At 66.2% G+C, this 203571-nt stretch carries 198 protein-coding genes, 1 tRNA gene, 1 other RNA gene and 2 pseudogenes (1 of these 202 cut by a window edge); 92 read left to right on the forward strand and 110 right to left on the reverse strand.

What is annotated here, in order from left to right; genetic code table 11:
• The 18 genes from tolB to G342_RS0101400 form a co-directional block, all read right to left on the reverse strand.
• Positions 1 to 1264 carry the 5' portion of a Tol-Pal system beta propeller repeat protein TolB gene (gene tolB, locus G342_RS0101315; RefSeq protein WP_051094049.1) on the reverse strand. It extends 41 nt beyond the left edge of the window, so the window shows 1264 of its 1305 coding nt (coding positions 1-1264); it begins with the start codon at positions 1262 to 1264; the stop codon falls past the left edge of the window.
• A gap of 154 nt (positions 1265 to 1418) precedes the next feature.
• The gene (locus G342_RS26530) at positions 1419 to 2408 is read right to left on the reverse strand and encodes a hypothetical protein (protein WP_018181295.1); all 990 of its coding nucleotides are present in this window, start codon (positions 2406 to 2408) and stop codon (positions 1419 to 1421) included.
• A gap of 3 nt (positions 2409 to 2411) precedes the next feature.
• Positions 2412 to 2867, reverse strand: coding sequence for a protein TolR (gene tolR, locus G342_RS0101325; RefSeq protein ID WP_026304003.1), 456 nt, complete (start codon positions 2865 to 2867; stop codon positions 2412 to 2414).
• 2 nt (positions 2868 to 2869) lie between these two features.
• The gene (tolQ, locus tag G342_RS0101330) at positions 2870 to 3580 is read right to left on the reverse strand and encodes a protein TolQ (protein WP_018181297.1); all 711 of its coding nucleotides are present in this window, start codon (positions 3578 to 3580) and stop codon (positions 2870 to 2872) included.
• A gap of 223 nt (positions 3581 to 3803) precedes the next feature.
• Positions 3804 to 4256, reverse strand: coding sequence for a tol-pal system-associated acyl-CoA thioesterase (gene ybgC / locus G342_RS0101335; RefSeq protein ID WP_018181298.1), 453 nt, complete (start codon positions 4254 to 4256; stop codon positions 3804 to 3806).
• An 18-nt stretch (positions 4257 to 4274) separates the two neighbouring features.
• Positions 4275 to 5312 carry a Holliday junction branch migration DNA helicase RuvB gene (ruvB, locus tag G342_RS0101340; RefSeq protein WP_018181299.1) on the reverse strand — a complete coding sequence of 346 codons (1038 nt, stop codon included), beginning with the start codon at positions 5310 to 5312 and terminating at the stop codon, positions 4275 to 4277.
• On the reverse strand, positions 5309 to 5779 hold the full coding sequence (locus tag G342_RS0101345; RefSeq protein ID WP_018181300.1) for a hypothetical protein: 471 nt from the start codon (positions 5777 to 5779) through the stop codon (positions 5309 to 5311). The genes ruvB and G342_RS0101345 overlap by 4 nt, the downstream gene beginning before the upstream one ends.
• A 40-nt stretch (positions 5780 to 5819) precedes the next feature.
• The gene (gene ruvA / locus G342_RS0101350) at positions 5820 to 6437 is read right to left on the reverse strand and encodes a Holliday junction branch migration protein RuvA (protein ID WP_018181301.1); all 618 of its coding nucleotides are present in this window, start codon (positions 6435 to 6437) and stop codon (positions 5820 to 5822) included.
• A 75-nt stretch (positions 6438 to 6512) separates the two neighbouring features.
• Positions 6513 to 7022, reverse strand: a complete 510-nt coding sequence (ruvC, locus tag G342_RS0101355) for a crossover junction endodeoxyribonuclease RuvC (RefSeq protein WP_018181302.1) — start codon at positions 7020 to 7022, stop codon at positions 6513 to 6515.
• Positions 7023 to 7511: 489 nt separating this feature from the next.
• Positions 7512 to 8261 (reverse strand): YebC/PmpR family DNA-binding transcriptional regulator, encoded by a 750-nt coding sequence (locus tag G342_RS0101365; RefSeq protein ID WP_018181304.1) that lies wholly within the window; start codon positions 8259 to 8261, stop codon positions 7512 to 7514.
• Between the two features lie 88 nt (positions 8262 to 8349).
• Entirely contained in the window at positions 8350 to 9462 is a 1113-nt protein-coding gene (locus tag G342_RS22890) for a tetratricopeptide repeat protein (protein ID WP_018181305.1), read from the reverse strand.
• Positions 9459 to 10130, reverse strand: coding sequence for a thiamine phosphate synthase (locus tag G342_RS22895; RefSeq protein ID WP_018181306.1), 672 nt, complete (start codon positions 10128 to 10130; stop codon positions 9459 to 9461). The genes G342_RS22890 and G342_RS22895 overlap by 4 nt, the downstream gene beginning before the upstream one ends.
• A 90-nt stretch (positions 10131 to 10220) precedes the next feature.
• Positions 10221 to 11015 carry an inositol monophosphatase family protein gene (locus G342_RS0101380; RefSeq protein ID WP_018181307.1) on the reverse strand — a complete coding sequence of 265 codons (795 nt, stop codon included), beginning with the start codon at positions 11013 to 11015 and terminating at the stop codon, positions 10221 to 10223.
• Between the two features lie 113 nt (positions 11016 to 11128).
• Entirely contained in the window at positions 11129 to 11950 is an 822-nt protein-coding gene (locus tag G342_RS0101385; protein WP_018181308.1) for a TIGR00282 family metallophosphoesterase, read from the reverse strand.
• A gap of 18 nt (positions 11951 to 11968) precedes the next feature.
• Entirely contained in the window at positions 11969 to 12565 is a 597-nt protein-coding gene (locus G342_RS0101390) for a 5-formyltetrahydrofolate cyclo-ligase (RefSeq protein ID WP_018181309.1), read from the reverse strand.
• 24 nt (positions 12566 to 12589) lie between these two features.
• Positions 12590 to 12748: non-coding RNA, 6S RNA (ssrS, locus tag G342_RS25545), on the reverse strand.
• Positions 12749 to 12876: 128 nt separating this feature from the next.
• Complete coding sequence (locus G342_RS0101395; RefSeq protein ID WP_018181310.1) at positions 12877 to 13248, reverse strand: cell division protein ZapA; 372 nt, start codon at positions 13246 to 13248, stop codon at positions 12877 to 12879.
• 11 nt (positions 13249 to 13259) lie between these two features.
• Positions 13260 to 13541 (reverse strand): DUF4164 domain-containing protein, encoded by a 282-nt coding sequence (locus tag G342_RS0101400; RefSeq protein WP_026304005.1) that lies wholly within the window; start codon positions 13539 to 13541, stop codon positions 13260 to 13262.
• Positions 13542 to 13852: 311 nt separating this feature from the next.
• On the opposite strand from G342_RS0101400, the gene tkt reads away from it, so the two are divergent.
• The 4 genes from tkt (at position 13853) to G342_RS0101420 (ending at position 19482) form a co-directional block, all read left to right on the forward strand.
• The gene (tkt, locus tag G342_RS0101405) at positions 13853 to 15844 is read left to right on the forward strand and encodes a transketolase (RefSeq protein WP_026304006.1); all 1992 of its coding nucleotides are present in this window, start codon (positions 13853 to 13855) and stop codon (positions 15842 to 15844) included.
• Between the two features lie 79 nt (positions 15845 to 15923).
• A complete protein-coding gene (gene gap / locus G342_RS0101410; RefSeq protein WP_018181313.1) occupies positions 15924 to 16931 on the forward strand; it encodes a type I glyceraldehyde-3-phosphate dehydrogenase in 1008 nt (335 codons plus the stop codon).
• Between the two features lie 131 nt (positions 16932 to 17062).
• Positions 17063 to 18262 (forward strand): phosphoglycerate kinase, encoded by a 1200-nt coding sequence (locus G342_RS0101415; protein ID WP_018181314.1) that lies wholly within the window; start codon positions 17063 to 17065, stop codon positions 18260 to 18262.
• A 188-nt stretch (positions 18263 to 18450) separates the two neighbouring features.
• Positions 18451 to 19482 carry a class I fructose-bisphosphate aldolase gene (locus G342_RS0101420; RefSeq protein WP_018181315.1) on the forward strand — a complete coding sequence of 344 codons (1032 nt, stop codon included), beginning with the start codon at positions 18451 to 18453 and terminating at the stop codon, positions 19480 to 19482.
• A 178-nt stretch (positions 19483 to 19660) separates the two neighbouring features.
• On the opposite strand, the gene G342_RS0101425 is transcribed toward G342_RS0101420, so the two are convergent.
• Positions 19661 to 21385: an amidohydrolase gene (locus G342_RS0101425; protein ID WP_245557193.1), complete on the reverse strand. Its 1725-nt coding sequence runs from the start codon at positions 21383 to 21385 to the stop codon at positions 19661 to 19663.
• A 515-nt stretch (positions 21386 to 21900) separates the two neighbouring features.
• On the opposite strand from G342_RS0101425, the gene G342_RS0101430 reads away from it, so the two are divergent.
• From G342_RS0101430 to G342_RS0101445, 4 genes are read left to right on the forward strand one after another with little or no spacing between them, the layout of a single operon-like run.
• Complete coding sequence (locus G342_RS0101430) at positions 21901 to 22911, forward strand: hypothetical protein (RefSeq protein WP_026304007.1); 1011 nt, start codon at positions 21901 to 21903, stop codon at positions 22909 to 22911.
• Position 22912: 1 nt separating this feature from the next.
• The gene (locus G342_RS0101435) at positions 22913 to 23941 is read left to right on the forward strand and encodes a peptidoglycan -binding protein (protein ID WP_018181318.1); all 1029 of its coding nucleotides are present in this window, start codon (positions 22913 to 22915) and stop codon (positions 23939 to 23941) included.
• A gap of 39 nt (positions 23942 to 23980) precedes the next feature.
• Positions 23981 to 24145 carry a hypothetical protein gene (locus G342_RS22900; protein WP_245557197.1) on the forward strand — a complete coding sequence of 55 codons (165 nt, stop codon included), beginning with the start codon at positions 23981 to 23983 and terminating at the stop codon, positions 24143 to 24145.
• A 36-nt stretch (positions 24146 to 24181) separates the two neighbouring features.
• Positions 24182 to 24379 carry a DUF2283 domain-containing protein gene (locus G342_RS0101445; RefSeq protein ID WP_018181320.1) on the forward strand — a complete coding sequence of 66 codons (198 nt, stop codon included), beginning with the start codon at positions 24182 to 24184 and terminating at the stop codon, positions 24377 to 24379.
• A 2-nt stretch (positions 24380 to 24381) separates the two neighbouring features.
• Here G342_RS0101445 and G342_RS0101450 read toward each other — a convergent pair whose 3' ends face one another.
• Positions 24382 to 26121 carry an ABC transporter transmembrane domain-containing protein gene (locus G342_RS0101450; protein WP_018181321.1) on the reverse strand — a complete coding sequence of 580 codons (1740 nt, stop codon included), beginning with the start codon at positions 26119 to 26121 and terminating at the stop codon, positions 24382 to 24384.
• A gap of 337 nt (positions 26122 to 26458) precedes the next feature.
• On the opposite strand from G342_RS0101450, the gene rpmE reads away from it, so the two are divergent.
• A complete protein-coding gene (rpmE, locus tag G342_RS0101455; RefSeq protein WP_026304008.1) occupies positions 26459 to 26683 on the forward strand; it encodes a 50S ribosomal protein L31 in 225 nt (74 codons plus the stop codon).
• A gap of 108 nt (positions 26684 to 26791) precedes the next feature.
• Here rpmE and rcdA read toward each other — a convergent pair whose 3' ends face one another.
• Both rcdA and G342_RS0101465 read right to left on the reverse strand, forming a co-directional pair.
• Complete coding sequence (rcdA, locus tag G342_RS0101460; RefSeq protein ID WP_018181323.1) at positions 26792 to 27319, reverse strand: protease adaptor protein RcdA; 528 nt, start codon at positions 27317 to 27319, stop codon at positions 26792 to 26794.
• A 252-nt stretch (positions 27320 to 27571) separates the two neighbouring features.
• Complete coding sequence (locus G342_RS0101465; protein ID WP_018181324.1) at positions 27572 to 27763, reverse strand: DUF1192 domain-containing protein; 192 nt, start codon at positions 27761 to 27763, stop codon at positions 27572 to 27574.
• 122 nt (positions 27764 to 27885) lie between these two features.
• Between G342_RS0101465 and G342_RS0101470 the strand changes: the two genes are divergently transcribed.
• The 4 genes from G342_RS0101470 to G342_RS0101485 all read left to right on the forward strand — a co-directional run bounded on the left by G342_RS0101470 (position 27886) and on the right by G342_RS0101485 (position 32091).
• Entirely contained in the window at positions 27886 to 28866 is a 981-nt protein-coding gene (locus tag G342_RS0101470) for an NAD(P)H-quinone oxidoreductase (RefSeq protein ID WP_040878053.1), read from the forward strand.
• A gap of 816 nt (positions 28867 to 29682) precedes the next feature.
• Positions 29683 to 30405, forward strand: a complete 723-nt coding sequence (locus G342_RS0101475; protein ID WP_018181326.1) for a DUF1013 domain-containing protein — start codon at positions 29683 to 29685, stop codon at positions 30403 to 30405.
• A 433-nt stretch (positions 30406 to 30838) separates the two neighbouring features.
• Positions 30839 to 31069 carry a 30S ribosomal protein S21 gene (gene rpsU, locus G342_RS0101480; protein ID WP_018181327.1) on the forward strand — a complete coding sequence of 77 codons (231 nt, stop codon included), beginning with the start codon at positions 30839 to 30841 and terminating at the stop codon, positions 31067 to 31069.
• A 140-nt stretch (positions 31070 to 31209) separates the two neighbouring features.
• The gene (locus G342_RS0101485; protein ID WP_018181328.1) at positions 31210 to 32091 is read left to right on the forward strand and encodes a tetratricopeptide repeat protein; all 882 of its coding nucleotides are present in this window, start codon (positions 31210 to 31212) and stop codon (positions 32089 to 32091) included.
• Positions 32092 to 32209: 118 nt separating this feature from the next.
• On the opposite strand, the gene G342_RS0101490 is transcribed toward G342_RS0101485, so the two are convergent.
• From G342_RS0101490 to G342_RS0101500, 3 genes are read right to left on the reverse strand one after another with little or no spacing between them, the layout of a single operon-like run.
• On the reverse strand, positions 32210 to 32689 hold the full coding sequence (locus G342_RS0101490) for an SRPBCC family protein (RefSeq protein ID WP_018181329.1): 480 nt from the start codon (positions 32687 to 32689) through the stop codon (positions 32210 to 32212).
• Positions 32686 to 33024: an ArsR/SmtB family transcription factor gene (locus G342_RS0101495; RefSeq protein ID WP_018181330.1), complete on the reverse strand. Its 339-nt coding sequence runs from the start codon at positions 33022 to 33024 to the stop codon at positions 32686 to 32688. Before G342_RS0101495 ends, G342_RS0101490 begins: the two co-directional genes overlap by 4 nt.
• 11 nt (positions 33025 to 33035) lie before the next feature.
• Positions 33036 to 33725 carry a glutathione S-transferase family protein gene (locus G342_RS0101500; RefSeq protein ID WP_018181331.1) on the reverse strand — a complete coding sequence of 230 codons (690 nt, stop codon included), beginning with the start codon at positions 33723 to 33725 and terminating at the stop codon, positions 33036 to 33038.
• 339 nt (positions 33726 to 34064) lie between these two features.
• Here G342_RS0101500 and G342_RS0101505 point away from each other — a divergent pair, with 339 nt between their 5' ends.
• The gene (locus G342_RS0101505) at positions 34065 to 34868 is read left to right on the forward strand and encodes an APH(3'') family aminoglycoside O-phosphotransferase (protein WP_018181332.1); all 804 of its coding nucleotides are present in this window, start codon (positions 34065 to 34067) and stop codon (positions 34866 to 34868) included.
• Positions 34869 to 34983: 115 nt separating this feature from the next.
• On the opposite strand, the gene G342_RS0101510 is transcribed toward G342_RS0101505, so the two are convergent.
• The 7 genes from G342_RS0101510 to G342_RS0101540 form a co-directional block, all read right to left on the reverse strand.
• On the reverse strand, positions 34984 to 36390 hold the full coding sequence (locus tag G342_RS0101510; protein ID WP_018181333.1) for an NAD(P)(+) transhydrogenase (Re/Si-specific) subunit beta: 1407 nt from the start codon (positions 36388 to 36390) through the stop codon (positions 34984 to 34986).
• Positions 36391 to 36400: 10 nt separating this feature from the next.
• Positions 36401 to 36892 carry a proton-translocating transhydrogenase family protein gene (locus tag G342_RS0101515; RefSeq protein WP_018181334.1) on the reverse strand — a complete coding sequence of 164 codons (492 nt, stop codon included), beginning with the start codon at positions 36890 to 36892 and terminating at the stop codon, positions 36401 to 36403.
• A 2-nt stretch (positions 36893 to 36894) separates the two neighbouring features.
• Entirely contained in the window at positions 36895 to 38082 is a 1188-nt protein-coding gene (locus tag G342_RS0101520) for a Re/Si-specific NAD(P)(+) transhydrogenase subunit alpha (RefSeq protein ID WP_018181335.1), read from the reverse strand.
• A gap of 106 nt (positions 38083 to 38188) precedes the next feature.
• Positions 38189 to 38314 carry an aa3-type cytochrome c oxidase subunit IV gene (locus G342_RS0101525; RefSeq protein WP_018181336.1) on the reverse strand — a complete coding sequence of 42 codons (126 nt, stop codon included), beginning with the start codon at positions 38312 to 38314 and terminating at the stop codon, positions 38189 to 38191.
• Between the two features lie 170 nt (positions 38315 to 38484).
• On the reverse strand, positions 38485 to 39840 hold the full coding sequence (locus G342_RS0101530; RefSeq protein WP_018181337.1) for an ABC1 kinase family protein: 1356 nt from the start codon (positions 39838 to 39840) through the stop codon (positions 38485 to 38487).
• Between the two features lie 83 nt (positions 39841 to 39923).
• On the reverse strand, positions 39924 to 40331 hold the full coding sequence (locus tag G342_RS0101535; RefSeq protein ID WP_026304011.1) for a type II toxin-antitoxin system death-on-curing family toxin: 408 nt from the start codon (positions 40329 to 40331) through the stop codon (positions 39924 to 39926).
• Positions 40328 to 40552 carry an AbrB/MazE/SpoVT family DNA-binding domain-containing protein gene (locus G342_RS0101540; RefSeq protein WP_018181339.1) on the reverse strand — a complete coding sequence of 75 codons (225 nt, stop codon included), beginning with the start codon at positions 40550 to 40552 and terminating at the stop codon, positions 40328 to 40330. The genes G342_RS0101535 and G342_RS0101540 overlap by 4 nt, the downstream gene beginning before the upstream one ends.
• Before the next feature lie 291 nt (positions 40553 to 40843).
• Between G342_RS0101540 and G342_RS0101545 the strand changes: the two genes are divergently transcribed.
• Entirely contained in the window at positions 40844 to 42745 is a 1902-nt protein-coding gene (locus G342_RS0101545; RefSeq protein WP_018181340.1) for an ABC transporter ATP-binding protein, read from the forward strand.
• Positions 42746 to 43171: 426 nt separating this feature from the next.
• Here the strand turns inward: G342_RS0101545 and G342_RS0101550 are convergent, their stop codons facing one another.
• The gene (locus G342_RS0101550) at positions 43172 to 45004 is read right to left on the reverse strand and encodes a M3 family oligoendopeptidase (protein WP_018181341.1); all 1833 of its coding nucleotides are present in this window, start codon (positions 45002 to 45004) and stop codon (positions 43172 to 43174) included.
• 226 nt (positions 45005 to 45230) lie between these two features.
• Here G342_RS0101550 and G342_RS0101555 point away from each other — a divergent pair, with 226 nt between their 5' ends.
• The 4 genes from G342_RS0101555 to G342_RS25875 all read left to right on the forward strand — a co-directional run bounded on the left by G342_RS0101555 (position 45231) and on the right by G342_RS25875 (position 51064).
• Entirely contained in the window at positions 45231 to 46691 is a 1461-nt protein-coding gene (locus tag G342_RS0101555; RefSeq protein ID WP_018181342.1) for a sigma-54-dependent transcriptional regulator, read from the forward strand.
• Between the two features lie 94 nt (positions 46692 to 46785).
• Positions 46786 to 48465 (forward strand): L,D-transpeptidase family protein, encoded by a 1680-nt coding sequence (locus G342_RS0101560; RefSeq protein WP_018181343.1) that lies wholly within the window; start codon positions 46786 to 46788, stop codon positions 48463 to 48465.
• A 381-nt stretch (positions 48466 to 48846) separates the two neighbouring features.
• Positions 48847 to 50547, forward strand: coding sequence for a peptidoglycan L,D-endopeptidase MepK (locus tag G342_RS25090; protein WP_018181344.1), 1701 nt, complete (start codon positions 48847 to 48849; stop codon positions 50545 to 50547).
• A gap of 343 nt (positions 50548 to 50890) precedes the next feature.
• Positions 50891 to 51064, forward strand: a complete 174-nt coding sequence (locus G342_RS25875; RefSeq protein WP_018181345.1) for a hypothetical protein — start codon at positions 50891 to 50893, stop codon at positions 51062 to 51064.
• Between the two features lie 183 nt (positions 51065 to 51247).
• On the opposite strand, the gene G342_RS0101580 is transcribed toward G342_RS25875, so the two are convergent.
• The 3 genes from G342_RS0101580 to G342_RS0101590 form a co-directional block, all read right to left on the reverse strand.
• The gene (locus G342_RS0101580) at positions 51248 to 51499 is read right to left on the reverse strand and encodes a DUF2312 domain-containing protein (protein ID WP_018181346.1); all 252 of its coding nucleotides are present in this window, start codon (positions 51497 to 51499) and stop codon (positions 51248 to 51250) included.
• A gap of 88 nt (positions 51500 to 51587) precedes the next feature.
• Positions 51588 to 51905: a DUF1244 domain-containing protein gene (locus G342_RS0101585; protein WP_018181347.1), complete on the reverse strand. Its 318-nt coding sequence runs from the start codon at positions 51903 to 51905 to the stop codon at positions 51588 to 51590.
• A gap of 12 nt (positions 51906 to 51917) precedes the next feature.
• Positions 51918 to 52742 carry an N-formylglutamate amidohydrolase gene (locus G342_RS0101590; RefSeq protein ID WP_051094051.1) on the reverse strand — a complete coding sequence of 275 codons (825 nt, stop codon included), beginning with the start codon at positions 52740 to 52742 and terminating at the stop codon, positions 51918 to 51920.
• Positions 52743 to 52811: 69 nt separating this feature from the next.
• On the opposite strand from G342_RS0101590, the gene G342_RS0101595 reads away from it, so the two are divergent.
• From G342_RS0101595 to pyk, 3 genes are read left to right on the forward strand one after another with little or no spacing between them, the layout of a single operon-like run.
• Positions 52812 to 53720 carry a DMT family transporter gene (locus G342_RS0101595; RefSeq protein ID WP_051094053.1) on the forward strand — a complete coding sequence of 303 codons (909 nt, stop codon included), beginning with the start codon at positions 52812 to 52814 and terminating at the stop codon, positions 53718 to 53720.
• A complete protein-coding gene (locus G342_RS22910) occupies positions 53717 to 54379 on the forward strand; it encodes a DUF1036 domain-containing protein (RefSeq protein WP_342665144.1) in 663 nt (220 codons plus the stop codon). Before G342_RS0101595 ends, G342_RS22910 begins: the two co-directional genes overlap by 4 nt.
• The gene (gene pyk, locus G342_RS0101605) at positions 54376 to 55815 is read left to right on the forward strand and encodes a pyruvate kinase (RefSeq protein WP_018181351.1); all 1440 of its coding nucleotides are present in this window, start codon (positions 54376 to 54378) and stop codon (positions 55813 to 55815) included. Before G342_RS22910 ends, pyk begins: the two co-directional genes overlap by 4 nt.
• Before the next feature lie 231 nt (positions 55816 to 56046).
• Here pyk and G342_RS22915 read toward each other — a convergent pair whose 3' ends face one another.
• Together G342_RS22915 and ykgO are read right to left on the reverse strand one after the other, a co-directional pair.
• On the reverse strand, positions 56047 to 56631 hold the full coding sequence (locus G342_RS22915; RefSeq protein ID WP_245557194.1) for a tetratricopeptide repeat protein: 585 nt from the start codon (positions 56629 to 56631) through the stop codon (positions 56047 to 56049).
• 72 nt (positions 56632 to 56703) lie between these two features.
• Positions 56704 to 56829, reverse strand: a complete 126-nt coding sequence (gene ykgO, locus G342_RS0101615; RefSeq protein WP_018181353.1) for a type B 50S ribosomal protein L36 — start codon at positions 56827 to 56829, stop codon at positions 56704 to 56706.
• Positions 56830 to 57049: 220 nt separating this feature from the next.
• Between ykgO and G342_RS25555 the strand changes: the two genes are divergently transcribed.
• Positions 57050 to 57238 carry a KGG domain-containing protein gene (locus tag G342_RS25555; RefSeq protein ID WP_083931004.1) on the forward strand — a complete coding sequence of 63 codons (189 nt, stop codon included), beginning with the start codon at positions 57050 to 57052 and terminating at the stop codon, positions 57236 to 57238.
• 97 nt (positions 57239 to 57335) lie between these two features.
• On the opposite strand, the gene G342_RS0101625 is transcribed toward G342_RS25555, so the two are convergent.
• Positions 57336 to 57812: an Lrp/AsnC family transcriptional regulator gene (locus G342_RS0101625; protein WP_018181355.1), complete on the reverse strand. Its 477-nt coding sequence runs from the start codon at positions 57810 to 57812 to the stop codon at positions 57336 to 57338.
• Positions 57813 to 57958: 146 nt separating this feature from the next.
• On the opposite strand from G342_RS0101625, the gene alr reads away from it, so the two are divergent.
• Complete coding sequence (gene alr, locus G342_RS0101630) at positions 57959 to 59128, forward strand: alanine racemase (RefSeq protein ID WP_018181356.1); 1170 nt, start codon at positions 57959 to 57961, stop codon at positions 59126 to 59128.
• Positions 59125 to 60381 carry a D-amino acid dehydrogenase gene (locus G342_RS0101635; RefSeq protein ID WP_018181357.1) on the forward strand — a complete coding sequence of 419 codons (1257 nt, stop codon included), beginning with the start codon at positions 59125 to 59127 and terminating at the stop codon, positions 60379 to 60381. The genes alr and G342_RS0101635 overlap by 4 nt, the downstream gene beginning before the upstream one ends.
• 71 nt (positions 60382 to 60452) lie before the next feature.
• Here the strand turns inward: G342_RS0101635 and G342_RS0101640 are convergent, their stop codons facing one another.
• Positions 60453 to 60704, reverse strand: a complete 252-nt coding sequence (locus G342_RS0101640; RefSeq protein ID WP_156830752.1) for a hypothetical protein — start codon at positions 60702 to 60704, stop codon at positions 60453 to 60455.
• A 314-nt stretch (positions 60705 to 61018) separates the two neighbouring features.
• Positions 61019 to 61600 carry a helix-turn-helix domain-containing protein gene (locus G342_RS0101645; RefSeq protein ID WP_018181359.1) on the reverse strand — a complete coding sequence of 194 codons (582 nt, stop codon included), beginning with the start codon at positions 61598 to 61600 and terminating at the stop codon, positions 61019 to 61021.
• A gap of 271 nt (positions 61601 to 61871) precedes the next feature.
• Here G342_RS0101645 and G342_RS0101650 point away from each other — a divergent pair, with 271 nt between their 5' ends.
• The 7 genes from G342_RS0101650 (at position 61872) to argE (ending at position 68855) form a co-directional block, all read left to right on the forward strand.
• Positions 61872 to 63449 carry an ABC transporter substrate-binding protein gene (locus G342_RS0101650; RefSeq protein WP_018181360.1) on the forward strand — a complete coding sequence of 526 codons (1578 nt, stop codon included), beginning with the start codon at positions 61872 to 61874 and terminating at the stop codon, positions 63447 to 63449.
• Positions 63450 to 63521: 72 nt separating this feature from the next.
• Positions 63522 to 64475, forward strand: coding sequence for an ABC transporter permease (locus G342_RS0101655; protein WP_018181361.1), 954 nt, complete (start codon positions 63522 to 63524; stop codon positions 64473 to 64475).
• A complete protein-coding gene (locus G342_RS0101660) occupies positions 64475 to 65308 on the forward strand; it encodes an ABC transporter permease (RefSeq protein ID WP_018181362.1) in 834 nt (277 codons plus the stop codon). The genes G342_RS0101655 and G342_RS0101660 overlap by 1 nt, the downstream gene beginning before the upstream one ends.
• Before the next feature lie 5 nt (positions 65309 to 65313).
• On the forward strand, positions 65314 to 66144 hold the full coding sequence (locus G342_RS0101665; protein ID WP_018181363.1) for an ABC transporter ATP-binding protein: 831 nt from the start codon (positions 65314 to 65316) through the stop codon (positions 66142 to 66144).
• Complete coding sequence (locus G342_RS22920) at positions 66141 to 66941, forward strand: ATP-binding cassette domain-containing protein (RefSeq protein ID WP_018181364.1); 801 nt, start codon at positions 66141 to 66143, stop codon at positions 66939 to 66941. The genes G342_RS0101665 and G342_RS22920 overlap by 4 nt, the downstream gene beginning before the upstream one ends.
• Positions 66938 to 67675, forward strand: coding sequence for a DUF1028 domain-containing protein (locus tag G342_RS0101675; protein ID WP_018181365.1), 738 nt, complete (start codon positions 66938 to 66940; stop codon positions 67673 to 67675). Before G342_RS22920 ends, G342_RS0101675 begins: the two co-directional genes overlap by 4 nt.
• A gap of 31 nt (positions 67676 to 67706) precedes the next feature.
• Complete coding sequence (gene argE / locus G342_RS0101680) at positions 67707 to 68855, forward strand: acetylornithine deacetylase (protein WP_018181366.1); 1149 nt, start codon at positions 67707 to 67709, stop codon at positions 68853 to 68855.
• Positions 68856 to 68873: 18 nt separating this feature from the next.
• Here the strand turns inward: argE and G342_RS0101685 are convergent, their stop codons facing one another.
• From G342_RS0101685 to G342_RS0101700, 4 genes are read right to left on the reverse strand one after another with little or no spacing between them, the layout of a single operon-like run.
• Positions 68874 to 69848 (reverse strand): ABC transporter permease, encoded by a 975-nt coding sequence (locus G342_RS0101685; RefSeq protein WP_018181367.1) that lies wholly within the window; start codon positions 69846 to 69848, stop codon positions 68874 to 68876.
• Positions 69845 to 70816, reverse strand: a complete 972-nt coding sequence (locus G342_RS0101690) for an ABC transporter permease (protein ID WP_018181368.1) — start codon at positions 70814 to 70816, stop codon at positions 69845 to 69847. The genes G342_RS0101685 and G342_RS0101690 overlap by 4 nt, the downstream gene beginning before the upstream one ends.
• Positions 70813 to 72321, reverse strand: a complete 1509-nt coding sequence (locus tag G342_RS0101695; protein WP_018181369.1) for a sugar ABC transporter ATP-binding protein — start codon at positions 72319 to 72321, stop codon at positions 70813 to 70815. The genes G342_RS0101690 and G342_RS0101695 overlap by 4 nt, the downstream gene beginning before the upstream one ends.
• Positions 72322 to 72331: 10 nt before the next feature.
• A complete protein-coding gene (locus G342_RS0101700) occupies positions 72332 to 73351 on the reverse strand; it encodes a substrate-binding domain-containing protein (RefSeq protein WP_018181370.1) in 1020 nt (339 codons plus the stop codon).
• A gap of 252 nt (positions 73352 to 73603) precedes the next feature.
• On the opposite strand from G342_RS0101700, the gene G342_RS0101705 reads away from it, so the two are divergent.
• The 6 genes from G342_RS0101705 (at position 73604) to G342_RS0101730 (ending at position 78984) form a co-directional block, all read left to right on the forward strand.
• A complete protein-coding gene (locus tag G342_RS0101705; RefSeq protein ID WP_018181371.1) occupies positions 73604 to 74422 on the forward strand; it encodes an IclR family transcriptional regulator in 819 nt (272 codons plus the stop codon).
• A gap of 136 nt (positions 74423 to 74558) precedes the next feature.
• Positions 74559 to 75596, forward strand: a complete 1038-nt coding sequence (locus G342_RS0101710) for a LacI family DNA-binding transcriptional regulator (protein ID WP_018181372.1) — start codon at positions 74559 to 74561, stop codon at positions 75594 to 75596.
• A 29-nt stretch (positions 75597 to 75625) separates the two neighbouring features.
• Positions 75626 to 76519: a sugar phosphate isomerase/epimerase family protein gene (locus G342_RS0101715; RefSeq protein WP_018181373.1), complete on the forward strand. Its 894-nt coding sequence runs from the start codon at positions 75626 to 75628 to the stop codon at positions 76517 to 76519.
• A 170-nt stretch (positions 76520 to 76689) separates the two neighbouring features.
• Positions 76690 to 77589: a polysaccharide deacetylase family protein gene (locus tag G342_RS0101720; RefSeq protein ID WP_026304023.1), complete on the forward strand. Its 900-nt coding sequence runs from the start codon at positions 76690 to 76692 to the stop codon at positions 77587 to 77589.
• 16 nt (positions 77590 to 77605) lie between these two features.
• Positions 77606 to 77914: a hypothetical protein gene (locus tag G342_RS0101725; RefSeq protein WP_018181375.1), complete on the forward strand. Its 309-nt coding sequence runs from the start codon at positions 77606 to 77608 to the stop codon at positions 77912 to 77914.
• Positions 77911 to 78984, forward strand: coding sequence for a CobW family GTP-binding protein (locus G342_RS0101730; protein WP_018181376.1), 1074 nt, complete (start codon positions 77911 to 77913; stop codon positions 78982 to 78984). The genes G342_RS0101725 and G342_RS0101730 overlap by 4 nt, the downstream gene beginning before the upstream one ends.
• Positions 78985 to 79026: 42 nt before the next feature.
• On the opposite strand, the gene G342_RS0101735 is transcribed toward G342_RS0101730, so the two are convergent.
• From G342_RS0101735 to G342_RS22930, 11 genes are all read right to left on the reverse strand, one after another.
• A complete protein-coding gene (locus G342_RS0101735; RefSeq protein ID WP_018181377.1) occupies positions 79027 to 80007 on the reverse strand; it encodes an asparaginase in 981 nt (326 codons plus the stop codon).
• Positions 80008 to 80117: 110 nt separating this feature from the next.
• The gene (locus tag G342_RS22925) at positions 80118 to 80321 is read right to left on the reverse strand and encodes a hypothetical protein (RefSeq protein WP_156830753.1); all 204 of its coding nucleotides are present in this window, start codon (positions 80319 to 80321) and stop codon (positions 80118 to 80120) included.
• A 140-nt stretch (positions 80322 to 80461) separates the two neighbouring features.
• Positions 80462 to 81448 carry an acetamidase/formamidase family protein gene (locus G342_RS0101745; protein WP_018181379.1) on the reverse strand — a complete coding sequence of 329 codons (987 nt, stop codon included), beginning with the start codon at positions 81446 to 81448 and terminating at the stop codon, positions 80462 to 80464.
• A gap of 25 nt (positions 81449 to 81473) precedes the next feature.
• Positions 81474 to 82184, reverse strand: coding sequence for an ABC transporter ATP-binding protein (locus G342_RS0101750; protein ID WP_026304024.1), 711 nt, complete (start codon positions 82182 to 82184; stop codon positions 81474 to 81476).
• On the reverse strand, positions 82177 to 82893 hold the full coding sequence (locus tag G342_RS0101755; RefSeq protein WP_018181381.1) for an ABC transporter ATP-binding protein: 717 nt from the start codon (positions 82891 to 82893) through the stop codon (positions 82177 to 82179). The genes G342_RS0101750 and G342_RS0101755 overlap by 8 nt, the downstream gene beginning before the upstream one ends.
• Positions 82893 to 83954: an ABC transporter permease subunit gene (locus tag G342_RS0101760; RefSeq protein ID WP_018181382.1), complete on the reverse strand. Its 1062-nt coding sequence runs from the start codon at positions 83952 to 83954 to the stop codon at positions 82893 to 82895. The genes G342_RS0101755 and G342_RS0101760 overlap by 1 nt, the downstream gene beginning before the upstream one ends.
• A gap of 17 nt (positions 83955 to 83971) precedes the next feature.
• Complete coding sequence (locus tag G342_RS0101765) at positions 83972 to 84844, reverse strand: ABC transporter permease subunit (protein ID WP_018181383.1); 873 nt, start codon at positions 84842 to 84844, stop codon at positions 83972 to 83974.
• Positions 84845 to 85038: 194 nt separating this feature from the next.
• Positions 85039 to 86277: an urea ABC transporter substrate-binding protein gene (locus G342_RS0101770; RefSeq protein WP_026304025.1), complete on the reverse strand. Its 1239-nt coding sequence runs from the start codon at positions 86275 to 86277 to the stop codon at positions 85039 to 85041.
• A gap of 21 nt (positions 86278 to 86298) precedes the next feature.
• Positions 86299 to 86958, reverse strand: a complete 660-nt coding sequence (locus tag G342_RS0101775) for an ANTAR domain-containing response regulator (RefSeq protein ID WP_018181385.1) — start codon at positions 86956 to 86958, stop codon at positions 86299 to 86301.
• Positions 86955 to 88106 (reverse strand): transporter substrate-binding domain-containing protein, encoded by a 1152-nt coding sequence (locus G342_RS0101780; RefSeq protein ID WP_026304026.1) that lies wholly within the window; start codon positions 88104 to 88106, stop codon positions 86955 to 86957. The genes G342_RS0101775 and G342_RS0101780 overlap by 4 nt, the downstream gene beginning before the upstream one ends.
• Before the next feature lie 325 nt (positions 88107 to 88431).
• On the reverse strand, positions 88432 to 89568 hold the full coding sequence (locus tag G342_RS22930; protein ID WP_018181387.1) for a LacI family DNA-binding transcriptional regulator: 1137 nt from the start codon (positions 89566 to 89568) through the stop codon (positions 88432 to 88434).
• A 161-nt stretch (positions 89569 to 89729) separates the two neighbouring features.
• Between G342_RS22930 and G342_RS0101790 the strand changes: the two genes are divergently transcribed.
• From G342_RS0101790 to G342_RS0101845, 12 genes are all read left to right on the forward strand, one after another.
• Entirely contained in the window at positions 89730 to 90977 is a 1248-nt protein-coding gene (locus G342_RS0101790; RefSeq protein WP_018181388.1) for an extracellular solute-binding protein, read from the forward strand.
• A 77-nt stretch (positions 90978 to 91054) separates the two neighbouring features.
• Positions 91055 to 91951, forward strand: a complete 897-nt coding sequence (locus G342_RS0101795) for a carbohydrate ABC transporter permease (protein ID WP_018181389.1) — start codon at positions 91055 to 91057, stop codon at positions 91949 to 91951.
• A gap of 3 nt (positions 91952 to 91954) precedes the next feature.
• A complete protein-coding gene (locus G342_RS0101800) occupies positions 91955 to 92806 on the forward strand; it encodes a carbohydrate ABC transporter permease (protein WP_018181390.1) in 852 nt (283 codons plus the stop codon).
• A 40-nt stretch (positions 92807 to 92846) separates the two neighbouring features.
• Entirely contained in the window at positions 92847 to 94802 is a 1956-nt protein-coding gene (locus G342_RS22935; protein WP_051094040.1) for a beta-galactosidase, read from the forward strand.
• The gene (locus tag G342_RS0101810) at positions 94799 to 96241 is read left to right on the forward strand and encodes an aldehyde dehydrogenase family protein (RefSeq protein ID WP_018181392.1); all 1443 of its coding nucleotides are present in this window, start codon (positions 94799 to 94801) and stop codon (positions 96239 to 96241) included. The genes G342_RS22935 and G342_RS0101810 overlap by 4 nt, the downstream gene beginning before the upstream one ends.
• A gap of 235 nt (positions 96242 to 96476) precedes the next feature.
• Positions 96477 to 97184 carry a FadR/GntR family transcriptional regulator gene (locus G342_RS0101815; protein ID WP_018181393.1) on the forward strand — a complete coding sequence of 236 codons (708 nt, stop codon included), beginning with the start codon at positions 96477 to 96479 and terminating at the stop codon, positions 97182 to 97184.
• A 7-nt stretch (positions 97185 to 97191) separates the two neighbouring features.
• Complete coding sequence (locus G342_RS0101820; RefSeq protein WP_018181394.1) at positions 97192 to 98397, forward strand: mandelate racemase/muconate lactonizing enzyme family protein; 1206 nt, start codon at positions 97192 to 97194, stop codon at positions 98395 to 98397.
• Positions 98398 to 98424: 27 nt separating this feature from the next.
• On the forward strand, positions 98425 to 99402 hold the full coding sequence (locus G342_RS0101825; protein ID WP_018181395.1) for a sugar ABC transporter substrate-binding protein: 978 nt from the start codon (positions 98425 to 98427) through the stop codon (positions 99400 to 99402).
• A 71-nt stretch (positions 99403 to 99473) separates the two neighbouring features.
• Positions 99474 to 100457, forward strand: coding sequence for an ABC transporter permease (locus G342_RS0101830; protein WP_018181396.1), 984 nt, complete (start codon positions 99474 to 99476; stop codon positions 100455 to 100457).
• Positions 100457 to 101212 (forward strand): ATP-binding cassette domain-containing protein, encoded by a 756-nt coding sequence (locus tag G342_RS0101835; RefSeq protein ID WP_018181397.1) that lies wholly within the window; start codon positions 100457 to 100459, stop codon positions 101210 to 101212. The genes G342_RS0101830 and G342_RS0101835 overlap by 1 nt, the downstream gene beginning before the upstream one ends.
• An 11-nt stretch (positions 101213 to 101223) precedes the next feature.
• The gene (locus tag G342_RS0101840) at positions 101224 to 101943 is read left to right on the forward strand and encodes an SDR family oxidoreductase (protein ID WP_245557195.1); all 720 of its coding nucleotides are present in this window, start codon (positions 101224 to 101226) and stop codon (positions 101941 to 101943) included.
• Positions 101944 to 102005: 62 nt separating this feature from the next.
• A complete protein-coding gene (locus G342_RS0101845; protein ID WP_018181399.1) occupies positions 102006 to 102893 on the forward strand; it encodes an SMP-30/gluconolactonase/LRE family protein in 888 nt (295 codons plus the stop codon).
• Between the two features lie 54 nt (positions 102894 to 102947).
• Here G342_RS0101845 and G342_RS25885 read toward each other — a convergent pair.
• A pseudogene (locus G342_RS25885) lies at positions 102948 to 103025 on the reverse strand (3-oxoacyl-ACP reductase); the annotation flags it as partial.
• A gap of 288 nt (positions 103026 to 103313) precedes the next feature.
• Here G342_RS25885 and G342_RS0101855 point away from each other — a divergent pair.
• Both G342_RS0101855 and G342_RS26610 read left to right on the forward strand, forming a co-directional pair.
• On the forward strand, positions 103314 to 104654 hold the full coding sequence (locus tag G342_RS0101855) for a metal-dependent hydrolase family protein (protein ID WP_018181401.1): 1341 nt from the start codon (positions 103314 to 103316) through the stop codon (positions 104652 to 104654).
• A gap of 337 nt (positions 104655 to 104991) precedes the next feature.
• Positions 104992 to 105081 carry a COG4315 family predicted lipoprotein gene (locus G342_RS26610; RefSeq protein WP_018181402.1) on the forward strand — a complete coding sequence of 30 codons (90 nt, stop codon included), beginning with the start codon at positions 104992 to 104994 and terminating at the stop codon, positions 105079 to 105081.
• Between the two features lie 144 nt (positions 105082 to 105225).
• Here the strand turns inward: G342_RS26610 and G342_RS26375 are convergent, their stop codons facing one another.
• The 3 genes from G342_RS26375 to G342_RS0101870 form a co-directional block, all read right to left on the reverse strand.
• Positions 105226 to 105606 carry a DUF6481 family protein gene (locus G342_RS26375; RefSeq protein WP_083931010.1) on the reverse strand — a complete coding sequence of 127 codons (381 nt, stop codon included), beginning with the start codon at positions 105604 to 105606 and terminating at the stop codon, positions 105226 to 105228.
• A gap of 39 nt (positions 105607 to 105645) precedes the next feature.
• Positions 105646 to 105870, reverse strand: a complete 225-nt coding sequence (locus G342_RS26380) for a hypothetical protein (RefSeq protein WP_083931020.1) — start codon at positions 105868 to 105870, stop codon at positions 105646 to 105648.
• Positions 105871 to 105989: 119 nt separating this feature from the next.
• Positions 105990 to 106199, reverse strand: coding sequence for a cold-shock protein (locus G342_RS0101870; protein ID WP_018181404.1), 210 nt, complete (start codon positions 106197 to 106199; stop codon positions 105990 to 105992).
• A 162-nt stretch (positions 106200 to 106361) separates the two neighbouring features.
• Between G342_RS0101870 and G342_RS25895 the strand changes: the two genes are divergently transcribed.
• Together G342_RS25895 and G342_RS0101875 are read left to right on the forward strand one after the other, a co-directional pair.
• Positions 106362 to 106616 carry a hypothetical protein gene (locus G342_RS25895; RefSeq protein ID WP_156830754.1) on the forward strand — a complete coding sequence of 85 codons (255 nt, stop codon included), beginning with the start codon at positions 106362 to 106364 and terminating at the stop codon, positions 106614 to 106616.
• 151 nt (positions 106617 to 106767) lie between these two features.
• A complete protein-coding gene (locus G342_RS0101875) occupies positions 106768 to 106983 on the forward strand; it encodes a hypothetical protein (RefSeq protein ID WP_156830755.1) in 216 nt (71 codons plus the stop codon).
• Positions 106984 to 107278: 295 nt separating this feature from the next.
• Here the strand turns inward: G342_RS0101875 and G342_RS0101880 are convergent.
• Together G342_RS0101880 and cpdR are read right to left on the reverse strand one after the other, a co-directional pair.
• Positions 107279 to 107353 (reverse strand) — tRNA-Val (locus G342_RS0101880).
• A gap of 104 nt (positions 107354 to 107457) precedes the next feature.
• Complete coding sequence (gene cpdR, locus G342_RS0101885; RefSeq protein WP_245557198.1) at positions 107458 to 107820, reverse strand: cell cycle two-component system response regulator CpdR; 363 nt, start codon at positions 107818 to 107820, stop codon at positions 107458 to 107460.
• Between the two features lie 240 nt (positions 107821 to 108060).
• Between cpdR and G342_RS0101890 the strand changes: the two genes are divergently transcribed.
• Both G342_RS0101890 and hisN read left to right on the forward strand, forming a co-directional pair.
• Positions 108061 to 108939, forward strand: a complete 879-nt coding sequence (locus G342_RS0101890) for an N-formylglutamate amidohydrolase (RefSeq protein ID WP_026304030.1) — start codon at positions 108061 to 108063, stop codon at positions 108937 to 108939.
• 329 nt (positions 108940 to 109268) lie between these two features.
• Positions 109269 to 110054 carry a histidinol-phosphatase gene (gene hisN, locus G342_RS0101895; RefSeq protein WP_018181408.1) on the forward strand — a complete coding sequence of 262 codons (786 nt, stop codon included), beginning with the start codon at positions 109269 to 109271 and terminating at the stop codon, positions 110052 to 110054.
• Between the two features lie 40 nt (positions 110055 to 110094).
• Here the strand turns inward: hisN and G342_RS0101900 are convergent, their stop codons facing one another.
• From G342_RS0101900 to G342_RS0101910, 3 genes are all read right to left on the reverse strand, one after another.
• Complete coding sequence (locus G342_RS0101900) at positions 110095 to 110832, reverse strand: SDR family oxidoreductase (RefSeq protein WP_018181409.1); 738 nt, start codon at positions 110830 to 110832, stop codon at positions 110095 to 110097.
• A 129-nt stretch (positions 110833 to 110961) separates the two neighbouring features.
• The gene (locus G342_RS0101905) at positions 110962 to 111906 is read right to left on the reverse strand and encodes an alpha/beta fold hydrolase (RefSeq protein ID WP_018181410.1); all 945 of its coding nucleotides are present in this window, start codon (positions 111904 to 111906) and stop codon (positions 110962 to 110964) included.
• 185 nt (positions 111907 to 112091) lie between these two features.
• A complete protein-coding gene (locus G342_RS0101910) occupies positions 112092 to 112511 on the reverse strand; it encodes a hypothetical protein (RefSeq protein WP_018181411.1) in 420 nt (139 codons plus the stop codon).
• Positions 112512 to 112798: 287 nt separating this feature from the next.
• Between G342_RS0101910 and G342_RS0101915 the strand changes: the two genes are divergently transcribed.
• Positions 112799 to 113263: an Hsp20 family protein gene (locus G342_RS0101915; protein ID WP_018181412.1), complete on the forward strand. Its 465-nt coding sequence runs from the start codon at positions 112799 to 112801 to the stop codon at positions 113261 to 113263.
• A gap of 59 nt (positions 113264 to 113322) precedes the next feature.
• Here the strand turns inward: G342_RS0101915 and G342_RS0101920 are convergent, their stop codons facing one another.
• A complete protein-coding gene (locus G342_RS0101920; protein ID WP_018181413.1) occupies positions 113323 to 114384 on the reverse strand; it encodes a threonine aldolase family protein in 1062 nt (353 codons plus the stop codon).
• A gap of 591 nt (positions 114385 to 114975) precedes the next feature.
• Here G342_RS0101920 and gltB point away from each other — a divergent pair.
• Positions 114976 to 119694, forward strand: a complete 4719-nt coding sequence (gene gltB / locus G342_RS0101925; RefSeq protein ID WP_051094043.1) for a glutamate synthase large subunit — start codon at positions 114976 to 114978, stop codon at positions 119692 to 119694.
• 10 nt (positions 119695 to 119704) lie between these two features.
• On the forward strand, positions 119705 to 121126 hold the full coding sequence (locus tag G342_RS0101930) for a glutamate synthase subunit beta (protein ID WP_018181415.1): 1422 nt from the start codon (positions 119705 to 119707) through the stop codon (positions 121124 to 121126).
• Positions 121127 to 121280: 154 nt separating this feature from the next.
• On the opposite strand, the gene G342_RS22940 is transcribed toward G342_RS0101930, so the two are convergent.
• From G342_RS22940 to galE, 3 genes are all read right to left on the reverse strand, one after another.
• Positions 121281 to 122558, reverse strand: coding sequence for an SGNH/GDSL hydrolase family protein (locus tag G342_RS22940; protein WP_018181416.1), 1278 nt, complete (start codon positions 122556 to 122558; stop codon positions 121281 to 121283).
• A 59-nt stretch (positions 122559 to 122617) separates the two neighbouring features.
• Positions 122618 to 123871, reverse strand: a complete 1254-nt coding sequence (locus G342_RS0101940; RefSeq protein WP_018181417.1) for a lytic murein transglycosylase — start codon at positions 123869 to 123871, stop codon at positions 122618 to 122620.
• Positions 123872 to 123952: 81 nt separating this feature from the next.
• Positions 123953 to 124945: a UDP-glucose 4-epimerase GalE gene (galE, locus tag G342_RS0101945; protein WP_018181418.1), complete on the reverse strand. Its 993-nt coding sequence runs from the start codon at positions 124943 to 124945 to the stop codon at positions 123953 to 123955.
• Positions 124946 to 125093: 148 nt separating this feature from the next.
• On the opposite strand from galE, the gene galU reads away from it, so the two are divergent.
• On the forward strand, positions 125094 to 125972 hold the full coding sequence (galU, locus tag G342_RS0101950; RefSeq protein ID WP_018181419.1) for a UTP--glucose-1-phosphate uridylyltransferase GalU: 879 nt from the start codon (positions 125094 to 125096) through the stop codon (positions 125970 to 125972).
• Positions 125973 to 126183: 211 nt separating this feature from the next.
• Here the strand turns inward: galU and G342_RS0101955 are convergent, their stop codons facing one another.
• From G342_RS0101955 to G342_RS0101985, 7 genes and pseudogenes are all read right to left on the reverse strand, one after another.
• Positions 126184 to 126771, reverse strand: coding sequence for an NAD(P)H-dependent oxidoreductase (locus G342_RS0101955; protein ID WP_018181420.1), 588 nt, complete (start codon positions 126769 to 126771; stop codon positions 126184 to 126186).
• A gap of 4 nt (positions 126772 to 126775) precedes the next feature.
• Positions 126776 to 127356: pseudogene (locus G342_RS22945) on the reverse strand (NAD(P)H-dependent oxidoreductase).
• 1 nt (position 127357) lies between these two features.
• On the reverse strand, positions 127358 to 128773 hold the full coding sequence (locus G342_RS0101965) for an FAD-binding oxidoreductase (RefSeq protein ID WP_018181421.1): 1416 nt from the start codon (positions 128771 to 128773) through the stop codon (positions 127358 to 127360).
• Between the two features lie 2 nt (positions 128774 to 128775).
• Positions 128776 to 130089 carry a cytosine deaminase gene (locus G342_RS0101970; RefSeq protein WP_018181422.1) on the reverse strand — a complete coding sequence of 438 codons (1314 nt, stop codon included), beginning with the start codon at positions 130087 to 130089 and terminating at the stop codon, positions 128776 to 128778.
• Between the two features lies 1 nt (position 130090).
• On the reverse strand, positions 130091 to 130969 hold the full coding sequence (locus G342_RS0101975) for an ABC transporter permease (protein WP_018181423.1): 879 nt from the start codon (positions 130967 to 130969) through the stop codon (positions 130091 to 130093).
• Complete coding sequence (locus tag G342_RS0101980; protein ID WP_018181424.1) at positions 130966 to 131781, reverse strand: ABC transporter ATP-binding protein; 816 nt, start codon at positions 131779 to 131781, stop codon at positions 130966 to 130968. Before G342_RS0101980 ends, G342_RS0101975 begins: the two co-directional genes overlap by 4 nt.
• Positions 131782 to 131894: 113 nt before the next feature.
• Positions 131895 to 132902: an ABC transporter substrate-binding protein gene (locus tag G342_RS0101985; RefSeq protein WP_051094045.1), complete on the reverse strand. Its 1008-nt coding sequence runs from the start codon at positions 132900 to 132902 to the stop codon at positions 131895 to 131897.
• A gap of 365 nt (positions 132903 to 133267) precedes the next feature.
• Between G342_RS0101985 and G342_RS0101990 the strand changes: the two genes are divergently transcribed.
• From G342_RS0101990 to G342_RS0102040, 11 genes are all read left to right on the forward strand, one after another.
• The gene (locus tag G342_RS0101990) at positions 133268 to 133657 is read left to right on the forward strand and encodes a RidA family protein (RefSeq protein WP_018181427.1); all 390 of its coding nucleotides are present in this window, start codon (positions 133268 to 133270) and stop codon (positions 133655 to 133657) included.
• A gap of 14 nt (positions 133658 to 133671) precedes the next feature.
• A complete protein-coding gene (locus tag G342_RS0101995; protein WP_018181428.1) occupies positions 133672 to 135045 on the forward strand; it encodes an 8-oxoguanine deaminase in 1374 nt (457 codons plus the stop codon).
• Positions 135046 to 135236: 191 nt separating this feature from the next.
• Entirely contained in the window at positions 135237 to 136043 is an 807-nt protein-coding gene (locus tag G342_RS0102000; protein WP_040878021.1) for a creatininase family protein, read from the forward strand.
• 103 nt (positions 136044 to 136146) lie between these two features.
• Positions 136147 to 137073, forward strand: a complete 927-nt coding sequence (locus G342_RS0102005) for an NAD(P)-dependent oxidoreductase (protein WP_018181430.1) — start codon at positions 136147 to 136149, stop codon at positions 137071 to 137073.
• Between the two features lie 142 nt (positions 137074 to 137215).
• On the forward strand, positions 137216 to 138805 hold the full coding sequence (locus G342_RS0102010; protein WP_018181431.1) for an ABC transporter substrate-binding protein: 1590 nt from the start codon (positions 137216 to 137218) through the stop codon (positions 138803 to 138805).
• A 105-nt stretch (positions 138806 to 138910) separates the two neighbouring features.
• A complete protein-coding gene (locus tag G342_RS0102015) occupies positions 138911 to 139921 on the forward strand; it encodes an ABC transporter permease subunit (protein ID WP_018181432.1) in 1011 nt (336 codons plus the stop codon).
• Entirely contained in the window at positions 139911 to 140819 is a 909-nt protein-coding gene (locus G342_RS0102020) for an ABC transporter permease subunit (RefSeq protein ID WP_018181433.1), read from the forward strand. Before G342_RS0102015 ends, G342_RS0102020 begins: the two co-directional genes overlap by 11 nt.
• A 2-nt stretch (positions 140820 to 140821) precedes the next feature.
• Positions 140822 to 141829, forward strand: coding sequence for an ABC transporter ATP-binding protein (locus G342_RS0102025; RefSeq protein WP_018181434.1), 1008 nt, complete (start codon positions 140822 to 140824; stop codon positions 141827 to 141829).
• A complete protein-coding gene (locus tag G342_RS0102030; protein ID WP_018181435.1) occupies positions 141826 to 142812 on the forward strand; it encodes a dipeptide ABC transporter ATP-binding protein in 987 nt (328 codons plus the stop codon). Before G342_RS0102025 ends, G342_RS0102030 begins: the two co-directional genes overlap by 4 nt.
• Before the next feature lie 321 nt (positions 142813 to 143133).
• Positions 143134 to 144216, forward strand: a complete 1083-nt coding sequence (locus G342_RS0102035) for a CobW family GTP-binding protein (protein ID WP_018181436.1) — start codon at positions 143134 to 143136, stop codon at positions 144214 to 144216.
• A gap of 86 nt (positions 144217 to 144302) precedes the next feature.
• Positions 144303 to 145286, forward strand: coding sequence for a WD40 repeat domain-containing protein (locus G342_RS0102040; RefSeq protein ID WP_018181437.1), 984 nt, complete (start codon positions 144303 to 144305; stop codon positions 145284 to 145286).
• 277 nt (positions 145287 to 145563) lie between these two features.
• Here the strand turns inward: G342_RS0102040 and G342_RS0102045 are convergent, their stop codons facing one another.
• The 6 genes from G342_RS0102045 to G342_RS0102070 all read right to left on the reverse strand — a co-directional run bounded on the left by G342_RS0102045 (position 145564) and on the right by G342_RS0102070 (position 150796).
• Positions 145564 to 145944: a heme-copper oxidase family protein gene (locus G342_RS0102045; protein ID WP_018181438.1), complete on the reverse strand. Its 381-nt coding sequence runs from the start codon at positions 145942 to 145944 to the stop codon at positions 145564 to 145566.
• A 217-nt stretch (positions 145945 to 146161) separates the two neighbouring features.
• On the reverse strand, positions 146162 to 146572 hold the full coding sequence (locus tag G342_RS0102050; RefSeq protein WP_018181439.1) for a GNAT family acetyltransferase: 411 nt from the start codon (positions 146570 to 146572) through the stop codon (positions 146162 to 146164).
• A 366-nt stretch (positions 146573 to 146938) separates the two neighbouring features.
• On the reverse strand, positions 146939 to 147361 hold the full coding sequence (locus G342_RS26615) for a DUF1127 domain-containing protein (protein WP_425402193.1): 423 nt from the start codon (positions 147359 to 147361) through the stop codon (positions 146939 to 146941).
• A gap of 148 nt (positions 147362 to 147509) precedes the next feature.
• Positions 147510 to 148955 (reverse strand): homospermidine synthase, encoded by a 1446-nt coding sequence (locus G342_RS0102060; RefSeq protein ID WP_018181441.1) that lies wholly within the window; start codon positions 148953 to 148955, stop codon positions 147510 to 147512.
• Positions 148956 to 149079: 124 nt separating this feature from the next.
• Positions 149080 to 149652, reverse strand: a complete 573-nt coding sequence (locus G342_RS0102065) for a GNAT family N-acetyltransferase (protein ID WP_018181442.1) — start codon at positions 149650 to 149652, stop codon at positions 149080 to 149082.
• Between the two features lie 13 nt (positions 149653 to 149665).
• Positions 149666 to 150796, reverse strand: a complete 1131-nt coding sequence (locus G342_RS0102070; RefSeq protein WP_018181443.1) for a type III PLP-dependent enzyme — start codon at positions 150794 to 150796, stop codon at positions 149666 to 149668.
• Between the two features lie 740 nt (positions 150797 to 151536).
• Here G342_RS0102070 and G342_RS0102075 point away from each other — a divergent pair.
• From G342_RS0102075 to G342_RS0102095, 5 genes are all read left to right on the forward strand, one after another.
• A complete protein-coding gene (locus G342_RS0102075) occupies positions 151537 to 153126 on the forward strand; it encodes a gamma-glutamyltransferase family protein (RefSeq protein ID WP_018181444.1) in 1590 nt (529 codons plus the stop codon).
• A gap of 116 nt (positions 153127 to 153242) precedes the next feature.
• Positions 153243 to 154427, forward strand: a complete 1185-nt coding sequence (locus G342_RS0102080) for an amidase (RefSeq protein ID WP_018181445.1) — start codon at positions 153243 to 153245, stop codon at positions 154425 to 154427.
• Between the two features lie 9 nt (positions 154428 to 154436).
• Positions 154437 to 155345: a LysR family transcriptional regulator gene (locus G342_RS0102085; RefSeq protein WP_026304033.1), complete on the forward strand. Its 909-nt coding sequence runs from the start codon at positions 154437 to 154439 to the stop codon at positions 155343 to 155345.
• 133 nt (positions 155346 to 155478) lie between these two features.
• The gene (locus tag G342_RS22955; protein WP_018181447.1) at positions 155479 to 156123 is read left to right on the forward strand and encodes a DUF1007 family protein; all 645 of its coding nucleotides are present in this window, start codon (positions 155479 to 155481) and stop codon (positions 156121 to 156123) included.
• Complete coding sequence (locus tag G342_RS0102095; protein WP_342665145.1) at positions 156123 to 157151, forward strand: nickel/cobalt transporter; 1029 nt, start codon at positions 156123 to 156125, stop codon at positions 157149 to 157151. The genes G342_RS22955 and G342_RS0102095 overlap by 1 nt, the downstream gene beginning before the upstream one ends.
• Positions 157152 to 157212: 61 nt before the next feature.
• Here G342_RS0102095 and G342_RS0102100 read toward each other — a convergent pair whose 3' ends face one another.
• Positions 157213 to 157998 carry a gamma-glutamyl-gamma-aminobutyrate hydrolase family protein gene (locus tag G342_RS0102100; protein ID WP_018181449.1) on the reverse strand — a complete coding sequence of 262 codons (786 nt, stop codon included), beginning with the start codon at positions 157996 to 157998 and terminating at the stop codon, positions 157213 to 157215.
• A 240-nt stretch (positions 157999 to 158238) separates the two neighbouring features.
• On the opposite strand from G342_RS0102100, the gene G342_RS0102105 reads away from it, so the two are divergent.
• Positions 158239 to 159375 (forward strand): TRAP transporter substrate-binding protein, encoded by a 1137-nt coding sequence (locus G342_RS0102105; RefSeq protein WP_018181450.1) that lies wholly within the window; start codon positions 158239 to 158241, stop codon positions 159373 to 159375.
• Between the two features lie 27 nt (positions 159376 to 159402).
• On the opposite strand, the gene G342_RS0102110 is transcribed toward G342_RS0102105, so the two are convergent.
• Complete coding sequence (locus tag G342_RS0102110) at positions 159403 to 160905, reverse strand: bifunctional metallophosphatase/5'-nucleotidase (RefSeq protein WP_018181451.1); 1503 nt, start codon at positions 160903 to 160905, stop codon at positions 159403 to 159405.
• A 170-nt stretch (positions 160906 to 161075) separates the two neighbouring features.
• Between G342_RS0102110 and hemH the strand changes: the two genes are divergently transcribed.
• A complete protein-coding gene (gene hemH / locus G342_RS0102115) occupies positions 161076 to 162134 on the forward strand; it encodes a ferrochelatase (protein ID WP_018181452.1) in 1059 nt (352 codons plus the stop codon).
• A gap of 133 nt (positions 162135 to 162267) precedes the next feature.
• Here hemH and G342_RS0102120 read toward each other — a convergent pair whose 3' ends face one another.
• On the reverse strand, positions 162268 to 163266 hold the full coding sequence (locus G342_RS0102120) for a KpsF/GutQ family sugar-phosphate isomerase (RefSeq protein ID WP_018181453.1): 999 nt from the start codon (positions 163264 to 163266) through the stop codon (positions 162268 to 162270).
• 184 nt (positions 163267 to 163450) lie between these two features.
• Here G342_RS0102120 and G342_RS0102125 point away from each other — a divergent pair, with 184 nt between their 5' ends.
• The 4 genes from G342_RS0102125 (at position 163451) to G342_RS22960 (ending at position 167800) form a co-directional block, all read left to right on the forward strand.
• A complete protein-coding gene (locus tag G342_RS0102125; RefSeq protein WP_018181454.1) occupies positions 163451 to 164890 on the forward strand; it encodes an outer membrane beta-barrel protein in 1440 nt (479 codons plus the stop codon).
• A gap of 53 nt (positions 164891 to 164943) precedes the next feature.
• On the forward strand, positions 164944 to 165459 hold the full coding sequence (locus G342_RS0102130; protein WP_018181455.1) for a MarR family winged helix-turn-helix transcriptional regulator: 516 nt from the start codon (positions 164944 to 164946) through the stop codon (positions 165457 to 165459).
• Positions 165460 to 165550: 91 nt separating this feature from the next.
• A complete protein-coding gene (locus G342_RS0102135; RefSeq protein WP_051094047.1) occupies positions 165551 to 166450 on the forward strand; it encodes a DMT family transporter in 900 nt (299 codons plus the stop codon).
• Positions 166451 to 166603: 153 nt separating this feature from the next.
• On the forward strand, positions 166604 to 167800 hold the full coding sequence (locus G342_RS22960) for an MFS transporter (RefSeq protein WP_018181457.1): 1197 nt from the start codon (positions 166604 to 166606) through the stop codon (positions 167798 to 167800).
• A gap of 13 nt (positions 167801 to 167813) precedes the next feature.
• Here the strand turns inward: G342_RS22960 and G342_RS0102145 are convergent, their stop codons facing one another.
• From G342_RS0102145 to G342_RS0102160, 4 genes are all read right to left on the reverse strand, one after another.
• Positions 167814 to 168608: an SDR family oxidoreductase gene (locus G342_RS0102145; protein ID WP_018181458.1), complete on the reverse strand. Its 795-nt coding sequence runs from the start codon at positions 168606 to 168608 to the stop codon at positions 167814 to 167816.
• 71 nt (positions 168609 to 168679) lie between these two features.
• Positions 168680 to 169447, reverse strand: coding sequence for a 7-alpha-hydroxysteroid dehydrogenase (hdhA, locus tag G342_RS0102150; protein WP_018181459.1), 768 nt, complete (start codon positions 169445 to 169447; stop codon positions 168680 to 168682).
• A 60-nt stretch (positions 169448 to 169507) separates the two neighbouring features.
• A complete protein-coding gene (locus G342_RS25900; protein ID WP_018181460.1) occupies positions 169508 to 169648 on the reverse strand; it encodes a hypothetical protein in 141 nt (46 codons plus the stop codon).
• A 96-nt stretch (positions 169649 to 169744) separates the two neighbouring features.
• Positions 169745 to 170644, reverse strand: coding sequence for an NAD(P)-dependent oxidoreductase (locus tag G342_RS0102160; RefSeq protein WP_018181461.1), 900 nt, complete (start codon positions 170642 to 170644; stop codon positions 169745 to 169747).
• A gap of 234 nt (positions 170645 to 170878) precedes the next feature.
• Between G342_RS0102160 and G342_RS0102165 the strand changes: the two genes are divergently transcribed.
• Entirely contained in the window at positions 170879 to 171844 is a 966-nt protein-coding gene (locus tag G342_RS0102165) for a 2-hydroxyacid dehydrogenase (protein ID WP_026304034.1), read from the forward strand.
• A gap of 125 nt (positions 171845 to 171969) precedes the next feature.
• Here G342_RS0102165 and G342_RS0102170 read toward each other — a convergent pair whose 3' ends face one another.
• The 6 genes from G342_RS0102170 to G342_RS0102195 all read right to left on the reverse strand — a co-directional run bounded on the left by G342_RS0102170 (position 171970) and on the right by G342_RS0102195 (position 177245).
• Positions 171970 to 172725, reverse strand: a complete 756-nt coding sequence (locus G342_RS0102170) for an SDR family oxidoreductase (RefSeq protein WP_018181463.1) — start codon at positions 172723 to 172725, stop codon at positions 171970 to 171972.
• Between the two features lie 51 nt (positions 172726 to 172776).
• Positions 172777 to 173475, reverse strand: coding sequence for a GNAT family N-acetyltransferase (locus G342_RS0102175; protein ID WP_018181464.1), 699 nt, complete (start codon positions 173473 to 173475; stop codon positions 172777 to 172779).
• Positions 173472 to 174305, reverse strand: coding sequence for an isocitrate lyase/PEP mutase family protein (locus G342_RS0102180; RefSeq protein ID WP_018181465.1), 834 nt, complete (start codon positions 174303 to 174305; stop codon positions 173472 to 173474). Before G342_RS0102180 ends, G342_RS0102175 begins: the two co-directional genes overlap by 4 nt.
• A gap of 35 nt (positions 174306 to 174340) precedes the next feature.
• On the reverse strand, positions 174341 to 174550 hold the full coding sequence (locus G342_RS0102185) for a hypothetical protein (protein WP_018181466.1): 210 nt from the start codon (positions 174548 to 174550) through the stop codon (positions 174341 to 174343).
• A gap of 24 nt (positions 174551 to 174574) precedes the next feature.
• On the reverse strand, positions 174575 to 174868 hold the full coding sequence (locus G342_RS0102190) for a hypothetical protein (protein ID WP_156830756.1): 294 nt from the start codon (positions 174866 to 174868) through the stop codon (positions 174575 to 174577).
• Positions 174869 to 175448: 580 nt separating this feature from the next.
• Positions 175449 to 177245 carry an IlvD/Edd family dehydratase gene (locus tag G342_RS0102195; protein ID WP_018181468.1) on the reverse strand — a complete coding sequence of 599 codons (1797 nt, stop codon included), beginning with the start codon at positions 177243 to 177245 and terminating at the stop codon, positions 175449 to 175451.
• A 136-nt stretch (positions 177246 to 177381) separates the two neighbouring features.
• On the opposite strand from G342_RS0102195, the gene G342_RS0102200 reads away from it, so the two are divergent.
• Positions 177382 to 178566, forward strand: a complete 1185-nt coding sequence (locus tag G342_RS0102200) for a pyridoxal phosphate-dependent aminotransferase (RefSeq protein ID WP_018181469.1) — start codon at positions 177382 to 177384, stop codon at positions 178564 to 178566.
• Between the two features lie 80 nt (positions 178567 to 178646).
• Here the strand turns inward: G342_RS0102200 and G342_RS26535 are convergent, their stop codons facing one another.
• The 3 genes from G342_RS26535 to G342_RS0102215 form a co-directional block, all read right to left on the reverse strand.
• Positions 178647 to 179357 (reverse strand): tellurite resistance TerB family protein, encoded by a 711-nt coding sequence (locus G342_RS26535; RefSeq protein WP_040878090.1) that lies wholly within the window; start codon positions 179355 to 179357, stop codon positions 178647 to 178649.
• Positions 179358 to 179748: 391 nt separating this feature from the next.
• Positions 179749 to 180390 carry a 2-dehydro-3-deoxy-phosphogluconate aldolase gene (locus tag G342_RS0102210; protein WP_018181471.1) on the reverse strand — a complete coding sequence of 214 codons (642 nt, stop codon included), beginning with the start codon at positions 180388 to 180390 and terminating at the stop codon, positions 179749 to 179751.
• A 186-nt stretch (positions 180391 to 180576) separates the two neighbouring features.
• Positions 180577 to 181362 (reverse strand): phytanoyl-CoA dioxygenase family protein, encoded by a 786-nt coding sequence (locus tag G342_RS0102215; RefSeq protein WP_026304035.1) that lies wholly within the window; start codon positions 181360 to 181362, stop codon positions 180577 to 180579.
• 390 nt (positions 181363 to 181752) lie between these two features.
• Here G342_RS0102215 and G342_RS0102220 point away from each other — a divergent pair, with 390 nt between their 5' ends.
• On the forward strand, positions 181753 to 182958 hold the full coding sequence (locus tag G342_RS0102220; RefSeq protein ID WP_018181473.1) for an MFS transporter: 1206 nt from the start codon (positions 181753 to 181755) through the stop codon (positions 182956 to 182958).
• Here G342_RS0102220 and G342_RS0102225 read toward each other — a convergent pair.
• Positions 182955 to 183731, reverse strand: a complete 777-nt coding sequence (locus G342_RS0102225) for an RES family NAD+ phosphorylase (protein ID WP_040878026.1) — start codon at positions 183729 to 183731, stop codon at positions 182955 to 182957. The two genes, G342_RS0102220 and G342_RS0102225, sit on opposite strands and share 4 nt — an antisense overlap.
• A complete protein-coding gene (locus tag G342_RS0102230) occupies positions 183691 to 184080 on the reverse strand; it encodes an antitoxin Xre/MbcA/ParS toxin-binding domain-containing protein (RefSeq protein ID WP_018181475.1) in 390 nt (129 codons plus the stop codon). Before G342_RS0102230 ends, G342_RS0102225 begins: the two co-directional genes overlap by 41 nt.
• Positions 184081 to 184282: 202 nt before the next feature.
• Here G342_RS0102230 and G342_RS22970 point away from each other — a divergent pair, with 202 nt between their 5' ends.
• The 4 genes from G342_RS22970 to G342_RS0102250 all read left to right on the forward strand — a co-directional run bounded on the left by G342_RS22970 (position 184283) and on the right by G342_RS0102250 (position 186947).
• Positions 184283 to 184999 carry a 3'-5' exonuclease gene (locus G342_RS22970; protein WP_018181476.1) on the forward strand — a complete coding sequence of 239 codons (717 nt, stop codon included), beginning with the start codon at positions 184283 to 184285 and terminating at the stop codon, positions 184997 to 184999.
• A gap of 67 nt (positions 185000 to 185066) precedes the next feature.
• On the forward strand, positions 185067 to 185741 hold the full coding sequence (locus tag G342_RS0102240) for an energy-coupling factor ABC transporter ATP-binding protein (protein ID WP_018181477.1): 675 nt from the start codon (positions 185067 to 185069) through the stop codon (positions 185739 to 185741).
• The gene (locus tag G342_RS0102245; RefSeq protein ID WP_018181478.1) at positions 185738 to 186337 is read left to right on the forward strand and encodes an energy-coupling factor transporter transmembrane component T family protein; all 600 of its coding nucleotides are present in this window, start codon (positions 185738 to 185740) and stop codon (positions 186335 to 186337) included. Before G342_RS0102240 ends, G342_RS0102245 begins: the two co-directional genes overlap by 4 nt.
• 49 nt (positions 186338 to 186386) lie before the next feature.
• Positions 186387 to 186947 (forward strand): biotin transporter BioY, encoded by a 561-nt coding sequence (locus G342_RS0102250; RefSeq protein WP_018181479.1) that lies wholly within the window; start codon positions 186387 to 186389, stop codon positions 186945 to 186947.
• A gap of 36 nt (positions 186948 to 186983) precedes the next feature.
• Here the strand turns inward: G342_RS0102250 and G342_RS0102255 are convergent, their stop codons facing one another.
• The 4 genes from G342_RS0102255 to purE form a co-directional block, all read right to left on the reverse strand.
• Positions 186984 to 187976, reverse strand: coding sequence for an LLM class flavin-dependent oxidoreductase (locus G342_RS0102255; RefSeq protein WP_018181480.1), 993 nt, complete (start codon positions 187974 to 187976; stop codon positions 186984 to 186986).
• A gap of 89 nt (positions 187977 to 188065) precedes the next feature.
• Entirely contained in the window at positions 188066 to 191218 is a 3153-nt protein-coding gene (ileS, locus tag G342_RS0102260) for an isoleucine--tRNA ligase (RefSeq protein ID WP_018181481.1), read from the reverse strand.
• Positions 191219 to 191431: 213 nt separating this feature from the next.
• Positions 191432 to 192511: a 5-(carboxyamino)imidazole ribonucleotide synthase gene (locus G342_RS0102265; RefSeq protein WP_198010718.1), complete on the reverse strand. Its 1080-nt coding sequence runs from the start codon at positions 192509 to 192511 to the stop codon at positions 191432 to 191434.
• A gap of 4 nt (positions 192512 to 192515) precedes the next feature.
• Entirely contained in the window at positions 192516 to 192980 is a 465-nt protein-coding gene (purE, locus tag G342_RS0102270) for a 5-(carboxyamino)imidazole ribonucleotide mutase (protein WP_083931026.1), read from the reverse strand.
• A gap of 156 nt (positions 192981 to 193136) precedes the next feature.
• Here purE and G342_RS0102275 point away from each other — a divergent pair, with 156 nt between their 5' ends.
• Positions 193137 to 193817, forward strand: coding sequence for a diguanylate cyclase domain-containing protein (locus G342_RS0102275; RefSeq protein WP_018181484.1), 681 nt, complete (start codon positions 193137 to 193139; stop codon positions 193815 to 193817).
• On the opposite strand, the gene G342_RS0102280 is transcribed toward G342_RS0102275, so the two are convergent.
• Positions 193818 to 194024: a YdcH family protein gene (locus G342_RS0102280; RefSeq protein WP_018181485.1), complete on the reverse strand. Its 207-nt coding sequence runs from the start codon at positions 194022 to 194024 to the stop codon at positions 193818 to 193820.
• Positions 194025 to 194271: 247 nt separating this feature from the next.
• On the opposite strand from G342_RS0102280, the gene G342_RS0102285 reads away from it, so the two are divergent.
• Positions 194272 to 194451 carry a YdcH family protein gene (locus G342_RS0102285; protein WP_018181486.1) on the forward strand — a complete coding sequence of 60 codons (180 nt, stop codon included), beginning with the start codon at positions 194272 to 194274 and terminating at the stop codon, positions 194449 to 194451.
• A 61-nt stretch (positions 194452 to 194512) separates the two neighbouring features.
• Here G342_RS0102285 and G342_RS0102290 read toward each other — a convergent pair whose 3' ends face one another.
• Positions 194513 to 195709, reverse strand: coding sequence for an OpgC family protein (locus tag G342_RS0102290; protein ID WP_018181487.1), 1197 nt, complete (start codon positions 195707 to 195709; stop codon positions 194513 to 194515).
• Between the two features lie 79 nt (positions 195710 to 195788).
• On the reverse strand, positions 195789 to 196550 hold the full coding sequence (locus tag G342_RS0102295) for a sulfite exporter TauE/SafE family protein (protein ID WP_026304037.1): 762 nt from the start codon (positions 196548 to 196550) through the stop codon (positions 195789 to 195791).
• Positions 196551 to 196697: 147 nt separating this feature from the next.
• Between G342_RS0102295 and G342_RS22975 the strand changes: the two genes are divergently transcribed.
• Positions 196698 to 197195: a MarR family winged helix-turn-helix transcriptional regulator gene (locus G342_RS22975; protein ID WP_040878029.1), complete on the forward strand. Its 498-nt coding sequence runs from the start codon at positions 196698 to 196700 to the stop codon at positions 197193 to 197195.
• 108 nt (positions 197196 to 197303) lie between these two features.
• On the opposite strand, the gene chrA is transcribed toward G342_RS22975, so the two are convergent.
• The 3 genes from chrA to G342_RS22980 form a co-directional block, all read right to left on the reverse strand.
• Entirely contained in the window at positions 197304 to 198545 is a 1242-nt protein-coding gene (gene chrA / locus G342_RS0102305) for a chromate efflux transporter (protein WP_018181491.1), read from the reverse strand.
• Positions 198546 to 198609: 64 nt separating this feature from the next.
• Positions 198610 to 201699 (reverse strand): efflux RND transporter permease subunit, encoded by a 3090-nt coding sequence (locus G342_RS0102310; RefSeq protein WP_018181492.1) that lies wholly within the window; start codon positions 201697 to 201699, stop codon positions 198610 to 198612.
• Positions 201696 to 202904 carry an efflux RND transporter periplasmic adaptor subunit gene (locus G342_RS22980; protein WP_018181493.1) on the reverse strand — a complete coding sequence of 403 codons (1209 nt, stop codon included), beginning with the start codon at positions 202902 to 202904 and terminating at the stop codon, positions 201696 to 201698. The genes G342_RS0102310 and G342_RS22980 overlap by 4 nt, the downstream gene beginning before the upstream one ends.
• Between the last annotated feature and the right edge of the window lie 667 nt (positions 202905 to 203571).

The following is a 203571-nucleotide window of genomic DNA, read 5'->3' on the forward strand; positions in this document are numbered from 1 at the left end:
CCGGGGTCGGCACCTTGAACTCGTTATAGCCCGTCAGATCGATCGACCAGAGCTGCGGACCGCCATTCGCGCCTGGCGTGTCGCGGAAGAACATCAGCACGCGGCCGTTCGGCGACCAGGTCGGGCCTTCATTGTGGAAGCCCTCGGTCAGGATGCGCTCGCCCGAGCCGTCCGGCTTCATCACGCCGATGGCGAATCCGCCGGGCGCCTGGCGGGTGAAGGCGATCAGGTCGCCGCGCGGCGACCAGACCGGCGTCGAGTACGAGCCCTTGCCGAACGAGATGCGCTGCGGGTTGGAGCCGTCGGCGCCCATCACGTAGATCTGCTGGCTGCCGCCGCGATCCGAGGTGAAGACGATGCGCGAGCCGTCCGGCGAGAAGGAAGGGCTGGTGTCGATCGAGGCCGAATTGGTCAGCCGCGTCGTCCGGCGCGAGCGCAGGTCCATGGCGTAGATGTTGGCGTTGCCCTGGTCCTCGAAGCTCATGACGATGCGCTGACCGTCGGGCGAGAAGCGCGGCGCGAAGGTCATGCCGGGGAAATTGCCGACCAGTTCGCGCTGGCCCGTCTCGATGTTGAGCAGATAGACCCGCGGCTGGTCGGCGCCGTAGGACATGTAGACGACTTCCTGGGCCGCGGGGCTGAAGCGCGGCGTCAGCACGAGGTCGTTGCCGCGCGTCAGGTAGCGCGAATTGGCGCCGTCCTGGTCCATGATGGCGAGACGCTTGACGCGCTTGTCCTTCGGACCGCTCTCGTCGACATAGACGACGCGGCTGTCGAAATAGCCCTGCTCGCCGGTCAGACGCTCATAGATCGCGTCGGCGATGATATGGGCGACGCGGCGCCAGTTTTCCGGCGTCGTGTAGAATTGCTGGCCGGCCATCTGCTGGCCCGCATAGATGTCCCAGAGGCGGAACTCGGCGCGGAGCCGGCCGTCCGACTGGCGGGTGACGCCGCCGGTGACGAGCGCCTGCGCGTTGATCACCGTCCAGCTCTGGAAGTTCGGCGTCTGGTTCGGGTTCGAGATCTTCTCGATGAACGAGGCCTGATCGAGCGGCAGGAACAGGCCCGAACGCTTGAGATCGGCCGCGATGACGCCGGAAACGTCGGCGGCGAGCTGCGCATCGGCCGGCGTGCCGCCGATGAAGGTCGGGATCGCGATCGGCAGCGGCTGGACGTTGCCCTGCGTAACATCGAGCTCGATCAGCGCTTCGGCGCGCTGAGTGAACGGAACGGTCGCCATCACGAAAGCAGCGGCGAAGAGCATGGCCGCTCCGAGGCTCATTCGTGTCAAGCGGCGCGAACCGGCCGCGGCGCCTTTGTCGGGGGCGTGAACCGTCATGGTGCTGATCCTGTAATCCAAATCTTCTGTGCTGGTTCGGTTGTGGCCGAAGATAACGGCAGAGCAGTGACGATAACGATCATCCTTGCGGCGAGAAGCGCATCTGGATCTCGCTCCAGAGATCGTACTTCTCGACGGGAAGCTGGTAGGGACCGCACTGCATGACGGCACGAACCGCGCTTTCCGCTGCGACGGTCCCATACTGGCTGGCCGGATATTGCTGGATCGACGGCACGCCGCTGACGCTGCCGTCCTGGTTCAGCTTGAAGCGGATCGTCACCGTGACCTCGCTCGGATCGGTCCAGCCGACCGGGATGTTCCAGCAGCGCTGAACCTGGGAGCGCAACGCGTCGATCTCGCTCTGCGTCATCGTCGCACTCGGATTGCGCGCCTCTTCCGCACCGAAGGATTCCGGTTCCTGGCTGGCCGTCTCGCCGCCGGTCGGCTTCGAGCGATCGAGCAGGGCGGCGATCCGGTCGGCGTCGAATTCGGACGACGTCGTGCTCTGGGTCGGCTGCTGGGTCGTCTTTTCCGTCGGCTTCTTCGGCGCCTCGGCGGTCTGCACCGGCTTCGGCGGCGTCGGCTTCACGCGCGGCTTGGGCGCGGGCTGCGGCGGGGTGGCCTCGGCCTGCTTCGGCTCGGGAGCGGGTTCGGGCGTCGGCTCCGGCGGGGCCGGCTCAGGCTTGGCGGCCTCCGGCGGCGCCGGCGCGGGCGGAGCGGGCTCCGGCGGCGCGGGCGTCGGCTCCGGCGGCTTCGGCGCAGGCGGGGTCGGCTCGGACTTGGGCGGCGGGGGTGGCGGCGGCGGGGTTGCCGGCGGGGTCGGCTTCGGCGGCGTTGGCGCCGGCTTCGGCGCTTCCTTCTCCGACGGCTTGTTCGGCGACGGCTTGTTCTTGACCTCGGCGGTCTTCTTGCCCTTCTGCAGGCTCGTCAGTTCGGAAATCGGCACGAGGTCGACCGGCATCGACTCGACCTGGGTCACATCGAACGGTTTGGTGTCAGGCAGCCCGAAGAGACCCCAGGCCAGAAGCGAGAGGTGGGCAGCGGCAGAGAAGGCGAGCCCGGCGCGCATCGATCAGCCGTCCGTCGCCTCGGTGACGAGCCCGATATTGCGATAGCCGGCGCTGGAGATGGCGCCCATGACCCGCATGATCGCGCCGTAATTGCTGGTCTTGTCGCCGCGCACGAAGATGCGCTCCTCATAGCCGGCGGCGGCGATCGCCTTCAGCTTGGGAACGATCTCGTCGAGCGGGATCTCGGTCTCCTGCAGGAAGATCTTGCCTTCCGCATTGATGCTGACGGAGATCGGGTCCTTGTCGGCGGTCAGCGCCTTGGCCTGGCTCTGCGGCAGGTCGAGCGGCACGCCGGCGGTCAGAAGCGGCGCCGAGACCATGAAGATGATCAGCAGCACCAGGATGACGTCGACGAACGGCGTGACGTTGATTTCGCTCATGACACTGGTCGAGCGGCGACGCCTGCGTCCCCCGCGTCCGCCGCCCCCTGACCGTCCACCGCCGACCGACATGCCCATGATCAGGCCCTCTCGTCGATCTGACGCGACAGGATGGCGGAGAACTCATCGGCGAAGCCTTCGAGGCGCGACGAGATCTGGCCGGCCGAGCTTGCGAGCTTGTTGTAGGCGATAACGGCGGGAATGGCGGCCAGAAGGCCGAGCGCCGTTGCCATCAGGGCCTCGGCGATGCCGGGCGCCACGACGGCGAGCGACGTGTTCTTGGAAGCGGCGATCGCCTGGAACGACGACATGATGCCCCAGACGGTGCCAAACAGGCCGATGAACGGGCCGGCCGAACCGACGGTGGCCAGGAACAGCAGCCGGCTTTCCATCCGCTCGGATTCGCGGGCGAGCGTCACGTCGAGCACGCGGTCGATGCGCATCTGCAGGCCGATTGGCGACTTCGCGCCGGCCTCGAAGGAGCGCTTCCATTCCCGCATCGCCGCGACGAACAGCGCCGCCATGCTGGATGCCGGACGGTTCGAGAGCGAGCGATAGAGCTCCTCGAGCGACTGACCGGACCAGAATACCTTCTCGAAACGATCCATCTGGCGACGGATGCGGCCGAACAGCAGCACCTTGTCGATGATGATCGCCCAGCTCCAGATCGAGGAGACGATCAGTCCGAGCATAACCAGCTTGACGACGATATGCGCCTGCCAGAACAGGGAGATGAGCGACAGGCTTGCCGGCGCGTCGAGCGCTGCCTGGCCCACGTCGACCGGATTCATTCGCTTACTTCCTCTCGGAGTTGATCACTCGCGACAACCGGCGCGAGGATGGACTCGCATCCACCGCCGATCCCCGCCACGGACATGTCCTGCAAGCATCGGGCCGGACATCACAATCCGGCTGGGTGTCTCGCCTTCAAATTTGTTCATTTGAGGGCGTTTCAGCCAGTCTGGCCATGCTGCCGCGACGCTTCTCTATAGTGTCGGCATGGTTAAGCAATGGTTATTTCGACGCTGTGGCAAACCTCGCCGCCAGGCTCTCGGGAATGCGCTGGGCCCGGCCGGCCCGGTTGACCAGGACGACCGTCACGACCGCCTCGATCAGCACCTCGGTGCCCCTGCGGATCGTCTGCGCGAGCAGGATCCGGGCACCGCGGATCTCCTTCGGGCGGGTCAGGACCTCGACGACGTCGTCGATCCGCGCCGGCCGCTTGAAGTCGATCTCCATGCGATGGACGGCGAAGGCGATCGGCTCGCCCGTCTCGCCGGCGTCGAGCGCGCTGTGGTGGACGCCGAGCAGGCGGACATAGTCGCTCCGCCCGCGCTCGAGGAACCGGACATAGGAGCCGTGATAGACGACGCCGGAGAAATCCGTGTCCTCGAAATAGATGCGAACCGGCAGGACATGGCCTTCCGGCGTGTGCCGTCCGGCGAGATGCGGATAGTCGTCACTCATGCGATGCCTCTGGCGCGGCTATTTGCCGGGATCGAACAGCGGGATCTGCGCGGCGACCTCGTTGGTCGGCACGGCGAGCCCGAGATGGCGGAAGGCGTGCGGTGTCAGGAGACGCCCGCGCGGGGTGCGCTGCACGAAGCCCTGCTGGATCAGATAGGGCTCGACGATCTCCTCGATCGCGTCACGCGGCTCCGACAGGGCGGCGGCGATCGTCTCGATGCCGACCGGTCCGCCGCCAAACGAGACGGCGATGGTCGACATGTAGCGCCGGTCGAGCGAATCGAAGCCCATGCTGTCGACCTCGAGCCGGAGCAGCGCGCTGTCGGCGACCTCGCGCGTGATGGTGCCCGGCCCCTCGACCAGGGCAAAATCACGCACCCGCCGGAGCAGCCTGCCGGCGACGCGCGGCGTGCCGCGCGAGCGGCGGGCGATCTCGGTAGCGCCATCCGGCGTCATGCCGATGCCCATCAGCCGCGCCCCGCGCGACACGATGTGCTCAAGTTCCGGCACGGTATAGAACTGCAGGCGGACCGGAATGCCGAAACGGTCGCGCAAAGGCGTCGTCAGCAGGCCGAGACGGGTGGTCGCCGCGACCAGCGTGAACTTCGCCAGGTCGATCTTCACCGAGCGGGCCGCCGGCCCCTCGCCGATGATCAGGTCGAGCTGGAAATCCTCCATCGCCGGATAGAGGATTTCCTCGACCGCCGGGCTCAGGCGGTGGATCTCGTCGATGAAGAGGACGTCGCGTTCCTCGAGATTGGTCAGGAGCGCCGCGAGATCGCCTGCCTTGGCGATGACGGGCCCGGAGGTGGCGCGAAAATTGACGCCGAGCTCGCGCGAGACGATCTGCGCCAGCGTCGTCTTGCCCAGGCCGGGCGGCCCGACGAACAGCACGTGGTCGAGCGCTTCCTTGCGGCCGCGCGCCGCCTCGATGAAGACGGAGAGATTGGCGCGCGCCTGCGCCTGGCCGACGAAATCGGCGAGAACCTGCGGGCGCAGCGTGCGATCGACGTCGTCTTCCTGCGGGGCCCCGTCAATCAAGCGGCTGTCGCTCATCGTTCCTCCTGCGACCACACCGGCCGCGCGAATGGTCGGCTCAGTCCGTAGCAGACGACACCTGCCAGGACCACGCTCACAAAAGCCCGTCCACCGATCGCCAGTTGAGCGCCGAAAGGCGGCGGCGTGAAGACGAAAAGGTTGCGGGCGAAGAACACGGCGCCGACGAGACCGAGAAAGGCCGACAGATACACGACCAGCCGGCCCGACCGCTCGCCGCGCGCATCGCGCCAGGCGATCCAGGCGCCCGCCGCACCGGCCGGCAGCGCACAGAGGATGAACACCAGGCGCGACACCCAGAAGACATCGCCGACGATCCAGATCCGCAGCCGCTCCAGGGACAGCCCCTCGGCCTGGCCGATCTGCTCGAGCGCCATGTCGGTCAGCATGAACAGGAACGGCCCCAGCAAGGCGAAGATCAGCACGGTCGGCCAGCGCTCCGCCAGCGCGGCGCGAAACTCGGTCACGGTCCCCTCACCCGGCAGCTGGCGACGGCACGGCAAGCCGTCATCGCGCCAGTTCCTTCAGGCCGAGCCGGATCAGCGTCTCGGTGGTCGCGCCCTCCCCGGCATTGCGGGCGGCGGCGGCGACGGCGGCGCTCGCCTGCACCTGCGGATAGCCGAGATTGGTCAGCGCCGAGACGGCGTCGGCGACCGGCTGCGGCGCCCGACGGTCGGCGAGTTCATCCTGCATGGCGATGACGGCCGGATCGGCGGTCGAGAAGGCCGGCGCCTTGTCCTTGAGTTCGGCGACGATGCGCGCCGCCACCTTCGGGCCGACGCCCGGCGCCCGCGACACCTGGGCCTTGTCCTGCAGCGCGATGGCGTTAGCGAGATCGGCCGGCTTCAGGATGCCGAGAATGGCGAGCGCCACCTTCGAGCCGACGCCCTGCACGGTCATCAGCAGGCGAAACCACTCGCGCTCGACATCGGCGCCGAAGCCGAACAGCTTGATCATGTCCTCGCGGACATAGGTCTCGATGGCGAGCTGCGCCGCCTCGCCGGGCGACGGCAATCCCTGCAGCGTCCGGCTCGAACAATGGACCTGATAACCCACACCGCCGACATCGAGGATCACCCAGTCGTCGCCAAACGAATCGACGATACCCTTGAGCTTACCGATCATGCTTCCGCCGGCCTCCGCGCCCGTGATTCCGGAAAGTCGCGCACTTCCCGGATGAACCTGACTTCCAGAACCGCGTCAGCCCGCCGCCCGCATCATGCGGGCGAGCGAAACGCGGTGGTGAACGTGGCAGATGGCGATGCCCAGCGCATCCGCGGCGTCGTCGGTGTCGAACTCCGCCTTCGGCAGAAGCACCTTCACCATCATGCGGATCTGTTCCTTGTTGGCGTGGCCGGCGCCAACGATCGTCTTCTTGACCGAGTTCGGCGAATACTCCGCCACCGACATGCCGGCGAGCGCCGGCACCAGCAGCGCGATGCCACGCGCATGGCCGAGCTTCAGCGTCGCCGTGGCGTCCTTGTTGACGAAGGTCTGCTCGACCGCCGCCTCATCCGGCTTGTAGTGGTTCATCACCTCGGTCAGGCCGTGATGCAGCGCGACCAGGCGATGCGCCAGCTCGCCGTCGAGCGGCGCCTTCACCGTTCCCGAGGCGACGAAGGAGAGCGCGTTGCCCCGGCTCTCGACGACGCCCCAGCCGGTGCGGCGCAATCCGGGGTCGATGCCGATGATGCGAATCGTATGGGTCATGCCAAAGGCCTAGCCGACCCTCGCGCCGTTGTGAAGAACATTCGGAGAACATCGGCGCGAAGCCAGAGGCTAGAGCGGCTTGACGCCGTCAATTTCGGCCTGCACCGCCCGCGCCCGCAAGCTGCCGTCATCGGCCTGCTCGACGAACACGGAGACGGCCGCGCCGGGCTTCAGCAGTGACATTGACGGCGGGCGGCATCTGGACCGCCTCGGACTTTCGGTCCGGCATCTTCAGCGTCAGCACGTCGCCGGCAAAGCTCTCGAAGGCGCCGCAGACGCGGTCGGGCATAGCGGCCTGCTGCGCCAGGCGGCGGCAGAGGCGACGGCGAGTAACGAAACGGAAGCGAGAATGGCCAGTCGCATGATGCACTCCATTGCCGGACGCGACGATCGCGGGTGCGCAATGAGAGCGGGCCAGGCATGTGTCGAGCCGGCTGCGTCGAATGGCGGGCCGGCCCGAGCGTGTCGGGCCGGCGATAACGGCGAGCCTCAGGCGGCGGTCAGCTTCTGCATGACTTCGTCGGAAACCTCGAAGTTGGTGTAGACGTTCTGCACGTCATCATCGTCGTCGAGCGCGTCGATCAGCTTCATGACGCTGACCGCCTTCTCCTCGTCGACCGGCACGAGGTTCTGCGGCTTCCAGATCGCCTTGACCGATTCCGGCTCGCCGAGCGTCTCTTCGAGCGCCTTGGAGACGTCGTTGAGATTCTCGAAGGCGGTGATGATCTCGTGGCCTTCCTCGCTACTCTGCACGTCGTCGGCGCCGGCCTCGATCGCCGCGTCCAGAACCTTGTCGGCAGAGCCAACCTCGGCCTTGTAGAGGATCTGGCCGACGTGATCGAACATGAACGACACCGCGCCGGTTTCACCGAGCGCACCGCCGGAGCGGGTGAAATAGGAGCGCACCGCGCTCGCCGTGCGGTTCTTGTTGTCGGTCAGCGCCTCGACGACGACGGCGATGCCGCCGGGGCCGTAGCCCTCGTAGCGCATCTCGTCATAGTTCTCGCCATCGGCGCCGGCCGCCTTCTTGATGGCGCGATCGACAACGTCCTTGGGCATGTTTTCGGCGCGGGCGTTCTGGATGGCCAGGCGCAGGCGCGAATTCATCTTCGGATCCGGCAGGCCGAGCTTGGCGGCGACGGTGATTTCACGCGCCAGCTTGGCGAAGGCCTTTGAGCGCTTGGCATCGGCCGCACCCTTGCGGTGCATGATGTTCTTGAATTGTGAATGTCCGGCCATCGGTGGCGTCCTATCAGCAAAAATTGGGCGGCGCAGGACCGCGCGATCGCCCCGCTTATAGGGGGAAGACGGCCTGAAATAAAGTCGCCTAGCCGCCGCTAGGCCAGCGTTCCGCTGCGATTTCGGCGGCCTTGCGCTCGGCCTCGGGCAGTTTGGCGACGAATTCGTCGAGCCATTCGTCCTTGGTGCCGCGCTTGGCGGCGATCAGATGCCACTTGGCCGCCTGGGCCGGATCGCGCGGCGTTCCCATGCCCGTCGCCAGCACGCGGGCATAGCGGTTCTGGCCGACCGGGTTGCCGGATTCGGCGGCGCGGCGGAACCAGCCGGCGGCGGCGATGATGTCCTTCTTGGTGCCGATGCCGTTGAACAGGCGGATGCCGTATTCGACCGCCGCGTCCGGATGGCCGGCCTTGGCGGCCTTGGCGATCCACATCGTCGAAATGCCGTCGTCGAGCAGCACGCCCTCGCCCTCGGCATAGAGCTGGGCCAGGCCGTATTGCGCGTCGATGTTGCCGAGGCCGGCAGACTTGCTGAACAGCGACGCCGCCTTCTCGGAATCCTTCGGGCGAACCTGGCCTTCGAGATAGAGCAGGCCGAGGTTGTAGAGCGCCTGCGGTTCGTTCCATTCGGCCGCCTGCTCGAAGGCGTCGGCCGCCTTGGCGCGGTCCTTCTTCAGGCCGCGACCGTCGAGATAAAGCAGGCCGAGCGCCAGCTGCGCGTTGGGGTCGCCGGCGAGCGCCCCCTGCTGGTACCAGGCGGCCGAGGCCTTGTCGTTCTGCTTGACGCCGAGCCCCTCGCCATAGAGGCGGCCGAGCAGCGTCGCCGCCGCCGCGTCCCCGCGCTCCGCCCGCGACATCGCCACGGTGAAGGCGGTCAGATAGAGCCCGCGCTGGAACGCGCCGAAAGCCTGGTCGCCCTCGCCGTCGTCATTGAGGGCGCGGCCCGACTTGATGAGGTCTTCGGCGCTCGGCATCAGCCCGGCCGCCGGCGGCGGGATGGTCAGCGTGCTGGGAAGCGGCGCCGTCGTGGCGGGCGCGCTCGAAGCGGCGGCCGTGGCAGGCGCCGGGGTGGTCGAACCGGTCGGCGCCTCGCCGCCCGTCGTGGCCGGCTTGGCTACCGGCACGGGCACACCCTTCTCGGCGACGGCCGGCAAAGCCGTCGCGAGGAGCAGCACAGCGCAGATCGCGGTTCGGAAGATCATGGGGCGGCTTCGGCCTGTCGCGCGGCGATCACCCGGTTGGCCTCGGCAACCGCCGCGACCGGGCCCTCGGCGTGGTTCCAGATGGCGGAGCGGAGCGCGACGAATTCCACGCGGGCGTCGACGGCGGCCTCGACCGAGGCGATGCTGCGCCCGCCCATGACGACGGCCGGGATCTCGAACACCGCCGACCACCAGGCCGCGAGGTCGAAGGCCTTGTCGAAGATGGCGTCGGCAGTATCGCCGTCGAAGCGGCCGAACAGGATGTAGTCGCAGTCGGTCTCGGCCGCGAGCATGGCGTCATGCCGCGTCGCGACGCCGCCGGCGCCCACGATGTGGTCGGGCTTCAGCGCCTCGATCGCATCCTTCAGATCGGCGATGCCGGTATCGACATGCAGGCCGTCGGCGCGGGTGCGACCGAACAGGCGGGTGTCGTTCGGCACGATGGCGGCGACGCCATTGGCCTGGGCGACCGGCACCAGCGCCTCGGCGATGCGCTGCAACTCGGCCGCGCTCGACGTTTCGGAGACGATGAACAGCGTCGCAACGTCGCCCGCCTTCAGCACGTCGTCGAGCAACGGCGCGAAGGTCTCGGGATCGAGACCCGCCGGCGTGACGAGGCAGAGGCGCGCGAACGGCTCCGGCGGAGGGGCTTTTTTCTTTTTGGCCATGATCGCTTTCGAAAAACGTTCCGGAAAAACGCCACAGCCTTATGGCGAAAGCACGACGGCGTTCAAGCCGTCGCGCGGCGCCAGGCCGGGTCAGGCGCGGGCGGTCGTGACGGCGGTCAGCAGCCGGGCCTGGATCTTCTCGTTGCCGGCGCAGACCGTCTTCGTCTCGATCATCTTCTCGCCGCCCCACAGATCCGTGGTCTTGCCGCCCGCCTCGCGAACGAACAGCATGCCGGCGGCGATGTCCCAGGGCTGCAGGCCTTCCTGCCAGAAGCCGTCGAGGCGGCCGGCGGCGACCGAGGCAAGATCGAAGGCCGGCGCGCCGCTGGCGCGCAGGCCCGCCACTTCGATCATGACGTTCTGCATCTTGCGGATGGCGCCGGCATGATCGGGCGTGCCGAGATGGGGAATGCTGGTGCCGACGACGCAATCGGCGAGCGCCGTACGACCGGCGACGCGCATGCGACGATCGTTGACGAACACGCCGCCGCCGCGCTCGCAGACATAGAGGTCGTTCGTCACCGGATTGAACAGGACGGCCGCGACGATCTGCCCTTCCCGCTCCAGCGCCAGCGAGACGCCGAACACCGGAATGCCGTGCAGGAAGTTGGTGGAACCGGCGAGCGGGTCGACGATCCAGCGATGGGTCTCGTCGGTGCCGGCAAGCACGCCGCGATCCTTGGTCAGGAAGCTGTAGCCCGGCCGGCCCTTGGTCAGTTCGGCCACCAGCGCCTGGCCGCACTTGCGGTCGGCGGCGACGACGAAATCGGCAGGGCCCTTCATCGAAACCTGCAGGTTCTCGATCTCGCCAAAGTCACGCGCGAGAGGACGGCCGGCCTTCGTGACGGCGTTGACCATGACGTTGAGAAGGGCCGAGCGGGCCATAGGCGAAACTCCTGCAGCATCGTCCGGCGGTATCGAGTCGAACCGCACCCGGACGGAGCAAATCTGAAATGGGGGAAGCGTTTGCCTCTCCCATCACGGAATGGCGACCGCCGTCAACCCCAGAAGGTCGGCAACCGCTCCTCGAGCACACCGCCGATCGCCAGCGGCGACACCGCCCTGGCAAGCCCGGTGGTGTCATCCACATCGACGCAGAGCCCGCACAAGGTTGCCGGTCCGTTCGACGGCTGGAAACGTCCGGACGGAACCTTGGTCAGGAAGCGGCGCACCGGCTCCTCCTTGTCCATGCCGAGCACCGAATCATAGTCGCCGCACATGCCGGCGTCCGACTGATAGGCGGTGCCGGACGGCAGGATACGGCAATCCGAGGTCGGCACATGGGTGTGCGTGCCGACGACGAGCGTGACGCGGCCGTCGAGGTGATGGCCGATCGCCTGCTTCTCGCTGGTCGCCTCGGCGTGGAAATCGATGACGATGGCGTCCGCCTGCTCGCCGAGCGGACAGGCCGAAACCTCGCGGTCGACCGCGGCGAACGGATCGTCGAGCGCATCCATGAAGACGCGGCCCATGGCGTTGACGACAAGGACGCGGGCGCCATTGCGGGCGATGAACAGGTTGGCGCCCTTGCCCGGCGTGCCGACCGGATAATTGACCGGACGCAGGAAGCGCGGCTGGCGCTCGGCGAACACCAGCGCCTCGCGCTGGTCGAAGGCGTGGTTGCCGGTGGTGATGACATCGGCGCCGGCGTCGAGCACGTCGCGGACGATGTCCTCGGTCATGCCGAAGCCGCCGGCGGCGTTCTCGCCATTGATGACGACGAAATCCAGCCTGTAGCGGTCAATCAGCCCCGGCAGTTGGTCGATGACGACATTGCGGCCCGTCCGGCCAACGATATCCCCCAGGAAAAGCAGTCGCACACAAACCCCCTTGATCGGTCAGCCAGTTTTTGGCGCAGCGATCAGTTCGTCCTCGGTCAGGATGTAATCGAGGGGGATGTCGTGCGGCTCAAAGGGAACTTTGTCGACCTCCTGAACCGCGAAGGCAAGCCCAACCAGCAAGGGGCGTGCGCCGGAAGCAAAGATGGTGGCGACGGCGCGGTCGTAGTGGCCCTTGCCGTAGCCGATGCGGTGGCCCGCCCTGTCGAAGGCGGCGAGCGGCAGGAGGATCACGTCCGGCACGACGATCGGTGCGTCCGGCGCCGGGCCAACGGTGCCGAATCCGGCCGGATGCAGCTCCGCTCCGGCCTCCCAGCGGCGAAAGCGCAGCGTCTCGGCGTCGACGAGCACCGGCAGCGCCACGACGGCTCCGGCGGCGCGGGCGCGGTCGAGCAACGGCCGCGGATCGGCCTCGCTGCGAATCGGCCAATAGCCGGAGACGACGCGCCCCGAGGTCTCGAACAGCCCGGTGCCGTGGCCGAGGATCTGGACAGCCTTTTCCGCGCGCGCCGATGCATCGAGCGCATTGCGGCGAGCCAGCGCGGCGGCGCGCAGGTGATTTTTGGTCGTCACGTCAGCCTGGGTCGTCACGGCCATGGAACGTTTGCAGGAAGGAAAGGTGGCGAGCCACGATGGGCCGATGGAGTGATCGATCCCGGGAACCTACAGCGTAGGTGGGCGCCGTATGTCTGGAACCAGGGCTCCAGTCAGGGACAGCTCCCTTTTGGATCGATAAGGCCCCGGGGAATTGTGAGCTCCTGTCGCACCGCGCAGTCTCGCCGAAGACAGATATAGGTGACGGCAAGGCGCTTAGCCAGCGGTCTCGACGCGAACTCCGCAGGAACATTTGCGCGATCCGATGCCGCATGCCCGTGGCGCGGCCAGGGACGGCAGCGGGACCGGGGCGGTCAGTCGCGCTTGTCACCGCCGACGAGCTTCTCGGCCAGACCTTCGAGGCGGTTCGCCGCCAGTTCGATCGCCCGCGCCACGTTCGCTTCCGATTCCTCGAAACGCGCGATGACCGCGGCCTTGGTCTCGTTCATCGCAGCGAGCTCGGCCTCGAGCCGCCGGACATGGCGGCGTGATTCGGCCAGGTCGTCGCCCATGGTGATGGCGGCCATCACGGTCAGGCGCTGGTCGCCGATCTCGCCGAAGCTCTGGCGCAACTGGCCGATGATTTCATTCAGACGGTCGGCGAGGCCCTCGAGATGGGCCTCCTGGCCGTCGTCGCAGGCCATACGGTAGGTCTTGCCGTTGATGGTGACGCTGACTTGCGACATGCCCTCTCCCGTCAGCCGTCCTGCCGTTCGAGCACGGAACGAATCGTTTCCATGGCAGCGACCAGGCGGCGGGAGACTTCCTTGTTGGCTTCCTCGAGCCGCTCGGAGCGGGCCTCGGCCGCGTCGACCGACTGGGCAAGGCGCGACCGATCGAGGCCGATGCGCTGCATTTCCGTCTCGATTTCGCCGAGGCGCACACCAGCGTTGAGCCGTCTGTCGACCGCTCCTTCCAGCCCGTCCAGCGCCGCACTCAAGCGCCGTAACGCACCGTCAATGGGCGACGCCCCTCGCATTCTCGGCGGAATCTCCCTGTCGCACACAATCAGAAACCATCCCGGACATTAGGCAGGCCCGAAACAGGGCGTCAATGGCTTATGCTGGGCTTATCCGGAAGCCGCCGTTTTCCCGGATTTCCGGGGGCTCGCGCCGGTTGCAGGGAGCGTGCTGCGACAGGTCACGAGATTGACTCACCAAGGTGGTCTGTTATTTGTCGCAGCGCCTTTCCGCGATGGTCCGGCGGCCTGGTAGATACCCCACAGAACAACGCGGCCGCGCCCTGCCCGACAAGCGAGCAGGGGCCCGGCCCCCAAGCGTGGAAGTGAAGATGACAGCTCCTGAAACCCACAAGCGCATGGCCAACGCCATCCGTGCGCTCGCGATGGATTCGGTCGAAAAGGCCAAGTCCGGCCATCCCGGCATGCCGATGGGCATGGCCGATGTTGCCACGGTGCTGTTTTCTCGGTTCCTGAAATACGATGTCAACGCGCCGTTCTGGCCCGACCGGGATCGCTTCATCCTGTCGGCCGGCCATGGCTCGATGCTGATCTATTCCGTGCTGCACCTGCTCGGCTCGAAGGAACTGCCGATCAGCGAGCTGCAGAATTTCCGCCAGCTGCATTCGAAGACGCCGGGTCACCCCGAGAACTTCATGACGCCGGGCGTCGAGACGACCACGGGTCCGCTCGGCCAGGGCCTCGCCATGTCGGTCGGTTTTGCGCTGGCCGAGCGCATGCTCGCCGCCGAATACGGCAACGACCTCGTCGATCACTACACCTATGTGATCGCGGGCGACGGCTGCCTGATGGAAGGCGTCAGCCATGAGGCGATCGACCTCGCCGGCCATCTGAAGCTGAACAAGCTGATCGTCCTGTTCGACGACAACAACATCACCATCGACGGCCGCGCCGATCTCTCGACCTCGATCGACCAGGTCGCCCGCTTCAAGGCGAGCGGCTGGAACGCCGAGCGCGTCGACGGCTTCAATGCCGACGACATCGCCGCCGCCATCGAGCGCGCCCGCAAGTCCGACCGCCCGACGATGATCGCCTGCAAGACGATCATCGGCTATGGCGCGCCCACCAAGGCCGACAGCCACGCCTCGCATGGCGCGGCGCTCGGCGACAAGGAAATCGCCGGCGCCCGCGAGGCGCTCGGCTGGCCCTACCCGCCGTTCGAGATCCCGGAAGACGTCTACGCCGCCTGGCATGGCGCCGCAGCCAAGTCGGCTGAGCCGCGCGCCGCGTGGGAGGCCCGCCTCGCTGCCGCCGACGCCGCCGTGCGTTCGGAATTCGAACGCCGCATGAAGGGCGACCTGCCGGCCGGCCTCGACGCCGCCGTCGACGCCTACAAGAAGGGCCTGTCGGAGACGAAGCCGAAGGTCGCCACCCGCAAGTCGTCCGAAATGGCGCTCGACATGCTGGCGACCGTGGTGCCAGAACTGGCCGGCGGCTCGGCCGACCTGACCGGCTCGAACCTGACCCGCGCCAAGGCACAGCAGCCGCTGACGCCGGACGACTATTCCGGCCGCTACATCCATTACGGCATCCGCGAGTTCGGCATGTCGGCGGCGATGAACGGCATCGCGCTGCATGGCGGCTTCATTCCGTATGGCGGCACCTTCCTGGTGTTCACCGACTATGCCCGTCCGGCCATCCGCCTGTCGGCGCTGATGGGCGAGCGCGTGATCTACGTCATGACGCATGACTCGATCGGCCTCGGCGAGGACGGCCCGACCCACCAGCCGGTCGAGCATCTCGCGGCGCTCCGGGCGATCCCGCATCTGCGCGTGTTCCGCCCGGCCGACGCCGTCGAGGCGGCCGAGGTCTGGCAGATCGCCATCGAGAGCCCGAAGAACCCGTCGGTCCTCGCGCTGTCGCGCCAGAACCTGCCGACGCTGCGCACCGAGCATGTCTCGGAGAACAAGTCGGCCAAGGGCGCCTATCTGCTGGCCGGCCCCGCGCAGGCCGACGTGACGCTGTTCGCGACCGGTTCCGAGGTCGAGATCGCCATGAACGCCAAGGCAAAGATCGAGGAAGCCGGCCGCACGGCCCGCGTCGTCTCGGTGCCGAGCTTCGAGCTGTTCGAGCTGCAGGACGACGCCTACAAGGCGGCGACCATCGGCAATTCGAAGGTCCGCGTCGGCATCGAGGCCGCCATCCGCCTCGGCTGGGACCGCATCATCGGCGTCGACGGCATCTTCATCGGCATGAACGGTTTCGGCGCCAGCGCGCCGGCCGACAAGCTGTACGACTATTTCGGCATCACGGCGGACGCCGCCGCCGAAGCCGCGCTGGCGCGGTTGAAGACCAACGCCTGAATGTTGAACTGAACCACGGCCGGGCAAGCGCCCGGCCGAAACGGACGAAGGCGCGACACGCGCCTCAAGGAGATCGAATATGGCGGTGCGGGTTGCTATCAACGGGTTCGGCCGGATTGGCCGGAACATCCTTCGGGCGATCGTCGAGTCGGGCCGGACCGACATCGAAGTCGTCACGGTCAACGATCTCGGCCCGGTCGAGACGAATGCCCACCTGCTCCGCTTCGATTCGGTCCATGGCCGCTTCCCGCATGAAGTGATCGTCGACGGCGACACGCTCGTCATCGGCAAGAGCCGCATCAAGGTCACGGCGATCAAGAACCCGGCCGAGCTGCCGCACAAGGAACTCGGCGTCGACATCGCGCTCGAGTGCACCGGCATCTTCACGACCCGCGAGAAGGCCGCCGCCCACCTCGCCGCCGGCGCCAAGCGCGTCATCGTCTCGGCTCCGGCCGACGGCGCCGACTACACCGCCGTTTTCGGCGTCAACCATGAGGGCCTTTCCAAGGACCACCTGGTGATCTCGAACGGTTCCTGCACGACCAACTGCCTGGCGCCGGTCGCCAAGGTGCTGCAGGAGACGGTCGGCATCGAGCACGGCTTCATGACGACGGTGCATTCCTACACCGGCGACCAGCCGACGCTCGACACCATGCACAAGGACCTCTACCGCGCCCGCGCGGCGGCCCTCTCCTCGATCCCGACCTCGACCGGCGCTGCCAAGGCGATCGGCCTGGTGATTCCGGAGCTCAAGGGCAAGCTCGACGGTTCGTCGATCCGCGTGCCGACCCCGAACGTCTCGCTGATCGACCTCAAATTCGTCGCCAAGCGCGCGACGACCGTCGACGAGATCAACGCGGCGATGAAGGCGGCGGCCGCCGGCCCGCTCCAGGGCGTCCTCGCCGTCACCGACCAGCCGAACGTCTCGCACGACTTCAACCACGATCCGCATTCGGCGACGTTCCACCTCGACCAGACCAAGGTCATCGACGGCACCTTCGTCCGCGTCATGGCCTGGTACGACAATGAGTGGGGCTTCTCGAACCGCATGGCCGACATGACGGCCTATTTCGCGAAGTTCCTCTGAGCCGAACGGCAAAGACGATTTGATCCGTCGAAACGAGATCAGCTAGAACCAGATGGCCCGGACGCGTTCCGGGCCATTTTCACATGGAGGGCGATGTCGCCCGCCGGGGACGCCCCAAGGAGTGAGCGCGCATGTCGACCTTCCGCACCCTCGATACCGCAGACGTCAAGGGCAAGCGCGTCCTGATCCGCGTCGACCTGAATGTCCCGATGAAGGACGGCAGGGTCACCGACGACACCCGCATCCGCGCCATCCTGCCGACCGTCCGCGACGTCTCGAAGCGCGGCGGCAAGGCGATCCTGCTCGCCCATTTCGGCCGCCCGAAGGGCGAGCGCGTCGCCGACATGTCGCTCGCACCCGTCGTGCCGGCGCTGGAAACCCTGCTCGGCCGCCCGGTCGCCTTCGCCAATGACTGCATCGGCAACGACGCCGCCCAGGCGATCGCCAAGATGTCGGACAGCGACGTGCTGCTGCTCGAGAACACCCGCTTCCACAAGGGCGAAGAGAAGAACGATCCGATCTTCACCGCCGCGCTGGCCGAGCTCGGCGACATCTATGTCAACGACGCCTTCTCCGCCGCCCACCGCGCCCATTCCTCGACCGAGGGCCTCGCCCACCAGCTGCCGGCCTATGCCGGCCGTTCGATGCAGGCCGAGCTCGAGGCACTCGAAAAAGCGCTGACCAGCCCGAAGCGGCCGGTGATCGCCATTGTCGGCGGCGCCAAGGTCTCGTCAAAGATCGACCTGCTGGAGAACCTGGTCGGCAAGGTCGACGCGCTGGTGATCGGCGGCGGCATGGCCAACACCTTCCTGCATGCGCAGGGACTGCCGGTCGGCAAGTCGCTCTGCGAGAAGGATCTGGCCGAGACCGCCCGCCGCATCCTGTCGAAGGCCAAGGATGCCAATTGCGCCGTCATCCTGCCGGTCGACGCGACCGTCGCCTATCATTTCGAGGCCCGCGCCCCGAACCAGACCTATGGCGTCGACGCGATCCCCGAGGACGGCATGATCCTCGATGTCGGCGGCCTGTCGATCGAGCGCATCAACGCGGCCATCGATGACGCCGCAACGCTGGTCTGGAACGGCCCGCTCGGCGCCTTCGAGCTGGAGCCGTTCGACCGCGGCACGGTCGACGCCGCCCGCCATGCCGCCAGGCGCACCAAGGCAGGCCACCTGCTGTCCGTCGCCGGCGGCGGCGATACGGTTGCGGCGCTCAACCATGCCGGCGTGGCCGACGATTTCTCCTATGTTTCGACCGCCGGCGGCGCCTTCCTGGAATGGCTGGAGGGCAAACCCCTGCCCGGCGTCGAGGTTTTGCGTCGCAAAGACTGATCATTTCCCGCTGCAGTGCAGCAAAGCTATGGTCTTTGCGACAATTTGATCCGGCCACCGAAACAACTTCCGAGCTTTTCTAGCTCGGAAGGGGTTTATTTTGCAGTGCAAAATCTAATCTGACGCGCTATGCAACGGCCGGGAGGCCCGGACGGTCCGGGTCCACGCTAGTCAAGAGATCGCACCGCATGACCGAAAGCCTTCAGGATATTGCCCGTCGTCTCGTCGCGCCCGGAAAGGGCATCCTCGCGGCGGATGAGAGCTCGAGCACGATCAAGAAGCGTTTCGACAGCATCCAGCTGGAATCGACGGCCGACAGCCGTCGCGACTACCGCGAGATGCTGTTCTCGGCCGATCAGGCGATGCGCGAGCATGTCTCCGGCGTCATCCTGTTCGACGAGACCATCCGCCAGCAGGCCAAGGACGGCCGCCAGCTGGTCGAGCTGATCACCGCGACCGGCGCAATCCCCGGCATCAAGGTCGACATGGGCGCCAAGCCCCTCGCCTTCCATCCGGGCGAGACCGTCACCGAAGGCCTCGACGGCCTGCGCGAGCGGCTGGTCGAATACCACAAGCTCGGCGCTCGCTTCGCCAAGTGGCGGGCCGTGATCACCATCGGCGAGAACCTGCCGTCGCCGGGCGCCCTCTCGGCCAACGCACATGGCCTCGCCCGCTATGCCGCGCTCTGCCAGGAGAACGGCATCGTCCCGATCGTCGAGCCGGAAGTCCTGATGGACAATCCGAACGCCACCCACTCGATCGAGACCTGCCATCAGGTGACCGAGGAGACGCTCCGGATCGTCTTCGAGGAACTCGACCGCGCCCATGTCGATCTCCGCGGCATCATCCTGAAGCCGAACATGGTCGTGCCGGGCAAGGACAGCGGCTCGAAGGCGGATCCGTCGGAAGTCGCCGAGCGCACCGTCGCGGTCTTCCGCGCCACCGTGCCGACCTCGGTTCCGGGCATCGCCTTCCTGTCCGGCGGCCAGTCGGACGTGCTGGCGACCGAGCATCTGTCGCGCATCAACGCCCTCGGCGACCTGCCCTGGGGCATCACCTTCTCCTATGGCCGCGCCCTGCAGGCGGCCGCGCTCAAGGCATGGGGCGGCAAGCCGGAGAATGTCGCGGCCGGTCAGGAAGCCTTCCTGCATCGCTGCCGGATGAACGGCCTGGCCGCGCTCGGCAAGTGGAACGCAGAGCTGGAGAGCGAGGTCGCCTGAGCGGCCTCGTCCTGACGCAGACGAAACGCGCCGCCCCGAACGGGGCGGCGCATCATGCCGCAGTCCCATGGCTCGGCGCGGCAACCCCGGCGAACGGCGGACAGCCGCCTGATTGTCGCGTTCTAGCCCCGCTCGTCCGCGCCAGCACGGCAGGACGCGCCCACGGCGGACGGAGCCTCTACGCAACCGGCAGCACGCGGCCTTCCTGCACGGTACCCCAGACCGCAATGTCCTTGATCCCCATCGGATCGACGGTGACGGGATTGTTCGAGAGGATCGTGAAATTGGCGAGCTTGCCAGGCACGATGCTGCCGACATCCTTTTCCATCTGGAGCGAATAGGCGGCATCGAGCGTGACGGCCCGCAAGCCGCCAAGACGGCTGACGCGCTGCTCGGGCCCCCGCAGGTTGCCCTCGTTCGTCACGCGATTCACGCCCGACCAGATCAGGAAGAGCGGCTGGCCGGGAGCCATCGGCATGTCCGAGTGGAAGGAATAGGAGATCCCCGCCCTCTCGACATCCCCCATGCGGACCATCTCGTCCGCGCGCTCCGGATCGAGGCCGTTGGCGCGATAATTGTCGGCGAGCGCGACGGGGTAGTACGGATTGCCACTGACGATCGCGCCCAGACGCCGGATCCGCTTCACCTGGTCAGGGGTGGAGATCGCGAAATGGATGATGACCGTGCGATGATCGGGGCGCGGATGGCGGCGCATGTTGAGCTCCAGCTGATCGAGCACCATGTCGAGCCCCTTGTCGCCGTTGACATGGACATGAAGCTGGTAGCCGAGGTCCCAGTAGACACGGAATGTCCGGGCGAAGAAGTCCGGATCCATCATCCACTCCCCCCTGTGCCCATCCGTGTATCCGCCATTCATCTGCATGGCCTGCGAGAAGATCGCGCCATCGGCGAAGAGCTTCACCTGCTTCGGAAGGTAGGCGGTCATGCCCCGGCCCCAGGAGAGCAACCTTTCGCTCTCGGCGGCAACCTGGTCGTCCGGATAGGCGCCGGTGATCGACTTGCCGTCGGCGATGAAATAGAAGCGGAAGGGCGAGGAAGCGTCGCTGAGGACGGCGTTCTGCGCATCCTGCATCGTCTTCGAGGCCATGCCGCCGGGTTCGCAACCGAGCGTCACGCCATTGGCGTGATAATAGGCCTTCACGAACTCAAGCCCGGAACGCACCCGCTCGGGAGAGGCGATGGCCGGGGCAATCAGGGGCATGACGGCGAAGGCGCCCTGCTCCCAATAGTGGGAGTTGGCGAAGTCCGACTGCGCCCTCGCGCTGTCCGTCAGCCGGTCGAACCACTCCCGGGTCACGCCGTATTTCTTCTCGGCAACGGCATTGAGGAAGAACTCATGCCCGGAACGGTGCCAGACGATGATGGGACGGCCGGTGCTGATGGCGTCGAGGTCGGATCTCTTGAGCTCCCCGTGGAAGTATTGATGGTACCCCCACGTCAACAAGGCCTCGTTCGCGGGCTTCAGCCTCGCGTTCGCTTCGGCAAGACGCGCGAGATACTCGGAGCGGTTCCTGGCGGCCTTCGCCGTGCGCCCCGGCAGCCGCCAGTCCTCGATCGCGATGATCTCGCTTGTCATCGTCAGGGCGGCTAGCATCGGGTGGTCATGCTGGGCGATGAAGCCCGGCACGATGACCTGATCGGCGAAGGTCGTATCCACCTTGTAGGGTTGATCGCCGGCCGCCGTCGCAAGCTCCTCGAACGAGCCGACAGCGAGAATGCGGTCTCCCACCACGGCGACCGCCTCGGCGGTGGGCCTCGCCGGATCGAGCGTCACGATCTCCCTGGCGCGGAAGATCGTCGCCTCCGGCAGCGCCTTCGTGTCGAACTGGTCCGCGATGTCCTGCAGCGAGGCGGTTGCCGCCCGCGCGGGTCCTTGCCCCACCGTCTCGCAAGCGAAAGCGCCGGCCGCCACCGTTGCGGCCCCTCTCAGGATGTGGCGTCGGGACGGAAGAAGGAGGCGACGGAAGGCCTCGGCGAACGCCGGATTGCAGTTGATGCACATCAACGGAACTCCACAGCGCGGCAAGCAGCCGACTAGACTCCCCGCGGTCGCGGATGTCAACGACTTGCCAGTACGACCCGGTCTCGCGTCCGGCCCGGCCCTGCCCACGCCCCTCTGGTGCCGGCGCGCCGGGCCAGGCCGGCGTTCATAAGGCTGACCTGCGACCGCCTCTGGCCGCGGGTCCATCGGTCCGTGTCCTTGGGGCCGGCGCCAATCGAGAAGGAGGCACTTCCTATCCTGCGGCAAATCACGCTAAACCTTGATCCGCGCGATGCGCTCCCGCCCCGGCAGGGGCGCATCGCGGCAAGGACTTGGCGCGACGATCCGGCCATGCAGTCTGTCTTGGCCGATGCGTGCGGAGTGAAACGAGACGCAGCGTGATCCGGCGGCAAACGATGGCAAGAGATTTCGACCCCTACAAACTTGCCAGCCCGCAAGTTTATCTCTGGCGGATGATCGTCTTCCTGGTCATCGCCGCCTTCGTGGCGCTGATCCTTTATCGCCAGGTCTACACCTCGTTTCTCGCCAATCCGGCCCTGAACGGCGTCATCATCGGCGTGCTGTTCATCGGCATCCTGCTCGCCTTCCGGCAGGTGATCCGCATTTTCCCGGAGATCCGCTGGGTCAACGGCTTCCGCAATTCCGACCGCTCGATCGAGATCGAGCGCGCGCCGGTGCTGCTGGCGCCGATGGCAGCGATCCTTGGCGATCGCATCGGCCGCATGTCGATCTCGACCCAGACGATGCGCTCGGTGCTCGATTCGATCCTGATGCGCCTCGACGAGGACCGCGACACATCGCGCTATCTGACCGGCCTGCTGGTCTTCCTCGGCCTGCTCGGCACATTCTGGGGGCTGCTCGAAACCGTCGGCGCCGTCGCCGACGCGATTCGCGGCCTGAACATCGGCGCCGGCGACAGCGCCGTGATCTTCGAGGATCTGAAATCCGGCCTCGAAGGCCCGCTGGTCGGCATGGGCACGGCGTTCTCGTCCTCGCTGTTCGGTCTCGCCGGCTCGCTCATCCTCGGCTTCCTCGACCTGCAGGCCGGCCAGGCGCAGAACAAGTTCTATACCGAGCTGGAAGACTGGCTCGCCACCGTCACCGATCTCGACCCGAGCATGCTCGACGTGCGCGAGGGCCAGAGCACCGGCGAGGATCTGCGCGTCGCCATTGAGCGGCTGACCGCCGTGGTTCAGGAAGGCGGCGGCGGTGCCGGCGGCTCGACGCAGCGCGCCACCGCGGCGATGGCCAACCTCGCCGAGGGCATCCAGGGCCTGGTCCAGCACATGCGCAGTGAGCAGCAGGTGGTGCGCGGCTGGGTCGAACAGCAGGCCGACCAGCAGCGGGAAATGCAGCAATTGCTGGAGCTGATCGCCAAGGCCCTCAAGCAGCCGGCCGGAGAATAGCGTGGCAGCCCGAGGACGCCGCCGCGAGGCCAGGAGCGACGTCTGGCCGGCCTTTGTCGACGTGCTGTCGAACCTCCTGCTCGTCTTCATTTTCCTGCTGTCGATCTTCGCGCTGCTGCAGTTCCTGCAGAGCCGCGAGATCACCGGCAAGGACACGGTGCTGAACCGGCTCAACAGCCAGATCGCCGAGCTGACCGAACTGCTCGCCATGGAGCGCGCCGGCAAGCAGGACGCGGCCGACCAGCTCGCCAATCTGCAGGCGAGCCTTCTCTCCGCCGAAGCGGAGCGTGACCGGCTGAAGCGTGCCGCCGACAGTTCGACCGCCGCCGCCGGTTCGGCCGAGGGCCAGATCGCCATCATCACCAAGGCGCTGGAGGACGAGAAGGTCGTCAACCAGAAATCGCTGTCGCAGATCGAGATCCTGAACCAGCAGATCGCGGCGCTCCGCCGCCAGATCGGCGCACTGGAAGAGGCGCTGAACGCGTCGGAGAAGCGCGACACCGAGAGCCAGACCAAGATCGCCGATCTCGGCCGCCGGCTGAACGTCGCGCTGGCGCAGCGCGTGCAGGAACTGTCGCGCTACCGCTCCGACTTCTTCGGCCGCCTGCGCGAGATCCTCGGCAACCGGCCCGACATCACCATCGTCGGCGACCGCTTCGTGTTCCAGTCAGAAGTGCTGTTCCCATCCGGCTCGGACGAGATCAACGCCGAGGGCCGGGTCGAGATGGCGAAGCTCGCCGAGGCGCTGAAGACGCTGGAAGGCGAGATCCCGCCCGAGATCGCCTGGGTGCTGCGCGTCGACGGACATACCGACGCACGGCCGCTCTCGGGCTCCGGCCGCTTCCGCAACAATTGGGAGCTTTCGGCGGCGCGCGCCATCGCGGTGGTGCGCTATCTGGTCGAACAGGGCGTGCAGCCGATCCACCTGGTCGCCGCCGGCTTCGGCGAATTCCAGCCGCTCGAACAAGGCTCGACCGAAGCCGCCTATGCCCGCAACCGCCGAATCGAGCTGAAGCTCACCGAACGGTAGGCGATGCGGATCATCCTCACGGCACATGCCGCCCTGATGATGAGCGAGCGGGATATCGCGCTGGATTGGGTCCAGCAGACGCTGGCGGAACCCGACTCTCGGGAGCCGGATGTCCGCGACGGCGTTACACGAGCATTCCGTGCGATCCCCGAACGCGAGCATCGCGTTCTCCGCGTGGCATATGCCCAAGATGGGAACATATAGGGTGATCACCGCATTCCTCGACCGAGGCCGACGCCGATGAAAACCGTCTATGACAGCGAAGCCGACGCCCTCTATCTCCGCTTCACGGACGCGCCGATCATCGAGAGTGAAGAGATCCGGCCGGGGCTCGTGCTCGACTTTGATCAAAACGGCAAGATCGTCGGCGTCGAGATTCTCGACGCCTCACAGCATCTCGCGCCAGGCACTGACTTGGAGCGCCTCGCCGCCGCCTGAGTTCAGGCAGCGTCCTCGCGGAACTGCAGCCGCGCCAGCCGGGCATAGAGGCCGCCCTGGCGCACCAGCGCCTCATGCGTACCTTCCTCGACGATGGCGCCGCCATCCATGACGAGGATGCGGTCGGCCTTGAGGATCGTGGCGAGGCGATGCGCGATGACGATCGTCGTGCGGCCGACCATCAGCTCGTCGAGCGCCGATTGCACCGCGACCTCGCTCTCGGCGTCGAGGGCGCTGGTCGCCTCGTCGAGCAGCAGGATCGGCGCATCCTTGAGGATGGCACGCGCGATCGCGATGCGCTGGCGCTGGCCGCCCGAAAGCGTGACGCCGCGCTCGCCGAGTTGCGTCTCGTAGCCCTCCGGCAGCGCCGACAGGAAGGCATCCGCATGGGCCGATACGGCGGCGGCCCGGATCTGGGTCAGCTCCGCGTCTGGCCGCCCGAGTGCGATGTTCTCCGCCGCGCTGGCGGCGAAGATGACCGTGTCCTGCGGCACGATGGCGATCCGGGAGCGCAGCTCGACCGGATCGAGCGCGCGGATATCGACGCCATCCACCGTCACCCGGCCCTGCTGCGGATCGTAGAAGCGCAAGATCAGGTTGAAGATCGTGCTCTTGCCGGCGCCGGATGGACCGACGACGGCGACGCGTTCGCCCGGCGCGACATGGAAGCCGACATGACGGATGGCGGCGCCCCGTCCCCCTTCCGGATAGCTGAAGCCGATACTCTCGAAGGTGATCGCGCCCTGGACCGGCTCGGCCAAGCGAACGGGCTGCGCCGGAGCGGCGATCGACGGCTTCTCAGCCAGGATCTCGGCAAGGCGTTCGGCCGCGCCCGCGGCATTGGCGATATCTCCCCAGACCTGCGACAGCTCGCCGAGCGCGCCGGCGGCCAGCACGGCATAGATCAGGAACTGGCCGAGCGTGCCGGGGGTCATCCGGCCGGCGAGCACATCCTGCGCTCCCCACCAGAGCACGGCCACCATGCTGGTAAACACCATGAAGATGCCGAAGCCAGTCAGCGCCGCGCGCGCCTGCGTCGAATGGCGCGCCGCCAGGAACGCGTTTTCCACGCTGTCGGCGAAACGCCGCGTCACGCTCGCCTCGGCGGTGAAAGACTGGACGATGCGGATCGCGCCGATCGCCTCGGACGCATAGGCGGAGGCTTCCGCCAGCATGTCCTGCGCCTTGCGCGACCGGAGCCTGACCCGCCGGCCGAAGCCGACCAGGGGCAGCACGATGATTGGCAGGGCCAGCAGGACCAGGCCGGACAGCTTCGGGCTGGTGACGATCATCATCGCGACGCCGCCGGTGAACATCACCAGGTTGCGCAGCGCGATCGAGATGTTGGCGCCCGCGACGGCTTTGATCTGCGTCGTATCGGTGGTCAGGCGCGCGGTGATCTCGCCGGAACGATTGCGGTCGAAGAAGTCGATGCCAAGTGCTGACAGATGCCGGAAGACGTCGGCGCGCAGATCGGCCACGACCCGCTCGCCAAGCCAGGTGACGAAATAGAAGCGCAGGCCCGAGCCGATGGCGAGCATCGCGACGACGCCGATCAGCGCCATGAAATAGATGTTGATCGTGCCCGAATTGTCGGCGGTGAAACCATGGTCGATCATGCGCCGGACCGCGAGCGGCACGGTCAGCGCTGCGAACGCCGCCAGCAGGAGCGCCACGCAGGCGCCGGCGAGCTGTGGCTTGCGTCGGAGCACATAGGGTATCAGCATGGCGAGCGGCCGCATCGAGCGACGGCCTGGCTTGGCGTCGCCTTCCCTGCCGGCTACGCCTGCTGCGTCAGAAGCGCCTTTTGCGTCTCTTGGCATCGTGTCTCGAACCGCCATAGGCACCCGTCTCGGTCATTCGCGGAGGCTCGCGCCCCGATCGCGCCTTGATGCACCGATGACCGTGCTGTTTCAAGACGAGCCGCCCCTTGTGCCGGCCCGAGCGCTGGGCTATATCGTCGCCCCACAGGACGGCCGGTCGCATGCAGCCGTTTTTCCCATTGATCAGGACGGCGCATCCGCTTCGGCGAGCGACGACCATGCGGTCCCCAACGGACCGAGCCGCGAGGACCAGACGATGAAGAAGGACATTCATCCCGACTACCACACGATCAAGGTCGTGATGACGAACGGGACGGAATATTTCACCAAGTCGACCTATGGTGAAGAGGGTGCCGTGATGAACCTCGACATCGATCCGTCGACGCACCCGGCCTGGACCGGCGGCAACCAGACGCTGCTCGACCGCGCCGGCCGCGTGTCGCGCTTCAACAACAAGTTCAAGGGCTTCATGGGCAGCTAAGCTCCCGAAGCGCTTCTGGAATGCAAAAAACCCGGCCTCTGGCCGGGTTTTTTTTATTGGCCGCGTTCCGAAGCGGAGCGGCCGGGCTCAAGCGACGGGGCGACCGCCCTATTCGCGGCCGCCACCGAAAGCGCGCGCCAGCTGGCCGAGCTGGCGGCTGACCGGGTTCTCGGCCGGCTCGTCGGCATTGGCGGCGTTGTAGATCGCGTCGTCGAGCCGGATGACGCGCTCCTGCAGGCGCACGGAGCGCTCGATCAGCCCGCGCAGCCGCTCCGGCAGATCCTCCCAGCCGCGGCCTTCCGTCACCGAGCCGAAGCCGCGCAGCCGGACCTTCGCCTTCTCGCTGCCGGCCTGCTCGAACGTCATCTCGCCCTCGTTGACGGCGCGCTGCAGCAGCAGCCACGAGGCCAGTTGCATCAGCCGCGTCGTCAGCCGCATCGATTCGGTGGCGTAGGAGAGCGAGCCGCCCGGCGGAAGGTCGCGCGATTCGACGCGGCCGTCGCCGTCGAGATAGGCGGCGGTTTCCTCGACCAGCAGCATCCCCTCCCGGAAGAGGCCGCGGAAAGTGTCGGAAAATGCGAACCGCTGGCCGAAAACGATCGGCGGGTCGATGTGCCCAAGGCTGTCGTCTGTCATGGAGTCGTTCCGTTGCGCCACCACGTCAATCCCGCAAGGGTTCAGACGGGGCGCAAGTTTTGCCGATTTTGACCTTGATGGAGCCGGAAGTCAAAAAAAGAGCCGCGAGAAACGGCTCTTGTGAGGCGACAGAGGGAGGAGTCCAACAGAGAAGCTTCCACGGATGTCCAGATCACTGGACGCAAGGATTACGCGCCCATAACCTTAACGAGTGGTTAATGCTCGCAACCCCCGGACTCGCGGCCTCCTTGCTCAGCTCTTGAAGAACGAGGACGCCGCCGCGCGCGAGGCGGTTTTCGCAGCGATCGCCGCCTCGAGACGGACGATCTCCGCCTTGAGCAGATCGATCCGTTCGTTGAGCTCGTCGATCGACAGACGCCCCAGTTCCTCGCCGATCCTGTGCGGCGCCGGCTTCTCGACCGGCACGTCGTCGAAAAGGGCCATGATGCACTCCGTCTCGTTTTTCGGTCCCGTCTGGGCCAAAGAATAGCAACATCCGCCCGGCCTTCGCCAGCCGGGCCGTCGTTACCCCGAGGAGACCAACCTTGACCGCCATTCCCGAAACCATGACCGCCATGGCCATTTCCGAACCCGGCGGGCCGGACGTGCTGCAGCCGACGACGCGACCGGTGCCGCATCCGTTCGAGCACGAGATCCTGATCCAGGTCGCCGCCGCCGGCGTAAACCGACCGGATGTCGCCCAGCGCCAGGGACATTATCCACCGCCCAAGGGTGCCTCGGATCTGCCCGGCCTCGAGGTCGCGGGCCATGTCGTGGCGCTCGGCCGCAATTGCTCGCGCTTCGCCTTGGGCGACGCCGTCACGGCGCTGGTCGCCGGCGGCGGCTATGCGGAATATGTCGCCGTCAACGAAACCAACGCCCTGCCCGTCCCGGCCGGCCTGACGATGATCGAGGCAGCGGCGCTCCCCGAGACCTTCTTCACCGTCTGGCACAATGTGTTGGAGCGAGCAGCCCTGAAGCCCGGCGAGACCCTGCTGGTGCATGGCGGCTCGTCCGGCATCGGCACGACGGCGATCCAGCTGGCGAAGGCGCTCGGCGCCACCGTGCTGGCGACCGCCGGCTCGGCGGAGAAATGCGCCGCCTGCGTCGAGCTCGGCGCCAGCCGCGCCATCAACTATCTCAAGGAGGATTTCGTCACCGCGGTAAAGGACGCCACGGAAGGACGGGGGGCCGACGTCATCCTCGACATGGTCGGCGGCGACTATATCGAGCGCAATTTCGACGCCGCGGCGCCGGATGGCCGCATCGCCCAGATCGCCTTCCTGAACGGACCGGTGGTCGAGGTGAACTTCAATCGCCTGCTCACCAAGCGGTTGACGCTCACCGGCTCGACGCTGCGCCCGCGCACCGTCGCCTTCAAGGGCGCGCTCGCCGCCGCGCTGCAGGAAAAGGTCTGGCCGCTGATCGAGCAGGGCGTCATCCGGCCGCGCATCGACGCCACCTTCCCGCTCGCGGAAGCGGCGGAGGCGCATCGCCGGATGGAAAGCTCGGGCCATATCGGCAAGATCGTCCTGACGGTCGGTTAACCTGACCGGCAGGAAATCGGATCAGTTCATGAAACCAGAGCCGCCTGGCGCCGTTGGCTCGTCGGCAGGCGGAGGACCGGGCGGGCGAAGATACCCCGACGATTCCGGCGTCGTCTTCCTGACGAATGCGACAGCGGGACGCTCAGCCGGGCGGAAGCGATATCGTTTTGGCCTGAAAGAGAGTAGATTTCCGTAGCCGACGAAACGTAACGACCCGTTTCCTCTTCGTGGAACGGGTTGATTCGATGTAAGATTGCAGATGTCGGTGCAATTCGCACCCCGGAGGACAACATGCAACGCCAAAATACTTGGATCTGGGTCGTCGTGGCCATCATCGTCCTGGTGATAGCTTATTTCTGGTGGAAGTCGAGGACGCCTGTCGCACCGCCCACTCCGGCCGCGGTTGAACAGTCGAAGCCGGCCCCGGCTCCGGAAGCCCCGAAGCCCGCCGAACCGGCTCCCGCTCCGGCTCCGGCAGCTCCCGCGCCGACCCCGCCGGCCGAGCCCGCTCCTGCCCCGGCTCCCGCTCCGAGCACGCCGGCCGAGCCGACGACGCCGCCCGCGACCACGCCGTAGTCGCGCCGATCCCTTGCGCGGGGCGAGCTCCGCGCAATAGGCGAGCCTGAACGTCTGCCGGGCGCCCGATGCGGCCCCCGGCAGACGTCGCCTGCCTGATCACCGATTTTTGACATCGCGGCGCGCGCAAGCTTCGTTTGCGTCAGGAATGGCACCGGTCTATATATCGGCCCATTCCCGTCATTCAGACGTTTGCTCAGCTCCTCCGGCCACCACCGGGAGAGCGACCAGGAGAGAATTATGTCGACTATCCCGCTGATGCCAAAGGCAACCGCCGTATGGCTCGTCGAGAATACCTCTCTCGGCTTCGACCAGATCGCCGATTTCTGCAAGCTGCACCCGCTCGAGGTGAAGGCCATCGCCGACGGGGAAGCAGCCCAGACGATCAAGGGTCTCGATCCGGTGACGACGGGCCAGTTGACGCGCGAGGAGATCGAGCGCGCCCAGAAGGATCCGAAGTATCGCCTGAAGATGGCGGAGACGCGCGTCCGCGTGCCGGTCCAGAAGCGCAAGGGCCCGCGCTATACGCCGGTCTCGCGCCGCCAGGATCGTCCGAACGCTATTCTCTGGCTGCTGCGCAGCCATCCCGAGCTCAAGGACGCGTCGATCATGCGTCTGGTCGGCACCACCAAGCCGACGATCGATTCGATTCGCGACCGCAGCCACTGGAATTCGGCCAATCTGACGCCGATGGACCCGGTGACACTGGGCCTCTGCTCGCAGATCGATCTCGACTTCGAGGTCGAGAAGGCCGCCAAGAACGCGCCGCCGCGCGAGCCGGGCGCCGAGGGCGAGGTGCTGCTGCCGGCGGAAGAGACGACGGCGACCGACGCGCTGGCCGCTGCGGCGCTGCGCTCCTATCGCCGCGAAGAGCCGAAGGAAGACGAACTCGACGCCGATGCCGTCTTCGCCAAGCTGAAGTCGCTGAAGGGCCCCGTCGACGAGGACGAAGACGAGGCGTAGTCCGCCCGGCCCCGAAACGGGCCCCGCCGCTCCACGCCGGCCGCAGCGCCCGCGAACAACCATCAGAGAGGCCTCGCCCGACCCGGGCGGGGCCTTTTTTGATTGGGCCGCGCGCTGATTCCCCTGGGTTGCCGTGACGGGCCAGCCCGACTCGCTCGCGAAGAATTGCTTCCGGCCGGCGATTCCGGCTAGAATCATCGCGTGACGGTTCGCTGTGCTTCGGAAATCGACGCTCCGAGCGGCCGAAATGCCACGACGAAACGGCGAAAACCAGAATTTCCCTTGTTTCGGCGGCTCTCCGCTTTGACAGCGCCTCCCCGCTTCTGCTATGAGAGCGACCACAAATTGGGACGTTGTTGATCGGCGGCTTTGGTCGCTCCTACTCGTCTCCCCGAGATTTCATCCGGACCGGATCAAGATAGGACGCTCCCGCGTGCAGGTACTCGTTCGCGACAATAACGTCGATCAGGCGCTCAAGGCTCTCAAGAAGAAGATGCAGCGTGAAGGCATCTTCCGTGAGATGAAGCTGCGCAACTTCTATGAGAAGCCCTCCGAGAAGAAGGCCCGCGAGAAGGCGGAAGCCGTTCGCCGCGCTCGCAAGCTCGCCCGCAAGCGCGCCCAGCGCGAAGGCGGCATCGTGGCTGCTCCCAAGCCGAAGCGCTGACGAGCGGGGCATCGCGCCCTGCTTTCGCCTGCTTTTTCGCTTTGAAGTTCAAAGTAACGAGCCCGGTTCGCCGGGTTCGTTGCTTTTTGGTGTCTGCGCCCTTCTTCATCGCCATGGGCGCCCGTTTGGGAGCAACGCTCATGATGGTGTTCGGCAGGATTTCGCCCGCGAACACGCCCTCGACAGAGATCGGACGCAGCCTCGCGCCGGCCCCTGTCATGGTCGTGTTACTCGGCGCCCTGGCCCTGGCAGGCTGCCAGTCCTCTGGCCCGCATGATTTCGGCAACGACGTCGATCGTGCCATGGGCTCGGAAGCGAACATCTCGTCGCTGAGCTCGGTGGTGAACCAGAACCCCAGCGACGCCTCCGGCTACAATGTGCGCGGCACCGCGCTCGGCCGCGCCGGGCGCTACGATCAGGCGCTCGCCGACTTCAACAAGGCGATCGAGATCAATCCCGGCTTCTACCAGGCCTATTCGAACCGGGCGCTGGTGCTGCGCAATCTGAAGCAGAACGGCCAGGCTCTCTCCGACTACAATCGCTCGATCCAGCTCAATCCGAGCTATAACGAGGCCTATGTCGGGCGCGGCAATCTCTACCGCTCGCAGGGGCAGATCGATCTGGCGCTGGCCGACTTCAACCGCGCGATCGAGCTCGATTCGACCGATCCCAAGGCCTACAACAACCGGGCGCTGATCTATCAGGGCCAGGGCCGCCACGACGACGCGATCGCCGATTTCACCGCCTCGATGACCTACGCGCCGAACGCGGTCGCCCCGCATCAGGGCCGCGGCCTCTCCTATCTCGCCACCGGCGACTACAAGGCCGCCCTCGACGACTTCAACGCCGTCGTGCGCGCCGACAAGAACAATTACGAAGGCTGGACCAACCAGGGCCTGGCGCTCGAGAAGCTCGGCGAGCGGGACGCGGCGCACGCCGCCTTCGCCCGCGCCCAGACGCTGAACGCCAGCTACCCGCCCGCCCGCGACGGCATGCGCCGCACCGCCAAGGCCGGCGCCTGACGAACGTCGAACGGCTGTCGTCTCCCCAAGCGCTGCGACAGCCCTTTTCTCCGATCTGCAAGCCAGCGCAGCGCGCAGGCGATCCCTGCCTTCCGCGCTGTTTGGCGCTGGGCGCCCGTCAGTGCCGGACGGCCATTTCGCCCGCCAGCAGCTCGACCAGCCGGTCCAGTCCCTCTTCGGTGCCGGCCACCCGCTGATCCCGGGCAGCCTGGCCGCCGGCGAGCAGCGCCACCTGCTCGGTAAAGATCATCCGCGTCCTGGCCGCCACGGCCTCGAGCTCGATCGTCACCAGCGAGGCGGAGAGCCGCTTGCCGGAGAAGCTCATCTCATAGGCATAGAGGATGCGGCGGGCCGGCTCGATGTCGAGATAGTAGGCGTGATAGGTCTGCTCTTCTCCTGCCGCCGTCCGCCAGCGCTTCGCATCCGTGCCGCCGACGCGAAAATCGCTGCGGTCCTCGATGACGGTCCAGTCGGGATGGCAGCTGTTCCAGCGCGCCTTCAGTTCGGGCTCAGCCCAGAACCGAAAGGCATGCGCGGGACGAGCGGAAAACTCCCGCCGGATGACGAAGCTCGTGTGGTCGATGCGATCGGTGGTCATGAATCCTGCTCCGTCTCGGGGAATTCCAGCATGGCACGCTCCAGCTGATCGAACGATGCGTTGAGCGCTGCCTCGCGCTGCGCCACCCATCGCTGGATGGCGCCGAAGGCCGTAGGGCTGATGGCGTAGGTGCGGACCCGGCCGCTCTTGCTCGACACGACGATGCCGCCCTCCTCCAGCACCCTGAGATGCTTGAGCGCCGAGGGCAGCCCCATGCCGGCGGGTGCCGCCAGCTCCTTGACCGAGGCCGGCTGGCGGCAGAGCCGCTCGACCATCATGCGCCGGCCAGGATCGGCGAGCGCGCTGAAGACACGATCCAGTGTCGTCATATCCATCATCCGCTCCCTCACGCCTCCGCGGGATCGAGGAAGCGTCGCGGCATCGCCTCGCGATAGGGGTAGAGGTGGAAATAGGGCCGCGCCTCGTCGAGCGTGCGCCGGACCGAGGGACGCGCCAGCAGCCCCTCGAAATAGCCCGCGAGATGTCCCTGCTCCGGCGCGAAGGGATGGACGATCGAGGCATAGAACAGCGCCGGCGTCGCGGCGCAGTCGGCGATGGTGAAGGCCTCTCCCGGAACGAGCCCCCCGGCCGCCAGCCGCGCTTCGAGGATGCCATAGGCCATGTCGAGCGCCCGGTGTGCCTCGGCGAGGCCGGCCGGGTCCTTGCTGCCTTCGGGACGCAGGCGATCGGCGACGATCTTCTGCATCGGCACATGCACGTAGAAATCGAAGAAGCGGTCCCAGAGCCGGGCGTCGAGCCTCGCCTCGTCATCCGCCGGTAGCAGGGCGACGGGGCCGGGATAGTGCAGCGCCAGATACTCGATGATGATGCTCGTCTCGGGAATGGCGCGATCCCGCACGCTGTCATGCAGCACCGGGATCTTACCGAGCGGCCATTTGTCCGTCAGCGCCGCCCTTGAGGCCTCGTCGGAGAAATCGACCAGACGCGGCGTGAACGGCGTCCCGTTCTCGTACAGGGCGATCAGCACCTTGTGGCAGAACGACGCCAGCGGATGGAGATAGAGGGTCAGCGACATGATGGGCGCCCGTTCAGTTTCCGATAACGGAAACTATTCGGAGCGGGTGACTTCGGTCAAGAATAGTTTCCATCAAGAGAAAGTGATTGCGGACGAAGGCTGGGCATTTTCACCGGCCCACGCGCTGGACGACCCGGGCCGGCATGCTACCCTTCTCGGCCGCAGCCCGCCGCTCGATCCCGGCAGGGAATGGTCAATGCAGGCCGTTGTGTCCCTCCCGGGCGGTGTGTCAGCAAGGCGAGCCTGGCCTTTCATTCTGCCCGTCCATGGACAGTTTCATGGACGCGAAGTCGATGGTCAGGGATCACGCCGCCGCGTACGGCAGACGAAGGAGCTTCCATGGATCTCAATGGTGCCTTGCCGGGCTGTTCGCCGGGCCGCTGGCTCCCGGTCAGGACCGGCGAATCCGGCGATCGGGTCTATCGCCGCGAGGATGGCTTCGCCTACGCGAAATGCGCGCCCACGACCCGCGCCCTCGAACTGGCCGGGGAACGCGACCGGCTCGCCTGGCTTCACGGTCGCGGCGTTTCCTGCCCCGAGATCGTCGACTGGCGCGAGACCGAGGACGGCGCCTGCCTGGTGATGACGGCGATCCCCGGCATACCGGCGGTCGAGCTAACGGGAGCGGATCTGCTCAAGGCATGGCCGTCGATGGCACGGAACCTGGATGCCATCCACCAGCTGCCGACCGATCAGTGCCCGTTCGATCGCAGCCTGAGCTCCATGTTCCAGCGCGCCGTCGATGTCGTCTCCCGCGACGCCGTCAATCCGGACTTCCTGCCCGATGCGGACAAGGACAGACCTGCGGCGGAACTCCTGGCGCGCGTCGAACGCGACCTGCCGGCCCGGCTCCACCAAGAGGCGGCCAGCAAGGTGGTCTGTCATGGCGACCCCTGCCTGCCCAACTTCATGGTCGACCCGGACAGTCTCCAATGCACCGGATTGATCGACCTCGGCCGCCTCGGAACCGCCGACCGCTATGCCGATCTGGCGCTCATGGTCGCCAATGCCGAGGAGAACTGGACAACGGCCGATCAGTCCGACAGCGCCTTCGCCGCCCTGTTCGCGAGCCTCGAGATCGCAACGCCGGATCGCGATCGCCTGGCCTTCTATCTGCGCCTCGATCCCCTGACCTGGGGCTAGGGTGCTCCCTCCGTCGGCGGGCCAGCGCCTCCCCCTTTGACGAGCGGCTGTGACACGGCCGACGAAAAAGGCCGCCCGTGGGCGGCCTTTGTTGTCTCGCGATGCGGCGAACGCGTCAGTCCAGCGACTTGACGATGCTCTCGACCATCTTCTTGGCGTCGGCGAACAGCATCATCGTGTTGTCCTTGAAGAACAGCTCGTTCTCGACGCCGGCATAACCCGAACCCATGCCGCGCTTGATGAACAGCACCGTGCCGGCCTTCTCGACGTCGAGGATCGGCATGCCGTAGATCGGCGAGGTCGGGTCGGTCTTCGCCGCCGGGTTGGTCACGTCATTGGCGCCGATGACGAAGGCGACGTCGGCCTGGGCGAACTCCGAATTGATGTCCTCCAACTCGAAGACCTCGTCATACGGCACGTTCGCTTCCGCCAGCAGCACGTTCATGTGGCCCGGCATGCGGCCCGCTACCGGATGGATGGCATACTTCACCTCGACGCCTTCGGCCTTCAGCTTGTCGGCCATTTCGCGCAGCGCGTGCTGGGCCTGGGCGACCGCCATGCCGTAGCCCGGCACGATGATGACCTTGGAGGCGTTCTTCATGATGAAGGCGGCATCCTCGGCCGAGCCCTGCTTGACCGGACGCAGCTCGACCGCGCCGCCCGCCGCCGCCCCGGCCGTCTCGCCGCCGAAGCCGCCGAGGATGACCGAGATGAACGAGCGGTTCATGCCCTTGCACATGATGTAGGACAGAATCGCGCCGGACGAACCGACCAGCGCGCCGGTGATGATCAGCGCGGTATTGCCGAGCGTGAAGCCGATGCCGGCGGCGGCCCAGCCCGAATAGGAGTTCAGCATCGACACGACGACGGGCATGTCGGCGCCGCCGATCGGGACGATGATCAACCCGCCGAGCACGAGCGAGACGAGGACGATCAGCCAGAACACCAGGTGGCTCTCGGTGAACACCAGCGCGATGATCAGCGCCACCAGCAGGATGGCAAGGCCGGCATTGATCATGTGACGACCCGCCAGCAGGATCGGCTTGCCCGACATGTTGCCGTTCAGCTTGGCGAAAGCGATGACCGAGCCGGTGAAGGTGATCGCGCCGATGGCGACACCGAGCGACATCTCGATCAGGGCCTGGCCGTGAATGGCGCCGATCTCGCCGATGCCGAAGGCGGCCGGTGCATACATGGCGGCGGCCGCCACCATGACGGCGGCGAGGCCGACCAGCGAGTGGAAGGCGGCGACCAGCTGCGGCATCGCGGTCATGGCGATGCGGCGGGCGATGATCGCGCCGATGCCGCCGCCAATGCCGAGGCCGAGGATGATCAGGCCCCAGGCGCCGGCGCTCTTCGGCGCGGCGAGCACGAGCGTCGTGAGGATCGCGATCCCCATGCCGACCATGCCGTAGAGGTTGCCCTGGCGCGACGTCGCCGGGCTCGAAAGCCCGCGCAGCGCCATGATGAACAGGACGCCGGAGACGAGGTAAAGCAGCGCCGTGATATTTGCGGTTGTCATCGGCGCGGCCTCACTTCGTCTTTTTCTTGTACATGGCAAGCATGCGGCTGGTGACGAGGAAGCCACCGAAGATGTTCACGCTGGCCAGGATCAGGGCGATGAAGCCGAAGCCCTGCGCCCAGGCATGGCCGGAGGCGGCGGCCGCATCGACGGCCGCGTCGACACCGACCGCGAGCAGCGCGCCGACGACGATCACCGAGGAGATCGCGTTGGTGACCGACATCAGCGGCGTGTGCAGCGCCGGCGTGACCTGCCAGACGACGTAATAGCCGACGAAGATCGCCAGCACGAAGACCGAGAGCTGGAAGATGAAGGGGTCGATCGCGCCGCCGGAAACCGCATGGGCGGCGGCGCCGGCGACCTGGCCGAGACCGCCAGCAGCCTGCTCGGCATAGATCTGGGCGGCGGCGGCCGCTTCCTGCGCGGCGGCGGCGGCGGCGCTGGCCGCATCCGCGGCGGACTGTGCGGCGCTGGCCGCCTGGTCGGGCGTAAGACTTGCCATGATCAGTTGGCCCCCTGCTCGGCGACGAGGCTCGGCTTCGGTTCATCCATCGGCGCTTCCTTGGGCTTGAAGGCCGGATGCACGACGGCGCCGTCGCGCGTCAGCACGGTCGCCTTGACCAGCTCGTCGTCCCAATTCACGGCGACCGACTTGGCCGCCTTGTCGATCAGCGTCTCGGCGAAGGAATAGAGGTTCTTGGCGTAGAGCTGCGACGCCGTCGCGGCGATGCGGCCGGCGACGTTCAGATGACCGACGATCTTCTTGCCGTCGACGACCACGACTTCGCCGGGCTTGGCGCCCTCGACATTACCGCCGCGCTCGACGGCGAGATCGACCAGCACCGAACCGGGCTTCATCGAGGCGACCATGGCGGCCGAGACGAGGCGGGGCGCGGCGCGACCGGGGATCAGCGCCGTCGTGATGACGATGTCCTGCTTCTTGATGTGCTCGGCGACGAGGGCCGCCTGCTTGGCCTGGTATTCGGCCGACATCGGCTTGGCGTAGCCGGCGGCGGTCTCGGCCTGGCGGAATTCCTCGTCCTCGACGGCGACGAACTTGGCGCCCAGCGACTCGACCTGTTCCTTGGCGGCCGGACGCACGTCGGTCGCCGTCACCACGGCGCCGAGGCGGCGGGCGGTGGCGATCGCCTGCAGGCCGGCGACGCCGGCGCCCATGACGAAGATGCGGGCGGCGGGCACGGTGCCGGCGGCGGTCATCATCATCGGCAGGGCGCGGTCATATTCGCCGGCGGCATCGATGACGGACTGGTAGCCGGCGAGGTTCGCCTGGCTCGACAGGATGTCCATCACCTGCGCGCGCGTGATGCGCGGCATGAATTCCATCGCAATGGCGGTGACGCCGGCATCGGCCATGGCGGCCACGGCGTCGTCATGGCCATACGGGTCCATCGTGGCGATGACGAGGGCGCCCTTCTTGTAGAGGGGCAGCTCGTCGGCCAGCGGCCGGCGAACCTTGAGCACGATATCGGCGCCAGCCACGGCGTCGGCGGCGGTGGCGGCGATCGTCGCGCCGACGGCCGCATATTCGGCATCCGGGATCCGCGAAGCGACACCGGCGCCGGACTGTACCGAAACCTCGGCGCCGAGCGCGATGAACTTCTTGACGGTTTCAGGCGTCGCGGCGACGCGGCTTTCAAGCCCGTCAACCTCCGCCGGCACACCAATCTTCATGGCGTTTTCCTGTGGAACGGCGGGGTCGCAACGCGCCCGCACAGTCAAATCAGTCGGGTATCGCGATAGCCCGGCAGCCAGGCTGCCGGATGCATCTATGTCGAACTCAGAGCAGGAAGATCGCCATCAGCACCAGAACCGCCACGCAGGCGATCGTGCCCCATTTCGTCAAGCCGGTGAAAAACGCATAGGTTCTCTCGTGCTCGCGGTAGTCCATCGGGCTATCGGCCATGGTGTCTCAGTCCCTTCAGCGCAAACCAAACGTGAGCGGCGTTTACAACACTTGGCGAAAGCGGGCAATGCGACATTGCCGGCCGCGCCCTGGTCTTGCACGGGGCGGCGCCTGGCGGGTTTTAGCAGGACTGAATTTGTGACGGAGAGTCTACCCGAGGGCCTCGCCCGTCACAGCAACCCGACGCCACCGAGCGCCGCGCTCTGCCGCATGGCCAGGACGTCGCGGTCGAAGCCTTCGATGGTCGCGGCGAAGAGCTGGTGGAAGTTCATCTCCGCCTTCAGGTGCAGGAACACGGAGCCGAGGCCGACCGCGGCGCGATCCATGAACACGAACTCGCGCGGCACCGTCACCGGCCCCTTCTCGCGCAGCACCTGGTGCACCTGATAGGCCTCGCGGCGGCCATAGTCCGACGGCGCGACGCCGTCCGCGATGGTGCGGACGCGGTCGTCGATCAGCGGCCCGTAGATGAAGCGCGCCCAGATGTTCAACGCCTCGATCAGCTCGTTCGAGAGCCCCACGAAGCCCCAGACCTCATAGGCGGAGACGATGCGGTCGCGATCGTTGTCGCGCAGGCCGTGGAACAGATTGACGACGCCGGCGACGAAATCCGCCGGGAAGATGCGCACGCAGCCATAGTCGAGCAGGTTGATGCCGGCCGCTTCGCCCGCCTTGTTCTCGAACACGGTGTAGTTGCCGAGATGCGGGTCGCCATGGATGACGCCATATTGCGCGAACGGCGCCCACCAGGCGCGGAACATGGCGGTAGCGATGCGGTTGCGCTCCGCGAGCGGCCGGTCGCGATAGTCGAGCACGCGCTTGCCGTCGAGCCAATCCATCGCCAGCAGCCGGCCGGTCAGGAGCGCCGGCTCGACACCTGGCACCCGCACCAGTTCTTCGCCATCGAGCATGATCTTGTAGAGCAGCGCATGCCGCGCCTCGCGGTCGTAATCGAGCTCCTCGCGGATGCGGCTACCGATTTCCTCATAGATCTCGCTGGTATCGATCGAGCGGTCGACGCGCCGATAGATCGAGAACAGCACCTTCAGCTGCGCGAGATCCGCCTCCACGGCCGACTGCATGTCGGGATATTGCAGCTTCACCGCCAGCGCCCGGCCGTCTTTCGCGATGGCGCGATGCACCTGGCCGAGCGAGGCGGCCGCCGCCGGCTGGTGCTCGAACAATTGAAAGCGCTTCTCCCAGCCGGGTCCGAGCTCCGATTGCATACGGCGCTTGACGAAGGGCCAGCCCATCGGCGGCGCGTTCGCCTGCAATTGCGACAGTTCCTCGGCATATTCCGGCGGCACGAGATCGGGCACGGTCGAAAGGATCTGGCCGACCTTCATCAGCGGCCCCTTCAGCCCGCCGAGCGCGGTCGCGAGCTCCGAGGCGTTCTTGCCCTTGTCGAGCGACGTTCCAAACAGCCGCGCGCCCGCGACCTTGGCCGCGACCCCGCCGACATTCATGCCGACGCGGGCATAGCGCGACAGGCGGCCGGAGAGACGGTTGCGTTCGGAATCGGACATGGGGGCGAACTCTTTCGGAGATGTCGCCTTAAGATGCGGTCACGGCCGCCTCATGCAAGGCACAGGCATAGGTCAGGACCGCGTTAGTCTGTCGCTGGCGGAAGGTTGTCGCGAATCCAGCGGGCAAGTCCGTCCTCGTCGATCTCGCCGGCGGCGAGGCCGAGAATGGCCGACACGGCCTCGGCTTCCGGCACCAGGAAATCGATATCGTTCAAGCCGAGGAAGGTGACGATGGCCACCAGCGCCGTGCGCTTGTTGCCATCGATGAATGGATGGTTTCGCGCAATGCCAAAGGCATAGGCGGCCGCGAGTTGCGCCATATCGCCGCCATCATAGGCAAAACGATTCTGAGGCCGACCCAACGCCGATTCAAGCGCACCGGAATCACGAATTCCGGACGGCCCTCCAAAGGCCCGAAGCTGACTCTCGTGGATGGCTATGACCATCGCGAGCGTCAGCCATCGCGGCTCACCAGGCGACATGCCCGTCATTTGGCAAGTTCGGCAAGGGCGTTGCGATAGGTCTTCATCGCCCGTTCAGCGATCTTCATCGCCTTGTCAAAATCAGGATCGAACGGCGAAAGCCGAATTGACCCGTCTGCATTTTCGGTCACGTTGAGCCATTCGCCCTGCTTGAGATTGAGCCTGGCGAGCAGTTCCTTCGGCAGGATGAGACCCGTCGAATTGCCGATCTTCTTGACCTCGAGCTTCATGGCATGCACTCCGTTGTACATTCAGTATAACGAGATGCGGTGCCCGCGACAATGAAAAGCGCGAGGAGAGCTCCACACCCGCAGTAGGCTGAAAGGCTTCTGCAGACGACCGGTTCGGTCGCAGCGGTGCCGAAAAGCCACGCCCGGCGGGTTTCGTCTGCGCAGCCTTGTTGGACCAGGGCCACGGAGCCATAGTGCCGCCTCGTTCAGCCAGAGCCCGGGAGCATCCGATGACAGCCTTCATGTCCAATCTGAAAGGAGCCTTTGAAAATCATCAGGACATGACGTTCCATGCTTACCCGTTCCCCGGAGCCGCAGGCCAGAGACGACGCCGCTAGCGGCAACGAACCCCTCTCCCCGCTTCCGACCCTCCCCGACGCGAATGCCGAACGCGCCCTTCCGCGCGCCGGTTCTCTGTCGGAAGATCCGACCGATGCGACCACGCCGCGGCTGACGCGCGCGCGCCTCGCCCGGCTACTCGGCTATTATCGGCCCTATCTGCCGCTGCTGCTGCTCGACCTCGCCTGCGCCGTGCTCGTCTCGGTGACGGCGCTGCTGCTGCCGCTCTGCGCCAACTATGTGACGCGCCTGCTGGTCGCTGCCGACGATCCGTCGGCGACGCTGCCTGCCATCTATGCCGTGGGCGGACTGATGCTGGCCCTGCTCGCCGTCCAGGCGCTGGCGACGCTTTTTGTCGATTATCAGGGTCACATGATGGGGGCCAAGATGGAGGCGGCGCTGCGCCGCGAACTGTTCGCCCATTGCCAGAAGCTTTCGTTCGGCTTCTACGACCGCCAGCGCGTCGGCCAGCTGATGAGCCGCATTACCCACGACCTGTTCGAGGTGGGCGAGCTCTATCATCACGGGCCGGAGGATCTCGCCATCGCGATCCTCAAATTCGCCGGCGTGACGGCGATCCTGTTCGCCCTCGACGTCCCGCTCGCGCTGATGATCCTCGCCATCATCCCGCCGGCTTCCTACTTCGCGCTGCATTTCAACAACCGCGTGAACGAAGCAATGCTGCAAGTGAAGGAGCGGGTCGCCGGCGTCAGCGAGCGCGTCGAGGATTCGCTCGCCGGCATTCGCGTGGTGCAGTCCTTCGCCAATGAGGCGCTGGAGAACCGGCGCTTCGAGGTCGCGAACGAGCGCTTTCTCGAAGGGCGGCGAATCGGCTACCGCAGCGAGGCCTATCTCTGGGCGGGCACCACGGTTCTCCCCCAGCTGGTCACCGTCATGGTGATCGTTGCCGGTGCGGTCCGCGTAGCGCAGGGCGCGCTCGGCATCGCCGAGCTGATGACCTTCCTGCTCTGCGTCGCCGTGCTGGTCGATCCGGTCAACCGTCTCGCCAATCTGGCGCGCCTCTGGCAGAGCGGTTTTACCGGCTTTGTCCGGGTGATGGAGATCTTCGAGACGGAGCCCGACATCCAGGACAGGCCCGGCGCCATCGCCATCGGCCGGGCACGCGGCTCAATCGCCTTCGAGAAGGTCGGCTTCCGCTACGAGGAGGACGGCCCGCATGTGCTCCGGAACCTGTCGCTCACGATCCGGCCGGGCGAATTCGTGGCGCTCGTCGGCGCCTCGGGCGCGGGGAAAAGTTCGCTCTGTGCCCTGATCCCGCGCTTCTACGAGGTGACGGAGGGACGGATCCTGGTGGACGGCGTCGACATCCGCGACATCCGGCTCGACACGCTGCGGCGGAACATCGGCGTGGTGCAGCAGGACGTCTATCTGTTCGCCGGAACGGTGATGGACAACCTCCGCTACGGCCGGCCCGACGCCACCGACGCCGAAGTCGAGGCGGCGGCGCGGGCGGCGAACGCGCATGACTTCATCCTGGCGCTGCCGAACGGCTATCAGAGCGATATCGGTCAGCGCGGGGTCAAGCTCTCGGGCGGACAGAAGCAGCGGTTGACCATCGCCCGCGCCATCCTGAAGGACCCGCCGATCCTGATCTTCGACGAGGCGACCAGCGCCCTCGACAATGAGAGCGAGCGCGCGGTGCAGGAGGCGCTGCTGGCGCTGGCGCGGACGCGCACCACGCTGGTCATCGCCCACCGCCTGTCGACGGTGCAACGGGCCGACCGCATCCTGGTGCTGACCGAGGCGGGCATCGTTGAGGAAGGCAGCCACGATCAGTTGATCGCGGCGAACGGCGCCTATGCAAGGCTCTACCGGGCGCAGGCGAGCCTGTAGGAGGATCTCTCCGACAGATCTGCCCAACACGCTCCGCCATCATCCTGGGGGCTTGGTCGCATAGTACCGGGCGCGTGGAGCGCGGCATGCGGCTAGGAATGCGCTGAACGCCCCGAGCAATGCGCGCGCCTTCCCCCTCCCCCTTGTGGGGAGGGCCGGGGTGGGGGTACCATCTCGGCCTGCCAGGCATCGAACGGCGCTCCTCCGTTGAGGCGGAGCCGATACCCCCTCCCTAACCCTCCCCACATGGGGGAGGGAATTTCGAGCTTCTCATTGCAGCGGTGACCGCGCCAGCACTCAGGATGATGGCGTGTCCGGGACGGCCGCTTGGGCGAATACCGGCGTCAGATCCGAGCGCTGCACAAACAAAAGGGCCGCGCCATTTCTGGCGCGGCCCTTTTTGACGAGCGCGAGTGGGTCGGAGACCTACGCCTCCATCGCCTCCAGCTCGGAAATGAAGCCTTCGAGCACCGAGAGTCCCTTCTGCCAGAAAGACGGATCGGTAGCGTCGAGGCCGAAGGGCGCCAGCAACTCGGAATGGTGCTTGGTGCCGCCGGCCTTCAGCAGGGCAAAATACTTCTCCTGGAAGCCGCTCTCCGACTGGCGGTAGACGGCATAGAGCGAGTTCACCAGGCAATCGCCGAAGGCGTAGGCATAGACGTAGAACGGCGAATGGATGAAGTGCGGGATGTAGGTCCAGAAGGTCTCGTAGCCGGGTCCGACGCGGATCGCCGGGCCGAGGCTCTCGGCCTGTACTTCGAGCCAGATCGCGTTTAGCTGGTCGGAAGTGAGCTCGCCTTCGCGGCGGGCGATGTGGACCTTGCGCTCGAACGAATAGAAGGCGATCTGGCGCACGACCGTGTTGATCATGTCCTCGACCTTGGAGGCGAGCATCGCCTTGCGCTGGACCGGATCCTTCTGCGCGTCGAGCAACGCCCGGAAGGTCAGCATCTCGCCGAACACGCTGGCCGTCTCGGCGAGCGTCAGCGGCGTCGGCGCCATCAGCGCGCCCTGCGGGCCGGCCAGCACCTGGTGCACGCCATGGCCGAGTTCATGCGCCAGCGTCATCACGTCCCGCGTCTTGCCCTGGTAGTTGAGCAGGACATAGGGATGCACCGAGGGCACGGTCGGATGGGCGAAGGCGCCCGGCGACTTGCCGGGGCGGACCGGCGCGTCGATCCAGTTCTTGTCGAAGAAGTCCTTGGCGATATCAGCCATCTCGGGGGCGAAGTCGCCATAGGCCGAGAGCACGGTATCGCGCGCCTCGGTCCAGGGAATGGTGCGGCTCGGAACCTTCGGCAGCGGCGCGTTGCGATCCCAATGATCGAGCGCGTCCTTGCCGAACCACTTCGCCTTGAGCTTGTAATAGCGGTGCGACAGGCGCGGATAGGCCTCGCGCACGGCGGCGACCAGCGCGTCGACCACTTCCGGCTCGACCCGGTTGGCGAGATGGCGCGAGGCGGCGACGTCCTCGAAGCCGCGCCAGCGATCCGAGATCTCCTTGTCCTTGGCGAGCGTGTTGGTGACGAGGGTGAACAGTCGGATGTTCTTGCCGAAGGTCGCCGCCAGCGCCTCCGACGCCGCCTTGCGCTTCGCCTCGTCCGGATCCTGCATCAGATTGAGCGTCGGCTCGAGCGTCAGCTCCTCGCCGCTCACGTCGAAGCGGAGCGAGGCCATGGTCTCGTCGAACAGGCGATTCCAGGCGCCACGGCCGGTCACCGACTTCTCGTGGAAGAGCTGCTCGACCCGGTCCTCGAGCTGGTAGGGCTTCTCCTTGCGGACGTCCTCGATCCAGGGGCGATAGTGGTTGAGCCCGGCATCAGCGGCCATCGCCGCGTCCAGAACCGTGTCATCGACCCGATTCAGCTCCAGCGTGAAGAACAGCAGGTGCGTCGACGCATCGGTGATCTTCTGCTGCACGTCGCCATAGAACTTGGCGCCGACCGGATCGGTGGTGTCGCCAGAATAGACGAGGCCGGCATAGGAAATGATGCGGCCGAGCAACTCGTCGAGCGCCTCGTAGGCGCGGATGGCAGCGACCAGTCCGCCGTCGCGGGCGAGGCTCTCGAGCTTGCCCTTGTAGGCGGCCTCGAAGGCGAGCGAATCGGAATGCGCCCTCGCGAGGTCGGCGACCAGCACCGGCGAATCCATCGCCGGATAGAGATCGGCGAGATTCCATTCCGGCAGGGTCCCGAGCGCCGCGTCGGCGGGCTGGGTGGCGAGGGCGGAGCTTTTCAGGATCGCGGAATTGAGGGGCATGGGGGATCCGATGGCGCGAGAAAGAGGTGCCCATACTTAGGGGTCCCACCCCTCCGGGATCAACCCGCGACCTGACCGCGCGGATTTGCCGGAGGATGGGCGATCCGGTTCGCGGAAGGGTAACAGGGTGTTAACAACCCGGCCCGATCATGGCCGGCGACAGTACGGCTGCCTTCCCGCTCGCCGTCCCTCCCCGCTCCCTCCAATCCGGCAAAGCGCCTCCCCGATGTTCGCCCAGATCCTCATCGTCGACGACGATCCCGCCGAACGGCGCCGGCTCGAAGAAGCGGCTGTGGAGCTGGGTCATGCCGTGACGGTGTTCGGCGACGGCGCATCGGCCCTCGCCTGCCTCGACGCCTCCGACGGCGACCGCTTCGATCTGATGATCCTGGACCTCGTCATGCCGGAGCTCGACGGCATCGGCGTGCTGCGCCGGCTCACCGAAAAAGGTAGCCGGATCAAGGTGATCGTCCAGGCGGCACCGAGCGGCATCGACATGGCGGCGAGCGCCATCCGGGCCGGAGCGTCGGATTTCCTGATCAAGCCGGCCGCCCCGAAGCGCATCGCGATCTCGATCCAGAACGTGCTTCGGATCGGCGCGCTGGAGCGGGAGATCGCCCGGATCGACCGCGCCGCCGCCGGTACGCTGGAATTCCGCGATCTCATCGCCGCCAGCCCATCGATGGAGCGCGTGCTGTCGCTCGGCCGCCGCGCCGCCACCGCGACCATGCCCATCCTGATCGAGGGCGAGCCCGGCGTCGGCAAGGCGCGGATCGCCCGGACGATCCACGGCAGCGGCGATCGCCGGAGCAGGCCCTTCATCGCCGTCCACTGCCGCGCAAATTCCCGCGCATCCGTGGAAGATATCCTGTTCGGGACCGATCGCGTCGCCGGCAGACTTCAGGAAGCGCATGGCGGCACGCTGCTACTGCGCGAGATCGGCGAGCTGCCGCTCGAGGCGCAGGCGCGCCTCCTGCGCGTGCTGCAGGCGGGCGAGACCGAGCCGATCGCAGGCAGGCGTGCGGCGCGCATCGACATCCGGCTCGTCGCGACGAGCAGCCGCGATCTGATCGCCGAGGTGCAGCAGGGACGCTTTCGCGAGGATCTCTACTACCGACTCAACGCGTTGCCGATCCGCGTGCCGCCGCTTCGCGAACGGCAGGACGACATTCCGGAGCTCGCCCGCCACTTCGCCCTTCGATTCGCCGCCGAAGAGGCAAAGTCGATGCTGCGCGGCGTCGAACCCGACGCTCTGCAGCAGCTGGCGCGGCAGGCGTGGCCCGGCAATATCCGCCAGCTCGAGAATGCCGTCTATCGCGCCGTCATCCTCGCGGACGGGCCGCTGCTGACGATGGACGACTTCCCGCGCATCGCCGCCGGCGTGCCCGTCCCGGCGTCGTCTGCCGACAAGCCGGTTTCTCATGTTTCCGGCAGGCCCGCCACCGAAGCGGCGATCCTGCCGCCGCCCCCGCTGCCGGAGGCCGGCCACCTCCGCGCGATCCGCCCGGACGGCGATGTGCGAGCGCTCGCCGAAATCGAGGCCGCCATGATCGAGCTGGCGCTCGAACGCTACCGTGGCCGCATGGCAACGGTAGCCCGCAAACTCGGAATCGGACGATCCACCCTCTATCGCAAGCTCAAGGAACTCGGCATTGCCGAGGACGGCGAGAAAATTGCGGCAGAGTGACCGGGATCGCAGCGCGGCCGGCTGAATTGATGTTTCTAGGCGGAAGCCTGAATCGAAGGGCCCTGCCCGGACGGTTCGAAGAGGTGCGAAGGCGATGAAGGGTTCGAACGACATGATCTTGAAGGCGACGAAGGCATTGCTGGCGAGCGTGGCCTTGATCGGACTGTCGGTCGGAGCCGCCCATGCCTATCTGCCCGAGGGCAAGACCTTCCGCGAACGGGCCGGCAGCGCCGCCAGCCTCGCCATGGCCGATGTCGCCAGCGACCCGGCCGCCCAGGCGCTGAAGACCATCCTCTCGGCCCCGGTCAAGGCCGAGACTTTCGTCGACAAGCGCGATCGCGCCGCCATGGTCGAATTCTACGCCGAGCGCGACTACCAGCCGGTCTGGATGGTCGACGGCGTCTATACGCCGCAGGCGCGCAAGGTCATGCAACGGATCGCCGCCGCCGCCGAGGACGGTCTCGACCCGACCGCCTATCGGCTGCCGCCGGTCCAGGTCGGGGCCGAAACGCCGGCCGGCGCCGAGATCGCCGCCTCGGTCGATCTGGTGCTGAGCAAGGCCGTGCTGACCTATGCGCGGGAGGCCTTTGCCGGCCGCCTTGATCCGTCGTCGATCAGCAAGCTGATCACCCTCAAGCCGCTGCTGCCCGATCCAATCGAAGTGCTGACGACGGTCTCGTCGGCGACCGACGGCGCCGCGGCGATCGCCGGCTTCAACCCGCCGCATGAGGGCTATCTGCGCCTGAAGAAGGCGCTGGCCGAGGCCCGGGCCACCGACACGGGACCGGCGCTGGCGCGCCTGCCGGAAGGCAAGTCGATGAAGGTCGGCCTGTCCGATCCGCGCGTGCCGCTGCTGCGCGCCCGCCTTGACGTTCCGGCACCGAGCGAGGCTCCCGAGGTCTATGACGAGGCGCTGGCCGAGGCGGTGAAGACCTTCCAGTCCGGCAAGGGCCTGCAGGCTGACGGCATCGCTGGCAATGCCACCGTCGCCTACATCAACGGCACGGGCAAAACCAACACGGCCGAGATCCTTGCCAACATGGAGCGCTGGCGCTGGATGCCGCGCGATCTCGGCGATTTCTACGTCCTCGCCAATGTGCCGGAATTCTCCGTCCGCGTCGTCGAGGACGGCAAGGTGATCCACACGGCCCGCACCGTCGTCGGCAAGATGACGAACCAGACGCCGATCTTCTCCGACCAGATGGAGTCGATCGTCGTCAATCCGAGCTGGAACGTTCCCGCCTCGATCACGATGAAGGAAATGCTCCCCGCCATCCGGCGCGATCCGAGCTACATGGCGCGCAAGGGCTATCAGGTGCTCGCCCATGTCGACGGCAAGTTCCGTCCTGTTGATCCGCAGATGGTCGACTGGAGCAACGTCAATCCGCGCCAGATCATGATCCGCCAGCCGCCGGGCGACGACAATGCGCTTGGCAGCGTCAAATTCCTGTTCCCGAACGAGCATGCCGTCTATCTGCACGACACGCCGTCGAAGAGCTTCTTCAAGCGTGATGCGCGGGCACTCAGCCATGGCTGCGTCCGCGTGCAGGATCCGCTCGAATTTGCCGATATCCTGCTCGCCCATCAGGGTGGATGGACGCCGGCCCGGCTCAGAAAAATGATCGGCGGCAAGGAAAAATGGATCAATCTTCCGAATCGGATCCCGATCCATCTGACTTATTTCACCGCCTTCGTCGACGATAACGGCACGCTGGAGACCCGTCCGGACATCTACGGCTACAATGGCCGGGTCGAAAAAGCGCTCGGGCTATAATGGCGGAACTCCGCCATTTCCAGAGTTCATAGGCTCAGAAATCCGCTCGCCAGGCTTCCCGCAGCCCCGCGCCGCGGTCGACAGAACCGCCAGAAGATGCCAAACCGCGCAGGTTGGATTTCCTGCGCGGTTTTCTTTTTGCCCCTCAATTGCCACGATCTGCTCTGAATGATTGGGCGATGACATTGCCGTGATCGGCAGGTGATGCCCTCGGTGAGGCGCAAAAAGGTCGATTACGGTAAATGCTCATTAACTCTCATGAAGCATTCTGCCCTTACGGGGGCCCATTTCGGGCAAGGACGCAGAAGCACATTGTTTAAGCAGATCGAACTGTATCGGCGAGACCGGGGCCTGCTGCAGCGTTGTGGCACCGCTCTTCGCATGCTCCTCGCCACGGCCGTGGTTTCCGGTTCCGTGGTCGTGTCGGCGCCCGTGGACAAGGCTCAGGCCGCAGCGGGCGACCGCGCGCTGAAGCTTTTCAACGTCCATACCAAGGAAACCGCCACGATCGTCTTCAAGCGCGGCAACCGCTTCGATGCGGGCGGGCTGAAGCAGCTCAACAATTTCCTGCGCGACTGGCGCCGGAACGAGCCGACGAAGATGGACCCGCAGTTGTTCGACCTGATCTGGTCCGTCTACCAGCAGAGCGGTTCGCGGCAGCCGATCAACGTGGTCAGCGCCTATCGTTCGCCGGCCACCAACGGCGCCCTTCGCTCCCGTTCGCGCGGCGTCGCCAAGCGAAGCCAGCACATGCTCGGCAAGGCGATGGATTTCTATCTCCCGGACGTCCAGCTTGCCAAATTGCGCGCCATCGGCCTCAAGATGCAGGTCGGCGGCGTCGGCTTCTATCCGACCTCCGGTTCCCCTTTCGTCCATATGGACACCGGCAGCGTCCGCCACTGGCCGAAGATGACCCGCGACCAGCTGGTCCGCATCTTCCCGAACGGCAAGACGCTGCATGTGCCGTCCGATGGCCGCCCGCTTCCCGGTTATGAGCAGGCGCTCGCCTCCTACAAGGCCCGCAAGGCCGGCGGCGGCGCTATCATGATGGCCAGCGCCGAGCCCGCCAAGAAGGGCAAGTCCTGGTTCGCCCGCCTGACCGGCACCGACGCGTCGGACGAAGACGATATGCCGAACGCGCCGGTCGAGGCCGCCCCGTCGGCGAAGCCCGACAAGACCGAGCCGGCCGAGGTCGACGCCGTTCAGGTCGCAGCCGTCACGCCGGAAGAGCCGCAGGTTCCGTTCGCGACCGCCTCCGCGCCGTTGCCGCGTCCGGCGCCGAACCGCACCGCCGATCCGGTCGCCGATGCCGCCATCGTCGTCGCGGCCGCCGAGCCCGACGCCACCTTGCCGCCCGCGCCGCGCCGCTCGCCGGTTGTCCGGCCGATGATGGCGCTGGCCAGCGTCGCCCCGATCCCGCAGGCAGCGCCGCAGCCGACTCCGAACTACGGCAGCGGCATCACCGATACGCTGGCAGCGCTTGAGTCGACGTCGGCCACGCCGGTCGGCACGACGCAGACCGCCGCCCTTCCGCGCAAGCCGGGTACCGCCGCCGACGCCATCGCCGATGCCATCGGACAGGGCCAGCCCGCCAGCGACGCCATCATGGCCTATGCCGCGCCGCTCACTGTCGACGAATCGCGTCCGCATATCGATGCCGCCACCGGCGCCATCGTGACCGGCCAGGCCGAGAGCCGCCCGGCTGCCAAGGCACCGCGTGTCGCCTCGCTCGGTGGCGACATCGGCATCGCCGGCGCCGCCCCGGTGCTCGATACGGGCCGCGTGGCCGTGGATCCGCTGGCACGGCTGACGCCGGTCGCCTACGAAGCGGCGACGATCGAACTCGTCACCCGTACCGGTTCGACCCGCCAGAAGGCCTATGCCGAATTGCAGATGCCGCACCCCTTCGCCGTGCCGGAACTGTTCACGGCGCCGGAGCGCTCGATCCGGCTCGGCTTCGGACGGATCGCCTATGAAGGCCTCCGCACCGACCGTTTCGCCGGCCCGCTGGTCCATCCGCTCGGCACGATGGAGTTCGCCGCGCTCGACACGATCAGCCGGACGGCCCTCCTGAAGCGCTGATCGCGCGCCGAACGGAATCACGATCTTGAAGCGCCACGGCTCCGCCGTGGCGTTTTTTTGTGAGCCGCTATCCAGCGGACATGGCAGAGCCTGCCGCCCATCGCCACAACGACCGTCGCGGATTGATGCCCTGGCAAAGCCATGGCGACGCTACGGCAGGTCGATGGTAGCGGCCCGCCGCGGATCGAACGCCTGCCTTCATCGTCGACATTCGGAGGCGTGAGTCGGGAGCCGGCAGCACAGCTGCGACGTCTACACGGCACCTAGGCGCGCGCTAAATGCTGTCGGGCGCATCACCGGGCTGTTATAGGCTAGCGCATCAGCCCGAGAGGAAGCCGAACCCATGAGCGAACCGACCGAGCGTTTCAAGAAGGCCGCCCGCAAGAAATCGGCACCCGTCAAGAAGGTGGCGTTGTCGGCGGAGGCCCGTCAGGCCTATGAGGAACTGGTGCGGAGCCGCGACGAACGCGACCGTGCCTATGGCCAGTTCCTGCCGGCCGAGAACAAGGGCAAGTAGAGCGTCGGCCCCGCGAGGGGAGGACCGGCTTCGCGAAGCCGGTTCGGCGACGCAAGCGAGCGCGGCGGCACCGATGCAATCGGGCCGTCCGTCGCTCGAAGGGGAATGGGGCGACCGGGGCGCGGCCCCGATCGGTCCTTCCGCCGTCAGCCTGAAATCATGCAGGCTCGGACCGAATGGTCCTCAGACCATGCCCAGCGCGTTCTTGTAGAGTTCGAGGATCGCCTCTTGCTCTTCGCGCTCGTTGGCGTCCTGCTTGCGAAGGGCCACGATCTTGCGCAGCGCCTTGGTGTCGTAGCCGTTGGCCTTGGCCTCGCCGTAGACAGCCTTGATGTCGTCGGCGATCGCCTTCTTCTCTTCCTCGAGCCGTTCGATCCGCTCGACGATGGACCGGAGCTGGGCGGCGGCGACGCCTTGGACTTCGTCTTCAGCCATGTGGGGAAACCTCAAAAGATTGGCGACAGGCGAGCGTGAGTGCCCGACTTGCGCGTGGGGGTCAAGCCCGCAAGGGGCCGCGAAGCGATCAATGATCGGGGCGATTGGTCGCGAAGGCGGCCAGCTTTTCGGCGGATGCCTCGGTCTGGTTGCGCTTCTGCCACTCTGGATAGGGCATGCCGTAGATGATCTCGCGCGCCGCGTCCTTGCTGAGCGCGATGCCCTTCGCCTCGGCCGCCTCGCGGTACCAGTTGGCGAGACAATTGCGGCAGAAGCCGGCGAGATTCATCAGATCGATGTTCTGGACATCGCTGCGCTCGGAAAGATGCGCCAGGAGCTGCCGGAAGGCGGCGGCCTCGAGCTCGATCTGCGTCCGCTCGTCCGCGGGGGTGTTGGGGCTGGACATGGGCTGAACCTTCTAGTCGACCAGGGGGCCGGTCAGGGAACCGAAGAACTCGACCTGATGCGGCGCGACGCCGATCTCGAGCGACCGGAGAACGGAAGCGAGGCGCTCCGCCCACGCGTCGACGCCGGCGGGATCGGCGATCAGGTCCTGCCGGATCTCGACCAGGGCATGTGCGAGACCGCGTTTCGTCGCATGGCGGTAGAGCGTGTCGCCCTTGAGGGCGCCATGATAAGGCTCGTTGTCGCCAACCACGATGGCCGGGTCACTGGCGAGCCCCGCGATCAGGGGCCGGGCGAGGCGCGGATCGGCATCCCAGAGGATGCCCGCATGCCAGGGGCGCGGCCGGCCCTTCCAGAGCGGGGTGAAGCTGTGGATCGACAGGATCATCGGCAGGCGCCCGCTCGCCATGCCGGCTTCGATCGTCCGGTTCACTGCGTCGTCATAGGGCTGGTAGAAGCGCGCGATGCGTCGTTCCCGCTCTTCCCGATCGATCCGCGCATTGCCGGGTACGACGGCGCCGTCCGAGAGACGCATGATCAGCGTCGGATCGTCGAGGCCGCGATTGGGATCGATCAGCAGCCGGGAGAAATGCGACAGCACGGCGGGAACGCCGAAGCGGGACGCGAGCGTCCGCGTCAGCGCGGCGGCACCGATGTCATAGGCGATATGGCGCTTGAATTCAGACGGCGGCAGGCCGAGCGAGGCGTATTCGGCCGGCACGTGGCTAGACGCGTGATCACAGAGCAGGATCAGGCCGGCGCCGACATCGCCGGGAAGGATCTCGAACGCGGCTTCCGCGCCTTGGGCGGCCGGGCCGGGATTTAAAACATTGCGCATGGCCGAATGATAGTGACCCGGCCGGTCGGCTGCCATAGGAATGTGCTCTTCGCCGCATCCGAGAACGCCTTGTCCTCCGCTCCCCCGTCCACGCCCCCGGTCCCTTCCGTCGCCGCCTTCGCGATACCCGCCCTCATCCTCGGCGCCATGGCGATGGGGATCTCGCCGATCTTCGTCCGGCTGACCGATGTCGGCCCGTTCGCCAGCGCCTTCTGGCGCGTCGGCGGCGCGCTGCCGGTGCTGCTCGCCTGGGCTCTCTACGAGGCGCGCCGCGCGGGGATCTCCCCCGGCTCGGTCTTCAGGCTCGACGGTCCGATCCTCGCTTCCGGCCTGCTGTTCGCGGGCGACCTGATCTTCTGGCATCTCGCCATCCTTCGGACGAGCGTCGCTAACGCCACCTTCCTCGCCACCATGGCGCCGGTCTGGGTGGTGCTCGGCTCCGGCTTCTTCATCGGCGAAAAGGTGGGCCGCGACGTTCTGGCCGGACTGGCGCTCTGCCTGATCGGCGCAACCTTCCTGATCGGCATGAGCTGGCAGGTGCGGCCCGACCATCTGGACGGCGACCTGTTCGGCATCGTCACTTCGTTCTTCTTCGGCGGCTATTTCCTCGCCGTGCGCGCGGCGCGCCGCACGTCGTCGGCCGGCAAGATCACCTTCCTCTCGACCCTCGTCACCAGCCTGGCGCTGCTCTTGATGGCGCTCGCCACCGAGCCGCGCATCCTGCCCGCCAGCCTCGATAGCGCCGCCTCGCTGGCCGGCCTCGCCTTCATCAGCCAGGCCGGTGGCCAGGGCCTGCTCGCTTTCGCGCTCGGCCATCTGCCGGCCGCCTTCTCGGCCCTGGTGATCTTCCTGGAGGCTATCGCGGCGGCGCTCGCGGGCTGGCTGTTCCTCGGCGAAGCCGTTTCGGCGGGACAGGCGATCGGCGGCGCCTTGATCCTGGTCGGCATCTTCATCGCCCGACCGCAGCGCCCCCGTTGATCCCGCGCTTCAGCCATCATGCCGCCGCGATTGTTCTGAACATCAGGGCCATGCAATCGATCGGAATGAAACCCGCGGCCAGCCCGCACCACGCGCCGGCTCCGGCCCCTGCTGCCCAGGACGAGCAATGGTTGACAGCCGGAAAGAGGCGGCGGCATAAAGCTGCCTCCTACGTCAACCGGTTCGCGACCTCATCGATGCGATCATCCCTGCTTCGACTTTGGCCGCGTTCGGCCCTCTTGGCCTGCGCGCTTGCTGTCGCTTCCCTTTTCCTGTTTGCAGCCCCGGCTTCCGCCGACCTGCGCCTCTGCAACAAAACGCCCAGTCGCGTCGGCATTGCCATCGGCTATAAGGACAAGAAAGTCTGGACCACCGAAGGTTGGTGGAACGTGCCGGTCAATAGCTGCGAGACGCTGGTGAGCGGAACGCTCGTGTCACGATACTATTACGTGTATGCGGTCGACTACGATCACGGCGGCGAGTGGAGCGGCAAATACGTGATGTGCACGAAAGACAAAATGTTTACGATCGAGGGCACCGAAGATTGCGTGCCTCGTGGATTTAATCGATCCGGCTTCTTCGAAGTCGACACCGGTGAACAAACCAGCTGGACGATCCAGCTGAATGAACCTGCCCAGCAAGGAGCTAACCGAAAATGAGACGGTCGCGTAAGGTCAAGATTCTCGCGACCCTGGGTCCAGCCTCTTCCGACAAGGCGACGATTGAAGCCCTCTTCCGGGCCGGCGCCGATGTCTTCCGCATCAATATGAGCCATACGACGCACGACAAGCTCAATGAGCTCGTCCGCATCATCCGCGGCGTGGAAGCCGATGTCGGCCGCCCGATCGGCATCCTTGCCGATCTTCAGGGCCCGAAGCTGCGCCTCGGGACGTTCGCCGAGAAGTCGGTCGAAATCGCGGTCGGTCAGAGCTTTACGCTCGACAGCGATCCGACGCCCGGCACCACCGGCCGCGTGTTCCTGCCGCATCCCGAAATCCTCGAGGTCCTCGAGCCCGGCCACCGGCTGCTGATCGACGACGGCAAGGTTCGACTGCGCGTCATCTCGACCACCGGCACGAGCGCGCTGACCACGGTCGAAGTCGGAACCAAGCTTTCGGACCGCAAGGGCGTGAGCGTCCCGGATTCGACGATCAAGACCGGCGCGCTGACCGAGAAGGACCGCGCCGACCTCGACGCCGCCCTGCAGGCCAATGTCGACTGGATCGCACTCTCCTTCGTCCAGCGTCCCGACGACGTCGCCGAAGTGCGCAAGATCGCCGCCGGCCGCGCCGGCATCATGTCGAAGATCGAGAAGCCGCAGGCCGTGCAGCGCCTGGCCGAAATCATCGAGATCTCCGACGCGCTGATGGTCGCCCGTGGCGATCTGGGCGTCGAGATGCCGCTGGAACAGGTTCCGGGCATCCAGAAGCAGATCACCCGTGCCTGCCGCCGCGCCGGCAAACCGGTGGTCGTCGCGACCCAGATGCTCGAATCGATGATCACGGCCCCGGTGCCGACCCGCGCCGAGGTCTCCGACGTCGCCACGGCCGTCTATGAAGGCGCCGACGCCGTCATGCTGTCGGCCGAATCCGCCGCCGGCGCCTTCCCGATTGACGCCGTCGCCACGATGGACCGGATCGCCACCCAGGTGGAGCTCGATTCGAACCACAAGAACATCATGCACGCCCAGCGCACCGAGCCGGAGGCGACCGGCGCCGACGCGATCTCGGCCGCCGCCCGCCAGATCGCCGAGACGCTGAACCTCGCGGCAATCTGCTGCTATACGGCTTCGGGCTCGACCGGCCTGCGCGCTGCCCGCGAGCGGCCGCAGACCCCGATCATCGCGCTGTCGCCGATCGTCTCGACCGCCCGCCGGCTGTCGATCGTCTGGGGCCTGCACTGCGTCGTCAGCGACGACGCATACAATCTCGACGACATGGTGAACCGCGCCTGCTTCATCGCCAATCGCGAGGGTTTCGCGAAGCCCGGCGACCGGATCATCATCACCGCCGGCGTGCCGCTGCGCACGCCGGGCGCGACCAACATGCTGCGCATCGCCTTTGTCGGCACCGGCACGGAAGAGGGACGCCGCTAACGCGGCCTCCCGGCCCCACGGGGCACTAGCACACTCCGGATCGCTCCGTCTCCCGTCCCGGGAGCGGAGCGGCCTCCCTGCCCTTCCCTGACCCCATCGGAACGCCAACCGGGCTCCCTGCGGAGCGCCGGCGATACCTGACTCCAAGTCAGGACGATCTGATGGCGGCTGCCGTCCGTCGGCCCGGCAGCAGGGATGATGAAACGGGTGACCGAAGCGGGCCGAGCGGCCCTAGATCGGGCGGCCGTCGACCTCGGGCTCGAGCGACTTGATCGCGTCGCGGACCTGGTCGTCCAGATAGGGATCGATGGCGAGCGCCTTCTGCAGGGCTGCCAGCGCTTCCTTCTTGCGATCGATCTCGTTCAGGATCATGCCGAGGCCGGCCAGCGCGCCGAAATGGCGCGGCTCCAGCGCCAGCACCTTTTCGATGTCGGAGAGGGCCTTGCCGTAATCATCCTGCAGGAAGAACAGCGTCGCACGACGGTTCCAGCCTTCGGCGTATTCCGGTTTCAGCGCGATGACCGCGTCGAGAAAATCATAGGCGCGCGCGTAGTTCTTGGTCGCGATCGCCTCGGCCGCCCATTGCATCAGGAGGTCAATGGTATCGCTGCCGGAGTTGAGCCAGCGGCGCTGGATCTCGGCCTCGGCGGACGAGCCGGCAGCCTCGTCGCCGGGGGTGCCGAGCGTCTGGAACAATTGCTCCATGCTCTGGCCGGCGAGATCGCCGCCAGCGATTCCGGCTCCGTCGTTCATGGCGGCGAAGGACGGGAGGGCCGAGGCGGCCAATGCAACAAGGGAAACGACAAATGCCCGCATAAAGGCCATCATAGCCTTCAAACGGGCATCGTCAAAACCGAATCCGCAAGGCGCGCCAGGGCGCGCCCAACATCAACCCTGACGGGCCTTGTAGCGCGGATTGACCTTGTTGATGATGAATACACGGCCCTTCCGGCGAACGAGCCGGTTGGCGCGGTGGCGCCCGAGCAGGGACTTGAGCGAGTTCTTGATCTTCATGGCGCGACGCTCGCGAAAGGGTTCTGGGAACGAAACGAGCGCCCAAGGCGCCCGCTCGAAAATTCGGCCGGACCATAGGCAGCGAGGGCCTGCCTTGTCAACACGAGGGGCCCAGAATCCTGAGATTTCGGCCCGCGACCTAAGCTTATGCAGCAAAGTTCGGAACGATTGCGCCGGCAAGGGGTTGCTAACCCGGACGGGGTTCAGTGGAGTGAGCGACATGCCGAACAAAGAGCAACGTGGCGGATCCGGAAACTTCGCGAATGACCCGAAAAGGGCATCGGAAATGGGCAAGAAGGGCGGCGAACAGTCCGGCCAGCGCCAGCAGACCCAGGCGTCGGAAAAGACCCATCAGCAGGGTTCGCAGCCCAAGAATCGCGACACGTCGCCAAAGGGCGGCCAGCGCTGATCGATCTCCGGATCGCACCTCATTTGGACCCGCCCGGGAGGGCGGGTTCCTTTTTGCCGACTCACTTTTTTAGGCCGCGTTGCGCGAATCGCCGCGCCTATTGGGCCGCGCGATCCTGGCCCGGACGGCGGCTCGACAGCACGTTGCGGATCGCGAAGCTCGAATGGATGCGGGCGACGCCAGGCAGAGCCGACAGGATCTCCTTGTGCACCCGCTCGAAGCTCGCGGCGGTCTCCACCTCGACGCGCAGGAAATAATCCGAGCCGCCCGTCATCAGGTAGCACTCGCGGATTTCCGGATGCTTGCGCACCGCCGCCTCAAAGCGATTCAGATATTCCTCCGTCTGCCGGTCGAGCGTGATCTGGATGATAACGGCGATCCCCTCCCCGGCGACGCCGCTGCTGACGAGCGCGGTATACCCGCGGATCACGCCCGTCTGCTCCAGGATGTTGAGCCGCCGCAGGCATGCCGAGGGCGATAGCCCGACCTCCTCCGCCAGCTTGGCATTGCTGGTGCGCGCGTTCAGGCGGAGCAGCCGAATGATATTGCGGTCGATGGCATCGAGGCCGGACATGCAGATTATTCCAATTCTCGGCAGAAACTGCCCCAAAGGGAGACTTTATCGCAGGATAGCGCGTCGTTCGATCGGAAATTCGCAGAATTGCGCAATAGGATAGGGCTTTCAAGGCTTTTGACCCTCTCGGGTCTTGGAGCGTGGCGATGAACGAAGCCGTCCGGTTGGAAACCAGAGCAGCAGCCGATTCCCGGTCCGCCGGCGGCGTGCTGACGATCGACCTTGGCGCGCTGGCGCAAAACTACCGCCGCCTCTGCGCGCGGTCGGCGCCTGCCCCGGTCGCCGCCGTCGTCAAGGCCGATGCCTATGGGCTCGGCGCGGCGAGGGTCGTGCCGGTCCTGCACGAGGCTGGTTGCCGCGACTTCTTTGTCGCCCACCTCGTCGAGGCAGTCCGCCTGAAGCCCTATCTCCCCGCCGATGCGCGTCTCTATGTCCTGAACGGTCTATTGCCCGGCGGCGAGCGGCTCTGCGCCGATCTCGGCGCCATCCCGGTGCTGAACTCGCTCGACCAGATCCGCGCCTGGTCGAGGTTGGCGGCAGCCCTCGGCAAGCCGCTCGTGGCGGCGCTGCAGGTCGATACCGGCATGGCGCGGCTAGGATTGTCCTTCGACGAGATGGAGCTGCTGGCGGCCGATCCGGCACCGCTCGCCGGCATCACGCTTCGGCTCATCATGAGCCATCTCGCCTGCGCCGACGAACCGGAGCTGGAGGCGAACCCGCGTCAGCTGGCCGTCCTGCACGCGGCAAGCGGGCTGTTTCCGGGTGTGCCCGTTTCTTTCGCCAATTCCGGCGGCGTCTTCCTCGGCGCCGACTATCACGGCGACCTGGCGCGCCCCGGCGTCGCCCTCTATGGCGGAACGGCCAATCCCGCGGAACCGCCGATGCAGCCTGTGGTCCGCCTCGATGTCCGGGTGATCCAGACGCGCACCGTTCCGGCCGGCACGGCGGTCGGCTATGGCGGCACCCATGTCACCGAGCGCGAGACCCGGATCGCGACGCTTTCGGCCGGCTATGCCGACGGCCTGCCCCGATCGCTCGGCAATCGCGGCGCCGCCTATTGGGGCGGGATCCGGCTGCCGATCCTCGGACGCGTCTCAATGGACAGCCTGATGGTCGATGTGAGCGCCCTCGCCCCCGACGCGCTGCCGCCAGGCGCGCGGGTCGAGCTGATCGGAGCGCACCAGACGCTGGAGGCGATCGCCGCCGACGCCGACACCATTTCGTACGAGATCCTGACCCGGCTCGGTCAACGCTACCATCGCCAGTACAAGAATCCGGAAACCCGCATCGGCACGAGCGGACAGAGGCAAGCATGAAGATCACCATTCTCGGCGCGGGCGTGATCGGAGTAACGTCCGCCTATTATCTGGCCAAGGCCGGCCACCAGGTGACGGTGGTGGACCGCCAGTCCGGCCCGGCGCTGGAAACCAGCTTCGCCAATGCCGGCGAGATCTCGCCCGGCTACTCTTCGCCCTGGGCGGCACCCGGCATCCCGCAGAAGGCGGTGAAGTGGGTGTTCATGAAATACGCCCCGCTGATCATCCAGCCGATGCTCGACGCCGACACCTGGCGCTGGGTGATCGCCATGCTCGGCAACTGCACCTCGGCCCGCTACGCGGTCAACAAGAGCCGGATGGTGCGGATCGCCGAATATTCGCGCGAATGCCTGATCACTCTGCGCGAAGAGACCGGCATCGCCTATGACGGCCGTGAGCAGGGCACGCTGCAGCTGTTCCGGACACAGAAGCAGCTCGACGGCATCGGCAAGGATGTCGACGTGCTGAAGAGCGACGGCGTCCCGTTCGAGGTGCTCGACGCCTCGGGCTGCATCGCGGCCGAGCCGGGCCTGGCGCATGTGCGGGAGAAGATCGTCGGCGGCCTGCGCCTGCCGCATGACGAGACGGGCGACTGCTTCAAGTTCACCAACGAGCTGGCGAAGCGGGCCGAGGCGCTCGGCGTCACCTTCCGGTATGGCGTTGACATTCTCGGTGTCCGCACCGAGGGCAAGCGGATCATCGCCGTCGACACCTCGGCCGGAGAGTTGACGGCGGACATGTTCGTCGCGGCGATGGGCAGCTTCACGCCGCGCCTTCTGAAGCCGCTCGGCCTCCGCCTGCCGGTCTATCCGGTCAAGGGCTATTCGATCACGGTGCCGATCGTCGACGAAGCGCGCGCGCCCGTCTCGACCGTGATGGACGAAACCTACAAGATCGCCATCACCCGGCTCGGCGATCGGATCCGCGTCGGTGGCATGGCCGAGATCGCCGGCTTCAACCGCGACCTGCCGCCGTCGCGCAAGGCGACGCTGGTCTACTCGGTGGAGGATCTGTTCGGCGGTGCCGGCGACCAGTCGCAGGCAAGCTACTGGTGCGGCCTCAGGCCGATGACGCCGGACGGCACACCGGTGATCGGCCCGACCGACTACAGCAATCTCTACCTGAACACCGGCCACGGCACGCTGGGCTGGACGATGGCCTGCGGCTCGGGAAGGCTTCTGGCCGATTTGATCGACGGCAAGATGCCGGACATCCAGTCGGACGATCTCGGTCTGTCGCGCTACGGCCGCTAGGCCCGACAAAAAGGGGCGGCCCGTCGGGGTCGCCCAATTCCATGCTTCAGCCTGAAGCGTGCACCGCACGCCTAGTAGGTCGTGCCCTGCGCCGGCGCGGGCGCCGGGGTGCCATGCGGCGCCATTGTCCCGTGCGAGGGCATCGCGCTGTGATGAGGAAGCGGCTCACACCGCCATACGTGCTTGCCCTTCACCAGAACCTGCATCGCCTGGGTCCCGGCCTTGCAGCTCAGGCCGTGCGTGGTCGCGCCAAATGCCGGCGCGCCTGCCATCGAGGCGGCGGCGATCAGCAACGCGGTCGCGAGCGTAACTTTCGTGTTCATGATCTTCCTCCAGTTTGACCGGAACCGCGCAGCCCGCTTGAAGCGAGAGGCGACGCCGGCCTGGTCAATCACTTGGCGCGCAGCGGCCGGAAGACAATTTCCGTCCGCTGGCCGTAGGAGCCCCGTGTCGGGGTGCCTACCGCAACGACAGACGCCGCGCCGGCCCGATCAGATCCAGAAAATCCAGCCCTAGCAATGGCTTGCAGGGCCGGCGAATCGTCCCGAAGCCGCTCGGGCGTGCAGCGGAGGCCCAGATGTCCGAGGGGTTAAATTTCGGACATCTCCGCGGGTTGCTGATTTCGCCAGCCGGGACGTCAATAGGGCGGCGAGTTGACCCAGACGATGCGGGCCACGACCGTGCCGATATTGCTGTAGCTGTGCGGCAGCGACGACTGGAAGAAGAACGAGCTGCCGGCGCCGATCACCACCGCATGGCCGTCGACGACCAGCTCGATCGTGCCCTCGACGACATAGCCGACCTCTTCGCCGACATGGCGGAGAATGCCGTTCGACCCGCCGCCCGGTGGCACGACGTGGACGTTGGCGTTGAGGGTCCGGCCCTCGGCATAGGGGATCATGCGCTCGAAGCTCGCCAGCGGCGGCCCGGAGCCGCGCCGCTCGAGCGCGAGCACGGGACGCTCGCCATTGCGATAGACGGTCAGCGGCGCCTTCGGCGTGTCGCTGAACAGCGCCTGTACCGGCGTGCCGAGCGCCTCGGCCAGCCGATGCAGCAGATGCAGCGACGGGTCGGCGCGATCGTTCTCGACCTTGGAGAGCATGCTTTCCGAACAGCCGAGCTCGATCGCGAGATCCTTCAGGCGCAATCCCTTGAGCCGGCGAAGATGGCGCAGTTGCGCGCCGAGAGACGGCGTCTCCGCCTCATCGCCGGCAGCCATGACCTTATCCAATTCACGCATTGACGAGCTTACATTCTCTGCGGCGGTTGAATGAACTTGTAGCGCAAGCAGGGGCACGAAAACAGCGCCTGCTTGCCCAGAAATCCGGCTGGGCATGATCGGTATTTGCGCTTGACCCGCGAGATGACTTTCCTGACATTCAAGTGTATTCAACTTTTTGGTCAACCGTGCCGAGGGGGCGCGGGGGCCAATCCGCGACTGGCATCTCGCAGCGCGGACAGCGTTCGATTGCAGGGGAGATCGATCCAACATGACGCAGCAACGGCGTTCGACGGTAAGCCGTCGTTTCATTCTGAAGGCGGGTGTCGCGGCGGCTGCCGTGATGGCGGTTGGCCTGCCGCTCGGCATGGCCCCCGCTTTTGCGGAAGAGCCGGTGCGCGGCGGCGTGCTGAAGCTCGCCTTCTCGGCCGATCCGGCCGGATTCGATCCGGCGCGCGGCCCGAGCGGCATGTCGCATGTGGTGATCGAGCAGGTCTATTCGACGCTGATGTCGCTTGATCCCGACGCCAAGCCCTATCCTGACCTCGCCACCGGCTATGAGGTCTCCGAGGACGGCAAGACCTACACCTTCAAGCTGCGCGAAGGCGTCAAGTTCCACAATGGCGACCCGCTCACCGCCGAGGACGTCAAGTTCACCTTCGACCGGCTTCGCGCGCCTGACAGCGGCTATTCCTACGCCTCGCAGGTCGAGACGATCGCCTCGATCGACGTCGTCGATCCGCTGACGGTCCGCTTCAACCTGACCAAGCCGACCGGCCCCTTCCTGATCTACATGGCCTTCCCCGGCTCCTCGATCGTGCCGAAGAAGCTCTCCGAGAGCGGTCATGACCTGAACTCGCAGCCGGTTGGCAGCGGTCCGTTCAAGTTCGTCTCCTACACGCCCCGCTCGATGGTCAATTTCGAGCGCAACGCCGACTTCTACGAAGCGGGCAAGCCGTATTTCGACGCGATCGAAATGCACCTGATCGCCGACGTCACGGCGCTGACCAACGCGCTGATCTCCAGCACGGTGAACTTCTCGAACGAGATCCCCGCCAAGGACTGGGCAACGATCTCGGCCACCCCCGGCCTCACCGGCCAGCCGCTGGAAGGCTCGCGCTACTACTGGCTGCTGCCGAACAACACCACGGCGCCGCTCGACAACCCGAAGGTCCGCCAGGCTATCGCGCATGCGATCGACCGTCAGGCGATCACCGCCGGCACCTTCTTCGGCCAGGCGAAGCCGATCCTTGGCGGCGTCATTCCGGAATGGAACTGGGCCTATGCGGACCTGAAGGAATTCACGCCTGCCGCCAACCCGGAAAAGGCCAAGGCGCTGCTCGCCGAGGCCGGCTTCCCGGACGGCTTCGAGACCTCGCTCACCATGGCCTCGTCCTTCCCGGCCATGGTCGCCATGGCGCCGATCATCCAGGCGAACCTCGCCGCCGTCGGCATCAAGGCCAAGATCACGACCATGGAAATCCCGCGCTACTGGGACGAGGTCTGGGGGCCGAGCAAGTTCGACATGACGGCAATGTACTGGGTCAGCCCGCTGGCCGATCCGGATGATTTCGTCACCAGCAACTATTCCTGCAACACCGGCATCAACGTCCAGAAGAGCTGCTCGGACCCGATGACGGCGATCCTCGACGAGGCCAAGTCGGGCACGACGGTCGAGGCGCGCAAGGCGTCCTACAAGCGCCAGCAGGAACTGTCGCTCGAGGAAATGCCGATCGTGCCGCTGGTCAACGCCTTGATCCTGACGGCACATACCGATCAGCTGAAAAACTACAAGCCGATGCGCACCGGCTTCCTCAAGACCATCAAGGACGCCTGGCTGGCGCCCTGATACCTTGAAGCCCGCCGGTCGGATTGATCCGACCGGCGGCCCTCTTCTCTCTTCTCAGGTCGTTCCCCTTCCATGATCAGGCTTGTTCTGACCAGGCTCGCCGGCTTCGTGCTGACCCTGTTCGCGGCATCCGTCGTGCTGTTCGTCACGATCAATGTCTTGCCCGGATCCGCCGCGAAGTCCGCGCTCGGCATTCATGCCACCGCGCAGGCGATTCAGCGTTTCGAGGCGCAGCACGGCCTCGATCGCCCGCTGGTGGTCCAGTACGCGGAGTGGCTCGGCCGAATCCTGCAGGGTGATTTCGGCACCTCGTTCCAGAACGGCGTCGCGGTCGGGCCGGAGCTGCTGAAGCGCCTGCCGGTTACGCTGGAGCTGGCGACCTTTGCCTTCATCATCGCCAATCTGATCGCCATCCCGCTCGGTGCCTGGGCGGCGCGGCGGCACCAGAAGGGCGCCGACCGCTCGATCACCTTCCTCGCGACCATACTGGGCGCGATCCCGAACTTCTGGCTGGCGACGCTGCTGGTTCTCGTCTTCACCCTGACCCTGCGCTGGCTGCCGCCCGGCGGCTTCACGCCCTTCACCGTCAATCCGGTGATGAATTTGAAGCAGATGATCATGCCGGCGCTGTCGCTCGGCATCGTGTCGTCGGCGCTTTTGATCCGAATCATGCGCGCCTCGATGCTCGAAGTGCTGTCGACCGACTATGTCCGCACCGCCGAGGCCAAGGGCGCCAACAGCCGGACCATCGTGTTCCGCCATTCGATGCGCAACGCCTTCATCCCCTATCTGAACGTCGCCGCCGTCGAGTTCGGTTTCCTGTTCGGCAGCGTCGTCGTCATCGAGGACATCTTCCTGCTGCCGGGCGTCGGCTCCTTCGTGCTGGTCGGCATCATCAACCGCGACTATCCGGTGCTGCTCGCCGGCGCGCTCGCCATCACCCTGTTCGTGCTGACGCTCAACCTGCTGGTCGACCTGATCGCCAGCCTGCTCGACCCGCGCCAGGTCAAGGCGAGGAACTCGTGATGGCCGCTGCAGCAGGTTTCGATTTCCGCCGCTGGCGGCTGGTGCTTCTCGGCGGGCTTCTGGTCGGGATCGTCCTGTTCGCCGCGATCTTCGCGCCATGGGTCGCCCCCTATTCGCCGTTCGACCTCGATGTCACCCAGATGTTGCAGGGCCCGAGCGCGGCGCATTGGCTGGGTACCGACGAACTCGGCCGAGACGTGCTCTCGCGCGCCATCTACGCGGCGCGCATCTCGATGCAGGTGGCGCTGCTCGCGGTCAGCGTCGGCCTCGTCGGCGGCACGCTGATCGGCATGACGGCCGCCTATTTCGGCGGCCTCGTCGAGCAGGCGCTCATGCGGGCGATGGATCTCCTGTTCTCGTTCCCGGCCATCCTGCTCGCCGTCGTGCTGATGGCGAGCCTCGGCACCAGCGTTCTGAACGCGATGATCGCGATCGGCATCGTCTTCATACCAGGCTTCTCGCGGCTCGCCCGCGCCTCGACGCAGGCCGTGCTACGGCAGCAATATATCGAGGCGGCCCGCTCGATCGGCATGAGCGACGCGCGCATCATCTTCCGCGAGATCCTGCCCAACATCATGGCGCCGCTGATGGTCGAGGCGGCCGTCGCCTTCGCCTATGCGGTGCTGCTCGAATCGGCCCTCTCCTTCCTCGGCCTCGGTGCACAGCCGCCCGATCCCTCCTGGGGCAACATGCTGAGCACCGGCCGCGGCTTCATGGCCCAGGCGCCGTGGCTGTCGATCGTTCCCGGCATGGCGATGTTCATCTGCGTGCTCGGCTTCAACCTGCTCGGCGACGGTCTGCGCGACGTCACCGATCCGCATATGAGGGAGTGACCGACATGGACATCCGCTCCCGCGCTCTCGAAAATGGGCGTCCGACGCTTTCGGTCCGCGACCTCACCGTCGATTTCCCGAAGCGCAGCGGCTCGTTCCGGGCCGTCGATGGCGTCTCGCTCGATGTCTGGCCCGGCGAGATCGTCGGCGTCATCGGCGAATCCGGTTCCGGCAAGACGATGACGGCGCTGTCGACCCTGCGCATGCTGCCGAAGCGCGCCGTCGTCTCCGGCTCGATCGAGCTCGGCCAACGCCGCATCCTCGACCTGTCGCCGGCCGAAATGCGCAAGCTGCGCGGCGACCGGCTCTCCTTCATCCCGCAGGACGCCATGCGGGCGCTGAACCCGACCATGCGGATCGGCCGCCAGGTCGGCGAACCGCTGGTGCTGCACCGGAACCTATCCTTCAAGGCCGCCGTATCCCGCGCCGTCGACCTGCTCCGCGCCGTGCATGTGCGTGAGCCGGAACGGCGGGTCGAGGACTATCCGCACGGCTTTTCCGGCGGCATGCAGCAGCGCGCCATGATCGCGATGGGGCTGGCGCTGGAACCCGAACTGATCATCGCCGACGAGCCGACCACGGCGCTCGACGTCACGGTCCAGGCCCAGGTTCTGAAGCTGCTCAAGGAGATCCGCGACCGCGAGAAAACGTCGATCCTGTTCATCACCCACGACCTCGGCGTCGTCTCGGAACTCTGCGACTGGGTCTATGTGATGTATCGCGGCAAGGTGGTTGAGCAGGGCTCGGTCGAGCGCATCTTCACGGAGCCGCGCGAGGACTACACCAAGATGCTGCTGGCTTCGACGCCGACGCTGTTCCCGAGGGAGGCCTCATGACGGACACGGTGATCCAGGTCGCCGGCGTGACGAAATCCTTCGTCCGCGGCGTCAACGCGGTCGACGACGTGACGCTGTCGGTGGCGCGCGGCGAGACGCTCGGCATCGTCGGCGAATCCGGCTCCGGCAAGTCGACCCTGCTCCGGATGATCCTGCGCCTGATACGCCCTAGCGCCGGCACAATCACTCTGGATGGCCGCGATGTCTGGAACGCCCATGACCGCGACCTCAAGGCCGTCCGCCGCCAGATGCAGGCCGTGTTCCAGGACCCCGCCTCGTCGTTCAACCCGCGCCAGAGCATCGGCACGATCCTCGCCGCGCCGCTCGAGGTACACGGCATCGGCGACCGCGCCTCGCGTGCGAAGCTGATCGGCGAGACGCTGGAGCGCGTCGGCCTGCCGGCCGCGACCGTATCGCGCTTTCCGCACCAGCTTTCCGGCGGCCAGCGCCAGCGCGTCGCCATCGCGCGGGCCGTCATCATGCGCCCCGCCGTGGTGCTCGCCGACGAGCCGACCTCCGCGCTCGACGTGTCGGTGCAGGCGCAGGTGCTGAAGCTCTTTCGCGAGATCAAGGACGAGCTCGGCCTGACCTCGGTCTTCGTCAGCCACAACCTGGCGGTGATCCGCGAGGTCAGCGACCGCGTCGCCGTGATGCGGCATGGCAGACTGGTCGAGATCGGCACGGCCGAGCGCGTCTTCAACTCTCCCGAGAGCGACTATACGAGGGCGTTGATCGACGCCGTGCCCGACCCCTTCCGCCGCTTCCGCGCGCCCGTTGAACTGGAATCCGGATCATGATCGAGCTGAACACCTTCTCCATCTCCGCCCGCTGCCCGCGCACCGGCATGCTCGGCGTCGCCGTCTCGACCGCGGTGCCGGCAGTTGGCGGCATCTGCATCTTCGCCGATGCCGGCGTCGGCGCCATCGCCACCCAGTCCTGGGTCAATCCCTATCTCGGCATCGACGGGCTGAAGCTGCTCCGCGAGGGCCTGTCGGCACCGGAGGCACTCGCCAAGCTGATCGCCGAAGACCCCGGCCAGGCTGACCGCCAGGTCGGCATCGTCGACAACAAGGGTCGCACGGCGGCGCATACCGGCAGTTCCTGCGTCGACTGGGCCGGCCATATCGAGGGCGACGGCTTCACCGTGCAGGGCAACATGCTGGTCGGGGCTGCGACCATCGACGCCATGGCGGAAGCCGCCGAACGCAGCGCCGGTTTCGACCTGCACGAGCGGCTGATGCTGGTGCTCGAGGCCGGCCAGGCCGCCGGCGGCGACAAGCGCGGCAAGCAGTCGGCGGCGCTCAAGGTGTTCAAGAAGGAAGCCTTCGCCTGGCTCGACCTGCGCGTCGACGAGCACCGCAACCCGGTCGCCGAGCTCCGCCGCGTCTTCGAAGTCGCCAAGCACCAGCTGCTGCCCTTCATCGACGGCATGCCGTCGCGCGAGGACCCGATCGGCGGCATCCCCGCCCCCGTCACCGCCATGCTGATGACGCCGCCGCCCTACCGGCCCGGCGGCAGCGGCGGCGCGTGATTGCCCGGACGCAGCCTGAACAGTGAAGAGCATGACCAAGACCCAGACCATCCGCGAGATCCTCGCCGATCTCGTCGGCTTCGACACGACCAGCGCCCGTTCCAACCTCGCTTTGATCGAGCATGTCCGCGCCTATCTCGCCGGCCATGGCGTGACGGCCGAGATCTTCCCGTCGGCCGACGGCAGCAAGGCGAGCCTCTGGGCCACCATCGGCCCGGCCGGCCCCGGCGGCATCATCCTGTCCGGCCATACCGATTGCGTCCCCGTCGAGGGCCAGGCCTGGTCAAGCGATCCCTTCACGCTCACCGAGCGCGACGGCCGCCTCTACGGCCGCGGCGCCTGCGACATGAAGGGCTTCGACGCCGCCGCGCTGGCAATCGTGCCGGAGCTGGTCGCAGCGAAGCTGGAGCGCCCCGTCCACATCGCCCTCTCCTATGACGAGGAAGTCGGCTGCACCGGCGTGCGCGAGATGATCGCCATCCTCAGGGAACGCGGCGAGGCGCCGGCGGCCTGCCTCGTCGGCGAACCGACCAGCATGCAAGTCGTCGTCGGCCACAAGGGCGGGCGCGGCTATCGTTGCCACATCACCGGGCAGGAAGCGCATTCGAGTCTGGCCCCACGCGCGGTCAACGCCATCGAGTACGCGGCCGAGCTGATCGTCTTCCTGCGCGATCTCGGGGGCGAACTCGCCATCGGCCCGCGCGACGAGGAATATGACGTCGTCCACACGACGATCTCGACCGGACTGATCTCCGGCGGCACGGCCGTCAACATCGTGCCGAATGCCTGCTCGTTCACTTTCGAGTACCGCAATCTGATCGAGGTCGATCCGGATACGATCATCGCCCGCATCCAGGACTTCGCCGAGACGAAGCTGCTGCCGGAAATGCGCAGCCGGGCGCCACTGGCGGATATCGCCTTCGAGCCGATCTACGACTATCCGGCGCTGGCGATCGACCCGTCACACCCGCTCGTGACGCGGCTGAAGAACGTCGTCGGCCATAACAGCCACGGCAAGGTCGCCTATGGCACCGAGGGCGGCCTGTTCCAGCGCGATCTCGGCGTGCCGACGGTCGTCTGCGGCCCCGGCTCGATCGACATGGCGCACAAGCCGGACGAATACGTCGCGATCGAGCAGCTCGACCGCTGCGACGCGGCGCTCCGCAAGCTGCTGCTGTAAACGAAAAGTCGGCGCGCCCTAGCGGCGCGCCGCTTCCCGGCCCGAAAGCAGTAGCAGAGCGAGGATCAGCGTCCCGAACAGGATGCTGCGCCAGCCCGGCGAGGCGTTGACGACGGTGATCAGCGCCGTGATCGTCACCAGCAGGATGGCGCCCGGGATCGAGCCGGCATAGGTGCCGAGCCCGCCGAGTATCGAGGTGCCGCCCAGCACCACGGCGGCGATCGAGGCGAGCAGGTAGGGATCGCCAATGCCGACATAGCCCTGGCCGTTCATGCCGAGCACGAGAATCCCGGCGAGCCCCGCCATGAAGCCGCTGATGCCGTAGACCGCCATTGTCGTCGTCGCGATCGGCACGCCGGAGAGCTTGGCTGCGAGCGGTCCGGCGCCCATGGCGAACAGCCGCGCGCCGAACGGCGTCGCGTGCATCACCACCAGCACGACCACCGAGACGACGACCCAGACGAGAATGCCGGCCGGAACCCCGAACGGCCTCGCATTGCCGACCCAGCTGACCAGCGGATTGGCGGCGGTCACGGCGCTGCCGCCAGCGATGATGATCAGCAGCCCCTGCAGGAAGGTCGCCATGGCGAGCGTCATGATCATCGGGTGGACGCGGAGCAGCGCCACGCCGAGCCCGTTGACGAGGCCGATCGCCGTCGTCATGGCGAGCACGGCGAGGATCGGGGTCAGCCCGGTCGGATCGGCGTCGATCGCGAACAGCGGCAGGCCGACGGCGGCGACGGTCACGATCGCCGCGACCGACAGGTCGATGCCGCCGGCGATGACGACGAAGGTCTGCCCCGCCGCGACGAGGCCGATGACGGCGGCGAGTTCGACCAGGTAGCGCAGGTGGCCGTAGGAGCCGAAGCCGCGCGAGACGAAGCTCGCCACGATCCAGACCAGCGCCACGATGGCAAAGGTCAGGAACGGCCGGCTGGTGACGATGGCCCGGATGCGGGACCTGGACAGGATTCCGGCGTCGCTGATGCTCATCGGGCCCTCATGCGGAATTGGGGAATGGCGACGGCGCCGATGATGATCAGGCCCTGCGCCACATATTGCGCGACGGGCGTGAAGCCGAGAAAGAACATGACGGAGATCATCAGGCTCAGCAGAAGGCTGCCGGCGAGCGCACCGCGCATGGTGCCCTGGCCGCCGAGGAAGCCGATGCCGCCGAGAACGGCCGCGGCGATCGAATTCAGCGTGAACGAGGTGCCGATGATCGGATCGCCGGAGCCGGTCTGCGCCGCGACGAACAGGCCGGCGCCTGTACAGAGCAGGCCGCTGATCGCATAGGCCGCGATGCGGGCGGCGTCGACAGGAACGCCGGAACGATAGGCGCCGACGGGATTTTCGCCGGCGGCATAGAGGCTGAGGCCGAGCGGTGTCGCCAGATAGAGCTTCCAGAGAAGGACGATGACGACCAGCACGGCGAAGGCGGCCGGCGTATTGCCGGCGAGCAGGTTGGAGAGCCAGTCCGGCATCGCGCCGCCGGGACGGGGCAGCACCAGCAGCGCAGCGCCCGCAATGATGAACGAGCCGGCCAGCGTCACGACGATCGCCGGCAGACGCAATTTGACGACGATCAAGCCGGTGGCGGCGCCAATGCCGAGACCGACGATGCCGACCACCGCCGCGCCGCCGGCAACGCCGAGCGGCCCAGTCATGGTGGTGGCGGCTATGACGGCGCCGAGGCTGACCAGAGCGCCGATGGCAAGGCTGATGCCGCCCGTCAGCATCAGGATGGCCTGCGCCATAGCGACGAGCGCGAGCGGGAACCAGCTCTGGGTGAACTTGGCGAAGCCCGTCCCCGTGAACAGGCCGTGGAACAGGAAGCCATAGGCAACCATGAAGGCCAGCACAACGAGGAACAGGCTGCGGACGCCGATATTCCGCTTGGCCTGGATTGCCCAATATAGCGCGTTGCCGCGCCCGGGCGCGGACAGGGATGCGTTGCTCATGCCGCTTGCCTTTCCCGTTCGGCGCCCATGGCCGCGGCGACGATCGCCTCCTCGCTCAAGCCGCCGCGATCCAGCATGGTCACGATGCGGCCCTCGCGCACGACAGCGACGCGGTCGCACAGATGCACCAGTTCCGGCGTATCAGAACTGAGCAGGACGACCGCCTTGCCGGCTGCCGCGAAGCCGCGCAGCATCTGATAGATCTCCCGCTTGGTTTCGACGTCGACGCCGCGTGTTGGATCGTTGAGAAGCAGGACGGTGGGGTCATGCGGCATCCATTTGGCCAGCGCGACCTTCTGCTGGTTGCCGCCGGAAAGCGCCTGCGCGGCGCGGCCGAGATCGCCCTTGATGGAGAACTGGAGCGCCAGCCCCATCGCCGTCTCGCGCTCGGCCGCGCGGTTGCGCAGCTTCAGCGCCGGCATCCGGGCAAAGGCCGGCAGCATCAGATTGGTGAGGATCGGATGGATCAGGTGCAGGCCCTCGCGCTTGCGGTCGGCCGGCACATAGGCGAGCCCACGCGCATTGGCCTGCGGAACATTGCCGGGCAGGCCTGCTTGGCCGCCGATCGTCGCCGAGACGACCTTGGCGGGAATGGCGCCGTAGAGACCGAGCAGCAGATCTTCCTGCCCCTGCCCGACCAGCCCGCCAATGCCGACGACCTCGCCCGCCTTAATCTCGAGATCGACATCCTGCATGGCGCCGGCCGACAGCTTCGCGACGGCGATCGCCGTCCGGTCAGTCCGAGTGCTGTCCCAGCGGGGAAAGAGATCGCCCGGATCGCGGCCGACCATCAGGCGGACGAGCCCGGCCGCGTTGACGCCCTCCAGCGGGCGGTCGGCCGTGCAGGTGCCGTCCTTCAGGACGGTGACGTGCTGGCAGAGCTGCATCACCTCGTCGAGGCGATGCGAGATGTAGAGAATGGCGATGCCCTCGGCGCGCAGCTTTTCCAGCAGCGTCGTCAGGATTCGCGTCTCGGTGGCGGACAGCGACGAGGTAGGCTCGTCGAGGATGAGCACGCGGGGCTTGCGATAGAGCGCCTTGGCGATCTCGACCATCTGGCGGCGGCCGAGCGACAATTCACCGACCGGCGTCGCCAGCGGCTCGTGCAGCCCCACGAGATCGCAGGCCGCCTTGGCGCGGGCCGCCAGCGCAGCATAGTCGACCAGGCCGAACCGGCGCGGATAGTCGCCGAGCCCGACATTCTCGGCGATCGACAGCGAGCCGGTCAGGCTCAGCTCCTGCTGCACGACGGCGATGCCGGCGCGGCGCGCCTCCGGCGGGCTGTGGCGGGAAACCGCCTGCCCGTCGATCTCGATGGTTCCGCTGTCCGGACGCAGCGCGCCGGACAGCAGATTGATCAGCGTGGACTTGCCCGCGCCGTTCTCGCCGAGCAACGCATGGACGCGTCCCGGCATGAGGGCGATGGAAACGTCCCGCAGGACGGGATTGCCGAAGAAGCCCTTCGACACCCCGCGCGCGGCGAGGATGGGTGCGGGCGAAGCCACGGAGCCGGCCTTACTTCTGGGCCAGAAGCTTGGCGAACAGCTCGCGGTCATACGGCGAGTAGATATAGCCGTCGGCCGGGAAGTCCTTGGCGCGGGCCAGGTACTCGTCGATGTTGGAATTGTCGATGACCGGCAGCGGGATCTTGACGAAGGCCGGCACGTCCTTGCCCTCCAGCGCCTGCACGGCGGTGTAGGCGGCAAAGGCGCCAAGCCAGTTCGGCTGCATCGTCGCCCAGCTCTTCAGGCCCTTTTCCTTCCAGAGTTCCAGGAACTGGCGGGCGTTCTCGCCGGTGATCGGAACCTGCTCGCGGCCCTGCTTGTCGAGCGCCAGCACGGCGCCGGCCGACAGCGCGCCGCCGAAGGAGAGGATGCCGTCGATCTCGGGATTGGCGAACAAGAGGCTGGTGACGGCCTCCTGGGCCGGAGCGACGTTGTAGGCGGTATTGGTCTCGGCCAGGATCTGGATGTCCGGATTGGCCTTCAGCAGCGCATCGCCGCCGGCGCGGCGGTCGTCGCTCACCGAGACGCCGGCCGGGCCGTTCAGGATGATGATCTTGCCCTTGCCGCCAAGCGCATCGATCATGAACTTGGTGGCCTGCTCGCCCCACTGGTTGGAGTCGGTGTTGACCTTGGCGGTCACGTCGTTGGTGTCGACGAGGCTGTCGAAATTGATGATCGCGATGCCCTTGGCGCAGGCATCGGCCAGCACGCGGGCCGGGGCCGTCGACGAGCCGGCGATCAGGATGATGGCGTCGACATCGGCGTCGATCATCGACTGGATCTGCTGGATCTGGACGTTGGCATCGCCCTGCGCGTCGGTGACGACGAGCTTGTCGACGAGGCCTTCCTTCTTCAGCTGCTCGACTTCGGCTTCGATCGTGCCCTGGGTCTGCTTCATCCAGGTCGGCACCGAGTAGATGTTGGCCCAGCCCAGCGTATAGGGCGCCTTGCGATCACCCTTGATGCAATTGGCGGCGGCATCGGCCTGAGAAACGCCCGCCACGCTCATGAGGAGGCCGAGTCCCAGCATGCTTGCGGATGCAAAGAGAGAAGATTTTTTCATCACGTTCCCCTGGAAGGTTATGCCGCGATGCGCCGAAAACAGGACATGTCAGTACAGCGCCGTAACGACGACGCGGCTCCCCTGCCAAGTGCCCCAGATTCTCCGCCCGGGCCCCACTTATGTCCGATATACTGTACACCTTGCTTATATATCGGACACAGACGAAACTAGACCCAGTCCTTAGATCTTTCAAGCGTCTTGAAACGCGACCACCAAAGCATGAACAAGCAGGCTGACATGACGGAAACGGCGTATCCCAACGAAGCACGGCAGGAAGCCGCGACATCCGCCGGGGGCGAGCGCAAACGCGGCATCGACCGGGTCATCATCCTGCTCGAGGCCCTGTTGCGGCAGCGCGCGCCGATGCGGGTCGGCGACATCGCCCGCCTGATCGGCGCGCCGCGCTCGACCACCTACGAGATCGTCAACCGCCTGCTCGAAGCGGACATGCTGGAGACGGTCGGCGCCGATGGCCATGTCTATTTCGGCCGCGCCATGCATCTGTTCGGCTGGGCCTACAGCCATCACAACGCCCACTACCCGCGCATCGTCGAGACGCTCGACCGGCTCGCCGCCGATTCCGGCGAGACAGCCCAGCTTTGCGGCCTGCGCGGCAACAAATATGTCGTGCTCGACTGCCGCGATTCGACCGGACCGTTCCGCATCTCCAGTCAGGTAGGCGTCGAGGTTCCGATCCCGTGGACCGCGTCGGGCCGGCTGCTGCTCACCCATATGAGCGACGAGGCGGTGCGCGCCTTCGTGCCAGCCGAAGATTACCGCCTGCCGGATGGCCGCGTCATTCCGCAGGAGGAATTCCTGGCCGACATCGCGCTGGCCCGCCGGCAGGGCTACAGCGAGAGCGCCGCTCTGGCCGACCGTTTCACCTGGTGCCTGGCGGCGCCGATCCGCGACGGCCGCGGCAGCGTCACGCTGACGCTCTGCTTCGTCCTCCCCGTCGACACGCCCGAGCCGCGTCGGATCGAGCTGCTGGCGATGCTGCGCGAACGGACGGCGAGCCTGGACCTGATGGGCGAGTAAGGCGGCTAAGTTCCGCCCGACGGCCCCTGCTGTCACCGCCGACCGCCGCCATCGTTCCGCCGTTGCGATCGGATCGCGGTGCTGTAAAACGATTTTTGAAAAATCGTTTTACAGCACCGCGACCGGAAAGCACTGCGTGACGGAAAAGCCGATCTCCATTCGCGACGTCGCGGAGCGCGCCGGTGTCTCGCCCGGCACCGTCTCGAACGTCCTCAACGGCAGCCGGCCGGTGAACGCCGCGCTGGCGCAGCGCGTGCGCGAGGCGGCCGAGGCGCTTGGCTACCAGGCCGACCGGGCCGCCGCCCTGCTCCGGACTGGCAAGGCGCGGATCATCGCCGTCCTGGTTCCCGATCTCGACAATCCATTCTTCACGTCGATCGTCTCGGCGCTGGAAAGCGGCCTGCGCGACCAGGGCTACGAGCTGATCGTCGCGAGCTCGCGCGGCGAGGACGACACCGAGCACTCGCGGCTCGCCGCCATGCTCGCCTGGCGACCGGCCGGACTGGTCGTCATTCCCGGCTCCGACGAATTTCCGGCGCGCGCGCTCATCGACAGGGCCAGGGTTCCCTATGTCGTGGCCGACCGCATCACCCTCGATCCCGCCGCCAACACCATCTCCGTCGACAATGAGAGCGCCGGCGCCATCGGCATGCGCCATCTCGTCGACAAGGGCCATCGCGACATCCTGATCGCCGCCTCCGTCCTGAAGCTCGCCAACATACGCGAGCGCTGCGCCGGCGCGGTTTCCGTCCTGGAGAGCCTGGGATTGCCGCCGCCGGCGATCGTCGAGACCGGCGGCGACTTCACGCTGGCATCGGACCGGCTCGCCGCCTGGCTCGACAGCAACCGGCAGCCGACCGCGATCCTGGCGCTGACCAATTTCACCACGCTCGGCGTGCTGTCGGCGCTCGCCGAGCGCGCGATCGCCATTCCGCGCGCGATCTCGCTGATCGGTTTCGACGACTATGCCTGGATGCGGGCGCGCACCACGCCGCTGACCGCCATCCAGCAGCCGGTCCAGGCGATGGGCGAGGCGATCTGGGCACGGCTCAAGGCGCGGATCGAGGGGGACGCGTCGCCACCCGCCCACATCCAGTTCCAATGCGACTTGAAGGTGCGGGCATCGACGGCCACGCCTTCCCATCCGGACGGAACGTCGACAGGAGCCGGTTGAGGCTCATTTCACAACGAGGGAGGAAGGACATGAAGAACAAGCTGGGTGTGCACGCACAGGTCTGGGTCGGCGGCTGGAGCCATGCGGAGGCGGAGCGCGCCATCGCCAGCACCGCCTCGCTCGGCTACGACTATATCGAGGCGCCGGCGCTCGACCCGTCGCTGATCGACATCGACTTCACCCGCAAAGCGCTGGAAAAGCATGGTCTCGGCATCACGACGTCGCTCGGCCTCGACGACAGCTGCGACATCTCCTCGGGCGATCCCGACAAGAAGGCGCGCGGCCAGGCGCACCTGATGAAGGTGGTCTCCACCACCCGTGATCTCGGCGGCACCCACATCACCGGTATCCTCTATTCCGGCTTCCAGAAATACTTCACGCCCGCAACGCCGGAGGGCGTCGCCGGCGCCGTCGAGGTATTGCACCACGTCGCCGAGGAAGCGGCGAAGAGCAACATCACGCTCGGCCTCGAGGTGGTGAACCGCTACGAGACCAACGTGATCAACACCGCCGCCCAGGGCGTCGAGCTCTGCAAGCGGGTCGGCATGCCGAACGTCAAGGTGCACCTCGACTGCTACCACATGAACATCGAGGAAGCCGACGCCGAGCGCGCCATCATCGATACCGGCGACTATCTGGGTTATTTCCATACCGGTGAATCGCATCGCGGCTATCTCGGCACCGGCTCGATCGACTTCACCCGCATCTTCCGCGGCCTGGTGAAGGCCAACTACCAGGGTCCGATCTGCTTCGAATCCTTCTCGTCCGCCGTCGCCGGCGAGCCGCTCTCCGGCATTCTCGGCATCTGGCGCAATCTCTGGACGGATTCGACCGATCTCTGCCGCCACGCCATGCAGTTCACGCAGGCACAGATGCAGGCGGCCGAGCAGGCCCAGTCGATCCGCACCGGCGCGGACTGGTAGCATCTGGGTTCCGGCGCCGCCCCAAGAAAGGGCGGCGCCTCCTCCCCTCGGCTTCCGCTGCGGTGCCGCCAATAGCGGCAGCTGCCCACCCGCTTGCGCAAATCCGTGTCTGGCCGCAGCATTTCGAAGCTGCGATGATCGTCCATCCGGAGCGAACAGGAGTGGACGACATGCCGAAAGAGATCTTCGTTTCCTACGGAATCGACGTCGACGCCGTGGCCGGCTGGCTGGGCTCCTATGGCGGCGAGGACAGTCCCTGCGACATCTCCCGCGGCGCCTTCGCCGGCCATGTCGGCAGCCTGCGGCTGCTCAGGATGTTCGAGAAGTGGGGCATTAAGACCACCTGGTTCATTCCCGGCCACTCGATCGAGAGCTTTCCGGCCGAGATGCAGGCCGTCGCCGATGCCGGCCACGAGATCGGCATGCATGGCTACAGCCACGAAAATCCGATCGCCATGACGCCCGAGCAGGAAGAGGCGATCTTCGACAAATGCGTCGAGCTGATCACCAAACTCTCCGGCAAGCCGCCGCGCGGCTATGTGGCGCCGTGGTGGGAATTCGGCTCCAAGACCAACGAACTGCTGAAGCAAAAGGACATCCGCTACGACCACTCGCTGATGCACAACGATCATCATCCCTATTACGTGACGGTCGGCGACGAGTGGACCAAGATCGACTATTCGAAGCATCCTTCGGCCTGGATGAAGCCCTATACGCAGGGCGAGGAGACGGATCTGATCGAGATACCGGCCTCGTGGTATCTCGACGATCTGCCGCCGATGATGTTCATCAAGGCCTCGCCGAACAGCCATGGCTTCGTCAACCCGCGCGACATCGAGCAGATGTGGCGCGACCAGTTCGACTGGGTTTATGAGAATTACGACTACGCCGTCTTCCCGCTGACGATCCATCCCGACGTTTCGGGCAAGCCGCATGTGCTGAAGATGCATGAGCGGCTTTTCGAGTACATGAAGGGCTTCGAAGGCGTAAAATTCGTGACGATGGAAACGATCGCCGAGGATTTCGCCAAGCGCTTCCCGAAAAGCGGCACGGCGCGGCCGCAATCCTAGGCGGAGGCATGAAGCCATGTGCGGACTCTGCGGCGCCTTCGGCGGTAGCGACCACTGGACCGGCGGCGCCGCGACGGCCGCCACCGGCCTGACACCGGCGGCCGAGCGTCAGGTCCGCGCCCGCGTGGCCAACCAGGTCCTCAAGCCGCTTGGCCTGACACTTGAGCCATGGGCTGGTCGCTACACGCTGCGCGCCCGCAACGGCAAGACGGCGATCCTCGACCATTTCGGCGCCATCTGGCCCGAGGCCGAGCGCCTGACCGGGCGGGTCTTCGATCCGCTCGATCCGACGACGCTCGACATCATCGAAAGTAGGGACCGATGAGCGAGGAGAGCGAGCGGATCACCGCCAATGTGCTGACCGGCTTCCTCGGCGCCGGCAAGACGTCGCTGCTGAAGCGGCTGCTCGCCCTCCCCTCGCTCTCCGGCACAGCCGTCATCATCAACGAGTTCGGCGAGGTCGGGCTCGACCACCTGCTGGTCGAGGCGATCGACGACGACATCGTGCTTCTGAAGAGCGGCTGCATCTGCTGCAACATCCGCACCGACCTCAAGGCCGCCCTGCTCTCCCTGTTCGAGCGCAGCCGCCGTGGCGAGATTCCGCGCTTCTCCCGCGTGGCCATCGAGACGACCGGCATCGCCGATCCGGCGCCGATCATCGCGACGCTCTCCGCCGATCCGATGCTGCGGCATCATTTTCGCGTCGGCAACATCGTCACCGTCGTCGACGTGCCGAACGGCCTCGCCAATCTAGCCGCCTATCCGGAATCGCAGCGCCAGGTCGCCGTCGCCGACCGGTTGATCGTCTCCAAGAGCGACATCGCACCGATGGAAGCCGCCGCCAGCCTGCGCACCCGGCTCGAAGCGCTCAACCCGGCGGCGGAAATCCTCGAACTCTCGGAAACGATGCAGCCCGAAGATGCGCTGTTCCTGCGCGACATCCACGATGCCGAGGCGCGCGGCGCGGAGGTGGCGCGCTGGCTGCGAGCCGAGACGCGCGCGCAGGATCATGACCATCGCCACGATCACTCCCATGAGCATGCGCTGGACACCAACCGGCATGGCGATATCCGCGCCTTCGTGCTGCAAGCCGACACCCCGCTATCCTGGGCGCGTTTCGGCCTCTGGCTCTCCATGCTGCTCAACCGGCACGGCGGCGAAATCCTGCGGCTGAAAGGCCTGCTTGACATAGAGGGCAATGACAGCCCGGTGGTGATCCAGGGCGTGCAGCACCTGATCCACAAACCGATGCATCTGCCGCGTTGGCCGGCAGGCGTCACCGGCACTCATATCGTGGTGATCGCGAGAGGCCTCGACCCGGCTCTTGTCGAGCGCTCCTTCCGCGCCTTCAACGGCCTCGCGCCGCAGGCGACCGGCCTGGCGAAGAGCGCGTGACAGCGCAGTTCCCTGCAGCAGCCCTCCGTGGCCCCGGCGAAATTACCCGCCGAGCCGAGTGAATTCGGCGCGGATCGCCTCGCGATCGAGCCCAAGGCCGAGTAGCACGGCGACGAGAATGCGTGCCTTGATGCCGGAGAGGTCACCGGCGAAGATCGCGCCGGCGCGCTCGAGATCCTTGCCGCCGCCCTTGCCATAGACCGGCTTGACCCGGCCCTCCGGGCAGCGCGACGTAAGGATGACGGGCAAGCCCGTCTCCGCCAGTTCGGTGACGGCGTTGGTGACGGCCGGCGGCGCGTTGCCGCGACCGAATCCTTCGATGACGATCGCCTTGGCGCCGCTCGCGGCGGCGTAGCGCAGCGCCCGGTCGGACGCGCCCATCACCATCTTGATCAGCTCGACATCGGTCTCGATGCGCGGCGCCGCGTAGGTCTTGCGCAGCAACGGCTTGCGATAGACGACGACCTGATCGCCATCGACCTCGCCGAGCTTGCCGTGCTCGCCGGAGCGGAACGTGTCGACACGCGACGCATGCGACTTGGTGACGTCGCGGGCGGCATGAAAATCCTGCTCGAACGAGACGACCACGCCGAGCCCACGCGCCGCGGGGCTCGCCGCGATCCGTATGGCTTCGGCGAGATTGCGCGGGCCGTCTGTATCCGGCATGTCGGCGCTCCGCTGCGCCCCGGTGAAGACGACCGGCTTGTCGCTCTCGACCAGGAGATCGGCCAAGTAGGCGCTCTCTTCCATCGTGTCGGTGCCGTGCGTGACGACGACGCCGTCGCAGGCCGGATCGACGAGGTGGCCGACAATGCGCTGGGCCAGTCGGAAGGCGAGCGGCAGGTCGATGGCGTAGCTGCCGATATTGCTGAACTCGTCGACGGCGATCTCGATGCCCTCGAGCGGATCCTGCAACGTGGCGCGCAGCGCTTCGCCGGAAACGCCGGCGACGACGTCGGCGCCGTCGTCATCAAGCCGGGACGCGATGGTCCCCCCGGTGGTGAGAAGGACGATACGGGGCATGGCTGGCTTTCTCTGTTCGTTCGGCCTGCCGAATTGGGGAGGCAACCGAAGGAAGGCGGGCTGAGAATAGCCGAGATTGCTCCATCGGGAAGCCGTGCGAGCCGACGCAACTAGCCCGGCCCGATATCCACGCCCTTCGTGTCGGAATCGGGGAGCGAGCCGGTGCCCGGCGTCTTGTCGTGATCGGTCAGGTCGGGACGGGCATGCGGTCCCTCCGGCGGCATGTTCTCCACCTTCGTGCCCGGCTTCACGGCTGGCTTGCTCGTCGTGTCCTGGGTCGCGCTGTCCTTGGTCGTATGCTTGGCGCCCGGCATCGGAAACTCCTTTCGAACCATCCAGATAGCCAACGTGCCGGCGGCCGATTTGTTGCCCATGCATGCGATCGGGACTGCACAAAAATGCAAACGGCGCCGCGCTTGCCGCGCGGCGCCGTTGCAGATTTCCTAGGTCAAGATCAGACTAGGAACGACTTCTTGATCGACGCGCCGAGCGTGTATTTCGGATCGACCATGTTGCCGAGGCGAACGCGGCCGCACTGCGTTAGCAGCATGTAGGCGTCGAGCTCTTCAAAGCCGTAGTCTGCCGCCATCCAGCGGATCAAATCGCGATAGGCGATGCGCGCCGCGTCTTCCATCGGTCGGCTGGAGCCGATCGACATGATGAAATTCTCCGTCTCCAGGCGCGGCCATTTGAGCGACCAACCCTTGATCAGGTCGATATGCACCGTAGTGACCGTCGGGTGCTCGATGGCAACGCCGCAGAGCTCGCCGTCGCCCTGCGCCGCATGACAGTCACCGAGATAGAGCAGCGCGCCCTGGGTGTTGACCGGCAGGTAGATCACCGCGCCGACGCCGACATCCGGCAGGTCCATGTTGCCGCCGTAATAGTCCGGCTGCAGCGCCGAGATCGCCTCGATCTCCGGCGAGGTGCCGATCGTGCCGATGAACGGCTCGTAGGGCAGCGTGATCTTGTCGTTCCATTTCGTGCCGTTCTCGTCGATGTGGAGCTTCTTTACCCGCTCCGGCAGCGGCGCGTTCAGCATGGCGGTGTCGCCGGTCGGCACCAGGCCACCGAAATCCGGCATGATCACCGTGGTGCCGCGCGGCTGCGGTCCCCGCGGCACGATGCTTTTGATGTAGACGGCGAGCGTATCGCCCTTCTCCGCGCCATTGACGAAGATCGGCCCGTTCTGCGGGTTCAGGAACGGGAAGTTGAGGATCTCGCTCGGCTTGTCGGTCTCATGCTGGATCTGGCCCTCGAAGGCGTCGTGCGTCTCGGCCGAGACGACGGCGCCGGGATCGACCGTCAGGACCGGCTCGACATAGGGGCCGTAGACATAGTGGTACTTGCCCTGATCAGCCTCGGTGATCGAATGGGACGATCTCGCCTGGCCCTTGGCGAGGCCTTTGCGAGCCATGATGGAATTTTCGAGCCAGGACATGGTTTTCTCCTTTTTACTGTCTCGGTCAGACGGCGAGGTGGCGGCGCATGGTCTCGCCATCGGCGAGCGCATCCCGGTCGAGCTCGGCGACGACCCGGCCCTTGTCCATGACGTAGCAGCGCTGCGCCATGGCCCGGATCATGTCGATGTTCTGCTCGACCAGGATGATGGTGACGCCGGTTTCCCGGTTCAGCTCGACCATGATGCGGGCGATGTCCTGCACGATGTTGGGCTGGATGCCCTCAGACGGCTCGTCGAGCAGGATCAGTTCGGGATCGGCGATCAGCACGCGGCCGATGGCGAGCTGCTGCTGCTGCCCGCCCGACATGGTGCCGGCGCGCTGCGACCAGCGCTCGCGCAGGATCGGGAAATAGCCGAGGATGCGCTCGCGATCCGCCTCGGTGACATCGCTCTGCAGGCCGCCCACCACCATGTTCTCGGCCACCGTCAGACGCGGGAACACGTCGCGTCCCTGCGGCACGTATCCGATGCCGAGCCGGGCGCGCTTGTGCGTCGGCAGGCTGGCGATTGACTGGCCCTGATAGAGGATCGAGCCGTCCATCGTCGGCACCAGGCCGATCAGGCTCTTCATCAGCGTCGACTTGCCGACGCCGTTGCGGCCGATGACGGCGACGATCTCGCCCTTGCGGACGTCGAGGTCGAGCCCCTGCAAGACGGGCTTGCCGCCATAGCCGGCGCGCAGGCCCTTCGTCGAAAGCAATGTTTCGTTAACCATGGGCTTGCCCCAGATAGATGGCGGCGACGCGCTCGTCGGCGACGATCTGGTCGATCGATCCTTGCGCGAAGACCTGGCCGAGATGCAGGACGGTGACCTTGTCGGCGACCTGGCGGACGAAGGCCATGTCGTGCTCGACGGCGAGCACGGTCATGCCGTCGGCGTTCAGGCGCTGCACCATCTCGCCGGTCAGGTGCGTCTCTTCCGGCGACATGCCGGCCGTCGGCTCGTCGAGCAGCAGGAGCTTCGGCTTCAGGCTGATCGCCATGCCGATCTCCAGCCACTGCTTCTGGCCGTGGCTCAAATTGCCGGCGAGCTGCCGGCTTTCGCCGGAGAGCTTGAGGAACTCCAGCAACCGGTCGATCTCCTCGTGCAGCGAGGCGGCGGGATAGTGGTGCTGCATCGCCGTCTCGAGGTTCTGGCGAACGCTGAGCGCCTTGAAGATGCCCGGCACCTGGAACTTGACGCTCATGCCGCGCCGGATGCGCTGGAAGGATTTCAGCGCCGTGATGTCCTCGCCGGCGAACAGGATCTGGCCGCTGCTCGGGCTGTGCTCGCCCAGCACGAGGCGGAACAGCGTGCTCTTGCCGGCGCCGTTCGGGCCGATCAGGCAATGCACCTCGCCGGCTTCGAGCGACAGGTCGACATTGTTGGTGACGTGCAAGCCGCCGAAACGCTTGTTGAGCGCGCGGGTTTCCAGAAGTGCCATCACGCGTCTCCCCGCTTGGACTTGCCGAGCCGGCCGAGCAGATCGGCCGCAGCGAGGATGATGCCGCGCGGTGCCAGCAGCACGGTCAGCACCAGCAGGAAGCCCATGACGACGAGCGCGTACTGGGCGCCGTGGATGGTAAGGGCCTGGAAGCCGGACAGCACCACCAGCGTGCCGATCAGCGTCGCCGTCAGGTCGGAGCGTCCGCCGACCGCCACCCAGACGATCGGCAGGGCGGCCGCCGTCATGCCCATGCTCGAAGGGGTGATGTACTGGCCCCAGCTGGTGTAGAGCACGCCCGACAGACCGGCGAGGACAGCGCCGATGACGAAGGCGCCGAGCTGGTACTTGCGGATGTCGTAGCCAAGCATTTCGGCCCGCTCCGGGTTTTCCCGGATCGCGACGAGGACGTTGCCGAAGGACGAATTCACCAGGATGCGCAGGCCGAGATAGACCAGCACCAGCAGCCCGAGCACGACATAGTAGAGCTGGACATCCGGAAACAGGATGATGTCGCCGCCCGGCCAGGGGATTGTCAGCGGCGGCATGTTGCTCATGCCGTTGAAGCCGTTCAGCCGCGCCTTGCCGATCGCCCATTCCGGCCCGGCCGTCTGGGCCATGAAGCGTTCGAGCACCAAAGTCACCGACAGGGTGACGATGCCCAGGAACACGCCCGAGATGCGACCGAAGAACAGGAAGTAGCCGAGCAGCAGCGCGGCGAGCGCAGCGATAACCAGCGCGATCACCACGGCGGCGAGGGTGAAGCCGTAGGCGGCGCCGAAGTTCAGCGTCAGCACGCCGTAGCTATAGCCGGCGATGCCGAAGAAGGCCGTCTGGCCGAAGCTGAGCGAGCCGCCATAGCCCCAGATCAGGCTGAGACCCAGCGCCATGAAGACCCAGGTGAAGAAATAGACCGTGTTGCCGACGGTGTAGCCGTCGCTGAACATCGGATAGGAGCAGGCGCCGGCCAGGACGATCAGGAAACCGATCCAGAAGACGGGCCCCCTGCCGATCGTCTGCGGTCCCTCCAGCCGGGCGAAGAAGCGGGATAGTGCGTTCATGATGATGTTCCCCCGGCTCAGGTGCGTTCGCGCAGCAGGAAGCCGGAAATGCCCTTGGGCAGGACCCGAATGACGACGATGACGGCGAGCAGCAGGCCGATCTGGCCGAAGAGCTGGCCCTGCCAGGAAGTCATTGCCGATTTGACGATGGCGAGGATGACGGCGGCGGGCGCCGTTCCGAGGAAGACGTCGGCGCCGCCGACGACGACGGTCACGAAGGCCTCCATGATGAAGGTGGTGCCCATGGTCGGCACCAGCGTCATGGTCGGCGCATAGAGCCCGCCCGTCAGCCCGGCGAGCCCGGCGCCAAGCGCGAAGGTCAGGCTGTAGACCGAGCGCGTGTCGACGCCGAGGGCTGCCGCCATATGCGGCACCTGGATGGTGGCGCGCGCCATCACGCCGAAGCGCGTCCAGTTGAACAGGGCATAGAGCCCGGCCAGCACCGCGATCGCCATGACGAACAGGACGAGCCGGTAGACGGAATAGGAATAGCCGCCGATCTGGAAGCTGCCGAGCGGTGTGCCGATGCCTCCCATCGTCGAGCCCAGCACGATCAGCGTGCCCTGGGTGGCGATCAGGCTGAGGCCCCAGGTGGCGACGATGGTGTCGAGCGGACGTTCATAGAGATGGCGCACCACCAGCCGTTCGACCAAAGCACCGACGGCCGCCGAAACCAGCGCGCCGAGGAGGATCGCCAGCGGCAGCGGCAGGCCGGCATTGGCGCCGGAGACGGTCACATAGGCGCCGCACATAATGAATTCGCCATGGGCGAGATTGATCACGCCCATCATGCCGAAGATCACCGCCAGGCCGCAGGCCGACAGGACGAGAAAGGCGAAGGCGTCGCCAAATTGGTAGAGCGCCGCGAAGGCGACAGTGATGGCGTCCATCGTCAATGGGCCTTTGAGTTCGAAAGTTCGCTGCCAGGAGGCGGCACGTCGCGGAATTCCCGACACGGGACCCGCGCGAGCATCGCGTCGGGCCAGGTCAGGCAGATCCGCGAAGCCGGGATCGTCAACACGCCGAGGACGGGTGTCCGGCACAGGGCCGGGCACCCGCTCTCGTCAGTCGGAGCGCGTCGCGATCAGGACTTCGACGGCGGATTCGAGGGCGTGTACTGCTCGCTCGGATCGCTCTTGGTCAGGTCGCAGCCCGCCTCACCCAGCCAGTACGGCTTGATGTCCTCCCACACCTTCGGGAAGGTGATGGAGTGATCGGCACCGACCTTCGCCAGGTAGATGGTGTGCGACATGTGCTGGCTCTTCGGGTCGAGACAGACCTTGCCCTCCGGCGCGTCCATGCAGACGTCGCCCTTGGCGATCTCCGCCCGCAGGTCATCGCGCTTGGTCGACTTCGCCCGCTCGACCATCTGCTTGTAGAGGTAGACGGCGAGGTAGGAGTTCTCGGCCTCCTGGTTGACATAGGGCTCGTCGGGATAGGCGGCCTTGAACTTCGCGACAAAGGCCTTGCTCGCCGGCGTGTCGACTTCCTCGATGTAGTTGGTGGTGACGTACATGTCCTTCAGGCTTGGCGGCTTGAAGCGCTTGTGCTCGTAGCCCTGGCCGACATTGACCGAAGAGGCCATCGGCAGGTTGACGTTGGCGGCGGCGGCCTGCTCGTAATAGGAGGCCTGCGGGGTACCGACGAGCAGCGTCACGACGAAGTCGGGCTTCGCCTTCTGGATGTTCTGGATCGACTGCGAGAACTGCGACACGCCGAGCGGGATGAACTCCTCGCCGACCATCTCGCCGCCATTCTCCTTGACGATATTGCGCACCCACTCGGCCGAGATCTGGCCGAAATTGTAGTCGGCGGCGAGCGTGTAGACCTTCTTGCCGTAGGTCTCCATCATGTAGGGGATCAGCGTCGAGAACTGCTGCTCCGGCACCGCGCCGGTGACAATCATGTTGGCGTCGCAGACGCCGCCTTCATACTGGTTGTTGTAGAAGGCGAGCCCATCGAACTGGTTGACGATCGGCCGGTAGGCCTCGCGCGAGGCCGACGAGAAGCCGGCGAAGACCGCATCCACCTTGTCGCGCTGCAGGACGCGGCGCATGAATTCCTGGTAGCGCGTGTTGTCCGACTGGGTGTCGTAGATGACGAGCTCCAGCGGCCGGCCGTCGATGCCGCCGGCCTTGTTGATCTCGTCGGCGGCGATCTGGATGGCGTGCACCTTGCCGAGCGTCGCGGCGGCGAAGTCGCCCGACTGGTCCTCGAGCACGCCGAGCTTGATCGGATCGGCGGCAAAAGCAGAGCCAGCGCCGAGCAAAACCGTCCCAGTGAGGGCCACGGCTCGCAGCCCCCTTACAAACTTCCCTGACATTTTAGCTTCTCCTCTGTGGTCTTAGTCCCGGTTGGCGCGTCTTTCCGGCGTATCGCCCTGCGCCAGTCGTGTGGGCTCGTTGGCCCCTCTGCGGAGGTATTCCTCGCAGTAGTCTTCGAGGCTCAGCCGCGATCGCATGCTCTCGCGCCGGAGCAGGTCATAGGCGGCATCGTCGTCGATGCCGGCCTGGCTCATCAGGCGAACGATCGCCTTGATGACGAAGCGGCGGCCATGACGGCGACGCTCCATGTCGTCGATCCGCGCGCGCAGGCCGCCGCGCAGCTGGAACTGGTTCACGCCCAGGAAGAGCGCCATGTAGACGGCGGCCCCGTGCACCGGCTTGCGCAGGAACGAGGTCGCACCGAGATGGACCAGGCTCTTCAGCCGGCTCGGCGCCTCGACGCCGACGAGGCCGATCACCGGAACGGCGGGCAGACGACCGGCCGGACCACTTTCCAGGCCGAGGACGTCGTCGAGATCGCCGTCGACGAACAGGATGTCGCGTTCCGGATCGAGCTGCGCGAGGTCGAGCTCGGCGCGGCCATCGCGGATCTCGGGGAATTCGGACACGACGCCGAGCTTGGCCAGGGTCGTTTCGAGGGCTTCGACGGCGGCGCGGTTCGTCGTGACGATCAGCGCCCGTCCGCCCTTGAAGTTCTGAAGCAATCGCGAAGCGGTCATTTCACCACCTTCAGTTCAGGCGTGCGCGCGAGAGCGTAGCGCGGCGACGATTGGACGAGATAGGGATCGGGCCGGGTCGGAGCCGCCTCCTCGACGATGACCTCGAACCGGGCATCGCGGGTGGAACGGCCGATGCGCGGCGTCAGCCAGGCATGCAGCGTCTGCGGATCGATCCACACCTCGCCCTGCGGCGCGTTCAGGCGCTGATGCGTCACCGCCGCCTTGACCGCGCGAACCTCGTCCGTCCCGGCATCGGCGAGCGACTGGATCAGAAGTTTGACGGCGTTGTAGGAAGCTTCGGCATCGGCCGACACAGCCGGTCCGTCCGGATAGGCGGCGTCATAGCTCGCCGTGAAGATCGTATTGGCCGGCGTCGCCAGCGACGAGAAATAGACGCTCGAACTCAGATGGCCGTCGACCGCGTCCGGGCCGATTTCCTCCAGCTCCGGCTCGGACAGCGAGCAGCTGGCGATCGGGATCTTGCGCGGCTGGTCGATGCCGCGCGCCTCGCAGGCGGCGCGGAAGAGTCGGAAAAAGGAATAGGCGCTGGTGCCGATCAGCGTGTTGAAGACGAAGTCGGGCCGCGCCTCGAGAATTTCGTCGACGGCATGCTGCAGCTCGGTGTCGCCGACGGCGAAATAGCGCTCGGCCAGAACCCGGCCGCGCCGCGCCATCAGCGCCTCGCGCAGGATCCGGTTGTTCTCCCAGGCCCAGATGTAGTTGGAGCCGACGCAGAAGGCGCGCCGCCTTCCATTGCCGAGCAGATGATCGACCAGCAGGGCAACGTGGTGGTTCGGCGAGGCGCCGGTATAGATGACATTGCCCGAGCTCTCGAAACCTTCGTAATGCGAGGGATACCAGAGCAGCGCGTCATGCTTCTCGAAGCAGGGAATGACTTCCTTGCGGCTCGACGAGGTGTAGCAGCCGATGACGTGGCGGATGCCGGAGCCGATCAGCTGCTGGCTCATTTCGGCGTAGCGCGGCAGTTCGCCGTTCGGATTGACGATGACGGGCTCGACCTCGATGCCGGACACCGTCCCGGCCTCCTGGAAGGCGAGCAGAGCGCCATTCAGCATCGAGCGCGCGACGACGCTGTACGACCCCGTCGTCGAGAACATCACTCCGATGCGATAGTGCTTCACTGACATTCTCGATCGCCCAAAACGAAAAAGCCCGCCGACCTGACGGTCGCGGGCTTCGGTGCCACCAACCAAACCCCCGCCAAATCGCGAGGGCCGTTGGAAATATTAATTCAGGTGACGCAAATATAGGCAGCTTTGCCTTGCGCTTGATTTTTAGACTAACCGGCACGCCGACATTGTCAAGCCGGTTTTGCGCGACGCCGGATCAGCCCGACGCGAAGGCAGAAACCCCTCCCTTCCCGACGAAAATCGGACTGAAGGCATCACCGGCCGATCGCGTGGGAGCCGCCCGAGGCGAGCCTCGGATTGCCCACCCTGTCGGGCCCGCGCCTCAGATCGAGGCCTTGTCCTTCTGCGGTTGCCGGCTTCGCCGTGCCGGACGCCTTTCCTCGCCACGGCCGCGCTGCTCGACCGCCAGGCGGAGCGCCTGCGTGCTGGCGCGGATGACCAGCTCGCATTCGAGCCGGACGCGGCGCGGCGGCCCGCCGGTCTCGCCTTCATCGCCGATACGCCGCAGCAGCTCGACCGCCGCCAGCCGCCCGATATCCTCGCGGGGCTGGCGCATGGTCGTCAGCGGCGGATCGAAGATCACCGAATATTCGATGTCGTCGAAACCGGCGACGGAGACATCGCCCGGCACGCTGAAACCCGCCGCCTTGATCTCGGTGATGAATCCCATCGCCATCTGGTCGTTGCCCGAAAACACCGCCGTCGGGCGGTCGTCACTGGCGAGATAGCGGCCCGCCGCGGCGATGCCGCTGGCGAGATAGAAATCCCCCTCCCAGACCAGCGTTTCGTCGAAGGCGATGCCGGCAGCCTCGATCGCCTCGATATAGCCAAGCAGCCGCTCCTGCGCCTCGATATTGCCGACGGGACCGCGGATATGCGCGATGCGACGGTGGCCGAGGCCGATCAGGTAGGAGACCAGGCTCTTCGCCGCCTTGCGGTCGGCGACGTCGAAGACTGGAAGCTCAGCCATGCCGGGAATTTCGTTGCAGGCCAGCACGACCGGGATCGGCAGCGAGGCGCTCTCCTGGGCGGTCCCGTCACGCGGAATGGCGCCGGTGAAAAGAATTGCACCGGCGAAGCTGCCATCGCGCAAAGCGCGGGCATAGTGCTCCTCCTTGCGCCGGCTGCCGCGCAGATCGCCGACCGTGATGCAGTATCCCGACTCCGAAATGAGATCCGTTGCAGCGTCCAGGAACGGCGTGAAGAACGGGCTTCCGAGTCGCGGGATCAGGGCCAGGATCTTGTTGCCCTTCGGCCGGATCGCAGGCCCCGGCCGGTAGCCCAGCTCGCGGGCGGCAGCGGCGACGCGCGAGCGGGTCGAACTCGAGACGACGTCCGGATTCCGCAGCGCCCGGCTGACGGTGGCCGCTGAAACACCGGCTGCCTCCGCCACATCGTGGATGGTCGGCAGGTTGGTCTTGGCGGGCCCGGGACGGCGGCGGTTCTTTTCGGAGCTCATCTTCTCTTTTGTCCTCAAACAGACGGCGAAGTCCAGCCGGCAAACCAACATTCATGCAACTAGTTACAATAGTTTGCACGATTCTATGCAATGAACTACAGCTTTTTCAGAGAGGCTGGAACGGCCCCGGGAATTCCGAACGCTGAAAGAGGGAGGACTAGATGTTCAAGGTTGCAAGAATCGGCCTGCGATTGACGACGGCCATGGCGGTGGTGACCGCGCTGGCCCTGCCGGCCACGGGCAAGGAGCTGGTGATCAACTCCGACTCCTCGTTCCCGGCGATCAAGGCGGCTTTCGAGCAGGCCATCGTCGGGTTCGAAAAGGAGAACCCCGATATCAACGTCACCTTCAACGTCTTCGACAATGAAGCGTACAAGTCGGCGATCCGGAACTTCCTGTCGGCCGACGCGCCCGACATCGCCACCTGGTTCGCCGGCAACCGCATGCTGCCCTATGTCGACGCCAAGCTGTTCGCGCCGATCGACGATGTCTGGGCCGAGAACAATATGAGCGAGACGCTGAAGTCCGCCGAAAGCTCGGTCACGCATTACGGCAAGAAATGGGCGATCCCCTATACCTACTATCAGTGGGGCGTCTACTACCGGAAGGACATCTTCGACAAGCTCGGCATCGCCGTTCCGAAGAACTGGGAAGAATTCAAGCAGGCCGGAGAGACGCTGAAGGCGAACAATATCGTCCCGATGGCGATCGGCACGAAATTCCCCTGGACCGCCGCCGGCGTGTTCGACTACCTGAACCTGCGCACCAACGGTTACGACTTCCACATGGCGCTGACCCGGGGCGAGATCCCCTGGACCGATCCGCGCATCCGCAAGACGATGGCGAACTGGAAGGAGCTTCTCGACGCCGACTTCTTCCTCGAGAACCACGCCGCCAACAGCTGGCAGGAAGCCCTGCCGCCGCTCGTCAACGGCAAGGCTGGCATGTATCTGATGGGCAACTTCATTGTCGAGCCGCTGCGCGAGGCGGGCCTGACGGACGAGACGCTCGGCTTCTTCCAGTTCCCCGTCATCGACCCCGCCATCCCGACCGCCGAGGATGCTCCGGCCAACACGATCCATCTGGCGGCGAATGCCACCAACGTCGCGGAAGCCAAGAAATTCCTGGCCTATTTCGCCCGTGCGGACGTGCAGTCGGCCATGAACGAGACGATGAGCCAGCTGCCCGTCAACTCGAAATCGACCGTCGCCGACGATCCGTTCCTGCGCGCCGGCTTCGAGATGCTGTCCAACGTCAATGGCGGCCTGGCCCAGTTCTTCGACCGTGACGCCCCGGCCGAAATGGCCAAGGCCGGCATGGAAGGCTTCCAGGAATTCATGGTCAAGCCCGACCGGCTCGACGCGATCCTTGCTCGCCTCGAGACCGTACGGCAGCGCGTCTACCAGTAGGACTCCTGACCATCCCGCGAGGAGGGGTCGGCCGATGCCGGCCTCCCCTCGCCCCTTCCTGCGCCAGGACCCTGGAAATGCCCTCACTCGTGCGCGTCTGGAAAGAGAACAAGCTTCGCATCGCCCCCTGGCTGTTCCTCTCCCCCGGCATCGTCGTCTTCTCGCTCTACATCCTTCTGCCGATCTTCCAGTCCATCGGCATTTCCCTGTTCGATTGGGACGGTCTCGGCGAAAAGAAGTTCATCGCCCTCGCCAATTATTCGGAACTGCTGCAGGACGAAGCCTTTTTTACCTCGCTGAAGAACAACGTCACCTGGCTCGTCCTGTATCTGCTGGCGATCCCGGCCGGATTGTTCGTCGCGCTGTTCCTGAACCAGACGACGCGCGGCATCCGCATCTACAAATCCCTGTTCTTCTTTCCGCTGGTCATCTCGCAAGTCGTGGTGGGGCTGATCTTCTCGTGGTTCTACGACCCGAGTTTCGGCCTGCTCAACACGATACTGGCCGGATTGGGCCTGCCAACGATCGCGGTCCTTGCCGATGAGCGCTTCGTCACCTACGGCGTCATCGTCGCCGGACTGTGGCCGCAGATCGCCTATTGCATGATCCTGTATCTCACCGGCCTGAACGCCGTGAACCCGGAACAGATCGAGGCGGCGCGGCTGGACAATGCGCATGGCTGGCGGATGCTCTGGTTCGTCATCCTGCCGCAGCTGAAGCCCGCGACCTTCATCGCGATCGTCGTCACCGTCATCGGCGCGCTCCGCTCCTTCGACCTGATCTCCGTCATGACGGGCGGCGGCCCGTGGGGCGCCAGCCGGGTGCTGGCCTACTACATGTACGAGCAGGCCTTCTCCGAATACGGCTTCCGCATGGGCTATGGCGCTGCCATCGCGGTCGTCCTGTTCGCGATCATGCTGATCTACATCAGCGCCTTCCTGTTCAAGATGTATCGCGACGAGAAGGGGCGCTGATCCATGTTCCCGACTCCCGTCCAGCAGACCTCCCGCCCGACCCGCATCGCCTATCAGATCGCCCTGCCGGTCGCCCTCGTCCTCTGGCTGCTGCCCCTGATCGGCGTCGCGCTGACCTCGATAAGGCCGGCGGCCGACATCACCGCGGGCAATTACTGGGGCTGGCCGTCCTCGTTCAACCTGATCGAGAACTACAGCGCGGTCTTCACCAATTCGCCGCTGGCCGCCTATATCCTGAACAGCTTCAAGGTCACCATTCCCACCGTGATCGGCGCCATCGCGCTGTCGTCACTGACCGGCTTTGCCCTGGCGATCTACAAGTTCCGCTCCAATCTGCTGATCTTCTTCCTGTTCGTCGCCGGCAATTTCATCCCGTTCCAGATCCTGATGGTGCCGGTGCGCGATCTGTCGATCCAGATGGGCGTCTACAACTCGGTCTGGGCCCTGATCTTCTTCCACATTGCCTTCCAGACCGGCTTCTGCACGCTGTTCATGCGCAACTTCATCCGTACCCTCCCCTTCGAGCTGATCGAGGCGGCGCGGATCGAGGACGTCTCCGAGTTCAAGATCTTCTGGCACATCGTGCTGCCCCTGATGCGGCCCGCTTTGGCGGCGCTCGCCGTCCTCGTCTTCACCTTCGTCTGGAACGACTATTTCTGGGCGACCGTGCTGACCCAGGGCGCGCACGCCCAGCCGGTCACGGCAGGCCTGCATGCGCTCAACGGCGAATGGATCGCCGCCTGGCACCTGGTCTCGGCCGGATCGATCGTCGCCGCCCTGCCGCCGGTGCTGATGTTCTTCCTGATGCAGAAGCATTTCATCGCCGGGCTGACGCTCGGCGCCGTGAAGAGCTGACCCTCCATCCCGGCCAACACCCCGTCTCCGAGAGAAGTCGATGAAACGAACCCTAGGCGTTTGCTATTATCCCGAGCACTGGCCGGAGCCGATGTGGGCGCAGGACGCGAGCCGCATGGCCGAGAGCGGCCTGACATGGGTGCGGATCGGCGAGTTCGCCTGGTCGCGGATCGAGCCGGAGCCCGGCCTCTATACGTGGGACTGGCTCGATCGCGCCATCGAGACCCTGGCCGGAGCCGGTCTCCGCGTCATTCTCGGCACGCCGACTTCGACGCCGCCGCGCTGGATGCTGGACAAATGGCCCGACATGCTGCCGGTCGGCGCCGATGGCCAGACCCGAAAATTCGGATCGCGCCGGCACTATTGCTTCTCCCATTCCGGCTTTCGCGGGGACTGCGCGGCGATCGTGCGCAAGCTTGGCGAGCGCTATGGCCATTCGCCGCATGTGCAAGGCTGGCAGATCGACAATGAATACGGCAACCACAACACGACGCTGTCGTTCAGCCCGTCGGCGCTTGCCGGATTCCGCCATTGGCTCGAACGGAAATACAGCAACATCCAGGCGCTGAACACGGCCTGGGGCAATGTGTTCTGGTCGATGGAATATGGCCGCTTCGACCAGATCGGACTGCCGAACCAGACGGTCGCCGAGGCCAACCCCAGCCACTGGATGGACTTCCGCCGCTACAGCTCGGACCAGGTAGCGGCGTTCAACAAGGTTCAGGCCGGTATCCTGCGCGCGTTCAGCGCCGCCCCGCTGATCCACAATTTCATGACGAAGTCGACGGATTTCGATCATTTCAAGGTGGCGGGCGATCTCGATATCGCCAGCTGGGACAGCTATCCGCTCGGCTATCTGGAGAAGCACTCGACGCTCGGGGACGCGTGGATCCAGACCTATATGCGCAAGGGCGATCCCGATTTTCAGGCGTTTCATCACGACCTCTATCGCGCCGTCGGGCGCGGGCGCCACTGGATCATGGAGCAGCAGCCCGGCCCGGTGAACTGGGCCGTCTACAACCCCGCGCCCCTGCCCGGCATGGTTCGGCTCTGGACCTGGGAGGCCTATGCCCATGGCGCCGAGGCCGTGTGCTATTTCCGCTGGCGCCAGGCGCCGTTCGCCCAGGAGCAGATGCATGCCGGCCTGCTGCGTCCGGACAGCGTCCCGGCTCCGGCGCTGGCCGAAGTTCAGGCGGCCGCCGCCGAGCTCGAGGCCATGCCGGAGGTGGATGGCGGCCAGGCCCGCGTGGCGCTGGTCTTCGACTACGAGTCGGTCTGGGCCTGGCAGACCCAGCCGCAGGGCAAGGGCTTCGACTATTTCGGCCTGGTCTTCGATTTCTACCGCACGTTCCGGAAGCTCGGCCTGTCGATCGATATCATCCCGCCCGATTGCGCCTCGCTCGCCCCGTATCGGGTCGTCGCCCTGCCCGGACTGCTGAGCCTCGATCCCCGCCTGCGACAGGCACTCGATGCCTTTGACGGCACGGTGATCGCCGGCCCGCGCAGCGGTTCGAAGACGCCGGACATGAGAATCCCCACCGGCCTGCCGCCGCAGCTTCCCGGCTTTGACTGCACGGTCGAATATGTCGAAAGCCTGCGCCCCGGCGTCTCGCTGCCGATCTCTGGCGGCGGCGCCTTCCGCCTCTGGTCCGAGAAACTCTCCACCGGCATGCCAGTGCGCGAGACCCATGCGAATGGCGACCCGGCGATCCTCGGCGACGAGAAGCACCGGTATATCGGCGGCTGGCCCGACGAGGCGGCGCTTGGCCGGATACTGCGACAGGCCTGCGACCAGGAAGGGCTGCCGACGGTCGAACTCCCCGGCGGGCTGCGCATCCGCGATACGGCGACCCATCGGTTCTACTTCAACTACGGCCCCGAGGCGCAGCGGCTCGACGGCATCGAGATCGGCGTCGCCGAGGTGAAATGGACGCCGCTCGCAGCCCTGCCGCCGCAACGCTCGACAACCCCAAGCCGGGACGGCGAACCATCATGATCGAACTGCACTCCTTCTATGTCGACGGGCGCTGGGTTGCCCCGGCCGGGCGGGCCCGGATCGATGTGATCGACCCGTCGACGGAAGAACCGATCGCCACGCTCGCCCTCGGCGACGAGGCCGATACCGATCGCGCGGTCGCCGCTGCCAGGGCGGCCTTTCCGGCCTGGAGCGCGGCGCCGCTGGAGACGCGGTTGGCGGCGCTCGAGCGGCTGGTCGCCGTCTATGAGCGCCGGTCGGACGAACTTGGCCGCGCGATCAGCCTGGAGATGGGCGCGCCGATCGACATGGCGAAATCAGCCCAGGTCGGCGCCGGCATCAGTCACCTGCGCCATTTCATCGAACGGGCGCGCCGCTTCGAATTCGAAGGCTGGCTGGAGCCCGGCGACACGGCCCACCGCCTCGTCCGAGATCCAATCGGCGTCTGCGGACTGATCACACCGTGGAACTGGCCGATGAACCAGATCCTGCTCAAGGTGACACCGGCGCTCCTGACCGGCTGCACCGTGATCCTGAAGCCGTCGGAGATCTCACCCCTGTCGGGGCATATCTTCGCCGAGATGGTGCACGAGGCCGAATTCCCGGCCGGCGTCTTCAACCTGCTGCATGGTGACGGCGCCGGTGTCGGCTCGCGCCTCGCCGCGCATCCGGGCGTCGACATGATCTCGTTCACCGGCTCGACCCGCGCCGGCATCGCGATCACCCGCAACGCCGCCGCCACGGTCAAGCGCGTCAGCCTCGAGCTCGGCGGCAAGGGCGCCAACATCCTGTTCGCCGACGCCGATGACGCCGCCGTCGAGCGCGGCCTCGGCAGCTGCTTCTACAATAGCGGCCAGGGCTGCAACGCGCCGTCGCGGATGTTCGTGCATCGCGATATCTACGACCGCGTCGTCGAGACGGCGGCCAGGCTGGCCGGAGACATCGCCGTACGACCGGCCTCGGAGCCGGGCGAGCATCTGGGGCCGGTCGTCTCGGCCCGGCAGTTCGAGCACATCCAGACGATGATCGCGGCCGGCATCGCCGAAGGCGCCCGGCTGGTGGCGGGCGGCCTCGGCCGACCGGACGGGCTGGAGCGCGGCTATTTCGTCCGCCCCACCGTGTTCGCCGACGCGACGAACCAGATGACCATCGCCCGTGAGGAGATCTTTGGTCCCGTCCTGGTCATCCTTCCTTTCGAGACGGAGGACGAGGCGATCGCCATGGCGAACGACACCGTCTACGGCCTGACGAACTACGTCCAGACCCGCGACATGGAGCGCGCCCGCCGCGTCGCCCGTGCCATGCGTTCCGGCATGGTCGAGATCAACGGCGTCGGTCGCCGGTTGAGCACGCCCTTCGGCGGGTTCAAGCAATCCGGCAACGGTCGCGAAGGCGGCGACTGGGGCATCGAGGAGTTCCTCGAAGTCAAGGCGATCAGCGGCTGGGACGCCGCGAACTAAGCTTCCGCCCCCCGTGCATACCCCCTGCCCGATGCCTCCCGGCATCGGGCTTTTTCATGCCGGAATCCGGCCGCCAATCCGCGGCGGGCGACGCGTCGCGACACGGCCGTGAAGGGGAATCGGCGGATCATGGCGCATCGACGCCGATGCCGGCGCCAGGCAACTTGACAGACACGAAGCGAGCTTCTAATCACAAGTTCAGCAAAACCTGTATGACAGCTTTCGGAGTTTTGACATGCAGCCTGACCGAGTGAATGGCGGAGGACTGGTCGGCGACGCCATCGGCGCCATCACCCGCCATATCCGCGAAAACGACCTGATGCCGGGCGACAGGCTGCCTTCGGAAGCCACGCTGTCCAAGGAGCTGAACGTTTCGCGCACGGTGGTGCGGGAGGCGTACCGGTCGTTGGCGGCGATGCGGATCATCGAGCTCGCCACGGGCAAGCGCGCCACCGTTTCGCCGATCGATCATGGCGCGATGTCGCTGATCATCGAGCACGGCGTCCACACCGATCAGATCAACGTGCAGCAGATCTACGACGTGCGCCGGACGATCGAGACGAGGATCGTGACGCTCGCCTCGATCCGGCGCAGCGACGCCGAGGCGGCCGAGATCCTGGCCGAGGCGGCGGCGATGCGGGCCTCGATCCACGATCCGGACCGGCTGATGGAACACGATCTGGCGTTTCACCGGGCCCTGGCGAAGGCATCGAAAAACCCGGTCTTCGCCCTGATCGTCGGCGCGTTCCAGGGCATCGCCCGCCAGACCTGGCCGATCGGCTGGAAGAGCCGGACGTCGGACGAGGCGCGCGACGCGATGATCGCCACGCATGAAGAAATCGCCCGCGCCGTTGCGGCGGGCGATCCCCAGCAGGCCGTTTCAGCAATGGCCGTTCATTTTGACGAAAGCGTACGCGCCCTTCTGTCGGCGGGACTGTCCTGAGGAATCCATGAAGATAACTGCCATCGAAACCGTTCGGATCGCCGAGCGCCCCAACCTGCTGTGGGTTCAGGTTCACACCGACGAAGGCCTGGTGGGCCTGGGCGAGACCTTCTTCGGCGCCGCCACCGTCGAGGCGCATGTGCACGAATACATCGCGCCGCGCGTCATCGGCCGCGATCCGCTCGAGATCGACAAGCTGTCGGGCGATCTGGTCGGCTATCTCGGCTTCCGCTCATCCGGCGCCGAAGTGCGCGGCAATTCGGCCTTCGACATCGCGCTCTGGGACCTGTTTGGCAAGGCGGTGAACCAGCCGGTCGCGCAGCTGCTCGGCGGCTTCACCCGGCGCGAAATCCGCACCTACAACACCTGCGCCGGCACCGAATATATCAAGAAGGCCACCGGCCAGACCACCGGCAACTACGATCTCGGCGGCGGCCGGCGCGACTATGACGACCTGAACGGCTTCCTGCACAACGCCGACGAACTGGCCCACTCGCTGCTCGAGGACGGCATCACGGCCATGAAGATCTGGCCGTTCGACATCGCCGCCGAGAAGTCCCGCGGCCAGTACATCTCGACCGAGGATCTGAAGAAGGCGCTGGTTCCGTTCGAGAAGATCCGCAAGGCGGTCGGCGACCGGATGGAAATCATGGTCGAGTTCCATTCGATGTGGCAGCTGCTGCCGGCGATGCAGATCGCCAAGGCTCTCGCGCCGTTCCAGACCTTCTGGCACGAAGACCCGATCAAGATGGACAGCCTGTCCAGCCTGTCGCGCTATGCCGAAGTCTCGCCGGCGCCGATCTCGGCCTCGGAGACGCTCGGCTCCCGCTGGGGCTTCCGCGATCTGCTCGAAACCGGCGCCGCCGGCATCGTGATGCTCGATCTGAGCTGGTGCGGCGGCCTGTCCGAGGCGCGCAAGATCGCCTCGATGGCCGAGGCCTGGCACCTGCCGATCGCCCCGCATGACTGCACGGGACCGGTGGTGCTGTGCGCCTCCACGCATCTCTCGCTGAACGCCCCCAACGCGCTGGTTCAGGAGAGCGTGCGGGCCTTCTACCGCACCTGGTACCGCGATCTCGTGACCGCGCTGCCGGAAGTGAAGGACGGCATGATCACCGTCCCGCCCGGCCCGGGACTGGGCATGGAACTGCATCCGGATCTCGAAAAGACCTATTCGGTCTCCCGCAAGATCTCGGATGCCGCGTCACTCTAGGACAATCAACGCTCGGGAGGAGCAATCATGAAGAAGCTGAAGGTCACCGCGCTCGCGGCCGCCCTGTTGACGACCGTCTCCGGCATGGCGATGGCGGAAGAGAAGCTCGACATCGTCTTCGCCGTCCATTCCTCGGCCTCCAACACCTTCTGGCAGGCGGCGAAGAAGGGCTATGACGACGCCTGCGCCAAGGTCTCGGCCAATTGCCAGATGCTGTTCACCCAGACGGAAGGCTCCGTCCCCGAGCAGCTGGCGAACATCGAGGCGGCGCTGGCCCAGAAGCCGGCCGCGATCCTGACCTCGATCGTCGACAACGCCGCGCTGGACGACGTGCTGCAGCGCGCCCGCGATGCCGGCATCGTGGTGATCGGCGTCAATGTCGACGACCTCGAGGGTGCCGACGGCAATGCCCGCCAGGCCTTCATCGGCCAGGGCTTCCTCGCCGCCGGCTATTCGCTCGGCAAGGCCCAGTCCGCCAACTTCCCGGCCGAGGGGCCGATCAAGGTCCTGATGGGCATCTCGGCACCCGGCCAGAACTGGTCCGAGCAGCGCGGCCAGGGCGTGATCAACTTCCTCGAGGACTACAAGAAGTCTTCCGGTCGTGACATCAGCTGGGAAAAGATCGACAGCGGCACCGACCTCGCCATCACCTCGGATCGCGTCGGCGCCTATCTGGCAGCCCACCCGGACACCACCGCCTATTTCGATACCGGCTTCTGGCATGCCGGCGTCGCCCGCGTCCTCGCCGATCGCGGCGATGCGCCCGGCAAGGTGCTGCTCGGCGGCTTCGATCTGGTTCCCGAAGCCGTCGAACAGATGCAGAAGGGCTACATCCAGGTCGAGGTCGACCAGCAGCCCTACATGCAGGGCTTCATGCCCGTGATGATGGTCTACCTGAACAAGAACTTCGGACTGGCCCCGGCGAATGTCGACACCGGCCAGGGCATCGTCAAGGCGGCCGACGCCGCCGCCATCATGGAACTGGCGGCCAAGGGCCTGCGCTGATCCGACCTGAAACGCCGCGGGCACGGTGCGCCGTGCCTGCGGATACCGTCCGACGAAAAGGATACGCCGCGATGAGACGGCTGATAAAAATCTCCCTGCAGAAGCCCGAACTCGCGGCCGCCCTCCTGCTCCTCTGCCTGATCATCTTCTTTCAGGTGATGTCGCAGGGTGTCTTCCTCAGCCTTGCCAACATGCGCGGCGTGTTCGGCCTGATGCCGGAAATGGCGCTGGTCGCCATCGGCGTCACCTTGCTGATGATCTGCGGTGAATTCGACCTGTCCGTCGGTTCGGTGTTCGCGCTCAGCCCGATGGCGATGGCGGTACTGATGACGATGGGCTGGGGCTTCTGGCCGGCCATGCTGACGGGTCTTCTGGTCTGCGCCGCCATCGGGTTCATCAATGGTTGGCTGACGATCAAGTTCGCCATTCCCTCCTTCATCACCACGCTCGGCATGCTGTTCATGGCGCGCTCGCTGACCATCGTCATCTCGGGCGGCTTCCCGCCGCGCCTGAAGGCCGACGAGATCCCGATGTGGCTGTTCGTCGAGTTCGTCGGGCCCGGCAATCTCTTCCGCGCCTCGTTCCTGTGGTTCGTCGGCATCGCGGTTCTGGTGGCGCTGCTGCTCTCCAAGACCAATTTCGGCAATTGGGTGCGCGCCACGGGCGGCTTCCTGCCGGCCGCCAACGCCATGGGCATCCCCTCGAGCAAGGTGAAGATCGCCTGCTTCATGATCTGCTCGGTGCTGGCCGGGCTCGCCGGAACGATCCAGGTTCTGCGCTTGGGCTCGCCGCTTCCCTCGATCGGCGAGGGCCTGGAACTGGCCGCCGTCGCCGCGGCCGTCATCGGCGGCACCTCGCTGCTCGGCGGCATCGGCTCGATCACCGGCGGCATCATCGGCGCCATCCTGATCCGCGTCATCGATAACGGCATGGTGCTCAGCCAGGTCAACAGCAACTGGTTCAAATTTGCGATTGGCGCCCTCACCATTCTCGCCGTCGTCGGCAATTCCTGGCTGCGCAAGCGTGGCCGCGCCATGAAAGTGGAGACGGTTTGATGAGCGCCGGTGTCGCAGCAAACGGCGAACAGCCGATCATCTCGGTCCGCAACCTGCACAAATGGTATTCCGGCGTTCATGCCCTGAAGGGCGTCAGCCTCGACTTCAAGCGAAACGAAGCCGTCGGCCTGGTCGGCGACAACGGCGCCGGAAAATCGACGCTGATCTCGATCCTGGCCGGCCTGCATCCGAAGGACGAAGGCGAGATCTTCGTCGAGGGTCGTCCGGCCGAGATCAACAAGCCGCGCGATGCGATGAACCTCGGCATCGAGACCATCTACCAGTATAATTCGATGGTCCCCAACATGAGCATCGCCCGCAACATGTTCATCGGCCGCGAGCCGATGAAGGCGGCGTTCATGGGGGTCGGCCTGCTCGACGAGGCGCGGATGCGCGCCGAGAGCGTCGCCGCCATCGCCAATGTCGACCTGCACCTCCGCTCCCCCGACGCCCTCGTCGGCGAATTGTCGGGCGGACAACGCCAGGGCGTTGCCATCGCCCGCGCCATGCACTTCAAGTCGAAGGTGATGATCCTCGACGAGCCGACGAACCACCTTTCGGTCAAGGAGACGACCAAGGTGATCGGCTTCGTCAAATCGTTGAAGGAGCAGAACGTGACCGGCATCTTCATCAGCCACAACATGCACCACGTCTTCGCCTGCTGCGACCGCGTGGTCGCGATGGCGCTCGGCAAGGTCGTGCTGGACAAGCCGATCTCCGAGACATCGATCGAAGAAGTGCACGACGTGCTGTGATGGGGAACGCCATGCCGCTTTCCGGAAGACACGCCCTGATCACGGGCGGGCTGGGCACCATCGGCCGGGCGATGGCCAAGGCCTTCGTCGCCGCCGGCGCGGAAGTCACGATCCTCGATCGGCCTGGCGCCGAGCCGACCCCGGGCATGGCCAAGGACTTGGGCTGGCTCGGGGTGGATCTGAACGATCTCGCCGGGGCAGAGGCGGCCGTCGCCGCGATCGATCGGCCGGTCGACATCCTCGTCAACAACGCGGCGCTGATCATCAACAAGCCGCACGACGAATTCAGCCTGCAGGAATATGAGGACCAGATCCGGGTCAACTCGTCGGCGGCCTTCGCCCTGACCCGCGTCTGCGCCGCCGGCATGAAGGCCAGGCAATGGGGGCGGGTGATCAACCTGACCTCGATCACGCTCAACGGCCAGTGGGACGGCTATGTCCCCTATGTCGCCTCCAAGGGCGCCATGCTGGGCCTCACCAAGGCCTATGCGCGCGAACTCGGCAAATATGCGATCACGGTCAACGCCATCTCGCCGGGTGCGGTAGTGTCCGAGGCCGAGGACCGCGTGTTCGCCGACCGGCTGCAGGAGTTCCAGGACTGGGTGCTGAAGCAGCAGAGCCTCAAATCACGCGTCCAGCCCGAGGATATCGCCGATCTCGCCGTCTTCCTGAGTTCGGACGGCGCCCGGATGATCTCGGGACAGAATATTTCCGTCGATGGCGGCTGGTGAGCCGCAGCCTACAGTCAGGCGTCGCGCGCCTTCGCCCCGCCGCCCCTCTTCAGAGGTAGATCATGACAGTCCGTCTTGCCCTCGACGTCGCGGACAGCGTCGGTGAAAGCATCGTCTGGGACGAGGCGCGCCAACGCCTGAACTGGGTCGACATCATCGGCCGGCGTCTGCACGCCTTTGACCCCGCCACCGGCGACCATCAGGTCTGGCGCCTCGCCGGCCGGCCGACATCGATCGGCCTGCGCGCCGATGGCGGCGCGATCGTCGGGATGGAGCGCAACATCTGTCTGTGGGACTTTGAGGGCGAACCAACCCCGGTCTGCGAAGTCGAGCCCGACGCGCCGGCCAATCGGCTGAACGAAGGCGTGATCGGCCCGGACGGCTGCTTCTGGGTCGGTACGATGCTGAACAACATCGCCGATGACGATAGCCCGCGCGCGGCGGCCGAAGCGACCGGGCGGATTTACCGCTACGCGCCGGACGGCCGGCTGAACCGCCTCAGCGACGATGCCTTCGCCATCACCAATACCTTCATCTGGTCCGGGGACCGGCTGATCACGGCGGATACGCCGGCGAACACCCTCTACAGCTATCAGGTCGGCGCCGATGGCGCCCTTTCCGACCGTCGCACGATCCTGCAGGGCTTTCGGCGGGGACTGCCGGATGGCTCGACGATGGATGCGGAAGGCTTCGTCTGGACCGCTCGGGTTGCGGGCGGATCCTGCCTGACGCGCATGGCGCCGGACGGGCGCGTCGATCGCGTCGTCGAACTGCCCTGCTCGTGGCCGACCAGTTGCGCCTTTGGCGGGCCGGACTTCTCGACCCTCTACGTCACCTCGGCCCGCTTCACCATGTCGACGGAGCACCTGGCAGCCAACCCACAGGAGGGTGCGCTGTTCGCCCTCGATGTCGGCGTCCCGGGCCTCCCCTGCCATCGCTTCGGGGCCTGAGCGGCGCGCCCGCCAACGCAAAGGGCGGCCCGTCGGCCTGCTACCGGCAGCCAATTACCAGCAGCTATAGCCGCCGTCGTCGACGACGACCGAGCCGGCCATCAGGCTGGCTGCCTCGCCGGCGAGAAATATCTCGCTGTCGACCAGAGCCGTCCATTCGAGAACAGCGAGTTCGAGCGCCGACACGATGATGCCTTGTCCTGACAGGAATCCGGCACTCCAGCAGAGCAATCATCCTCTCGCAAATCCGATGCGATGCCGTCGCCAGAGGATGGCCAGCCCTGACACCGGGACCGCCGCAGGAGCGCTGGACCTGGCGCAAGTTAGCTAGCGGCATTGGCCGGCCGGCGACGGTGGGGTACAGAGGACATCCGGGCGGATGGCAATCGGGTCCCGCGGTAGGCGAGTAAAGGAACACCTATGGCTAGATCGATCGGCGCACTTCTCGCAGCTGTCCTGATGGCGCTCCATGCGACCCCGTCGCAGGCGCAGCCATCGTCCCCAGCCCCTGTCGTCTTCGACAATGTTCGGATCTTTGACGGAACCAAGCTGACGGCGCCGATGAACGTGCTGGTCGAGGGCAACAAGATCGCCACGATCTCGGCCGAGCCGATCCCCGCGACCGACACGGCAACCCGGATCGCCGGCGAAGGCCGGACGCTCATGCCCGGACTGATCGACGCGCATTGGCACACCTTCATGGCCCGGCCGTCCATGGCGATGGCGTCGACCGCGCCGATGACGCTGATCACCTTGATGGCCGGGGCGGAAGCCGAGGCGACGCTGCTGCGGGGCTTTACCAGCGTTCGCGACCTCGGCGGCCCGTCCTTCGGGCTCAAGATGGCCATCGATAGCGGCATCGTCGAGGGTCCCCGCATCTGGCCATCGGGAGCGATGATCTCGCAAACCGGCGGCCATGGCGATTTCCGCATGCTGCACGAGGTGCCAGCAACCTCGAACATTCTGAGCTACCCCGAACGCATCGGCATGTCGGCGATCGTCGATTCGCCGGACGAGGTGCGCAAGCGTACCCGCGAGCAATTGCTGCAGGGGGCCAGCCAGATCAAGCTGACGGTTGGCGGCGGCGTCTCGTCACCCTATGGGCCGCTGGATACGGTGCAACTGAGTGTTGCCGAGATCCGGGCGGCGGTAGAGGCCGCGGCCAACTGGGGCACCTATGTGACGGTGCATGCCTATACGCCGGAGGCCATCCGGAACGCGATCGAAGGCGGCGCCAAGGTGATCGATCACGGCCAGCTCGCCGACGAAGCCACCGCCAAGCTGATGGCCGACACCGGCACGTGGTGGAGCCTGCAGCCCTTCCTGGCCGACGAAATGGCCAACGCGCAACCGGACCCCGCTGGTCAGGCGCGCGCGGCAGAAGTCCGCGCGGGAACCGACAATGCCTACCGGCTGGCGCGCAAGTTCGGGGTGAAGGTCGCTTTCGGCACCGACATCCTGTTCGATGGCGCGCTCGCGGCTCGGCAAGCGGAGCAGTTGCAGCGGATGACGCGTTGGTACACGCCGGCCGAGATCCTGAAGATGGCGACGGCCGACAACGCAGCGCTGCTGGCGCTGTCCGACCGGCGCAATCCCTATCCGGGCAAGCTTGGCGTCGTGGAGGCTGGCGCGCTCGCCGACCTGCTCCTTGTCGACGGCGATCCGACCACCGACATCTCGCTGCTGTCCGACGCATCCAAGAACCTGCTGGTGATCATGAAGGATGGTCGCATCGTCAAGAACGCGCTGCCGGCGAGCTAGACGCGGCGGAATAGCCTTGCCCCGGCAAACCGGTATTGATACCGGCCGATCCGGTTTCGGCTCCATGCGAGCCGAACTCCGCTGTTACGGCGTCGGAATAGCCGACGCCGCCATCGACCGGCATGCCGGCTTTTATCGATCAACAAACATTCGAGCGGCCAACAATTCGAGCACTGAAGACCCCGAAAGGAAGCATCTTCACCGATGCAGAGGGCATAACACTCTACACCTGACCAGTGCGCGACCAACTGGCCTGCCCTCAAGGCTGGCGCCAAGGCAGAAGCCGAAGGCAAGTGGACAGCCGTGGACCGCACCGAGGGCACCAGGATGTGGGCCCATGACGGCATGGCCGCTCTATACCTATGCCAAGGACAAGAAGGCCGGCGACGGCGTGGACGGCGCCTGGCATGCAGCCAAGGCCGACTAGGCGGCAGGTTCCCGGCGCCCCTCAAGGCGCCGCTGAAGGGAGCGCGCGCCAAGGTTGGCACAGTTGGCAGCCGCCAAGAGATGCGAGCGAAAGCGACGGGCAATGATACGTGCCGATTTCGCCGCGGTCGGCGCCCGGGAAGGGCTAAGCCTGTCGGGCCTTGCGATTGGCGTAACGCCGGTCACGCTCTGCCTTGCGAGCGGCCTCGTCTTCGATAACCCGAGAAACACGGTTCTTCTGGGCCGCCTCGCGGGCATCGCTCTCGGCTCGGGCCGCAGCCTCGATCAGGGCTTGCCGCTGCGCGGCCTCGGCCAGAAGGCGTTCCTGTTCCTCAGCTTTTGCGCGGTCGCGCTCGGCACGGCGCTCTTCCCTCGCGACTGCGATAGCCTTGCGCTCGGCTTGTCGCGCCAGGAGGGTCGGCTCGGCGGCTTCCTTGGCGGCGAGATAGGCGCGCAGGAGCGCGGCCTTGGCGTCAGCGGCAGTGCTGCGGCGGTCCACGAATTTACTATCGGCGATATTTTTCAAACTTCAGTTCCCATTGAGGTGTTTCAAGCTGGCGGGCAGTCAGGCCCGCGAAGCGGCTTTTGCAGGTTTTCTTGCCGGCGGAGCCAGACGATCCTGCGCTTCTTTCGCCAGACGGGCTTCCCGCAAGCGAACGGTCTTTTCGTCACGAGCGACAACAAGGAGGTCGAGCTCTTCGAACACCCGCCTGCGAGCAACAGACTGGGATTGGACCTTTCCAAAGGCAACCTCCGCCGTTTGACGCGATTGGTTGTGTGTCTCTGTCATGGCTGTTCCGATCTGAATCCCGGGCAATAAAAAAGGCCAGGCAAACTGCCTGACCTTTATTGGTCTCATGCTTTCAACAGTGCCAGTACATCCGTGGTCAAAGGAAAGCAGATTCCGATTTAAGCAGCCTGAAGATTGCAGGCCGACATCTTGCCCGACCGATTGTCGCGCTCAACCTCGTAGCCGAGCTTCTGGCCTTCGACCAGTTCGCGCATTCCAGCGCGTTCGACTGCAGAGATGTGCACGAATGCGTCGGGTCCACCATCGTCAGGCTGGATAAAGCCAAAACCCTTGGTGGAATTGAACCATTTAACTGTGCCGGTGGTCATGTTGAACCCCTCCATAGCAAATTGCGCGACCCAGGCACGAAGAAGCCTGGATGTTCTAATGATTTTTGAAAGGGAGGTTCGTTCGGGCGCGGTGCTAATGCGCGGCAATCAAAGCCCGTCAAGCAAATATCAGCATGCCATACATAGAATTGATGAAGACGAATGTCAATCGAATATTTCGGGATCACTCCAGCGGGTCGCGACGAGCCGCTGTTTTATGCACGATCTTCAGAAAAACCATGCAGGAATTTTGAGACCAACGCACCCCACATCAAGCGCATCAACCCCTTGCAACAAGGCCGACTATCAGCCCGCCTGCACTTCGGTGCGGAGAGGCGGAGCGGGCTGCGGCAAGGATCGGCCTACGGGCTGCGCTGCCTTGGCAGCTTCGCGTTGGCGGCTCACACCGAAGCGTGAAACGGGTGACCGGATAAGGCAATCTCGTCTTTCGATGCCGCCCGTACTATGCCCGAGTCCGGCTCAACTGCACCGCCGCGTCGCCCGCATCTAACCGATGCCGCAGGGGAAGTGAATCCCTGCTATGGTGCCGGCAATGGAGGATGCCGTTATGGTCGCCGAGCCCAAGGAAGACATCACGATCCGACTAGCCATTGCGGCACTGGATCCGGAGTCTGTCGAGCCCGGGGATATGGAAGCCCTGCTGCGCGAGACGATTGTGGTGATCGGGGTTCTGAGAGCGGCGGCCCGGTTGCGCACGGAGATCGAGGCCGACGTCCAGGCAGAGATCGGGCAGAGTGATATCGAGCCTGAGGGGAGCGCGTAGGCGCTCGCACCCAATAGCTGACGAGGCGTCTGTCACTTGAAGCGATTCCGCCAAGTTCCATTCCTTCCGGGTCGGCTTGAACGATAAGTTCTGATTTCACCACCTCCGACATGGAGCACCTCGGTTTCCGGGGCCCATTCATTGAGGCGATGACGGAGCCTATAGCCCCGCGCTGATAGCCGCCACCAGCTTGACCACAGCACGGCCCGGGCGGCAAAAGCGGGCCGCAGAGGTGTAGCCGCACACATGTTTCTGTGCGGCAGTTCCGGCGATGTCTGCTAAGCTATTGAAAGGATGGTGGGCGTGACAGGGATTGAACCTGTGACCCCTACGATGTCAACGTAGTGCTCTCCCGCTGAGCTACACGCCCATCCTTCTGAACGCGACCGGCGGGACCGGCGGCGTGAGCGGGTGTATAACCGGGTGTTTCCGAAGGTTCAAGCCTCGTGTTTCCCGACCCTGTTGAAAACTTTGTCAGGCGGCCAGCAGCCGCTCCACCTCGTTGACCAGATCGCGCAGGTGGAAAGGCTTCGACAGCACCTTCGCATCCTTCGGCGCGTTCGAATCCGGATTGAGAGCGACGGCGGCGAAGCCGGTGATGAACATAACCTTCAGATCGGGATCGAGCTCGGTTGCGCGGCGCGCCAGCTCGATGCCGTCCATCTCCGGCATGACAATGTCGGTCAGGAGCAGCGTGAAGGGCTCTTCGCGGATGCGCTCATAGGCGCTGCGGCCATTGTCGAAGGCGACGACATCATAGCCGGCATTCTGCAGCGCCTTCGCCAGAAAGCGGCGCATGTCATTGTCGTCTTCGGCAAGCAGGATGCGGTTCATCAGGGAATCCATGGCTGGACGGTCAGTCTCGTTCGGTAGGCGGCCGGGCGCCGCATGAGGCCCCGGCGATTTGGTTATCGAATTACGGCTGAACGAAGTAAATATCGAGTGAATGGGGTAGAAGTTCGCGCCGACGACCGAGCCGGTGGACAGCCCCAAGCCATATTGGCACCATGAAGCGGCGCAGGTATCCAGCACGGATCCGTGTGCCCAAGAACCGGGAGAGAGACGATCGACGCCGCGCTGGACCTTCCGAATGCGCTTCCCTTCGAAGTGGTCGCTCCGGCCGAGCAGCGCATTCCGTTCGTCTTCAACTCGCCACATAGCGGCCGCGTCTATCCGGCCGACTTCCTCGAGGCCTCGAAGCTCGACGAACGGATGATCCGCCGTTCGGAGGATACGTTCGTCGACGATCTGTTCGCCTCGGTGGTGCCGCTCGGCGCGCCCCTGATGCGGGCGCATTTTCCGCGCGCCTGGCTGGATGTGAATCGCGAGCCCTACGAGCTCGATCCGCGCATGTTCGACGGCGAATTGCCGCCCTATGCCAATGTGCGCTCACTGCGTGTCGCCGGCGGCCTCGGCACCATCGCCCGCGTCGTCTCGGAGAATGTCGAGATCTATGCCGAGCCGATCCCGGTCGCCAGCGCGTTGCACCGCATCGAGACGATCTACAAGCCCTATCACGAGACGTTGCGCCAGACGCTGGCGACGACGCACCAGCGCTTCGGCTATTGCGTGCTGGTCGATTGCCATTCGATGCCGTCCTCGGTGCGGGCGGCGCCGGGCCGAGCGCGAGCCGACATCGTGCTCGGCGACCGCTACGGCACCAGCTGCGCGCCGGCGATCTCGGAAGCAGCCCACGCGATCCTGACCGATGCCGGCTACGCGGTCGCGCGCAACAAGCCCTATGCCGGCGGATTCATCACCGAGCATTACGGACGGCCGGATCGCGGCCTGCATGCGCTGCAGATCGAGATCAATCGCGGCCTCTACATGAACGAGCGGACGCTGCAGCTGAATTCCGGCTTCGAGCGGCTCGCCGCCGACCTGGCGCGCTTCACGGCGGCGCTATCGAGCGTACCGGACGCCGCGCTCTATCCCCTGCCCGAGGCGGCCGAATAGGATTCCAAGCAGAAAAAAGGGCCGCTCGTGAAACGAGGCGGCCCAAGTCTAGGGAGGAAACGCCCAAGAAGGGCAGCGGTAGGTCGACGCCAATCGAGCTACCGCACCGCAATAAATTGCGCTTGCACTGCAAAAAGATCAAGACCCTTTCCGACATCGACCTTCCGCTGCGACGATTCGGCCACACGCGCTGCGACCGAGACACGCGCCATGCTCAGGCGAATAGAAATAGACAATTGAAATCAGCCTGTTAGACAGACAGTTCTGAAAATAACGGCGGCGTGCGAATGCCGCATGGCACGCATGCAGAAGCCTCTGGAGCCTCCATCATGACCACGCCCGCCCTGATCGAATTCCTCGACAAGCTCGCCGATTCTGCCGGAAAAGCGATCATGCCGCATTTTCGGGCACTCGATTCGGTGGAGAACAAGGCGGCGTCCGGCTTCGATCCGGTGACCGTGGCGGACCGGGCCTCGGAGGAGGCGCTGCGGGCCCTGATCAACGCGCATTATCCTGAGCACGGCATCATGGGCGAGGAGTTCGACGACGAGAACGCCGACGCCGAAAACGTCTGGATCCTCGACCCGATTGACGGCACGCGCGCCTTCATTTCCGGCCTGCCGGTCTGGGGCACGCTGATCGGCCTCGTCTCCGGCGGCAAGCCGGCGCTCGGCATGATGGCGCAGCCCTTCACCCGCGAGCGATTCGCCGGCGACGGCAGCCGCGCCTGGTACACCGGCCCGGACGGCGACCGCGCCCTGAAGACGCGGTCCTGCGAGACCATCGAAGAAGCGGTGCTGTTCACGACGACGCCGGCGCTGTTCAAGGGCGCCGATCGCGAAGCCTATGAGCGGGTCGAGAGTCAGGTCCGCCTCGTGCGCTATGGCTGCGACTGCTACGCCTATTGCATGGTCGCGGCCGGCTTCGTCGATGCCGTCATCGAAGTCGGCCTGCATCCCTACGACATCGTCGCGCTGATCCCCGTCATCGAGGGCGCCGGCGGCCGGGTCACCAACTGGGAAGGCGGCCCGGCAACCAGCGGCGGTCGCGTGGTGGCGAGCGGTGACGCGCGCCTGCACGAGAAGATCCTGGCGACGCTCAACCGTTCCGCCTGACGCGAACGGGGCGACGCCGAAGCACCGCCCTGCCCGCCGCCTAGATCGACTGCAGATAGCCGCCGTCGACGGCGATCGCCTGGCCGGTGATGTAGCCGGCGCGCTCCGAGGCAAGGAAGGCGGCGAGGGCTGCGAACTCTTCCGGCTCGCCGATGCGGCCGGCGGGGATCTTCGAGCCGACCTTCGCGCTGGTGACGCCGAGATCCTTCATGCGGTCGGTGTTGGTATAGCCCGGCATCAGCGCATTGACGGTGATGCCGGCGGCCGCGACATCGCGGCTGATCGAATTGACCAGGCCGAGCAGACCCGCGCGCAGGCCGTTCGAGACGACGAGACCGGACATCGGCTCCTTGGCCGCGACTGATGTCACCGCGAGGATGCGCCCGAAACCCTTCGCCCGCATCGCCGGCAGCGCCGCGCCGACGCTTTCGACGAAGCTCATCCAGAGATTGTCGAAGCCGGCCTGCCAGGCGGCATCGGAGATGTCCTCGAAATTGCCCGGCGCCGGACCGCCGGTATTGGTGACAAGAATATCGGGGCCGGAGCCGAGAAGCGCGGCCGCCTTGCCGACCAGCGCGCGGCTGGCGCCCGGCTTCGAGACGTCGCCCGCCAGGCCGATCACGCCCAGTTCCGCCGCCACCGTCTCGACCCGGGCCGCATCGCGCGCGACGATGACGACCCTGGCGCCCTCCGCCGCGAGCTCGGCGGCGACCGCCCGGCCGAGGCCGCGCGAGCCGCCGAACACCAGGGCGGTCTTGTCGTTCAGTTTGAGATCCATGGCGATATCCTGCTGTTGGAAGGCGCCGAGGTTCGCAAATCCGCCGGATAAAAACCACCCGCCGGAACAAGGGCTTGCCGGAGTCACGGCAAGGCCGCCGGCCCCTGACGGGCAAGAAGCGCTCGACGGTTAGGCCGGCGAGCCGGGGATGAAGGCGTCGAAGGCGGCCCAGAACAGGCCGCGGATCGGATCGCGCTCCATCAGGATTTCATGGCGGGCGCCGGGAATGACGATCTGCGAGCCGATCCGCATCTCGCGGGCGAATCGTTCAATGGCGAGCGGCGACACCACCCTGTCCTCGCCCGCCGCGATCATCAGCGTCGGGATGCGGATCGAGGCGGCGAAGGCCGGATTGGCGGCCTCGTTCATCGCCCGGCAGGCGGCATGCAGCCAGGAAATCGTCGGCGCGCCGACGGTCAGTTCCGGATGCGCCTTGCCGACCGCCACCGTGCGGGCGAAGCGGCGCGGGTCGCTGGTCAGCGGATTGCCGGCGAAACCGCGTTCCTCGACCTGGGCGATCTTGGCGCCGGGCGGAAAGGCGTCGCCGAGGCCGAGCAGGGAAAAGGCGCCGGCGGTGAAGTTGATCACGCCGCGCGACGGCGCGAAGCCACCGAAATCGAGCAGCGGCGAAGCCAGCACCATGCGCGAGAAGATCTGCCGCGAGCGTCGCGCCACGCGCAGGCAAACCAACCCGCCGGTCGAATGGGCGAGCCCGAAATAGGGCGGCGGACAATCGGGCAGCGCGACCTGCTGCATGAAGGCTTCCAGGTCGCGCTCATATTCGGAAAAGTCGTCGACATGGCCCTTGCGGGGATTGTGCAGGCGCCGGTCGGAGCCGCCCTGCCCGCGCCAGTCGAAAGTGGCGACGGCAAAACCCCGATCGAGCAGTTCGCCGATCACCTCAAAGTATTTCTCGATCGCCTCGGCGCGGCCGTGCACCAGGCAGATGGTGCCCTTGCGCTGGCCGGCCGGACGCCAGACGGCGGCGCGCAGCTTCACGCCGTCCGGCGTCGTGACCGTGTGCTCGACGGCGCCGGAAGGAATCGGATTGTCGGGAAGGGAAATCAGGCTCATCCGCCGCGCATGTCCGCGTTCGAGGGTCCTGTCGGTCTTAGCCGAGCCGCCCGGGACCGACAAGCAAAGCCCGCAGACGAAAAACCGGCGACATCTCGCGATGTCGCCGGCTGACAGGCCGATCTCGTGCGGGGGGCAGATCGAGACCAGCCGACAGGTCGGAGCCCGAGTGCTCGGGGCCGCGATTACCAGCGGCGCCAGTCGTCGCCCCAGCCGCCATGCCAGCCGCGCTCGCCGCGCCAGCCATTGTCGACCAGGCGACGGCGCAGGACCTCGCCGGAATAGGCATCCACCACAAGGATAAAGTCGCGGCCGCGGGCCGAGGCGCGGACGATCGACACGTCGCGGCGGTCGCGGATGACATTGATGTCTCGATAGCCCTGGTAGCGAATCGCCCGGTAGAGCTCGCGTGTGCCGAGCGGACGGCGGCGGCGATCGTCGCGATAGCCGTCGCGCGGGCCGGCGCCACGCGGGCCTTCATAACGGCCGCGGCCGTCCTCGTAACCGCCCCGGCCGCCCTCGAACCGATAGTCCTGCGCCTGCGCCGCCATCGGGGCGGCAAGGGCTCCGATCAGCGCGGTCGTGGCGAGAATGGCCTTGATCATTTTGGATTCTCCAGAAGTTTGGCCGGACGATCATGCTCCTCGCCGGCCTTGAGGACGAAACTAGCGGTGGTCGCCTGAACACCATCCGAACTGGCCGTTCATGTGCCGTTCAGCCAAGCCGCTGACGTGCGGGAGCCGTGCGGCGGACACCCTCTTGAAGACGCCGGGACTGCTTCCCACATCCTCTCTGCGGATGCCGAAATCGGGTCCGCGAGGCGCGCGACACCGGCCAAGAATGGCGGTGACGCGTGATTTTGGAACTTCTGTCGCTCTGAAGGAGGACACCCATGCGTACGTTTGACCTGAGCCCCCTCTATCGCTCCACCGTCGGTTTCGACCGTCTCTTCTCCCTGCTCGACCAGTCGACTGGCGTCGAGGCCGGCGTGCCCGGCTATCCGCCCTACAACATCGAGCGCACGGGCGAGAACGCCTATCGCATCACCATGGCGGTCGCCGGTTTCGGCGAGAGTGAACTCTCGATCGAATCGCGCGAGAACACGCTCACCGTGAAGGGCGAGAAGAAGGTCGAAGACGGCAAGGATGCCGAAGTTCTGTATCGCGGCATCGCCGCCCGGTCCTTCGAGCGCCGATTCCAGCTCGCCGACCATGTCGAAGTGAAGGGCGCCCGACTCGAAAACGGCCTTCTGCACGTCGAACTCGTCCGCGAGATTCCGGAAGCGATGAAGCCGCGCACGATCGCGATCACCAGCGGCAAGAACGCCAGCCAGCAGATCGAGGCGAAGGCCGCCTGAATCGGCTCGCGATAGCAGCCTGTTGATGGGGCGCCCCACAAAAGTGGGGCGCCTATTTTCTAGGCGTCGACTGCTGAAATAATTCGCACGAAATTGTCGACGTCCTCGGCGCGGGTCCGGAAGCTGGTCACCAGCCGGATCGCGATGAAATCGCCCCGGCGCGCGCTGTCGACCAGTCCCTCCGGCGGCCATTCGTAGTAGACCGCCCCCGCCGCGCGCAGACGCGCATCGACCGCCTTCGAGATCACCGCGAACACCTCGTTGCCGTCCGGCAGGAAGGCGAGCGTGGCGTCATCCGCCGCCTCGATCCCGGCCGCCAGGCGGCGCGCCATGGCATTGGCGTGGCCGGCGAGCTCAAGCCAGTGATCGTCGGTGAGATAGGCGTGGAACTGGGCCGCGACGAAGCTGCTCTTCGAGAACAGGTGGCCGGCGCGCTTGCGATGGAATTCGAAGCCCCGCGCCTGGCCACGATCGAAGAAGATCACGGCCTCGGCGGCGAAGCAGCCATTCTTCGAGCCGCCGAAGGAGAGCACGTCAACACCGGCCCGCCAGCTCGCCTCGGCCGGCGAGACACCAAGCCCGGCGACCGCATTGCCGAAGCGCGCTCCGTCCATATGCAGCGGCAGGCCCGCGCCCCGCGTAACGGCCGCCAAAGCGGCGATTTCCGCCGGTTGATAGGCCGTGCCGGCCTCGGTCAGCTGGCTGATCGATACCGCCACCGGCTGGCCGTGATGCACCGCCTCGGCCGGGTAGAGCGCGATCGCGGCAGCGAGATCGGCCGGATGCAGCTTGCCGTTGGCGCCGTCGATGCGGTGCAGCCGCGTGCCGCCGCCGAAGAACTCCGGCGCGCCGCCCTCGTCGACCGCGATATGCGCGTCGCGATGGCAGAAGACGACGCCGCCGGGGCGGGCGAACTGTGCCAGCGACAGCGCGTTCGCCGCCGTCCCCGTCGCAACGAAGAAAGCCGCCACGTCCCGCTCGAAGACGCGCGCGAACGCCGCCTCCACCGACGCCGTCAACGGATCGCTGCCATAGGCCGGGGCTGTGGCGCCGGCCGCCTCGACAAGAGCGGCCGCCACGCGGTCGGAGGCCCCTGTCCAATTGTCGCTTGCAAAAATCATGACGCCATATCGCGGACGAGCGGGCCGAAGCGCAAGCCCCCAATCGCCGCGATCGGGCCCGGACGGCGCCGCCTAATTCCGTTGCGGCGCCTGCCTAAAATTACGGCAAGAAATGCCATTTGGCGGCCGCGGGAAATGACGCAGCGTCACAAGCCAGTTTTGCAACTTTGTTACGTTATTGAGCTACATTCGGGAACGAAAGTATGATGGCTGCGCACCTTTCGAAACAAACACAATGCGTGATCATCAACCCGCTTGCCGTGCCGAGAGAGTTCTGGCATTTTGGCGCGCCTTGAATTAGGACAGTCTTGCTGTCCCATTATTCAAGGCAACGTCAGGCGTTTCGGCGCATTGGCGAGACGGGCGAGCGGGTTCGGAATGAACCTTGCTTGCGACAGGTGCCCGGCCCGAAGGGGCCGGCGTTGCGACGCTGGAACGGCGCGGCGAGACGATTTGGACGCCCAGCGTCTTTAGTATCGAATACGGCGGGTACGCCGGTTGGTCATCCAAATGTCCCTTCCAAGGGACAGGCGGGAGAGCGGCCGGTCGAGACGTCGAATGATGAACCATAGAGGATGAGAGGGCACTCAGATGCCGAAGGTCTTACGTGAAGCGGAAATGCAGATGGCAGCAGCGGCGACGGCCCGCGCGGCCAAAAGCACCGCCGCCCGTAACAAGGCCGGCGGAATAGGTGCCCAGGGCCTGTATGACCCACGCAACGAGCACGACGCCTGCGGCGTCGGCTTCATCGCGAACCTGAAGAACGAGAAGTCGCACCGTATTGTCCAGAGCGGGCTGCAGATCGTCCGCAATCTCGAGCATCGCGGAGCGGTCGGCGCCGACCCGCTGATGGGCGATGGCGCTGGCATGCTCGTGCAGATCCCGCATCGCTTCTTCGTCGACGAGGCCGAGCGCCTCGGCTTCGCCGTCGGCGCGCCCGGCACCTACGCCGTCGGCTTCCTCTTCCTGCCCCAGGACGCGGAGATCCGCGCCGGCATGGAGAAGATCGTCGAGGAAGTCGTCGCCTCCGAAGGCCAGGTACTGCTCGGCTGGCGCGACGTGCCGGTCGACAATTCGTCGCTCTCCAAGGCACCCGACATCGCCGCCACCGAGCCGCACCATCGCCAGGTCTTCATCGGCCGCGGCAAGGGCATCGAGAGCGAGGACGCGTTCGAGCGTCGGCTGTTCATCATCCGCAAGGTGATCTCGAACCGCATCTACGCCGCCTATTCCGGCCTGAACAACGACTTCTATGTCGTGTCGCTGTCGGCGCGGACAATCGTCTACAAGGGCATGTTCCTGGCGGAGCAGCTCGGCGCCTATTACCGCGACTTCCACGACGAGCGCTTCGAGAGCGCGATCGCGCTCGTGCACCAGCGCTTCTCGACCAACACCTTCCCGTCCTGGCGGCTGGCGCATCCCTACCGCATGGTCGCGCATAACGGCGAGATCAACACGGTTCGCGGCAACGTCAACTGGATGGCGGCGCGGCAGGCCTCGGTCGATAGCGAGCTCTACGGCAACGACATCTCGAAGCTGTGGCCGATCTCCTATGAGGGGCAGTCGGACACCGCCTGCTTCGACAACGCGCTCGAATTCCTGGTCCAGGGCGGCTATTCCCTGCCGCACGCGGCCATGATGCTGATCCCCGAGGCTTGGGCGGGCAACCCGCTCATGGACGAGCAGCGGCGTGCCTTCTACGAATATCACGCCGCCCTGATGGAGCCCTGGGACGGGCCGGCCGCCGTCGCCTTCACCGACGGCGTGCGCATCGGCGCCACGCTCGACCGCAACGGCCTGCGTCCGGCGCGCTACCTCGTCACCGAGGACGGCGACGTGCTGCTTTCGTCCGAGTCCGGCGTGCTGCCGATCCCGGAAGAGAAGATCGTCACCAAGTGGCGGCTGCAGCCCGGCCGCATGCTTTTGATCGACCTTGAGCAGGGCCGCATCGTCTCCGACGAGGAGATCAAGACCGAACTCGCCACCAAGCTCCCCTACCAAGAGTGGCTGGCACGCACCCAGATCGTGCTCGAGGACCTGCCGCCGGTGCCGCCGCGCGCGCCGCGTACCGACGTGACGCTGCTCGATCGCCAGCAGGCCTTCGGCTACACGACCGAGGATTTGAAGCTCCTGATGGCGCCGATGGCGACCACGGGCCAGGAAGCCGTCGGCTCGATGGGCACGGACACGCCGATCTCGGTGCTCTCCGACAAGTCGAAGCTGCTCTACACCTATTTCAAGCAGAACTTCGCCCAGGTGACCAATCCGCCGATCGATCCGATCCGCGAGGAGCTGGTCATGAGCCTCGTCTCCTTCATCGGACCGCGGCCAAACCTGTTCGACCTCTCGGGTGCCGGCCGCCGCAAGCGGCTGGAAGTGCGGCAGCCGATCCTGGAGAACCCGGATCTTGAGAAGATCCGCGCCATCGGCGAGCTGGACGACAACCCGTTCCAGTCGAAGACGCTCGACATCACCTATGCGATCGCACAGGGCGCCGAAGGCATGGCCGACGCGCTGGATCGGCTCTGCGAGCGCGCCGAGGCGGCCGTGCATGGCGGCTACAATATCATCATCCTGTCAGATCGCATGATCGGACCGGACCGGATCCCTATTCCGGCCCTGCTGGCCACCGCCGGCGTGCACCACCACCTGATCCGCAAGGGCCTTCGGACCTCGGTCGGTCTCGTCGTCGAGACGGGCGAGGCGCGTGAGGTGCATCATTTCTGCGCGCTGGCCGGTTTCGGCGCCGAGGCGATCAACCCCTATCTCGCCTTCGAGACGCTGACCGACATGAAGAAGGACTTCCCCGAGGAGGTTGACGACGAAGAGATCGTGCATCGCTACGTGAAGTCGATCGACAAGGGCATCCTGAAGGTCATGTCGAAGATGGGCATCTCGACCTACCAGTCCTACTGCGGCGCGCAGATCTTCGACGCGATCGGTCTCGCCTCGGACTTCGTCGACCGCTACTTCTTCGGCACCGCCACCACCATCGAGGGCGTCGGCCTCAAGGAGATCGCCGAGGAGACTGTACGCCGGCACGCCGCTGCCTTCGGGAATGGCGCCGTGCTGCGCAACACGCTCGATATCGGCGGCGAGTACAACTACCGAATCCGCGGCGAGCGCCATGCCTGGTCGCCGGATTCGGTGGCCACCCTGCAGCATGCCGTGCGCATCGGCTCGTGGGAGCGCTACGAGGACTACGCCAAGGCGATGAACGAGCAGTCGAAGGCGTTGCTGACGCTGCGCGGCCTGTTCGAGATCAAGATGGCGGAGGATGTCGGCCTGACGCCGGTGCCGCTCGACGAGGTCGAACCGGCCGCGGCGATCGTCAAGCGTTTCGCCACCGGCGCCATGTCGTTCGGCTCGATCTCGCGCGAGGCACACACCACGCTCGCCATCGCCATGAACCGGATCGGCGGCAAGTCGAACACCGGCGAGGGCGGCGAGGAGGCCGAGCGCTTCCTGCCGCTGCCGAACGGCGACTCGATGCGTTCGTCGATCAAGCAGATCGCTTCCGGCCGCTTCGGCGTGACGACGGAATATCTCGTCAATTCCGACGTGATGCAGATCAAGGTCGCGCAGGGTGCCAAGCCCGGCGAAGGCGGCCAGTTGCCCGGCCACAAGGTCGACGCGACCATCGCCAAGGTCCGGCACTCGACGCCGGGCGTCGGCCTGATCTCGCCGCCGCCGCACCATGACATCTACTCGATCGAGGATCTGGCCCAGCTCATCTTCGATCTGAAGAACGTCAACCCGGCGGCCGACGTTTCGGTCAAGCTCGTCTCGGAAGTCGGCGTCGGCACGGTCGCCGCCGGCGTCGCCAAGGCGCGCGCCGACCACATCACGATCTCCGGCTTCGAGGGCGGCACGGGTGCGTCGCCGCTGACCTCGCTGAAGCATGCCGGCAGTCCGTGGGAAGTCGGCCTGGCCGAGACCCAGCAGACGCTGGTGCTGAACGGCCTGCGTTCACGCATCGCCCTGCAGGTCGATGGCGGCTTCCGCACCGGTCGCGACGTCATCATCGGCGCCCTGCTCGGCGCCGACGAGTTCGCCTTCTCGACGGCACCGCTGATCGCGGCCGGCTGCATCATGATGCGCAAGTGTCATCTGAACACCTGCCCGGTCGGCGTCGCCACCCAGGACCCGGTCCTGCGCAAGCGCTTCAAGGGCGAGCCGGAACACGTCATCAACTTCTTCTTCTTCGTGGCCGAGGAAGTGCGTCAGTTGATGGCGGCGATGGGCGTGCGCAGCCTGGAAGAGCTGATCGGCCAGTCCGATCGTCTCGACAAGGTCGCAGCGGTGAACCACTGGAAGGCATCGGGTCTCGACTTCACCAAGCTGTTCCACAAGGTCGAAGCCGGCCCGGACGAGATCCGGCACACCCAGCTGCAGAAGCACCCGATCGAGCATGTGCTCGACCGCAAGCTGATCGCCGAGGCACAGCCGGCGCTCGCGACCGGCAAGCCGGTCCAGATCGAGGCGGCAATCCACAACACCGATCGCTCGGCCGGCGCGATGCTGTCGGGCGAGGTCGCCAAGCGCTACGGCAATGACGGCCTGCCAGACGACACGATCGCCATCACGCTGCGCGGCACCGCCGGGCAGAGTTTCGCCGCCTTCCTGGCGCGCGGCATCTCGATCGACCTGATCGGCGAAGGCAACGACTATGTCGGCAAGGGCCTTTCCGGCGGACGCATCGTCGTGCGGCCGGCCGAGAACAGCCGGATCGTGCCGGAAAACTCGATCATCGTCGGCAACACCGTTCTCTACGGTGCGACCGAGGGCGAGGCCTATTTCCGCGGCGTCGCCGGCGAGCGCTTCTCCGTCCGCAATTCGGGCGCGATCGCCGTCGTCGAGGGCTGCGGCGACCATGGCTGCGAATACATGACGGGCGGCATCGTCGTCGTGATCGGCCAGACCGGCCGCAACTTCGCGGCCGGCATGTCGGGCGGCATCGCCTATGTGCTCGACGAGGACGAGACCTTCGCCGAGCGCTGCAACCTGTCGATGGTCGAGATCGAACCCGTCCAGGAAGAGGACGACCTGCTGGAAAAGCTGCACCACCATGGCGGCGACATCGAGCACAAGGGCCGGATCGACATCACGTCGAACATGAACCGTCACGATGACGAGCGCCTGCATCTGCTGATTTCCAAGCATCTCCACTACACCGGCTCGGGCCGGGCCAAGGAGATCCTGGAGCATTGGGAAAGCTATCGTCCGAAATTCCGCAAGGTCATGCCGGTCGAGTATCGGCGCGCACTGATCGAGATGGAACGCGCGCGCTACGGCGTGGCGGCCGAGTAAGGGGAAAGAAATGGGTAAGGTAACGGGCTTCCTCGAAATCGACCGCCAGGACCAGAAGTACCAGCCGGCTGCGGACCGCATCCGGCACTTCCGGGAATTCACCCTGCCGCTGAACGACCAGGACGTCGTTCGGCAGGCAGCGCGCTGCATGGATTGCGGCGTTCCCTTCTGCCATGGCGATACCGGCTGTCCGGTCCACAACCAGATCCCGGACTGGAACGACCTCGTCTATTCCGGCGATTGGCAGGAGGCCGCGCGCAACCTGCATTCGACCAACAACTTCCCGGAGTTCACCGGCCGCATCTGCCCCGCGCCCTGCGAGGAAGCCTGCACGCTGAACCTCGAGAACGTGCCGGTCGCGATCAAGTCGGTCGAGCAGTCGATCGCCGACAAGGCGTGGGACCAGGGCTGGATCAAGCCGGAGATCCCGGCCGTGAAGACGGGCCGCAAGGTCGCCGTCGTCGGCTCGGGCCCCGCCGGCATGGCCGCCGCGCAGCAGCTTGCCCGCGCCGGCCACGACGTCCATGTCTATGAGCGCGAGCCCAAGGCCGGCGGCCTGCTGCGCTACGGCATTCCGGACTTCAAGATGGAGAAGCACTTCATCGACCGGCGCGTCGCGCAGATCGAGGCCGAGGGCGCGACGTTCCACTACGGCGTCAATATCGGCGTCAACAAGTCGATGGCAGAGCTGGTCGCCGACCACGAAGCGGTGCTTCTGACTGGCGGCGCCGAAGCACCGCGCGACCCGAAACTACCGGGCGCGGAACTGGAGGGCGTGCACTACGCCATGCCGTTCCTGGTCCAGCAGAACCGCCGCGTCGGCCGCGAGGAGATCCACGAGGAGCCGATCATCGCGACCGGCAAGCGCGTGGTCGTGATCGGCGGCGGAGACACGGCGTCCGACTGCGTCGGCACCTCGTTCCGCCAGGGCGCGCTCGCCGTCACCCAGCTCGACATCCGCCCGATGCCGCCGCTCAAGGAGGACAAGCTCTCGGTCTGGCCCTACTGGCCGACCAAGTTCCGCACCTCCTCGTCGCAGGCAGAGGGCGCCGAGCGCGAGTTCGCCTGCGCGACGCTGCGGGTCGTCGGCAAGAACGGCAAGGTCACGGGCGTCGAATGCGCCCGCGTCGATGAGAAGCGCCGGCCGATCGAGGGCACGGAGTTCATCATCCGCGCCGATCTCGTGTTCATGGCAATCGGCTTCGCGCATCCGCTGCACGAGGGCATGCTGACCGAACTCGGCGCCGATCTCGACAAGCGCGGCAATCTCGCCGCCGACACCAAGAGCTACCGCACCTCGGTCGACAAGGTGTTCGCGGCCGGCGACATGCGCCGCGGCCAGTCGCTGGTGGTGTGGGCGATCCGCGAGGGCCGCCAGGCGGCCCACTCGATCGACAAGCACCTGATGGGCGCGACCAACCTCGCCTGGTAGGCGGCAGCTCCCGTCCCAGGACGCAGCAACAAGAAAGCCCTCGCCGGTCTCCGGCGAGGGCTTTTTCATGTCCGCATGGCTCAACAGGATCTGGGCCCGAATGTTCGGGGCAGCAGGCAGCGCAGAGGAAGCGCCGTCCCGGAGCTCCCCGCCCCTATCGCAGCGCCGGGCCCAGTTCCGGAACACCCGCCGTCGGCGCCGGCAGGATGACGATGCCGTCGACGATGCTGCCGGGCGCCTCGGCGCTCTCGTCGTCGGCATGCGGCGGCTTCCAGGCGAAATCGTCGATGCGGCCCGGCTGGGCGGCGGGCGACTTGCCCTCGACGGTCAGCTTGTACTGGTCGCTGTCCGCCGCCGGTCCCGGCGTCGCTTGGTCGGTGGCGCCGATCAGCTTGCCATCGGCGCCCGGCTCCGGATCGGTCAACGAGATCACGGGCCCTACCTGGCGCTCCTTGCCGTCCGGGCCGATCTCCATCGTCGCGTTCGGATTGGTCGGCGTCACCGAGCTCATCGGCAGGCCGAAGCCACTATCCTGGCGGATGTCGCGCTCGACGAAGAAGGCGAGCTTGCGCCGCCCTGACTTGGTGAAATTGATGCCGTCGCTGCCGCGCAGCGTCCGCGTCTGGCCCTCGATATCCGGCCCGCGCGCGACGAACTTACCGTTCTCGTCGGCGAAACCGTCCCAGACATCGATGAACCGGCCGCCGACCGCCTCGACACGGCCCTTGAACAGCGTGTTGAGGAAGGCCATGTCGGCCGAGGCATCCTTGGAGCGCATCGGCGGCACGCCGACCCAGTAGACCGGTTTGCCATAGGTCTGCAGCGCCAGCAGGAAGCGCTCGACGCGCTGCTGATAGGCCTTCTGCCACTCGTCCGAGCGCGGCGCGAAACGGCCGTCCTTGGTCTTGATCTGCTGGCGGTCATTGGTGCCGAGCAGCACGACCACCATGTCCGGCTTCTCGGCCACCAGCACTTCCGAGATCTTGCCGGCCCAGTCGAAATGGTCGTCGCGGACGAACCCGGACGGCCCGTCCGAACGATCGATGACGGCAAGACGCGGTTCCTCGGCGAAGGCCTGGTCGAGGCCCCAGGCGAGGCCGCCGGCGACAAAGTCGCCGACCACCAGCACCTTCTTGGCGTCCGGGTTCTTCGGCTGGATCTCCAGCGCCGGATAGACGGGCTCGGCCGGGGCCGCCGGCCGCTTCTTGCGCGGCTGGTCCGGACGCGGGATGCGCTGGCCGGGCACGGCCCGCCGCCCGCCGAATTCGCTTTGCGGGATATCCTGCGGCGGCGGCCGTTCAATGCCGAACAGCCGATCGAGAAAGCCGGCCGGCCCTCCCCGAAACTGTGCCGATGCGGGCTCCACGATGCCGACAAAGGCAAAGGAAACCAGCACGACGACGGCGAAGGCGCGAAAGAGACGAACCAGCATGGCCATATCCGACGGGAAGCGACCGCCTGCCCTCGACGGTCTTCCCTTAAGGAACGATCTTACCTGCCGGAACGCAGCCGCTGCAACAGCCCCGTTGAGGCATAGCCATCGGGGATCATGCCGGCCGACGCCTGGTAGGAGCGGATCGCCTTCTTGGTGCCGGCGCCGATCTTGCCGTCGACGGTGCCGCCATAGAAGCCGTGCCGCCCGAGCAGCGACTGCAGCTCCGCCCGCTCCGACGCCGCCAGCGGCCGGACTTGGCGCGGCCAGCCCGAGACGAACTCATTGCCGCCGCGCAGCCGATCGGCGAGATGGCCGACCGCCAGCGCATAGGCGTCGGCATTGTTGTAGCGCTTGATGACGCGGAAATTGTGCAGGAGCAGGAAGGCCGGTCCGCCGGCGCCGGCCGGTGCATAGAGCCGTGCTGCTTCGTTCGATGCCGGGAATTGACGGCCAGCGACCCGATGCACGCCGAGCTTGCGCCACTGGTCGAGCGATAGCGACTTGCCGGAATCGGCATGGTGCCAGTCGAAGCCGGCCGGCAGCTCGACCTCGTAGCCCCAGGTCTGGCCGTGCCGCCAGCCCATCTTGGCGAGGTAGTTGGCGGTCGAGGCGAGCGCGTCGATCTCCGAGGTCCAGATGTTGCGCTTGCCATCGCCGTCGAAATCGACGGCATAGGCCTGGTAGGTGGTCGGGATGAACTGGGTATGCCCCATGGCGCCGGCCCAGGAGCCGACCATGCCGCGGGGGCTGACATCGCCGCGCTGCAGGATCTTCAGCGCCGCGATCAGCTGCTGGCGGCCGTATTTTGCCCGCGAACCGCCCTGATAGGCGAGCGTCGCCAGCGAGCGGATGGTGTTCTTGACGATCTTGTCGTTGGTCAGCACCTGGCCATAGGAGGATTCCATGCCCCAGATCGCGACGATCACGCTGCGGTCGACGCCGAAGGCCTGTTCGATCTGGCGCAGCTGACGATCATATTGCTTGAGCATGTCGCGGCCGTTCTCCAGCCGCTTGGCCGAGACGGCGCCATCGAGATATTCCCAGAGCGGCTTGACGAACTCCGCCTGCGAGCTCGCCTTGGCCAGCACGTCGGGATCGGGGGTGAAATTGCCAAGCGCGGCGTTGTAGACGCTGCGCGAGATGCCGGCCTTCTGCGCCGTGGGCCAGAAGCTCGCCACCCAGCGCGCGCCGGCGGCGTCCGCCATCGCCGGCAGCAATCCGGCCAACAGCATCACCACCAGCAGGACGACGCGGGTTCCGGCAGCCGTGATCGGCTGAACTGCGGAAACGGGCGGGCTCCAGAATGCCATGTCTCAGAATTCTCCTCGGGTTCTTCGGGTATCCGCTCCGGGCGGGGGGGGGGCCGGAGCGCGTCGCGCCGGGGGGCGCCGTCAGTCGCGCTGGTTTCGTCGTCCCAGCGCCTCTTCCCACGCCAGCGCCGTCGCGACGCAGTCGTCGAGATCGTCATGCTGCGGTCGCCAGCCGAGCTTGGTGCGGGCGCGTGTCGAATTTGCGACAACCGCCGGGACGTCGCCGGGCCGGCGTTCGCGCTCGACGACGCGGAAATCGCGGCCGGAAGCCCGGCGCACCGCCGAGATCACCTCGCGGACGCTGTAGCCATGGCCATAGCCGCAATTGGCGACCAGGCTGTCGCCGCCGGCATGCAGATAGGCGAGCGCGTCGGCATGGGCATTGGCGAGATCGGAAACATGGATGTAGTCGCGCACGCAGGTGCCGTCCGCCGTGTCATAGTCGGTGCCGAAGATCTCGATCCGGTCGCGCTTGCCGAGCGCCGTCTCGCAGGCGACCTTGATCAGATGCGTGGCGCCCTTGGTCGACTGGCCGGTGCGGCCGCGCGGATCGGCGCCGGCGACGTTGAAATAGCGCAGCGCCACATAGCGGAAATCATGCGCATGCGAGGCATCTTCCAGCATCATCTCGGTCATCAGCTTGGAGCGGCCGTAGGGCGATTGCGGCAGCGTCGGCGCACTCTCCTCGACCGGCTCGGTGCCGGCGTCGCCATAGACGGCGGCGGTCGAGGAAAAGATGAAGTGCCGCACGCCAGCCCGGATCACCGCCGCCATCAGCGCGCGCGATTTGACCGTGTTGTTCCAATAGTAGCCGAGCGGGTCGGCCACCGATTCCGGCACGACGATCGAACCGGCGAAATGGATCACCGCGTCGATGGAATGCTCGGCGACCAGTCGCCCGACCAGCGCCTCGTCGGCAATGTCGCCTTCAACAAACACGGCCTCCGGAGCGACGGCCCACTGGAAGCCTGTGGACAGGCGATCAAGAACGACGACAGGCTCGCCGGCGTCAACAAGACGCCACACCATATGGCTACCAATATAGCCGGCACCGCCCGTCACCAGAACAGCCACTTCGAAACTCCCGACAGATTCGTATTGTTAATGAACTATGAATAGGTGAACGAAGTCTTGATGCGACCGAAATTCTCGCTTTTCCATTAGCCTTATCGATAGAAATCTGCCGATATGTTCCCCGTACCGATGCATCCGTGAGGCGTCTATGAACCCGAAGATTCGCAAGGCCGTATTTCCTGTTGCCGGTCTTGGCACCCGCTTCCTGCCCGCGACCAAAGCCATGCCGAAGGAGATGCTGACGGTCGTCGATCGTCCGCTGATCCAGTATGCCGTCGACGAAGCGCGCGAAGCCGGCATCGAGCATCTGATTTTCGTCACGGGCCGCAACAAGGCGGTCATCGAAGACCATTTCGACGTCCAGTACGAGCTGGAAGCGACGCTGACCGACCGCGGCAAGAAGGACGCGCTCAACCTGCTCGCCAAGGACCTGCCGAAGCCGGGCTCGACCTCCTTCACCCGCCAGCAGGTGCCGCTCGGCCTTGGCCATGCCGTCTGGTGCGCCCGCGAGATGATCGGCAACGAGCCGTTCGCCGTGCTGCTGCCCGACATGGTCATGAAGGGCGAGCCGGGCTGCCTGAAGCAGATGGTCAAGGTCTATGAGGAATGGGGCGGCAACGTCCTCGCCGTCGAGGAATGCGACCCGGCCCAGACCCATCAGTACGGCATTGTCGGCATCGGCTCCGAGATCGGCGGCCCCGCCTTCCGCATCAACGCCATGGTCGAAAAACCGAAGCCGGAAGTCGCACCGTCCAATCTCTACATCAACGGCCGCTACATCCTGCAGCCGCAGATCTTCGACCTCCTGTCGAAGCAGGAAAAGGGCGCCGGCAACGAGATCCAGCTGACCGACGCCATGCTGCGCCTGATGGACCGCCAGTATTTCTACGGCTGCCGCTTCGACGGCCAGACCTATGACTGCGGCAACAAGGTCGGCTTCCTGGCGGCGAACGTCGCCTTCGCGCTCGATCGGCCCGATATCGCCGACGAATTCCGCCCCGAGCTGGAGCGGCTGCTGGCGCGCTGACGGGAGCTAGCACCAACGCGATCCATCACCTCTCCCACGGGGAGAGGTGAACCGCGTCGGCTATCTGTCGATGGGTCGGAACGCTCCGTCATCCCGGGCGTAGACCCGGGATCCATTCAGCCGGGTCGCTGGGTGTTTCGCGCGGCGAGGCCACGGCCGCGTGGATCCCCGCCTTCGCGGGGATGACAGCGAGTTTGAGGGAGCGCCGGCCCTACAGCCGGCCGATCTTGCGATCGACCTTGGCGAGGTAGCGCGCCCGGCTCTCTGGCGTGGAGCTGTCCATCTTGTAGTGCGCCATGTAGCTGGTGCGGCAGAGCGGATGGCAGAGGGTGCGAATGCCGCGCAGGAGAATGCGCCTTCCCGGCTCGCCGACGAATTTCGACAGCATCCAGGTCGCGCCGCAGGTCGTCACCACGGCGAGCTTGCGGATATTGGTCATGCCCGGCCGCGCGCCATGCGTCGCTGTCGGCATCACGAAGGTGGCATGCGGCACCCAGACCCGCTCCAGCCAACCCTTCAGCATGGCCGGCGGGCTGAACCACCAGGTCGGATAGACGAAGACGAGGATCTCGCACCATTTGATGTGGGCGAGATGCTCGGCGATCGGCAGCTCGTTGACGCCCGGATCATTGTAGACGCGCCGCTCCTCCGCCCGCATGACCGGATCGAAGCCGCAGGCGTAGAGGTCGAGCAGGCGAACCTCGTGGCCCGACCGGCGCAGCGCCGCCAGGACCGTGTCGCGGACAGCGGCGCCGAAACTTTCGGGCACGGGATGAGCGAAAACGACAAGTGCGCGCATGAGCCTAGAAGCGTCCCATTTCCATCGATACGCGCTTCAGAAACGCCGATCGCGTCGCTTCCGTCGAGCGGTTCATGTCGTAGTGAGCGAGATAGGTACCCGGCCGAGCGAGCCGATCTGCGCGCGCAGCACGCGCTTGACGCTGCGCCGGGGCGGATCGCCGACGACGAGCGCCCGCCAGCGCGCACCGCCATAGGTGGCGATCGCCGCGAGCTTGCGGATATGCCTGAGATTGCCGACCGCCTTGCCGTTCTCCATCCGGAACGACACGCCGGGCAGGAACACCCGGTCGAAGAAGCCCTTCAGGATCGCCGGAAAGCCGAAATTCCAGACCGGGTAGCAGAGGACGAGCGCTTCGGCCTGGCTGACGCGCTCGACATAGGCGTCGACATTGCGCCGATTGACGGCGACGTCGTGATAGTCGATCCGCTCCTGCCGCGACAGCACCGGATCGAAGCCCTCGGCATAGAGGTCGCAATCGTCGACCTGATGCCCCGCGCGCCCCAGAGCCTCGACGACGGTGCTGTGCACCGCCGCCTGGAAGCTCGTTTCAACGGGATGCGCGTAGAGCACCAATACCCGCATTTCAGCCGACGGCTCGCATGCCCGGGAACAGGAAGGTCTTGGTCGATTCGAAATCGAAGTCCGGATCTTCCCAGGCGATCATCTTGCCAGGGTTGAGCAGGCCCTTCGGATCCGCCTCGCGCTTGAAGGCGAGCTGGGCGAGGTCGGTCTGCTTCATGCCGCCCTCCTCCAGCGTGTAGCGGTGCGGATTGAAGATCGGGCAGCCGTGCTCCTCGTGGATCCGGATGATCTCGTCCAGCCGCTCCTCGGTGGTGTAGCGCACCATCGGCAGGCCCATCGGCGTGATCTTGCCGTCGAAGCGGACGAATTCGAGATGGCCGGGCACCTCGTCGCCGAACAGCTTGGTCAGCGCCTCGATCTTCTCGATGTGGTGCGGCGGCGGATACATCGACTGCAGATAGGTGATCGACGGATCGACGCGGATCGCCCGCAGCGTGGTGTGGTTCCAGCCGAGCTCGTAATTGGGCGGCAGGCCCTTCAGATCGGTGGCCGTGTCCGAGCGGAAGACGATCTCGCCCTTGCTGCGCGACGTGAAGGCGACGAAGGCGTCGACCGCGTGCGGCGCGACCGAGACGATCGCCAGCGACTGGCCGGGCTTCAGAAACTTCTGGTGGCGCAGGAAATAGTCGTAGGGGATCGGCGCCGCGACTGTGGCGAGTTCCTTGATCATCAGGCCGTCGGCATTGCCGACGCTGTCGGCATAGCGCACCGAATCCATGTAGTCGTCGAAGCCGACCAGGATGTCGACCCAGTCATAGGCGGTGGTCAGCGGCATCTCGACCTCGGTGATGATGCCGTTGGTGCCATAGGCGTGCATCACCTTGTGCAGTTCCCAGCCGGTCAGCTCGAGAATGCGGGGCTCCGCCTCCATGGTGACGACGCGCAGCCTGAGCACGTTGCCGATGTCGCGCAGGCCGCCCCAGCGGATCGAACCGACGCCGCCGGAGCCGCCGGCGATGAAGCCGCCGATCGTTGCCGTCTTGGCAGTCGAGGGGTGCAGCCGCAGTTCCTGGCCGGAATGCGCCTTCGTCTCGGCATCGAGCTGGGCGACGACGACGCCCGGCTCGGCGATGACGCGGCCGGGATAGATCGCCTTGACCTTGTTCATGTCGGCGAGGTTCAGGATCAGGCCACCGGAAAGCGGCATCGCCTGGCCGTAATTGCCGGTGCCGGTGCCGCGCGGCGTGACGGGAACGTCATGCTTGAAGGCGGCCTTGAGGATGCGGATCACTTCCGCCTCGTCCTTCGGCGTCGCGACCAGGTCGGCCGTGACGTGATCGAGCTGGGCCTTCAGGACCGGCGAGTACCAGAAGAAATCGCGGCTCTTCTGCTTCACCAGCGCCGGGTTCTCCTCGATCGCGATGCCGTCGAGATCCGCCTTCAGCGCAGCGAGGTCATTTCTGAATTGATGAGCCATGATCAGTGTCCAAACAGGGAATCGAGTTCGCGATAATCGGGCAGTGTCCGGTCGATCGCCTTGCCATAGCGCAAAACGATCCGATCGGATTGCGGTCGCGACAGGAATTCCGACCAGCTCCTGGCCCGGAACAGGACCAGATCGGCGGGATCGCCGACCCGGATCCGCCCGACATCGGGACGGCGCAGGATGGCGGCGGGGTTGGTGGTGACAACGCGGGCAGCGCCATCCAGCGGATGGTCGAGATGCAGGATCCTGACCGCCTCGCGGAACACCTCGACGGCGTCGAGATCTCCATAGGCGTAAAACGGATCGCGCGTGTTGTCGGAAGCAACGGCGGTAAGGATGCCGCGCTCCTCCATCTCGGAGAGCAGCGTGACGCCGCGCCAGCGCGGCGTGCGACCGGGATGGCGGTCCTGCAGATAGAGATTGCACATCGGCAGCGAGACGACGGCGAGGCCGGCCTCGGCGACAAGATCCATCGTGCGGTCGGCCTCGTCCTCGTCCTGGCGGGCGAGCGAGCAGCAATGGCCGACGGTCACCTGGCCCTGATAGTCCGTGCGGATCGCGGCTTCCGCGATCGCCTTCAGCGAGCGTGCATTTGGATCGGCCGTCTCGTCGACATGCAGGTCGATGTCGAAGCCGTTCTCGGACGCCATGGCGAAGAGATGGTCGAGCGCCGTGTCGAGGCCGGGGATCATGTAGGTGAAGCCGCCGATGACGCCGCCATAGGCGGAAACCGTCTCGGTCAGCCGCGCCCGCACCGTCTCGTCGAGATAGAGCTCGATCGGCGACAGCGCCACGCCCTGCAGGTCGACGCGGCCGGCCCAGGCGTCGCGCGCCTCGGCGAAGGCCGGCCAGGAAGCCGGGAATTGCGGCGGCACGCAGTCGATATGCGTGCGGATCAGCCTCGTGCCATGCGCATAGGCGGAGCGGAGCGCGAACTCCATCCGCGCCCGCACGTCTTCCGTCGTCCAGTGGGCATTGCGATCGGCGTCGACCGCCGCCAACGCATCGGCGAAGCTGCCCGACGGATTCTCGCGGCGCGACCAGATATGGCCCTTGTCGAGATGGGTATGCATGTCGACGAAGCAGGGCCAGACCTGGCCGTGATCGAGATCGAGCGCCGGCAGGTCGGTGACGCTGCCGGCCGGCCGCAGCGCCTCGATCCTGCCGTTCGAAACGACGATGTCGGCGCGCATCAGCCCCTCGCCGGCATCGCGGCCATCGAAGCCGTCGACAGTGACGGAGGGCAGCGTCGCATTGGCGAGCACGTAGCGATCCGCCTTCGGGACCGCGGCGAAGCCCGTCACCATCTCAATTCTCCCGCCGGATCGCGCTTTCGTGCCACCGGCGCAGAAGCAGATGAGAAATCAGGCTGGTGGCGCCGTAGATCACCACGCCGGTGGCGCAGAGCAGGATCAGCGCCGCGAACAGGCGGGGAATGTTGAGGCGATACTGCGATTCGAGCAGGCGGAAGGCGAGGCCGGAGCCGGCGCCGGCCGAACCCGCCGCGAACTCAGCCACCACGGCGGCGATCAGCGCCAGGCCACCGGCGATCCGCAGACCCGCGAGGAAATAGGGCAGTGCCGCCGGCAGCTTCAGGTGGATCATGGTCTGCCAGCGGCTGGCGCCATAGAGCTCGAACAGGTTGAGCAGATTGTGGTCCGTGCTCTTCAGGCCCTGCGTCGTGTTGGACAGAACCGGGAAGAAGGCGACGATCCAGGCGCAGATCAGGAGCGCCGACTGGGTCGACGGCGCGTAGATCAGGATGAGCGGCGCGATGGCGACGACCGGCGTCACCTGCAGGATGACCATGTAAGGCGACAGCGCCAGCTCGATCCATTTCGACGAGGTGAGCAGGATCGCCAGCGCGACGCCGCCGACCAGCGCGATCGCCAGCGCCGCGAAGGTGATCTTCAGCGTCACCAGCAGCGCCATGCCGAGGATCGGCCAGTCCTTGACCAGCGACTGGGCGACGAGATCCGGGCCGGGCAGAATGTATTTCGGGATGTTGTAGGCCGCGACATACCAGGCCCAGAGGCCGATCAGCATGGCCAGCATCACGAGCGGGATGAGGATCCGGAGGATGCGCTCGCTCACCGGCATGGTCGGAATCGGCGCGGCCGGGGTGTCTTCATGGGCAGCCGCCGGCGAGGTCTCGGCCGCGGCGGGGCCCTGGTCGATGCTGGTCATAGGTGGTCAGCCGCTCCGATGGCGGAAAGAAGGGATTCCGAAGTCCGGCGGCAATATTCGCCATAGGCCTGCGAGGTGCGGAAGCCGATGCCACGCGGATGCGGGGCGTCGACGTCGATCTCGTCGATGACGCGGCCCGGGCGGGCGGCCATGACGACGATGCGGCTCGACAGGTAGACGGATTCGAAAACCGAATGGGTGACGAAGACGATGGTCCAGCCGAACTGCTCCCAGAGCCGGAGCAGGTCGTCGTTGAGCTTCTGGCGGGTGATCTCGTCCAGCGCCGCGAAGGGCTCGTCCATCAGCAGGATGCGCGGGCGCGTCACCAGCGCGCGGGCGATCGAGACGCGCATCTTCATGCCGCCTGACAGTTCGCGCGGATAGGAATCGACGAACTTGTCGAGGCCGACCATCTCCAGCGCTTCCATGACGCGCGGACGGGCAGCCTCCTTCGAGATGCCCTTCAGCCGCAGCGGCAGCCAGACATTCTTGAACACCGTCGCCCACGGCATCAGCGTCGGCTCCTGGAACACGAAGCCGATCTCGCCCTCGCTGCCCTTGCTCGCCGCCTTGTCGTCGGGCCAGACGATGCTGCCCGAGGACGGTTCCCCGAGCCCGGCCAGCATCCTGAGCGCGGTCGACTTGCCACAACCAGACGGGCCGAGAAGGCTGATGAACTCGCCGGCGCGGATCGTCAGCGACATGTCCTTCAGCGCGATCGTGCCGTTCGAAAACGTCTTCGAGATGTGTTCGAGACGAACGATGGGCCGTCCGGGCGCGGCGGATGGCGGGCTACTGGTTGCGAGAGACAAGAATACCGTTTCCTCAACTAAAGTGGCGAAACGCGCCACCATTCAACAACGGCATTGCCGGGACGAGCCCGGCAATGCCTGGAGCCGCGCGGCTCCGTATCGGTTCGGACGACCTACTTCTTCAGGTCCATTCCGACCTTCTTGCAGACGAATTGCGTCGTGTAATACTTCGAATAGTCGAGGTCCGGCTTGACGACACCGGCCTTGACCATCTTGTCGTAGAAGTCCTTGACCCGCTCATCGGTCATGCAGCCGATGCCCTTCTCGAGCGTGTCGCCGGAATCGACCAGGCCGTATTCCTTCATCGTCTTGATGGAATAGGCGATCTGCTCGTCCGTGATTTCCGGATTGTCCTTCTTGATCAGCTCGTTGGCGGCCGTGTTATCGCCATAGAGATAATTGTACCAGCCCTCGATCGAGGCATCGACGAAGCGCTGCGTGATGTCGGGGTTGGCCGCCACGAATTCCTGCGTGCCCTCGATCAGGGTCGCATAGGTGCTGAAGCCCTGGTCGGCGAGCAGGAACAGCTTCGGCGTGAAATCGGCCTGCTTGGCGATCTCGAACGGCTCGGAGGTGATGTAGCCCTGCTGAGCCGACTTCGGATCGGCCAGGAACGGCGCCGGATTGAAGGTGTAGGGCTTGAACTGCTCGTCGCGGAAGCCCGGGAAGGCCGACTTCATCCACTGGAAGTAGGAGGCATAGCCGTCCTTCGACAGAAGCAGCGTGTCGAGCTTGGCCAGGTCCTCGAACTTGTCGACGTCCGGATGGGCGATGATGACCTGCGGCTCCTTCTGGAAGATCGCAGCGACCTCGACCAGCGGAATTTCCTCGGCAACGGCCGAGAAGGTCTCGATCATGTTGCCGGCCATGTTGAACGTCGTCTTGCCGGCGAGCATCAGCTGGCGGTTGGCCGCCTGCGGTCCACCCTGCACGATCGTGACCTTGAGGCCATGCTTCTCATAGGTACCATCGGCGACGGCCTGGTAGAAGCCGCCATGCTCGGCCTGCGCCAGCCAGTTGGTGCCGAAGCTGACTTCGTCGAGCGCGAAGGCCTGGCCCGAAAAAGCCACTGCCGCTGCGCCGGCCGCCAAGCCGATGAACCTTGTCCTGAGCGATGTCATGTCGTTCTACGCCTTCCCCTTGTCGCGACAGCCCCAGCGGTCGCACCCCTTGTTCTTCCCGAGTCGTTTCATCCGGCTCGTCGCCTTCCTGGCCCGTCGATCGGGCTCCGCCGTCGCAAGACACATGCCACGCCGGAACTCTACGCGCCTGCGCCAAGCCTACCGTCCGCTCAGGCGTCGGGAAGTGGCGGCATATTATGCGACGAACTCTGCTCAAGATAGCGGCAGAGGCCAGGAAATTGAGCGCTTCTGTCGAAACGCCGCGGTGGAGAATGTCGATGGCGCGGGCCGGCCCGGCCTTGCCAGCAACGCGGTCGCCCCCCTACCCTTCTCCCCCCTCGTGCCGAACTCGGAGTTTTGATCGGATGAACGCCCCGCTGACCCCAAAGGACATCCGCCCGCCCTTCGGCCGCTACAGCCACGGCGTCCAGGCCCCGGCCGGCAGCCGGCTGATCTTCACCTCCGGCCAGCTTGGCATCCGCAGCGACGACAGCGTGCCGGAAGACATCGAGGAACAGGCCGAGATCTGCTTCGAGAACATCCGCTCGATCCTCGCCGAAGGCGGCATGGATCTGTCCGACATCGTTCGCCTGAACGCCTTCGTCACCAAGCGCGAGGACATGCGCCGCTACATGAATGTGCGCGACCGCTTCGTCGGCGAGCCGCTGCCGGCCTCGACGCTCTACATCGTCTCGGGCTTCACGCGGCCGGAATTCCTGGTCGAGATCGAGGCCGTCGCCGCCAGGGCCGACTGAGGGAACGGAGCGTCATGACGATCGCTGCGGAGCGAGTCTGGCTGAAGGATCCGATCGCCGCGCTCGCGGATGGCGCGGAGCGTGGCGTCGTCGTCGCGGACGGCCGCATCGCCGAACTGGTCGGCAAGGGCGCCGAGCCGGTTCACCCGGTCCAGCGGATCTTCGACGCCTCGCGCCATGTCGTGACGCCCGGCCTCGTCAACACGCATCATCATTTCTTCCAGACGATGACCCGCGCCCACCCGAAGGCGATCAACAAGTCGCTCTGGCCGTGGATCGAGGCGCTCTATCCGGTCTGGACCCGGCATGTGAACGCCGGCAATTTCCGTCTCGCCGCCCGCCTGTCGGCGACGGAACTGCTGATGTCGGGCTGCACCTGCGCTTCCGACCACCACTACATGTTCCCGGCCGGGCTCGAGCACGCGCTCGACATCGAGGCGGAAGAAGCGGCGGCGGTCGGCATCCGGATGACTCTGGCGCGCGGCGCGCTCGACGTTGTCGGCGACAAGGCCGGCGACGACAGCCAGGCGGTCGCTCCTGGCGGCGCGACGCAGGACACGGATACGATCCTGGCCGATTGCGAGCGCGTCATCGGCCGCTACCACGACCGCTCGGACGGCGCGATGACCCGCGTGGCGCTGGCCCCCTGCGCGCCCTTCGACGTTTCGATGCGGCTGATGCGCGAGACGGCGGCGCTCGCCGAGAAGCACGATTGCCGCCTGCATACCCATCTGGTCGAGACGAAGCAGGAGGCCGACTTCGCCCGCGAGAAGCACGGCATGTCGGCGGTCGACTATCTGGAGGAATGCGGCTGGTTGTCGGAGCGCACCTGGCTGGCGCACGGCATCCATTTCGACGATGGCGAGGTTCAGAAGCTCGGCCGCCACGGCGTCGGCATCTGTCATTGCCCGACCTCGAACATGGTGCTCGCCTCCGGCATCTGCCGGACGAAGGAGCTGGAAGCGGCGGGCTCGCCCGTCGGCCTTGGCGTCGACGGCTCCGCCTCGAACGACAATTCCAACCTGATCGAGGCCGCCCGCCACGCGCTGATGATCGGCAGGCTGCGCTATGGCGCCGAGGCAGTGACGGACCGGGATGCGCTGCGCTGGGCGAGCGAGGGATCGGCGCGCTGCCTCGGCCGCGACGACATTGGCGCCATCGCCGTGGGCAAGCAGGCCGACCTCGCCTTCTGGTCGCTCGACGAGTTGCGCTTTTCCGGCGCCGGCGATCCGATCGCCGCCCTCGTGCTCTGCGGCGCCCATGCGGCCGATCGCGTCATGGTGAAGGGCGAGTGGCGGGTCGAGGACGGCCAGCCGGTCGGCGTCGACGTGGCAAAACTCCGCCACGAACATCATCAGGCTTCGAAACAGTTTCTGGAGAATCTCTGAAGCCGATGAAGGCGCAGGCGGATTCCCTCCCCCTTGTGGGGAGGGTCAGGGAGGGGGTACCTCCTCCCACTCGAAAGACTGGCCTACTCTTCTTAAGTATCGCCAAGGCCAGAGGCCGGCGCTGGTACCCCCACCCCGCCCCTCCCCACAAGGGGGAGGGAGCAAAACAAGCGATCAGAAAGAGCGCGACGATGACCCTTCCCCGCCCCTATTGGCACGAAATGCAGGCCCCCGATTTTCAGGGCGGCGACAAGGACTGGATCGCGGTCCTGCCGATCTGCGCCATCGAGCAGCACGGCCCGCATCTGCCTGTCTTCACCGATGCCTGCATCGGCGAAGGGATGATGAAGCGGGTCATCGAACTGCTGCCCGAGGGCCTGCCGGCGACCTTCCTGCCGCTGCAGTCGATCGGCAAGTCTAACGAGCACATCTCCTCGCCCGGCACGCTGACCTTCTCCTGGGACACGGTCATCCGCATGTGGATGGAGATCGGCGACAGCATCGCCCGCGCCGGTGTGCGCAAGCTGGTCCTCGTCACCTCGCATGGCGGCAACATCCCGGCCGCCGAGATCATCGCGCGCGAGCTGCGCATCAAATACGACATGCTGGTCGTCTGCACCGGCTGGACCGCCGTCGGCGAGCCGGAAGGCCTGGTGCCTTCGGAGGAATATCTCTACGGCATCCATGGCGGCGACGTCGAAACCTCGATCATGCTGCATTTCCGGCCTGACCTGGTGAAGATGGAAAAGGCCGAGGATTTCCGCTCGACCCAGCTCGATCTGCTGCAGGAATTCAAGCGCCTGCGCTTCCATGGCGCCCCGGCGCGGATGGCCTGGAAGGCGCAGGATCTGAACCCGAAGGGCGCCGTCGGCAACGCCTCGCGCGCCACCGCCGAGCGCGGCAAGATGATGGTCGACTATCAGGCCACCGCCTTCGTCGAGCTGCTCGAGGAGATGGCCCGCTTCGATCTCGGCCGGCTCTGGAAGAAGCCTGCCTGAATAATCGGGAACCTTCGGAAAACCCTTGGGCATGTCGGCTGACTGTTGCTAGCATGCGTTGCATTGCGACAGCATTGGCCTGAGCGCATGTCCGGGGGCGGGCGTGGTCGACATCGTCATTTCCGAATTCATGCACAGAAACGCGGTCGCGGATCTCTCCCGCGACTTCGACGTTCTCTACGAACCGACGCTGGGCATGGACCCGCCGGCGTTGACCAAGGTCATGCGCCAGGCGCGGGCCCTCCTGATCCGTGACCGCACGGTCGTCGACATCCCGCTGATCGCGCGGGCGACCGATCTCCGCGTCGTAGGCCAGATCGGCGCCGTCTCCGACAATATCGACATGCTGAGCTGCGAGGCGCGCGGCGTGTCGATCGTCCGCGCCCCCGACATGATGGCCGACGCCATCGGCGAATATGTCATCGCCAGCGCCATGATGCTGATGCGCGGTGCCTTCTTCTCGGCCCGCGACGTGATGGCCGGCAAATGGCCGCGCGGCCATCTGGTCGGCCGCGAGATCGGCGGCCGCACCCTCGGCCTTGTCGGCCTCGATTTCGGTGCCCGCGCCGCGGCGACCCGCGCCCGGGCGCTGGGCATGCGGGTGGTCGGCTGGGATCCCTATCTGAAGCCGACCCATCCCGTCTGGAACGACATCGAGCGGATGGAGTTCGAGCCGCTGCTCGCCGAGGCCGATATCGTCAGCGTTCACCTGCCGGCCCGGCCCGAATTCATCGGCAAGCTCGGCACCACCGCGCTGTCGCGGCTCAAATCCGGCGCCGTGCTGATCTCGGTCGGCGGCGGCGGTATCGTCGACGAGGCGGCGGTCGCCAACATGCTGGCGATCAACCGCCTGCGCGGCGCCGCTTTCGACGGCTTCGAGACCGAGCCGCTGACCTTCGAGGCCGGCTCGATCTTCGCCGCTGTCCCCAATTTGCTGCTGACGCCGCGCATCGCCGACCTGACGCTCGAATCCCACCTGCGCTCCTCGGCCGCCATCGTTGCCAAGGTGCGCGGCGTGCTCAATCCTTGATCAGCTGGCAAAAATCCCTCTTGCAATCCCGTCGCGCCTCGGCTCGACTGCGGCTTTCCCGCCTGTTCGAGGTTCCAGCAAGGAACCCAAGCTGCGAGGCGGATTAAAAGCGCTTTGGAAGCGCATGTCAGGGGAGTTCAGCATGAAGACTTTTGCCCGCCTGCTGGCGGCGACAATGCTCGTGACAGGCCTCGCATCGGCCGCGGAAGCCAAGACGCTCGTCTATTGCTCGGAAGGCAGTCCCGAGAATTTCAACCCGCAGATCAACACCACCGGTACCTCCCTCGACGCAGCGCGCCCGGCCTTCAACCAGCTGGTGCAGTTCGAGCCCGGCACGACGAATGTCGTCCCGGCGCTGGCCGAGAAGTGGGACATCTCCCCGGACGGCACGGAAATCACCTTCCATCTGCGCAAGGGCGTCAAGTTCCATTCGACCAAGACCTTCACCCCGACGCGCGACTTCAACGCCGATGACGTGATCTTCTCGTTCGAGCGCCAGTGGAAGGCCGACAACCCGTACCACAAGGTCTCCGGCGGCGCGTATGACTACTTCAACGACATGGGCATGCCCGACCTGCTGAAGTCGATCGACAAGGTCGACGACTACACGGTCAAGTTCACGCTGACCCGCCCCGAGGCGCCCTTCCTCGCCAATCTGGCGATGGATTTCGCCACCATCTTCTCGGCCGAGTTCGCCGATGCGATGCTGAAGGCCGGCACGCCCGAACAGCTCGACCAGGTTCCGGTCGGCACCGGTCCGTTCTCCTTCGTCGCCTACCAGAAGGATTCGGTGATCCGCTTCAAGGCGTTCCCGGATTATTGGGATGGCGCACCGAAGCTCGACGGCCTCGTCTTCGCGATCACCAAGGATCCGACGGCGCGCTGGTCGAAGCTGCAGAAGGGCGAATGCCAGATCATGGCCTACCCGAACCCGTCCGACCTGGACGCGATCGGCAAGGACCCGAACGTCAACCTGTTGCAGCAGGCCGGCCTCAACATCGGCTACCTCGCCTTCAACGTCGAGAAGAAGCCGTTCGACGACAAGCGCGTCCGCCTGGCGATGGCGCACGCCATCGACAAGGACACGATCCTCAAGGACGTCTATCTCGGCGCCGGCCAGTCGGCCAAGAATCTGATCCCGCCGACGATCTGGAGCTACAACGACAAGGTCGTCGACTATGAGTACGACCCGGAGAAGGCCAAGGCGCTGCTGAAGGAAGCGGGCCTCGAGGGCGGCTTCGAGACGGATCTCTGGTGGATGCCGGTGCAGCGTCCGTACAATCCGAACGCCAAGCGCGTCGCCGAGATCATCCAGGCCGACCTCGCCAAGCTGAACATCAAGGCCAACCTCGTTTCCTACGAATGGGGCGAGTACCGCAAGCGCATGCAGGCGGGCGAGCACAAGATGGGCCAGCTCGGCTGGACCGGCGACAATGGCGACCCGGACAACTTCTTCTTCCTGCTGTCCTGCGAGGCGGCCCGTCCGGGCGGCCAGAACCTCTCCAAGTGGTGCAACAAGGAGTTCGACGACCGTCTGAACAAGGCGAAGTCCCTGTTCGACAAGGCCGAGCGCACCAAGCTCTATGAAGAGATGCAGGTCATCCAGCACGACGACTATCCGATGATGCCGATCGCCCACTCGATCGTGTTCGAGCCCACCCGCAAGGAGGTCAGCGGCTACAAGGTCAGCCCGCTCGGCCGGCATGAGTTCACCAATGTCGAGCTGAAGTAGCAGCTCTCACACGGTACGGAGGCGGGCGGCCCGTTCGTCCGCCTCCGATATCAAGTCTGGACCAGGCGGCGTATCCTGTGCGCTCGCCCACCACGGGTCCCCAAAATGCTCGGATTCATCGTTCGGCGAGTTCTGCTCGTCATACCGACCTTCATCGCCATAGCCTTCCTGACCTTCGTCGCCATCCGCCTCGTTCCCGGCGACCCGATCGAGGTCCGCACGGGCGAACGCGGCATCTCGCCGGAGCGGCTGGCCCAGTTCCGGCATGAGCTCGGCCTCGACCAGCCCGTCTGGAAGCAGTTCCTCGACTATCTCTGGCAGCTCGCGCACGGCAATTTCGGCACCTCGACCTCGACCCATGCGCCGGTCCTGACCGAGTTCCTGACGCTGTTCCCGGCGACGCTGGAACTCGCCATCTGCGCCATGCTCTTCGCCACCATCCTCGGCATTCCGGCCGGCGTCATCGCCGCGACGCGGCGCGGCTCGTTCGTCGACTACACGCTGATGGGCGCGGCGCTGACCGGCTTCTCGATGCCGATCTTCTGGTGGGGCCTGCTGCTGGTGCTGTTCTTCTCGGTCAATCTCGGCTGGACCCCGGTCTCCGGCCGCATCGACCTCTTGTATTATTTCGAGCCCGTCACCGGCTTCATGCTGATCGACAGCTGGCTCTCCGGCGAGGAAGGCGCGTTCAGCTCGGCGGTGTCGCATCTGATCCTGCCGACCATCGTGCTCGGCACCATCCCGCTCGCCACCATCGCCCGCATGACCCGCTCGGCCATGCTGGAGATCCTCGGCGAGGATTATGTCCGCACGGCACGCGCGAAGGGCCTGTCGCCCTTCCGGGTGGTCGGCCTGCACGCGCTCCGCAACGCGCTGATCCCGGTCGTCACCGTGATCGGCCTGCAGGTCGGCGCGCTGATGGCCGGCGCTGTACTGACGGAATACATCTTCTCCTGGCCCGGCATCGGCTCCTGGCTGATCGAATCGATCAACCGCCGCGACTATCCGGTGCTGCAGGGCGGCATCCTGCTCGTCTCCGGCATCGTCATCCTGATCAACATTCTCGTCGACCTGCTCTACGGCGTGCTCAATCCGAGGATCCGCCATGCCCGCTGACCGCGTCGTCTCCCCCCTCCCCGTCGCCAAGGCGCCACCCGGCCCGTTCGTCGCCTTCTTCCGCGACTTCTCCGAGAACCGCGCCGCGCTGGTCGGGCTGATCCTGCTGTCACTGCTCGTCTTCGTCGCTGTTTTCGCCAATTTCATCGCGCCCTATTCGCCCTACGAGCAGTTCCGCGAATTCACCCGCATCCCGCCGGCCTGGGTCGAAGGCGGCAATTCCGCCTTCCTGCTCGGCACCGACGAGATCGGCCGCGACATGCTCTCGCGCCTGATCTTCGGTGCCCGGCTCTCGCTGTTCATCGGACTTTCCGTGGTCGTCGCCTCGATGGCGGTCGGCATCGTGCTCGGCCTGATCGCCGCCTTCGCACCCGGCTGGCCCTCGATTGTCATCATGCGGGCGATGGACGTCATCCTGTCGGTGCCGAGCCTTTTGCTCGCCATCGTCATCGTCGCCATCATCGGCCCGAGCCTGACCAACACGATCATCGCCATCACGGTGGTGTACCTGCCCTATTACGTCCGCCTCGTGCGCGCCTCGGCGATGCAGGAGAAGACGCGCGACTATGTAACGGCGGCGCGCGTCGGCGGCGCCGGCACGCTCCGCATCATGTTCAAGACGGTGCTGCCCAACTGCATGGCGCCGATCATCGTCCAGGCGGCGCTCACCATCTCGAACGCCATCCTCGAGGCGGCGGCGCTGGGCTTCCTCGGCCTCGGCGCCCAGCCGCCGTCGCCCGAATGGGGCGCGATGCTCGCCTCGGCGCGCGAATTCCTGCAATCGGCGCCGTGGATCGTCACGACGCCGGGCGTCGCCATCCTGATCACCGTGCTCTCGATCAATCTCGTCGGCGACGGGTTGCGCGACGCGCTCGACCCGAAGATGCGGAGGAGCTGACCGTGCCGCTTCTCGAAATCAACGACCTGACGGTCGACTTCAAGACCGGCTCCGGCCAGTTCCGCGCCGTCGACGGCGTCTCGCTCAGCGTCGACCGCGGCGAGATCCTCGCCATCGTCGGCGAGAGCGGCTCCGGCAAATCGGTCGCCATGCTGGCGGTGATGGGGCTGCTGCCCTGGACCGCCACCGTCTCGGCCAAGACGCTCTCCTTCGACGGCCGCGATTTGCTGACGCTGACGCCGCGCGAGCGGCGCAAGCTGGTCGGCAAGGACATGGCGATGATCTTCCAGGAGCCGATGTCGAGCCTGAACCCGTGCTTCACGGTCGGCTACCAGATCGGCGAGAGCCTGAAGGTGCATCTCGGCCTGTCGAAGAGCGAGCGGCGCAAGCGCTCGATCGAGCTGCTCGAGGCTGTCGGTATCCCCGACCCGGAACGCCGGCTCTCCGCCTTCCCGCACCAGCTTTCCGGCGGCATGAGCCAGCGCGTGATGATTGCCATCGCGCTCGCATGCCGGCCGAAGCTGATCATCGCCGACGAGCCGACGACGGCGCTCGACGTCACCATCCAGGCGCAGATACTCGAGCTGCTCGTCTCGCTGCAGCGGGAGACCGATACCGGCCTGGTGCTGATCACCCATGACATGGGCGTCGTCGCCGAGACGGCCGAACGCGTCTCGGTGCACTATGCCGGCCAGAAGATCGAGGAGCAGCCGGTCGGCCCGCTCTTCGCCGATCCGCACCATCCCTACACGGCCGCGCTTCTCGCGGCCCTGCCGGAACGGGCGACGGGCAAGCGCCTGCCGTCGATTCCCGGCGTCGTGCCCGGCCAGTTCGACCGGCCGCCGGCCTGCCTGTTCGAACCGCGCTGCCGCTTCGCCACCGATCGCTGCCGCACCAAGGTGCCGCCGCGCCAGGGCGCCATCGCCGGCTTCGCCCTTTGCCACTATCCGCTGACGCATGGCAGGCCGATCGGCCATCCCCATCCCGAAGGCAGGGAGGTCGCCGCGTGAACGCCCCCATCGTCCTCGAAGCCTCGAAACTCGCCCGCTTCTATTCGGTGCATCGCGGCGCCTTCAAGCCGGCCGCCACGATCAAGGCGCTGGCCGAGGCGAGCTTCACGCTCGAAGCCGGCAAGACACTCGCTGTCGTCGGTGAATCCGGCTGCGGCAAGTCGACCCTCGCCCGCCTCGTCACCATGATCGAGGAACCGAGCGAGGGCCGCCTCGTCATCGGCGACACCGACATCGTCACGGCCGACAAGGCGGCGCTGAAGCGGCTTCGCTCGGAAGTGCAGATCGTCTTCCAGAACCCCTATGGCTCGCTCAATCCGCGCCAGAAGATCCTGGACGCGCTGGCCGAACCGCTGATCATCAACCGCAAGGAGATGAGCGCCGCCGACCGCAAGGCCGCCGTGCTCGACATGCTGAAGCGCGTCGGCCTCCGGCCCGAGCATGCCAACCGCTATCCGCACATGTTCTCCGGCGGCCAGCGCCAGCGCATCGCCATCGCCCGCGCGCTGATGCTCAGCCCGAAGATCCTGGTCCTCGACGAACCGGTCTCGGCGCTCGACGTCTCGGTGCAGGCGCAGGTGCTGAACCTGCTGGTCGAGCTGCAGGAGAGCCTCGGCCTCTCCTATCTGTTCATCTCGCACGGCCTCTCGGTGGTGCGGCACATGGCCGACGAGATCCTGGTCATGTATCTCGGCCGTGTCGTCGAACGCGCGCCCCGTGAAAAGCTGTTCGAGCAGCCGCTACATCCCTATACGCAGGCGCTGCTCTCGGCGACGCCGATGGCCGATCCCGAGCGCCAGCGCGAGCGCATCCGCCTGAAGGGCGAACTGCCGTCGCCGTTCAATCCGCCGCGCGGCTGCGCCTTCCATCCGCGCTGCCCGCTCGCCTTCGACAAATGCCGCGTCGACCGGCCGGAGCTGACCTGGCACGGCGAGACGGAAGTCGCCTGCTGGGCGGTCGAGCGGGACGCGCGCGTGGCTTAGGGCCCCGAATACGGTTGTTTTGAATCGCCGGCCAATCTTCACCTCTCGCTGAGGGAGAGGTCGACGGCCGCAGGCCGGCGGGTGAGGGTTTACGGCCTCATCCGGAGAATTCCCTAAACCCTCACCCGGAGCTCCGCTCCGACCTCCCCCTCAGGGGGAGGTGAAAGCCTGGCTCCCTCCACGCGAGAGAGGGCTGGGGTGAGGGCCTTCCTTCGCCCGGTTCATTCCTTCCCCATCGCAATCGGCGCCGACATCCCTTATATCAGGCGGCAACCCATTCCCCCTTTTGCGCGGGCTGATGCTCCGCGCCGGAGATCCTTCATGACGGAAACCCAGATCCCGGTCACCGTGCTCACCGGCTATCTCGGCGCCGGCAAGACGACGCTGCTGAACCGCATCCTCTCGGAAAACCACGGCAAGAAATACGCCGTCGTCGTCAACGAGTTCGGCGAGATCGGCATCGACAACGACCTCATCGTCGAAAGCGACGAAGAGATCTACGAGATGAACAATGGCTGCGTCTGCTGCACGGTGCGCGGCGACCTGATCCGCGTCGTCGAAGGCCTGATGAAGCGCCCCGGCGGCTTCGACGGCATCCTGGTCGAGACGACCGGCCTCGCCAATCCGGCCCCCGTCGCCCAGACCTTCTTCATGGATGACGACGTGCGCGCCAAGTCGCGCCTCGACGCCGTCGTCACCGTCGCCGACGCCATGAACCTGCTGACCCGGCTCGACGATGCTCCGGAAGCCGAGGAGCAGATCGCGTTTGCCGACGTCATCCTGCTGAACAAGACCGACCTCGTTTCGGCCGAGCAACTGGCCGCCGTCGAGCGCCGCATCCGCGACATCAATCCGCATGCGACGATCCACCGGACCGAGCGCTGCGCCATCGACCTCTCCAAGGTGCTCGATCGCGGCGCCTTCGACCTCGACCGCATCCTGACGCTCGATCCGGAATTCCTCGAGGGCGAGGATCACGACCACGATCACGTCCATGACGAGACCTGCGGTCACGACCATCACCACCATGATCACGGCCATGACCATCACGGGCATGATCATGACCACGACGACCACCACCATCATCATCCGCGCCATGACGAGTCGGTGTTCTCGGTCTCGCTGCGGGGCGGCTCGCTCGATCCCAACAAGTTCTTCCCCTGGATCCAGGAAATCACCCAGGTCGAGGGTCCGAACATCCTGCGCCTGAAGGGCATCCTGGCGATGGATCGCGATCCCGACCGCTACGTGCTGCAGGGCGTGCACATGATCATCGAAGGCACGCATCAGCGTCCGTGGGCGGAAGGCGAGAAGCGCGAGAGCCGCCTCGTCTTCATCGGCCGCAAGCTGAACGAGGAAGCCCTGCGCAAGAGCTTCGAAGCCTGCCTGATGCCGGCGGCCTGACGGCCGCGCCTCTCGCCTCTCCCTCGCCCCGGCCCACGTGACCGGGGCGATCGATCGACCTGCACGACATCGACCGGAAAAGTCTCTTGCCCACCATCCAGTCCTTTCCTCTCGACGCCTATGTCGTCGCGGCGCATTTCCTCGGCAGCGAGCCGGCCTTCGCGCTCGGCGACGGCCATGTCACGCTGGTCGACGGTCCGTCGGCCGAGAAGCATGCCGTCCATTCCGGCGGCCTGCTCGCCGCCGCGCGCACGCTGGACGGCGCCCGCCTGATCACGACCGGCGATGACGGTCGCGTCTGCGCCATCGACGCCAGCGGCGGGATCGCCGAGATCGCCAGCCAGCCGAAGAAGTGGGTCGACCAGGTCGCCTGCGGCCCGGACGGCGTCATCGCCTATGCCAGTGGCCGGCAGGTCTTCGTGCGCTTCGCCAACGGCAAGGAGCGCGTGCTCGAGCACGAGCGCACCGCCGCCGGCCTCGCCTTCGCGCCGAAGGGGCTCCGCCTCGCCGTCGCCCGCTACAATGGCGTGTCGCTCTGGTGGATCGGCACGGACGCCAAGCCGACCGAATTCGAATGGAAGGGCTCGCATCTCGGCGTCACCTTCTCGCCGGACGGCAAGAACGTCATCACCACCATGCAGGAGAATTCGCTGCATGGCTGGCGCATCGCCGATGGCGGCGGCCACATGCGGATGTCGGGCTATCCGGGCAAGGTGAAGTCGATGTCGTGGTCGGCCAAGGGCCGCTTCCTGGCGACGTCGGGCGCGGAAATGGCCGTGCTCTGGCCGTTCCACTTCAAGGACGGCCCGATGGGCAAGCAGCCGTTGCAGTTGGGAACCCGCGACCAGGTCGTCACCTTCGTCGCCTGCCACCCGACCGAAGAAGTCGTGGCGATCGGCTACAAGGACGGCATGGTCCTGGCGGTCCGCTTCGCCGACAGCGACGAGGCGATCCTGCGCAAGCCGGGCGTTGGCGGCGCGGTCAGCGCGCTCGCCTGGGACGCGAAGGGCGTCCGCCTCGCCTTCGGCACCGAGGGCGGCGAAGCCGGCGTGATCGATCTCGCCGGCTGATTCTCTCCCTAAAACTCGACTATCATCCTGAGATGCCCGGCAAGGCCGGGCCTCGAAGGAGAGTCTAGGGAACGCGGGTCATCGAAGGCCGTCATGCAGCCCACGGCGCATGAGCCGAACGCGTCGCCCCGGCGGAGGCCGGGGCCCATGAACCGACCAGGCAAACCATGGCCAGCCTTCTGGTGACGGGCCCGTGTGTCTGGATCCCGGCCTTCGCCGGGATGACGGCGGAGGCCAGCCGACTTTGCGCAGGGATCTCTCACTCAAGGGGAGCCATTCACACCCGGCGCGGCGCGCTGCGGAAGATCGATACCGCGAACAGGATCATGCCCATCAGCGTGATGATCGAGCCGGCAATGACGATCGGCTCACCCACGGGCACCATGCGCAGCGTCAGGACGAGGCCGGGGATCATGATCCACAGGCCGACCGTCGAGACCCAGAACTGGATCGTCGCCAGCCGGCTCTCGGCCTTGTCGCGATTGGCATTGTAATAGAAGCCCATCAGCGCCAGCGAGACCCAGCCGATCAGGTTGAGATGGGCATGGGCCGGCGCCAGGCTGAAGTCCTGCTTGGCCCCCATGATGATGCCGCCGATCATGCCGACGATGACATAGATCACGGCGCTTCCAATGAACCACTGACTGATTTTCGGCATGTCGTCCCCTCCCGGAAAGCGGGGTCGACTCACTCCTCCGATCGCCCCCGCGCATCGCGGTACGACGTAACGGAAACCAAGTCAAAATCATTCTAAACAACGCTGTCTGGCCGGGGATCGACAACTCTCGTCGACGGAACCGCTCCCGAACTCCTGGCCGAAGCGATGGTCACTCAAGACGTGCGGGACACCGACTTTGAAACGAGGCGTAAACGGTTTAGGCGAGCCGCTTGCTCATGCTGATCCGCGGCTCGACCTCGTATCCGGCTTCTTCATAGAACCGGATGACGGCCGCGCTGCTCTCGACAACCTGCAGATTGATCTTGACGCAGCCAAGCGCCGCCAGACGTCTTTCGACTTCCGAAAGCAACGCCTGTCCGATGCCCTGGTGCCGATGGGTTTGCAGGACGGCAATGCGGGAAATCCAGCCGCGATGGCCTTCATAGCCGGCCATGACCGAGCCCACCACCTGCGAGCCCTCGAGCGCGACCAGCATCAAGCCCGGCTGAAAGCGCATCTTCTCGGGAATGGCGACCGAGGCCCTGTTCCACGGAGCATCGTTGGGGAACGCGTCCTGCCAGAGCGCTTCGACGCCGGTGAAATGCTCGTCCTGATAATCCGAAATCATCGGAAGCGCCTCATGCTCGAACCAAGGAGCCGGAGCTTATAGCAGGAGACCGACTGGCTCGGCGAACCGCCCCGCCGGCGTCACGCGCACAGGCAGGCGCACCCGGGCTTGGTGCGGACGTTCTCGGATAAGGAATGCAGGGCTGAAATGAATGACGCCGGCGCGCGACCGGGAGCCGAAGGAGAGGCTCTGAACACGGTCGCGTCTGCCGGCGTCTGACGCATGGCGTCAAAAGAAAAACGCCCGTCGGGGAGGAGGTCGACGGGCGTTTGGAAGGTGGCGCGTTGCCGGGGAGGAGGTCAGCGCGGCGCCGATCGCAGAGAACTGGAGGGAGGAGGGGATGTCCTCTGCGAATTCCTTGAAGTCTTAGTAACCGACGGCCTGCTTGGCGACCCGCTCGATTTCACCGCGGTGAATGCCGAGGTCAGCAAGTTCGCGGCTGGAGAGGCGCGAGAGCTCGTTGTAGGTCTCGCGGAACTTGCGCCAGTTCTTGTAGGAAGCGATGATGTTCATAGCCATTTTCGGATGTCCTTCGAATTCGATCTGATTTCTGTCGAACTGGCGCCCGATTTCTTGGTCGCCGTTCTTGTTGACCCTGATATAGGCGGATGCCGCCGGATTGAGCAGTGCATAAAAGCTCATGCCAGCGATGCGTGTAACGCAGAGCAGCATTAATTTGGCTGTCATATTGCAGTGCAACATTAAGGGATACGGCCGGATTGCGGCGGCGTGGCCGGCAATCCCGCCCGCACGAAGGCAAATCATGGCCGAGGCATGACACTGGCGCATGCCGAGGCAGACAATCCCGCTGCCCAATCCTGCGGCAGGCGACGAGGCCTGCCCCCTCCCCGCGCACAAAAAAAAGACCGGGCCGAAGCCCGGTCTCGATATCGCATGGCCCGCAAGCCGCTTGTCTCCCGCCGAGGCGGGAGACTCGTCAGCCCGCCTGGTGCACCAGCACGTTGCGGAACTGCCAGGGATCGCTCTCGTCGATGTCTTCCGGGAAGAAGCCGGGACGATCGGTGAGCGGCGTCCAGTCGGTGTAGACGCCTTCGACGGTGCCGAGATAAGGCCGCTGCGCGGTCAGGCAGACGTCATAGTCCAGCTCGTCGGACTCGACGATGCCGGCTTCCGGATTCTGCAGCGCCCAGACCATGCCCGCCATCACGGCGGAGGTGACCTGCAGGCCGCTGGCGTTCTGGTAGGGCGCAAGCTTGCGCGCTTCCTCGATCGTCAGCCGCGAACCGTACCAGTAGGCGTTCTTGGCATGGCCGTAGAGCAGCACGCCGAGCTCGTCGCGGCCGTCGAGGATTTCGTCGGGCGCGAGGATGTGGTGCTTGGGCTGGTACTGCGGCTGCGCGGCATAGCCGAACATCTCGTGCAGCGACAGCAGCGCGTCATTGGCCGGATGGTAGGCGTAGTGCACCGTCGGGCGGTAGGTCACGGTATCGCCGTCGCGCGCGGTGAAGTAGTCGGCGATGGTGATCGCCTCGTTATGCGTGACGAGATAGGCGAGCTGCGAGCCCGGCGTCGGGCACCAGCTGCGGACGCGGGTATCGGCGCCCGGCGACAGCAGGTAGATCGCAGCACCGCTGCCCTTCGCATGGGTGCGGCCGAAGCTCGGCATCCAGCGCTCATGCGTGCCCCAGCCGAGCTCGGCCGGCTGCAGCGCCTCGGCGATGAAGCCTTCGACCGACCAGGTGTTGATGAAGGTGCCCATCGGCTTCGGGCTCAAGGCGCGCTGGGTGTCGCGCTCGGCGATATGGACGCCCTTGACGCCCGCAGCCTTCATCAGCGCCGCCCATTCGGCCTTCGTCTTCGGAACCTCATGCTCGATGCCGAGATCGGTGGCGATGTTCAGCAGCGCCTGCTTGACGAACCAGGACACCATGCCGGGATTGGCGCCGGAGCAGGAGACCGCCGTCGGGCCGCCCGGATTGGCGCGCTTGGCCGCCAGCAGCGTCTCGCGCAGCGCGTAGTTCGAGCGCGAGGCCGCGTCGACATCGCCAGCATCATAGAAGCCGGCCCACGGCTCGACGACGGTATCGATGTAGAGCGAGCCAAGCTCGCGCGTCAGCGTCAGGATATCGACTGAAGAAGTGTCGACCGACAGATTGACGAGGAAGCCCTGGCCTTCGGAGCTAGTCAGCAGCGGCGTCAGGATCTCGCGGTAATTGTCCGGCGTCAGCGCGGCCTGGACATGCGTGACACCTTCGCTCGCCATCAGCTCGGCGAATTCGCCCTTCGGCTCGATGACGGTGATCTGCGGCTGGTCGAGAGCGAAATGACGCTTCAACAGCGGGAGGAAACCGCGTCCGATAGAACCGAAGCCAATAATGACGACGGGGCCATTGATACGACCGTAAACTGGCCAATTCGTCATAGCGAAACACTCCTGAAAGTCGAAATCAACAAGTGGGGTACCGTACCCTTCCTTCGTGACAAACAAAAAGCCGTGGATGGAAGGGCTTCACCCCTTCCATCCACGACCCGTTCGAAGCAGGAACCTAACGAGTTGCGCCGGCGAGGTCGAGCCCGGAAGGGCTTCTGACCAGCGGAAAGTCCGGCCCGGCGAGCGGCGGGGCCGACCAGTCGCCCGTGGCGACCAGCATTCCGGCGGCGCCGGCGAGCGCTCCATCCCGGAGTTCGAGAGCGAGAAAACGCTCGCGGTCGACCGGACCGGGCATCATCAGGCTGCCGGTCGCGGCGGTCGAGAAACCAAAACGCGCATAATAGTCCGCATCCCCGACCAGGATCACGGCGCCATGGCCGAACATGGCGGCGCGGTTCAGCGCGGCGCGCATCAGCTTGCCGCCGAGGCCTTCGCTCTGACGCTCCGGCGCGATCGCCAGCGGCCCGAGCAGCAGCGCGTCGCGGCCATCGGCCGAGACGTTCCAGAGACGGACCGTGCCGATGACGGCGTCGCCGTCGCGCGCGACCAGCGCCAGGCCGGAAGCCGGCAGGCGGTTTTCGCGCAGACGCTCGGAGGTCTTCTGGTGGCGGTCCGGGCCCATGGCCCGGTCAAGCAGCATTTCCCGGGCGCCGGCTTCACCCGGCGCCTCCACGTCGATCTGAATCATCGATGGACTTCTTTCAGATCACGAAGGCTTCGAGCGGCTTGAAGCCGTTGAAAGCGACCGCCGAATAGGTCGTCGTATAGGCGCCCGTTCCTTCGATCAGCACTTCGTCGCCGATCGAGAGCGACACCGGCAGGTGATACGGCGTCTTCTCGTAGAGAACGTCGGCAGAATCGCAGGTCGGACCGGCGAGCACGCAGGCGGTCTTCTCGTCGTGATCATGCGCGGTACGGATCGGATAGCGGATCGACTCGTCCATCGTCTCGGCGAGGCCGCCGAACTTGCCGATGTCGAGATAGACCCAGCGGATGTCATCCGTGTCGTTCTTCTTCGAGATCAGAACGACTTCCGTCTTGATGATACCGGCATTGCCGACCATGCCGCGGCCCGGCTCGATGATCGTCTCCGGGATGCGATTGCCGAAATGGCGCTTCAGCGCGGCGTCGATCGACGAGGCATAGTTCTCCACACCCGGAATCTCCTTGAGATAACGGGTCGGGAAGCCGCCGCCGAGATTGACCATCGACAGCTGGATGCCACGCTCGGCCAGCGTGTGGAAGATGCCGGCGGCCGACGCGAGCGCGCCGTCCCAAGCCTCGGTGTTCGCCTGCTGCGAGCCGACATGGAACGACACGCCATAGGCGCGCAGGCCCAGGCGATGCGCATGCTCGAGCACGCCGACAGCCATTTCGGGCTCGCAGCCGAACTTGCGCGACAGCGGCCATTCGGCGCCGGCGCCATCGCACAGGATGCGGCAGAACACGCGGGTTCCGGGCGCGGCGCGGGCGACCTTCTCGACCTCGGCCTCGCAATCGACCGCATAGAGGTCGATGCCACGCGCGAAGGCAGCAGCGACGTCGCGCTCCTTCTTGATCGTGTTGCCGAAGGAGATGCGGTCGGGCGACGCGCCGGCGGCCAGCGCCATGTCGATCTCGGCGACCGAGGCGCAGTCGAAGTTCGAGCCGAGCGAGGCGAGCAGAGCCAGCACTTCCGGCGCTGGGTTGGCCTTCACCGCATAGAAGACGCGGGTGTCCGGCAACGCATGCGCGAAGGCGAGATAATTGTCCCTGACCACATCGAGATCGACGACAAGGCACGGCCCGTCGGGACGTCGGTTGTTCAGGAAGTCGAGGATGCGTGCGGTCATGAGGGTCTCCCCGTCGGCCAGCCATGGCCAATTACGTTGCGAAAGCGATGACGAAACCGGAGCGCAGCCCTCGCGCCGAGCGCTATGGACGCGATCGGAACGGTGACAAACGAGCCGTTTTTGCCGGGATGAGCCGGCAGTTTTCGCGGGTAGCAGTCGCAGCGAGGAACGACGAGCGTTCAACGTGAGCGCTGCCTTCGCTTGGAACGGGAGACCCGATCCGCACGCCCGGCAAGGATGTAGTGCCTCTTCAGTGACAACGGCCTGTGGAGAGCCGTTCGAGACCAAAAAAGCCCGCTACGTCGTTGCTTCAAGTCGCGTCCTCCGCGGAGACGGAGTTCACCGGTTTCGCTTTCCGGCTGCCGACCTTCTCGGGATCGCTCCCGAACTCCTGGGACCCTCCTTACGGAAGATCTTGGGCGTCGCTTCGGCCTCTTGTCCGAAGCCCCACCGGTCGGCACGCAACCACAGGCACGTGCGATAATTGGGCGAGGAGGTACGTATGCTTAACACGCTTCACATTCAAGCGCATTTTGGCCGACAGGCACAAAAATCATGCATACGCCGCCTGCATGGGCAGCATGATAGTCAGATAGGGCAATTCTGTCACATTTTCCTTAGCGTTTCGCCCCTGTTGCAGCCCTCGCAACCGGCAGGGAACCGCCACTGCGCGCCTCTGATTCGCGCTTCCGGCGCCCTCCTCTTTCGCCTATGCAGGGAGGACAACAGGAGAGACAGGCGTGAGCGAAACCATCGTCGGCGAACAGGGCATGGTCGTGGCCCCGCACAGGGCGGCAGCCGAGGCGGGCGCCGAGATCCTCCGGGCCGGCGGCAATGCCATCGAAGCGGCGATCGCCGCCGCCGCCACCATCGCCGTCGTCTATCCGCACATGAACGCTATCGGCGGCGACGGCTTCTGGCTGATCCGCGAGCCGGGCAAGGAGCCGCGCTATCTGGAGGCCTGCGGCGCCGCCGGATCGGGCGCCACCATCAAGGCCTATCGCGACAAGGGCCATGACGCGGTACCGACGCGCGGCCCCGACGCGGCGCTGACGGTCGCCGGCGCGGTCTCCGGCTGGAACACCGCCTACGAACTGTCGCAGAGCCTCGGCGGCCGGCTCGACCGCCCCACCCTCCTCGCCAACGCGATCGCCCATGCCCGCGACGGCACCACCGTGACGCGGTCGCAGGCCCGGCTGACCGCAGAGCATCGCGAGATGCTCGCAGCCCAACCGGGCTTCAGCGACGTCTTCCTCATCGACGGCAAGGCGCCGGAAGCGGGGGCGAAGCTGCGGCAGGAGCGCCTCGCCGACACGCTCGACCACCTCGCCCGCGCCGGCTTCCAGGATTTCTATCGCGGCGACATCGCCAGCGAGATCGCCGCCGATCTGCAGCGCATCGGTAGCGCCGTCTCGCGCGTCGATCTGGAGCGGCACGAGGCGCGCCTGCGCCCGCCCCTCTCCGTCCGCCTCGACGGCGCCACCGTCTATAATTCGCCGCCGCCGACCCAGGGTTTCGCCTCGCTCCTGATCCTCGGCATCTTCGAGCGCCTCGGCGTCAAGCGCGGCGAGAGCTTCGAGCATGTGCACGGCCTGATCGAGGCGACCAAGCGCGCCTTCCTGCTGCGCGACAAGCACGTCACCGATCCGATCTTCGCCGGCGATCTCTCGATGCACCTCTCGTCGCGCGTGCTCGAGCGCGAGGTGGCGCGGATCGACATGAAGCGCGCCGCGCCCTGGCCGCAACCGGCGAAGAAGGGCGACACGGTCTGGATCGGCGCCATCGACGCGTCGGGCCTGTCGGTCTCCTACATCCAGTCGATCTTCTGGGAGTTCGGCTCCGGCGTCGTCCTGCCGGCGACCGGCATTACCTGGCAGAACCGTGGCGCCAGCTTCTCGCTCGATCCGAAATCGCTCAACCCGCTCGAGCCCGGCCGCCGGCCGTTCCACACGCTGAACCCGGCGATCGCCCGCTTCGACGACGGCCGGATCATGAGCTACGGCACCATGGGCGGCGACGGCCAGCCGCAGACGCAGGGCGCGATCTTCACCCGCCACGCGGTGTTCGGCATGGATCTCGGCGCGGCGATCGACGCGCCGCGCTGGCTGCTCGGCCGCACCTGGGGCTCCGACCATACCCAGGTCCGGGTCGAGAACCGTCTCGATCCGGACCTTGTCCTGGCGCTCGAACGGGCCGGCCACGAGGTCACCGTGCTCGACGAGGCCTATTCCGACACGATGGGCCACGCCGGCGCGCTGGTCCGCCGCAAGGATGGTCGAATTTTCGGCGCCAGCGACCCGCGCTCGGACGGCGCCGCGGTGGCCGCCTGAGGTGGCGCGGCGGCTCCCCTTTTTGGCAAATGCCGTCGAATAGCGCTATGAATCGAACGAACGCGGTGCCGCGCCGGCGCCGAGCCGATGTCCCTCCAGGAAATCGATAAAAGCCCATGCTTCTCGCCCAAGACCCGGTCAACGCGTTTCTCGACTATCCCGCCGTCGAAGTCCCGTCGGCGCCGTCGGGGCCCCTTGCCGGGCTCACCATGGCGATCAAGGATCTCTATGACGTCGCCGGCTATCCGACCGGTGTCGGTCATCCGCTGAAGCGGGCCGAGAGCGACATCAAGTCGGCGAGCGCCCCGTCGGTGCAGGTACTGCTCGATGCCGGTGCCCGCTTCGTCGGCAAGGTCCACACCGACGAATTCGCCTATTCGATGAACGGCGAGAATTTCCACTACGGCACGCCGGTCAACGTCAATGCGCCCGGCCGCATCCCGGGCGGCTCCTCGTCCGGCTCCGCCGTCGCCGTCAGCGCCGGCCTGGTCGATTTCGCGCTCGGCAGCGACACCGGCGGCTCGGTGCGCGCCCCGGCTTCGTATAACGGCCTCATCGGACTGCGCCCGACGCATGGCCGGATCGACATCTCGAAGGTGGCGCCGCTGGCGCGGACCTTCGACACGGTCGGCTGGTTCGCCCGCGACGCCGACACCTTTGCCCGCGTCGGCGACGTGATGCTCGGCGAGGACGTCGCCGGCCCGCCGCTGACCCGCTTCCTCGTCGGCGACGACATCCATGCCCTGCTGCTCGGCGAACTGGAGGAGGCAGCGGTCCGCTCGGCCGCGCCCCGCATCGCCGCCCATCTGCAGCCCGCCGGCGCCGTCATCGTCTCGCCGGACGGCCTCGCCGCCTGGCGCATGATCTTCCGCACCATGCAGGCCTATGAGGCGTGGGAAGCGAATGGTGAATGGATCTCCAGCCGCCAGCCGAGCTTCGGCCCCGGCGTGCGAGAGCGCTTCGAATGGGCGAGCCACGTCACCCGCGAGGAATATGACGCCGCCGCCCAGCGCCGTGCCCAGGTGCGCGAGCGCGTCACCGGCCTGCTCGGCGACGACACCGTGCTGGCGATCCCGTCGACGCCCGGCATCGCGCCGCGCATCGGCCTTGGCGGCGACGAGCTCGAGTCCTATCGAAACCGGGCGCTCTCCATGCTCTGCACGGCGAGCCTGACCGGCCTGCCGCAGATCAGCCTGCCGCTGGCCGAACATGAAGGCTGCCCGCTCGGCGTCTCGCTGATCGCACCACGCGGCCGCGACAAGGCGCTGATCGCGCTCGCCGCCAAGATCATGGCCGGCTAGGCGGCGATCATGGATACGCTCACCCGGATGAAGACCTTCGTCGAGGTCGTGGAGGCTGGCGGCTTTTCCGCCGCCGCGCGCAAGATGGGCCGCTCGAAGGCGCTGATCTCGAAATATGTGCGCGAGCTGGAGGACGAGCTCGGCGCCCGCCTGCTGAACCGCACGACGCGCACCCTGTCGCTGACGGAGGTCGGCCAGGGCTATGCCCGCGACGCCGTCGAGATCCTGCAGCGCATCGAGGACCTGCAATCCTCGGTCGGCGACGCGCACGCGGCGCCGCGCGGCCGGCTGAAGGTCAGCGCGCCGCGCACCTTCGGCGACGGCGAACTCGGCCGCGCCATCATGGAATTCGTCGTCAGCGAGCCGGAGATCTCTCTGGAGCTGCATCTCGAAGACCGGTTCGTCGATCTGGTCGACGAGGGCTTCGACGTGGCGATCCGCATTTCGACGCTGACCGATTCGAGCCTGATCGCGCGGCGGCTGGCCTCGTTCCGGATCGTCATCTGCGCCAGCCCCGAGGTGATCGCCCAGCAAGGCGTGCCCGAACGGCCGGAAGAGCTGACCGGCAAGCCCTGCATCATCGATTCCAACGTCGCCTACCGCACCAACTGGCCCTTTGTCGTCGATGGTGAAAAGGTCTCCGTGCCGGTGAAGGGCCGCGTCGAGGTCGACAGCCCGAACGCAGCGCGACTGGCCGCGCTGGCCGGTCTCGGCTTCGCCGTCGTGCCCTATCTCGTGGTACGCGACGAAGTCGAATCCGGCGCGCTTGTCGTCGTTCTCTCGGATTTCGAGCCGGCGAGTGTCGCCATCCACGCCGTCTATCCGCACCGTCGCCATCTATCCGGCAAGGTGCGCAGCTTCATCGACTTCCTGGTGAAGTGGTTCGACAAGCACGGCCCCGAGGGCGGCACCTGCTGAGCCCGGCGCCGGTCGGCGTGCCGCGACATCGTGGCGCCCGGCAAGCGGTGGGTTCCGTCGCGACCGACACGATCTGGCCGCACTTGTCTGGCCCCCTTCCGCCTCGTCCTCCCGCCGCAAAGATGCGTTGCCCATGCTCCGATCGCTGATCGCTTTCGCCATCGCCGCGCTGGCCGCGACCGCCGCCGAGGCTCATCCGCATGTCTTCGTCGACGCCAAGGAAGAGATCGTGTTCGACGCGGCCGGAAAGATGACGGCGATCCGCCACATCTGGCAGTTCGACCCCGCCTTCACGGCCTTCGCCGTGCAGGGCCTCGACGCCAATGGCGACGGCGAGCTTTCCGACGAGGAATTGCAGCCGCTCGCCAAGGTGAACGTCGAATCGCTGAAGGATTTCCACTATTTCACCCGCCTCAAGGTGAACGGCGTGCGCGCGCCGGTCGAGGCGCCGCAGGAATACTGGCTGGATTTCCACGATGGCCGGCTGACGCTGTTCTACACCCTGCCGCTGAAGGCGCCGACATCGGTCGGCCCGAACACGACGCTGGAAGTGTTCGATCCGGAATATTTCGTCGCCTTCAACTTCATCGCCGACCAGGCGATTACGCTCACCGGCGCGCCGGCAAATTGCCAGGCCCACTACACCCCGCCGAAGGAAATGGACGAGAAGACGATGTCCCTGCTCGCGGCCATTCCCGCTGATCAGCCCAATCTGCCGGACGACCTCGCCGACCTTGCGGCGAGCCTGGCGAGCGTGATCGCGGTGAAATGCTCCTGATGCGCCGGCTCGCTCCGCTCTGGGTCGCGGCGCTGGTCGCGCTGACGCCTGTCCTCGCCCTCGCCGCGCCGAGCCCGTTCGGCATCGCCACGCCCGATGGCTCCAGCTCGACCGCCTGGGCCGGCCCGTTCGCGCCGATCTTCGTCTGGATCGCCCGCCAGCAATCGGTGTTCTATCGCGATCTGACCGGCGCGCTGGCCGATCTGACCCAGAGCGGCCACGCCGCGGCGCTGCTGATCTCGCTCTCCTTCGCCTATGGCGTCTTCCACGCCGCCGGCCCCGGCCACGGCAAGGCGGTGATCGCCTCCTACCTGCTCGCCACCGGCGACCGGCTGAAGCGTGGCGTCGCCATCTCCTTCGCCTCGGCCTTCGCGCAGGCAGTCACCGCGATCCTGGTGGTCTCGATCGGCACGCTGGTGCTGAACGTCACCGCCATGACGATGACGCGGGCGACCGACGCGCTCGAGATCGCCAGCTATGCGCTGATCGCGCTCTGCGGCGCCTGGCTGCTCTGGAGCAAGCTGTCAGGCCGCGGCCACGACCATGCCGGCCACGACCACCACGACCATCATGATCATTCCGGTCACGACCATCATGGCCATTCCCACCATGGCCATGACCACGATCATGGCCACGACCACACCGGCCTGGTCTGCGATTGCGGCCATTCGCACGCGCCCGATCCGGCGACGCTCGACAAGCCGCTGACCTTCGCCCGCGCCTGGACGGCGATCCTCGCCGTCGGCGTCCGCCCCTGCTCGGGCGCCGTCATCGTGCTGGTCTTCGCGGTGTCACAGAAGCTCTACTGGGCCGGCATCCTGTCGGTGCTGACGATGGCGCTCGGCACCGGCATCACCGTCTCGGCGCTCGCCGTCCTCGCCGTCAAGGCGAAGGATGTCGCCCTGCGCTTTTCCGGCGGCGAGAGCCGCAACCAGCTCCGGGTCGTCAACGGCCTGCAGATCATAGCTGCAAGCGGCATCCTGATCTTCGGACTGCTGATGCTGGGCGGCGCGATGGCGGCCGCCTGATAGCGAAAAGCCCGCCTCGCCCCTCCCCCGAGGGGGAGGCGAGAAGCCTGACTATCCGCCGCTATTCGGCCGCGGCGCGCTGGCCCTGCGCCAGGGCGCGCTCGCGCATCGCCTCGCCGAAGGCCCGGAACAGCCGGGCCGAGGGCGCGTCGGTCGTCACCCAATATTCGGGATGCCATTGCACACCGACGGCGAAGCCTGGCGCATCGCGAACGCTGACCGCCTCGATGGTGCCGTCGGCCGCCACCGCCTCGACCGCCAACCCTTCCGCCAGTTCGCCGATTGCCTGGCGATGCAGCGAGTTCACCTCAATGGTGTCGCGCTCGACGATGCGGGCGAAGCAGCCGTCCGGCACGATGGTCACGGGATGACGGATGGCGAAGCGTTCCGCCTGGATCTCGGATACCGGCGAACGGTGGTCGTGGCGGCCGGGCAGTTCCTGCACTTCCGAGATCAGCGTGCCGCCGAGCGCGACATTCAGTTCCTGCTGGCCGCGGCAGATCGCCAGCAGCGGCACGCCCCTGGCGATGGCGGCGCGGATCAGCGGCAGGCTGGTCGCGTCACGCGCCGGGTCATAGGGCTCGGTGCGCGCATCCACGGTTGCGCCGTAGAGCTCGGGATGGACGTTGGAGCGGCTGCCGGTGACCAGGACCCCGTCGACCCGGTCGAGCAGCGCCTCGATGTCGAGTGCCTCGCCCAGCGACGGCACGATGACCGGAATGCCGCCGGCGCCGGCCAGCACGGCCTTCACATAGGTCTCCGAGGCGGCATGCCAGCGATAGCCGTCGGCCTCGCGGACATCGGCCGTGACGGCGACGAGGGGCGAGAAATACTTCGGGTCGGTCATGATCCAGATCGCATGCTGTGGAGATGCGACACCGCTGTCACATCCGAAGATGGCAGAATACCGATCCAGGCTCTTCCGGTCACGGCCATTCGTTCGGCGAGGCGTAGAGGCGCCCGGCTGCAACCGAGCGCGACGCTGCGTCACTTAGACCATGGACGGCGCGAAAATGGCGTTGACAGCGTCCCCTCTCATGCTCTTGGTCAGCGCGGGACATTCGGGGGACAGGAAGGTGCCGTTTCCATGCGCTCGGATCAGCTGAACCGGCGGAATTTCATCAAGTCGGCCGGGCTGCGTTCCGGGTCCGCGCTCGTCGGCGCGACGCTGGGCGCGACCGCCCTGGCGGCGCCGGCGCTGGCGCAGGTTCCGCCGGAGCTCAAATGGCGGCTGCATTCGGATTTTCCGCGCTCGCTGAGCAGCACCTATCGCGGCGCCACCGGCCTCGCCCGCACCGTAGCCGGCCTGACCGATGGCCGCTTCCAGATCGAGATCCTGACGGCTGACAATATCGACGCCAATCCGGAAAGGACCTTCGACGCCGTGCAGGCCGGCACCATCGAGGCCTGTCACACCTGCTCCTACTACAATGTCCGCCGCGATCCCGCCTTCGCCTTCGGCACCGCGCTACCCTTCGGGCTCAACGCGCGCATGCAGAATGCCTGGATCACCGAGGGCGGCGGCCAGCACCTGCTCGACACGCTCTATGCCGACTACAATCTCGTCTCGCTGCTCGCCGGCAATACCGGCGTCCAGATGGGCGGCTGGTTCCGCAAGGAGATCCGCAGCCTGACGGAAATCGCCGGCATGAAGATGCGGATCGCCGGCCTCGGCGCCACGGTGATGGACAGGCTGGGCGTCGAGACGCAGAGCCTGTCCGCCCAAGCGGCGCTGAAGGCGCTCGAAATCGGCAAGATCGACGCGGTCGAATTCGCCGGACCGGCCGCCGACGAGGCGTTCGGCTTCTACCAGGTCGCGCCCTATTACTATTACCCCGGCTGGTGGGACGGCGGGCCGTCGCTCCATCTCTTCGTCAACAAACAGGCCTTCGAGGACCTTCCGCCGGGCTATCAGACGGCGCTCCGGGCCGCCGCCGCCCAGGCGAACGTAACGATCCCGGCGCGCTTCGACATCGAGAACAACGCCGCCATCCGCCGGCTGGTCGCCAAGGGGGCGCAATTGCGCCCGTTCCCGGACGACCTGCTGCAGGCCGCCTACAAGGCGTCGTTCGAGCTCTATGCCGAGCTGTCGGCGCAGAGCCCGCGCTTCAAGGCCATCTACGAGCCGTGGAAAACCTTCCGCAACGAGATGTACCAGTGGTACCGCGTCGCCGAGCATTCCTTCGACTCATTCGGCTTCGCGCAGCAGTCGAAGGGCCTATGAGGCTCGCCACCCCGCGCCGGTGCTAGGCTAGTTGAAGAGGATCCGCCCCTCGACCTTGGGGGCGATGGTCTTCGACTTTGTCACATGATCGATCACGTCGCTGGCGACCAGCCGCGCGTCGACGGGAGCGACCAGCCGCGCAGCATCCTTCAAGACCCGATAGCCGTCGCCGCCCTCCGCCAGATAGTCGGTGGTGGCCAGCGTGTATTTGCGCTCCGGGTCGAGCGGCGCGCCGTTGACCAGGACGCTGCGCACCCGCATGCCCGGCAATTTGGCGAGATCGACCTCGACGACGAGGCCGGAGACCTGCGGGAAACGGCCGGCCGCCGCCTCGACCAGGCTGAAGCCGCTTTCAAGCGCCTGGCGCAGCGCCTTGCCGGTGACGACCAGCTTCACCGTCTTGTTGCCGAACGGCATTTCCGCGAACATGTCGGCGCGGGTCAGCTTCGTACCGGCGGGATATTCGCGGTCGGCGCGGATACTGCCGCCATTGAACAGCGCCACCTCGGCATCGACGGCGGCGCGCATCGTGTCGGCGATCAGATTGCCGATCGCCGCCTCCTCGCCGCGCACCGTGGCGCGCCGGCTGTCGAGCGCCGTCTCGGTCGTGCCGATCTCGACCTTCATCTCGGCGTCGAGCTTGTCCTGGTAGGATTTGACCACCGCGGCGATGGCGGGATCCGGCGTCACGGTGGCGCTGTCGATGATCTCGAAGCGCGGCTTCCAGGTGAGGCTCGTCTTGCCGTCCTTCTCCTGCTTGTCGACCGTGACGCGGGTGACGACGATGTCCTCGGCCTGGGCGCCGGATTCGGTCAGCGCCGTCTTGCCGTCGAAGAAGGTCAGCAGATGCTCGTCATGGCCGGAGAACACCAGGTCGGCGGCGTGGTTGCGCACCAGCGAAATATCGACGGAGAGCGGCGTGTGCACGACCGCGACGACGAGATCGGCGCCGGCGGCGCGCAGCGCCTCGCCCTTCGCCTTGCCGGTCTCGATCGACGAGTTGAAGACCGTGTCACCCGGCGAGGCGACGACACGGGTGTCCTCGGTGGTCAGGCCGTAAAAGCCCAGCTTGATGCCGTCGATCTCGACGATCTTCTCGTCGACGGTGTTGTTCGGCTGGCTGCCGTCGGGTTCGCGGATGTTCGAGGTGACGACCGGAAACGTCGCCTCGCCGATGCGGGCGTGGAAGACCTCCGGCCCGAAATCGAACTCGTGATTGCCGGGCGTCATCACATCGACCTTCATCTGGTTCAGGATGTCGATGATGTGGACGCCCTTGTTGATGCCGGAGAGCAGCGACGGCGAGATGGTGTCGCCGGAATGGACGAAGATCGTCGGCCCCTTGGCACGCTCGGCCGCGATCACGGCGGCGAGCCTGGCAAATCCGCCTCGCCCGTCCAGCTCCTCCATCCGGTCGATGTCGTTGGTCTGGACGAAGGTGATGGTCACCGGCTCGGCAAGGGCCGGTCCGACGGCCAGGGCGGCGAGAGCCAGAAGGCCCAGTCCAAGACTGCGCGTGCGTCCGATCATGCGAGCGATCTCCCTGATGGATGTCCGGCGAGGATGCCAGCGAATTGCTGCACCGGGATACCATCGAACGCGCGACGCCGAAACGGCGCCGGCGCTGCGACAACGCGCAACGCCCCAAAATGCGCCCAGCCCCTTCGCGGCGGCACGCGGAGCGGCTAAGTTCCGGCACGATGACCAGCCAGATCGCCGCCACCAGCCCTACCGCTCCCGAGACCAAGCCCGCCGGCCACCCGCCGGTCGCGCCCGCTCGCGTCGGTGTCCTCCTCATCAATCTCGGCACGCCCGACGCCACCGACTACTGGTCGATGCGCCGCTATCTGAAGGAATTCCTCTCGGATCCGCGCGTCATCGAGGTGCCAAAGCTGATCTGGTGGCCGCTGCTGAACGGCGTCATCCTGACCACGCGGCCGTCGAAGTCGGGCAAGAACTACGCCTCGATCTGGAATAACGAGCGCAACGAATCGCCGCTCAGGACCATCACGCGCTCGCAATCCGACAAGCTCTCCGCCGCCTTCTCCGGCAATGGCAAGGTCGTCGTCGAATGGGCGATGCGCTATGGCACGCCGTCGATCGCCGAGAAGATCGACGGGCTGAAGCGGGCCGGCTGCGACAGGATCCTGATCGCGCCGCTCTATCCGCAATATTCGGCGACGACGACGGCAACGGCGAACGACAAGGCTTTCGACAAGCTGAAGACAATGCGCTGGCAGCCGGCCGTGCGCACGCTGCCGCCTTATCACGACGATCCCGTCTATATCGCGGCGCTCGCCACCTCGGTCGAGCGCTCGATCGCGGCGCTCGATTTCGAGCCGGAGATCGTGCTCGCCTCCTTCCACGGCCTGCCCAAGCGCAACCTCGAACTGGGCGACCCCTATCACTGCCACTGCCTGAAGACGGCAAGGCTGCTGCGCGAGCAGCTCGGCTGGCCGGAAGAGAAGATGCGCGCCACCTTCCAGTCGCGCTTCGGCAAGGCGGAATGGCTGCAGCCCTATACCGACAAGACGGTCGAGGCGCTGGCCAAGAGCGGCGTCAAGCGCATCGCCGTGGTGACGCCCGGCTTCTCGGCCGATTGCGTCGAGACGCTGGAGGAGATCGCCGGCGAGAACGCCGAGATCTTCCATCACCATGGCGGCGAGCATTTCGCAGCCCTTCCCTGCCTGAACGACAGCCCCGAAGGCATGGCGCTGCTCGAACATCTCGTCCGGCGCGAGTTGCTCGGCTGGGTATAGTCGCCGGCTCTTCTTAAGAGCCTTCTCCGGCAGGCGAGAGATGGAGCTCGCTCTGGCGAACGCCCGCGCCAATGCAACACGCGGACGGAGCCTCGCCCGCTCGCGGGAGAGGGTTGGGTGAGGGTCTATCTGTTCAGGCGACGCCGATCCGGAGCAGATCGTGCATGTGCAGCACGCCGACCGGCCTGCCCGCCTCGACGACGAAGAGAACCGTGATCTTGGCGCCGTTCAGCCGGTCGATCGCGGCGCCGACCAGCATGTCGGGCGGAATCGTCTTCGGCGCGCGGGTCATCACCTCGTCGACGCTGCGCGACAACAGATCCGGCCCGATATGACGGCGCAGGTCGCCGTCGGTGATCATGCCGATCAGCGCGCCGTCGCCATCGATGACGCCGAGGCAGCCAAGCCCCTTCGCCGTCATCGTGACGATCGCCTCGGTCATCGGCGAGCCGGACGGGGCGACCGGCATCGAGGCGCCCTTGTGCATGATGTCGCGGACGAAATGCAGGCTGGCGCCCAGCTTACCGCCGGGATGGAACAGGCGGAAATCCTGGGCGGTGAAGCCGCGCGTCTCCAGCAGCGCGATGGCGAGCGCGTCGCCGAGCGCCAGCTGCATCACCGCCGAGGTGGTCGGCGCCAGGCCGTGCGGGCAGGCTTCCTCGGCGCGCGGCAGCGCCAGCACATGCGTCGCCTGACGGCCGAGCGCGCTGTCGGCGTTCGAGGTGACGGCGATCAGCGGCGTGCGGAAGCGGCTCGCATATTCGACCACGGCGCGCAGTTCCGCCGTCTCGCCCGACCAGGACAGCGCCAGGATGATGTCGTCGCGGCCGACCATGCCGAGATCGCCATGGCTCGCCTCGGCGGCATGGACGAAGAAGGCCGGCGTGCCGGTGGAGGCGAGCGTCGCGGCGATCTTGACGCCGACATGGCCGCTCTTGCCGACACCCGTGACGACGACGCGGCCGCCATGCTCGCGGATCATCCGGACCACTTCGGCGAAGGAAGCGGCGAGCGGCCCTTGCAGCGCGAGGGCCAGCGCATCGAGACCGGCGCGCTCACTCGACAGCGTCCTGAGCGCCGATTCGACTGAATGGCTCGCGCTCTCGGCGCCCGGCTCGTCCTGAACCCGCATCGTTCACTCCACACTGATTGCGCGGGCTTTTAACACGAGCGCTCGACCGTCGTCGCTCGAAAATGCCGTGCGTTCGGCCGGCCGCGACAACGTTCCCTTAACCAAGCCCGTTTACGCTTCAGAAACCATAGGGTCCGGCTCGCCGGGCTCGCGCTTCAACATGCAAAGGTCACGGCAAGCGGCAATGCAATCCCCTGTCCGGCTCCTCCTGTCGGCGGCGCTTTTCGCAGCGCTCGCTCCGATGACGGTTGCCGTCGCGCAGGAGAATTCTGCGCTGTTCGCCGACGACGCCGATTTCGGCACGCTGCGCGGCAGCGACGGCCAGGAGGCGGTCGAGCTCTACAACGCCACGCTGTCGCAGCCGTCCTCCTACCCGGTCGAGACGCTGGAGCCGAACCGTGCCCAGCGCGGCGAACGCCTGCTGCCGACCATCGCCCAGGAAGGCGAGGAGCCGACCCGTCCGCGCGCCCGCACGACCGACGCCAACGACGCCTCGAGCTTCGATCCGCTCGGCATCCGGATGGGCAGCTTCATCGTGCTGCCCTCGGTCGAATTGCGCGGCGGCTATACGTCCAACGCCGCCGGATCCTCGACCGGCGGGCCGTCCGGCGTGCTGACGGTGGTGCCCGACCTGATCGTGCGCTCCGACTGGAGCCGGCACGAGCTCGGCCTCGCCCTGCACGGCACCTATGACTATTTCACCGACACCTCCGTAGCGCCGCAACCGACCGTCAACGCCGAGGCCAACGCCCGCATCGACCTGCCGCGCGACTGGGCGCTGCGGCTCAGGGCCAACTACAATTACGACACCCAGTCGATCTCCAGCCTCGACTATCCGACCGGCGTCAACGAGCCGCCGGGGGTCAACACCTACGCCGCCGGCGCCACGCTCGACGGATCGGTCGGACGCGTGGCGCTGCAGCTACGCTCGGGCCTGGTCGCCACCGAATACGAAAATGGCATGGCGGGCGACGTCGTCGTGCCGCAGGGCGACCGCGACAACACGCTGACCAGCGTCGCCGCCCGCGTCGGCTACGAAGTGACGCCGGCCTTCACGCCCTTCGTCGAGGCCGAGCTGTCGGATCGCAGCTTCCGCCAGAAGATCGACGACAACGGCTTCAACCGTGCCAGCCAGGGCGTCACCCTGCGCGGCGGCATCGCCTATTCCGCCGATCCGGTGCTGAAGGGCGAGCTGGCGCTCGGCTGGCATCACGAGCGCTATGACGACACCGCTTTCCAGCCGCTGGATGCCATGACCATCGACGCCTCGGTGATCTGGTCGCCGACGCCACTGACCAATTTCACGCTGCGCGCCGCCACTTTCGTCAACCCGACCACCGATCCCAATTCGGCCGGCTCGATCGTCTACGATGCCGGCATCCGCGCCGCCCATGCGCTTCGCCGCAACCTGACGATCGAGGGCGACCTCGGCTGGCGCCGGGAGTATTATGAAGGCATCAACGTCGCCGACGTCACCTATGAAGCCGGCTTCGGGGTGACGTGGAAGATCAATCGCGCCGCGTGGGTCGTCGGCCGTTTCTCGCAGGAATACTTCGATAGCGCCGTGCCGGGCGGCGATTATCCGACCACCACGGTCAGCGTCGGTCTCCGGTTCCAGCGCTGACGATTGTTTGCCGTGTCATCAACCCGACATGTTTTCCCGCTATGCGGAGCATCATGGCTTTCAACCACCGCAAAACGATCACCTTCCGCCTCGCCCAGTCAGCCCGGGCTGCCCGCGCGCGCTCGGGCGGTCATCTGATGCGGATAGGCCTCCATCCCGGCCAGGAAAGCGTCCTGAAGGCGCTGGCCGAGCAGGATGGCCTGTCGATGAGCCAGCTGGCGCTGGCGCTCTCGGTGCAGCCGCCCACCGTCACCAAGATGGTAAGCCGCCTCGCCGCCCAGGGCTATGTCGAACGCAGGGCCTCGAAGGGCGACGGCCGCCAGGCCCATGTCCATCTGACCGAACAGGGTCACGGCACGCTCGTCGATATCGACAAGGGCTGGAAGCGCCTCGAAAAGGAAGCACTGGCCGGGCTGGACGACAAGGACGTCAAGAAGCTCCGGAAGCTGCTGCGGCAGATCGAGCGCAATCTCTCCGCCTCGTTCGACGACAGTTCCGAGCCCGCCGAAGAAGAGCCCGAGGCCGAAGTGGACGCTCCGTCGGTGGAGAGCCCCGTTCCCACGGCTTGAGCCGGCCGGCGCAATCTGATTGAGTGAACGCGGCTCGATCCCCCGATAGCGCCTGCCCTCTGGGCACCTTCCCCGACTTCCCGGAGTGCGGATGTCCCCGTTGCCGACCGCCGATGCGGAGGCCTCTCAGCGCCTGCGCGGCATCGCGCTGTATTGCCTGGCCATGCTCTGCTTCGCCGTGCTCGATGCCAGCGCGAAATTTGCAGCCCAGTACGTGCCGGTTCTCTCGATCGTCTGGGTGCGCTTCGCCATCCACGCCCTGCTCGCCGTGGCCCTGTTCCAGCCCTGGCGCCACTGGGCCGTCTACCGGACGCGCCGGCCGGTCCTGCAGATCCTGCGCGCGCTGTTCCTGACCGGCTCGACCTTCTTCAACTTTCTCGCCGTGCACCAGCTGCAGCTCGACCAGACGATGTCGATCGGCTTCTCGGCGCCCTTCATCACGGCGGCCCTCGCCGGGCCGATCCTCGGCGAATGGGCAGGCCCCCGGCGCTGGGCGGCGATCATCGTCGGCTTCATCGGCGTGCTGATCATCACTATGCCGGGCTTCGGCAATCTCAACCCGGCGATCTTCCTGTCGCTCATCGCCGCCTGCTGCAACGCCTGCTACATTCTCTCGACCCGCATGCTGACCCGTTCGGATTCGAGCGCCGGCATGCTGCTCTATTCGGCCGTGGTGCCGCTGATCCTGCTGACGCCGGTCGCCCAGCCGCTCGAAGCCATGCCGCCGACCATCCTCGTCGCGCTCTGCCTGTTCCTGACCGGCGCGCTCGGCTTCGTCGGCCACTGGTTCCTGATCCGCGCCCATCACCACACCGCCGTGCCGGTGCTGGCGCCGTTCATGTATACGGGCCTGATCTGGATGATCCTGCTCGGCTATTTCGTCTTCGGCGATGTGCCGGAGCCGCGCACCCTGGTCGGCGCCAGCATCATCATCGCCAGCGGGCTCTATCTGCTCTATCGCGAACGCGTACGGGCGCCCGGCGGCGACTGAAGCGCCGGCGTCGCCAAATTGTCTGCGGCGCGGGCCCACGAAACACGCTACAAGCAGCGCGCGCGCCCCGAGCCGGCCTGACCGGCCTGCCGGCGCGCCGCCAACCCTCTCTTCCGCATTCCCGAACGAAGCGTCCTGCTTCCGGACACCCCGATGGACCGTCCCGCCAATCGCCAGGCGCGCTTCTTCGTCGCCCTCGCCATCATGGTCGCGCTGCTGAACAGCACCGCCGCCTCGCCGCTCTATACGAGCTACCGCATGATGTGGTCGCTCGACGCCTTCACGGTGGCGTTCATCTTCGCGATCTACGCCTTCGGCACGCTGATCGCGCTGTTCCTGCTCGGTCGCCTGTCCGACCGCCTGCCGGATCGCCGGCTGCTGATCATCCTGTCGCTCAGCATCGTCGTCGCCGGCGCGCTGATCTTCGGCTCCGCCGACAACCTCGCCACGCTGCTGATCGGCCGGCTGCTCGCCGGCGCCGGCACCGGCGGCCTGACCGGGATCGCCAACGCCGCCCTGATCGAGCTCGATCCGAAGGCCGATGCCCGCGCCAACGCCGTGCTCGCGACCGCCGTGTTCACCGCCGGCTGTGCCTTCGGCCCAGTGATCAGTTCGGCCGCGCTCTATTTCGACGCCTGGCCGCTGCACCTGCCCTTCCTCCTGATCGCGGCGCTGGCGATCATCACGGTGATCGGACTGGCCACCGCCGGCTGGCAGCCGGCGCCGCGCGCCCTGCCCGTCATGACTGCCGCCGCCGGATCGCCGGCCCCGGCCGGCCGCTACACCGCTTTCGCCGTCGCCGCCGGCGCCGTGATCATCGCCTGGGCGGTGGGCGCGACCTTTGCCGGGCTCGGCGTCACCTTCGTGCACGAATTGCTGAAGGTCGAAAGCCAGGCGGCGTCCGGCGTCATCGTCGCCTTCTTCCAGCTCGTCGCCGGCATCAGCCAGCTTGCCAGCCAGCGCGTCGATTCCAATCGCGCCATGGTCTGGGGAACGACGCTGATCGCGCTGGCGATCCTCGTCTGCGCCTACTCGATCTGGGCGAGCGCGCCACTGTTCTTCGTGCTCGGCACGGTCGGCAGCGGCATCGGCTATGGCGCCGCCTTCGTCGGCTCGGCCGGCATCGTCAACCGCATCGCGCCGCCGGACCGGCGGGCGACGTGGGTCTCGACCTATTACTTCACCGCCTACCTCGCCAATGCGCTACCGGTGCTGGCGCTCGGCTTCCTCGGCGACCAGCTCGGCCTGTTCGGCGCCTTCCTGTGCCTGACCGCCTTCACCGTCTGCGGCACGATCATCGTCAATAGCACTGCCCGCATCGCGCTTCGGCCGGCGTCGCGCCGACGCTGAGGCCGGGGGATCGTCAGCCGAACAGACGGACGACCCCGCCGCCACCATGCACGTTGAGGGTCTGGCCGCTGACCCAGCTGCCGGCCGGCGAGCCAAGCCACAGCATGGCATTGGCGACATCTTCCGGCCGCCCCGGCCTGCCGGTCAGATTGTCGGGCCGCTTCATCCGTTCCTGCGTCGCCGCGTCGATGCCGGCGGCCTCGTAGCCCGCCGTCAGCACCGTGCCGATCAGGATCGAGTTCACCCTGACCTTCTGCGCCAGCATGTGGGCGAGGCTGACCATCATCTGGTTGAGCGCCGCCTTGGCCGTCGCATAGGCGAGGATGTCATAGGCGGGCGTCGCCGAGGAAAACGACCCGGAATTGGTGATCGAGGCATTGCCGGCCTCCAGCAGGTGCGGCAGACAGGCCATGCTCATCCGGTAGGCGCTGACCGTGTTGAGCTTGTAGGACGCGACCATCTCGTCCTCGGTGATCGCCGTCGGATCCGGATGGCGAGCACCCCAGCCGACATTGTTGACCAGGGTCGAAATGCCGCCGAACGCCGCGACGGTGGCGGCGACCACGGCCTCGATATCCGCCTTGCTGGTGACGTCGCAGGCCATGCCGATACAGGGATTGCCGGTCAGCGCGGCAATCTCCGCCGCCGTTGCAACCGCCCTGTCGCCGTCGAGATCGGCAATCATCACCGAGGCGCCAGCGCCCGCCAGCACCTTGGCAATGCCGGCGCCGATGTTCTGCGCGCCGCCGGTGACGATCGCCTGGTGCCCGGTCATGCGGAACGCGGCGAAGGCATCGTAGCTATCCATGGCGTCTCTCTTTCATCGTCGCCGAGCCGCGCGGACCCGGCCGGGTTTCGCAGTCTCCGTCGCGCTCTCTATCAGTCGAGTTCCTGCACGCCGCCGCCCGAGACGGTCAGCACCTGGCCGCTGATCCAGGCCGCCGCCGGCGAGCAGAGAAACAGCGCGGCGTTGGCGATATCCGAAGGCTGTCCGAGCCGGCCGAGCGGCGTGTGCTTCAGCATCGCCTTCTCGATTTCCGGCGTCAGCACGCTCCTCAGCGCGTCGGTCTTGATGGCGCCGGGCGCGATGGCGTTGACGCGAATTCGCTTCGGGCCGAGGTCGAAGGCGGCGTTGCGGGTCAGATGATTCACCGCCGCCTTGGACGATCCATAGGAGGCCATGCGCTGGTTCTTGTTCTCGCCCGACATCGACGAGATGTTGAGGATCGCGCCGCCGCCGGCCGTCTCCATATGCGGGGCCGCCAGCTGCATCAGGCGGAACAGCGCGAAGACGTTCAGCTCATAGGCCCAGCGGAAATCCTTCATCGGCATGTCGAACGGCTTCGGACCGCCGCCGCCGGCATTGTTGACGAGGATCGTCAGCTTGCCGAACTGCGAAACCGCCTGCTCGACGGCGCGCGCCAGATGCGCCTCGTCGGTAACGTTGCATTCGATGCCGACCGCCCGGCCACCGGCCGCGACGATCGCATCGGCCACCTGGATCGCGCCTTCCGGCTTCAGATCGGTGACGACAACCGCGGCGCCGGCCTCGGCGAAGGTCTCGGCGATCGCCCGGCCGATGCCCGCCGCGGCTCCGGTGACGATGGCGACATCCTGGTCAAGGTGGAGAAGGCGATCGATCAACATGGGGACACCCGGCCTTGGTTGCGAGGACGATGACCAGTCTGGCACGATCATCGTCCCGCGTCATGCGGCCGGCACCGTCTGGTCGTCCCTCTCACAGGCGAGGATGGTCTGGGCCTGCTCGGCGTCCGGCAGGCCCAGGCTCTCCCAGTATTGGGCGCCGCCCGCCAGCGTCTGGTCGAGCGGGTCGGCGCAGGCGAACACGAAGTAGCGCGCCGCCAGGCTCAGCCCGGCCTGGTCAAGCAGCTAGCATCGGCCGCTCGACCAGGCCGCCGAGCTTCAGCCGCGGGAGCCGCCGCCTCAGTCCTTCAGCTTGGTGCCGTTCTGCGCGGCGATGAAGTCGGAGATCATCGGCACGAACTTCTCGGCCTGGCCCGACGCGGCCATGGCGGCGAAATTGTTCTTCACCGCCTCGCCGAGCGTGTTCACGGCGCGGGCGCCGTCCGCCATCGAGGCCAGATAGCGCAGGTCCTTGTAAGCGTTGGAGATCGTGAAGGGGTGGGCGTTCTCGTTGCGGTCGATGACGTAGTTCATGAAGGTGTCGTAGAAGCCGCAATGCATGCGGCCCTTGCTGATCACCGAATGGAACGTATCGGGCGTGATGCCGACCTTCTGGCCGAGCGCCAGCGCCTCGGAATAGAGCGCGGCATAGCCGAGCGACAGGAAGTTGTTGAGCAGCTTCATCTTGTGGCCGGCCCCGACCGGGCCGACATGAACGATGGTCGCGGCCCAGCAGGCGATCAGCGGCTTCACCGAGGCGAACACTTCGTCCGAAGCACCGACCAGCGCCTGCAGCGTGCCGGCGGCGGCGCCCGCCGGCGTGCCGCCGAGCGGCGCGTCGACGAAATGCATGCCGGCCGTCTCGAGCCGGCCGGCGAGACGGGTGGTCGAAGCCGGCTCGGCGGTCGAGCAGTCGATGACGATCAGGCCCTTGCGGCCGCCCGCGAGGATGCCGTCGGCGCCCTCGATGACGGTCTCGACGTCGGCGGAACCGGTCACGCAGAGGAAGATAACGTCGGCGCCGCGCGCCATCTCGGCCGGCGTCTTCACTTCGCTGGCGCCCTTGGCGACCAGGCGCTCGACGGCTTCGCGGCGGCGATTGGCCATGACCAGCAGCGGATTGCCCTTGGTCAGGAGGTTGGTCGCCATCCCTTCGCCCATGAATCCAAGACCGATGAAGCCGACGGTGCGGTTCGACATTGCTGCAACCCCTCCCTGGGTGTTTGCATTTGATTTCATTCGCAGATTAGAGTGCCGGGCGGGTTCAGGACAAGGCAGACGACCGGCCTGTCCGTAACGAATATCCATCGGATCCGATTGCCCGGCCGCATCGCGACGGCGACGATCGAATCTGCCTATCTTGTATCCACACGCGATCCGGCCGAGGCCATGCGCTTGCCAGGATCGCGCCCCAGCCAGACCCAAGGAGCGTCCATGTCTCGGCCCGAACTTCTCATGCCCGGCCGCATGCAGCAGAACGTCAATGATGCCCTCGACGCTCGATTCGTCGTGCATCGCCTGTACGAGGCGAAGGACCCGGCCGCGACGCTGGCCGAGATCGCGCCGCGCATCCAGGCGGTCGCCGTCGGCGGCGCCGTCGACGCGGCACTGATGGACAAGCTGCCGAAGCTCGAGATCGTCGCCTCGTTCGGCGTCGGCTACGACCTGGTCGACGCCAAGCATGCGGCCACCAAGGGCGTGATCGTGACCAACACGCCGGACGTGCTGACCGAGGAAGTCGCCGACACGGCGCTCGGCCTGCTGCTGATGACAGTGCGCGAACTCTCGGCTTCCGAGCGCTATCTGCGCGCCGGCAAGTGGCCCTCTGGCAACTACCCGCTCAGCGGCTCGCTGCGCGACCGCACGGTCGGCATTGTCGGCCTGGGTCGCATCGGCAAGGCGATCGCCCGCCGCCTCGAGGCCTTCGACGTCAAGGTCGTCTACCACAACCGTCGTCCGGCCGAGGACGTCTCCTACAAGTACTATGCCGACCTGACCGAGATGGCCCGGGATGTCGACACGCTGCTTTCCGTGCTGCCGGGCGGTGCCTCGACGGAGAAGGTGATCAACCGCGCCGTGCTCGACGCGCTCGGCGCCCAGGGCGTGCTGATCAATATCGGCCGCGGCACCGTCGTCGACGAGCAGGAACTGATCAAGGCCCTGCAGGAGAAGCGCATTCTCGCTGCCGGCCTCGACGTGTTCGAAAAGGAGCCGCAGGTTCCGGCCGAGCTGATGGCGCTCGAAAACGCCGTGCTGCTGCCGCATGTCGGCTCGGCATCGGTCTATACGCGCAACGCCATGGGCCAGCGCGTCGTCGACAATCTCTATGCCTGGCTCGACGGCAAGGCGCCGCTCAGCCCCGTCGCCGAGACGCCGTTCACCGGCTGGAAGGCGAAGTAAGGCTCAGGCCTTTCAGCACCCTCTCCCGCGCGCGGGAGAGGGTGCTTTTTATTGTGCGCCGCCATCGCCTCACGACTGCATGGATCCCCGCCTGCGCGGGGATGACGGAGCGTTGACAGCGCCCATCAGAGCGAGAAGCCGCCGTCCGACAGATAGACCTGGCCAGTCGTGTAGCGCGACTCATCCGAGGCCAGATAGATCGCCAGCGCCGCGATCTCCTCTGCCGTGCCGAGACGGCCCATCGGCTGGCGGTCGATGAACTGCTGGCGGATCTCTTCCACCGTCTTGCCCTGCTTCGCCGCCTGCTCGGCGATGCGGCCATCGAGCGACGGCGACTGGATCGTGCCCGGCGCGATCGAGTTCACGCGGATGCCCTGGCGGATGTAGTCGGCGGCGACCGCCTTCGTCAGGCCGACGACGGCGGCCTTCGACGCGCCATAGGCATAGCGGTTCGGGATTCCGCGAACAGAACTCGCGCCCGAAGAAATGTTGACGATCGAGCCCTCGCCCTTCTCCAGCATGCCCGGCAGGAAGGCGCGGATCGTGCGGTGCATCGCCTTGGCGTTGATGTCGAAGGAGAGATCCCAGTCCTCGTCCGACGTCGTCAGCACGGTGCCGTGATGGACGAAGCCGGCGCAGTTGAACAGGATATCGACCGGGCCGACCTGCTGTGCCAGCGCGTCGACCGCCGCCGTCGAGCGCACGTCCAGCGCATGCACCTCGGCGACGCCCCCGGCCTTCAGATCGGCCATCAGCTCCGGCTTCAGATCCGTGGCGATCACATAGGCGCCCTCGGCCGCGAAGGCGAGCGCCGTGGCGTGGCCGATGCCGGCGCCCGCCGCCGTAAGAAAGGCGCGCTTGCCCGTAAGACGTCCCGTCATGAAGATCTCTCCCGTTTATTCAGTGATGTGTCTTGAGGATGCGGCCGACAATCAGAATTGCGTCCCGGCCCCGCAGTCGAGGCTCGTCTTCTGCCGGCCCTCGGCGTCGAAATTGGCGGGATCGAGCCACGCCTCGAAGCCCTGTTTTACGCGCGGCCACTCGCCGTCGAGCATCGAGAACCAGGCGGTGTCGCGATTGCGGCCCTTGACGATCATGTGCTGGCGGAACGTGCCCTCGTAGGTGAAGCCGTAGCGCTTGGCCGCCCGCCGCGACGGCGCGTTCAGATCGTTGCACTTCCACTCGTAGCGGCGATAGCCGAGATCGTCGAACACATGCCGCGCCATCAGATACATCGCCTCGGTGGCGCCGGCCGTGCGCTGCATCGCCGGCGTATAGAGGATGTTGCCGACCTCGACGGCGCGATCCTGCGGCGCGATGCGCATATAGGTGGCATGACCGACAGCGCGACCGCTCGCCTTGTCGAGGATGGTGAAGAGCAGCGGGTCGTCCTTCTTCGCCGCTTCCGCGTAGTAGGCGGAGAAGCTGGCGAAATCGGCGAACGGCCCCTGCCCCAGATAGGCCCAGAGCGCGTCGTTCTCCACGCCGGACGACCGATCGAACAGGTCGCGGCCATGGGCTGCCAGATCGAACGGCACGATCACGACGAAACGGCCCTCGAGCGTTACCCGCCCGGGGCGCGGCGCAGGCGTCGCATCGACAACGATGCCGACGGGGACGGTCGATGTCACGATTGCGAACCTCTGGCGAAGGGAGCGAAGAAACGGTTGAGATCGGCGCCAGGCTCCGCCTCGGCCGCGCCCTTGAGCGTGCCGGAGCCCGCCACCTCGCGCGCCAGCCGCAGGAATCCACCATAGGCGGCGCGGGCGAGCGCGGTCGCCAGCGACACACGGCGGACGCCGGCAGCGGCGAGATCGGCGATCGGCTGCAAGGGATCGAGCGCGATGACGTTGATCGGCTTGCCGCCGGCGGCGTCCATCACGGCGGCGATCGCGGCGCCATCGAGCTTGCCCGGCACGAACAGCACGTCGGCGCCGGCCTCGGCGAAGGCGGCGATGCGGCGGCAGGCTTCCGCCAGGCCGCCCGGATGGCCGGTAAGCAGCGCCTCGCTGCGCGCCGTCAGCAGCACGTCCGGCCCGACCGCGTCGATGGCGGCGCGCGCCGCGCGGACCCGGTCGACGGCATGGTCGAATTCATAAAGCGAGCGATCCGCCGCCATGTCCTCGACCGAGAGGCCGGCGACGCCGGTCTCGACGCAGAGCGCGACATTGGTGGCGACCGCCTCGGCGGTATCGGCGAAGGCGTTGCCGAAATCGGCGTTCACCGGCAACTCCGTGGCGGCGACGATCTCGGCGATATGCGCCAGCATGGTGTCACGGTCGACGGCGCCATCCGGCAGGCCGCGGCTGAAGGCGAAGCCGCCCGACGTCGTCGCCAGCGCCGGAAAATCGAGCCCGGCCAGAAGGCGGGCACTGCCGATATCCCAGGGGTTGGGCATGACGAAGCAGCCCGCCTCGTGCAGCTTGCGGAAATTGGCGCGGCGCGCCGCGATCAATGTCATGCTGTTCCTCGCCCTCGACCCGCCGATCTTAGCGATCAGGCGTCCGATGTCGATGCGTCAGGGCCGCTTTCGCGCCGTCCGGGAACGGCGATCCCCCGCCGCTGCAGTTCCTCGGCGATGAGGCGGGGAACGGCGCGGCAGCCGCAATGGGCGGCATGCGCGAGATGCCAGTCGACGCGCTGGTCCAGCGTCGGCTTTTCCGGCATCGGATGAGCTTCGTGCCAGGCGGCGTTCAGCTTGCTCAAGACATGGATCCCCCTGTGCGCCCGTCAGAACCTGGCTTCGATGTCCCATTCGTCGTCGAGCTCGTCGCGGATCGCCGCGACGATCATCTGGCCCTCGGCGCGCCAGACGACTTCCGCCTCGGCGCTCGGGAAGCGCGACGACTTCGGATCGGCGGGATCGAAGATGGCGTCGAAGGCGTCGCTCCACGCCTCGATCCGGTCGAGCAGATCGTCGGAGAGGTCGAGATCGTCCGCTTCGATCGGCACGACGGGCTTGTTGTCCGGAACCAGCCAGAAGTGCTGGCCGATACCCTCGGGCGATATTCTCAAGCGTGGCAATCGAGCCTCCACGAAACGGGAAAGACGACAATTAGGCCAAGATCGATCGGGATGGAATTCTTCCTGTTGCCTGTCCTCGACCATCCAGACGTCCGGGCCCTTTCAGGCGGGTCGCGCGGCTCCCTTTCCTTGAACCTCCCCCTTGAGGGGAGGTCGAAAACGCCCTTCCCGTTTCGGGAGGGGGTGCTGGAAATCCGACGATGAAACCCCTCCGCAAGACGGCCCGGAGGCGGTCTTGACCCTCCCTCAAGGGTACGGTTCGGGCACCTCAGGATGATGGCCGAGCCTTGGGAATGAGAGATCCCGCCAATATGCCCACCCTCCGCCGTCATCCCGGCGAAGGCCGGGATCCAGACACACCTGCCCGTGCCGAGCGGGCTAGACCAGGATTTCTCGGCCGGTGTTCATGGGCCCCGGCCTCCGCCGGGGCGACGACCTCCATGGTCAGTCACCTCTCCCTCGAGGAAGGTGAAGAACATCCCGTCCGATGGACCACTCCCCCCGAAACAACATGACCGGCCGCGAGGGCCGGTCATGCAGGGTTCGAAACGTCCGGAGGCCAAAGCCCCCGGGCGAAGGATCAGTGGTTGTCGCGCGGTACGCCGTAGGTCTGGTGGACCTTCTGGTACTTGACGGCCGGCTTCAGCACCATGCCGTCCGCCAGCTGGTCGGTCAGCGCGCGCTGGATCTCCTGCCACGGCGTCTGGCTCGGCGGGATCGGGAAGCCGCCGGCGGCGTTGAGCGACGCGCGGCGTGCTGCCAGTTCCTCGTCCGAGATCAGGATGTTGGCCGAGCCCTTGTTCAGGTCGACGCGGACGCGATCGCCCGTCTGCAGCAGCGCGAGACCACCGCCGGCGGCGGCTTCCGGCGATGCGTTCAGGATCGACGGCGAGCCCGACGTGCCCGACTGGCGACCGTCACCGATGCAGGGCAGCGAGAGGATGCCGCGCTTGATGAGGGCTGCCGGCGGCTGCATGTTCACGACCTCGGCCGCACCCGGATAGCCGATCGGGCCGGTGCCACGGATGAACAGGATGCAGTGCTCGTCGATGTTGAGCGCCGGGTCGTCCAGGCGGTGGTGGTAATCCTCCGGACCGTCGAACACGATGGCGCGGCCCTCGAAGGCCTCGGGATCGTTCGGGTTCGACAGATAGCGGTCGCGGAATTCCTTCGAGATCACGCTGGTCTTCATGATCGCGCTGTCGAACAGATTGCCGCGCAGCACGATGAAGCCGGCGTCCTGCACCAGCGCCGTCTCGAAGGTGCGGATGACGTCCGGCAGCTCGATCTCGGCGTTGCGGCAGTTGTCGCCCATCGTCTTGCCGTTGACGGTCATCGCATTCTCATGGATGAGGCCGTGCTTCATCAGCTCGGAGACGACGGCGGGCACGCCGCCGGCATGCTGGTAGTCTTCACCCAGATACTTGCCGGCCGGCTGCAGGTTGACCAGCAGCGGCACCTTGTGGCCGACCGTCTGCCAGTCGTCGACGGTGACGTCGACGCCGATGTGACGGGCGATGGCGTTGATGTGGATCGGCGCGTTGGTCGAGCCGCCGATCGCCGAGTTGACGACGATGGCGTTCTCGATCGCCTCGCGGGTGATGATGTCGGACGGCTTCAGGTCTTCCCAGACCATCTCGACGGCGCGCTTGCCGGTCTCGTAGGCGATCTGCTGACGCTCGCGATACGGCGCCGGAATGGCGGCCGAACCGGGCAGCTGCATGCCGAGAGCCTCGGCCAGCGAGTTCATCGTCGAGGCCGTGCCCATCGTGTTGCAATAGCCGGTCGACGGGGCGGACGAGGCGACGATCTCCATGAACTCTTCATAGTTGATCTCGCCGGCGGCCAGCCGCTCGCGCTGCTTCCAGACGACCGTGCCGGAGCCGGTGCGCTCGCCCTTGTACCAGCCGTTCAGCATCGGGCCGACCGACAGCGCGATCGCCGGGATGTTGACGGTGGCGGCGGCCATCAGGCAGGCCGGCGTGGTCTTGTCGCAGCCGATCGTCAGCACGACGCCGTCGAGCGGGTAGCCGTAGAGCAGTTCGACCAGGCCGAGATAGGCAAGGTTGCGGTCGAGCGCGGCACCCGGACGCTTGCCCGTCTCCTGGATCGGATGGACGGGGAATTCCATCACCAGGCCACCCGCCTCGCGCACGCCTTCGCGAACGCGCTCCGCCAGCACCAGGTGGTGGCGGTTGCATGGCGACAGGTCCGAACCGGTCTGGGCGATGCCGATGATCGGCTTGCCGGACTGCAGTTCCTTGCGCGTCAAGCCGTAGTTCAGATAGCGCTCCATGTAGAGCGCGGTCATGCCGGGATTGTCCGGATTATCGAACCAGGACTGCGAACGAAGCTTGAGCGGCGTGGTGGACGACATGGTAAGAGGGCTCCCGGAAAATCGGATTTGATTTTGGGCTGAGGATGCGCTGAAACATCATACGAAATCAATGGGCGTCTGATTGCAGCCGCAACAAAATCGGGCGCGCCCAAGGACATACCCAGGGAGGCTACATATGTTCCAAACAGTCGCCAACTTCGAGCGCATCGGCGAGGAGAACGCATTCGCCGTTCTGGCGCGGGCGACCGACCTGGCCCGCCAGGGTCGCGACATCATCAATCTCGGCATCGGCCAGCCGGATTTCAAAACCCCGGACCACATCGTCGAGGCAGCGGTCAAGGCGCTGCGCGACGGCGAGCACGGCTATACGCCCGCGACCGGCATCCTGCCGCTGCGCGAAGCCGTCGCCGCCGACGTCCAGAAGCGCACCGGCGCGCCGGTCTCGCCCGACAATGTCGTGATCGTGCCGGGCGGCAAGGTGACGATGTTCGCGGCGATCCTGATGTTCGGCGAAGTGGGCGCCGACATCCTCTATCCCGATCCCGGCTTCCCGATCTACCGCTCGATGATCGAGTTCACCGGCGCCAATCCGGTCGCCGTGCCGATCCGCGAGGAAAACGGCTTCGCCTTCTCGGCCGAGGAAACGCTGGCGCTGATCACGCCGAAGACGCGGCTGATCATCCTGAATTCGCCGGCGAACCCGACTGGCGGCGTCACGCCGAAGAGCGAGATCGACAAGCTGGTCGCGGGCCTGGCCAAATGGCCTGATGTCGCGATCCTGTCCGACGAGATCTACGGCCAGATGATCTATGACGGGCTGGAGCACACCTCGCTGCTCTCCTATCCGGAGATCCGCGACCGCGTCATCCTGCTCGACGGCTGGTCGAAGACCTACGCCATGACCGGCTGGCGCATGGGCTATTCGGTCTGGCCGACGGCGCTCGTCGACAAGGTGCGCAAGCTCGCGGTGAATTGCTGGTCCTGCGTCAACGCCCCGGCGCAGTTCGCCGGCCTCGCCGCGCTGACCGGCCCGCAGGACGCGGTGCATGCGATGGTGGCCGAGTTCGATCGTCGCCGCGCCGTCGTGGTCGAGGAGATGAACAAGCTTTCGGGCATCACCTGCGCCACGCCGAAGGGCGCCTTCTACGCCTTCCCGAACATCAAGGCGACGGGCTGGAAGGCCAAGCCGCTCGCCTCGGCGTTGCTGGAGCAGGCCGGCGTCGCCACCATTGGCGGCCCCGATTTCGGCATTTATGGCGAAGGCTATATCCGCCTCTCCTACGCCAACTCGACCGAGAACATCCGCAAGGCGATCGCCCGCATCGAGGAGTTCCTGCAGGCGAACATCAAGGCGGCCTGATCTCTTGGATCGCTGAATCAAAAAGGGCGCGGAACCGACCGGTTCCGCGCCCTTTGGTTAGCCATGTGCCCTGGCGCGCGTTAGGCGGCGGCGCCGGCGATCACCCGCTCGATCTCGCTCTTGAGCCCGTTATCGAGGCCGAGGCGGGCCGCCAGCATGTCGAGATAGGCGCGCTCGGCCGGATGGTCGGGATCGATCGCGAGCAGCGACGCGGCATAGAGCTCGATCGCGTGCTCCGGCCCGGTCGCCGAATCCACCACCTTGTTGAGGTCGAGCGGGCCGGCAAGCTCCCTGTCGAGGAACGCCCGCTCCTCGCCCGAAAGCCCGCCTTCGCCGAGCTTGCCGAGGATCTTCTGCTTTTCCTCGGCGTCGATCGTGCCGTCGGCCTTGGCCGCGGCGATCATCGCCGAGACGATCGTCAGCGCCATCGCATCCGGCCCCCCCGGCGCGTTGGCCGGATGGAAGGGCGAATCCGCCGGCGGCAGCGCCGCCGGGCTTCCGGCCGGCACCGGGGCAGCCGGCGCGTCGGGATTGTTGATCTTGTATTGCTGGTAGGCCTTGTAGGCGAGCGTGCCGATGGCGGCGAGGCCGCCCAAAGTCAGCGCGTCGGCCTTGAGCTTCGGCCCCTTGCCGCCGAACAGCACGGCCGCCAGGCCGCCGGCGCCGGCCATCGTCATGCCCGGATTCTGCTTGGCGTATTCGGTGACCTTGCCGACAATATCGCCAATGCCGCCACCCTGACGCCCACCGGCCGCCGCGCCGGACGAAGGGGCGCCGGCGCCACCGAGCATGCCACCGATCAGGTCACCCAAGCCGCCAGCCCCACCAGCGCCACCGGCCGCGCCACCGGCACCGCCCGCGCCACCGAGCATGCCGCCCAGAAGGTCGCCGAGGCTGCCGCCGCCGGCGCCGCCACTCGGCGGCGCGGACGTCTGGCCACCGCTGCCGAGCGAGCCGCTCATCCGGCTGAGATCGCCGAGCCCACCCTGCCCCCGGCCACCGGCCTGGCCGGATGCCGCGCCGAGCAGCTGGTCGAGAATGCTCTTGCCGTCGATCATCTCACTCTTCCCTATGTTTGTTCGCCTGAACCGCAGTTGGGAAGTAGTGAGCCCCCATCGCCGCGACAAGGCAAGCCGTCGCGGCGATGGCGTTTTATTGGGAAGGCCCGCAAGCATCCGCCGGTCAGGCGGCGCGCAGCTCGAATGCTTCTCGCGCCAGCTTGGTGATCGCGGCCCAGTCGCCGGCGGCGATGGCGCTCGCCGGGGCAACCCAGGAGCCGCCGACGCACATGACGTTCGGCAGCGACAGATAGCTCAGCGCGTTCTTCAGGCTGACGCCGCCGGTCGGGCAGAACATCAGGCTGGGCAGCGGCGACGACAGCGCCTTCAGGTAGGGCGCGCCGCCGGCCTGCTCGGCCGGGAAGAACTTGGCGGCGCCATAGCCTGCCTCGAGCAGCGTCATCGCCTCGCCGGCGGTGGCGACGCCCGGCAGCAGCGGCACCGGCGAGCCGGCCGCATGCGCGATCAGCTTCGGGCTGGCGCCGGGACTAACCAGGAAGCTGGAGCCGGCCGAGACGGCCTCGTCGAACTGCTTCGGGTTCAGGATCGTGCCGGCGCCGACATTGGCGCCTTCCACCTCGGCCTTGATGGCGCGGATGCAGTCGAGGGCGGCGGGGGTGCGAAGCGTCACCTCAAGCGCGGTCAGGCCGCCGGCGACCAGCGCCCGGGCCAGCGGCACCGCGGTCTTGACGTCTTCGATGATCAGCACCGGGACGACCGGCGCGGCTTTCACGATCGGGAGAAGGGCGGAGAGGTTCTGGGTCATGTTTTTGTTCTAGCCAATGGGTCGGCGGAGCGGAAGAGCGATCTCGCCCTTTCCAATCGGACACCGAAGAAAGGGAGGGCTGGCGGGGGCAGGACCCTGCGCGCAGCGTCGTCTCGCCGGCCGCGCCCGGCGGCAGCGTGGGACGGTAGGCCCGCGATGCACGAGACCGCTTGATGGCCGCCCGAACTAGAACGTCAGCCCGCAAGCCTGACGGATGGCGATCTGGACCGCCGATGGCGGCAAGGCCGGATCAAACTCGCCCCTCGGCAACAGGGGCGGCTGCGCCATGAAGCGCGGCCACTTTCCCCGATGACCTTGCGCGGCATGAACGAGGAAGGGATGGCACAGAAAGACGGTACCCGCCGCACCGGTTGCCAGTTCCAGCTCGCAGTCTTCGGTCGAGGCGTAGCCCTTGGCGGATAGCTGCCTGAGCGTCGCACCCCCTTCGCCGTAAGGCAGCAGTTCCCGAGCGATGGTGGCATGCGAGCCTTTCCGGATTCGCGTGGGCGCATCGTTGGGACCGACGTCCGAAAACAGGAAAAGCATCAGCAAGGCACGCCCACTGCTCCTCACATTGGCCCGCCATTCCATGAAATCCGGGCTGTCGCCAAAACTCATATCGACATGCCAGCCATCATCGCCGGATGGCTCTGGCGACGGAAAGCGGATCGGAAAGGTTCCAAGGCCTGTGGGCGCAAGCCAACGGCCCTCGCCCGCAAGTTGATCGTAGGCTCTGCGCAGGCGTTGCGTGTTCGCGGCCTCAACGAAGGGAGGCGAAAACTTGGATCCGACCCGAATGACAGCTCTGGTCCAGCGTTCCGGCTCGTTCGGCGACAACCCGATATCGGCCCAGAGCTCGTCCCTGCATTGCCTCGCGAGGTCGCTGCTGAAGGCATTCTCGATCTTGACGAAGCCATCGTCGACAAAACCCTGAACCTGGGCGGAGGTCAGGCCGAACTGCCGGTCTTGCACGCTAGGATCCTCCAACGCCACCGTGTCCGCAGAGTTGTCTTCCTCTGCCGGCGCAGAGCGCCTGGACGACTTTGGGGCCTCAGATCGACAGGAAGAACGTCGACCTGAACATCATGCAGGGACGCTATGCCCGGCAGCGAACGAAATCAAGGAACCTGCGTGCAGAGGTTCGTCTTCAGGATCGCCACGGCAAGAACGCGAAGCCGACCCCAATCCCCTTGAAAGACGATTGGGGAGGACTGCTCCGTTCGGGAGACAAGAAAACGTAACGCAGCTCATCACAAAGTCCTGCCCGCCTGTCGAAATCGCCCTCCCTCGTTCGTCGACTGGCTGTGATGGGCAGCGGTCGGTTGCGCCCGCGCGCTGTCTTCCTTCGAAGGATCTTGCAGCATGACCAACTTCAATCGCTGGACAATCGTCTTCGCCGGCGCGCTGATGGGCTGTGTCGCCATCGGCACGATGTTCTCTCTCGCCGTCTTCCTCGATCCGATGTCGGCCGATACCGGCTGGTCGCGGGCCGGCATATCAAGCGCCATGACGCTCAACTTCCTCGTCATGGGCGTCGCCGGCATCTTGTGGGGCATGGCGAGCGATCGCTTCGGGCCGCGCATCGTCGTGCTGGCCGGATCGCTGCTGCTCGGGCTGGCGCTGGTTCTGGCCAGCCGGGCGACCTCGCTTCTGGCCTTCCAATTGACCTTCGGCCTTCTCGTCGGCCTCGCCGCCAGCGCCTTCTTCGCCCCCGTCACCGCGGCGGTCACCGGCTGGTTCACCACCAACCGAAGCCTGGCCGTCTCTCTGGTCTCGGCCGGCATGGGCATGGCGCCGATGACCATCTCGCCCTTCGCCCGCTACCTGATCACCGCCTATGACTGGCGCTTCGCCATGCTGGCCATCGGCATCGGCGCCTGGCTGGTCCTGCTTCCGGCGACCCTCCTGCTCAGCCGGCCGCCCGCATCGCCGGCGTCGAGCCCGGCCGCCGGCAACGCGCCCTCAGGCGGCATGACGATGACGGACGTGCTGCGCTCGCCGCAGTTCTGGATCCTCGGCCTCACCTTCTTCGCCTGCTGCGCCGCTCATTCGGGGCCGATCTTCCACATGGTGAGCTATGCGATCGTCTGCGGCGTCTCGCCGATGGCGGCCGTCAGCATCTACAGCGTCGAGGGACTGGCCGGCCTCGGCGGCCGCCTGCTGCTCGGCGTCGCCGCCGACCGGATCGGTGTAAAGCCGGTTCTGGTCGCCGGCCTGATCGTGCAGGCGGTGGTCATCGCCGCCTACAGCGCCGTCAGCGCGCTCGAACAGTTCTATCTGCTCGCGCTCGTCTTCGGGGCGGCCTATGGCGGCGTGATGCCGCTCTACGCCGTGCTGGCGCACGACTATTTCGGCCAGAAGAACCTCGGTGCCGTGCTCGGCGCCGCCGGCATGCTGTCGAGCATCGGCATGGCGCTCGGGCCCTGGATCGGCGGCTGGATCTTCGACACCTTCCAGAACTACGCCTGGCTGTTCATCGGCTCGTCGATCGTCGGTCTCGGCGCCGTGGCGATCGCCCTCGCCTTCCCGCCGCTACCGCGCCGTGAAGCGCAGGCGCAGCCGGCCTAATCCTCGCCGCGGCGCCGGTTGAACCCGGCGATGCGCGGATCGGCAGCAAAGGCGTCAGGCGGAAACTCCACCGCCTGACGCGGAAATTCGCAAAGCGCCTGGACGCCGCTGGCGCTCAATCGGATCCGCCAGGTCTGGCGTTCGACCGGAGCCGGGCGCGCGAAGGCCCGGCACATCAGGACCGCCAGATTGGCGCCGCCTTCGGGATCGCGCACCGACCGGTAGCGGATGACGTCGCCATCCGCCGCGCGCACCGCATCGGCGAAGGCCTGGCAACCCTGATAGTCGGTGCGATCCGTCCATACAGCCGCGTCGGCCGAGAGCGGCTCCCCTGTCAGATCCAACGCTCTCGCCGTCGCGATCTCTGCCGAGAAGGCGGTATATTCCGCCGCATCGCGCGGCCAGGGTGTCGACGGCGACTCGGCAAAGAACAGCAGCCGATAGAACGCCATCTCGGCCACCGCCGTCCTCGGCGTCTCGGCCGCATAGTAGACCCCGAGCGTCCGCCCCGCCCGCCGGAAGCGCGAGCCATGGGGATAGAGCGCGCCGTAGCGGAACGGGGTTGCGAGCAGGAAATCGAGCTGCCGGCATTCCGGCGGTATCGCCGGCTTGGCGTCCTCGATCAGTTCCTCCAGCAAGGCCTGCTCGGCGAGCGTGTCGGTCAGCTTCAGGGTCGAGACCCGGTGCTGCGCCTCGACGAGCCGCCAGCACGGCCCGGCCAGGCGCCGGAACTCAGACGAGAGCGCGGCGGGCGTCCAGATAGGCAATGACATCGACCAGCCCGCTCACGGTTTGCAGCTTCTCGATCGGCCGCCCGCCGAGAGCCAGGTTGGGATTGCCGAGCCAGGCCGCGGCGACGGCATCGTCGCCCCCGACAATGGCATCGAGCGAACGAAACAGGCGAACGAGAAGGATGGCGAGCTCGAACGGCTTCGTGCCAGGCTGAAGCCCGAACTCGCCGCGCCGCATGCGTGACACCGTCGCCTCGCTGAGGCCGAGGATCGCGGCCAGAAGCCGCGCCGTGAGGCGGAGCTGCTCCGAAGCCCGCAGGACGGCCTTGGTGACGACGGGCCCGGCCTCGGGCCGCACGGCCGTGACAGGATGGTGGGTCTGCATCGCCATCTCCTTTCCTCAGAAAATATAGATGCTATTTCTTTCATTGGAAAGAGACTTCAACGCCGGTCTCCTGCGGACGCCGGCATTCGACGGTGATTGACCCGACCGCCACCGCCCTCTATCGCAGGATCACCCCATCCGGGACAGGACGCGCGCAACGCTGCGGGATCTCTCCGGAAACCGACGTCGATGGTAGCCGGAGCGCTTCTTGACCAACACCGCTGAAAGCCTTCTCCAGGCTCTGCTCGACACCGTGCCGGGTCGAACCGCCGAAGCGATCGCGGAGATCGTCGCTCCGGCGCGGGTGAGCCCCTTCCCGGAGGGACCATTCCGTTTCTTTGCGCTCGATGTCGAAACGGCGAACAACCACCGGGGCAGCCTTTGCCAGATCGGCGTCGCCTGCGTGCGCGCCGACAACACGATCGAAACCTGGGTGACGCTGGTCGATCCGGAAACCGATGTGTGGATCTGGAGCGGCCTGCACGGCATCACGGCCGGGAGGGTGCAGGGCGCGCCGACCTTCGCGGAGGTGCTGCCCGTGCTGGAGGCGGCGCTGGAGGGCAGCACGGTCTACCAGCATTCCGGCTTCGACCGCAGCGCCATCACCGCCGCCTGCGCCGATGCCGGGCTTTCGGCTCCCGCCTGGTTGTGGCGCGACAGCGTCCAGGTGGCGCGGGCGGCATGGCCCGAACTGAAGGGCAATGGCGGGCATGGGCTCGCCAGCCTCAAGGTTCATCTCGGGCTCGAATTCCACCACCATGACGCCGGCGAGGACGCGCGCGCGGCGGCGGAGGTCGTCCTCAGGGCCGAAGGCGTCGGGCTGACGATATCCGTGGCGACCCGGACCGTGTCCGCCGACACCGAGCGCTGCGGCGGCGGCGAGCACAGCCGGAGCGCCGCGATCCCTGCCTCCAACGGCGATTGACCCGGCGCATCGCAGCCTCTATCGCATGCGGCATTGCACAATCCGCAAGCGGGGGCGCGAAACGCGCATGATCGTGCTGGAAGCGGTCAGCCATGATTTCGACGGCCGGCCCGTTCTCGACGGAATCGACTGCGCGCTCGCGGAGCGGCGCATCGGCATCGTCGGCGCCAACGGCTCCGGCAAGAGCACGTTTGCACGGCTGCTGAACGGGTTGGTCCTGCCGAAGGCAGGTCGGGTGCTGATCGACGGCGTCGACACCAGGAAGGACGTCAAGGCGATCCGCCGCAAGGTCGGCTTTGTGTTCCAGAACCCCGACCACCAGATCGTCATGCCGATCGTCGCCGAGGACCTCGCCTTCGGCTTGAAGGCACGCAAGGTGCCGAAGGGCGAGATCGACGCCCGCATCGACGCGGCGCTTTCCCGCTACCAGCTCGGCCATCTGCGCGAACGGCCGGTGCATCTGCTTTCCGGCGGCGAGAAGCAGCTGGTGGCGATGTCGGCCGTGCTCGTCACCGAGCCGGAACTCGTCGTCTTCGACGAGCCGACCACCCTGCTCGACTTGCGAAACCGCAACCGCGTCGCCGACGCCATCGACGCGCTGCCGCATCCGGTCCTCGTCGTCAGCCACGATCTCGAGCTGATCGCCGGCTTCGACCGCGTGCTGATGATCGAGGACGGCCGCATCGCCGCCGACGGATTGCCGGGCGAGGTGCTGCCCTTCTATCGCGAGCGGATGCGATGACGATCGGGCTCTATCATCCGGGTCGCTCGCCCCTGCATCGCGCCAGCGCCGGCGCCAAGGTGGCGGGCCTGCTGGTCCTGTCACTGGCGCTGTTCCTGGTGCCGTCTGAAATCGTCGTCTTCGCCAGCGTGCCGCTCGCCTTCGCCGTCTACCTCTCGACCGGCGTGCCCTTCCGCAGCCTGTTGGCGCAATTGCGCGGGCCGGCGATCCTGCTCGGCATCATCTTCGCCTTCCATCTCGTCTTCGGCACCGTCGCCGAGGGCCTGCTCGCCGTGGCGCGTTTCGCGACGCTGATCCTGCTCGCCAGCGCCGTGACGCTGACGACGCCGGTCTCGGCGATGGCGGAGCTGGTCGAATGGGGGCTCGGACCGCTGCGGCCGCTCGGCGTCAATCCGGCAAAGGTCGGGCTCGCCATCGCGCTTTCGATCCGCTTCGTCCCGCTGATCGCGGAGGAATTCCGCTTGATCCGCGAAGCGCAGGCTGCACGCGGCCTCGCCGCCAACCCGCTGGCGCTGATCGTGCCGCTGGTCATCCGCACGCTGAAATCCGCCGATGAACTCGCCGACGCCATCGAGGCGCGCGGATATGAGTCATGAGGACGGATTTTGAAATGTATCATTCACTCGAACTAGGGACGGAGATCCGATGAGCCGGGACGTTTCAACGCGCGACATCGTCTATATCGCGCTGTTCGCAGCCCTGATGGCGGCGATCAACCTGGTGCCGGCCTTCCAGGTCGGCTTCCTGCCGGTGCCGATCACCGCCCAGACGCTGGGCGTCATGCTGGCAGGCGCGCTGATCGGCGCCAAGCGCGGCGCGCTCGCCATCCTGCTCTTCGTGCTGCTGGTGGCGCTCGGCCTGCCGCTGCTCTCCGGAGGCCATGGCGGCCTCTCGGTCTTCTTCGGCCCGACCGCCGGCTTCATCATCGCCTGGCCGTTCGCCGCCTTCGTCACCGGCTGGCTGACCGAGATCAACTGGCGCCGGATGAACGCGGTGCTGTTCTTCGTCTTCTCCGCCATCGGCGGCATCGGCGTCGTCTACCTGATCGGCATCCCCTGGCTCGCCATGGTCGCCAAGCTGTCGCTGTGGGATGCCGCCATGGGATCGCTGATCTTCGTGCCGGGCGATCTGATCAAGGCGGCGGTCGCCGCCGTCATCGCCGAGACGGTGCGGCGGAGCTACCCGCTGATGCAGGCGGCGCGCTAACGCGCCGCTACCGGAACGCTAACAAGATCGGCGCTGTTAACCGGCGCCGATCCCGGCCACCTCCGCGATCAGCTCGACCGAGCGCAGCCGCGCGGCATGGTCATAGACGTCCGAGACGAGGATCAATTCGTCGGCGCCGGTCCCCTCGACCAGCGCCTGCATCCCGCTCCGCACCGTCTGCGGCGAGCCGACGATCGAGCGGGCCAGCATCGACTTCGCCTGTGCCCGTTCCATCGGCGACCAGTAGGTCTCGATATCGTCGATCGGCGGCTTGGAAAGTCCGCGCGCGCCGCGGAACATGTCGGCGAACGACATCTGCTGCGTCGTCGCCAGCCGGGTCGCCTCGGCATCCGTCTCCGCCGCGATCACGTTGACGCCGACCATGGCATAGGGCCGGTCGAGCTGTTCCGACGGCTTGAATCGGCTCCGATAGATCTCCAGCGCCGGCAGCAGCAGGTCGGGGGCGAAATGCGAGGCGAAGGCGTAGGGCAAGCCCAGCTCCGCCGCCAGCATGGCGCCGAAATTGCTGGAGCCGAGGATCCAGAGCGGCACTTCGGTGCCGGCGGCCGGCACGGCGACGATGCGCTGCTCGGGGCCCGCAGGCGCCAGAAAAGCCTGCAATTCCAACACGTCCTGCGGAAAATTCTCCGAATTTCCCGGCGGCCGGCGCAAGGCGCGGACCGTCACCTGGTCGGTGCCGGGCGCCCGGCCGAGGCCGAGATCGATCCGGCCGGGGAACAGGCGCGCCAGCGTGCCGAACTGCTCGGCGATGATGTAGGGCGCGTGGTTCGGCAGCATGATGCCGCCGGCGCCGACGCGGATGGTCTTGGTGCCGGCGGCGATATGGGCGAGCACGATCGAGGTGGCGGCGCTGGCGATGCCCGGCATGTTGTGATGCTCGGCCACCCAGATGCGGTTGTAGCCCCAGCCTTCGGCATGGGCCGCCAGGTCGCGGGCATTGTCGAGCGCGCCCCGCGCGTCTGTCTCCTCGGTCACCCGGACGAGTTCGAGAATGGACAAGGGCGTCATGGCTGCTCCCATCATGGCCCGGCAGTCGCCGGAAACAAATTCGCCCGGCCGAGGGTCGGCCGGGCGATAACAATCAATATATCAGAGCCTTAGCGTGCGACACGGACACCGATCGCGATCGGCTCGTCGAGCAGGCTCGTCTCGGAGACGAAGCCTTCCGGCTGGTTGTCGGTCGGGCGCAGCGTCTCGGCCAGCGTCTCGGCGCGAACCTGGTCGGCATGGGCGAGGATCGCCTCGGCCGCGCCATTGGCGATCTTCACCTCGATATGAATCCGGTCCGAGATGTTCAGGCCGGCCTCCTTGCGCGCTGTCTGCACCAGGCGGATGAAATCGCGCGCAACGCCTTCACGCTCGAGCGCTTCGTCCACCTTCGTATCGAGCACGACCACGCCGGCGGCGCCGTCGAAGGCGACCGCGTCGAGGCCTTCATTGGCCTTGAAGCGCAGCTCGTATTCGCCCGGCTCGATGGTCTGGCCCGCGACCGCATAGCGGCCATCGCCGAGATCTTCCCACTCGCCCGCCCGCGCCGCGTTGAGCACGTCCTTCAGACCCTTGCCGAGCCGCTTGCCGATCTTCGGATCGACGGCGAGCACGACCTGGCCGAAGGCGGACGGATCGGCCGCCAGCACGACTTCCTTGACGTTGACCTCGTCGGCGATGACGTCCTTCAGCATGGCGAGCTTCTCGAAGCCCGGATGGGCAACGGTCAGCGTCCGGAGCGGCAGGCGCGTGCGCAGGTTCTTGACCGTGCGGATCGAGGCGGCGGCGGATGCGACCGTGCGGGCCAGATCCATGCGCTCGACCAGCGCCTTGTCGTCGACCAGCGCCGAGGCGTCCGGCCAATCGGCCAGATGCACGCTGGTTCCGTCGACCAGCGCCCGGTGGATGTGCTCGGTCAGGAACGGCAGGAACGGCGCCAGCGCGCGCGTCATCGTCACGAGCACGGTGTAAAGCGTGTCGTAGGCAGCCTGCTTGTCGGCGTCCTTCTCGGCCTTCCAGAACCGGTCGCGCGAACGGCGGATGAACCAGTTGTTCAGGGCCTCGATGAAGGGCGGGAACGCGTTGGTGGCGCCGGCAAGATCGAGCTTCTCCATCGACGCCTCGATGCCGCGGATCAGGTCTGCGGTCTTGGCGAGGATATAGCGATCGAGCTCCGCTTCGGCGGTCGTGACCATCCGGCCCTTGATGCCGTCGATATTGGCGTAGAGCGTATAGAACGAATACGCGTTCCAGATCGGCAGCATGACCTGGCGCACCGTCTCGGCGATGGCGCGGCCGTCCTTCGGCATGGCGAGATCACCACCGGAGAGCAGCGGCGACGACACCAGATACCAGCGCAGCGCGTCGGCGCCGTAGGTGTTGAAGACCTCGATCGGATCCGGATAGTTCTTCAGCCGCTTCGAGAGCTTCTGCTTGTTCTCGTCCAGCACGACGCCGTGACAGACGACCGAGCGGAACGGCGCCTTGTCGAACAGCGCCGTCGACATCACCATCAGCGTGTAGAACCAGCCGCGCGTCTGCGCGACATATTCGACGATGAAGTCGCCGGGGAAATGCCCCTCGAACCAGTCCTTGTTGTCGAACGGGTAATGCACCTGCGCGAACGGCATCGAGCCGCTCTCGAACCAGCAGTCGAGCACGTCCTCGACGCGGCGCATCACCGACTTGCCGGTCGGATCATCCGGGTTCGGGCGGGTCAGATCATCGATATAGGGGCGGTGCAGATCCTTCGGGCGCACGCCGAAATCCCGCTCGAGTTCGTCGAGCGAGCCATAGACGTCCAGGCGCGGATAGTTCGGATCATCCGACTTCCAGACCGGGATCGGCGAACCCCAGAAGCGGTTGCGGCCGATGTTCCAGTCGCGCGCATTCTCCAGCCACTTGCCGAAAAGGCCATCCTTGATGTGGCCCGGCACCCAGTCGATGCCCTGGTTCAGCTCGACCATGCGATCCTTGAACGCCGAGACCTGGACATACCAGGAGCGCAGCGCCTTGTAGATCAGCGGCTGGTCGGTGCGCCAGCAATGCGGATAGTTGTGGTCATAGGTCTCGTGGCGCAGCACGGCGCCCTGAGCCTTGACGTCCCGGATGATGTCCTTGTTCGCCTCGAAGACGTTCATGCCGGCGTAGGGCGGCGTCAGCTCGGTGAAATTGCCGGCGAAATCGACCGGGTCGACGACGGGGATGCCGTTCGACTGGCCAAGCGCCATGTCGTCCTCGCCGAAGGCGGGGGCGATATGGACGACGCCGGTGCCGTCGGTCATCTCGATGAAGGCGGCCGCATGCACGCGGAAGGCGCCCGCCTCCCGCTCGCCGGCGAAGAAGGGGAACAGCGGCTGATAGGTGCGACCGACGAGATCGGCACCCGAGACCGTCCCGACCTCGGTGTAGTCGGCCAGCTCGTGCGCGTAGTTCGCCACCAGCGGCGCGCCGAGGATGACGCGCTCATTGCCCTTCTCAAGCACCGCGTAGTCGGCATCGGCCTTGATCGCCAGCGCCATGTTGGACGGCAGGGTCCAGGGCGTCGTCGTCCAGGCAAGCAGGCGCGTCGGCACGGTCTCGCCCGCTACGGGATCGAGCAGAAAGCCAACGGTGAGCGCCGGGTCCTGGCGCATGCGGTAGGAGTTGTCGAGACGGGTCTCGAAGTTCGAGAGCGGCGTCTGGGCTGCCCAGCTATAGGGCACGACGCGGTAACCCTCATAGATCAGGCCCTTGTCGTGCAGCTGCTTGAACGCCCACATGACGCTCTCCATGAAGGAGAGATCCATCGTCTTGTAGTCGTTCTTGAAATCGACCCAGCGCGCCGAGCGCGTGACATAGTATTCCCAGTCCGCGGTGAACTGCTGCACCGAGGTCCGGCAATGCTCGTTGAATCGGGCGACGCCGTATTTCAGTATCTCGAGGCGGCCGGAGACGCCGAGTTCCTTCTCGGACTGCATCTCGGCGGGCAGGCCGTGGCAATCCCAGCCGAAACGGCGATCGACGACCTTGCCGCGCATCGTCTGATAGCGCGGGACGAGATCCTTGACGAAGCCAGTGACGAGATGGCCGTAATGCGGCAGGCCGTTGGCGAAGGGCGGGCCGTCATAGAAGACGAATTCCGGCGCGCCGGTCTCCCGGCGCTGTTCGATCGAGCGCTCGAAGATCTCGTTCTCTTTCCACCATGCACCGATCGCTTCCTCGATCTTGGGGAAGGAGGGCGACGACTCGGCGGCGGGATAGACGGTCTTCGGCTCTGTCATGGCGAATGTCTTTGTTCTTGTCGGAAATCGTGGGCGGAAATAGGGGCCTTCGATAGCGCCTTTGCGGCAATGGCGCCACCCCTGACGGCAGGGGCCCTGATATGGGGCGTCAGGCGGCAAACCGAAAGGCCCCGGCTGCAAAGCCGGCAAGCCTGTTGTCGGCGAGAAGGGCTCCATCCCTCCCCCTGGCGGGAGGGATGGAGAATGGGTCGCTCAGCGGCGGCGCGGAAGAAACCGGTTCACGTGGCCCATCTTGCGGCCGGCGCGGCTTTCGCTCTTGCCGTAGAGATGCAGTCGCGCGCCCGGCTCGGCGGCGAGCGCCGCCCAGTCGTCGGCCTCGGCGCCGATCAGATTGGTCATCACGGCGTCCGAATGACGCTCGGTCGAGCCGAGCGGCCAGCCGGCGATGGCGCGGATATGGTTCTCGAACTGCGAGACCAGGCAGCCATCCTGCGTCCAATGGCCGGAATTGTGCACGCGCGGCGCGATCTCGTTGACGATCAACCGCTCGCCATCAGCCTCCTCGACGACGAACATCTCGACCGCCAGCAAGCCGACATAGCCCAGCGCGTCCGCCACCTTGGCGGCGATCGCCCGCGCCGCGTCGGCGGTCGCTTCCGACAGCTGCGCCGGAACGGTCGAGGTGGCGAGGATGTGGTTGCGGTGGACGTTCTCGACGATGTCGTACACCGCCGTCTCGCCACTCCGGCCGCGCACCACCAGGGCTGAAACCTCGCGCGCAAAAGTGACAAAGCCTTCGAGAACGGCCGGCTTGCCGGCAATCGCCTCGAAGGCGGCCGCCGCGTCGTCACCGGCACGGATCGCGACCTGACCCTTGCCGTCATAGCCGAAGCGACGGGTCTTCAGGATCGACGGTCGTCCGAGTGCCTCGAGGGCTGCCTCCAGCCCGGCGAGATCCTCGACCGCGGCAAACGGCGCGACCGGGATACCGAGGCTCTGCATCAGTTCCTTTTCCGACAGCCGGTCCTGTGACACAGACAGCGCCCGCGGTCCCGGCAGCACATCGACCTGCTCGCCCAGGAAGTCGGCGGTCGCTGCTGGCACGTTCTCGAACTCGTAGGTGACGACATCCACCGAACCGGCGAAGGCCGACAGCGCCGACTGGTTTTCATAGGCGGCGACGGTACGCGCCGCCGCGACGTCGAAGGCCGGGCTTTCGCCGTCCGGGCAATAGACATGGCAGCGGAAGCCGAGCTCGGCCGCCGCGGTCGCCAGCATCCGGCCGAGCTGACCGCCACCGAGAATGCCGATGGTCGATCCGGGCTTGAGCATCGCCTCACCCTTCATCGGAAGGGCTCTCGGCGACACGGGCGGTCTGGGCGGCCCGCCAGGCATCGAGGCGGCCGGCCAATGCCGGATCGTTCAGGGCGAGGATCGACACCGCCAGCAAAGCGGCGTTGATGGCGCCGGCCTTGCCGATCGCCAACGTGCCGACGGGAACACCGCCGGGCATCTGGACGATCGAGAGCAGGCTGTCCTGGCCGGAGAGCGCCTTCGATTCCACCGGCACGCCGAGCACCGGCAACGGCGTCATCGCCGCGCACATGCCCGGCAGGTGGGCTGCGCCGCCCGCGCCGGCGATGATCACCTTGAAACCCTGATCCCGGGCGGATTTCGCGAAATCGACCAGCCGGTCCGGCGTCCGGTGCGCCGAAACGATGCGGTCGTCATGCGCGACGCCGAGCGCATCCAGCGTCTCGGCCGCGTGCCGCATCGTCTGCCAATCCGATTGGCTGCCCATGATGATGGCGATTGGCGCCGTCTTATCTGCCAAGTTCTCGTCTCCGACCTTGCGGGAAGGCGCGGATTATAGAGAGGGACGCCCGGGCCGCAAGGCACGCTCCATGACTTACGCGTCGTTAACCAGAATTGAACCAAGCCACGGCAAAGTTCGCGCATGTCCAGCGCGCCCGCCCTCAACCCTCGTCCTCACGCTCCGACCGAACGCGATCCGGCTTCGGCTTCGCGGCGGCGCGAGTACAATCCCGACGACGTCACGGCCGACCTGCCGGTCGAGCAGCGCTCCCTGGTCATGCGTCTGGCCGAAGAAGTGGCCGCCCTTCGGCGCGCGCTCGACGCCAGCCAGCACCGCATCGCGGCGCTGGAGGTCGAGGCGGCCGAGGAACCGATCTCCGGACTGCTCAATCGCCGCGCCTATCTTCGCGAGATCGAGCGCGCGATCGCGTTCCAGACACGCTATCCGATGACCTGCGGCATCGCTTTGATCGACATCGAGGGACTCGACGCGATCCGGGCCTCCGGCGGGCAAGGTGGACTGAACCGGGCGCTGCGCACCATCGGCCAGACGCTGCGCGCCGGCATACGCTCCTGCGACGTGGCGGCGCGGACGGGCAACGAGCAGTTCGCCGTCGTGCTGTGGAATTCGACGCCGGCCGATTGCGGCCATCGCGTCAACGGCCTGCAGCGTGCGATCGCAGGGCTCGACCTGCTGCCCGAGCCGGCCGAGGGCATCACGTCCAGCTCCGCCGTCGTCATGATCGAGCCGGGCATGACCGCCGATCAGGTGGTCGCCTCGGCCGAAGCGATGCTGCCCGGAACCGACGTCGACCTCGCCTGATCAGGCAATGATGTCCGGCAGCAGCTGGTCTTCCAGCGAGACCATGCGGTCCTTCAGCGCCAGCTTGCGCTTCTTCAGACGCTGAATGCGCAGCGGATCGATCTTGCCGGTTTCGGACATCACCGAAATGGCGGCGTCGAGATCGCTGTGTTCCTGACGGAGCCGCGCCAGCTCGAAGCGGATTTCCTGTTCTTCTTCCTCGGTCATTCACCCCAACCTTGCCGAGTTCAGACCGGCTCATGCCCGCAGGATACATGCTTGCGACGGGCCTTGCGAGAGGCGGATCGCACCTTGCCCCCTTGAACCTCGCCATCCAAGGGCACAGATCAAAAGAGAACCGGGCCGGTCACGGTGCCGCCCCCGCGGGTGGTCCGCGATCGATCCGGTTCGACAGCAACCCCCGTCTATGGCACGATCTGGTGCCGTCATCGATCAACGAAGGGAGGCAGTTTTAATGTCCATCGATTCGCATCTTGCCGAGCTGGAAAGACGCCACGAGGCGCTCTCCAGAGAAATCGACCAGGCCACCAATCACCCGAGCGCCGATACGCTGGAATTGGTAGCCATGAAGAGACGCAAGCTGCAGCTCAAGGACGAGATCGCCCGACTGAAGGGTAACAGCACCGTTCACTGATTGGTGATACAGATTTTGCGAAGCGCCGCGATCCTCGCGGCGCTTTTGCTTTGTGGCGAGCCTATTCGGCCGCCACCAGGCCGGACGGGCTGGCGCCGCGCTCGGCCGCTTCGGCCGCCGGACGACGCTTCGCCGCCGGACGGATCCAGTCGAGATAAGCGGTGAGCGCGAACAGCACGGCAAGCCCCGCCCCGATCAGGATGGTGTCGACCACCAGGCTGTAACCGGTGAAGATCGGATCGTTCGGCAGGCCCAGGACGTTTTCGCGGACGATATGTCCGGCGACGCTGAGCAGCGTTCCCAGCCAGAACACCGGCAACGTGTGACGGCCGAGCCGGACGATCCAGTTGCCCTCGTCAAGCCGGCGCTTCAGGAAGGCCGGCAGCGGGCTGAAGATCACGACGTAACTGAGCGACAGCACGTGCAGCAGGCGGAATACGCCGACCCAGGTCTTGTTGAAGCCCGACAGCCAGAACCATTCCGGCAGCACCGGGAACTTGTCCCAGTGGGCGCCGAGCACCAGCACGGACGCCGCCACCAGATAGAACAGCGCGAACAGATAAAGTGGCCGCGAGAAAGGCAACTTCTCGCCGCGCCGCAGCATGACGCCGCCGACGAAGCCGATCGTGAACAGGAACTGCCAGGCAAGCGGGTTGAAGAACCAGCCGCCATCGCCGGGATAATTCGGCACGGTCAGGCGGAAGACATTGGTGACGACCCAGAAAGCGAAGCTCGCCCCCAGCGCCAGCCCGAGATGCACCCGGGCGAGCAGCATGATCAGAGGCAGCATCGCCATCATGACCATGTACATCGGCAGGATATTGAAGTTGCCGGTCTGGTAGGTGAGCATGCCGATGCCGGCCAGCGCCTTCACCGGCTGCTCGACGAGCCAGTGCCGCTCATCCGGAAGCATCAGTCCCGGAGCCTCGAGGTAGATCGAGGCGGCGGCATAGATGGCGAAGCCCGCCGCCATCGCCGCCAGATGGGCGATGTAGAGCGTGCCGATGCGTTTGCCGACCAGGCCGACCGAATTCACCGCTTGCCCCGAGGCGAAGCGCGGGAAATAGGCGAGCGCGGCAGAGACACCCGCCAGCAGCACGAAGATCTCGGCCGCATCGGACAGGCCGAAATTCCGATGGGTGAAATTCGAGAACAGATTGCCGGGAATGTGATTGACGAAAATCGAGATCAACGCCAACCCGCGGAAGAAATCGATCCGATAGTCGCGCGGCATGGCATTGGGGAAGGCACGATACATTCGAAGACCCTAGATTTCGTCGATCCGCGCCGAACTAGCCGGCGAACAAGGCGGGCTTGCGGCAGCCCGCCCAGCTTCTTCAATGGACGAGCAGCGACATGGCTCCGTCCCATGTCAGCTTCAGGCCGATCACCATGACAAAGATATAGGACAGTCCATAGAAGAGGGACTGGTCGATGACGCGCACGATCCAGATCCCGACGACCGTCATCAGCGCGGCAAACGGGAACAAAACCGCCGCCGTCGAAAGGTTGGCGGCATCGAACTGGCCGAGGAAGAAATAGGGAACGAGCTTCACGGCATTGGTAACGGCGAAGAAGATCACCGAGGTGCCGACGAACACCTGCTTGTCCAGCCGGAGCGGCAGCGCGTACATCTGGAATGGCGGTGCGCCAGCGTGGCTGACGAAGGACGTGAAGCCGGCGAGAGTGCCCCAGAACGCGCCCTTGGTCGAATTGGGCGGCATCGGCTTGGCCCGCAGCCGATCACCGAACCAGTAGTTCAGCGCGAACAGGATCGAGATGACGCCGACGAGCAGCCGGACGAAATCTTCCTTCACATAGGCGGCCGTCATCCAGCCGACCGTGATGCCGACAATTGAAGCGGGCAGCATGACGACGAGGGTGCGCCGGTCGAAGATCCGCCGGTAGAAAAACAGGCTGATGCCGTCCATCACCAGCAGGATCGGCAACATGATCCCGGCCGCCTGGATCGGCGAGATGACCAGGGCCAGTACCGGCACGGCGAGCATTCCCATGGCGCCGCCGAAACCGCCCTTGGACAGGCCAGCGAGCGCCACGGCGGGCAAGGCCGCAGCATAAAATGCTATATCTGTAAACATGGAGAGGCGTCGGCGGGCTTTGCTAGGTCAGAATGAATCGATTTATCCTTCTTCGCCGGCGAAATCCACCGTTTCCCCCGCTTTCTGGAGGGTCGACCCAATAAAGTCACATTGCGTAATATTCGAGAGCTTATTATATAGGAAGGTATGAATACTCCGCCCGCAGAAAATGATCTCGGCTTCCTGATCAACGACGTTGCGCGTTTGATTCGTCGTGCCTTCGATCAACGGGCGCAGGGATGTCAGCTGACCCGAGCGCAGTGGCAGGTACTCGCTTTCCTCTTCCACAATGAGGGATCGAACCAGGCAACGGTGGCGGACGCGCTCGATGTCGAGCCGATCACTTTGTCCCGCCATATCGACCGGCTGGAAGCGCTCGGCTATGTGTCCCGGGTCCCCGATCCGGCCGACCGCCGGGCCCGGCGCCTGCACCTGACCGACAAGGTTCGCCCGCTCCTCGACGAGATGAAGGTCATCGGTTCGAGCGTGATGGCGACGGCCCTCGAAGGCGCCACCGCGTCGGAGACGGAGCTTATGTCGAAACTACTCGGCCGCATGCGCAGCAACATGACCGGCCGTGGCTTCGACACGCTGACCGTCGACGCCATGAAGAGCGCCGCAGTGCGGGTCCCGCAAAAAGTCTGATACGAATTCCGGACAGCCGTCGTGCCAGCATCCGCTCGCCGAGCAGCCGCGATCGCATCGCCCTGCGCAGCCGCCAAAGTGACCCCACACTTCTCCGGCCAGCCCGACCTAGATCCCTGAAATCAGCCAGCCGCCGAAGGCCGCGCATAGCACCACGATCCAAGCCGGCCATCGAGCCAGGACGAGTAGTCCGTAGCAGACAGCGGCCAGCAGCAGATCGCGCGGGCCATGGATCGCCGTCGTGATCACCGGATCGTAGAGTGCGGCCGCCAGCAAGCCAACGACAGCGGCATTGACGCCGGCAAGCGCGCGGCGGACCCGCGCGACCTGTCTCAGCGACCGCCAGAACGGCATGACGCCGACAACGAGCAGCATCGCCGGCGCGAACAGGGCCAGCACTGCCAGCCCCGCGCCTGTCACGGGATCCGGCAGACCGGCGGCGACACCGATCCAAGCCGACAGGCTGAATAACGGACCGGGCATTGCCTGCGCCGCGCCATAACCCGCAACGAAAGCCCGATCGGTGATGAAGCCGGGTGCCACCACGGCGTCCTGCAGCAGCGGCAGCACAACATGGCCGCCGCCAAACACAAGCGCTCCCGACCGATAGAGACCGCTGAACAACGCCAGTTCGGCGGATGAGGTGACCCGCGCCAGCAAGGGCAGCCCGAGCAGCAGCAGAGCGAACAGCAGGAGGCTCACGACGCCGAACCCGCGCGATATTCCAGGATGCGACGGGACGCCCCTCACCGGGCTCGCCGCCGGACCGAACGCATATCCGGCAAGTCCGCCGAGGACGAGAATGCCTATCTGCGCCAGACTTCCCGGCACCAGCATCGCGATCACCGTTGCCCCGACGGCGATGCTCGCCAGCAGAGTGCCCCGGGCCAGCGACATCGCCATGCCGCGGACAGCCTCGGCTACGACCGCCACCGCGACGATCGCCAGGCCCGACAGCATGCCGGCATCGAGCGTGTCGCCGCCAGCCGCGAAGCCGAATGCCAGCAGCGCCATCAGAACGGCCGACGGGAGCGTGAAACCGACGAAAGCCGCCACCCCGCCCCGCAAACCGGCCTTTTCGAGGCCGATCGCCATGCCTACCTGGCTCGAAGCCGGCCCGGGCAGGAACTGGCAGAGCGCGACCAGATCGGCGAAGGCGGCTTCGTCGAGCCAGCGCAGGCGGCGGACAAAGCGCTCGCGGAAATAGCCTATATGGGCCACCGGCCCGCCGAAGGACGTTAGGCCGAGACGCAGAAATTCAAGGAAGACGGTCCCGACCGCGGCCGGCATCGCGGACGGCGTGGCGTCCGGCTCGGTGTCCAGGTGAGATCGATCCATCATGGCTGTCATAATGGCACCGCCTTCATGACAGCCAAAAGAAAACGGCGCCCTCGGGCGCCGTTTTCCTGGAGTTTCAGTGAGCCGTCGCCGGCTCCGGACCTCCGGTCGCGACCGGTGCCTCGCTGTCGTCGTCCTCGCGCTTGGCATGCGCGCTGGAGAGATAGGTGTAGAACATCGGCACAACGAACAGCGTGAAGACGGTGCCGATCGACATGCCGGTCGCGATGACCAGGCCCATCGAGAAGCGGGCCTTGGCGCCGGCGCCCTCCGCGAACAGCAGCGGCACCACGCCGAACACCATGGCGGCCGTCGTCATCAGGATCGGGCGCAGGCGAACCCGCGCCGCCTCGACGATTGCGTCATGGCGGTTGAGGCCGCGTTCCTCGCGCTGCTGATTGGCAAATTCCACCATCAGGATGCCGTGCTTGGTGATCAGTCCGACCAGTGTGATCAGCCCCACCTGCGAGTAGATGTTCAGCGACGCGGCGCCCAGGTTGAGCGGGATCAGCGCGCCGAAGATCGAAAGCGGCACCGACATCATGATGATGAGCGGATCGCGGAAACTCTCGAACTGCGCCGCCAGCACCAGATAGATCACGACGATGGCGAGGCCGAACACGATCAGCAGCGAATTGCCGGTCTCGAGCTCGGTGCGCGACTGGCCTGCATACTCAATGAAGTAGTTCGGCGGCAGCACCTCGCTTGCGATTTGCTGGAGCGCAGCGAGGCCATCGCCCGATGTCACCGTCGGCCGAGGCAGGGCCGCCAGCGTCGCCGAATTCAGCTGGTTGAACTGCTCGATCGCCGGCGCAGAACCGACCGTGTTGATCGAGACCACCGACGACAGCGGCACCATGTCGCCCGACTGCGACCGCACGAAGAACGTGCCGAGGCTTTCGGGATTGAGCCGGTACTTCTCCGGCACCTGGGTAATGATGTCGTAGGCCCGAGCCTCGCGGTCGAACTTCGAGATGCCGTTCTCGCCGACGAGCAGCGTCAGCGTGTTACCGATCTCGGCCACCGAGACGCCGAGCGCGGCGGCGCGGTTGCGGTCGATCACGACATTCACCTTCGGCGTATCGAAGGAGAGCGAGTTCTGCACGACGATGAACTTGCCCGACGCCATGGCCCGGTTCTTGATCTCCTCCGCCACGGCGTAGACACGATCAGCCGGCTCGGTCGACTGGATGACGAACTGGATCGGCAAACCGCCGCCGGTGCCCGGAAGCGACGGCACGGCGAACACGAAGGCCTGCACGCCCGCCACCTTGTCGAGACGCGCCTGCACTTCAGCCTGCACCTCAGGCTGCGAACGCGTGCGCTCCGCCCAGGGCTTCAGCACGAGGCCGGAAAAGGCCGAATTAGCGGAGCCACTGCCGGCGATCGAGAACAGCGCCTCCCGCTCGGGGATGTCGGCCGTCTTGCCGGCGATCTCGTCGACATAGAGCTGCGTATAATCGATCGTCGCATATTGCGGCGCCGTGATCAGGGTGAACATGGCGCCCTCGTCTTCCTCCGGCGCCAGTTCGGTCGCCGTGTTGAGGAACAGGAACACCATGGTTCCGAAGATCGCAGCCACCATCATCAGCGTGACCGGACGCACCTTCAGCGACCCGACGAGACGCCGCGCATACCAATTGCCGAAGCGATCGAACACCCGGTCGATGAAATGCTGGATGCGTCCGCCACCCGGCTTCAGGATCCGCGCCGACATCATCGGCGAGACCGTCAACGCCACGATGCCCGACAGGATCACCGCGCCGGCGAGCGTCAGCGAGAACTCGCGGAACAGCGCGCCGGTGACGCCCTGCGTAAAGGCCATCGGCGCATAGACCGCCGCCAGCGTGATCGTCATCGCGATGACGGCGCCGGTGATCTCCTGCATGCCGACGATCGCCGCCCGCATCGGTTTCAGCCCCTCCTCGATGTGGCGATGGATGTTCTCCACCACGACGATCGCGTCGTCGACGACAAGGCCGATCGCCAGCACCATGGCGAGGAGCGTCAGCGTATTCAGCGAATAGCCGAGCGCCCAAAGGATGAAACAGACGCCGATCAGCGATAGCGGGATCGTGACAATCGGGATAATGACCGAGCGGAACGAGCCGAGGAACAGGAAGATGACGACGACGACGATCGCCGACGCTTCCAGAATCGTCCGCACCACTTCCTCGATCGACGCGCTGATCGCCTCGGTCGAATCGTAGACGAGCTCGATATGCATGCCTTCCGGCAGCGTCTTGGCGATCAGCGGCAATTCCTTGCGCACACCCGTCGCCACGTCGAGCGGATTCGCCGACGGGGTCTGGAAGATGCCCAGGAACACGCCTTCCTGGCCGTTGAACCGCACTTCCGTATCGGTGGAGGCGGCCGCCAGCTCGATCGAGGCGACATCGCGCAACCGCACGATCTCGTCGCCATTCGAGCGGATCGGCAAGGCGCCGAACGTCTCGGGATCCTGCAGCGTCGTCTTCGCCTCGATCGAATAGGCGTAGAACTCGTTCTTCGTCTTGCCCGGTGCCGACAGGAAGTTCGATCCTTTGATCGCCGTCATCACGTCCGTCGCCGTCACGCCGCGCGAGGCGAGCGCGACGGGATCGATCCAGACGCGCATGGCAAATTCCTGCGCACCGAGGATCTCGGCATTGGCGACACCGTCGACCGTGGCGAAGCGGGGCTGGATCACGCGGATCAGGTAGTCGGTCAGCTGTTGCGGATTCATCGTCTCACTGCGGGCAGCGAGATACATCAGCGCGAACTGGAAGCCGGTGCCCTTCTGGATCACCGGATCCTCGGCCTCGTCGGGCAGTTGGCCGCGGACCTGCTGGACCTTGGCGATGACTTCCGTCAGCGCCTTGTCGGGATCGGTGTTCAGCCGCATGTAGACGGAGACCGTCGACACGCCGAGCGAGCTCTTGGAGGTGACGTAGTCGACGCCTTCCGCCGACGACACCGACTTGGCGATCGTCGAGGTGATGAAGCCCTGGATGACGTCCGCGCTGGCGCCCGGATAGATCGTCGTCACCGTCACCACGGTCTCGTCGACCTTCGGATATTGCCGGATCGACATGGAGAGGATGCCCTGCGCGCCCAGCAGCAGGATCATCAGGCTGACGACGGTCGCAAGGACCGGTCGCCGAATGAAGAGTTCGGAGAAGCTCATGACTTGGAAGCCTCCGGGTTCGCCGTGGCGCCCTTGACCGGCTGGACCGAATTGTCGATGGCGACGGAACTACCGCTCGACAGCTTGTTCTGGCCCGAAGTGACGATCCGCATGCCGGGCTTCACGCCCTCGACGATCTCGATCATGTCGCCGGAGCGACGACCGGGCGTGACGAAGATCTGCTTGGCGACAAGCCCTGGCCCCGCAGTGGCCGGAGCCGGCTTGGCCTCCTCCGCTTTTCCGGCCTCCGCCTTGGCAGGGTCGGCCGGCGCCGCGGCGGCTGCCGCCGGCGCGTCCTCGACGGCATAGACATAGGCGCCATAGAGGCTGATCGTCACGGCGGTCTGCGGCAGCGCGATCACATTGTCCTCGACCGGCAGGTCGACGCGCACGCGGATGAACTGACCCGGACGCAGCGTGCCGTCGGGATTGTCGAGGATCGCCTGCACCGTGACGAGCCGCGAGGCTGCGTCGATCTTCGGGTCGATGCCGGTGATCGTACCCTTGAAGCCGAGATCATCTTCCTTCAGGCCGAAGCGGGCCGTCTGGCCGATCTTCAGAGAGCCGAGCTCCTGCTCCGGCACCGTGAAGTTTACCTTCATCTTGTCGAGATTCTGCAGCGTCGCGACGACCGTTCCCGGCTGCGCATACTGACCGACATCAATCTTCGGAATACCGATCGTGCCGGCGAAGGGAGCCTTGATTGCCTTCTGGTCGAGCGTCGCCTCGAGCTGCTGGAGCGCGCCCTTGGCCTTGTCGAGATTGTTCTGCGCGTCCTGCAGCGACGCGACGGTGCTGACATTGCGCTGCAACAGCGCCTGAGCGCGGCTCAAGGCGTCCTGGCTGACGGCAACCGCCGTATTGGCGCTGACGAGGCCGGCGCGCTCGACGGCATCGTCGATCTGCACCAACAGCTGGTCCTTCTCGACCTTGTCGTTCGCCTTGAACAGGATCTTTTCGATGATGCCACCCGCCTGGACCGCGACATCGACGCCTTCCGAAGCGGCGGCCGTGCCGACGGCCTCGATGCCCGGCGTCCACTGCGCCGGCTCAACCGTGACGGCCGAAATCGTGACGACCGGCGCCTGCATGGTGGCGAAGAACTGCTCGATCATCTTGTTGCGGAAGAAATTGAACCAGATCAGACTGCCACAAATCGCCACGACGACGATCAGCAGGATCGCTGCAAGGATGAAGCGCTTCATGTTTGGCAATCCAATAAGGCGCGGAGCGCGTCGGGGGACGGACTGGCGCATGGCAAAAAACAAAGGTCGCGGAGACGCGCCACTCAGGCGTGTTTCCTCGATCCTCGGTGCGGAATTAGTGTACCGGGCGTACAGAACTGTCAACGCGCCTTAGGGAAGGTGCTGTGCTTAGCCAAGCTATCGTGCCTCGACGGCAACACCGGTCGGGCCCCTCCCCGCCTCCCCGCCTCCCCAGGTGCCCTGGCGGACGGCCGAGCGGCCTTGCCTGGCCGCCGTCTCGCGAGGAGACCGAGCGAACCCGCCCCTCGTCCGCATCCGCGTCCGATTTGGGGATAGGTCGTGGCGCTGGGTGGCGTCAAGCTCGGGCCGAGGCAGGGCTGGAGCGTGGACTTGAGCCCCGGACCTGGGACCTGGGACTTGAACCACGAGCTCGGGCGGCACGCCTGCCGATGCAGCCGAAAGAATCGTCGTATCTGCTTTGGCAGACGAGGGTCTGGTCGCTCGAGCGTCCCGACGGCCTGTCCTCGTCCGGCTTGCCGCTGCGCGCTCTTCGCGTCTTCTCGGCCTTTGCTTGTTCATTTGGTGTTGTTTGAACGCAAAAACCCCGCCGGCGAGGGTACGCGCGGCGGGGTTTTTGTTTGTGTTTCATCGTGAAGAGAATTTTTCG

Source organism: Kaistia granuli DSM 23481 (assembly GCF_000380505.1).
Classification (GTDB): Bacteria; Pseudomonadota; Alphaproteobacteria; order Rhizobiales; family Kaistiaceae; genus Kaistia; species Kaistia granuli.

Excerpts from the sequence above, each read along its gene's own strand:
- G342_RS26530 (WP_018181295.1), bottom strand. The coding sequence starts at position 2,408 with ATGCGCGCCGGGCTCGCCTTCTCTGCCGCTGCCCACCTCTCGCTTCTG.
- tolR (WP_026304003.1), bottom strand. The coding sequence starts at position 2,867 with ATGGGCATGTCGGTCGGCGGTGGACGGTCAGGGGGCGGCGGACGCGGG.
- tolQ (WP_018181297.1), bottom strand. The coding sequence starts at position 3,580 with ATGAATCCGGTCGACGTGGGCCAGGCAGCGCTCGACGCGCCGGCAAGC.
- ybgC (WP_018181298.1), bottom strand. The coding sequence starts at position 4,256 with ATGAGTGACGACTATCCGCATCTCGCCGGACGGCACACGCCGGAAGGC.
- ruvB (WP_018181299.1), bottom strand. The coding sequence starts at position 5,312 with ATGAGCGACAGCCGCTTGATTGACGGGGCCCCGCAGGAAGACGACGTC.
- ruvA (WP_018181301.1), bottom strand. The coding sequence starts at position 6,437 with ATGATCGGTAAGCTCAAGGGTATCGTCGATTCGTTTGGCGACGACTGG.
- ruvC (WP_018181302.1), bottom strand. The coding sequence starts at position 7,022 with ATGACCCATACGATTCGCATCATCGGCATCGACCCCGGATTGCGCCGC.
- G342_RS0101365 (WP_018181304.1), bottom strand. The coding sequence starts at position 8,261 with ATGGCCGGACATTCACAATTCAAGAACATCATGCACCGCAAGGGTGCG.
- G342_RS22890 (WP_018181305.1), bottom strand. The coding sequence starts at position 9,462 with ATGATCTTCCGAACCGCGATCTGCGCTGTGCTGCTCCTCGCGACGGCT.
- G342_RS22895 (WP_018181306.1), bottom strand. The coding sequence starts at position 10,130 with ATGGCCAAAAAGAAAAAAGCCCCTCCGCCGGAGCCGTTCGCGCGCCTC.
- G342_RS0101380 (WP_018181307.1), bottom strand. The coding sequence starts at position 11,015 with ATGGCCCGCTCGGCCCTTCTCAACGTCATGGTCAACGCCGTCACGAAG.
- G342_RS0101390 (WP_018181309.1), bottom strand. The coding sequence starts at position 12,565 with ATGGCCGTGACGACCCAGGCTGACGTGACGACCAAAAATCACCTGCGC.
- G342_RS0101395 (WP_018181310.1), bottom strand. The coding sequence starts at position 13,248 with ATGTCGCAAGTCAGCGTCACCATCAACGGCAAGACCTACCGTATGGCC.
- G342_RS0101400 (WP_026304005.1), bottom strand. The coding sequence starts at position 13,541 with ATGCGAGGGGCGTCGCCCATTGACGGTGCGTTACGGCGCTTGAGTGCG.
- tkt (WP_026304006.1), top strand. The coding sequence starts at position 13,853 with ATGACAGCTCCTGAAACCCACAAGCGCATGGCCAACGCCATCCGTGCG.
- gap (WP_018181313.1), top strand. The coding sequence starts at position 15,924 with ATGGCGGTGCGGGTTGCTATCAACGGGTTCGGCCGGATTGGCCGGAAC.
- G342_RS0101415 (WP_018181314.1), top strand. The coding sequence starts at position 17,063 with ATGTCGACCTTCCGCACCCTCGATACCGCAGACGTCAAGGGCAAGCGC.
- G342_RS0101420 (WP_018181315.1), top strand. The coding sequence starts at position 18,451 with ATGACCGAAAGCCTTCAGGATATTGCCCGTCGTCTCGTCGCGCCCGGA.
- G342_RS0101430 (WP_026304007.1), top strand. The coding sequence starts at position 21,901 with ATGGCAAGAGATTTCGACCCCTACAAACTTGCCAGCCCGCAAGTTTAT.
- G342_RS22900 (WP_245557197.1), top strand. The coding sequence starts at position 23,981 with ATGAGCGAGCGGGATATCGCGCTGGATTGGGTCCAGCAGACGCTGGCG.
- G342_RS0101445 (WP_018181320.1), top strand. The coding sequence starts at position 24,182 with ATGAAAACCGTCTATGACAGCGAAGCCGACGCCCTCTATCTCCGCTTC.
- G342_RS0101450 (WP_018181321.1), bottom strand. The coding sequence starts at position 26,121 with ATGCGGCCGCTCGCCATGCTGATACCCTATGTGCTCCGACGCAAGCCA.
- rpmE (WP_026304008.1), top strand. The coding sequence starts at position 26,459 with ATGAAGAAGGACATTCATCCCGACTACCACACGATCAAGGTCGTGATG.
- rcdA (WP_018181323.1), bottom strand. The coding sequence starts at position 27,319 with ATGACAGACGACAGCCTTGGGCACATCGACCCGCCGATCGTTTTCGGC.
- G342_RS0101465 (WP_018181324.1), bottom strand. The coding sequence starts at position 27,763 with ATGGCCCTTTTCGACGACGTGCCGGTCGAGAAGCCGGCGCCGCACAGG.
- G342_RS0101470 (WP_040878053.1), top strand. The coding sequence starts at position 27,886 with ATGACCGCCATGGCCATTTCCGAACCCGGCGGGCCGGACGTGCTGCAG.
- G342_RS0101475 (WP_018181326.1), top strand. The coding sequence starts at position 29,683 with ATGTCGACTATCCCGCTGATGCCAAAGGCAACCGCCGTATGGCTCGTC.
- G342_RS0101485 (WP_018181328.1), top strand. The coding sequence starts at position 31,210 with ATGATGGTGTTCGGCAGGATTTCGCCCGCGAACACGCCCTCGACAGAG.
- G342_RS0101490 (WP_018181329.1), bottom strand. The coding sequence starts at position 32,689 with ATGACCACCGATCGCATCGACCACACGAGCTTCGTCATCCGGCGGGAG.
- G342_RS0101495 (WP_018181330.1), bottom strand. The coding sequence starts at position 33,024 with ATGGATATGACGACACTGGATCGTGTCTTCAGCGCGCTCGCCGATCCT.
- G342_RS0101500 (WP_018181331.1), bottom strand. The coding sequence starts at position 33,725 with ATGTCGCTGACCCTCTATCTCCATCCGCTGGCGTCGTTCTGCCACAAG.
- G342_RS0101505 (WP_018181332.1), top strand. The coding sequence starts at position 34,065 with ATGGATCTCAATGGTGCCTTGCCGGGCTGTTCGCCGGGCCGCTGGCTC.
- G342_RS0101510 (WP_018181333.1), bottom strand. The coding sequence starts at position 36,390 with ATGACAACCGCAAATATCACGGCGCTGCTTTACCTCGTCTCCGGCGTC.
- G342_RS0101515 (WP_018181334.1), bottom strand. The coding sequence starts at position 36,892 with ATGGCAAGTCTTACGCCCGACCAGGCGGCCAGCGCCGCACAGTCCGCC.
- G342_RS0101520 (WP_018181335.1), bottom strand. The coding sequence starts at position 38,082 with ATGAAGATTGGTGTGCCGGCGGAGGTTGACGGGCTTGAAAGCCGCGTC.
- G342_RS0101525 (WP_018181336.1), bottom strand. The coding sequence starts at position 38,314 with ATGGCCGATAGCCCGATGGACTACCGCGAGCACGAGAGAACCTATGCG.
- G342_RS0101530 (WP_018181337.1), bottom strand. The coding sequence starts at position 39,840 with ATGTCCGATTCCGAACGCAACCGTCTCTCCGGCCGCCTGTCGCGCTAT.
- G342_RS0101535 (WP_026304011.1), bottom strand. The coding sequence starts at position 40,331 with ATGACGGGCATGTCGCCTGGTGAGCCGCGATGGCTGACGCTCGCGATG.
- G342_RS0101540 (WP_018181339.1), bottom strand. The coding sequence starts at position 40,552 with ATGAAGCTCGAGGTCAAGAAGATCGGCAATTCGACGGGTCTCATCCTG.
- G342_RS0101545 (WP_018181340.1), top strand. The coding sequence starts at position 40,844 with ATGCTTACCCGTTCCCCGGAGCCGCAGGCCAGAGACGACGCCGCTAGC.
- G342_RS0101550 (WP_018181341.1), bottom strand. The coding sequence starts at position 45,004 with ATGCCCCTCAATTCCGCGATCCTGAAAAGCTCCGCCCTCGCCACCCAG.
- G342_RS0101555 (WP_018181342.1), top strand. The coding sequence starts at position 45,231 with ATGTTCGCCCAGATCCTCATCGTCGACGACGATCCCGCCGAACGGCGC.
- G342_RS0101560 (WP_018181343.1), top strand. The coding sequence starts at position 46,786 with ATGAAGGGTTCGAACGACATGATCTTGAAGGCGACGAAGGCATTGCTG.
- G342_RS25090 (WP_018181344.1), top strand. The coding sequence starts at position 48,847 with ATGCTCCTCGCCACGGCCGTGGTTTCCGGTTCCGTGGTCGTGTCGGCG.
- G342_RS25875 (WP_018181345.1), top strand. The coding sequence starts at position 50,891 with ATGAGCGAACCGACCGAGCGTTTCAAGAAGGCCGCCCGCAAGAAATCG.
- G342_RS0101580 (WP_018181346.1), bottom strand. The coding sequence starts at position 51,499 with ATGGCTGAAGACGAAGTCCAAGGCGTCGCCGCCGCCCAGCTCCGGTCC.
- G342_RS0101585 (WP_018181347.1), bottom strand. The coding sequence starts at position 51,905 with ATGTCCAGCCCCAACACCCCCGCGGACGAGCGGACGCAGATCGAGCTC.
- G342_RS0101590 (WP_051094051.1), bottom strand. The coding sequence starts at position 52,742 with ATGCGCAATGTTTTAAATCCCGGCCCGGCCGCCCAAGGCGCGGAAGCC.
- pyk (WP_018181351.1), top strand. The coding sequence starts at position 54,376 with ATGAGACGGTCGCGTAAGGTCAAGATTCTCGCGACCCTGGGTCCAGCC.
- G342_RS22915 (WP_245557194.1), bottom strand. The coding sequence starts at position 56,631 with ATGCGGGCATTTGTCGTTTCCCTTGTTGCATTGGCCGCCTCGGCCCTC.
- ykgO (WP_018181353.1), bottom strand. The coding sequence starts at position 56,829 with ATGAAGATCAAGAACTCGCTCAAGTCCCTGCTCGGGCGCCACCGCGCC.
- G342_RS25555 (WP_083931004.1), top strand. The coding sequence starts at position 57,050 with ATGCCGAACAAAGAGCAACGTGGCGGATCCGGAAACTTCGCGAATGAC.
- G342_RS0101625 (WP_018181355.1), bottom strand. The coding sequence starts at position 57,812 with ATGTCCGGCCTCGATGCCATCGACCGCAATATCATTCGGCTGCTCCGC.
- alr (WP_018181356.1), top strand. The coding sequence starts at position 57,959 with ATGAACGAAGCCGTCCGGTTGGAAACCAGAGCAGCAGCCGATTCCCGG.
- G342_RS0101635 (WP_018181357.1), top strand. The coding sequence starts at position 59,125 with ATGAAGATCACCATTCTCGGCGCGGGCGTGATCGGAGTAACGTCCGCC.
- G342_RS0101640 (WP_156830752.1), bottom strand. The coding sequence starts at position 60,704 with ATGAACACGAAAGTTACGCTCGCGACCGCGTTGCTGATCGCCGCCGCC.
- G342_RS0101645 (WP_018181359.1), bottom strand. The coding sequence starts at position 61,600 with ATGGCTGCCGGCGATGAGGCGGAGACGCCGTCTCTCGGCGCGCAACTG.
- G342_RS0101650 (WP_018181360.1), top strand. The coding sequence starts at position 61,872 with ATGACGCAGCAACGGCGTTCGACGGTAAGCCGTCGTTTCATTCTGAAG.
- G342_RS0101655 (WP_018181361.1), top strand. The coding sequence starts at position 63,522 with ATGATCAGGCTTGTTCTGACCAGGCTCGCCGGCTTCGTGCTGACCCTG.
- G342_RS0101660 (WP_018181362.1), top strand. The coding sequence starts at position 64,475 with ATGGCCGCTGCAGCAGGTTTCGATTTCCGCCGCTGGCGGCTGGTGCTT.
- G342_RS0101665 (WP_018181363.1), top strand. The coding sequence starts at position 65,314 with ATGGACATCCGCTCCCGCGCTCTCGAAAATGGGCGTCCGACGCTTTCG.
- G342_RS22920 (WP_018181364.1), top strand. The coding sequence starts at position 66,141 with ATGACGGACACGGTGATCCAGGTCGCCGGCGTGACGAAATCCTTCGTC.
- G342_RS0101675 (WP_018181365.1), top strand. The coding sequence starts at position 66,938 with ATGATCGAGCTGAACACCTTCTCCATCTCCGCCCGCTGCCCGCGCACC.
- argE (WP_018181366.1), top strand. The coding sequence starts at position 67,707 with ATGACCAAGACCCAGACCATCCGCGAGATCCTCGCCGATCTCGTCGGC.
- G342_RS0101685 (WP_018181367.1), bottom strand. The coding sequence starts at position 69,848 with ATGAGCATCAGCGACGCCGGAATCCTGTCCAGGTCCCGCATCCGGGCC.
- G342_RS0101690 (WP_018181368.1), bottom strand. The coding sequence starts at position 70,816 with ATGAGCAACGCATCCCTGTCCGCGCCCGGGCGCGGCAACGCGCTATAT.
- G342_RS0101700 (WP_018181370.1), bottom strand. The coding sequence starts at position 73,351 with ATGCTGGGACTCGGCCTCCTCATGAGCGTGGCGGGCGTTTCTCAGGCC.
- G342_RS0101705 (WP_018181371.1), top strand. The coding sequence starts at position 73,604 with ATGAACAAGCAGGCTGACATGACGGAAACGGCGTATCCCAACGAAGCA.
- G342_RS0101715 (WP_018181373.1), top strand. The coding sequence starts at position 75,626 with ATGAAGAACAAGCTGGGTGTGCACGCACAGGTCTGGGTCGGCGGCTGG.
- G342_RS0101720 (WP_026304023.1), top strand. The coding sequence starts at position 76,690 with ATGCCGAAAGAGATCTTCGTTTCCTACGGAATCGACGTCGACGCCGTG.
- G342_RS0101725 (WP_018181375.1), top strand. The coding sequence starts at position 77,606 with ATGTGCGGACTCTGCGGCGCCTTCGGCGGTAGCGACCACTGGACCGGC.
- G342_RS0101730 (WP_018181376.1), top strand. The coding sequence starts at position 77,911 with ATGAGCGAGGAGAGCGAGCGGATCACCGCCAATGTGCTGACCGGCTTC.
- G342_RS0101735 (WP_018181377.1), bottom strand. The coding sequence starts at position 80,007 with ATGCCCCGTATCGTCCTTCTCACCACCGGGGGGACCATCGCGTCCCGG.
- G342_RS22925 (WP_156830753.1), bottom strand. The coding sequence starts at position 80,321 with ATGCCGGGCGCCAAGCATACGACCAAGGACAGCGCGACCCAGGACACG.
- G342_RS0101745 (WP_018181379.1), bottom strand. The coding sequence starts at position 81,448 with ATGTCCTGGCTCGAAAATTCCATCATGGCTCGCAAAGGCCTCGCCAAG.
- G342_RS0101750 (WP_026304024.1), bottom strand. The coding sequence starts at position 82,184 with ATGGTTAACGAAACATTGCTTTCGACGAAGGGCCTGCGCGCCGGCTAT.
- G342_RS0101755 (WP_018181381.1), bottom strand. The coding sequence starts at position 82,893 with ATGGCACTTCTGGAAACCCGCGCGCTCAACAAGCGTTTCGGCGGCTTG.
- G342_RS0101760 (WP_018181382.1), bottom strand. The coding sequence starts at position 83,954 with ATGAACGCACTATCCCGCTTCTTCGCCCGGCTGGAGGGACCGCAGACG.
- G342_RS0101765 (WP_018181383.1), bottom strand. The coding sequence starts at position 84,844 with ATGGACGCCATCACTGTCGCCTTCGCGGCGCTCTACCAATTTGGCGAC.
- G342_RS0101770 (WP_026304025.1), bottom strand. The coding sequence starts at position 86,277 with ATGTCAGGGAAGTTTGTAAGGGGGCTGCGAGCCGTGGCCCTCACTGGG.
- G342_RS0101775 (WP_018181385.1), bottom strand. The coding sequence starts at position 86,958 with ATGACCGCTTCGCGATTGCTTCAGAACTTCAAGGGCGGACGGGCGCTG.
- G342_RS0101780 (WP_026304026.1), bottom strand. The coding sequence starts at position 88,106 with ATGTCAGTGAAGCACTATCGCATCGGAGTGATGTTCTCGACGACGGGG.
- G342_RS22930 (WP_018181387.1), bottom strand. The coding sequence starts at position 89,568 with ATGAGCTCCGAAAAGAACCGCCGCCGTCCCGGGCCCGCCAAGACCAAC.
- G342_RS0101790 (WP_018181388.1), top strand. The coding sequence starts at position 89,730 with ATGTTCAAGGTTGCAAGAATCGGCCTGCGATTGACGACGGCCATGGCG.
- G342_RS0101795 (WP_018181389.1), top strand. The coding sequence starts at position 91,055 with ATGCCCTCACTCGTGCGCGTCTGGAAAGAGAACAAGCTTCGCATCGCC.
- G342_RS0101800 (WP_018181390.1), top strand. The coding sequence starts at position 91,955 with ATGTTCCCGACTCCCGTCCAGCAGACCTCCCGCCCGACCCGCATCGCC.
- G342_RS22935 (WP_051094040.1), top strand. The coding sequence starts at position 92,847 with ATGAAACGAACCCTAGGCGTTTGCTATTATCCCGAGCACTGGCCGGAG.
- G342_RS0101810 (WP_018181392.1), top strand. The coding sequence starts at position 94,799 with ATGATCGAACTGCACTCCTTCTATGTCGACGGGCGCTGGGTTGCCCCG.
- G342_RS0101815 (WP_018181393.1), top strand. The coding sequence starts at position 96,477 with ATGCAGCCTGACCGAGTGAATGGCGGAGGACTGGTCGGCGACGCCATC.
- G342_RS0101820 (WP_018181394.1), top strand. The coding sequence starts at position 97,192 with ATGAAGATAACTGCCATCGAAACCGTTCGGATCGCCGAGCGCCCCAAC.
- G342_RS0101825 (WP_018181395.1), top strand. The coding sequence starts at position 98,425 with ATGAAGAAGCTGAAGGTCACCGCGCTCGCGGCCGCCCTGTTGACGACC.
- G342_RS0101830 (WP_018181396.1), top strand. The coding sequence starts at position 99,474 with ATGAGACGGCTGATAAAAATCTCCCTGCAGAAGCCCGAACTCGCGGCC.
- G342_RS0101835 (WP_018181397.1), top strand. The coding sequence starts at position 100,457 with ATGAGCGCCGGTGTCGCAGCAAACGGCGAACAGCCGATCATCTCGGTC.
- G342_RS0101840 (WP_245557195.1), top strand. The coding sequence starts at position 101,224 with ATGCCGCTTTCCGGAAGACACGCCCTGATCACGGGCGGGCTGGGCACC.
- G342_RS0101845 (WP_018181399.1), top strand. The coding sequence starts at position 102,006 with ATGACAGTCCGTCTTGCCCTCGACGTCGCGGACAGCGTCGGTGAAAGC.
- G342_RS0101855 (WP_018181401.1), top strand. The coding sequence starts at position 103,314 with ATGGCTAGATCGATCGGCGCACTTCTCGCAGCTGTCCTGATGGCGCTC.
- G342_RS26610 (WP_018181402.1), top strand. The coding sequence starts at position 104,992 with ATGACGGCATGGCCGCTCTATACCTATGCCAAGGACAAGAAGGCCGGC.
- G342_RS26380 (WP_083931020.1), bottom strand. The coding sequence starts at position 105,870 with ATGACAGAGACACACAACCAATCGCGTCAAACGGCGGAGGTTGCCTTT.
- G342_RS0101870 (WP_018181404.1), bottom strand. The coding sequence starts at position 106,199 with ATGACCACCGGCACAGTTAAATGGTTCAATTCCACCAAGGGTTTTGGC.
- G342_RS25895 (WP_156830754.1), top strand. The coding sequence starts at position 106,362 with ATGTCAATCGAATATTTCGGGATCACTCCAGCGGGTCGCGACGAGCCG.
- G342_RS0101875 (WP_156830755.1), top strand. The coding sequence starts at position 106,768 with ATGGTCGCCGAGCCCAAGGAAGACATCACGATCCGACTAGCCATTGCG.
- hisN (WP_018181408.1), top strand. The coding sequence starts at position 109,269 with ATGACCACGCCCGCCCTGATCGAATTCCTCGACAAGCTCGCCGATTCT.
- G342_RS0101900 (WP_018181409.1), bottom strand. The coding sequence starts at position 110,832 with ATGGATCTCAAACTGAACGACAAGACCGCCCTGGTGTTCGGCGGCTCG.
- G342_RS0101905 (WP_018181410.1), bottom strand. The coding sequence starts at position 111,906 with ATGAGCCTGATTTCCCTTCCCGACAATCCGATTCCTTCCGGCGCCGTC.
- G342_RS0101910 (WP_018181411.1), bottom strand. The coding sequence starts at position 112,511 with ATGATCAAGGCCATTCTCGCCACGACCGCGCTGATCGGAGCCCTTGCC.
- G342_RS0101915 (WP_018181412.1), top strand. The coding sequence starts at position 112,799 with ATGCGTACGTTTGACCTGAGCCCCCTCTATCGCTCCACCGTCGGTTTC.
- G342_RS0101920 (WP_018181413.1), bottom strand. The coding sequence starts at position 114,384 with ATGATTTTTGCAAGCGACAATTGGACAGGGGCCTCCGACCGCGTGGCG.
- gltB (WP_051094043.1), top strand. The coding sequence starts at position 114,976 with ATGCCGAAGGTCTTACGTGAAGCGGAAATGCAGATGGCAGCAGCGGCG.
- G342_RS0101930 (WP_018181415.1), top strand. The coding sequence starts at position 119,705 with ATGGGTAAGGTAACGGGCTTCCTCGAAATCGACCGCCAGGACCAGAAG.
- G342_RS22940 (WP_018181416.1), bottom strand. The coding sequence starts at position 122,558 with ATGCTGGTTCGTCTCTTTCGCGCCTTCGCCGTCGTCGTGCTGGTTTCC.
- G342_RS0101940 (WP_018181417.1), bottom strand. The coding sequence starts at position 123,871 with ATGGCATTCTGGAGCCCGCCCGTTTCCGCAGTTCAGCCGATCACGGCT.
- galU (WP_018181419.1), top strand. The coding sequence starts at position 125,094 with ATGAACCCGAAGATTCGCAAGGCCGTATTTCCTGTTGCCGGTCTTGGC.
- G342_RS0101955 (WP_018181420.1), bottom strand. The coding sequence starts at position 126,771 with ATGCGCGCACTTGTCGTTTTCGCTCATCCCGTGCCCGAAAGTTTCGGC.
- G342_RS0101965 (WP_018181421.1), bottom strand. The coding sequence starts at position 128,773 with ATGGCTCATCAATTCAGAAATGACCTCGCTGCGCTGAAGGCGGATCTC.
- G342_RS0101970 (WP_018181422.1), bottom strand. The coding sequence starts at position 130,089 with ATGGTGACGGGCTTCGCCGCGGTCCCGAAGGCGGATCGCTACGTGCTC.
- G342_RS0101975 (WP_018181423.1), bottom strand. The coding sequence starts at position 130,969 with ATGACCAGCATCGACCAGGGCCCCGCCGCGGCCGAGACCTCGCCGGCG.
- G342_RS0101985 (WP_051094045.1), bottom strand. The coding sequence starts at position 132,902 with ATGACATCGCTCAGGACAAGGTTCATCGGCTTGGCGGCCGGCGCAGCG.
- G342_RS0101990 (WP_018181427.1), top strand. The coding sequence starts at position 133,268 with ATGAACGCCCCGCTGACCCCAAAGGACATCCGCCCGCCCTTCGGCCGC.
- G342_RS0101995 (WP_018181428.1), top strand. The coding sequence starts at position 133,672 with ATGACGATCGCTGCGGAGCGAGTCTGGCTGAAGGATCCGATCGCCGCG.
- G342_RS0102000 (WP_040878021.1), top strand. The coding sequence starts at position 135,237 with ATGACCCTTCCCCGCCCCTATTGGCACGAAATGCAGGCCCCCGATTTT.
- G342_RS0102010 (WP_018181431.1), top strand. The coding sequence starts at position 137,216 with ATGAAGACTTTTGCCCGCCTGCTGGCGGCGACAATGCTCGTGACAGGC.
- G342_RS0102015 (WP_018181432.1), top strand. The coding sequence starts at position 138,911 with ATGCTCGGATTCATCGTTCGGCGAGTTCTGCTCGTCATACCGACCTTC.
- G342_RS0102020 (WP_018181433.1), top strand. The coding sequence starts at position 139,911 with ATGCCCGCTGACCGCGTCGTCTCCCCCCTCCCCGTCGCCAAGGCGCCA.
- G342_RS0102035 (WP_018181436.1), top strand. The coding sequence starts at position 143,134 with ATGACGGAAACCCAGATCCCGGTCACCGTGCTCACCGGCTATCTCGGC.
- G342_RS0102045 (WP_018181438.1), bottom strand. The coding sequence starts at position 145,944 with ATGCCGAAAATCAGTCAGTGGTTCATTGGAAGCGCCGTGATCTATGTC.
- G342_RS0102050 (WP_018181439.1), bottom strand. The coding sequence starts at position 146,572 with ATGATTTCGGATTATCAGGACGAGCATTTCACCGGCGTCGAAGCGCTC.
- G342_RS26615 (WP_425402193.1), bottom strand. The coding sequence starts at position 147,361 with ATGCGCCAGTGTCATGCCTCGGCCATGATTTGCCTTCGTGCGGGCGGG.
- G342_RS0102060 (WP_018181441.1), bottom strand. The coding sequence starts at position 148,955 with ATGACGAATTGGCCAGTTTACGGTCGTATCAATGGCCCCGTCGTCATT.
- G342_RS0102065 (WP_018181442.1), bottom strand. The coding sequence starts at position 149,652 with ATGATTCAGATCGACGTGGAGGCGCCGGGTGAAGCCGGCGCCCGGGAA.
- G342_RS0102070 (WP_018181443.1), bottom strand. The coding sequence starts at position 150,796 with ATGACCGCACGCATCCTCGACTTCCTGAACAACCGACGTCCCGACGGG.
- G342_RS0102080 (WP_018181445.1), top strand. The coding sequence starts at position 153,243 with ATGCTTCTCGCCCAAGACCCGGTCAACGCGTTTCTCGACTATCCCGCC.
- G342_RS0102085 (WP_026304033.1), top strand. The coding sequence starts at position 154,437 with ATGGATACGCTCACCCGGATGAAGACCTTCGTCGAGGTCGTGGAGGCT.
- G342_RS22955 (WP_018181447.1), top strand. The coding sequence starts at position 155,479 with ATGCTCCGATCGCTGATCGCTTTCGCCATCGCCGCGCTGGCCGCGACC.
- G342_RS0102095 (WP_342665145.1), top strand. The coding sequence starts at position 156,123 with ATGCGCCGGCTCGCTCCGCTCTGGGTCGCGGCGCTGGTCGCGCTGACG.
- G342_RS0102100 (WP_018181449.1), bottom strand. The coding sequence starts at position 157,998 with ATGACCGACCCGAAGTATTTCTCGCCCCTCGTCGCCGTCACGGCCGAT.
- G342_RS0102105 (WP_018181450.1), top strand. The coding sequence starts at position 158,239 with ATGCGCTCGGATCAGCTGAACCGGCGGAATTTCATCAAGTCGGCCGGG.
- G342_RS0102110 (WP_018181451.1), bottom strand. The coding sequence starts at position 160,905 with ATGATCGGACGCACGCGCAGTCTTGGACTGGGCCTTCTGGCTCTCGCC.
- hemH (WP_018181452.1), top strand. The coding sequence starts at position 161,076 with ATGACCAGCCAGATCGCCGCCACCAGCCCTACCGCTCCCGAGACCAAG.
- G342_RS0102120 (WP_018181453.1), bottom strand. The coding sequence starts at position 163,266 with ATGCGGGTTCAGGACGAGCCGGGCGCCGAGAGCGCGAGCCATTCAGTC.
- G342_RS0102125 (WP_018181454.1), top strand. The coding sequence starts at position 163,451 with ATGCAATCCCCTGTCCGGCTCCTCCTGTCGGCGGCGCTTTTCGCAGCG.
- G342_RS0102130 (WP_018181455.1), top strand. The coding sequence starts at position 164,944 with ATGGCTTTCAACCACCGCAAAACGATCACCTTCCGCCTCGCCCAGTCA.
- G342_RS0102135 (WP_051094047.1), top strand. The coding sequence starts at position 165,551 with ATGTCCCCGTTGCCGACCGCCGATGCGGAGGCCTCTCAGCGCCTGCGC.
- G342_RS22960 (WP_018181457.1), top strand. The coding sequence starts at position 166,604 with ATGGACCGTCCCGCCAATCGCCAGGCGCGCTTCTTCGTCGCCCTCGCC.
- G342_RS0102145 (WP_018181458.1), bottom strand. The coding sequence starts at position 168,608 with ATGGATAGCTACGATGCCTTCGCCGCGTTCCGCATGACCGGGCACCAG.
- hdhA (WP_018181459.1), bottom strand. The coding sequence starts at position 169,447 with ATGTTGATCGATCGCCTTCTCCACCTTGACCAGGATGTCGCCATCGTC.
- G342_RS0102160 (WP_018181461.1), bottom strand. The coding sequence starts at position 170,644 with ATGTCGAACCGCACCGTCGGCTTCATCGGTCTTGGATTCATGGGCGAA.
- G342_RS0102165 (WP_026304034.1), top strand. The coding sequence starts at position 170,879 with ATGTCTCGGCCCGAACTTCTCATGCCCGGCCGCATGCAGCAGAACGTC.
- G342_RS0102170 (WP_018181463.1), bottom strand. The coding sequence starts at position 172,725 with ATGACGGGACGTCTTACGGGCAAGCGCGCCTTTCTTACGGCGGCGGGC.
- G342_RS0102180 (WP_018181465.1), bottom strand. The coding sequence starts at position 174,305 with ATGACATTGATCGCGGCGCGCCGCGCCAATTTCCGCAAGCTGCACGAG.
- G342_RS0102195 (WP_018181468.1), bottom strand. The coding sequence starts at position 177,245 with ATGTCGTCCACCACGCCGCTCAAGCTTCGTTCGCAGTCCTGGTTCGAT.
- G342_RS0102200 (WP_018181469.1), top strand. The coding sequence starts at position 177,382 with ATGTTCCAAACAGTCGCCAACTTCGAGCGCATCGGCGAGGAGAACGCA.
- G342_RS26535 (WP_040878090.1), bottom strand. The coding sequence starts at position 179,357 with ATGCTCGGTGGCGCCGGCGCCCCTTCGTCCGGCGCGGCGGCCGGTGGG.
- G342_RS0102210 (WP_018181471.1), bottom strand. The coding sequence starts at position 180,390 with ATGACCCAGAACCTCTCCGCCCTTCTCCCGATCGTGAAAGCCGCGCCG.
- G342_RS0102220 (WP_018181473.1), top strand. The coding sequence starts at position 181,753 with ATGACCAACTTCAATCGCTGGACAATCGTCTTCGCCGGCGCGCTGATG.
- G342_RS0102225 (WP_040878026.1), bottom strand. The coding sequence starts at position 183,731 with ATGTCATTGCCTATCTGGACGCCCGCCGCGCTCTCGTCTGAGTTCCGG.
- G342_RS0102230 (WP_018181475.1), bottom strand. The coding sequence starts at position 184,080 with ATGGCGATGCAGACCCACCATCCTGTCACGGCCGTGCGGCCCGAGGCC.
- G342_RS0102240 (WP_018181477.1), top strand. The coding sequence starts at position 185,067 with ATGATCGTGCTGGAAGCGGTCAGCCATGATTTCGACGGCCGGCCCGTT.
- G342_RS0102245 (WP_018181478.1), top strand. The coding sequence starts at position 185,738 with ATGACGATCGGGCTCTATCATCCGGGTCGCTCGCCCCTGCATCGCGCC.
- G342_RS0102250 (WP_018181479.1), top strand. The coding sequence starts at position 186,387 with ATGAGCCGGGACGTTTCAACGCGCGACATCGTCTATATCGCGCTGTTC.
- G342_RS0102255 (WP_018181480.1), bottom strand. The coding sequence starts at position 187,976 with ATGACGCCCTTGTCCATTCTCGAACTCGTCCGGGTGACCGAGGAGACA.
- ileS (WP_018181481.1), bottom strand. The coding sequence starts at position 191,218 with ATGACAGAGCCGAAGACCGTCTATCCCGCCGCCGAGTCGTCGCCCTCC.
- G342_RS0102265 (WP_198010718.1), bottom strand. The coding sequence starts at position 192,511 with ATGCTCAAGCCCGGATCGACCATCGGCATTCTCGGTGGCGGTCAGCTC.
- purE (WP_083931026.1), bottom strand. The coding sequence starts at position 192,980 with ATGGGCAGCCAATCGGATTGGCAGACGATGCGGCACGCGGCCGAGACG.
- G342_RS0102275 (WP_018181484.1), top strand. The coding sequence starts at position 193,137 with ATGTCCAGCGCGCCCGCCCTCAACCCTCGTCCTCACGCTCCGACCGAA.
- G342_RS0102280 (WP_018181485.1), bottom strand. The coding sequence starts at position 194,024 with ATGACCGAGGAAGAAGAACAGGAAATCCGCTTCGAGCTGGCGCGGCTC.
- G342_RS0102285 (WP_018181486.1), top strand. The coding sequence starts at position 194,272 with ATGTCCATCGATTCGCATCTTGCCGAGCTGGAAAGACGCCACGAGGCG.
- G342_RS0102290 (WP_018181487.1), bottom strand. The coding sequence starts at position 195,709 with ATGTATCGTGCCTTCCCCAATGCCATGCCGCGCGACTATCGGATCGAT.
- G342_RS0102295 (WP_026304037.1), bottom strand. The coding sequence starts at position 196,550 with ATGTTTACAGATATAGCATTTTATGCTGCGGCCTTGCCCGCCGTGGCG.
- G342_RS22975 (WP_040878029.1), top strand. The coding sequence starts at position 196,698 with ATGAATACTCCGCCCGCAGAAAATGATCTCGGCTTCCTGATCAACGAC.
- chrA (WP_018181491.1), bottom strand. The coding sequence starts at position 198,545 with ATGACAGCCATGATGGATCGATCTCACCTGGACACCGAGCCGGACGCC.
- G342_RS0102310 (WP_018181492.1), bottom strand. The coding sequence starts at position 201,699 with ATGAGCTTCTCCGAACTCTTCATTCGGCGACCGGTCCTTGCGACCGTC.
- G342_RS22980 (WP_018181493.1), bottom strand. The coding sequence starts at position 202,904 with ATGAAGCGCTTCATCCTTGCAGCGATCCTGCTGATCGTCGTCGTGGCG.